The sequence below is a fragment of the Micrococcus sp. 140720015-1 genome (assembly GCF_053627595.1).
Genome location: NZ_JBSEYC010000001.1, coordinates 225,279 through 449,048, shown reverse-complemented (window position 1 = coordinate 449,048; position 223,770 = coordinate 225,279). Strand labels below are relative to the sequence as shown.

Below are 223,770 nucleotides of genomic sequence, written 5' to 3'. Positions count from 1 at the left end.
GCTGCTGGGTGCCGGCGAAACGGCGCTGCTCCCGGCCCGGCCGCGGGGGCGGCTCGGGCAGGTCGGCCTCGGTGATGTCCTCGGGATCCGGCAGGCTCGCCGGGTCCACCGGCTGGGGGCCGGGGTGCTGGGTGCTCATCGGCTCTGCTCCTCTCGGGGCCCACGGGGGCCCGGGTCGCGGGGGTCGGGGCGCGCAGCCCCGTCGTCGTCGTGGTCCTGGCGGGGGTGCGTCGCGGCCTGCGCCGCGACGGCCCGCTCCTTGGCCTCGCGCGCGGCCGCCCGGCGCCGCTCGAGCTCCTCGGCGCGCCACTGCGCGGCCCACTCCTCGTCGAGCCGGCGCTCGTGCTCGTCCCGGACGTGGTCGTCGCGGACGAACCGCCACCACAGGAACAGGGCGAAGCCGGCGAAGAGCATCCACTCCACGGCGTAGAAGACGTTGAGCCAGATGACCTGGGTCTCCTCCGGCTGCGGGGCCACCCACACCGGCTCGAGCCCGCCGGGACCGGCCGCGCCCGTCTCGGCGCCCGCGGCGTCGACCATCTCGAACGCCGCGACGAACGCCGCATAGGACGGCTCGTCCCACACATTCACCAGCTGGGCCGGGGCCAGGCTGCGGTACAGGAGCCGGTCGGCGGTGTCCTCGGCCGCTGCCTCGCGCGGCAGGGGCCCGTCCGGGGGCAGCAGGCGTCCGGTGACGGTGACCTGCCCGGCGGGCGCGGGGTCCACGACGTCGGCGTCGGCCGACCAGCCGCGGACCACCGGGACGACCTCGCCGTCCGGGGCGCCGACCACCCGCAGGGCCGTGACCGTCCAGTAGCCGTCGCGGCCGTTCAGCAGGCGTGGGCCGACCAGGACGTCCGTGCCGGGCACGAACTCCCCCTCGACCGTGACCACCTGGTCGGCCTGCGAGCCCAGCAGGGCCTCGTAGGGGCGCACGTGCTCCAGGAACGGCACGGCGTTCTCGGTCTGGGTGCGCGGCGGCGGCGCGTTCGTCTCCGCGGACTCGAACTGCCACTTGGACAGCGCCACGAAGACCGCGGCCGCCACGAGGGCCAGCACCAGGGTGGCCAGCCAGACGGGCTTGAGGGCGGTGCGCAGCACGCCGTATCAACTCTTCCGGTCGGGGTGCCGCCACGCGGCGGCGGGGATCAGACGGTCTGGGTGGGGGTCACGAGGACCTCCACCTTCTGGAAGTCCTTGAGCTCGGTGTAGCCGCAGGTGGCCATGGCGCGCTTCAGGCCGCCCATCAGGTTGGACGTGCCGTCCGCGTGGCGGCCGGGCCCCCACAGGACCTCCTCGAGCGGAGCCACCTGGCCCACGTGCGTGCGGTGCCCGCGCGGCAGCTCCGGGTGGGCGGCCTCGAGGCCCCAGTGCCAGCCGCCGCCGGGGGCGTCGGTGGCGCGGGCCAGGGCGGCGCCCAGGACGACCGCGTCCGCGCCCATGGCGATCGCCTTGACGATCTCCCCCGAGGTGGACACGCCGCCGTCGGCGATGACGTGCACGTAGCGGCCGCCGGACTCGTCCATGTAGTCGCGGCGCGCCTCGGCGATGTCCGAGATGGCCGTGGCCATCGGCACGCGGATGCCCATGGCGCGGCGCGTGGTGGTGGACGCCCCGCCGCCGAAGCCGACGAGCACGCCGGCCGCGCCGGTGCGCATCAGGTGCAGGGCCGGCGTGTAGCCGGCCGCCCCGCCCACGATCACGGGCACGTCCAGCTCGTAGATGAACTGCTTGAGGTCCAGCGGCTCCTGGGTGGAGGAGACGTGCTCGGCCGAGACGGTGGTGCCGCGGATGACGAACAGGTCCACGCCCGCCGCCACGACGGTGCGGTAGAACTCCTGCGTGTTCTGCGGGGTCAGCGAGCCCGCGACGACGACGCCGGCCTCGCGGATCTGCGCGAGGCGCTCGGTGATCAGATCGGGGCGGATGGGGGCCGCGTAGGCCTCCTGCAGCTTGCGGGTGGCCTCGGTCCCGGCCGGGCCGGCCTCGAGGGCGGCGATCTCCTCGAGCAGCGGGCGCGGGTCCTCGTGGCGGGTCCACAGGCCCTCGAGGTTGAGGACGCCGAGACCGCCCAGCCGCCCCATCGCGATGGCGGTCTCCGGGCTCATCACGGAGTCCATGGGCGCACCGATCACGGGCATGTCGAACGTGTAGGCATCGATGCGCCACGTGAGGCTGACGTCCTGGGGATCCCGGGTGCGCCGCGCGGGCACCACGGACACGTCGTCGAGGGAGAAGGCCCGGCGGCCGCGCTTGCCGCGGCCGATCTCAATCTGGTTCGTCACCGGGCCAGCCTAGCCCAGGCACCACGGGGGCGGCGCCGACCGTGTCGTCGACGCCGCCCCGTCCGGGGGCTCCCCCGCACCCGACGTGCGGGTCAGCGCGAACGGTAGTTCGGGGCCTCGACGGTCATCATGATGTCGTGCGGGTGGGACTCCTTCAGGCCCGCCGCGGTGATGCGCACGAAGCGGCCGTTCTCCTTGAGATCGGCCACCGTGGAGGCGCCCGTGTAGAACATCGTCTGGCGCAGGCCGCCCACGAGCTGGTGGACCACCGAGGCGATCGGGCCCCGGAAGGGCACCTGACCCTCGATGCCCTCGGGGATCAGCTTGTCCTCGTCCGGCACGTCCGCCTGGAAGTAGCGGTCCTTGGAGAAGGAGCGCGTGCCGTTGCGGGTCTGCATGGCGCCCAGGGAGCCCATGCCGCGGTAGGTCTTGAACTGCTTGCCCTGGTAGAACACGAGGTCGCCCGGGGACTCGGCCGTGCCGGCCAGCAGGGAGCCGAGCATCACCGAGTCGGCGCCGGCCACGAGGGCCTTGCCGATGTCACCGGAGTGCTGCAGGCCGCCGTCGGCGATCAGCGGGACGCCTGCGGGGCGCGTGGCCTTGGCCGCCTCGTAGATGGCGGTGATCTGCGGGACGCCGACGCCGGCCACCACACGGGTCGTGCAGATCGAGCCCGGGCCCACGCCCACCTTCACGGCGTCCGCGCCGGCGTCGACGATCGCCTTGGCGCCCGCGTAGGTCGCGGCCTGACCGCCGATGACGTCGACGTGCGCGGCCGCCTTCTCCTTCTTCAGGCGCGCGATCATGTCCAGCACGCCGTGCGTGTGGCCGTTCGCGGTGTCCACCACGAGGGCGTCCACGCCCGCCTCGACGAGCGCCATGGCGCGCTCCCAGCCGTCGCCGAAGAACCCGACGGCGCCGCCGACGAGCAGTCGGCCCTCGTCGTCCTTCGCGGCGTCCGGGTACTGCTCCGCCTTGTCGAAGTCCTTGATGGTGATCAGGCCGGTCAGGCGGCCCGCGTCGTCCACGAGCGGCAGCTTCTCCACGCGGTTCTGGGAGAACAGGCGGATGGTCTCGGCGCGCGAGACGCCCTCCTGCGCGGTGACCAGCGGCATGCGGGTCATGGCGGTGTCCACCGTGCGGGTGGCCCACTCCTCGCGCGGGATGAAGCGGGTGTCGCGGTTGGTGATGATGCCCAGCAGCGTCATGTCCTCGGCCACCACCGGCAGGCCCGAGACGCGGTACTGGGCGCACAGCTCGTCCAGGTCCGCGAGCGTGGCGTCCGGGCCGATGGTCACGGGGTCCTTGATCATCCCCGACTCGGAGCGCTTCACGGTGTCCACGTGGCGGGCCTGGTCCTCGATGGACAGGTTGCGGTGGATGATGCCCATGCCGCCCTGGCGGGCCATGGCGATGGCCAGCGGGGCCTCGGTCACGGTGTCCATCGCCGCGGAGACGATGGGGATGTTCAGGCGGATGTTGCGGGTCAGCCGGGTGCCCGTGTCCGCGTCCGCGGGGATCACGTCGGTGGCGTTGGGCAGCAGCAGGACGTCGTCATAGGTGAGGCCGAAGAAGCCGAAGGGATCCGAGGAGGAGTGGACGGGCTCGGGGCTGGGACCGGTGCTGGTGTTGGTCACGAAGGCGCCTTTCGGGACGGGTGTTTCCGCGATTCTATGCCCGGGGGTCAAACCGGCGACCCGGGTGCGGGCCACGTCACAGGGCCTCCGCGCCGGGCCACGCGGGGGCGAGACGGGCGTCACCACGACGTCACATGGCGCAATCCGTTTCGGCGTCGTGGTATTGGAGCGCCTACCCTCCCCGGATGAGCTCCGCACAGTCCTCCCCCGCACCGGCGCCCCGACGCCGGCTCCCCGCCTGGACGTCGAACTTCGGCTGGCAGATCGCCGCCGCCCTCGTCCTCGGCCTCGTCCTGGGCCTGATCGCCCGCGCGACGGGGCACACCTCCGAGCACCCGACCTGGCTCGGCGAGACGCTGGCCACCGTCGGCAGCATCTACATCAGCCTGCTTAAGGCCACGGTCGTCCCGCTGGTCTTCTTCGCCGTCGTCGCCTCCATCGCCAACCTGGCCCAGGTGACCAACGCGGCCCGCCTGGCCGCCAAGACCCTGCTGTGGTTCGCCATCACGAGCCTGATCGCGGTGCTCATCGGCCTCGCCGTCGGCGTCGTGCTGCAGCCGGGCGTGGGCACCGGCCAGACCGCGCCGGCGTCGTACCAGGCCAAGGACGTCGGCTGGCTCGACTTCCTGACCTCCCTGGTGCCGGCGAACTTCCTCGGCCTGACCGTCAAGACCACGGCGGGCGAGGACGGCGCGCTCGCCTCCTCCCCCACGTTCAACGTGCTGCAGATCCTCGTGATCGCGATCGTCGTGGGCGTGGCCGCGCTCAAGGTCGGCGAGAAGGCCGCCCCGTTCCTCACGTTCTCCCGCTCGGTGCTCGCGATCATCCAGAAGCTGCTGTGGTGGATCATCCGTCTGGCCCCGATCGGCACCATCGGCCTGCTGGGCAACGCCGTGGCCTCGTACGGCTGGTCCACCATGGGCACCCTGGCCAAGTTCGTGGTGGCGATCTACGTGGGCCTGGCCCTCGTGATGCTCGTGGTGTACCCGGTGCTGGCGCGCCTGCACGGGCTCTCCGTCAAGCAGTTCTTCACCGGCGTGTGGCCGGCGTTCCAGCTCGGCTTCGTCTCCCGCTCCTCCCTCGGCACGCTGCCCGTCACCCAGCGGGTGGCCGAGCGCAACTTCGGCGTGCCCACCGGCTACGCCTCCTTCGCCGTCCCGCTGGGCGCCACCACCAAGATGGACGGCTGCGCCGCGATCTACCCGGCCGTGGCCGCCGTGTTCATCGCCCAGTTCTACGGGATCGACATGAGCCTGAGCCAGTACGCCCTCGTGGCACTCGTGTCCGTGCTGGGCTCGGCCGCGACCGCCGGCACCACCGGCGCCACCGTGATGCTCACGCTCACGCTGTCCACCGCCGGGCTGCCCCTCGAGGGCATGGCCCTGCTCCTGGCCGTCGACCCGATCGTGGACATGGGCCGCACCGCCCTCAACGTGTCCGGCCAGGCCCTCATCCCCGCGCTCGTGGCCTCCCAGGAGGGCATCCTCGACCGGGACCGCTACGACGCCCCGCGCGGCGACATCTTCGGCGAGGACGAGGAGGAGATCGTCGAGGCCCGCGCCCACGCGACCGCCGACTCCCGCGCCCAGCTCGTCGGCACCCCGGAGCCGCGCGCCTGAGTCAGCGGCCGGACGGGCCCGCTCCGGCGGGCCCGTCCGCGCCGTCCCCGTCCCCCTCGTCCAGGTACTCGCCCAGCACATAGTCGTAGTCCACGGGGTTCCCGTCCTCGTCCGTGCGGCGGTACCAGTCGGTGATCTCCGCGGCGGTGGAGTCGAACCCCTCGCCGGCCGCGTACCAGCTGCCCGGCGGGGTGCGCTCCACCGTGAACGCGAAGTCGTCCCCGTACTCCACCAGGCCCCGCACCGTCGCCTTCTCGACGGCGGCCCGCTGGTACCGGTCACGGATCGCGAAGGGGTCGTTGGCCAGTTCGCGCTGGAGCGCGACCGCCATGAGGACGAGCACCACGGTGAACGGCAGCGCCGTGATGGTGATGAGGTTCTGCAGGCCGGTGAGCGCGGTGTCGCCGCCGGTCAGCAGCATCACGACGGCGATGCCCGCCATGCACAGCGCCCAGAACACCGTGATCGTGCGGCGCGGGGCCGGGGCGCCGCGCTGTGAGAGCTGTGAGTTCACGATCGAGGCGGAGTCCGCCGTCGTGATGAAGAAGACCGCCAGCATGACGATCACGACCGGGGCCACCAGCGCGCCGCCGGGCAGCTGGTCCAGGACCACCCAGAAGATCTCCGCCGGCGCGGGCAGCGACGCGGCCGTGCCGTCCGGCGCCACGGAGCCCTGGGTCCGCTGCAGCCAGATGGTGGTGCCGCCGATGATCGTGAACGCGCCGACGATCACCGCGGCCGGGATGAACAGGGCGCCGAGGACGTACTGGCGGATGGTCCGGCCCTTCGAGATCTTCGCCATGAACACGCCCACGAACGGGGCCCAGCTGACCCACCACGCCCAGTAGAAGATCGTCCAGCTGGAGAGGAACTGCTGCATGTCCTCCCCCTGGGCCATCGAGGCGCCGAGGGCGTCCGGGGCGGAGGAGACGTAGTCCATCAGGACGCCGGGCACGATGTTCAGCAGGAACGCCGTCGGGCCGACGACGAAGAAGAACAGCGCCAGGCCGAGGGCGAGCAGCATGTTGATGTTGGACAGCCACCGGATGCCGCGGGCCACACCGGACACCGCCGAGAAGATGGTGCCGATCGTGAGCACCACGATGATCCCCAGCGCCACCGTGTTCCCCGGCGCCGACCAGCCCGAGACGATCTCCACGCCGCGGCCGATCTGCAGGGCGCCGATGCCCAGCGAGGCCGCCGTGCCGAACAGTGTGGCGATGATCGCGAGCCCGTCGATCAGGCGCGCGCCGACGGAGTCGCTGCGCGGGGAGTCGCCGCACAGCGGCGCGATGATCGAGCTCATCAGCGGCACCCGGCCCCGGCGGTAGGACACGTAGCCGACCGACAGGCCGACGACCGCGTAGATCGCCCACGCGTTCACGCCCCAGTGCAGCGCGGCCTGGGCCAGCGCGCCCGTCACCGCCTCCTCGCTCGCCGCCTCGTACGCCCCCGGGCGCGGGGCCAGGTAGTAGGTCAGCGGCTCGTACGGGCCGAAGAAGATGATGCCGATGCCGATGCCGGCCGCGAAGAGCATGGCCGACCAGCTCGCCGTGGAGTACTCCGGCTTCTCCCCGTCCAGTCCCAGCGGGATCTCGCCGTACCGGGAGAACGCCAGGGCCAGCAGGAACACCACCATCCCGATGGCCAGCAGGGCGAACAGCCAGCCGGCGTGGAGCATCACCCAGTCGAGGGCCGCGCTCGAGACGGCCAGCACGGCGTCCGGCTGCAGCACGCCCCACACCACGAAGCCGACCACCAGCAGGCCGACGACGGCGAGGATCACCCGGTCCACGCCGTAGCGCACCCGGCGGTCCTCCACGGACACGCCCGGCACGAGGGCCGGGTGGATGCCGTGCGGATAGGAGAACTCGCGGACGAAGCGGCGCAGCCGTGGCCGGGCCGGGGTCCGGGTCGGGTGGGACCCGGTGGGACGGGGCGGCGTGGGTGTGTCCATGGGCACACCATAGGGGGCGCGCCGGACGGCGGTCGTCTCCCGCCCGCACGACGACGGCCCCTCACCCGGGCGGGCGAGGGGCCGTCGTCGTCGGCCGGCCGCGTCAGGGCCGACTCAGGGGTCAGTGCTGGTGGTCGGCCTCGTCCTCCTCGGCGGGCTTGTCCGCCACGAGGGTCTCGGTGGTCAGCACGAGGGCCGCGATGGAGGCGGCGTTGGCCAGCGCGGAGCGGGTCACCTTGACCGGGTCGATCACGCCGTCGGCGATCAGATCGCCGTAGACGCCGGTCTTCGCGTTGAAGCCGTGGTTCGGCTCCAGCTCGGCGACCTTGGAGACCACCACGTAGCCGTCCTCGCCCGCGTTCTGGGCGATCCAGCGCAGCGGCTGCTTCAGGGCCTTGCGGACGATGTCCACGCCCACGGCGGCGTCGCCGGTCAGGGCCTGGACGTCGGCGTCGGTGTCGAGCGCGGTCAGCGCGTTGATGAGCGCGGTGCCGCCGCCGGCCACGATGCCCTCCTCGAGGGCGGCGCGGGTCGAGGACACGGCGTCCTCGATGCGGTGCTTGCGCTCCTTGAGCTCCACCTCGGTGGCGGCGCCCACGCGGATCACGCCGATGCCGCCGGAGAGCTTGGCGAGGCGCTCCTGGAGCTTCTCGCGGTCCCAGTCGGAGTCGGTCGCGGCGGACTCGGCCTTGATCTGGGCGACCCGGGCCTCGACGTCCTCGGCCGCACCGCCGCCGTCGACGATGGTGGTCTCGTCCTTGGTGACGGTGATGCGGCGGGCGGAGCCGAGCACGTCCAGGTCGGCCTGCTCGAGCTTCATGCCGAGGTCCGGGGAGACGACCTGGGCGCCGGTGAGGATCGCGATGTCCTGCATCATGGCCTTGCGGCGGTCACCGAAGCCCGGGGCCTTGACGGCCACGACGTTCAGGGTGCCGCGGATCTTGTTGACCACGAGGGTGGACAGGGCCTCACCCTCGATGTCCTCGGCGATCACGAACAGCGGCTTGTTGGCCTGCAGGACCTTCTCCAGCAGGGGCAGCAGCTCCTGCACATTGGAGATCTTGCCCGAGTTGATCAGGACGTAGGCGTCCTCGAGCACGGCCTCCTGGCGCTCGGCGTCGGTGACCATGTACGGGGACAGGAAGCCCTTGTCGAACTGCATGCCCTCGGTGACGTCCAGCTCGGTGGAGGTCGTGGAGGACTCCTCGATGGTGATGACACCGTCGGTGCCGACCGTGTCGAACGCGCGGGCCAGCAGCTCGCCGACCTCGTCGTTCTGGGCCGAGATGGCGGCCACGTGGGCCACCTCCTGGCCCTCGACCGGGCGGGCGTTCTCCTGCAGGCGCCGCTCGACGGCGGCCACGGCCACCTCGATGCCCTTCTTGACCTCGCCCGGCGCGGCGCCGGCGGCGACCTGGCGCATGCCCTCGTTCACGAGCGCCTGGGCCAGCACGGTGGCGGTGGTGGTGCCGTCGCCCGCGATGTCGTTGGTCTTGGTGGCGACCTCCTTGGCGAGCTGGGCGCCCATGTTCTCGTACGGGTCCTCCAGCTCCACCTCACGGGCGATCGTGACGCCGTCGTTGGTGATGGTGGGGGCGCCCCACGCCTTGTCGAGCACCACGTTGCGGCCCTTGGGGCCGAGGGTGACCTTGACGGTGTCGGCGAGCTTGTCGATGCCGGCCTGGAGGGCGCGGCGTGCGTCGTCGTTGAAAGCCAGCTGCTTGGCCATGACGGACGCTCCTTTCGTTCAGGGAGTCAGGGGGTGCGGGGACGCGAGGGGCCCGGGGCGCGCGCACCGGTGCGGTGCGCGCCGCTCACCGGGCCCGTCGCGGCGGGGTCACTTGGTGACGACGGCCAGCACGTCGCGGGCGGAGAGCACCAGGTACTCCTCGCCGCCGACCTTGACCTCGGTGCCGCCGTACTTGGAGTACAGCACCACGTCACCCTCGGCGACGTCGACGGGCACGCGGTTGCCGTTCTCGGCGACCCGGCCCGGGCCCACGGCCACGACCTGGCCCTCCTGCGGCTTCTCCTTGGCGGTGTCCGGGATCACGAGGCCCGACGCGGTGGTCTGCTCGGCCTCCAGGGGGCGGACAACGATGCGATCCTCGAGGGGCTTGATGGAGACAGACATGCTGCACACTCCTTCTTCGTCGACGTGCGGCTCCGGCGGGCTCGCCGGTCCGCTGATGCTGTGGTCTGCGGGTGCGCCACGGGCGTCAGACCCTCCGTCGTCGCGGTGCCGGACGGTCCACCTCGGGCATTGGCACCCGGTACCCCCGAGTGCCAGTCCAGACTCTACTCCGGGTTTTGGCACTCCTTCAACATGAGTGCCAGCCGTGTCCCCGCCGTCCGCCGTGGGAGGAGGCGTGGGGCATGGTGCGGCGGGACACCGTGGGGCGGGTTCCGGGCCCAGGAGCACACGGAGTGGTCACGACTGTGGCCGGGCTCCTGTCCCTCCCCCACTCGCCACCCTCCCTCCTCGCCAGCATCCGTGGGCAGAAACCGCACCACCGCCCATCGCGTGGGCAGCACCCGCAGGTTTTCGATCTCCGTGGGCAGAAGCGCCCTCTCTTCTGCCCACGGATGTTGCGTGGGCGGAACTCCTCGCAGTTCTGCCCACCGAGCCATGACGACGTCGTCCCGGCGGGACAACCGGCCGACGCCGAGTCCTGCACAGCCGGCCCACCCCGCGCCGGTGTGCACAGACACGCGGCCCGCCCGGCCGCCGTCGGGCCGACCGCGTCAGGGTCGACCCATGTCCTTCGCCCCCGACCTCCCCCTCTTCCCCGTCTTCACCACCCGCGACGTGCTCGAACGCGGTCTGCCGCCCAGCCGGGTGCGGCGGTCCGACGTCCTCCGCCTCGCCCGCGGCATCCACCGTCGCCGTGACATGCCGCTGCGCACCTGGGAGTCGGCCGGGCTCCCGCCGCCGCACCACGCGGTCGGCCTCGACCTGCTGACCGCCCTCCTGCGGTCCCGTCCCGACGCCGTTCTCTCCCACGAGACGGCGGCGCACCTCCACGGTCTCCCGCTTCCCCCGGGCGGGGCCACGCGACGCGCCGCCGTCGAGATCACGTTGCACCGCGGCACCGCACGGGCGCGGATCCCCGGCGTCATGGAGCACCGCAGACCCCTGCCCGCCGGCCACGTCACCTCCGTGCTCGGGCTACGGGTGACGACGCCGGAACGGACCTGGCTCGATCTGTGCTCGATCGGCCACCCCTGGGACGAGGCATCCCTCGTGTCGGCGGGTGACCACCTGGTCCGTCACCCCTGGTCCCCGCGCGGCCGGCGGCCTCCCATCACCACGGTCACCGCGCTGCGCGAGGCGATGCGGCCGCTCGGGCGGTTCGTCGGAAGACCGCGGGCGACGGCGGCGCTCGAGCGCGTACGGGTGGGTGCCGACTCGCCGCAGGAGACCCGGCTGAGGCTGGCGCTCGTCGAGGCGGGGCTGGGCGAGCCGACGCTGCAGCACGTGTTCGACCCCGGGCGGCGGGACGCCCCCGAGGCCGATCTGTGGTTCGAGGACTGCCGGCTCGTCCTCCAATACGACGGCGAGGTGCACCGGAGTGCCGAGCAGCACGCCCGGGACGCCCGGCGGGACCAGTACTACGCGGAGCGTGGGCAGATGACCCTGCACGTCACGGGCCGGGACGTCGGCGAGGGATACGCGCGGGTGATCGAGGCCGTCCTCAGACGACGGGCACAGGTCTCGAACGGCTGGGATGCCTGACGTCGTCGTCGCGTATGGCCCTGCCGTCCATGCGCAGGGGTTCCGTGGGCAGAAGCGAGGGTGCTTCTGCCCACGGAACCTGGAAACACGCGGGTTCTGCCCCCGGAAGGCGAGACCCGGCGGGTTCTGCCCACGGAACGCTCGCGCCGGCCTCACCGTCGCCCGGCTCAGTAGTACACGGCCAGCGGCCCGTGCGGTCCGTCCACCACGCTGCAGGGGGTCTTGAAGATCCGCTCCAGCACCTCAGGGCGCAGGATCTCGGCCGGGGTGCCGGTCTCCACCACCTGACCGTCGCCCATGGCCACGATCCGGTCGGCGTAGTGGGCGGCGAAGTTGATGTCGTGCAGCACGATCACCACGGTCCGGCCCAGCTCGTCGGCGGCCCGACGCAGCTGCTGCATCATCTGCACCGAGTGCTGCATGTCCAGGTTGTTCAGCGGCTCGTCCAGCAGCACGTACTCGGTGTTCTGCGCCAGCACCATCGCCACGTACGCGCGCTGCCGCTGGCCGCCCGAGAGCTGGTCGAGGTACCGGTTCTCGAACGGACCGAGGTTGAGGAAGTCGATCGCGTCGGACACGTGCCGCTCGTCCTCCAGGGTCAGCCGCCCGCGCGTGTACGGGTAGCGCCCGAACCCCACGAGCTGCCGCACGGTCAGCCGCGTCACGAAGTGGTTCTCCTGCCGCAGGATGGACAGGGTCTGCGCGATCTTCCGGGACGGCGTCGTGGTGATGTCGTGCCCGCCCACGGCGATCGTCCCGGCGTCGGCGTCCTGCAGCCGGCCGATCATCGTCAGCAGCGTGGACTTGCCCGCCCCGTTGGGCCCCACGAGCGCGGTCACTCCCCCGGCCTGGATGTCCAGGTCCACGGGTCCGATGCACACCTCGTCGCTGTGGCGCTTCACCACGCCGCGCAGCTCGATCACAGACGTCCCTTTCTCATCACGACGATCAGGAAGGTGATGCCGCCGATCAGCTCGATGACCACCGTGACCGCACCTCCCGCGTAGAAGACGTGCCGCAGCACGAAGTAGGCGCTCGTGAGCACCGCGTACCCGGCCAACGCCGCCACCGGGAGGATGAACCGGTGGTCGTGGGTGTCGACCAGGCTGTACGCCAGCGTGGCCACGAGGAAGCCGAGGAACGTCATCGGGCCCACGAGCGCGGTGGTCATGGCCATCAGCACGGAGACCAGCAGCAGCGTCACCATGAGCTCGCGCCGGTGGTGCAGGCCCAGGTTGGTCGCGGCGTCGGCGCCGAGCGCCACCGTGTTCAGGCGGCGGGAGCGCAGCCACAGCAGCGCGCACACGACGACGGCGATGGGCCCGGCGATCGCCACGTACTCGGTCCGGGCGTTCGAGATGTTGCCGAAGAGCCGCGCGCTCAGCAGGTCGAACGAGTTCGGGTCCAGCAGCCGCTGCATGAACGTGCTCAGCGCGGCCAGCCCGCCGCCCAGCACCACGCCCACGAGCAGCATCAGATGGACGCTGCCGTAGGGCCGGGAGAGCAACCACGAGTACAGGGCCGTCGCGAGCGCCACCATGAGCGCGGCCTGGGCGAGGAACGGCCCCACCCCGGTCAGCACCGCGACGCCGGCGGCTCCCAGCACGTACACGGCGGCGGTCGACACGGCCGTGTAGAGCGCCTCGAACCCCATGATCGAGGGCGTGATGATGCGGTTGCCCGTCACCGTGTGGAAGCTGACGGTCGCGAAGGAGTGGCACAGCGCCGCGATCCCGATCACGCCCAGGGACTCCACGCGCATCCGCGCGATCATCCAGAACGCGCGCGAGCCGGGTTCGGCCTCGTTGCCCCACAGCAGGATCCCGGCGGTGGAGAGCACGGCGACGGCGGCCAGCACCGCGACGACGACCGCATACCTCCGGCGGTCGGCGGCGGTGACGAACGCGCCGGACCGGCGCGGGGCGTCGGCCTCGACGGGCCCGGCCGCGGTGGCGCCGCCGGGCGGGGCGGGGATGTGACCCGGGGCGGTCGCGAGCGGCTCAGCCATGCTTGGCCTGCCTCAGCAGCAGGGCGAGGAACACGATCGCGCCCACGAGGCCCAGGATCAGCGAGATGGGCACCTCGAACGGGGCGATCACGGTGCGCCCGATCAGGTCGCAGACGATCACGATCCACACGCCGACCATGACCACCCAGGGCAGGTTCGTCCGCAGGTTGTCGCCGCGGACCATGGACACGAGGTTGGGGACCACGAGTCCCAGGAACGGGAGGGCCCCGATCACCACGGTGACCACGCCGGTGGCCACGGCCACCATGGCCACGCCGGTGAGGATCACGGCGTCGTAGTTGAGGCCGACGTTCGTGGCGACGTCCTTGCCGAGGCCGGCCACGGTGAAGCGGTCGGCGATGACGAAGACCGCCACGCAGACGATCAGCACGAGGAAGAGCAGCTCGTACCGGCCGCGGACCACGGAGGTGAACGAGCCGGCGAACCACGCGCCCACCTGCTGCAGCATGTCCGTCTGGAGGGCGAGGAACGTCGAGGCGGCGCCCACGACGGCGCCGAGCATGATGCCCACGATCGGCACGATGAGGGAGGACTGCAGGCGCACCCGCCGCAGGAAGAGGAAGAACACGAGGGTGCCGACGAAGGCGAAGAGGATGGCCCCGACCATCCGGGTCACCAGGCCCGCCCCCGGCACGAGCACCATGGTCACCAGCAGGCCGAGACCGGCCCACTCGGTGGTGCCCGTGGTGCTGGGCTCCACGAAGCGGTTCTGCGTCATGAGCTGCATGATCAGCCCGCACATCGCCATCGAGGCGCCGGCCAGCACGAGGGCGACCGTGCGCGGCACGCGCGTGATGGCGAACATCTCGCGTCCGCCCTCCGCGCCGACGTCGTACACGCCCACGAACAGCGAGACCACGATGAGGGCCGCGGTCACCACGACGCCGACCAGCAACGGCCAGGTGCGCTGCCAGCGGGTGCGCTCGGGCCGCAGGACGGCGGGCGGGACCCAACACACGCGGTCGCCCCGCCCCGGCTCCTCGAGCCGGGGCGGGGCGTCCGCGACGTGGTGACGTACGTCGACGATCACAGCGCGCCTTCGAAGGCCTTCGCGAGGTCCTCCATGACGGTGGTGTGATTCTGGATGTCCTCGGCGACGTAGAAGTCGGCGGGCAGGTACACGATGTTGCCCTCCTTCACCGCGGTCACGTCCTGGAGGGCCTCGGAGCGCTCGATCAGCTCGGCGGCGGTGGCGTTCTCCTCGCCGACGGCGGCGTCGCGGTCCATGACGATCAGCCAGTCCGGGTTCGACTTCGCGATGGCCTCGACGGAGATGTCGTCGCCCTGGTGGTTGTCGGTGCCCGACTGCTCGAGGGCCGGGGTCAGCTCCAGCATGTCGAAGAACGGGCCGATGGCGCGACCGGTGCTGGGCGCGACGTACGACAGCTCGCCGCCCGAGGCGATGAGGCCCATGACGGTCTGCTCGGGGTCGTAGGCGTCCTTGGCGCGCTGCGTGGCGGCGTCGAAGTCGGCGACGAGCTTCTCGGCATCGGCCTCGTGGCCGGTGGTCTCGCCCAGCAGGGTGGTCAACTTCTTCAGGCCCTCGTCCATGGGGGTCTGCGTGACGTCGAAGTTCGTGTCCACGACGGCGGCGTCGCCGGTCAGCTCGTCGATCTCCGCCTTGCGCTCGTTGAACCGCTGGCCGTTGAAGACGACGTCCGGCTCGGCGGTGACGAACAGCTCCATGTCCGGCTCCCGGTGGTTGCCGATGTCGGCGACCGAGTCGTCCTGGAGGTAGGAGGGCCCGCCCTCGCCCTTGTACATGATCTGCTTCGGCGCGGCCGACAGCTCGACGCCCCAGTCGTCCAGGGTGCGGAAGATGCGGTTGTCCGTGGCGATGACGGAGTCGACCTCCTCCGGCAGGGTGACCTCGGTGCCGGACATGTCGGTGACGGTGACCCCGGCCGCGACGCCGCCCGAGCCGCCGGCGGCGCTCGCGGAGGACGAGGACTCGCCGGAGGCGCTCGCGGAGGATGAGCCCGTGGCCGCGCCGCCGGCGGAGCAGCCGACGAGGGCGAGGGCCGCCACCGAGGTCAGGGCGAGACTGGCGAGGCGGGGGGCGCGGGCGGAACGCGGCATGGTTCTCCTTCTGGGCGGCGAGGCCGCCCCGGGATGAGCAGTCGGGGTGGTGGGCGCGCTCCCGTGGAGGTGAGCCTTGCCTCAGTAGAATACCGTACACGAGGGTGCCGTAATCCCCCAACGGGGCGTGCGACGGCTCCCGCCGCCTGGAGCCCGCGGCCTGGAGACCCGTCAGTCCAACGGCGTCACCTCGAGGGCGAAGCGCGACCGACCCACACGCGCCAGCACGAGGGTGGCGTGCCGTCCGGCCCCACCACGCCGGCCCGGCTTCGCCCCGCCGAGGACGGCGCGCCGCACCTCCTCGGGCGTCTCGCGGATGCCCCGCTTCTTCACGTCCAGCCGGCCCACCCCGGTCTCCTTCGCCCAGCGCCGCAGGGAGGCCAGGTGGAAGCCGTGCACCGCCTCGATCCGATGGGCGCGAGCCAGGCCGTCGTGCACGGGCTCGGGCGCGACGAGGTAGGCCAGGTGGGGGTCCAGCTGTCGCGTCGGCACGGGCCAGGACGCGGCCAGGTCCGTCACGAGTCCGGCCCGGATGACCGCGCCGTCCGGCTCGTGCAGGACCGCGCCGACGAGCCCCGCCATGCCCTCCTCCCCCACGGCCTCGACCTCGGGCGAGTCGCCGAAGTCCGCGCCGGAGACGAGCTGCGCCGTCGTCGGCTCCCCGCCCCGGACGGTCATGACGCGCGCCGCCCGCCGCACCCCGGGGCGGGCCGCCGCGTTGAACCACAGGGCGGCCTCCACGACGTCGCCGTCGACGCTCACCCACTCGGCCTCGGCGCCCGCCGACACGGCCTCGTGCGGGAGCCCCGGGCCGAGCTTGACCCCGACCGGCACGCCCGTCGCGGCGATGTCCGTCACGACGCTCAGGGGCGGGGAGAACGCCTCGGGGTCGAACACGCGCGCGGACCCGCCCCCGCCGACCTGACGGCGGGCGGGGTCCAGCCACACCGCATCCGCCTCGGCGGGCACGTGGGCGCGGGCCCAGGCCACGGCGTCGCCGTGCACCACACGCGCACCGCCGTAGCCGGCGAGGTTCACCTCGGCGGCCGCCGCGACGACGGCGTCCCGCTCCACCGCCACGACGTCCAGGCCCCGGTCGGCGAAGGCGCGCGCGTCCAGGCCGAGACCGCAGCCGAGGTCGGCGACGCACCGGGCCCCCGCGGCCGCCAGCCGGTCCGCGTGCAGGCCCGCGACCAGCGGGCGGGTGGCCTGCTCCAGGCCGTCGCGGGTGAACAGCATCCGGCGCGCCTGCCGCCCGAGGCGGGCCTCCGCCCGGGACCGCAGCGCGGCCTGGGTCAGCGCGGCGGCCACGCGCTCCGGCGGATGCCCGGCCGCACGCAGGCGGGAGGAGACCGCGAGCGCGTCGGCCTCGCGGTACCCGGCGAGGGAGTCGAGGAGCGCGCGGCCCTCCGGCTCGAGGACGGGGGCCAGGGCGGTGGCGTCCGCCTCCGAAGCGGCGGCCGTGGGGCGCGGCGGGCGGGAGGCGGGGCGGGGACGGGCCATGCGCCCCACCCTAGGTCCGAAGCGTGGACACCGGGCGCAGACCGGGCCGGGGCTTCTAGGATGGGCGACATGACTCTGCCCTTCGCCGACTCCGCGCAGTCCACTCTCGGAATCGAGTGGGAGCTCGCGCTCGTGGACGCCGTGTCCGGCGAGCTGCGTTCCGAGGCCCCGGACCTGCTGCGCGCCCTGCATGTGACCGAGGGCCTCGCCGAGGACGACGTGAACCCGCACATGACCAGCGAGCTCCTGCAGAACACGGTGGAGCTCGTCACGGGCGTGCACGAGCGCGTGGACGCCGCGACGGCGGACCTCGGCCGGATCGCCGCGCGCGTGGCCGACGCCGCGGCCGCGCGGGGCATCTCCCTGTTCTGCCAGGGCACGCACCCGTTCGCGGACGCGATCGCGCAGCCCTCGACGCCCAGCGAGCGCTACGACCGCATGCTGGATCTCACCCAGTACTGGGGTCGGCAGATGCTGATCTTCGGCGTGCACGTGCACGTGGGTCTGGACGACGTCTCCAAGGCCATGCCGGTGGTGAACGGCCTGGTCAACCGCGTGCCGCACCTGCTCGCGCTCTCGGCCTCCTCCCCCTTCTGGGCGGGCACGGACACGGGCTACCAGTCCCAGCGCACCCTCCTGTTCCAGCAGCTGCCCACGGCCGGCCTGCCGTTCCAGTTCCAGGAGTGGGAGGACTTCGAGCGCTGCGTGGCCCAGATGGAGCAGGTGGGCATGATCGCGGACGTCACCGAGTGCCGCTGGGACGTGCGGGCCGTGCCCCGCCTGGGCACGGTGGAGATGCGCGCGTGTGACGGCCTGGCCACGCTCGAGGAGATCGCCGCCGTGACCGCCTACACGCAGTGCCTCGTGGACGACCTGTCCGCGAGCCTGGAGCGCGGCGAGACGGTCGAGGTCCTGCCGCCGTGGCACGTGCAGGAGAACAAGTGGCGCGCCGCCCGGTACGGCATGGACGCCACCGTGATCGTGGACGCCCGCGGCACCCAGGTCCCGCTGGCGGAGCACCTGCCGGCGGAGATCGAGCGACTGACCCCGGTCGCCGAGCGGCTGGGCTGCGCGGCGGAGCTCGCCGGCGTCCAGGCGATGATCGACGACGGCGGCGCCGCGCGTCAGCGTCGCGTGGAGGCGCAGGCCCTGGCCGGCCCGCCGGCCGCGGGCGAGGACACGGATGACGCGGTGGCCCCGCTGCGCGCGGTCGTGCTGGACGCCGCCGCCCGCACCCGCGCGTCGCTGGACGGCCGCGCCGGCTGAGCGGCTGTTCCCCCGGCGAGGTGGCGGCCCCGCCGCGCCTGCACGCTTCCGCCGGCCCGCCCGGTGCGGTTACGGTCGCACCATGCGAGCACTCACATGGCAGGGAAAGCGCAACGTCGCCGTCGAGGACGTCCCGGATCCGCGGATCCAGGAGCCGACGGACGCCATCATCGAGGTCACGTCGACCGGCATCTGCGGGTCGGACCTGCATCTGTACGAGGTCCTGGGGCCGTTCATGGACGCGGGGGACGTGATCGGCCACGAACCGATGGGCATCGTCCGCGAGGTCGGGTCCGAGGTCACCCACATCCGGCCCGGTGACCGCGTGGTCGTGCCCTTCACCATCTCCTGCGGCCGGTGCTGGATGTGTCAGCGCGGGCTGCAGTCCCAGTGCGAGACCACCCAGGTGCGGGAGCAGGGCTCCGGCGCCGCACTCTTCGGCTACTCCCGGCTCTACGGCTCCGTCCCCGGCGGACAGGCCGAGCTGCTGCGCGTGCCCCACGCGGACTACGGCCCCGTGAAGGTGCCGCACACCGGTCCGGATGAGCAGTGGCTGTTCCTCTCGGACGTCGTCCCCACCGCCTGGCAGGGGGTCCAGTACGCGAACGTCCCCGACGGCGGCACGCTCGCGGTGCTCGGCCTCGGGCCCATCGGTCAGCTGGCGGCGCGCATCGGCGTGCACCTGGGGTACCGGGTGATCGGCGTCGACCCGGTCCCCGAGCGACGCGCGATGGCGGCCCGGCACGGCATCGAGGTCCTGGACGCCGACGGCGGCGAGGCCGAGGTGCTCCGCGAGCGCACCGGCGGCCGCGGCCCGGACGCGGTCCTGGACGCGGTCGGCATGGAGGCGCACGCCTCCCCGGCGGGGCACGCGGCCCACACCGCCGTGGGCCTGCTGCCCGACGCGCTCGGCCGGGCGGCCATGAAGACCGCCGGCGTCGACCGCCTGAGCGCCCTCCACACCGCGATCGACGCGGTCCGGCGCGGCGGCACGGTGTCGCTCTCCGGGGTCTACGGCGGCATGAAGGACCCGATGCCGATGCTCACCCTGTTCGACAAGCAGGTCACCCTGACGATGGGCCAGTGCAACGTCCGTCGCTGGGTGGACGACCTGCTGCCCCTGCTCGACGACCCGTCCGACCCCCTCGGCGTGCTCGACCTGGCCACGCACACCGCCCCCCTCGACGACGCGCCCGCCCTCTATGAGACGTTCCAGAAGAAGGAGGACGGCTGCATCAAGGTGGTCCTGAAGCCGTGAGGATCGTCGTCCTGGGCGCGACGGGCAACGTCGGCACCGCTGTCCTGCACCGCCTCCAGGCCGCGGACGGGGTGAGCTCGATCGTGGGCGTGAGCCGGCGCGGCCCGGACCGGGCCGGAGCGCCCTACGACGGCGTCGAGTGGCACCGCCTGGACGTCGCGGAGCCCACGGCGGCGGGGCGGCTGCGCGAGATCGTCGCCGGCGCCGACGCCGTCGTCGACCTGGTGTGGGTGATCCGCCCCAACCGCGACCGCGACCACCTGCGCGCCGTCAACGTGGCCGGCAACGAGCGGGTGTTCCGGGCCGTGGCCGAGGCGGGCGTGCCCCACCTGGTCTACGCGTCCTCGGTGGGCGCGTACGGGCCCGGGCCGAAGGGCCGCGCCGTGGCCGAGTCCCACCCCACCACCGGGGTCCCGACCTCGCACTACGCCGCACAGAAGGCCGAGGTCGAGTCGATCCTCGACCGTGTGCAGGCCGAGCACCCCGAGCTGCTGGTGACCCGGCTGCGCCCCGGGCTGATCTTCCAGTCCGCCGCCGGACCCGAGATCAAGGACTACTTCCTGGGCGACCTCGTCCCCGCCCGGCTGGTCGCCCGCCTGCGTACCCCGGTGCTGCCGTTCCCGCGGGGCCTGCGATTCCAGGCGCTCACGGCCCAGGACGTGGCGGACGCGTACTGGCGCGTGATCGCCCGCCGCGCGGGCGGCGCCTTCAATGTGGCAGCCGAACCCGTGCTGGACGCGCACACCCTGGGCACCGTCCTCGGGGCCCGCCGCATCCTGGAGCTGCCCGTGGGCCTGTTCCGCGCGGCCGCGGCGCTGAGCTACCGGGCACGGCTGCAGCCCACCGACCCGGGGTGGGTGGATATGGCCGCGGCGGCGCCCATCATGGACACCACGGCCCTGCGCGCCGCGACCGGCTGGTCCGAGACCACCGACGCCCGGGAGGCGGTCCGCCTCGTGCTCGACCATCTCGACGGCGCCGAAGGCCTCGGCAACGCCGGGCACCGCTCGCACTCGCCCACGGAATGAGGACGATGACCATCACCCGCCGGGCCGCCCTGACGGGCCTGCTCGGGGGCGCCGCCCTCGGGTTCACCGCCTGCACCTCCTCCGGCTACCCCGCCGACCCGGACGGCACCCTGGACCGCGTCACGGGCGGGGTGCTGCGCGCCGGCGTCGTGCACCACCCGCCCCACGTGGACGCCTCGGGCGCCGAGCCCGTCGGCCCCGAGCCCGACCTGATCCGCGGCTTCGCGGCGGCGCACGACGCACGCGTCGAGTGGACCGTGGCCGGGGAGGAGGCGCTCATGACCGCGTTGGAGAAGGGCGACATGGACCTGGTAGCCGGCGGCCTGACCTCCGCGTCCCCGTGGACGTCGCACGCGAGCATCACCCGCGACTACGCCGAGGCCCAGGGTCCGGACGGCGAGCCGGTGAAGCTCGTGATGGCCGTGCCCCTGGGTGAGAACCAGATGCTCACGGCCCTCGAGGAGTACTTCGACCAGCGCGCAGCGGAGGAGGCCCGATGACGCGGCGGGACACCCGGGAGAAGGGGCCGAGCGGGCGCCGCTTCGGCGCCACGGAGCTGCCCCCGGAGATCGAGCGCGTGGTCCAGCAGGCCAAGCGGCTCGAATGGGCGACGCTCGGGGTGATCGTGGTCACGATCGTCCTCGTGGCGGTCGTGATGGGCTCCTCGCAGGCCATGCGTGCCGCGTGGATCGAGGACCTGCTCTCCCTGATCCCGCCGATCGCGTTCCTCGTCGCCCTGCGCGTGGCCCGCATGGCCCCGACGCGGGCCCGGCCCTACGGCTCTCACCGGTCCGTCGGGGTGGGGCACCTCGTGGCCGCCGTCGCCCTGTCCGTGATGGGCGTGGTCCTCGTCGGCGACTCCCTCCTGGGCCTGGTGACGGCGGAGCACCCGCCCATCGGCACGTTCGACCTGTTCGGGCACACCGTGTGGCAGGGCTGGTTCATGATGGCCGTGATGGCCCTGTCCGTGCCCGGGCCCATGATCCTCGGCCACAAGAAGCTCGCGCTGGCCGAGCAGCTCCACGACCGCGTGCTGTACGCGGACGCGGACATGAACAAGGCGGACTGGCAGACGGGCGTGGCCACCATCGTCGGCGTGGCCGGCATCGGCCTGGGCTGGTGGTGGGCGGACGCCGCGGCGGCGATCTTCGTGGGCGTGAGCATCGTGCTGGACGGCTGGAAGAACCTGAAGGAGGCCGTCACGAACCTGGCGGACCGCCGCGCCGCCACGATCGACGGCGCCCGGCCGCACCCGCTCATCGACCGTGCCGAGCGGATTGCCTGGGCGGAGCCGTGGGTGCGCCGCGCGGGCGCCCGCGTCCGGGACGAGGGCCACGTGTTCCACGTCGAGATGTTCGTGGTGCCGCACGAGGGGGCGGACGTGACGGTGGGCCGCTGCTGCGCGCTGCGGGACGCGATCGCCGCCCTGGACTGGAAGCTGCAGGACGTCGTCGTCGCCCCGGTGGACGAGCTGCCCGCCGAGGTGCACGGCGGACGGTCCGGGGAGCATCAGACGGGCGAGGAGTAGCCCGGGCCTCAGCCGGCCAGGAACCGTCCCTCGAGGGTGGCGGAGGTGATGCGCTGGACCTCGCGCTGCTGGTCGGCGGCCCTCTGGCGCAGGGCGTGCATCTCGGCGGCGTCGACCGCCGGCAGGTGCGGCGCGAGCTGTTCGAGGACATGCCACATCGCGGACTTGGCCTGGAGCATGCCCTGCAGCAGGTCCAGTTCGATCTGCGTCCAGCCGGAGCCGCGCGTGCGCAGCGCGTTCACGGGGTTGAGTCGTCCGCCGGCCTCGGCCGCCGCGCCGGCGGCCCGGTCCACGAGCGGGGTGCGGAGACCCAGCTCGCCGATGAGCGCCTCGAGGCGGTCCTGGTCGTCCTGGACGGCGTCGCCGAGGCGTCGCAGCGCGGCCTCCTGCGGGGTGCCGGCCCAGGTCTGCTCGGCGGCGCGGAACGCCTTCACACCGGAGCGGGAGCCGAGCAGGTGCTGATTGAGGAAGTCCTCCAGCATCTGCTCGTCCACGGCGGCGGAGGTGGACTCGGGGCGGGGGTGTTCGTGACCGGTCATGGGCCCTGTCTACGGAACGCGCGGGCGTGGCGGCAAGAGGCCGGGCGCGCTCAGACGCTGACGACCTCGACCGGCTGCCCCGGGTCCGCGCCGAACCACGCGTCGGAGGGGGCGACGCCGTCGCGCACCAGGCGTGCGCCGAGCGCGGCGACCATCGCCCCGTTGTCGGTGCACAGGTTGACGGGCGGGACGGTCAGCTCGATGCCGGCCGAGCGGCACCGGTCGGCGAGCAGGGCGCGCAGGCGCGAGTTCGCCGCGACGCCGCCGCCGAGCATCAGGTGGGTGAGCCCGTGCTCGCGGCAGGCGCGGACGGCCTTGGCGGTGATCACGTCCGCGACGGCCTCCTGGAAGGAGGCGGCGATGTCCGCGCGCGGCACCTCGAGGCCGCGGGCCTCGAACTGCTCCACGGCGCGGGAGACGGCGGTCTTCAGCCCGGAGAAGGACCAGTCGTGCCGGTGCGGGCCGGGCTCCTCGGCGCTGCCGACGAACTTGCCCGCGGTGAGCCCGCGCGGGAAGCGGAAGGCCGTCGGGTCGCCCTCGGCGGCGAGCCGGTCGATCACGGGGCCCCCGGGGTAGCCCGCCCCGATGAGCCTGGCGACCTTGTCGTACGCCTCGCCGGCCGCGTCGTCGATGGTCGAGCCCAGCAACTCGACCTCGGAGCTGATCCGGCCCACGCGCAGGATCTCGGTGTGCCCGCCGGAGACGAGCAGCGCGCCCAGGTCCGCGGGCAGGTCGTCCCACTGCGCGGGCCGCACGCCGTCCAGCATGCCGACGCCCACGTGCGCCACGAGGTGGTTGATGCCGTAGAGGGGCGTGCCGAGGGCCGTGGCGAGCGCCTTGGCCCCCGCGACCCCCACCATGAGGGCGCCCGCCAGACCCGGGCCGGAGGTGACGGCGATCGCGTCGAGGTCCGCGAGGGTGACGCCGGCGGTGTCCAGGGCGCGGCGGATCGTGGGCACGAGGGCCTCAAGGTGCGCGCGGGCGGCGATCTCCGGGATCACGCCGCCGAAGCGCACGTGCTCCTCGACGGAGGAGGCGACCTCGTGGGCCAGCAGGGCGGTGCCGCGGACGACGCCGACGCCGGTCTCGTCGCAGGAGGACTCAATGCCGAGCACGAGGGGGGCTGCGGTGGCGGTGGGCATGGGCTCCAGTCTAGTGAGCGGCCCGGTCACAGGGCCTTGCGCATGATCACGGCGTCCTCGCCGCCCGGGTAGTAGCGGCGACGCACGTGCAGCTCCTCGAATCCGTGGCGCGCGTAGAGCCGCCGGGCGGCGGCATTGGAGGCCCGGACCTCGAGCATGAGCGAGCTCGCGCCGCGCGCCGCGGCCTCCGCGGCCATCCAGCGCAGCTGGGCCGCCCCGATCCCCCGCCCCTGCGCCGCCGCGACCGTGCCCACGGTCTGCACGTCGGCGACGTCGCCGACCACCATGATCCCGCCGTAGCCGACGATCTCGCCGGGGGCGGGGCCGTCGTCGTCCGCGGCGCCGGGCGCGGGCACGTCGCGGACGACCACGCGGTAGTCCCGGGTGGGCGGGCGGCCGTGCGCGTCCCGTCCGCCGGCAGGGCCGGTCTGGGCGAGCTCCTCCTCGTAGAAGTGCGCGGGCCAGGCGTCGAGCGGGAAGAGCGTGGCCTCGTGGGCGAGCACCTCGGGGACGTCCCACACGGTCATGGGGCGCAGCAGGTATCCGGGCGGCAGCCCGTGCCCGTCCTCGGCGGGGCGCCCGTCACCAGACGGGGCCGGCTCGGCCGGGCTCACGCGCCCGCCCGCTTGCGGGGGCCGGGGACCTTGGCGTCGGACTCGCGCAGGTAGAGCGGCTCGGCCGGGACGAGGCCGCGGCCGCGCCGCAGGGCGAGCTCGGCCACCTGCCCCACCCCGACGGCGGACGGCGTGGCCGCCTCCCAGTCCGGCACCGCGCGCAGCGCCTCGGGGTAGAGCCCGGCCCCCGCGCCGTAGACGGGCAGCGGGGTGACCTCGTCCGCCGGCGAGACGAAGGGACCGTGCAGCAGCGTCGGCTGCCCGCCGACCTGCGCGTAGTGGGCCCAGTAGACCTCGCGGCGGCGGGCGTCCGTGGCGACCACGAACTCCTCGATCCCGTGGCGGAAGGCGTCGACGCCGGCCGTGTGGGCGAGCGCGTCGAGGCTGCGGACCCCGTGCACGGGCACATCCCACGCCAGGCCGAGGGCGGCCGCCGTCGCCAGGCCCGCGCGCAGTCCCGTGAAGGGCCCGGGGCCGACGCCGACCGCGAGCGCGTCCAGCGCGGTGCCGGTGACGCCGGCCTCGCCGAGCACGGCCTGCACCGCGGGAGCGAGCACCTCGGCGTGGGCGTGGGTGTCGTCCGTGGCCCAGCGCGCGAGCTCCTCACCGTCCCGCAGGACGGCGACGGAGGCGGCGGCGGACGAGTCGATCGCGAGGAGCAGGGCCATGGCCGCCAGTCTACGGAAGCACGACGCCGGCCCAGCGCGGGCCGCGGCCGGTCACGACGGCCGAACGCAGCTCCTCGGCCTGGCCCCCGTCCTCGTCGGAGAAGTCGGTGACGATGCCGTCCTCGCGCTCCCCCGCCGAGGCCGCGGGGGCGTCCTCACCCCCGCGGGCCCGGACGATCTCGATGTCCAGCCACGAGGCGTCCGGGTCCTCGGGGAACCCGGCGAGGGACTCGGCCATGCCCCGGCCCCACTCGACGACGGTCACGGAGCGGTCCACGCTCGCGTCCAGGTCGAGGTCCGTGAGCTCCCCCGCCGAGCGCAGCCGATATGCGTCCACGTGCACAAGGTCCGGGGTGCCCGCCGGGGCGTCGGCCGGGGCGGGGTGGACGCGGGAGAGGACGAACGTCGGCGAGACCACGCCGGAGGCCACGCCGAATCCGCTGGCCAGCCCCTGGGTGAAGGTCGTCTTGCCCGCGCCGAGGTCGCCCGTAAGGATCAGCACGTCGCCGGCGCGGAGCACCCCGGCGAGGGCGCGGCCGAACGCCCGGGTGCCGTCGGCGCCCTCGAGCGGGACCGTCGCCGTCAGCACGGGCTCCGGCAGGGCCGGGCCGGGGGCGGGGATCGCGTGGTCGCTCATGGGCGGGCCTCCTGGGTCGGCGTGGGGTCCACGTGCTGCCGGTCCACGCGGCCTCCGATGCGGGTCACCAACTCGTAGTTGATCGTCCCGGCGGCCGCGGCCCACTCCTCCACCGGAATGCCGGAGGCCGGTCCGAACAGCTCGACGGCGTCACCGGGCGCGTCCGCGGCGTCCGGGCCGAGGTCCACCACGAACTGGTCCATCGCGACGCGGCCCACCACGGGGACGGTCCGGCCGCCGACGTGGACGCGCGTGCCCTCGACGACGCGCGGGACGCCGTCGGCGTAGCCGACGGGCACGAGCCCGAGGGTGGTGGGCTCCGCCGTGACGTGGCGGAACCCGTAGGACACGCCCTGCCCGGCGGGGACGGCCTTGACGTTGGCCAGGACGGTGACGAGGGACATGGCCGGGCGCAGCCCGAGCTCGGCGGCGGTGACGTCCTCGAACGGAGAGAGCCCGTACAGGCCCAGGCCGACGCGCACCATGTCCAGGTGCGTGTCCGGCCGGGCGAGGGTGGCGGGCGTGTTGGCCAGGTGCCGCAGCAGCGGGTGGCCGAGCGCCTCGGCGGCCTCGGCGGCCATCCGTTCGAACCGCAGCAGCTGCGCCGTGGTCTCGGCGGCCCGGTCCGGCTCGTCCGCCACGCCGAGGTGGGAGAACACGCCCTCCACCCGCACGAGGCCCGCGGCCTCGAGCTCGGCGGCACGCGCGACGAACGCGGGCCACCGCTCGGGCGGGCAACCGTGGCGGCCCAGGCCGGTGTCCGCCTTCAGGTGCAGGACGGCGCGGACATCGGGTCCGGCCCCGCCGCGGGCCCGCAGCCCGCGGACGGCGTCGGCGACGGCGTCGAGGTCCCAGCCCGAGACGCCGAGGGTCACCTCCGCCTCCACCGCGGCGGCGAAGTCCGTGGCCCCGGTGTGCAGCCACGCGAGCACGCGCAGGCGCGCCCCCGCCGCGCGCAGGGCCAGGGCCTCGCGCACGTGGGCCACGCCGAGCCGGTCCGCGCCGGCGGCCGCGGCGGCGCGGGCGACGGCCACCGCGCCGTGGCCGTAGGCGTCGGCCTTGACGACGGCGGTCAGCAGCGGCCGGCTGCCGTCGGGGCGGCGGATCCGCTCCCGCAGCACGCCCACGTTGTGCCGGACGGCCGCCAGGTCGATGCGTGCGGCGCGCTCGGCGTCCGTCGGGCTGACGTCGGCGCGGCTCATCGGACGGCCTCCGGCTCGGCGTCGTCCGGCCACCACAGGCGCGCGACGCGCGCGCCCAGCGCGGCCGGCAGCGTGGCCGTGGTGATCCGCCCGGCGCGGGCCTGGTCGGCCCCGGCCCGGGCGTGCAGCCAGGCGGCCGCCGCCGCGAGCCGGGCCGTGGGCGCCGGGCCGGGATCCTCCCCGGTCCGGCGTGCCCGCGAGCGCCGCGCCACGTCCGCGGCCAGGACGGCGCCGATCGCCCCGGAGAGCACGTCGCCGGTGCCGCCCATCGCGAGTTCGGGGCCGCCGCCGGTCACGGCCCACGCCTCGCCGTCCGGGGCGACCACAAGGGTGCGCGGGCCCTTGAGCAGGACCGTGGCGCCGTGTTCGGCCGTCCACGCGCGGAGGGCGGCGAGCGGGTCGGCGGCGTCGGCGCCGTCCGCGGGGAGGCGCTCGCGCAGCCGGGACCACTCCCCGGCGTGCGGCGTCAGGACCACGGGCGTGCCGGCCGCGCGCAGCGTCCGCAGCTCGGCGGCGGTGACGAGGGCGAGGGCCGAGGCGTCGGCGACCAGGGCCGCCTCCGGCCGCTCCTCGAGCGCGGCGAGGACGCCGGCCCAGCGCCGCCGCGCGTCGTGCTCGGTGTCCAGGCCGGGGCCGGCCACCCAGGCGTCCGCCCGCGAGGGCTCGGGCCCCTCCGCCGAGACCAGCGCCTCGGGGTGGGCGGCGAGCACCAGGTCCCGGGTGGTCTGCGGGCCGGCGTGGTGCACCATGCCCGCGCCCGTGTGCAGCGCACCCGCGCTCGCGAGCACGGCGGCCCCCGGGTAGCGCTCCGATCCGGCGACGACGGCCACCACGCCGCGCGTGTACTTGTGGGCCTCGGCCGCAGGGACCGGGTGGGCGGCCCGTGCGGCGGCCTCGTCCATCACGCCCAGCGGCGCGGCCGGCGACGTCGGCAGGTGCGGTCCCAGCCCGATGTCCGCCACGTGCACGGTGCCCGCACGCGCGGCCCCCTCCCCGAGGACGAGACCGGACTTGAGGGCGCCGAACGTCACGGTCGCGTCCGCGGGCAGGGCCTCCCCCCGCACCTCGCCGGTGTCCGCGTCCACGCCGGAGGGGACGTCGCACGCCAGCACGAGCGCATCCGCCGGCAGCGCGCGCGCCGCGGCGGGCAGCTCATACTCGCCGGTGAAGCCCGTGCCGAGCACGCCGTCCACCACGAGCGCGGCCTCGGGCGGCACCGCGTCGGCGCGGCGTCCCCCGGCCGCTCGCAGCGCAGCCCAGCCCTCGGCGTGCCAGCGCGGGGCGCCGTCGTCGTCCCGGCGGACGGGCACGGCGACCGCGGCCACGCCCCGGCGGCGCAGGAACGCGAGGGCGAACAGCGCGTCCCCGCCGTTGTTGCCGGGTCCGACGAGGGCGGCCACGGTCGTCCCGGCCACCGGGCCGCGCTCACGCAGCAGGGCGGCGGCGTGCTCGGCCAGGGCCCAGGCGGCGGCGCGCATCAGCTCCGGGCCGCGGCCGGCCGCGAGCAGGGGCTCTTCGGCCGTGCGCACGGCCGAGCCGGTCACGGCGATGCGGGTCAGGTCATCGGGGGTCATGCGGGTTCCTCCTCGGCCGCGCGGCGTTCGGCGACCACGTAGGCGGTGGCGACGTCCCCGTCATGGCTGAGGGAGAGGTGCCAGTGGGTGATGCCCAGGGCCTCGGCCTGGGCCTGGACGGTGCCGGTCAGGTGCACGGTGGGGCGGCCGTCGCCGTGGTCCGGGCGCGGGATCCAGCAGTGGTGCCACATCATCCCGGGCGGGGCGCCCATGGCCTTGGCGATCGCCTCCTTGGCGGCGAAGCGCGCGGCCAGCGAGCGCAGCGGCAGGTCCCGCTCGTCCTCGGTGAACAGGCGCGCGCGCAACGCGGGCGTGCGCTCGAGCTGCGCCCGGAACCGCGGGACGTCCACCACGTCCACCCCCACGCCGACGATCACGCCGCCCCCGCCCGCCGGGCGCCCACGACGACGGCGCCGGCCTCGTCCCCGACGGGCTGCCCGCGCAGTCGCTTGGCCAGGTCGAGCGGCCACTGCAGCACGCCGGGCAGCTGCTGGTCGCAGCCCGGCGTGAGCATCGCCTTCCCGTAGGCCAGCACGCCGTAGACGCCGTGCTGCAGGCGGCCGAGCCGGTCGAAGCCGGCATCGAACGCGTACAGGGACACACGGCCCTCCTCGGAGGTGAGGCACCGCTCCGCCAGCAGCCGCGCGCGCTCCACGTGCTGGTGGAAGGTGAGCACGCCCAGGTGGTGCAGGCCCAGCTCGCGCATGCGGTCGGCCGCGTGGACGACCTCGCCCTGGGTGGTCACCGGATCGGGCGCGAAGCACTCGACGGTGACGCCGGCCAGCCGCGGGTCGCGCTCCTCCGGGCCGCCGCACAGCTTCTCGTGCCCGTCCGGCCCCAGGTACGCGGAGACGAAGAGCCGGTCGGCGACGCCGGACGCGGCGAGCTCGATCGCGGCGTCGTAGACGCGGGGCTGGCTGTAGAGGACGAGGAGGGCGTCCACACGCGGTGCGTCATCCGGGTGCGGGTCCGTCACGGCGTGCATGGCCCACCCCGCGCCGAAGGCCAGTCCCAGCGCCGCCAGGGTCGCCACGGTGGCGCAGAGGGCGTGCGCCCACCGCGGCAGGCCACGGCAGACGCGCCCCCGGTCGACCTGCGCGCTCATGCGTCCTCGGGGACCTGCCGCAGCACGACGGTGGAACGGGCCTGGACCTCGAGGACGTCCCCGGCACGCACGCGGGGGTGCGCGCCGCTCGGGGCGACGTGGGACGAGGTGTCCACGAGGACCTCCCACTCGGCCGGGAACGTGGGTCCGGGCAGGGTGTACGGCACGGGCTCCCACCACGCGTTCATGAGGACGTAGAAGTCCCGGTAGGGCTCCTCCCCGTCCTCGTCCCCGCGGGTGAGCATGTGCCCGTTGAGGTAGAAGCCGATCGACCGGGCCTCGGCGCCCCAGTCGTCCTCCGTCTTGGCGGTCGCGTCCGGCTCGAGCCACACGATGTCCGGCAGGGGCGCCTCGACGTCGCGGGCCGCGGGGCGACCGTCGAAGTGGTGGCGACGGCGGAACACCGCGTGGTCACGGCGCAGCGCGATCAGGTCGCGGGTGAACGCCACGAGCGAGTCGTCCATGGCGGACCAGTCGATCCATGAGATCTCGTTGTCCTGGCAGTAGACGTTGTTGTTGCCGCCCTGGGTGCGGCCCAGCTCGTCGCCGTGGCTGATCATGGGCACGCCCTGGCTGATCAGCAGGGTGGCCAGGAAGTTGCGGCGCTGGCGGGCGCGCAGCGTCACGACCTCGGGGTCGTCGGTCTCCCCCTCCACGCCGCAGTTCCACGAGCGGTTGTGCGCGTCGCCGTCGTTGTTGTCCTCGCCGTTGGCGGCGTTGTGCTTCTCGTTGTAGGAGACGAGGTCGCGCAGCGTGAAGCCGTCGTGGGCCGTGACGAAGTTCACGGACGCGCCGGGGCTGCGCCCGTCCCCCTCGTAGAGGTCGGCCGAGCCGGTCAGGCGGGTGGCGAACTCGCCGAGGGTGCCGGGCTCGCCGCGCCAGAAGTCGCGCACCGTGTCCCGGTACATGCCGTTCCACTCGGACCAGAGGCCGGGGAAGTTGCCCACCTGGTAGCCGCCCCAGCCCACGTCCCACGGCTCGGCGATGAGCTTGACGGTGCGCAGCACCGGGTCCTGGCGGACCACGTCGAAGAACCCGGAGAACATGTCCGGGCCCTGCTCCCCCTCCACCCGGGTGAGGGTGGTGGCCAGGTCGAACCGGAAGCCGTCCACGTGCATCTCGGTGACCCAGTAGCGCAGGGAGTCCATGACCAGCTGGAGGGCCTTGGGGCTGGAGAGGTCCACCGAGTTCCCGGTGCCCGTGTAGTCCATGTAGTGCCGCTCGTCGCCCTCGACGAGGTGGTAGTAGCCGGCGTTGTCCAGCCCGCGCAGGCTGAGCATGGGGCCCTTGTCGTTGCCCTCGGCCGTGTGGTTGTAGACCACGTCGAGGATCACCTCGAGACCGGCGGCGTGCAGGTCCTTCACCATCTGCTTGAACTCGCGGACCTGGCCGCCCACCTCCGAGGAGGAGGAGTAGGCGGCGTGCGGGGCGAAGAAGCCGAGCGTGTTGTAGCCCCAGTAGTTGCTCAGCCCCTTCTCCTGCAGGGTGGCGTCGTTGACGAACTGGTGCACGGGCATCAGCTCGACGGCGGTCACCCCGAGCTCGGTCAGGTGGCGGACCACCTCCGGGTGGGCCATGCCCGCGTAGGTGCCGCGCAGCTCCTCGGGGACGGCGGGGTGCAGCTTGGTCATGCCCTTGACGTGGGTCTCGTAGATCACCGTGTCCGTGAGCTCGACGGCGGGCGGGGCGTCATCGCCCCAGTCGAAGTCCTCGGCGACGACGACGCCGAGCATGCTCGCGCCCAGGTTGTCCGAGGTGTCGATGCGGTCCGGCTCGTCGAAGTCGTACGAGTGGTGCTGCTGGCCCCACTCGTAGTCGCCGGTGAACGCCCGCGCGTACGGGTCCACCAGGATCTTGGCCGGGTTGTGCCACAGGCCGCGGGCGGGGTCCCAGGGGCCGTGCACGCGGTAGCCGTAGCGCTGCCCGTGCCCGATGCCCGCCACGTGAGCGTGCCACGTGGTGCCGTGCCGCTCCTCGAGGGGGATGCGCGTCTCCGTGCCGTCGTCGGCGACGAGGCACAGCTCGACCGCCTCCACCTCGCGGGAGACCGCGAGGGCGAAGTTGGTGCCGGTCTCGTCCACGGTGGCCCCGAGGGGGTACGGCTGGCCGATCTCCACTGTGTGCATGACTCTCCGGGGTCTCGTCGTGCGGCCCGCCGGGTGCGGCGGGCCTCCCCGGGGAGTCTACTGGCGCGGGCGGACGCCATCCCGGACGCGTCGATCCGCTCAGACGAGCCGGGCACCGCGGGCGGCCAGGTCCGCCACGGCACGGCGCGAGGCGGCCGCGCCGCCGCGGACCAGGCGGTCGCGGGAGGCCGGGGCGTCCGCGGCGTTGACCACGAACGCGGTGCGCATCAGCGCCAGCTCCTTCGCGAACACCTCGTCCCAGCCCTCCTGCCAGTACGGCCGGCCGATGTAGGTGAACGCGAACGCACGCTCGCCGTCACGGGAGCACAGGGCCAGGGAGACGGAGCCGAAGCCGGCGCCGTCGTGGCCGACCAGCACCTCGCCGGCGTGCTCCGGCGCGGGGTCCGCGACCAGGAACAGGCCGTAGCCGTAGCCGGCCTGGGCGGCCGGGCCGACGGGGGTGACCATGAGGTCCACGGTCTGCTGCGAGACCAGCTCGCCCCGCATGAGGGCCTGATAGAAGCGGGTGACGTCCGCGGCGGTGGTGTTCACCGCGGCGGCGGAGGCGAAGATCGACTGGTCGATGGTCTCGAGGGCCTGGGCCTCGTGCGGACGCACGGCCGCGTCCTGCATCTCGGCGCCGCGAACGAGGGTGCCGTGCTCGAGGCGGGTGCGGTGCATGCCGGCCGGGCGGAAGACGCGGTCCCGGATGAGCTCGGGCATCCGGCGCCCGGTGACGGCCTCGACCATCATCTCCACCACCACGTAGCCCGTGTTGGAGTAGCCGTAGTCGGTGCCGGGCTCGAACCACCAGTCGGCCTGCTTCGCCAGCTCGACGAGCTCACGCTGGCCGTAGGAGCGGGAGACGACGTCCGCGAGCTCGTCGAAGTCCAGCTCGAAGAGGGACTGCCCGCGCATGATCACCCAGATGGCGTCCGGCATGCCGGAGGTGTGGTTCAGGAGCATCGAGAGGGTGACCCGGTCCTCGACGTCGGGCCACAGGCCCGGGAGGACGTCGCCGATCGTGGAGTCCAGGGACAGGGTGCCGCGCTCGACCTCCTGCAGGGCGACGGTGGCGACCATGCCCTTGGTGACCGAGGCGATCCGGGCCACCGAGTTCGCCCGCGCCGGGGCGTTCGCGTGCAGGCCACGGGTGCCGGAGGCGGTGTCGAAGCGGCCGGCCGGGCCCACCACGGAGCAGACGGCGCCGACGGCGGGCCACTGCACGACGGCGTCGAGGGCGTCCTGGATCGCCCGCTCGTCCAGGCCGCGGCCGGAGCGCGGGTTCGGACCCTGCGGGGCGGCGACGGCGGAGGAGGCGACGGCGGAGGGCAGCACGAGGCCGGCGAGACCGGCGGCCATGCCCTGGGCGAACTGGCGGCGGGTGGGGCGCATCGAGGCGTCCTTTCGGGGAGTGTGACATAGATCACCCGGACGGGCGTGGTCACACTCTAACCCGCGACGCCGCCTGCGACGGGGACCCTGGCGCCGGCCGCAAGAGCCCGGAACGCGGACGGCGCCCGTCCCCGGAGAGGGGGCGGGCGCCGTCGTCGCTCAGCCGGAGCGCGTCACTCGACGGTGACGGACTTGGCGAGGTTGCGCGGCTGGTCCACGTCGTAGCCCTTCGCCGTGGCGAGCTCGAGAGCGAAGATCTGCAGCGGGACCGTGGTCAGCAGCGGCATGAGCATCGGCTGGGTCTCGGGGACCTCGAAGACGATCTCGGCCTGGCCGCGCACGGCCGCGTCGCCGCGCTCGGCGACGGCGAAGGTGCGGGCGCCGCGGGCGCGGACCTCCTGGATGTTGGAGACCACCTTGGCGTGCAGCGAGTGACGGTCCATGGGCGAGGGCATAACCACGAAGACCGGCTGACCCTCGTCGATCAGGGCGATCGGGCCGTGCTTGAGCTCGCCCGCGGCGAAGCCCTCGGCGTGGATGTACGCGAGCTCCTTGAGCTTGAGCGCGCCCTCCATGGCCACCGGGTAGCCGACGTTGCGGCCGAGGAACAGGACGGAGGTGGCGTCGGCCATCGAGCGGGCGAGCTCCTTGACCTGGTCCTTGCCGGCGAGGATCTCCTCGATCTTGCCGGGGATCGCCCCGAGGTCCGCCAGGATGTCCTTGATCTGGCCGCTGAACAGCTTCTTGTTCAGCTGGGCCAGGTACAGGCCCAGCAGGTAGGCGGCGGTGATCTGCGCCAGGAACGCCTTGGTGGAGGCGACGGCGATCTCGGGGCCGGCGTGCGTGTAGAGCACGGCGTCCGACTCGCGCGGGATCGTGGAGCCGTTGGTGTTGCAGATGGACACGGTGCGGGCGCCCTGCTCCTTGGCGTAGCGGACCGCCATGAGGGTGTCCATGGTCTCGCCGGACTGCGAGATGGACACCACGAGGGTGTGCGGGTCGATGATCGGGTCGCGGTAGCGGAACTCGTGGGAGAGCTCCACCTCCACGGGGATCCGGCACCAGTGCTCGATGGCGTACTTGGCCACCGTGCCCGCGTAGGCGGACGTGCCGCACGCCAGGACGATGATCTTGTCGACGGCCTTGAGCTCCTCGGGGTCGATCCGCAGCTCGTCCAGCACCAGGGTGCCGGCGGCGTCCGTGCGGCCCAGCAGGGTGTCCTGCACGGCCTGGGGCTGGTCGTGGATCTCCTTCTCCATGAAGGTCTCGAAGCCGCCCTTCTCCGCGGCCGAGGCGTCCCAGTCCACGGTGAAGCGCTTGCCCTCGGCGGGGCCGCCCCGGAAGTCCGAGATCTCGACGGCGTCGGCCGTGATCGTCACGACCTGGTCCTGCTCGAGCTCGATGGCCTCGCGGGTGAAGTCGATGAAGCCGGAGACGTCCGAGCCGAGGAAGTTCTCCCCCTCGCCCAGGCCGACGACGAGCGGCGAGTTGCGGCGCGAGGCCACCACGCGGTCCGGGTGGTCCACGTGCACGGCCAGCAGGGTGAAGGCGCCCTCGAGGCGCTGGGAGGCCAGCTGCATGGCGCGGGTCAGGTCCTGGCCGGCCTCGTGCCGGTAGACGTCGGCGAGGAGGTGGGCGGCCACCTCGGTGTCCGTCTCGGAGAGGAACTCGACGCCCTTGGCGAGCAGCTCCTCGCGCAGCTCGGCATAGTTCTCGATGATGCCGTTGTGGATGAGCGCCAGACGGCCCTCGTCCGCCACATGCGGGTGGGCGTTGCGGTCGGTGGGGCCGCCGTGGGTGGCCCACCGGGTGTGGCCGATGCCGACGAGGCCGGTGGGGATGGGGTGCTCGGCGAGCTCCTCGGCGAGGTTCGCGAGCTTGCCCGCCTTCTTCCGGTGGTACAGCTGACCGCCGTCCACCACGGCCACACCGGCGGAGTCGTATCCGCGGTATTCGAGACGACGCAGGCCCTCCATCAGGACGTCGAGAGCGCCGTGCTCACGATCCGACTGGGGCTGGCCGATGTATCCGACGATTCCGCACATGCGCACGAGGATACCGGGCCGGGCCCGACTTCGGCGCACGGCGGGCCGGCTCACTCCGTCCGGGACGAGAACCCCGCGGGGTTGGCCTCCTGCCAGGCCCAGAGGTCCCGCACCATCGCGGTCACATCGCGCCGGGCGTGCCAGCCCACTTCGGCGCCGATCGCGTCCACGGCGGCGCACGACTCGGCGATGTCCCCGGGCCGGCGCTCGACCACGCGGTAGGGGATGCGGCCGCCCGTGACCGCCTCGAAGGCGCGCACCATCTCGAACACGGTGACGCCCTCGCCCCGGCCGATGTTCCAGACCCGGGTCGTCGCACCGCCCCCGGCCGCCACCCGGGCCGCGAGCCATTCGAGCCCGGCCACGTGCGCCTCCGCGAGGTCCATCACGTGGATGAAGTCGCGCACGGCGCTGCCGTCGCGCGTGTCGAAGTCCGCGCCGAACACCCGCAGCTCGGGGTACGCGCCGGACGCCACCCGCGCCACGAAGGGCATGAGGTTCGCCGGCACCCCGCTCGGGTCCTCGCCCAGCCGCCCGGAGGGATGCGCGCCGACCGGGTTGAAGTAGCGCAGCATCGCCAGTCCGCCGCCGTCGACCGTCGCGCAGACGTCGCGCAGCACCTGCTCCGCCATGAGCTTGGAGTGTCCGTAGGGCGAGACCGGGTCCGTGGCCGCGTCCTCGGCGACGGGCACCGGCGCGCGGTCGCCGTACACGGTCGCGGAGGAGGAGAACAGGACCGTGCGGGCGCCGGCCGCGAGCGCGGCCTCGGCGACGGCGGCCGTGCCGCCCACGTTCACGTCGTAGTAGGCGGCGGGGCGGGTCATCGACTCGGCGGGCGACTTCAGCCCGGCGAAGTGCACGAGTGCGGCCGGGCCGAAGTCCGCGAGCGCCCCGCGATAGTCCTCGGGGCGGCGGATGTCGGCCACGTGCAGGCGCAGCCGTGACCCGCCCAGGCGCGTTCCGGCGAGCTCGGCGACCCGCTCGAGCGACGTCGTCGTCGCTGTGGCCAGGCTGTCGAGGACGAGGACGTCGTGGCCCGCCTCGAGCAGGGTGAGCACGGTATGGGATCCCAGGTATCCGGCGCCACCGGTCACGAGCACGCGCATGAGCCGATCCTATCCGGGCCCTGTGACGCCACGCCGGGGCCCGCTCCCGGCGGGCCGCGGCCATAATGGATCGGGTGACCTACACCCCCCCGACCTCCGAGCTGCCCCTCGTGGGCCCCGACGAGTCCGCGGATGCCGTGCCCGACGGCCAGCAGCGCTCCCCCTTCGTGGAGCTGGACCGCCAGACCTGGGCCCGTCTCGCCTCGGAGATGGCGCAGCCCTTCGACCAGGCGGACGTGGAGCGTCTGCGCGGCCTCGGCGAGCACCTGTCCCTGCGCGAGGTCGCCGAGGTCTACCTTCCGCTCTCCCGCCTGCTGAGCATCAACGTGGAGGCCTCCGCGGCCCTGCGCAGCGCGACCAACGCGTTCCTCGGCGAGCGGACGGGGCGCACCCCGTACGTGATCGGGGTGGCCGGGTCGGTCGCCGTCGGCAAGTCGACGACGGCGCGCGTGCTCCAGGAGATGCTGCGCCGCTGGCCGACCACACCGCGCGTCGAGCTGGTCACCACGGACGGGTTTCTGCACCCCAACGCGGTGTTGCACGAGCGCGGCATCATGTCCCGCAAGGGCTTCCCCGAGTCCTACGACCGCCGCGCGCTGCTGCGCTTCATGGCGGACGTCAAGTCCGGGGCGCAGGAGGTGCGCGCGCCCGTGTACTCGCACATCACCTACGACATCGTGCCGGGCGAGGAGCAGGTGGTGCACCGTCCCGACGTGCTGATCGTGGAGGGGCTCAACGTGCTGGCCCCGCCGCGCACACGGGCCGACGGCACCGCCGGGCTCTCCGTCTCCGACTTCTTCGACTTCTCGGTGTACGTGGACGCGCGCGCGTCCTGGATCCGGTCCTGGTACATCGACCGGTTCATGGGCCTGCGCTCGGGGGCCTTCGCCGACCCGCGCAGCTACTTCCACCGGTACTCCTCGCTGTCGGACGCCGAGGCTCAGGCGACGGCCGAGTCCATCTGGGACTCCATCAACGGCCCGAACCTCGAGCAGAACGTGCGCCCGACCCGCGGGCGCGCCCGGCTGGTGCTCACGAAGAACGCGCAGCACGAGGTGACCCGCGTGCTGCTCCGGAAGGTCTGATCCATGCGTCGTCCCCTCCCCCGCGCCGCGCTGGCCGCGCTCGCGCTGCTCGCGGCCGGCTGCGGCACGCCCGCCGCGGGCCCGTCCTCGGCGACGCCGGCTCCCGGCTCCTCGAGCGCGGCCGCGTCGTCCGGCGCCGCCTCGAGCACGGCGCCGTCGTCGAGCGCGCACGCCGACCCGGCCGCCCTCGACGTCGTCGTGAACAAGACCCGCCCCATGGCCCCGCCCGACTGGGCGCCCTCGGATCTGCTGGCCGTGCCCGGCAGCGAGCTGCCCCTGCGGGCGGAGGCCGCGACGGCGGCCGGCGACCTGCTGGATGCCGCCGCGGCGGCGGGCCACCGCCTCACCACCCTGAGCGCCTACCGCTCGTACGACTACCAGGTCCGGACGTACGGCCACTGGGTCGACGAGCTGGGCCGCGCCGAGGCCGACCGCGTCTCGGCGCGTCCGGGGTACTCCGAGCACCAGACCGGCCTGGCCTGGGACGTGGGCGACGCCGCGACCCCCGCGTGTGACCTGGAAGCGTGCTTCGGCGACACCGCCGCGGGCCGCTGGGTGGCCGCGCACGCCGCCGAGTACGGGTTCGTCATCCGCTACCCCGCCGGGGCCGAGGACGTGACGGGCTTCGCCCACGAGCCGTGGCACCTGCGCTACGTCGGGTCCGCGGAGGCGGCCCGGGTCGAGGCGGTCGGCGGCGTCCTCGAGACCGCGTGGGGCCTGCCTCCGGCGCCGGACTACGCGGGCTGAGACGCACGACTCGCTCGAACCCGTACCGCGCCGCCCTCGTCACACGTAGGATTCTCCCCATGCTCCAGGGATTCAAAGACTTCATCATGAAGGGCAACGTCATCGACCTTGCCGTGGCCGTCATCATCGGCGCCGCCTTCGGCAAGATCGTGAACGCGCTCGTCGAGGCGGTCCTCATGCCGCTCATCGCCGCCGCCGTGGGCTCGCCGAACTTCGACTCGTTCGCCGTGCTGACCCTCAACGGCAACGACGTGAAGTTCGGCGTGCTGCTCACTGCGATCGTCAACTTCCTGCTGATCGCCGCGGCCGTGTACTTCGCCATCGTGATGCCGATGAACAAGATGATCGAGGCCCGCAACCGCCGCCTCGGCATCGACCCCGCCGAGGAGGAGGTGCCCGCCGACGTCGCCATGCTCACCGAGATCCGCGACCTGCTCGCCGAGCGCCGCGGCGGCCCCACCTCCGGGACCACCACCCTCTGATCTCTCCCTGTCCGACGCCGAAGGGCCCGGGACGACTCACGCGAGTCGCCCCGGGCCCTTCCTTCATGCCCTCGGCGGCGCGGGGGCCGTGCCCTCAGGGGCGCGACGTCGTCCGGTCCGCGCTGGACCCGGCGTCCGGGGCGACCTCCGAGTCCTGCCGGTCCGGATCCAGGCACGGCAACCACTCCACGGGGGCGCTCTGCCGCGCGCACACGGGCGCGTCCACGGCGAGGAACGCGGCCGACCACAGGACCGCCAGCCCCGCGAGCAGCCCCGCGAACAGGGTCCAGCGGCGGGGCCGGGGGGCCGCGTCCGACGTCATCGGTCCGGTCAGTCGTGCAGGCGCAGCTCGCGCTGCACGACGTCGGCCAGCACCTGGGCCTCCCGGCCGGCGGTCTCCTCGTCCGGGGCCTCGACCATGACGCGCACGACCGGCTCCGTGCCCGACGGGCGCAGCAGCACGCGACCGGTCTCGCCGAGGCGGGCCTCCGCCTCGGCCACCGCCGCCTGGACGGCCTCGTCCTCGGCGGCGCGGGACTTGTCCACGCCGCGCACGTTCACGAGGACCTGGGGCAGCCGGTCCATCACCGCGGCCAGCGCGGAGAGCGGGGTGCCGGTCTCGGCGACGCGCGAGGCGAGCTGCAGGCCGGTGAGGACCCCGTCGCCGGTGGTGGCGTGGTCCGAGAAGATCACGTGGCCGGACTGCTCGCCGCCGAGCGAGTAGTCGCCGAGCTTCATGCCGGCCAGGACGTAGCGGTCGCCCACCTGGGTCTCGACGAGCTGGACGCCCTCCCGGCCCATGGCCAGCTTCAGGCCCAGGTTGGACATGACGGTCACGACCAGGGTGTCGTCACGCAGGACGCCGCGGTCCTTGAGCGCCACGGCCATGACGCCCATGATCTGGTCGCCGTCGACGACCTCGCCGCGCTCGTCCACGGCGAGGCACCGGTCGGCGTCGCCGTCGTGCGCGATGCCCAGGTCCGCGCCGTGCTCGCGCACGGCCGCCTGGAGCTTCTCGAGGTGGGTGGAGCCGTAGCCGTCGTTGATGTTGAGCCCGTCCGGGGACGCGCCGATCACCACGACCTCCGCGCCGGCGGCGCGGAACGCCTCGGGCGAGCAGCCGGCGGCCGCGCCGTGGGCGCAGTCCAGGACGACCTTGAGCCCGTCCAGCCGGTGCGGGAGGGTCTGCAGGAGGTGGAGGACGTAGCGGTCCTCGGCGTCCGCGAAGACGCGCACGCGGCCCACGTCCGCGCCCTGGGGCCGCCGCGGCGTCACGCCCTCGAGGTGACGGATGATCTCGTCCTCCTGCGCGTCGGTCAGCTTCTCGCCGCCGCGCGCGAGGAACTTGATGCCGTTGTCCGGGGCCGGGTTGTGGGAGGCGGAGATCATCACGCCGAAGTCGGCGTCCAGGTCCCCCACGAGATAGGCGGCGGCGGGGGTCGGCAACACGCCGGCGTCCCACACGTCCACGCCCGAGGACGCCAGGCCCGCCTGCACGGCGGCCGCGATGAACTCGCCGCTGATGCGCGGGTCCCGGGCCACGACGGCGACCGGGCGTCGGCCGGCGTCGAAGGCCTCCGCGCCGAGGACGGGCGAGGCGGCCTGGGCCAGCTGGACGGACAACTCCACGGTGAGGGTCTCGTTGGCCAGGCCACGGACGCCATCGGTTCCGAACAATCTCGACATGATCAGTCAGTGTAGGGGCCGCCCCTGCGGCCTGCATCACGGGAGGGTCACGAAACGGGCCCGGGGGCGGTAGCATCGGACCGGTCGAGCCCCCGCGGCCGCGCGCCCGTCCGCTCACATCCGCCCGGGAGGCCCCGCCCCGAACCCGAAGGACCTCGATCCATGCCCGACGTGACCCCGCCCCCGCCCTCCCGTCCCTGGACGCGCCGCAGCGTGCTGGGCGGCACGGGCCTGGCGATCGCCGCCGGCGTGGCCGGCTGCGGGCGTGATGAGCAGGCCGAGCAGAGCTCGGAGGGCGACGAGCAGGCCACCCGCCTGCCCGCCCCGGACATCATCACCACCGCGCAGTGGGGCGCCATGCAGCCCAACTACTACCTGCAGACCCTGAACGAGCGCCCCTCCTACCTGGTGATCCACCACACCACCACTCCGAACGTCACGGACGGCTCCCGGGAGGCGGCGGAGAGCATCGCGCAGGTGGTCCAGAACGCGCACATGAGCGCCGCGAACGACTGGGGCGACACCGGGCAGCACTTCACCGTCTCCCGCGGCGGCTTCGCGATGGAGGGCCGCCACGGCTCCCGGCACGCGCTCGAGGGCGGACAGACGTTCATGCTCGGCGTCCATGCGCTCGGGTTCAACGCGTACGCGCTCGGCATCGAGTGCGAGGGGCTGTACATGCTGAACCCGCCGCCGCAGAGCCTCTACGCCGGCCTGGTGCCGCTCGTCGCCTACATCTGCCAGCAGTACGAGCTGCCGCCGTCCCGCATCATCGGCCACCGCGACGTCACCGCCACCAGCTGCTGCGGCGACGCGTTCTACGCCAAGCTGCCGATCCTGCGCGAGGACGTCCGCCTCTCCCTGGCCTCGGGCGAGTACCACGTCTCGGAGGGCTTCGGGGCGGACAACCTCTTCGACGACGCCCACGTCACCCCGGAGTACGTGGAGGAGGAGCGCGGCTGAACCCGCCCCCGCTCCCCACGACGGCGCCCCTCACCGGAAGATGAGGGGCGCCGTCGTGCGCGGCCCGGTCAGCGCACGCGCGGGAACGATCCGCCGGAGACCTCGCCGTACTCGGCCAGCTCGTTGGCCGGGCCGCAGATCTGCGGGTCGGGGCGGTGGACGATGCGCTCGTCCTTGTCCGGGTAGGGCAGCGTGTGCAGCACATGGCGGATGGCCTCGAGGCGGGCGCGCTTCTTGTCGTTCGACTTCACGACGGTCCACGGGGCGTCGGCCGTGTGCGTGTAGAAGAACATGGCCTCCTTCGCGTTCGTGTAGTCGTCCCACTTGTCCAGGGAGGCCAGGTCGGTGGGCGAGAGCTTCCAGCGACGCACGGGGTCGGTCTCCCGCGCGGCGAAGCGGTTGAGCTGCTCGCGCTGGGACACGGAGAACCAGAACTTGATGATGTGCACGCCGGAGTTGACGAGCATGCGCTCCAGCTCGGGGGTCTCACGCATGAACTCGAGATACTGCTGCGCCGTGCAGTAGCCCATGACGCGCTCGACGCCGGCCCGGTTGTACCAGGAGCGGTCGAACATCACGATCTCGCCGCCGGAGGGCAGGTGCCGGATGTAGCGCTGGAAGTACCACTGCGAGGCCTCCTCCTCCGTGGGCTTCTCCAGGGCCACGGTCCGGGCGCCGCGGGGGTTGAGATGCTCGTTGAAGCGCTTGATGGCGCCGCCCTTGCCGGCGGCGTCCCGGCCCTCGAAGATGATCAGGACCTTCTGGCCGGTCTCCTTGACCCAGAGCTGCATCTTCAGCAGCTCGATCTGCAGCTCGCGCTTGCGTCGCTCGTAGCTCTTGCGGCTGAGCTTGGACTTGTACGGGTAGCCCTCCCGCCAGGCCTGCGGGTCCGGGGTGGGGGTCTTCTTCTCCCCGCCGAGCTTGCGGCCCAGCTCCCGGATCTCGTCCACCTCGGCGGCGTAGTCACGGGTCACGGCGAAGGGTGCCTGCGCGGCGTGCTCCGCGCCGTGCTCGCCACGGGTGCGGGGGTCGGGCGTAGGACTCGTGTTCTCGGCCACGGCGGCTCCTGAGGGTGTCTTCGACCGGACCGCGCACCGGACGGGCGAGCGGCCCGTCATGGCGTCGTCGCCATGCGTCTCCATATTACCTCTGGGTCAGGTCCCGCCGGCCCACGGAGACGGCGGACGCCCCGCCCCGCTCGTGAGGAGCGGGACGGGGCGTCGGCGGGGGCACGGTGGGGACACCGTGCGGCGCAGGATCAGCGCTTCGAGAACTGCGAGGCCTTGCGGGCCTTCTTGAGGCCGGCCTTCTTGCGCTCGATGACGCGGGCGTCGCGGGTCAGGAAGCCGGCCTTCTTGAGCGCCGGGCGGTTGTGCTCGCGGTCGATCTCGTTGAGGGCGCGGGAGATGCCCAGGCGCAGCGCACCGGCCTGGCCGGAGGGGCCGCCGCCGTGGATGCGGGCGATCACGTCGTAGGCGCCGGTCAGCTCCAGCAGCGTGAAGGGGTCGGAGACCTCCTGCTGGTGCAGCTTGTTCGGGAAGTAGTTCTCCAGGGCGCGGCCGTTGATGGTCCACTGGCCGGAGCCGGGGACGAGGCGCACGCGGGCCACGGCCTCCTTGCGGCGGCCGACGGCGGAGCCGGGCACGGTCAGGGCCGGGCGCTCGGAGGCGACGGGGGCCTCAGAGGTGTAGCTCGTCAGCTCCACGTCGTCGTTCTCGTTGATGCTCATGGTTCTCCTCAGGGAAGGTCTGCGTCAGTGGCCCGCCGGGGTCACTGGGCGACCTGGCCGATCTCGAAGGTCTGGGGCTGCTGGGCGGTGTGCGGGTGCTCGGCGCCCTTGTACACCTTCAGCTTGGAGAGCTGCTGGGCGGCCAGCGAGTTCTTCGGGAGCATGCCCTTGACGGCCTTCTCCACGGCGCGGACCGGGTTGGTCTCGAGCAGCTCGGCGTAGGACTGCGACTTCAGGCCGCCCGGGTAGCCCGAGTGGCGGTAGGCGCGCTTCTTCTCGAGCTTGGCGCCGGTGAGGGCGACCTTCTCGGCGTTCACGATGATGACGTAGTCGCCCATGTCCATGTGGGGGGCGAACGTCGGCTTGTGCTTGCCGCGCAGGAGGGCGGCGGTGTGGGAGGCCAGGCGGCCGAGGACGACGTCGGTGGCATCGATGATGTGCCACTGACGGTCGGCGTCACCAGGCTTGGGAGAGTACGTACGCACGTTGTCTGCCTTCAGGGTCGGTGGTGGTCCACAGCGCCTGCCCGCCGGGTCGTGATTCCGGCGCGCTCGCGCTGTCAGTTCTCCGTGCGCGCCGGTCCCCCAGGTGAGGGCTGGAAGGCGTCCGGGCCCGATGCCCCGGGGGTGCGGCGCGAGCTGAAGGCCATGCAACTGAGCCACTCGCGGCACGACGCATCCGGGTGCGGGCATGCGCAACGTCCACCCATCCTACCGAACGCGGGCCCCGGAGCCAAAAGCCCCCGCCGCGGGCCACCCCGGCTCACAGGGTCCGCTTCGCCCGGGTGCCCTCGGCTCGCCGGCGCAGCTCCTCCGCCTCGTCGGGATAGCCGACGGCGAGCAGCGTCAGCCCCCCGGGCGGGGCGAGGCGCACCTCGGAGTCCCGGGCCGGCCTCGCCACCCGGTGCGCGAGCCAGCCGGGCTCGCGGGCCCCCTCCCCCACCTGCAGCAGCGCCCCGACGATCGCCCGGACCATGTTGTGGCAGAACGCGTCGGCCCGGATCCGGACGCGCACGACGCCGTCCTCGTCGCGTCGCACCTCCAGGCGCTGGACCTCGCGGATGGTCGTGGCGCCCTCGCGGGGCCGGCAGAAGGACAGGAAGTCGTGTAGTCCGAGGACGGCGTCGGCCTCCAGCGCCATGAGGCGATCGTCCAGGGCGGCGGCGTGCCAGTGGGTGAAGCCCCGCGTGCGCGGGTCACGCGCGGCGGGCGCGTCGTCGATCCGGTACTCGTATTCGCGCCACAGCGCGCTGAACCGCGCGTCGAAGCCCGCGGGGGCCCGCCGCGCCCCGTGCAGGACGACGGCCCCGCCCCACCCGGAGAGCACCCCGCCGAGGCGGCGGGTGAGAGAGGTGGCCGGCTCCAGGCCGGACCGGCCGCGGGTCAGGCCCGCCCACTCCGTCTCGGTCAGGTCGAGGTGGACGACCTGACCGTGCGCGTGCACCCCCGCGTCGGTGCGTCCGGCGACCACCGTGCGCACGGGCCGGCGCAGGATCCGCTCGAGCCCGTCCTCCAGCGCGCCCTGGACCGAGTCGAGACCGGGCTGGCGGGCCCAGCCGTGGAAGGCGCCGCCGTCGTAGGCCAGGTCCAGGCGGACTCGCACGGACGCGGGATCCCCGGGCGCCGGGGGGACGTCCGGGCGGTGCTGCTCGCTCATGCTGCTCCTCAAGCGGGTCGGGGCGGGGCCGGGGACGGCGAAGGGCCGCCCACCGGGAGGTGGACGGCCCTTCGCCGATGCGTCGTCACGGGGACGGACGCGGACTCACGCGATGGCGTCAGGCCATCTTCTGGGCGGCCTCGCCACCGGCGGGCTCGAAGCCCGCGGCCTTGGCCTCCTCGACGGTGGAGAACCAGACCTCGGCGGTGGTCTGGTCGTACCAGCGCGAGCCGGGGACGTGGTACTTCTTCGAGCTGGCGTTGCCCTTGATGGTGGCCTCGGCCGGAGCCGAGCCGTCCTCGTTGGTGGGCACGGCGCCGTCGATCTCGGCGGCGGTCTCCTGCGACTCGGCCACGGTGACCTCCTCGGTGGCGGCCGGGTCGACGGCCTCCACCGGGGTGGACTCGGCCGGGGCGGCCGGCGCGGACGCGGCGGCCTGCTCGGCCTCACGCACCACGGCCTGCTTGCCGGAGATCGGGTCCATGATCAGCTCGATCACGGCCATGGGCGCGTTGTCACCCTGGCGGTTGCCGATCTTGGTGATGCGGGTGTAGCCGCCGTTGCGCTCGGCCATCGCCGGGCCGATCACGGTGAACAGCTCGTGCACGACCGCCTTGTTGGTGCGGTTCTTGGCGGCGATGAGACCCTGCACCTTGCGGCGGGCCGGCAGATCGCCCTTCTTGGCGAAGGTGATCAGGCGCTCGGCGTACGGGCGCAGGCGCTTGGCGCGGGTGAGCGTCGTGGTGATCGACTTGTGCTCGAACAGCTGGGCGGACATGTTCGCCAGCATGATGCGCTCGTGGGCCGGGCTGCCGCCCAGACGCGGACCCTTGGTGGGGGTAGGCATGGTGTTTCTCCTCGGGTGGGACCCTTCAGCCGGCTGCGGCGTCGGGTCGAAGATGTCAGGTGGTGCGGAATCGGCTCAGAAGTCCGAGAACGGGTCGTCGTCCATCTGGCGCGCGTGCGCCTGCGGGTCGTAGCCGGCCGGCGAGTCCTTGAGGGACAGGCCCAGCTCCTGGAGCTTCTCCTTGACCTCGTCGATGGACTTCGCGCCGAAGTTGCGGATGTCCATCAGGTCGGCCTCGGAACGGCCCACGAGCTCACCCACGGTGTGGATGCCCTCGCGCTTGAGGCAGTTGTACGAGCGCACGGTGAGATCGAGCTCCTCAATCGGCTGGGCCAAGTCGGCGGAGCCCTCGACGACCTCGGGCTCATCGCCCAGGTCGATGCCCTCGGCCTCGACGTTGAGCGAGCGGGCCAGGCCGAACAGCTCGACCAGGGTGGAGCCGGCAGAGGCCACCGCGTCACGCGGCAGCATGTTCTCCTTGGTCTCCACGTCCAGGATCAGACGGTCGAAGTCGGTGCGCTGCTCCACACGGGTGGCCTCGACCTTGAAGGTCACCTTGAGGACCGGGGAGTAGATGGAGTCGACCGGGATGCGGCCGATCTCCGCGTCCGCAGACTTGTTCTGGGCGGCGGTCACGTAGCCGCGACCGCGCTCGATGGTCAGCTCCATGTCGAACTTGCCCTTCGCGTTCAGGGTCGCGATGTGCAGGTCCGGGTTGTGGATCTCGACGCCGGCCGGCGCGGTGATGTCCGCGGCGGTGACGACGCCGGCCCCCTGCTTGCGCAGGTAGGCCACCACGGGCTCGTCGTTCTCCGAGGAGACGGAGAGCTTCTTGATGTTGAGGATGATCTCGGTGACATCCTCCTTGACTCCGTTGACGGTGCTGAACTCGTGCAGCACGCCGTCCACGCGGATGCTGGTCACGGCAGCACCGGGGATCGACGAGAGCAGAGTGCGGCGCAGGGAGTTGCCGAGGGTGTAGCCGAAGCCGGGCTCCAGGGGCTCGATGACGAACCGGGAACGACGGTCGGAGACGACCTCTTCGGTCAGCGTGGGGCGCTGTGCAATGAGCACGGACATTTCCTTTCGGCGAGCGTCCGCCATATGACGCACGCGGTGGGTGGAAACGAGGACGGGGTGGGGGCAGGTCCGCAGACCTGTCCGCGTCCGCCCCGGGCGGGGGCGGACGCGGACACAGCGCTCAGGTCAGACGCGGCGGCGCTTCGCCGGGCGAGCGCCGTTGTGGGCCATGGGGGTGACGTCCTGGATGGACCCCACCTCGAGGCCGGCGGCCTGCAGGGAGCGGATGGCGGTCTCGCGGCCCGAGCCCGGACCCTTCACGAAGACGTCCACCTTCTTCATGCCGTGCTCCTGCGCACGCTTGGCGGCCTGCTCGGCGGCCATCTGCGCGGCGTACGGGGTCGACTTGCGCGACCCCTTGAAGCCGACCTCGCCGGACGAGGCCCAGGAGATGACGGCACCCGTGGTGTCCGTGATGGACACGATGGTGTTGTTGAACGTGCTCTTGATGTGGGCCTGGCCCACGGTGATGTTCTTGTTGGCCTTGCGACGCGGCTTGCGGGCAGCCGATGCGCGAGTCTTGGGGGGCATGTGATTCTCCTCCGGGAAAGCTGCTGGTGCTGATGCTGCGGGCGGGGCGTCCGGACGTGGACGCGGTCACCGCCGGTGCAGGATCACTTCTTCTTGCCGGCGACCGTCTTCTTGGGGCCCTTGCGGGTACGGGCGTTGGTCTTCGTGCGCTGGCCGCGCACCGGCAGGCCGCGGCGGTGGCGCAGGCCCTCGTAGGAGCCGATCTCCACCTTGCGACGGATGTCGGCGGCCACCTCGCGGCGGAGGTCGCCCTCCACCTTGTAGCTGCCCTCGATGTGGTCGCGCAGCTGCACCAGCTGCTCGTCGGAGAGGTCCTTCACGCGGATGTTCGGGTCGATGCCCGTGGCGGCGAGGGTCTCCTCAGCGCGGGTCTTGCCCACACCGTAGATGTACGTGAGTGCGATGATCACGCGCTTCTCGCGCGGAATGTCAACGCCTGCAAGACGAGCCATGTGGCCGTCCTCCTGTTCTTCTGCAGCAGGGGTCTGCACCAGGGACGTCCCGTACGACGCGGCGCTCGGCCACGCGGACCCGTCGTCGCGGCGCCGGGGAAGATCCGGCGTGCTCCGCGGCGGGCGTCCGCCGTCGTCGGTCTCCGGCCCCTGCGGCCGGAGGTGGGGGCCCTCCCCTCACGGGGTGGACCGCTGTCCCTGCTGTTCGGCCTGATGGCCGGTGGGTGGTGTGGTCAACGCGACGGCGTCGCTCCCCGGGCTCCCGGGGAGGCGATCAGCCCTGGCGCTGCTTGTGGCGCGGGTTCGAGCAGATCACCAGCACGCGGCCCTTACGGCGCACGACCTGGCACTTGTCACAAATCCGCTTCACGCTCGGCTGAACCTTCACGGCTCTTCCTCCTGCGCTCGCTTGGACGGGGGTTCTTACTTGTATCGGTACACGATCCGACCCCGGTTGAGGTCGTACGGGCTAAGCTCCACCACGACGCGATCCTCGGGGAGGATGCGGATGTAGTGCTGACGCATCTTTCCGGAGATCGTGGCGAGCACGACGTGCTCGTTCTGCAGACGGACCCGGAACATCGCGTTCGGCAATGCCTCCGACACCGTGCCCTCGACCTCGATGACACCTTCCTTCTTAGCCATGTCCTCCACAATCGTCATGCCCCGGGCACGGCCGCGGAGGGCCGGATGACGGGGCGGGAACGGGTCTGCTCGCGGGCGAACACGAGTGCGCGCACACGAACAACATTCGATGATACCGCATTTTCGAGCTGCGAACCAGCACAGACGACGACGGCCGCCCGGTCCGCCGGACGGGCGGGACGGACGGCCGACAGCTCGGGCCCCTCACTCCCCCGGCGGGACCGGGACCACGCCGAACCGGGCGAGCTCGGAGGCGCCTCCGTCGGGCGCGGTGAGCACCCACACACCGCCGTCGTGCCGGCAGACCGAGTGCTCCCACTGGCTCGCGCGGGCGCCGTCGAGGGTCACCACGGTCCAGTCGTCCGCGAGCACCTTCGTGTCGATGGAGCCGCGCACCAGCATCGGCTCGATGGCGAGCGCCAGACCGGAGCGGATCTTGGGCCCCCGGTGGCCGGTGCGGTAGTTGAACACGTCCGGCGGCAGGTGCATGGCCGAGCCGATGCCGTGCCCCACGTACTCCTCGAGGATGCCGAGCTCCTCGCCCGGCTGCGCCGAGACGAAGTCGTCGATGGCGTCCCCGATGTCCCCGACGTGGGTGGCGGAGGCGAAGGCCGCGATGCCGACCCAGAGCGCCTCCCGCGTGATCGCCGAGAGGCGCTCGTCGGCCGGGTCCGCGGTGCCGGCCTCGGAGGAGCCCAGGATCACCGTGCGGGCCGAGTCGGCGTGCCAGCCGTCCACGATCGCGCCCCCGTCGACCTTCAGCACGTCGCCGGTCTGCAGGACCCGGTCCCCGGGGATGCCGTGCACGACCTCGTCGTTGACCGAGGTGCAGATCGAGGCCGGGAAGTCGTAGTAGCCCAGGAAGTTGGACGTCGCACCGCGCTCGGCCAGCACGCCCGCGAACACGGCGTCCAGCTCCGCGGTGGTGACGCCCGGCGCGGCCGCGGCCAGCGTGGCGTCCAGGGCCTCGGACAGGACCACCCCCGCGCGCTGCATGGCCTGCAGCTGGGGGGCGGTCTTGAGCTCGAGCGAGCGGCGGCCGATCACGGGGTCAGGACTCCGCGCCCGGCTGGATGACGGGCAGGGAGCCCGTGGCGGCGCGCACGGAGTACACGGCCTGCAGCAGGCGCTCGGTGACGTCGTCGATCTGGCCGGTGCCGTCCACGCGGGCGACGATGCCGCGCTCCACGTACTCCTGGATGACGGACTCGGTCTCGCGGTGGTACAGGTCCAGGCGGTGCTCGATGACCTCCTGGGTGTCGTCCGCGCGGCCCTCGATCTCGGCGCGCTTGAGCAGGCGCTCCACGAGCTCCTCGTCGGGCACCTCCAGCTCGACGACGGCGGACAGCGACAGGCCGGCCTCGGCGAGCATGGCGTCCAGCGCCTCGACCTGGCCCTTCGTGCGCGGGTAGCCGTCCAGCAGGAAGCCGTGCTCCGCGTCGGCCTGGGCGATGCGGTCCGCGACCATGCGGTTCGTGACCTCATCGGGCACGAAGTCGCCGTTGTCGATGTACTTCTTGGCCTCGACGCCGAGCGGCGTCATCGACTTCACGTTGTGGCGGAAGATGTCACCGGTGGAGATCGGGACGATCCCCAGCTTGTCGGCGATCCGGGTGGCCTGGGTGCCCTTGCCGGAACCGGGAGGGCCCATGAGCAGCATGCGGGTCATCGTGTGTTCCTCACTGTCGATACGGACGGCGTTGCGGGATCGGGTCGGGGCTCAGCGCAGCAGGCCCTCGTAGTGGCGCTGCTCCATCTGTGCGCTGACCTGCTTCACGGTCTGGAGGCCGACGCCCACCATGATGAGGATGGACGTGCCGCCGAGCGGGAAGTTCTGGCTGGTGCCGATCACCGCGAAGGCGATCAGCGGGATCATGGCCACGATACCGAGGTAGAGGGCGCCCACGAACGTGATGCGGCTGATGACGTACTGCAGGTAACGCTCGGTGGGCCGGCCGGCGCGGACGCCGGGGATGAACCCGCCGTAGCGCTTCATGTTGTCCGAGATCTCCACCGGGTTGAACGTGATGGACACGTAGAAGTACGTGAAGCCGATGATGAGCAGGAAGTACAGGGCCATGTACACCGGGTGGTCGCCGGGGCCGAAGTACCGGCTCAGCCACGTGATCCACGGGGCCGGCGCACTGCCGTCCTGCGGCGTGTTGAACTCGATGAGGATGCCCGGGAGCATCAGCACGGAGGAGGCGAAGATGACCGGGATGACGTTGGCCATGTTCACCTTGACCGGGATGTAGGTGCTCGACCCGCCCACGGTCCGCGAGCCGATCTGCCGCTTGGCGTACTGGACCGGGATCCGGCGCTGCGACTCCTCCACGAAGACGATGGCCAGCATGGTGAGCAGGCCGATCCCCATGACGATCGCGAACACGCGCCAGCCCTGCGTCTGGACCACCTGGCCGAGGCCGGCCGGGAAGCCCGCCGCGATGGAGGTGAAGATCAGCAGGGACATGCCGTTGCCCACGCCGTTCTCGGTGATCCGTTCGCCGAACCACATGACGATGAGACAGCCGGTGGTCAGGGCGATGACCACGAGCAGCACCGTGAGGATGGAGCCGTCGCGCAGCAGCGGCAGGCTGCATCCGAGCAGCGCCCCGGTGCGGGCCAGCGAGGCCATCGTGGTCGCCTGCAGCAGGGCGAGGGCGAGGGTCAGGTAGCGGGTGTACTGCGTCAGCGTCGCCTGGCCCTGCGGGCCCTCCTGGTGGAGCTGCTCGAAGCGAGGGATCACCACGCGCAGCAGCTGCACGATGATCGACGCCGTGATGTAGGGCATGATGCCGAGCGCGAAGACGGACACCTGCAGGAGCGCCCCGCCCGAGAACATGTTCACGAAGGAGTACAGGCCGCCCTGGGCGTTGCCCGCCGCGAGGCACTGCTGCACCGCCGGATAGTCCACCCCGGGGGCCGGCACGAAGGCGCCCATCCGGTACACGGCGATGAGCCCGAGCGTGAAGGCGATCTTCCGCAACAGGTCAGGCGTCCGGACGATCCGGGCGATGGCCTTGAGCACGAGTCCTCCTGCGGTGGTCCTGTGGGGCGCGCGCCGGCCGCGGGGCGGGGCACGAGACGGCGGCCACACCGGGGCGGCCGCTGTGCGAGTCTACACGGACGGACCGAGGGCCCTGGTCCGGAGCGGCTGCTCCGGACCAGGGCCCTCGATCGATGGGTCGGCGTGTCAGAGGGTCTCGGTGGACCCGCCGGCGGCCTGGATCTTCTCCACGGCGGACGAGGAGAAGGCGTTCGCCTTCACCTGCACGGCCGAGGTGATCTCCCCCGTGCCCAGCACCTTGACGGGCTGGCCGCGACGGACGAGGCCCTTGGACACGAGCGCGTCCACGGTGACCTCACCGCCCTCGGGGAAGTGCGCGGAGAGCTTGTCCAGGTTCACGACCTGGTACTCCGTGCGGAACGGGTTCTTGAAGCCGCGGAGCTTCGGCAGACGCATCTGCAGGGGCAGCTGGCCGCCCTCGAAGCCCGCACGGACCTGGTAACGGGCCTTGGTGCCCTTGGTGCCGCGACCGGCGGTCTTGCCCTTCGACGCCTCACCGCGACCCACGCGGGTCTTGGCGGTCTTGGCACCGGGGGCCGGACGCAGGTCGTGGACCTTGATGGCGTCGTTGTCAGCCATTGTTGACCTCCTCCACGGACACCAGGTGCGGCACGGTGTTGACCATGCCGACCGTCACCGCGTCGGCCTTGCGGGTGACCTGGTGGCCGATCCGCTTCAGGCCCAGCGAGCGCAGGGTGTCCCGATGGTTCTGCTTGGAGCCCGTGACGCCGCGGGTCTGGGTGATGACCAGGGTGGCGTCCGAGGGCTGGATGTTCTTGCGAGTGGGCTCAAACACGGCTCACGCACCTGCCTTCGCGCTCTTCTGGGCGCGATCGTTCTCCATGGTGCGCAGCATCGCATGGGGGGCGATCTCGTCCAGGGCCTTGCCGCGGCGGGCGGCGACGGCCTGGGGCTCTTCCAGCTTCTTGAGGGCGTCCACGGTGCCGCGCACGATGTTGATCGCGTTCACGGAGCCCATGGACTTGGACAGCACGTCGTGGATGCCGGCGCACTCGAGCACGGCGCGCACCGGACCGCCGGCGATCACGCCGGTACCCGGGGAGGCCGGGCGGAGCAGCACGACGCCGGCGGCGTCCTCACCCTGCACCAGGTGCGGGATGGTGGAGCCGACGCGGGGGACGCGGAAGAAGGACTTCTTGGCCTCCTCCACGGCCTTCTGGATCGCGGCGGGGACCTCCTTCGCCTTGCCGTAGCCGACGCCGACGGTGCCGTCGCCGTCACCCACCACCACGAGGGCGGTGAAGGAGAAGCGGCGGCCGCCCTTGACGACCTTGGAGACGCGGTTGATGCCCACGACGCGCTCGAGGAACTGGTCCTTCTCGTCGTCCTGGGCGCCACGACGGTTGCGGTCGTCGCGACGGCCGCCACGACGATCGCCGTCACGGCCACCGCGGCCGCCGTCGCGACCGCCGCGGCCACCGGTGGCGCGCTCGGTGGTCTGGCTCGCCGAGCCCGACCCGGTCTCGGAGACGGTGGTCTCGGTGCTCTCGGTCACCTGAGTGTCCTTCTGGTTGATGTTCTCGGTCACAGCTGCAGCCCACCCTCTCGCGCACCGTCGGCCACGGCCGCGACGCGCCCGTGGTACTTGTTGCCGCCGCGGTCGAAGACCACGGCCTCGATGCCGGCCGCCTTGGCACGCTCGGCGACGAGCTCGCCCACGCGCTTGGCCTTGGCCGTCTTGTCGCCCTCGAGCGCACGCACGTCGGCCTCCATGGTGGAGGCGTACGCGAGCGTACGGCTCTGCGTGTCGTCCACGACCTGCACGAACATGTGCCGTGCAGAGCGGTTGACGACGAGGCGGGGACGGACGGTGGTGCCGGAGATCCGCTTGCGCACCCGGAGGTGGCGGCGGGTGCGGGCGTTGAACTTGCCCTTGCCCTTCACCTTCAGAGTAGACATCACTTACCTGCCTTTCCGGCCTTGCGGCGGATCTGCTCGCCCGCGTAGCGCACGCCCTTGCCCTTGTACGGGTCGGGGCGGCGCAGCTTGCGGATGTTGGCGGCGGTCTCGCCGACCTGCTGCTTGTCGATACCGGCGACGGTGACCTTGTTGCCCTCCACCGTGAAGGTGATGCCCTGGGGCGCCTTCACCGGGACGGGGTGGGAGTAGCCCAGGGCGAACTCGAGGTCCTGGCCCTTGGCCTGCACGCGGTAGCCGGTGCCGACGACCTCGAGCTGCTTGGAGAAGCCGTTGGTCACGCCCTCGACCATGTTGCTGATGAGGGTGCGGGTCAGACCGTGCAGGGAGCGGGACTCACGCTCGTCGTCGGGGCGGGCCACGGTGACCTGCCCCTCCTCGAGGGTGGCCGTGATGGGCGTGGGCAGCGAGTGCTCGAGCTGGCCCTTGGGGCCCTTCACGGAGACGCGGTCGCCGTCGATGGTCACATCGACGCCGGCGGGGATGGTGATCGGGAGACGTCCGATTCGAGACATGTCAGTTCAGCCTTTCTTCCGTCTTGCCCGTCACCAGACGTAGGCGAGGACTTCTCCGCCCACGCCCTTCTTGGCGGCCTGCTGGTTCGTGAGGAGACCAGAGGAGGTGGACAGGATGGCGATGCCGAGGCCGCCCAGCACGTGGGGCAGGTTCGTGGACTTCGCGTACACGCGCAGGCCCGGCTTGGAGATGCGGCGCAGGCCGGCGATCGCACGCTCACGCTGCGGGCCGAACTTCAGGTCGATGGTCAGCTTCTTGCCGACCTCGGCCTCCTCCTCGCGCCAGTCCTGGATGTAGCCCTCGGCCTTGAGGATCTCGGCGACGCGAGTCTTCAGCTTCGAGGACGGCATGGACACGGTGTCGTGGTAGGCCGAGTTTGCGTTGCGCAGACGGGTCAGCATGTCTGCGACGGGATCGGTCATGGTCATGTGGGCTTCACGCCCTTTCTCGCCGTGGTTTCCGCCACCGGTTCACCGGTGGAGGACCTGTGGCGTGGAGGTCTTACTGGTCGGTCTTGAACGGGAAGCCCAGCGCCTTGAGCAGCGCCCGGCCCTCGTCGTCGTTCTTGGCGGTCGTCACCACGGTGATGTCCATGCCGCGCACGCGGTCGATCTTGTCCTGATCGATCTCGTGGAACACGGTCTGCTCGGACAGGCCGAAGGTGTAGTTGCCGTTGCCGTCGAACTGGCGGTCGGACAGGCCGCGGAAGTCACGGATGCGCGGCAGCGCGAGCGTGACCAGGCGGTCCAGGAACTCCCACATGCGGTCGCCCCGGAGCGTGGCGTGCGTGCCGATGGGCATGCCCTCACGCAGCTTGAACTGCGCGATGGACTTGCGGGCCTTGGTGATCATCGGCTTCTGGCCGGTGATGGCGGTGAGGTCGGCGACCGCGCCGTCGATGATCTTGGAGTCCTTGGCGGCCTCGCCGACGCCCATGTTGACGACGACCTTCACGAGACCCGGCACCTGCATGACGTTCCCGTACTGGAACTGCTCCTGCAGGGCGCCGCGGATCTCGTCGCGGTACTTGGTCTTCAGACGCGGGGTGACCTTCTCGGTCTGCTGCACCTCGGTCATCACAGCTCCTTCCCCGAGGCCTTGGCGAAGCGGACCTTCACGGTCTTGCTCACGCCGTCCTTCTCGACGGTCTCGAAGCGGTAGCCCACACGGGTCGGCTTCTTGGTCTCCGGGTCCACCACGGCCACGTTCGAGATGTGGATCGGGGCCTCGACGACCTGCAGGCCGCCCTCGGTGGAGCCGTTGTTGTCCTGGCCGGCGCGCAGGTGCTTGGTCACGCGGTTCACGCCCTCGACGAGCACGCGCTCATCCGCCGGGAACACGCGCAGGACCTTGCCCTGCTTGCCCTTGTCCTTGCCACTGATGACCTGGACGAGGTCGTCCTTCTTGATCTTGGCCATGAGGTCAGATCACCTCCGGGGCGAGCGACACGATCTTCATGAACTTCTTGTCACGCAGCTCGCGACCCACGGGGCCGAAGATGCGCGTGCCACGGGGCTCGCCGTCGGTCTTCAGGATGACCGCCGCGTTCTCGTCGAACTTGATGTACGAGCCGTCGGGACGGCGGGACTGCTTGCGGGTGCGGACCACCACGGCCTTGACGACGTCGCCCTTCTTGACGTTGCCGCCGGGGATGGCGTCCTTGACGGTGGCGACGATGGTGTCGCCGATGCCTGCGTAGCGGCGTCCGGAACCGCCGAGAACACGGATGGTCAGGATTTCCTTCGCACCGGTGTTGTCGGCGACCTTGAGCCGCGACTCCTGCTGGATCACTTGTCTCTCCTAGCGTCGCGCCGGTTCTCCCCCACGATGGGCGAGCCTTGCGGAACGGTTGAACGGGCATCCCGGGACGCTTACCCCTCCCCCGAGGCGGGCCTCCCGCCGTCGTCCCCCGGCGACGCGTGTTCAGACAGCGTCGGGGAGGTCGAGAGCGGAGGGGCGCGCAGGGCAGGGCCGAGGCGGATCCGGGATCGGCGTGCGCGGCCCTCGGCACACAGGATGGATGGTCCTGCCAACGAGAGGGCGCACGAATATCAGAGTTTAACGCACAAGGCCGCCCCGTGCCAGTGCACGGGGCGGCCCTCTGCGTCGCCGGCCCTCAGGGGGCCGGGTCGATCACTTGGCGCGCTCGACGATCTCCACCAGGCGCCACCGCTTGGAGGCGGACAGCGGGCGGGTCTCGGCGATGCGGACGCGGTCGCCCACGCCGGCGGTGTTGTCCTCGTCGTGCGCCTTCACGCGCTTCGAGGTCTTCAGCACCTTGCCGTAGAGCGAGTGCTTCTTGCGGTCCTCGACCTCGACGACGATGGTCTTGTCCATCTTGTCGGAGACGACGATGCCACGGAGGGCCTTGCGGTAGCCGCGCTCCTCGGAGACGGCCGGGGTCTGCTCGGTCACTTGGCAGCCTCCTCGTTCTTCTCGGCCTGCGCCTCGGCGGCGACATCGCCGCGGATGCCCAGCTCGCGCTCGCGCAGGATCGTGTAGATGCGCGCGATGTCACGCTTGACGGCCTTCAGCCGGCTGGCGTTGTCCAGCTGACCGGTGGCGGCCTGGAAGCGCAGGTTGAACAGCTCCTCCTTGGAGGACTTCAGGGCCTCCAGCAGGCGGACGTTGTCCATCCCGTCCAGGGACTCGACGTTCAGATCCTTGGTGCCGATCGCCATGGGATCACTCACCACCCTCTCGACGGATGATACGGGCCTTCAGCGGCAGCTTGTGGATGGCCAGGCGGAGCGCCTCGCGGGCGACGTCCTCCGTGACACCCGACAGCTCGAAGAGCACGCGTCCGGGCTTGACGTTGGCGACCCACCACTCCGGCGAGCCCTTGCCGGAGCCCATGCGGGTCTCGGCGGGCTTCTTGGTGAGCGGACGGTCCGGGTAGATGTTGATCCAGACCTTGCCGCCACGCTTGATGTAGCGGGTCATGGCGATACGGGCGGCCTCGATCTGACGGTTGGTCACATAGGCCGGCGTGAGCGCCTGGATGCCCCACTCGCCGAACGTCACGGTGGTGCCGCCCTTGGCGGCGCCGGAACGCTTGGGGTGGTGCTGCTTGCGGTGCTTGACGCGACGGGGGATCAGCATCAGGCGTTGCCTCCTTCAGCGGGAGCGGCGGCCGGGGTCTCGGCGCCGGCGCCGGCGTTCTCCTGGCGGGGAGCACGCTCGGCGCGATCGTTGCGACGACGACGCTCGCCGCCGCCACGGCGCTCGCCGCCACGGCCACGGCCGGAGGGCTGCGCGGCCTCCTTGGCCGCGAGCTCCTTGGCGGTCAGGTCGCCCTTGTAGATCCAGACCTTCACGCCGATGCGGCCGAAGGTGGTCTTGGCCTCGAACTTGCCGAAGTCGATGTTCGCGCGGAGGGTGTGCAGCGGCACGCGACCCTCGCGGTAGAACTCCGAGCGGCTCATCTCGGCGCCGCCGAGGCGGCCGGAGCACTGGATGCGGATGCCATGCGCGCCGGCGCGCATGGCGGACTGGATCGCCTTCTTCATCGCACGGCGGAACGCCACGCGGGAGGCGAGCTGCTCGGCCACACCCTGCGCCACCAGCTGGGCATCGGTCTCGGGGTTCTTGACCTCGAGGATGTTCAGCTGGATCTGCTTGCCGGTGAGCTTCTCGAGCTCACCGCGGATGCGGTCGGCCTCGGCGCCGCGGCGGCCGATCACGATGCCCGGACGCGCGGTGTGGATGTCCACGCGCACGCGGTCACGGGTGCGCTCGATCTCCACCTTGGAGATGCCGGCGCGCTCCATGCCGGTGGTCATCAGCTCGCGGATCTTGACGTCCTCCTTGAGGAAGTCAGCGTAGCGCTGGCCCTCCTTGTGGGAGTCCGCGAACCAGTGCGAGACGTGGTCGGTGGTGATGCCGAGGCGGAACCCGTTGGGGTTGATCTTCTGTCCCATTGTCAGTTCCCACCCTTCTCGTCCTTGGACGCGACGACCACGGTCACGTGGCTCGTGCGCTTGTTGATGCGGTACGCGCGGCCCTGAGCACGGGGCTGGAACCGCTTCATGGTCGGGCCCTCGTCCACGAAGGCCTCGGTGATGTAGAGGGCGTCCTCGTCGAAGGCCTGGCCCTCGCGGTCCGCCTTGGCGCGGGCGTTCGCCACCGCGGAGGCCACCAGCTTGTACACCGGCTCCGAAGCGCCCTGCTGGGCGAACTTCAGGATGGCCAGTGCTTCGGTGGCCTGCTTGCCACGGACCAGGTCGACGACGCGCCGGGCCTTCATCGGCGTCACGCGCAGGTGGCGCGCAATTGCCTTGGCTTCCATTGCTTCTCTCTTTCGATTCTCGAGAAGGTCAAGCGTGCTGTGCCCTCAGGCTCAGCGGCGCTTGCCCTTCTTGTCGTCCTTCACGTGGCCGCGGTAGGTCCGGGTCGGGGCGAACTCGCCCAGCTTGTGACCCACCATGGACTCGGTGACGAACACCGGGACGTGCTTGCGTCCGTCGTGGACCGCGATGGTGTGACCCAGCATGTCCGGGATGATCATCGACCGGCGGGACCAGGTCTTGATGACGTTCTTGCTGCCCTTCTCGTTCTCGGCCAGAACCTTCAGGTAGAGGTGCTGATCGACGAAGGGGCCCTTCTTCAGGCTGCGAGGCATGTCTTCCCTGCTCCCTTATCGCTTGTTCTTGCCGGTACGACGGCGACGCACGATGAGCTTGTCGCTTTCCTTGTTCGGACGACGCGTGCGGCCCTCGGGCTTGCCGTTCCGGTTGACGGGGTGACGACCGCCGGAGGTCTTGCCCTCGCCACCGCCGTGCGGGTGGTCGACCGGGTTCATGACGACGCCGCGGACGGTCGGGCGAACGCCCTTCCAGCGCATGCGGCCGGCCTTGCCCCAGTTGATGTTCGACTGCTCGGCGTTGCCGACCTCGCCGATCGTGGCGCGGCAGCGCACGTCGACGTTGCGGATCTCACCGGAGGGCAGGCGCAGCTGGGCGTACTTGCCCTCGCGGGCGACCAGCTGCACGGACGCGCCGGCGGAGCGGGCCATCTTGGCGCCGCCGCCGGGGCGCAGCTCCACCGCGTGGATGGTGGTGCCCACGGGGATGTTGCGCATCGGCAGGTTGTTGCCGGGCTTGATGTCGGCGTTCGGGCCGGCCTCGACGACGTCGCCCTGCTTCAGCTTGGCCGGGGCCAGGATGTAGCGCTTGGCGCCGTCCGCGTAGTGCAGCAGCGCGATGCGCGCGGTGCGGTTCGGGTCGTACTCGATGTGCGCGACGGTGGCGGGCACGCCGTCCTTGTCGTGGCGACGGAAGTCGACCAGGCGGTACTGGCGCTTGTGGCCGCCGCCCTTGTGACGGGTGGTGATGCGGCCGGTGTTGTTGCGGCCGCCGGTCTTGTGCAGCGGACGGAGAAGGGACTTCTCCGGCGTGGACCGGGTGATCTCTGCGAAGTCGGCCACGGACGAGCCACGCAGGCCCGGGGTGGTCGGCTTGTACTTACGGATAGCCATGTGTCAGTTCCTCGATTAAGTGGTCTCCGCACGCCGATCAGGCGAGCGGACCTCCGAAGATGTCGATGGTCCCGTCCTTGAGCGTGACGATGGCACGCTTGGTGGACTTGCGCTGGCCCCACCCGAAGCGGGTGCGACGGCGCTTGCCGGAACGGTTCAGGGTGTTGACCGAGGCCACGTCGACGTTGAAGATGCGCTCCACCGCCTGCTTGATCTCGGACTTGTTGGAGCGCGGGTCGACCAGGAAGGTGTACTTGCCCTCGTCGATCAGACCGTAGCTCTTCTCCGACACGACGGGAGCGATGATCACGTCGCGGGGATCCTTGTTGATGGAGCCGCTCACTGGGCATCCTCCTTCTTGGCGCCGGAAGCCTGGGCCACGTACGCCTCGTAGGCCGCCTGGGTGAACACGACGTCGTCGGAGACGAGCACGTCGTAGGTGTTCAGCTGGTCGGCGTACAGGGTGTGGACCGCAGGCAGGTTGCGGGCGGACAGGGCGGCGACGTCGTCGGCCCGGTCGATCACCAGCAGCACGTTCTTGCGGCCGGTGTTCAGGGACGCGAGGCCCGCCTTGGCGGCCTTGGTGGACGGGGTGGTCCCGGACACGAGGGCCTCGATGACGTGGACGCGGCCGTTGCGGGCGCGGTCCGACAGGGCACCGCGCAGGGCGGCGGCCTTCATCTTCTTGGGGGTGCGCTGCGAGTAGTCACGCGGGGTCGGGCCGTGGACGATGCCGCCGCCGGTCATGTGCGGGGCGCGGATGGAGCCCTGACGGGCGCGGCCGGTGCCCTTCTGCTTGAACGGCTTGCGACCGGCGCCGGACACCTCGCCGCGGCGCTTCGTCTTGTGCGTGCCCTGGCGGGCGGCGGCGAGCTGGGCGACGACGACCTGGTGCATGAGCGGCACGTTGGACTGCACGTCGAAGAGCTCGGCGGGCAGATCGACCTGGACGGTCTTCACGGAGTTCTCAGCCATGGTCTCAGGCTCCCTTCACGGCGCTGCGGACGAGCACGACCTGGCCCTTGGAGCCGGGCACCGCGCCCTTGATCAGCAGGAGGTTGTTCTCCACGTCGATGCCGTGGAGGGTCAGGTTCATGGTGGTCTGGCGCACGGCGCCCATGCGACCGGGCATGCGCTGGCCCTTGAACACGCGGCCGGGGGTGGACGCGCCGCCCACGGAGCCGGGCTTGCGGTGGTTCTTGTGCTGGCCGTGCGAGGCGCCCACACCGGCGAAGCCGTGGCGCTTCATGGCGCCGGCGAAGCCCTTGCCCTTGGTGGTGCCCACGACGTCGACCTTCTGGCCGGCCTCGAAGACCTCCACGGTCACGTCCTGGCCGAGCGAGTACTCGGCGGCGTCGGCGGTGCGCAGCTCGACGAGGTGGCGACGCGGGGTCACGCCGGCCTTCTCGAAGTGACCGGCCAGGGGCTTGGTCACGCGGCGGGGATCGATCTGGCCGTAGGCGATCTGCACGGCGGTGTAGCCGTCGGTCTCCTCGGAGCGCAGCTGGGTGACGACGTTCGGGTCTGCCTTGACCACGGTCACGGGGATGAGCTTGTTGTCCTCATCCCAGACCTGGGTCATGCCGAGCTTCGTGCCCAGCAGGCCCTTGATGTTCTGGGTGTTGGTCATAGTCTCTCAGCACCTCCCTCTCAGAGCTTGATCTCGATGTTGACGTCCGCGGGCAGGTCCAGTCGCATGAGCGAGTCGACGGCCTTCGGGGTCGGGTCGATGATGTCGATGAGCCGCTTGTGGGTGCGCATCTCGAAATGCTCGCGGCTGTCCTTGTACTTGTGGGGAGAACGGATAACGCAGTACACGTTCTTCTCCGTCGGCAGCGGCACGGGGCCGACCACCGTCGCGCCTGCGCGCGTGACCGTGTCAACGATCTTGCGGGCCGAGACGTCGATGACCTCGTGGTCGTACGACTTCAGCCGGATGCGGATCTTCTGTCCCGCCATGGCGTCACGCCTCTCTCGTCGGGTGTGCTGTTCCTGTCCCTGTGCGGCGGATCGGGTCCGCCTTCTTGTCCTCCACCCGCGCGGGGCGAATCCGGTCGGGCCGGGTTCCTCGCCGCCGCCGGACTCCGGTCCACGCGGTCGGGCGTGTCGCATTCCTGGGAGGGCACACGCCTGTGGTGGGTCGGAGTGGTGACGTCACATCTGGGCCGAGCTGCCGCCGCGAGACACACGACGACAGCGCAATGGCGCTTGAGCAACCGAATCAGTATAGACAGAAGCGGGCCCGGTCCGCCAATCGGCGGGCCGGGCCCGGCGGTCCCCCGGCTCAGCGGCCCCACTGGGTGGGCGGGCCGGCGTTGAGCAGCAGGGTGAAGACGACGGCGACCACGGCGACCGCCAGGAGCGCGCTGACCACCGGATGGCGCAGCACCACGACGAGGAGCCGTTCGAGGGGCCGCCGCTCCCCCGTCGCGCGGTCCACGACCTGCCACCGCGACGCCGGCTCGCCGCGCCGCCGCTGGGCCCGCTCGAACGGGACCGTCATGAACGGGACGATCGTCGAACCGAGGCCGAGGAGCCCGCGGGCCACGGGCCATCGCCCGTCGATCCACACGGCGACCGTCACCACGAGGTAGCAGAGGAACACGAAGCCGTGGACGCCGCCGGCGATCGGCACCACCCGCTCCGTGACGCCGCCGTACTTGAGGCCCATGGCGATCAGCAGACCGGCCCAGGTGAACATCTCGGCCATCGCCGTCACGGCGAAGAGGCGGCGCGGACCGGGCAGGCTCATCGCTCCAGCTCCCCGCCGCGGTTCGCGCGCCGAATGCGCCGGGCACGGTCGATTTCGGGACGGAAGGTCCGCAGCGCCCAGCGCACGGCCACGACGGCCACGGCGAGCACCACGATGAGGATGAGCAGTTCAGGCATGCTCCCCAGCCTAGCGGCCGCCGCCGCGCCGTCGTCGGACACGGCGACGCCCCCGCCTCCGGGAGACCCGGAGACGGGGGCGTCGCGCGTCAGCGGCTCAACGGAGCCACGAGACGGGATGCGTCAGATCACTTGGTGATCTTGGTGACGCGGCCGGAGCCCACGGTGCGGCCACCCTCGCGGATGGCGAAGCCAAGGCCCTCCTCCATGGCGATCGGCTGGATGAGCTCGACCGACATCTCGGTGGTGTCGCCGGGCATGACCATCTCGGTGCCCTCGGGCAGCGTGATGACGCCGGTGACGTCGGTGGTGCGGAAGTAGAACTGCGGGCGGTAGTTCGAGTAGAACGGGTTGTGACGGCCACCCTCGTCCTTGGACAGGATGTACACGTTCGCCTCGAAGTTGGTGTGCGGGGTGATGGAGCCCGGCTCCACCACGACCTGGCCGCGCTCGACGTCGTCGCGCTTCAGGCCGCGCAGCAGCAGACCGCAGTTCTCGCCGGCCCAGGCCTCGTCGAGCTGCTTGTGGAACATCTCGATGCCGGTGACGGTGGTCTTCTGCACGTCGCGGATGCCGACGATCTCGACCTCGGAGTTGATCTTCAGGGTGCCGCGCTCGGCGCGACCGGTCACCACGGTGCCACGACCGGTGATGGTGAAGACGTCCTCGATCGGCATCAGGAACGGCTTGTCCTTGTCGCGGACCGGGTCCGGGATGAACTCGTCCACGGCCTCCATGAGGTCCTCGACGGACTTGACCCACTGGGCGTCGCCCTCGAGGGCCTTCAGACCGGAGGTGCGGATGACCGGGGCCTCGTCGCCGTCGAAGTCCTGGGAGGACAGCAGCTCGCGGACCTCCATCTCGACGAGCTCGAGGAGCTCCTCGTCCTCGACCATGTCCGACTTGTTCAGGGCCACGAGCAGGGCCGGCACGCCGACCTGGCGGGCCAGGAGCACGTGCTCGCGGGTCTGGGCCATCGGGCCGTCGGTGGCGGCGACCACGAGGATCGCACCGTCCATCTGAGCGGCGCCGGTGATCATGTTCTTGATGTAGTCGGCGTGACCGGGGGCGTCCACGTGGGCGTAGTGACGCTTCTCGGTCTGGTACTCCACGTGGGAGATGTTGATGGTGATGCCGCGCTGACGCTCCTCGGGGGCGGAGTCGATCGTCGCGAAGTCACGGGCCTCGTTCAGGTCCGGGTACTTGTCGTACAGGACCTTCGAGATGGCGGCGGTCAGCGTGGTCTTGCCGTGGTCAACGTGGCCGATGGTGCCGATGTTGACGTGCGGCTTCGTCCGCTCGAACTTTGCCTTTGCCACTAGTTCCTCCTAAGAACTGGTTCATCGTCAAGAAGACTGCTCAGCCGCCTGCGACGTGCTGACAACTTGACTGAGTCTACTCGGATGGTGCGGGGTTGGGGAAATCCCGGCCTCACGAGGGCCAGTCCGGTTCCAGGCCGTCGGGACCGCCGGAAGCGGACCGGACCTGACCCGTCCTGATCGCGGACCGCCGCGCCGGGGAGGGCGGTCCGGTCGCCCCGGGCCGGCCGCGGCTGCGGCGGCCGACCCGGGGCAGGTTGTTCAGAGCAGGTGACCTGCGGTCACTCGCCCTGGGACTTCTGGATGATCTCGTCCGCCACGGCCTTGGGGACCTCGGCGTAGGAGTGGAAGGTCATCGAGTACACCGCGCGGCCCTGCGTCTTGGAGCGCAGGTCGCCGATGTAGCCGAACATCTCCGACAGCGGCACGAGGGCGTTGACCACCTTCACGCCGGTGGCGTCCTCCATGGACTGGATCTGGCCGCGGCGGGAGTTCAGGTCGCCGATGACGTCGCCCATGAACTCCTCGGGGGTGCGGACCTCCACGGCCATCAGCGGCTCGAGGATGATCGGGGTGGCCTTGCGGACACCCTCCTTGAAGGCCTGGGAGCCGGCGATCTTGAACGCCATCTCCGAGGAGTCGACGTCGTGGTACGCGCCGTCGAGCAGAGTGGCCTTCACGCCGACCATCGGGTAGCCGGCCAGCACGCCGAACTGCATGGCGTCCTGGATGCCCGCGTCCACCGAGGGGATGTACTCGCGGGGCACGCGACCGCCGGTGACGGCGTTCTCGAACTCGTAGACCTCGCCGTCGGCGGTGTCCAGGGGCTCGAAGGACAGCTGCACCTTGGCGAACTGGCCGGAGCCGCCGGTCTGCTTCTTGTGCGTGTAGTCGACCTTGTCGACCTTGCGCTTGATGGTCTCGCGGTACGCGACCTGGGGCTTGCCCACGTTGGCCTCGACCTTGAACTCGCGCTTCATGCGGTCCACGAACACGTCCAGGTGGAGCTCGCCCATGCCGCCGATCTCGGTCTGGCCGGTCTCCTCGTTGAGGTTCACGCGGAACGTGGGGTCCTCGGCGACGAGCTTCTGGATGGCGGTGGAGAGCTTCTCCTGGTCACCCTTGGTCTTCGGCTCGATGGCCACGGAGATCACGGGCTCCGGGAAGGTCATCGACTCGAGGATGATCGGGTTGGCGGGATCGCACAGGGTGTCGCCCGTGGTGGTGTCCTTGAGGCCGATCACGGCGTAGATGTGGCCGGCGACCACCTCGTCCACCGGGTTCTCCTTGTTGGCGTGCATCTGGAACAGCTTGCCGATGCGCTCCTTCTTGCCCTTGGTGGCGTTGAGGATCTGCGCACCGGACTCCAGGCGGCCGGAGTACACGCGGATGAAGGTCAGCGTGCCGAAGAAGGGGTGCGTGGCGATCTTGAAGGCGAGGGCCGAGAACGGGGCCTCCTTCGACGCCTCACGCTCCAGCACCTCCTCCTCGTCGTTCACGGCGTGGCCCTTGACGGAGCCGGCGTCCAGCGGGTTCGGCAGGTAGGCGACCACGGCGTCCAGCATCGGCTGCACGCCACGGTTCTTGAACGCGGAGCCGCAGAACACCGGGTAGGCCTCAGCGTCCACGGTCAGCTGGCGCACGCCGGCCTGGATCTCCTCGACGGTGAGCTCCTCGCCCTCGAGGTACTTCTCCATGAGCTCCTCGGAGGTCTCAGCGACGGCCTCGACGAGCTCGTTGCGGTACTCCTCGGCCTTCTCCTGGAGCTCGGCGGGGATCTCGCGGGTCTCGTAGGAGGCGCCCATGGTGACGTCGCCCTTGGCGTCGCCCGGCCACACGAAGGCCTTCATGGAGATCAGGTCGACGACGCCCACGAAGTCGTTCTCGGCGCCGATCGGCAGCTGCATCACGAGCGGACGCGCGCCGAGGCGCTTCACGATCGTGTCGACGGTGAAGTAGAAGTCCGCGCCCAGCTTGTCCATCTTGTTGACGAAGCAGATGCGGGGGACGTTGTACTTGTCCGCCTGGCGCCACACGGTCTCCGACTGGGGCTCCACGCCCTCCTTGCCGTCGAACACGGCGACGGCCCCGTCGAGCACGCGCAGCGAGCGCTCCACCTCGACCGTGAAGTCCACGTGGCCGGGGGTGTCGATGATGTTGATCTGGTGGTCGTTCCAGAAGCAGGTCACCGCGGCGGAGGTGATGGTGATGCCGCGCTCCTTCTCCTGCTCCATCCAGTCCGTCGTCGCGCCACCGTCGTGGGTCTCGCCCAGCTTGTGGTTGACACCCGTGTAGAACAGGATGCGCTCGGTGGTGGTGGTCTTGCCGGCATCGATGTGGGCCATGATGCCGATGTTGCGGACCTTGTGCAGGTCGGTCAGCACGTCCTGTGCCACGGTGTCTCCCTTGGTCGGGTGGAATGGGGGGCTCGTGAGGTGGATGCGGTGGGTGGCCCGTCCGAGAGGACGCACCTGCGGCCCGAGGCGCGGATCGCGCGCCCCGGGCCACACGGATCACCAGCGGTAGTGGGCGAAGGCCTTGTTGGCCTCGGCCATCTTGTGGGTGTCCTCGCGACGCTTCACGGCGCCGCCCAGGCCGTTCGAGGCGTCCAGGATCTCGTTCATCAGGCGCTCGGTCATGGTCTTCTCACGGCGGGCCTTGGAGAAGCCGACCAGCCAGCGCAGGGCCAGGGCCGTGGAGCGGCCCGGCTTGACCTCGACGGGCACCTGGTAGGTGGCGCCGCCGACGCGGCGGGAGCGCACCTCGAGGGCCGGCTTGATGTTGTCCATGGCCTTCTTGAGGGTGGCCACGGGATCGGCGCCGTTCTTGGCACGGGCGCCCTCGAGCGCGCCGTACACGATGCGCTCGGCGGTGGACTTCTTGCCGTCGATGAGCACCTTGTTGATCAGCTGCGTGACCAGCGGGGAGCCGTAGACGGGATCGACGACGAGGGGGCGCTTCGGCGCAGGACCCTTACGAGGCATTACTTCTTCTCCTTCTTGGCGCCGTAGCGGGAGCGGGCCTGGCCGCGGTTCTTCACGCCCTGGGTGTCGAGGGCGCCGCGCACGATCTTGTAGCGCACGCCGGGCAGGTCCTTCACACGACCGCCGCGGACGAGCACGATCGAGTGCTCCTGCAGGTTGTGGCCCTCGCCGGGGATGTAGGCGGTGACCTCGATGCCGCCGTTCAGGCGCACACGGGCGACCTTGCGCAGCGCCGAGTTCGGCTTCTTGGGCGTGGTGGTGTACACACGGGTGCACACGCCACGACGCATGGGGTTCCCCTGCAGGGCAGGGGCCTTCGTATTGACGACCTTGGGTGAGCGGCCCTTGCGGACCAGCTGCTGAATCGTAGGCACTCTTCAGCCTTCCTGTGTTTCGGTGATCGCTGACGTGATCGACCGGCGCCCGGGGCGCCGGCTGCTCGTTCCTCTGCTCTGCCTCTCCCTGTGGGGGCTCGCAACGAGCAGACGTCCGCAGGCGTGCAAAAGTGTGGCATCTGCCGCGCAATGACCCCGCGACCCGGACAGCGTCCAATTTGCCACACGAAAAACAATCCTTGACAGCATAGCATGCCCCGACGCCGTCGACGAGCCGGCCCCGCACGCCAAGGGGCCCGCCGCTCCCCCGCGTGAGCGGCGGAACGGCGGGCCCCCTGGGGGACGGGGATCAGGCGCGGAAGTCGCCCCCGCGGTCGTAGTCGTCCAGCGAGACGGCGTGGAAGTCGTTCTCGCCGAGCGACTGGTCCAGGCCCGGGTAGTCGAAGTCCGCGAAGCCGGCCGGCGAGGCGAACAGGTTGGCCTTCGCCTCCTCCGTCGGCTCCACGACGGTCTTCGTGTAGCGGTCCAGGCCCGTGCCGGCCGGGATCAGCTTGCCGATGATCACGTTCTCCTTCAGGCCCAGCAGCGGGTCGGACTTGCCCTCCATGGCCGCCTGCGTCAGGACGCGGGTCGTCTCCTGGAAGGACGCGGCCGACAGCCACGAGTCCGTGGCCAGCGAGGCCTTCGTGATGCCCATCAGCTCGTCGCGGCCGGAGGCCGGCTGGCGGCCCTCGGCGACGGCGGCGCGGTTGGCGGCCACGAAGCGCGCCCGGTCCGTGAGCTCGCCCGGCAGCAGGTCGGTGTCACCGGACTCGATGACGGTGATGCGACGCAGCATCTGCCGGACGATGACCTCCACGTGCTTGTCGTGGATGCCCACGCCCTGGGACTGGTACACGTTCTGCACCTCGTCCACGAGGAACCGCTGCGCGGCCCGCGGGCCGAGCACGCGCAGGACCTGCTTCGGGTCCACGGCGCCGGCCACGAGCTGCGTGCCCACCGGCACGTGCTCGCCGTCGGCCACGAGGATGCGCGCACGGCGCAGCACCGGGTAGGCGATCTCCTCGGAACCGTCGTCCGGGGTGAGCAACAGACGCACGGACGTCTCGGTGTCCTCGATGGTCACGCGGCCGGCGACCTCAGAGATCGGGGCCACGCCCTTCGGGGTGCGGGCCTCGAAGAGCTCCTGGATGCGGGGCAGACCCTGCGTGATGTCGTCGGCCGAGGCCACACCGCCGGTGTGGAACGTGCGCATGGTGAGCTGGGTGCCCGGCTCACCGATCGACTGGGCCGCGATGATGCCGACGGCCTCGCCGATGTCCACCAGCTGGCCGGTGGCCATGGAGCGGCCATAGCACTTCGCGCAGGTGCCCACGGCGGACTCGCAGGTCAGGACCGAGCGGACCTTGATCTCCGTGACGCCGGCGGCCACCAGCTCGCCGATCAGCACGTCGCCCACGTCCGCACCGGCCGCGGCCAGCACCGTGCCGTCCTCGCCCGTGACGTCCTGGGCCAGCGTGCGGGCGAAGGCCGAGTTCTCGACCTGCTCGTGGGCCACCAGCTCGCCGTCGGCGTTCGGCGCGGCGATCGTCACGGACAGGCCGCGCTCGGTGCCGCAGTCGTCCTCGCGGACGATGACGTCCTGGGACACGTCCACGAGACGACGGGTCAGGTAGCCCGAGTTCGCGGTCTTCAGCGCGGTGTCCGCGAGGCCCTTGCGGGCGCCGTGGGTGGCGGAGAAGTACTCGAGCACGGACAGGCCCTCGCGGTACGAGGACTTGATCGGACGCGGGATGATCTCACCCTTCGGGTTGGCCACGAGGCCGCGGATGCCCGCGATCTGGCGCACCTGGAGCCAGTTGCCTCGCGCACCGGAGGACACCATGCGGTTGATGGTGTTGAGCTCCGGCAGGCCGTCCTTCATGGCCGCGGCGACCTCGTCGGTGGCCTTGTTCCAGATGTCGATCAGCTCGGAGCGACGCTCGTCGTCCGCGATCAGGCCCTTGTCGTACTGCTGCTGCACGCGCTGGGCCTGCTCCTCGTAGCCCTCCATGATGGCGGCCTTGTCGAAGTCGGAGGTGATGTCCGAGATCGCCACGGTCACACCCGACCAGGTGCCCCAGTGGAAGCCGGCGTCCTTGAGGTTGTCCAGCGTCTGCGCGGTGACGACCATCGGGTAGCGCTCGGCCAGGTCGTTGACCAGCTGGCCGAGGGTGCCCTTGGTCGCCTGCTTGTCCAGCCACGGGTAGTCGTCCGGCAGCAGCTCGTTGAACAGCACCTTGCCCAGGGTGGTCTCGATGAGGGCGATCTCGCCCTCGGACCAGCCCTCGGGGGCCGGCACGGCCGCCGACGGCACGAAGCCCTCGACGCCGATCCGTGCGGGCGCGTTCAGGTGCAGGTCGCCGCCGTCGAACGCCATGATCGCCTCGCCGACGGTCGCGTACAGGTTGCCCGCGCCGACCTCGTCCGGACGCACCGTGGTGAGGTGGTTCAGGCCGATGATCATGTCCTGGGCCGGCACGGCGACCGCGCGGCCGTCCGAGGGCTTCAGGATGTTGTGGCTCGAGAGCATGAGCAGGCGCGCCTCGGCCTGGGCCTCCGGCGACAGGGGCAGATGGACCGCCATCTGGTCGCCGTCGAAGTCCGCGTTGAACGCGGAGCAGACCAGCGGGTGCAGCTGCAGGGCCTTGCCCTCCACGAGCTGCGGCTCGAAGGCCTGGATGCCCAGACGGTGCAGGGTGGGGGCGCGGTTCAGCAGGACCGGGTGCTCGGTGATGACCTCCTCGAGCACGTCCCAGACCTGCGGACGGAAGCGCTCCACCATGCGCTTGGCCGACTTGATGTTCTGCGCGTGGTTCAGGTCCACGAGACGCTTCATCACGAACGGCTTGAACAGCTCCAGCGCCATCTGCTTGGGCAGGCCGCACTGGTGCAGCTTGAGCTGGGGGCCCACCACGATGACCGAGCGGCCCGAGTAGTCCACGCGCTTGCCGAGCAGGTTCTGACGGAACCGGCCCTGCTTGCCCTTGAGCATGTCGGAGAGCGACTTGAGCGGGCGGTTGCCCGGGCCGGTCACCGGCCGGCCGCGGCGGCCGTTGTCGAACAGCGAGTCCACGGCCTCCTGCAGCATGCGCTTCTCGTTGTTGACGATGATCTCGGGCGCGCCGAGGTCGAGCAGCCGCTTCAGGCGGTTGTTGCGGTTGATCACGCGACGGTACAGGTCGTTGAGGTCGGAGGTCGCGAAGCGGCCGCCGTCCAGCTGCACCATCGGACGCAGCTCCGGCGGGATCACCGGGACGGCGTCCAGGACCATGCCCTCGGGCGAGTTGTCCGTGGTCAGGAACGCGTTGACGACCTTCAGGCGCTTCAGGGCGCGGGTCTTGCGCTGGCCCTTGCCCGTCTTGATGGTCTCGCGCAGCATCTCGGACTCGGCCTCGAGGTCGAAGGTCTGCAGGCGACGCTGGATCGCCTCCGCGCCCATCGAGCCCTCGAAGTACTGGCCGTACTTGTCCCGCATGGCGCGGTACAGGCCCTCGTCGCCCTCGAGGTCGGCGACCTTGAGGTTCTTGAAGCGGTCCCAGACCTGCTCCTTGCGGTCCAGCTCCGCGTCCGCGCGCTTGCGGATCTGCGCCATGGTCTTGTCCGCGGCGTCGCGGGCCTTCTTCTTCTCGGCGGCCTTGGCGCCCTCGGACTCCAGCTTGGCCAGGTCCTTCTCGAGGTCGGCGGCCACCGCGGCGATGTCGGAGTCGCGCTGGTCGGCCAGGACACGGGTCTCCTGGTCGTACTCGGCCTGGAGGTTGGCCAGGTCACGGTGCCGGGCCTCCTCGTCCACCGAGGTGATCATGTAGGCCGCGAAGTAGATGACCTTCTCGAGGTCCTTCGGCGCCAGGTCCAGCAGGTAGCCCAGGCGCGAGGGCACGCCCTTGAAGTACCAGATGTGGGTGACCGGCGCGGCCAGCTCGATGTGGCCCATGCGGTCGCGGCGCACCTTCGAGCGGGTCACCTCGACGCCGCAGCGCTCGCAGATGATGCCCTTGAAGCGCACGCGCTTGTACTTGCCGCACGCGCACTCCCAGTCACGGGTGGGGCCGAAGATCTTCTCGCAGAAGAGCCCGTCCTTCTCCGGCTTCAGGGTGCGGTAGTTGATGGTCTCCGGCTTCTTGACCTCGCCGTAGGACCAGCGGCGGATGTCCTCCGCCGTGGCCAGGCCGATGCGCATCAGGCCGAAAGAGTTGTCAGTGGACATGCTGTTCACGCTCATGCTCCGGTGAACTCCCTTGGTTCAGTGGTTCTCAGGTGACGTCTTGTGGATGCGGGATCGGGCCCGGCTCAGACTTCCTCCACCGAGCTGGGCTCGGCGTGGGAGAGGTCGATGCCCAGCTCCTCGGCGGCGCGGTAGACCTCGTCCTCCGCGTCGCGCATCTCGATGGCCTGGCCGTCGGCGGAGAGGACCTCCACGTTCAGGCAGAGGGACTGCATCTCCTTGATGAGCACCTTGAAGGACTCGGGAACACCCGGCTCCGGGATGTTCTCGCCCTTGACGATGGCCTCGTAGACCTTCACGCGGCCGTGGATGTCGTCCGACTTGATGGTCAGCAGCTCCTGGAGGGTGAACGCCGCGCCGTACGCCTCGAGCGCCCACACCTCCATCTCGCCGAAGCGCTGGCCGCCGAACTGGGCCTTACCGCCCAGCGGCTGCTGCGTGATCATCGAGTACGGGCCCGTGGAACGGGCGTGGATCTTGTCGTCCACCAGGTGGTGCAGCTTGAGCATGTACATGTAGCCCACGGACACCGGGTCCGGGAACGGCTCGCCGGTGCGGCCGTCGAACAGCTGCGCCTTGCCGCTGTCGCTCATGAGACGGTCGCCGTCGCGGGTGACGTTCACGTGGCCGAGCAGGCCCGTGATCTCGTACGCCTCGGCGCCGTCGAACACCGGGGTGGCCACGTTGACCGGACCGGACTGCCGCGGGAAGTTCGGCAGGTCCTTGATCCACTCCGGCTCGCCCTGGATGTCCCAGCCACGCGAGGCGGCCCAGCCCAGGTGCAGCTCCATGACCTGGCCGAGGTTCATGCGGCCGGGGACGCCGAGCGGGTTCAGCACGATGTCCACCGGGGTGCCGTCCGCCAGGAACGGCATGTCCTCGAGCGGCAGGATCTTCGAGATGACGCCCTTGTTGCCGTGGCGGCCGGCCATCTTGTCGCCGTCGGTGATCTTGCGCTTCTGCGCCACGTAGACGCGCACCAGCTGGTTCACGCCCGGGGGCAGGTCGTCGTCCTCGTCGCGGTCGAAGATGCGCACGCCGATGACGGTGCCGGACTCGCCGTGCGGCACCTTCAGGGACGTGTCGCGGACCTCGCGGGACTTCTCGCCGAAGATCGCGCGCAGCAGGCGCTCCTCCGGGGTCAGCTCGGTCTCGCCCTTCGGGGTCACGCGGCCGACCAGGATGTCACCGGCCTCCACCTCGGCGCCGATGTGGATGATGCCGCGCTCGTCGAGCTGCGACAGCACCTCCTCGGACACGTTGGGGATGTCGCGCGTGATCTCCTCGGCGCCCAGCTTGGTGTCGCGGGCGTCGACCTCGTGCTCCTCGATGTGGATCGAGGTGAGGACGTCCTCCGAGACCATGCGCTGGGACAGGATGATCGCGTCCTCGTAGTTCAGGCCCTCCCAGGGCATGAACGCGACGAGGAGGTTCTTGCCGAGCGCGAGCTCGCCGTTGTCCGTGGCGGGACCGTCGGCGATGATGCTCAGCGGCTCCACCCGCTCGCCCTCGGAGACGCGCACCCGCTGGTTGTAGGCGTTGCCCTGGTTCGAGCGGGCGAACTTCATGATCGGGTAGTGCGTGGTGGTGCCGTCGTCGTTCATCACGGTCACCAGGTCCGCGGCCACCTCGGTCACGACGCCGCCCTGGGTGGCCGTCACGGAGTCGCCCGCGTCCACGGCCACGTACTTCTCCATGCCGGTGCCCACGTAGGGGGCCTCGGAGCGGAGCAGCGGCACGGCCTGACGCTGCATGTTCGCGCCCATGAGCGCGCGGTTGGCGTCGTCGTGCTCGAGGAACGGGATCAGGGCGGTGGCCGCCGACACCATCTGGCGCGGGGACACGTCCATGTAGTCGATCTCGTCCACGGTCGAGAGCACGGGCTCGCCGTCGCCGCCGCGCTGGCGGCAGAGCACGAGCTCCTCCTCGAACCGGCCGTCCGCGTCCACCGGGGCGTTCGCCTGGGCGATCTGGAAGGCCAGCTCGTCGTCGGCGGTCAGGTAGTCCACGGTGTCCGTGACCCGGCCGTCGACCACACGGCGGTAGGGGGTCTCGATGAAGCCGAAGGAGTTGATCCGGCCGAAGGTCGCCAGCGAGCCGATGAGGCCGATGTTCGGGCCTTCCGGGGTCTCGATGGGGCACATGCGGCCGTAGTGCGACGGGTGGACGTCACGGACCTCCATGCCGGCACGGTCGCGGGACAGGCCGCCCGGGCCGAGCGCGGACAGGCGACGCTTGTGCGTCAGGCCGGCCAGCGGGTTGTTCTGGTCCATGAACTGGGACAGCTGCGAGGTGCCGAAGAACTCCTTGATCGCCGCCACCACGGGGCGGATGTTGATCAGGGTCTGCGGGGTGATCGCCTCGACGTCCTGGGTGGTCATGCGCTCGCGCACGACGCGCTCCATGCGGGACAGGCCGGTGCGGATCTGGTTCTCGATCAGCTCGCCCACCGCGCGGATGCGACGGTTGCCGAAGTGGTCGATGTCGTCGATCTCCACGCGCACGTCCACCGGCTCGCCGTCGCGCGTGCCCTTGATGACGGTCTCGCCGGCGTGCAGCGCGGCGATGAAGTGCACCATCTGGACGATGTCGTCCTCGGTGAGCACGGACGCGTTGGGGTCGCCGAGGTGCACGTCCACGCCGAGCTTGCGGTTGAGCTTGTAGCGGCCCACCTTGGCGAGGTCGTAGCGCTTCGGGGTGAAGTACAGGTTGTTCAGCAGCGTCTGCGCGGCGTCGACGGCGGCGGGCTCGCCCGGGCGCAGCTTGCGGTAGATGTCGAGCAGGGCCTCGTCCTGGTCCGCGGTGCCGTCCTTCTCGAGGGTGGCGCGGATGGAGTCGTAGTGGCCGAACTCCTCCAGGATGCGGGACTCGGTCCAGCCCATGGCCTTGAGCAGCACCGTCACGGGCTGCTTGCGCTTGCGGTCGAGACGGACGCCGACCTGGTCGCGCTTGTCCACCTCGAGCTCGAACCAGGCGCCGCGCGAGGGGATGATCTTCGCGGAGAAGATCTCCTTGTCCGAGGTCTTGTCCGGGGTGCGCTCGAAGTAGGCGCCCGGGGAGCGGACCAGCTGGGAGACGACGACGCGCTCGGTGCCGTTGATGATGAACGTGCCGTTGCGGGTCATCAGCGGGAAGTCGCCCATGAAGACGGTCTGCTGCTTGATCTCGCCGGTCGTGTTGTTCATGAACTCGGCCTTGACGTACAGCGGGGCGGAGAAGGTCGCGTCGCGATCCTTGCACTCCTCCTCCGTCATCTTCGCGTCGGCGAACTCCGGCTCGGCGAACGACAGGGACATGGTGCCCTGGAAGTCCTCGATCGGGGAGATCTCCTCGAAGATGTCCGTCAGTCCCGAGGTGACGGGCACGGAGTGGTCGTCGGCGGCCAGGGCGGCGTCCACGCGCGCGGCCCACCGCTCATTGCCGATCAGGCGGTCGAACGACTCGGTCTGCAGCGCCAGCAGGTCCGGCACGTCCAGCGGCTCGGAGATCTTGGCGAAGGAGACGCGTCCGGCGGAGGCGCCGGATCGCGGGGAGACGGTAGCGGTTTCGTTGGAGGTGCTCGAGGCGACCACGTAGGATCCTTCCACAGGCCTTCTGGGTTCCGTTCGCTCCCCTGCCGCGAGACGGCGGCGCCGGCCCACCGCTATATGAAGGCCGTGCGGAACCGTGCGGGCCACGGCGGGACGCGAGGTCCTGCGGGCAGCACGGAACAGGGGAGATGCAAAGATCCATCCTATCCGCGCCCGTCGCCCCTGTCCAGCCGCGGGTGCGTGACCTGGGACGCCACGAGGCCCCCGGTCCGCAGTGCGGATCCGGGGGCCTCGCGAGGAAGCGTGATGCGGCTCAGGCCGCGATCATCACTTGAGGGTGACGGTGGCGCCGGCGCCCTCGAGCTGCTCCTTGGCCTTCTCGGCGGTCTCCTTGTTGACGCCCTCGAGGATGGGCTTGGGAGCGCCGTCCACCAGGTCCTTGGCCTCCTTCAGGCCGAGGGAGGTGAGGGCGCGCACCTCCTTGATGACGCCGATCTTCTTGTCGCCGGCGGCCTCGAGGATGACGTCGAACTCGTCCTTCTCCTCGGCGGCGGCGGCCTCGGCGCCACCGGCGGCACCGCCAGCGGCGGCCACGGCCACGGGGGCGGCGGCGGTGACGTCGAACTTCTCCTCGAACGCCTTGATGAACTCGGACAGCTCGATGAGGGTCAGCTCCTCGAACGCGGCGAGCAGCTCTTCGGTGGTCAGCTTGGCCATGATGGCTCCTTTACGGGTACGTCTTGACTACGTGTGAAGTGGTGGGCCGTGCAGCCCGGGGCGGACTGCTCAGGCAGCCTCGCCCTGCGCGGCGCGCAGCGCCTCGACCGTGCGGACGGTCTTGGACAGCGGCGCCTGGAACAGGGCGGCAGCCTTGGACATGCTGCCCTTCATCGCGCCGGCGAACTTGGCCAGCAGCACCTCGCGGGACTCGAGGTCCGCGAGCTTCTTGATGCCGGCCTCGTCCAGGGGCTGGCCATCCATGTAGCCGCCCTTGAGCACGAGCTCCTCGTGATCCTTGGCAAAGTCACGCAGGGCCTTCGCGACGTTGACCGGGTCTCCGGTCACGAACGCGATCGCGGTGGGACCGGACAGGTGAGCCTCGAGGCCCTCCAGACCGGCGTCCTTGGCCGCGATCTCGGCCAGCGTGTTCTTCGCCACGGCGTAGGTCGCGTCCTGACGGATGGAGTCACGCAGCTGCTTGAGCTCCGTCACCGTCAGGCCACGGTATTCCGTCAGAACAGCGGCGCTGGACTCACGGAACAGGTCCGTGAGCTCAGCCACCGCCGACTCCTTCGCGGACGTCGCCATGGCACTCCTCTCGATGATGCGTGGGAACCGCCACCCCGAGACGAGAAAACGCCCCGTGCAGATGCACGGGGCGCAGCAGGAGCATCGACGCGGTCGGACCCGGAGGGACGACGTGCGGATGCGAGCGTGGCTCACGTTCACCTGCGCGGGCCGTCTCCGTCAGGGAGATCCTTCGGTGGGCTCTGCCCGGAGGCAGGACACCACGACCGGCGGTCTTCGGTAGGCACCAGCGTACACGTCCGGCGCGGGCCCGCAAAATCGGTCCGGGACGACGGCGGCCGGTCGTCCCCGCTGCGGGGACGACCGGCCGGCGTCGTGGGTCCCGGTCACCGGGGCCGCGTGGCTCAGAGCCCCGAGGAGTCCACCGAGGTCACGTTCGGGTCCATGGGCACGCCCGGGCCGAAGGTGGTGGCCACGGTGGCCTTGGAGATGTACCGGCCCTTGGAGGAGGACGGCTTCAGACGCAGGACCTCCTCGAGGGCTGCGGCGTAGTTCTCCACCAGGGCCTTGGCCTCGAAGGAGGTCTTGCCGATGATGAAGTGCAGGTTGGAGTGCTTGTCGACGCGGAAGTCGATCTTGCCGCCCTTGATGTCGGCCACGGCCTTGGCCACGTCCGGGGTCACGGTGCCGGTCTTGGGGTTCGGCATCAGGTTGCGGGGGCCGAGCACCTTGCCCAGGCGGCCGACCTTGCCCATGAGCTCCGGGGAGGCCACGGCGGCGTCGAAGTCCACCCAGCCCTCGGAGATCCGGGCGATCAGGTCGTCGTCGCCCACGACGTCCGCGCCGGCGGCGCGGGCGGCCTCGGCGCGGTCACCGGTGGCGAACACGACGACGCGGGCGGTCTTGCCGGTGCCGTGGGGCAGGCTCACGGAGCCGCGGACCATCTGGTCGGCCTTGCGGGGGTCGACCGAGAGGCGGAGGGCCACCTCCACGGTGGCGTCGGTCTTGGAGGGGTTGGTCTCCTTGGCGAGGCGGATCGCCTCCACCGGCGAGTACAGATCATCGCCGATCGCGGCCTTGGCCGCCTTGTATGCCTTGCTGCGCTGTGCCATCTGCGTTCTTCTCCTTGTGCAGTCGTGGTCTGCGGGCCGCGCTCGGCCCTGCCACTGGAAGGGGGTGGGGGTGGGCGTCAGCCCTCGACGGTGATGCCCATCGAGCGGGCGGTGCCCGCGATGATCTTGGCGGCGGCCTGCACGTCGTTGGCGTTCAGGTCCTCCATCTTGGTCTGGGCGATCTCCTCGCACTGGGCCTGGGTCAGCGTGCCGACCTTGGCCGTGTGCGGGGTGGCGGAGCCCTTGGCGACGCCGGCGGCCTTCTTGATGAGCTCGGCGGCCGGCGGGGTCTTGGTCACGAAGGTGAACGAGCGGTCCTCGTACACGGTGATCTCGACCGGGACCACGTTGCCGCGCTGCGACTCGGTGGCGGCGTTGTAGGCCTTGCAGAACTCCATGATGTTCACGCCGTGCTGGCCCAGGGCGGGGCCGATGGGCGGGGCCGGGTTGGCGGCGCCGGCCTGGATCTGAAGCTTGATCAGACCGGTGACCTTCTTCTTGGGAGCCATGAGTGGATCCTTCTCTCACTGGGGGACCCTCGGCGCAGGAGCGCACCGGGGGCGGTGGCCGCCGTGGCGCGGCGGCCGGTGCCGCGTCCGGGCCGGCAGGCGGCCGGCCCGGTGCGGAAGCGTCGGGTGTCCTCAGATGGCCTTGGTCACCTGGTTGAAGGACAGCGTCACGGGGGTCTCGCGCTCGAAGATCGAGACGAGCACCACGAGCTGCTGGGCCTCCGGCTTGATCTCGGAGATCGTGGCCGGGAGGGTCTCGAACGGGCCGTCGTTGACGGTGACCGACTCGCCGACCTCGAAGTCCACGTGGATCGCGGGGGCGGCGGGCGCACCGGACTCGGCCGAGGCGGGGACGGCCAGGCCGGCCTTCTCGGCGGCGCGGGCGGCCTCCTGGATCACGGACGGGGCGAGCATGTCGTACACCTCGTCCAGGCTGAGCGGCTGCGGGTGGTGGGCGTCGTTGCCCACGAAGCCCGTGACGCCCGGGGTGTGCCGCACGACGCCCCACGAGGCGTCATCGAGGTCCATGCGGACGAGCACGTAGCCCGGGATGCGCACGCGCGAGACGATCTTGCGCGTGGTGTTCTTGATCTCCACGACCTCCTCCATGGGGACCTCGATCTCGTAGATCGAGTCCTCCATGTCCTGGGTCAGGATGCGGGCCTCGAGGTTCGTCTTCACGCGCTTCTCGTAGCCGGCGTAGGTGTGGACGACGTACCAGTCGCCGGGCTGGCGGCGCAGGCGGGTGCGCAGCTCCTCGGCGGGGTCCACGGCGGGCTCGTCGTCGGACTGCTCCTCGACGGGGGTCGGCGCGTCCTCGCCCTCGGCGACGGCCAGGTCGGCCTCCTGCACGGTGGCCTCGGCGGTCTCGTCACCGCTGCCGGCGGCCTCGTCCAGGGCGTCCTCGACGGGCGTCCCGGCGTCCTGCGCGGTCTCGGCGGTCTCCTCGGCCACGGCGTCCTCCGACATCGGGACGGACTCCTCGGCGGGCTGACGATCCAGTTCCTGCTCGGACACGGTTCCTGCTTTCTGCTGACGGACGGCGGGCCCTGCCGTCGGGGAGGGCCCTCACGGGCGTGCGGGGGACGCGTCCTGCGACGTCGGGACCGTCCGCGCCGGGCTCAGAGGCCGCCGGCGCCGAACAGGAGACCCGCCACGGTGCCGAACACCCAGTCCAGCCCCATGACCAGCAGGATCATGAACGCCACGAAGGCGAGCACCACTCCGGTCGTGCGCAGCAGCTCCTCGCTCGTGGGGGTGACGACCTTGCGGAGCTCGTCCACCACCTGGCGCAGGAACAGCGCGATCCGCGCGAACAGCCCGCGACGCTGCCTGCTCGGCGTGGGGGTGGGCCCCCCGCCGTTCGCCGCCATCTCAGTCACGTGGCCTCACTCGTCGGATCGCCGAATCGCTTTCTACACGTCCGATGCCGAGCACGAGGCCCGGCATCGAGCAGGGCAGACAGGACTCGAACCTGCAACCTGCGGTTTTGGAGACCGCTGCGCTACCAATTGCGCCACTACCCTTCGGACCGACGGAGCCGGCCGAACCCTCGCGGGATCGACCGAGATCGCGGTACCGGAGATCCAGGATACGCCATCGGGCGGCGGGAGTCGAACGGGCCCCGGGCAGTCAGTACCCTGGCAGGACGGAGCCCCGCTCCGCCCCGCCCTCCCCGTCGAGCTCGAAGAAGGTCCCCATGGCCGCGCCCGCCCGCCGCGTCTCCGCCCGTCTGTCCGCCATCGCGCCCTCCGCCACCCTCGCCGTCGACGCCCGCGCCAAGGAGCTCAAGGCCGCCGGGCGCCCGGTGATCGGCTTCGGCGCCGGCGAGCCCGACTTCCCCACCCCGGAGTACATCGTGGAGGCCGCCGTCGCCGCGGCCCGGGACCCGAAGAACCACCGCTACTCCCCCGCCGCCGGCCTGCCCGAGCTGCGCGAGGCGATCGCGGCCAAGACGCTGCGCGACTCCGGCGTGTCCCTCGAGGCCGCCCAGGTGCTCGTGACCAACGGCGGGAAGCAGGCCGTGTACAACGCCTTCGCCGCCCTGCTGGACCCGCAGGACGAGGTGCTCGTCCCCGCCCCCTACTGGACCACCTACCCGGAGGCGATCCGCCTGGCCGGCGGCGTGCCGGTGGAGGTGTTCGCCGGACCCGAGCAGGGCTACAAGGTCACCGTGGACCAGCTCGACGAGGCCGTCACGGACCGCACCAAGGTGCTCCTGTTCGTCTCCCCCTCCAACCCCACCGGCGCCGTGTACTCCCCCGAGGAGACGGCGGCGGTCGGCCAGTGGGCACGGGAGCGGGGGCTGTGGGTGGTCACCGACGAGATCTACGAGCACCTGACCTACGACGGCATGCCGTCCACCTCGATCGTCCGCGCCGTGCCCGAGCTGGCGGAGCAGTCCGTGATCCTCAACGGCGTCGCCAAGACCTACGCCATGACGGGCTGGCGCGTCGGCTGGATGGCCGGTCCGCTGGACGTGGTCAAGGCCGCCACGAACCTGCAGTCCCACGCCACCTCGAACGTGGCGAACGTGTCGCAGCGGGCCGCGCTGGCCGCCGTCGCCGGCCCGTTGGACGCCGTGGCGGAGATGAAGACGGCGTTCGACCGCCGGCGCCGGGCCATGGTCGAGGCCATGAACGCCGTGCCGGGCTTCCACTGCCCGACCCCGCAGGGCGCGTTCTACGCGTACGTGGACGTGCGGGACGCGCTCGGGAAGACCTACCGCGGCGGCGTCACCCCCACGACGTCGGCCGAGCTGGCCGCCTTCATCCTCGACGAGGCGGAGGTCGCCGTGGTCCCGGGCGAGGCGTTCGGCCCGTCCGGCTACCTGCGACTGTCCTACGCGCTGGGCGATGCGGACCTCGCCGAGGGCGTCGAGCGCATCCGCGCCCTACTCAGCGCCTGAGCCGCACACCCCGCCCCTGAGCCCCGCGACGCCGCGCGCCGCGGGGCTCAGGCGTATCCGCGGCGCGCGGCCCAGCGGGTCAGCTCGTGGCGGTTGGAGAGCTGGAGCTTGCGCAGCACGGAGGACACGTGGGTCTCGACCGTGCGGTCCGAGATGAACAGCTCCGCCCCGGCCTCCCGGTAGGTGTAGCCGCGGGCGATCAGCCGCATGACCTCCCGCTCCCGTGCCGAGAGCCGGTCGAGGTCCTCGTCGGGGGCCGCAGCCCCGCTCGTCGCCGCGGCGGGGACGGGCGGGGGCGCGGGCGCCGTGCCGCGGAAGGCGTCGAGGACGAACCCGGCCAGCCGGGGCGAGAACACCGCGTCGCCGTCGGCCACGCGGACCGCCGCGTCCGCCACCTCGGCGCCGGAGGCCGTCTTGGTGATGTAGCCGCGGGCCCCCGCACGGATCACGGCGACGACGTCCTCGGCCGCGTCCGAGACGGACAGGGCCAGGAACCGCTGCGCGGGTCGGCGCGCGAGGACGCGCTCGGCCACCTCCGCTCCCCCGCCGCCGGCCCCGCCGGGCAGGTGCACGTCCAGCAGCACCACATCCGGCGCCAGGTCCAGCACGGTGCGGACGGCCTCGTCCACGTCCCCGGCCTCGCCGACGATGGCCAGTCGGTCCGGGTCCAGGTCGGCGCGCAGGCCGGAGCGGAAGATCGCGTGGTCGTCCACGATGACGGCGGTGCGCGGGGCGGGGTCGGTCATGGGTGCTCCTGTCCGGTGCGCGCTCGCGCACCCTCGGGCTCGGTCAGGGTCAGGTGGACCTCGGTGCCGCCCGGGCCGGACCGGATGCGGGCGGTCCCGCCGGCACGCTCCATGCGGCCGACGATCGACTCCCGCACGCCGAGCCGGTCGGCCGGGACCGTGTGCAGGTCGAAGCCGGGGCCGCGGTCCCGGACGAACACCTCCGCGACGGTGCGGCCGCGGTCGTCCTCACCGGCCTCCGCGAAGACCTGCGCGTCGCCGGCGTGCCGGGCCGCGTTCTGCATGGCCTCGCGTGCCGCGGCCGCGAGCGGCTCGAGCCACACCCCCGCGGCCCGCCCCACGGCCACGACCTCCACCCGGGCCCCGTGGGCGTCCTCGACGGCGGCGGCGTGCTGTTCGAGCGCCTCCGCCAGGGAGTGCGGGCCGCCACGGGAGTCCAGGGCGAGGAACTGACGCAGCTCACGCTCCTGGGCGCGGGCCACCCGGGCCACCGCGTCCGCGTCCTGGGCGCGCCGCTGGATGAGGGCGAGGGACTGCAGCACCGAGTCGTGCAGGTGCGCCGCGATCTCGGCGCGCTGGGCCTGCACCGCGAACGCCGTCCGCTCCGCGTCCCGTCGGCGCAGCCAGGCCAGGACGTAGGGCATGGCCACCAGCGCCGCGCCGGCGAGCATCGCGACGGCGGCCAGCAGAGCCCGCCACAGCTCGCCCGAGCTCACGGCGCCCAGGACGATGGCCAGCACCGCCAGCAGCACGAGGGCCGTGCCGAGCACGAGGCGGACCAGTCGTCCGCTCCGCCCGGCCCGGGGCCCGCCCGCCAGGTCGAGCTGCATCCAGGCCAGGCCGAGGCCGATCACGAGGACGGCCACCGGGCCCACGAGCGCCCAGTCGACGGCGAGGCCGAGACCGTCCGCGACGGTCAGCACGCCCACGCCGAGCACCACGGCGGCCAGCAGCACCGGCCAGCCGCCCTCGCGCACCCGCTCGAGCACCTCGGGGGCGCGACCACGCAGGGTGGGGGCGTCGGCGGCGGGGGCGCCGTCCGGGCCCTCCTCCGGCATGAGCAGCCAGAGCCACACGTACAGGGCCAGGCCCGCGCCGCCCAGCAGGCTCAGCAGCGCCAGGGCCGCGCGGACGCGGCCGGCGGGCATCCCGAGGTGCCGGGCGAGCCCCGCGGCGACGCCGGACACCGGGCGGTCGGCCCCGTGCCGCATCAACGGCGGACGCGGGGCCGGCGCGGGCACGGACGGGGTGGGCATGCCCCCATCCTGCCGCGTCGGACGGGGCGGCACATCCGGGGAGGATTCCGGGAGTTCCCGGATGGGCGGGGGCCGCAGGCGGACGAGGATGGAGACATGACGAGCACACACGACCCGTTCACCGGCCCCGGCCCTCACGTCGCCCCCGACGGAGCCGCCGCGGGCGAGACCGGCCCCGACGGACTGGACGCCCTGCCGGGCTGGCTGCGCCGCGCCGTCCTGAGCTGGGGCGTGCGCCGCTCGCCGGCCTCGTGGGTCGGCGGGGTGCTCGGCGGGGTGGCCGAGCGCTACCGCATCGATCCGCTGCTCGCCCGCGGCGTGTTCGTCGCCGTGTGCATGGTCTCCGCGGGCCTGGGCCTGCTGGCCTACGCGGCCGCCTGGGCCGTGCTCCCCGACGCCGACGGACGCGTGCAGTTCGGCCGCCTGCGCCGCGGGGAGTGGCAGGACGCCACCGTGGCCATCGGCGTGATCGGGGCGATCGGCGCCCTCAACCTGCTGCTCGGCGCCGGGTTCACCCTCATCGCCCCGGCCGTGGGCGGCCCCGGCTCCCTCGTGGGCCTGGGCGCGCTGGCCGTGCTCGTCTGGTGGCTCGTGACCCGCTGGGACGGCCGGGCGCAGGCCCGCGTGGCCCCGGGCCGTGCCCCCGACGCCGACCAGCCCGCCCACGCCGTGCCGCGCCCGGCCTGGTACGTCGGCGGAGGTCCGCGCGAGCGGGCGGCCGAGGTCACCGACCCGCACGGCTTCCGCCCCGAGTGGATCGACCCCGCGACCGGCACCTGGCGCGACCACGTCCACTCCCGCGAGCGGCGGGCCGCGGCGCGCCTGGCCGCGGAGGCCCCCCGGGCGGCCACCGCCCCGACCGGCTCGGGGTCCGCAGCCACGGCCGCGAAGCCGCGCCTCGGGCCGATCGCACAGGCCGCCACCTACGCCGGGGCCGTCCTCGCCGCGCTCGCCGCCCTCGGGATCAGCCTGCTGCTCGGCGTCGGTCCGACCCCCACGCTGCTGGCGGTGCCCATGCTCGTGGCCGCGCTCGCGGTGATCGCCCCCGTCCTGCTGGGCGCTCTGCTCAGCGGCCGTCGTCCCGGCACCCTCGGCCCGGCGAGCGGCATCCTCGTGGGTGCGACGGCCCTCCAGGTCGCCGTCCTCGTGGCCCTCGGCTGACCCGCCGCCCGTCGCCCGTCCCCTGACGCGACGCGGCGGGCACGCCTAGGGTGGTGCCGACCCCCACGAGAACGCCCGAGAGGACCCCCCATGCGCGTCGGAATGCTCACCTCCGGAGGCGACTGCCCCGGCCTCAACGCCGTCATCCGCTCCGCCGTCCTGCACGGCATCAAGTCATACGACATGGAGATGGTGGGCATCCGCAACGGGTGGTCCGGCCTGATCGAGAAGGACGTCGAGGACCTGCCCCGCACCCGCGTGCGCGGCCTGGCCCGCACCGGCGGCACCATCCTCGGCACCTCGCGCACGCACCCCTACAACGCGGAGGGCGGCGGCCCGGAGAACATGCTCCGCAACCTGCGCGAGCTGGACATCGACGCCGTCATCGCCATCGGCGGCGAGGGCACCCTGGCCGGCGCGAACCGCCTGGCCGCGGACGGGCTGCCGATCGTGGGCGTGCCCAAGACGATCGACAACGACCTGCAGGGCACCGACTACACGTTCGGCTTCGACACGGCCGTGCAGATCGCCACGGACGCCATGGACCGGCTGCGCACCACGGGCGAGTCCCACCACCGCTGCATGGTCGCCGAGGTCATGGGCCGCCACGTCGGCTGGATCGCCCTGCACTCGGGCATGGCCGCCGGCGCCCACGCGATCCTCATCCCCGAGGTCCGCACCCCGATGTCCCAGGTCGCCGAGTGGGTGCAGCAGGTCCACGACCGCGGCCGCTCCCCGCTGGTCGTGGTGGCGGAGGGCTTCATCCCCGAGGGCCACGACGACCCGCTGGCCGAGGCCGGGGTCGAGGCGTCCGGCCGACCGCGTCTGGGCGGCATCGGCGAGTGGGTGACCCGCGAGATCGAGGAGATGACGGGCATCGAGACGCGCAGCACCATCCTGGGCCACATCCAGCGCGGCGGCGCCCCCACCGCCACGGACCGCGTGCTCTCCACGCGCTTCGGCATGGGCGCCGTCGACCTCGTCGCCCAGCGCCGCTGGGGACAGATGGTGGCGGCCAACGGCACGGAGATCATCTCCATCCCCATGAGCGCCGCCCTCAAGGGCCTCAAGAAGGTGCCGGTCTCGCGCTACGACGAGGCGAAGATCCTGTTCGGCCGGTGAGACCCGACCACCCCGCCGTCGGCGTGCTGGCCCTCGGGCTGGCGCGTCGACTCGGCCTGCCCGACACCGCGCTGCTGCCCGACGACGCCCCGGCGGCGGGCGCCGAGCCGCGCCGCATCGAGGTGGCCCGGCAGGGCGTGGCCGAGGCGGAGGTGCTGGCCCTGCCCTGGGCCACCGTCGTGGCGGGGCCGGCGTGGTTCACACGTGCCTGCCGCGGCGTGCCCGCCGAGGCGCTGGGCGTGGAGTCGGCCCTGCTGCGGACGGCGGTGCGGGCCGCCGCCGGGGAGGCCGTGCGCTCGCGCGGCGAGTTCACGCTCTACGCGGCCGAGGAACCGCCGCCGGTCGACCCCTCGCGCACCGTCGCCGTGTCCGACGACCCCGCCCACGTCCACGCCGTGTCCGCGCAGGCCCCCGCGGACGACGTGGCCGAGGCGGGTGTGCTCTCCTGGGAGTCCTCGGTCGCGCTCGTTCCCGACGACGGCGCGGGACGGGCGATCGAGGCCCCGGTGGCGGCGGCGGGGCATCGCGTGACGGGCGGCGTGCTGGCCTCGCTGGGCACCCTCACCCCACCGCGGCTGCGCGGTCGTGGGCTCGGCCGCTACGCGGTAGCCGTGGCGATGGACCGGGCGGCATTGGAGGGGCTGCTGCCGTTCGCCGAGGTCCCGGCGGGCCACACGGCCGCGCACCACGTGGCGATCGCCGTCGGGCTGGAGGCGGCGGGCACGCGGACGGTGCTCGCGCTGGACTGAGCGGGCGGGTCGGTCAGCGCAGGCGGCCCACGCCGCGCGGTCGGCCGACGACCTGCCCGGCGTCCGGGGACACGAGCGTCTCCTGGCTCGCGGCGATCCAGCCGCCCTCGGCGACACCGTCCTCGCCGGGAGCGTCCTCGCGGACCAGCAGCTCGGCGTCCACGGGCACGGAGCGCTTGAGCAGCGCCAGGGCGACGGCGCCCGCCTCATGGTGCTGGGCCGCGGCGGTGACCGTCCCCACCGGACGGGCGGCGGCGCGGGCCTCGGGCGTGTCCTCGGCCGGCCGGAGGATCACGGGGGCACCGTGCTCGGGGAGCGCGTGGACGGAGCCGTCCAGGAGCAGACGGGTGAGGCGGCGGGGCGGGCGGCCCAGGTTGTGCACGCGCGCCACGGTCTCCTGACCGCGGTAGCAGCCCTTCTCGAGGTGCACGGCGGTCCGCAGCAGGTCCAGCTCGTGCGGGATCGCGCGGTCGTCCACGTCGAGGGCCCGGCGGGGGCGGCCGGCCTCGATGCGCAGCGCCTCGGCCGCCGTCGTGCCCGCCAGGGACCAGCCCGCGAGCGCGCCCGTGCCGAGCGCTCGGACGGTGGCCTCGAGGTCGGCCCGGGTGACGAGGTACTCGCGCCAGGACCAGTCCGCGCCCGGGTGGGCCGCGGGATCCGGATCGGCCGTGTAGGCCCAGCCGCCCGCCCCGACGCGCGGCCACGGGTCCAGCCACACGGTGCGGTCCTCCCAGCCGGGCACGGGCGCGGTGGCGCCCACGACGGCGACCGCCCCGGTGTGGTCCCGCAGCGTGACGTCGTGGGAGAAGCGCATCGAGGTGAGCCACGCGGCGAGGCCCGGGCCGTCCTCGCGGTCCGTGACGAGCCAGGCCGCGGCGCCGTCCTCGAGCAGGTGGGCGGCGTGCTCGATCCGCCCCTGCACGTCGAGGAAGAGGATCTCGGTGCTCGTGCCGGGGGGCAGCGTCTCGACGTGCTGCGTGCCGAGCGTGTGCAGCCAGCTCAGCCGGTCCGGGCCGGACACGGAGAGCACGGCCCGGTGGGAGAGGTCGACCAGGGCGCGGCCCCGGGCGAGGGTGCGCTGCTCGGGCAGGGGGCGACCGTAGTGCGCGGCGACGCCGGCGTCCGGGCCGCGGCCCTCGACGGCGCCGCCGGCCGGCCCCTGCGGCTCGGCCACGGCCAGGTCCAGCAGCGGGCTGCGGGAGGCCGTCACGACTGCTCCCCGCGGGCCCCGCGAGGACGCTCGGCCCCCGGGGCGAGCCGACCCTCGGCCGCGCTCGGCATGCGGTCCAGGATGGCGGAGGCGTGCGCCTCGAGCTCGGCGCCCGCGGCGTCCGCGACGTCCCAGCGCCAGAACAGCTGCCCGTTCACGAGACCGGCCATGCGGGTGGCCCGGTGGTACGGGCCGGCGGCGGAACCGCGCAGGACCGCGTCCGTGGCCAGCTGCAGCTGCGGGCCCTTGATGCGGCCGTAGTACAGCTCGGACAGCGAGCCCGGATGCGTGATGGTGGCGGTCAGACCGAAGCCCTCGTCGCCGGCGCGCAGCCGCTCGACGTCCTCGGCCGAGCGGAACGCGGGGACGATGTCCGCCGGGCGCATGCCGGGGCCGACGTCGCCGTCGCGCCGCGCCCGGTCCACCTGCCAGAAGCCGGACTCCACGGTCAGCGGACGCAGCAGCGTGCCGTCCGCCTCGCACAGCCACGACTCGGCGCGGTACTCGACGAACGGCAGACCGTGCTCGGTGAAGTCCACCCGCTGGTAGAAGATCTCGGTGCCGGCGGAGCCGTCGCCGAGGCGGCCCTGGCCCTCCCAGCTGCCGATGAGCCAGGACAGGGGCGCGAGCTCGGGGGTGAGGTCGTACGGGAGTTCAGTCGCCATGGCAGATCACGGCGCGGCCCGCCAGCGGGCCGCGCGTCCTCAGCGCTGGCCCTTGAAGAGGCCGCTGATGACGACCGCGGCGACGGCGGCCATGCCCAGGCCGGCCAGGACCACGAGGGCCAGGAAGAAGATCTCGAGCGCAAGAAGGGTATCCATGCGGGACATCCTACCGAGCGGGCCCGACCTGTCAGGCCAGGAAGCCCACCATGACGTGCGCCACGACGCCGGCTGCCCCCACCGGCGCCAACGCGAGGGCGTAGCCCGCCCGGCGCGGGCGCAGGGTGGTGCCCACCGGCCGGTCCTCGGGCCGGGGTCGCGACGACGGCGCCGTGGCGGCGGTCAGGGACACGAGCACGGCCACCGCGAGCGCCGCTGCCGTGACGGCCGGCCGGTCCTGGGCGCCCACGCCGGCCAGCGCCGAGACGGGCCACGCGAGCACCGTGCCGAGGGGGATGACGACGAGCGCCAGGACTCCCGGCCGGCCCTGCATCCACGGGGTGAGGCCGACGAGGCAGACCGCGGCCACCGTGACCGCCAGCGTGATGACCAGCCCGGCGACCGCGGGGGTGTCGGTCCAGCGCGAGACGGCCACCCAGCACGCCGTCACGACGGCCATGAACGCCCCGCCCATCGTGGCGACGGTGGACTCGAGGCGCAGCGGCCGGCCGGTCCCGCGCACCAGCTGGACGACGAACGAGGCCATGGTGCTCCAGGCGACGACGACGGCGAGCGGCTCGAAGAGCGTCCAGGCCCCGTTGCGCCCGTCCTCGAGCGGCGGCCACAGCAGCATGAGCAGCACCGCGACGCCCCCGGCGACGGCCAGGGTGACGCTGAGCGAGAGGCGCGCGGGCGCCCCCATCTGCCGCGGCCAGCCCCAGGCGATGACCAGGATCACGACGGCGGCGGCGAGGGCGGCGGGGACCGGGCCCAGCAGCGCGGAGCCGCCCAGGACGAGGGCGGCGACGGCCGCACTCAGGGCCATGGACAAGCGCATCACCTGCCCCATCCTGCCAGGTGCGCACCGGCTCGGCCCTGGGCGGGTGACGGCGGGGCGCACCTCGCGGGCCACCGTCCTCCTTCCGTAGGGTGGCCGGCATGGCCGAACACCCCGCCCCCACGACCTCCGACGCCGACGGCATGCCGCGCGTCGTCACCCCGCGCCCGGAGGAGGCGTCCGCCGTCCTGGACCTGGCCGACCGCGCCGGGGCGGCGGACGGTCATCCCCCGCTGTCGGACCAGACGCGCGTGCTGCTCGCCCGCGGCGGGCAGCTCTGGTGGGGGGCCACCCGGGGCCCCGACGGGGCGATCGACGGGGCGGCCGTGCTCGTGCCCGAGGGCGCGGCGGCCGTGCTCGAGCTCGTCGTCGACCCGTCCGCACGCCGCACCGGACGGGGGTCGGTCCTGGCCGACGCCGCGGCCGCCGCGGTCCGAGACCTGGCGCGGGAGGAGACCACGAGCGTCTGGGCCCACGGCATGCTCCCGGGGGCGGTCCGGCTCGCCCGGCGGCACGGCCTCGAGCCCGTCCGCGAGCTGCGCCGGATGCGCCTGTCGCACGCGGCGCTCGCCGCCCTGCCGGAGGTGCGGCTCGCCGACGGGGTGGCCCTGCGCGGCTTCGTCCCCGGCCGGGACGAGCAGGCGTGGCTGGACGTGAACGCCGCCGCCTTCGCGGAGCACCCCGAACAGGGCAGCCTGACCCGCGCCGACCTCGACGACCGCATGGCGGAGGACTGGTTCGACGCCGACGGCCTCCTGCTCGCCGCCCGCGAGGCGGACGGGCGGCTGCTCGGCTTCCACTGGACGAAGGTGGAGCCGGATGTCGGAGGCGACGGCCCGCGCGTCGGGGAGGTGTACGCCGTGGGCGTCTCCCCCGACGCCCAGGGCCTCGGCCTCGGCCGGGCCCTGACCCTGGCGGGGCTGCACCGGATGGCGGGGCAGGGGGTCGACGTCGTGGACCTGTACGTGGACGCGGACAACACGGCCGCCGTCGCGCTCTACGCGTCCCTCGGCTTCGAGCTGTTCGCCGCCGACGCCCAGTACCGCCGCCCCTGAGACCCTCGGGCGGGAGCCGGTCGGGCACATCCCGGCGGCCTCGTATCCTGGTGGGGCCGGCCCCCGCGGGGTCGGCCACGCCCCGTGTCCTGCCCCAGCAGTCGTCGCGGCCGCCGCACCCGAGAGGAACCCGCCCCATGCCCTCGTCCCACGCCGACCGCGTCGCCCGCTGGTCCACGGAGGACCGTGTCTCGGAAGGCCCCCGCGCCGAGGTGCTGGCCGCCGGCATGCTGCCGTGGCGCCGCGTGCCCGGCGGCCTCGAGGTGATGGTGATCCACCGGCCCCGCTACGACGACTGGTCGTGGCCCAAGGGCAAGCTCGATCCGGGTGAGACCCTGCCGGAGTGCGCGGTGCGCGAGCTGCGCGAGGAGGTCGGCCTCGAGCTGCGGCCGGGCATCCCGCTGTGCGTGACCGCGTACGAGGTGCCCGGCAAGCGGGGCGCACGTCAGAGCAAGGAGGTCTGGTACTGGGCCGCCGAGGTCGACGGCCAGCGCGCCCTCCCCGACGGCGACGAGGTGGACGAGGTCCGCTGGGTCGGGCCGGACGAGGCCCGGCAGCTGCTGACGAACGACTCGGATCGCGAACCGCTCGACCTGCTGCTGCGTGCCGCCTCCCGGGGGCGCCTGCGGACCGTGCCGCTGCTGGTGCTGCGCCACGCCAAGGCCAAGCCCCGCTCCTCGTGGTCCCGCGCCGAGCAGGAGCGTCCGCTGGCGGCGACGGGCCGGCGGCAGGCGCTCGCCGTCGAGGGCCTCGTGGCGGCCTGGCGGCCGGAGCGGCTGGTCTCCTCCCCGTGGCGCCGCTGCGTGGAGACGCTGGCCCCGCTCGTGAAGTCCAGCCGGCTGGCGCTGAAGACCAAGGGCGCGTTCACGGAGACCACGGCCCGGGAGAAGCCCAAGAAGACCCGCAAGGTGATGGCCGAGCTCATGGGCCGCTCCCGGCCCCTGGTCGTGTGCACGCACCGGCCGGTGCTGCCGACGCTGTTCGAGGTGGTCGAGGACGCGGCCGCCGGCCGGACGGACCGCGTGCTGCGGGCCCTGCCGACCGAGGATCCGTGGCTGCGGCCCGGCGCCGTGCTCGTGGCGCACCGCGCGCTCGACCTCGACGGCGACGTGGTGGCCGTCGAGGTCTACGACCCCTGGGACGACTGAGCCGCCCGCGCCGGCCTCGGCCCGCGCGACCGGGCCACCGTTGAGCGGGCCCGCCCCCGGCCCTAGGCTCGGGTCATGGAGAACACCGCCGCCCAGAGCCAGCCCGAGAAGATCGTCCACGAACGCCTCACGGTGACCCGGGACCCGGACCGTCAGCGCTTCGAGCTGCGCCAGGACGGGACGTTCATCGGGTTCCTCGGCTACGACCAGGAGACCGTGCGCGGCGCGGACGGCGAGGACACCGTGGTCCTGCGCCTGCAGCACACCATCATCGACGAGCAGTTCGGCCGCCGCGGCTACGCCCGCGCCCTCGTGACCATGGTCCTGGACCGGCTGCGCGCGGAGGGTGACCGGATCGTGCCCGAGTGCTCCTACGTGGAGGACTACCTGCGCCGTTACCCCGAGTACCAGGACATGGTGTTCCACGGCTGACCGGGGTGTGGGCCTGTCCCGCCGGCACCCGCCTCCCCTCCGTCCGGGCCCTCGCGGGCGACCTCGGCATCGCCCCCAACACCGTGGTGCGCGCCTACCGCGAGCTCGAGGCGGCCGGCGTCGTGCACACGGCGCGCGGCAAGGGCACCGTGGTGGCCGACGCCCCACCCGCCCCGGACGACGCCGCGGTGGGCGCCGCCGTCGAGCGCGCTGTGGCCCTGGCCCGGGCCGCGGGCTGGGATGCGGCCCGCCTGCGCCGGGCCGTCGACGACGCTCAGCGCGTCCGCTCGGATCGCTAGAGTGGGCCGGGTGAGCATCCCGACCCCCTACGAGGACCTCCTCGCCGACGTGATGGCCCACGGGGCCGTCAAGACGGACCGGACCGGCACAGGCACGCGCAGCGTGTTCGGCCGCCAGCTGCGCTTCGACCTGGCCGAGTCCTTCCCGCTGATCACCACCAAGCGCGTGCACTTCAAGTCGGTCGCGCTCGAGCTGCTGTGGTTCCTGCGCGGGGACTCGAACGTGCGGTGGCTCCAGGAGCGCGGCGTGCGGATCTGGAACGAGTGGGCGGACGAGGACGGCGAGCTCGGCCCCGTCTACGGCGTGCAGTGGCGCTCGTGGCCCACCCCGGACGGGGGCCACATCGACCAGATCGCCAAGGTCGTGGAGCAGATCCGGACGAACCCCGACTCGCGCCGGCACATCGTCACCGCGTGGAACCCCGCCGAGGTGGACGAGATGGCGCTGCCGCCGTGCCACGCGCTGTTCCAGTTCTACGTCTCCCCCGGTCAGGACGGCGCCCCCGGGCGGCTCTCATGCCAGCTCTACCAGCGCTCGGCGGACCTGTTCCTCGGCGTGCCGTTCAACATCGCCTCGTACGCGCTGCTCACGGTGATGGTCGCGCAGCAGACCGGGCTGACTCCCGGCGAGTTCGTGTGGACTGGCGGGGACGTGCACATCTACGCGAACCACGAGGAGCAGGTGCGCGAGCAGCTCTCCCGCGAGCCGTACCCGTACCCGCGGCTGCGGCTGCGGCGCACCCCCGCGTCGATCTTCGACTACGACTACGAGGACTTCGAGGTCCTCGACTACCGTCACCACCCCACCATCACGGCGCCGATCGCCGTCTGAGCCGAGGATGCGCAGCGACCCCATGAGCCGGGCCCCCCGTCCCACCGAGCCCGTGATCGCCATGATCTGGGCCCAGACCCCCGAGCGCGTCATCGGCCGCGACGGCACCATGCCGTGGCACGTCCCCGAGGACCTCGCGCACTTCCGGGCCCACACGCACGGCCACCCCGTGATCATGGGCCGGCGCACGTGGGAGTCGTTCCCGGCGCGCTTCCGCCCGCTGCCCGGGCGCACGAACATCGTGGTCTCCCGCACCCTGACGGCCACCGAGGAGGCCGGCGCGGAGCTGCGGGCCGCGGGCGCCGTCGTCGTGCCGGACTTCGGGGCGGCCCTGGCCGCCGCGGCCGAGGCCGACGGCTGTGACACCGTATGGGTGATCGGCGGGGCGACGCTCTACGAGCAGGCCCTCGACGTGGCCTCGCGCGCCGAGGTGACCGTGATCGACGCCGACGTCGACGGCGACACGCACGCCCCGCCGCTCGACGCCCGCTGGCGGCGCACCGCCGTCGACCCCGCCCCCGACGCGTGGCTGGACTCCGCCTCCGGCCCGCGCCACCGCTTCGAACGATGGGAACGCGACTGACATGGCCCCGACCGACTACGACCAGCGTCTGCTCTCCCCGCAGGCGGTCACGTTCCTCGCGCTCGTCGCCCTGCCCGTGCTGGCGTTCGTGTGCGCCGTGTTCGGGCTGATCCTCGTGCTGCAGGGCAAGACCCTCGCCGGCCTGGTGTTCCTGCTCGTGCTGACCCAGGTGTTCGCCGTGGGCGGTTTCATCGCGTGGAACAAGCGGAAGCGCGCGCAGCAGGGCCGCTAGCCTGGAGGGCATGACTTCCGCTGCCCCCGCATCTGTGAACGCCCCCGACGCGGCCGCCGTGCCCACCGTGGGCCTGGTCGGCTGGCGCGGCATGGTGGGGTCCGTCCTCCTGCAGCGCATGGCCGAGGAGGGCGACTTCGCCCGCGTCCATCCCGTCTTCTTCTCCACGTCCAACGCCGGCGGCCCCGCGCCCGTGCTCGAGGGCATGGCCGGCGACCCGGGCGTGCTCCAGGACGCGTACGACGTGGACGCACTCAAGGCCCTGCCCGTGATCCTCACCGCGCAGGGCGGGGACTACACGCAGGCCGTGTACCCGAAGCTGCGCGCCGCCGGCTGGGACGGCATCTGGATCGACGCCGCCTCCACCCTGCGCATGGCGGACACCTCCGTGATCGCACTGGACCCCGTGAACCGCGGCGTGATCGACGCCGCCCTGGCGAACGGGACGAAGGACTTCATCGGCGGCAACTGCACCGTCTCCTGCATGCTCATGGGCCTGGGTGGCCTGTTCAAGGCGGGCCTGGTCGAGTGGGGCACCGCCATGACCTACCAGGCGGCTTCCGGCGGCGGCGCCCGGCACATGCGCGAGCTGCTCACCCAGTACGCCGAGCTGGGCGGCGCGGTGCGGGCCGAGCTGGCCGATCCGGCGTCGGCGATCCTCGAGATCGACCGCAAGGTGATCGAGCTGCAGCGCGGCGGCCTGGACTCGACGCAGTTCGGCGTGCCGCTGGGCGGTTCGCTGATCCCCTGGATCGACTCCGACCTGGGCGACGGCGTCTCCCGCGAGGAGCGCAAGGCCTACGACGAGACCAACAAGGTGCTCGGGCTGACCGGGGCGGACCGGATCCCGTTCGACTCGCTGTGCGTGCGGATCGGCGCCATGCGCTCCCACTCGCAGGCCCTCACCCTCAAGCTCACCCAGGACGTGCCGCTGGACGAGGTCGAGCAGATCATCGCCGCGGACAACGAGTGGGTGCGCGTCGTGCCGAACACCAAGGAGGCCTCGGTGGCGCAGCTGACGCCGATCGCCGCCACCGGCACCCTGACCATCCCCGTGGGCCGGCTGCGCAAGCTGAACATGGGCCCGGAGTACCTCTCGGCCTTCACCGTGGGCGACCAGCTCCTGTGGGGCGCGGCCGAGCCCGTGCGTCGCATGCTGATGATCGCGACCGGCAACCTCTGAGCCGCCCAAGCCCCCGCCTTCGTTCGGGAGACGGGAGCTTCGGGGGACGCCTTCGTTCGGGAGACGGGAGCTTCGGGGGACGCCTTCGTTCGGGAGACGGGAGGCCCGGTGACGGGCCTCCCGTTCCTCGTTCAGAGGTGTTCGGGGAGGCTCCCGTTCCCCGAACGAAGGTGCCCGGGGTTCAGAGGGACGTGCCGATGATCATGGGCTCGGGGTGGAGGTCGACGCCGAAGCGCGCCTTGACGCCGTCGCGCACGGTGCGCGCGATCGCCAGGACGTCCTCCGTGGACGCGTCTCCGCGGTTGGTCATGGCGAGGGTGTGCTTCGTGGACACCGACGCGCGGCCCCCGGCCAGTCCGGCGCCGTCCGCGCCGCGGCCGTCCGGGCCGCCCTCGCGGGGCGCCACGTCCGGCAGGCCGAACCCCTTGGCGAAGCCGGCGTGGTCGATCAGCCAGGCCGCCGAGAGCTTCACGAGCGGCGTGCCGTCGTCAGCGTGGCCGGCCGCGAACGCCGGGGCGCCCTCCGGCAGGGAGGCCCGCACCGCGGCCGGCACGATCGGGTTGGTGAAGTAGCTGCCCGTGGACCACGTGTCCGGGTCGTCCGGGTCCGAGACCATGCCCTTGGCGGCGCGCAGGGCCAGGACCTCGCGGCGCACGACGGCCAGCGGGGCGTGGGTCCCCTCCTCGACGTCCAGGGCGCTGGCCAGCTGCCCGTACCGCACGGGGGCGGTGGGCTCGACGGCGGCGGAGGCGCGGCGCAGCCGCAGGTCGATGGACAGCACGATCCAGCGCGGGCTCGGGGCGCCGGTCTCGAGCATGGAGCGCTTGATCACCGAGTCGCGGTAGCCGAACGCCAGGTCCGCCGGCGTCAGCTCCACGACCGCCCCGGACTCGCGGTCCCACGCGCGCAGGGACACGAGCACCTGGGACACGTCCGCCCCGTACGCGCCCACGTTCTGCACGGGGGTCGCGCCGGCGGAGCCGGGGATGCCCGAGAGGGCCTCGATCCCGCCGAGGCCGTGCTCCACCGTCCAGGCGACGGCGTCGTCCCACGGGTGGCCGGCGGCGATCCGCACGACGACGGCCTCGCCCGCGTGGTCCCCGCCGTCGGCGTCCGCGCCGCCGTCCAGGACCTCGATCCCGTCGAACGCCAGGCGCACCACGGTGCCCGGGAACCCGGCGTCGGCCATCAGGGTGTTCGACCCGCCGCCGAGCACGAACACCGGCTCGCCGGCGGCGTCCGCCGCGCGGACGGCCTCGACGGCCTCGGCCTCGGTGCGGGCGGTCACCCACGCGCGGGCGGGCCCGCCGACGCGGGTGGTGGTGTGCTCGGCCAGGCGCTCGCTCATGCGGACTCCCCCGCGGGCTGCGCGGCGGGCGCGGCGAGGCGGACCACGGCCTGGGCCTTGGTCAGCACGCGCGGCTTCTCGGCTTCGGGACTGGAGACGCTCAGGTCGATGCGCACGGTCCCGGCGGCCTCGTCCACGGCGCCGATCCTTCCCGACACCTCCAGCGTGGCGCCGGGGATCGGCTCCCCGTCGTCGTCGACATCGCCCGTGGTGTCGGCGACCGGCACCATGCCGGTGAACCGGGTCTGGTAGTCCACGATCGCCCCGGGGTCACCGGCCCACTCGGCCACCAGCCCCGCGGCCGCGCCCATGGTGAGCATCCCGTGCGCGATCACGCCAGGCAGGCCCACCCGCGTGGCGAACGTCTCGGACCAGTGGATGGGATTGTGGTCTCGAGACGCCGCGGCGTAGCGGATGAGGTCCGCCCGGGTGAGACGGATCACCCGATGGCCGATGGAGTCCCCCACCGAGATGTCGGTCCTGGCGATACGAGTCATCGCGCCTCTCCTTCCTCCCCGCGCACCAGCATCGTCGACGACACGACGGCGACGGTCTCACCGGAGGCGTCCGTCACCGTGGACCGGATGCCCACCATGTCATTGCCCCCGAGGCGACGCACCGACGAGACCTCGACCGCGACCGAGAGCGCGTCCCCGGCGACGATCGGCCTCACGTGCGTGAACCGTTGATCCGCGTGAAGCACCCGGGAGAAGTCGATCCCGGCCTCCGGATCCGCCACCACCGTCCCGAACTCCACCCGCTGCGATACGGAGATGACGAAGGTGGGCGGCGCCACGAGGTCCCCATAACCGTGCCTCCGCGCGGCGTCGAGGTCGTGATGAGCGGGGTCGTCTGCCCACACGGCCTGAGCGAAGGCGCGGATCATCTCTCGTCCCACGTGATAGGGCGGGCTCGGCGGATAGCACCGGCCTGCGATGCCGGGGTTGACGGACATGGGATCTCCTCGACGGTGACGGCCAGGGTCTGCTCCATGCCGAGCCTACACTCGCGCAAGGACGGTGAATGGCGTCGTTGGATCCGCGCCGAGACGGGCATTCACGAAGATCGTTGACCTTCGGTTGTTCGTCGCCTAGGGTCATAATGACGGAAGCATCAAGCACGGGTGAACTGGAGGGGTCCAGGAACTCATGCCGGTCCGTTGACTGCGTCGAAACGGGAATCGACCATGTGCGACTCGGAGGGGAAATGCTGAACATGAGCCGGCGCCAGGTCTGCGACGGGGATCCAGCCCGCGATGGCCGGCGCGCTCCGGCATCGGTCATCCTCGAGCCTGACGGCTGCCCGGGTCGACCGCATCCTTTCCGCACGCCGGGGATGTCCGCATGACCGGACCCATGGCCGCTTCCAGAGGGAGAGGCACGTGCCCCCGGTCCGCGGCTGAACGGTCCACGTCAGCGTTGATTCAGATTCGCAAGGCGAATCATTCCTGCCATTCTGCCGTCATATGCGCGGGAATCAATCGTCTCGACTCCATCCGCCAAGAGCAGTGGTCACCCAGGGTCATGAACACTTCACTTGTGCCTTCAATGGTGCCCGTAGGAGTATCGGCCACCTGCCCGGCGCCCTCCGGGCGAGCCTGCCCGGCCAGCCCTCAGACAGTCCCCTACCAACGATCGGAGCCGTTGTCATGACGAACAGGAAGGTGATGGTCACCGGCCTCGGCGCCGTGACCCCGCTGGGCAATACCCTGGATGAGACCTGGACCAACGCGGTGCAGGGCGCGAGTGGCATCGGTCGCCTCGAAGACGTCGACCTCGACGGCATGCGCGTGACGATCGGCGGGCAGGTCCGAGGCTTCGATCCTCAGGACTACATGAGCTACCAGGACGCCCGACGTCACGACACGCACGCCTGGTACGGCATCGCCGCGGCCCAGGAGGCCCTGCGCAGCAGCGGATGCCTCGACGACGGCGTCCTGCGGATCGACACGGATCGCATGGGCGTCACCACGGCGACAGGTTATGGCCCCTCCAAGATCAACCAGGACGGCACTCGGACCCTCGACGCCCGTGGCCCGCGGGCCCTGCCGCCGCACCTCGCGATCTACGGCTCGCCCGACATCGTGGGAGCGCACCTCAGCATCGAGTACGGCATCCACGGGGCGAGCTACGCGCTCTCCGCCGCGTGTGCGACGGGCACCATCGCCCTCGGCGAGGCGCTGCGGGCCATCCGTCACGGGTACCTCGACTCCGTGCTGGTCGTGGGGGCGGAGTCCTCGCTCAATCGCCAGGACATCTCCGCCACCGCCAATACCCGAGCCTTGACGACCGCTTGGAACGACGATCCGCAGGGTGCCTGCCGCCCCTTCTCGCGCGACCGGTCCGGCTTCGTGGTGGCGGCCGGTGCGGCAGCCGTGCTCCTGGAGGCCGAGGAGACCGCCGAGTCGTGGGGGCGGACGCCGATCGTGGAGCTGGCCGGATACGGGGCCTCCACTGACGGTCATCACATGACGGCGCCGGACCCCGCCGGGCGAGGCACGAGCGCAGCCATGCGCGATGCGCTGAGCGACGCCTCGATGGAGCCGGATCAGATCGACTACGTGAACGCCCACGGGACCGGCACCGAGCTCAACGACGCGAACGAGCTGCAGGCGATCACGAACGTCTTCGGCCAGCGGGCACTGTCCATGCCCATCAGCTCCACGAAGTCGATGACCGGGCATCTGCTCGGAGCGGCCGGCGTCCTGGAGGCCGTCCTGACAAGCCTCATGGTCCGCCGCGGCACACTCCTGCCGACCATCAACCTGGCCGATCCGGAGTTCCCCGACTACGACCTCGTCCCTGAGTCCCGGGCCGCGGACATCAGAGGCGCCATGTCCAACTCATTCGGTTTCGGCGGGCACAACGCCTCGATCGTCCTGCGGCGCGCGTCATGAAGGTGCTCGTGACCGGCGCGTCGGGGGGGATCGGAAGTGCCACGGCAGCCCTGCTGCGCGCCCAGGGACACGAGGTGATGGGGACGTCACGCCACCCGGACGGCGTCGGCGAGATCCCTTTCGTGCCCATGGACCTGACCGACCCCGACTCCTGTCGACATGCGGTGGAGAGCGCCGTGCAGACCCTCGGCGGCCTGGACGGACTCGTCCTCAACGCCGGCACGCTTGACGACGATCTCATCCTGCGCATGCGCCCCGGGCAGTTCGAACAGGTCGTCGACACGAACCTGAACGGCAGCTTCCGCGTGGCCCAGGCCGCTCTGCGCCCACTCTTGCGGTCCCGGAACGGCGCCGTCGTCCTGGTCTCCAGCACGGCCGCCGGGATCGGTGGAGCCGGACAGGCGAACTACGCGGCCAGCAAGGCGGGGCTCATCGGCTTCGGCCGCTCTCTCGCGCGAGAATCGGTGCGCGCCGGCATTCGCGTGAACATCGTCGCCCCGGGGTTGATCGGCACGGCCATGGCTGACACCCTGCCGCCCGACGTCCTCGCTGAGACGCTCGAGGCCACGCCGATGCGGCGCCTGGGCGCCCCGGACGAGGTCGCGGCCGTCATCGCGTTCCTCCTGTCAGACGCCGCCTCATACATGACCGGGGCCGTCGTCGCCGTCGACGGCGGTCTCAGCATGGGGTTGTGATCGCCGTGTCATACCGACTTCGCCAGGTGGGTCCTGCCGTTCGGATCCACCGCCCCCACGGTGCCCGTCGTCCCCGCGGGCTGTCCCCCGAGGCCACCCGGTCGCTCACCCGGCGCCGGAACACGGCGGCAGGCTTCTCCCCGATCCTGCGCTGTGACATGGCCGGAGCAGGGCCCTTCCCCGGTCCGGCCGCGGGGGGTGGACGATGACCTGGTCCCTCCTCGCAGCCATCGCCGGCCTGGCTGTCCTGGACAGTCTCAATCCATCGGCGATCACCGTCGCCTTGTTGTTGTCGTTGCGACGCCTGGGCCGGCCGGGAATCCTCATGAGGCACGTGGGCGCCTACGCAGCCGGCATCGCCGTGTCCATGTTCGTGGTGGGAATCCTCCTCATGCTGGGTCTGCAGGTCGCGCTGACGGCCATCGCGACCTCGGTCCCGGAGCGCACGATCGACATCATCCAGCTGTGCATCGGCGTCGTCCTGCTCGTGGTGGGCGGCACGCTGCCCACCCGTCCCCGTCGGCGCCGGGCGCCCACCTTGGACCGGTCCGGCTGGGGACTGTTCGTCCTCGGTCTCGCCGTGACGACGATCGAGCTCACGAGCGCCCTCCCCTACCTGGCCGCCATCGGCATGCTGACTCAGGCGTCGCTCCAGCCCGCAGAGTGGCTGGTCATCCTGGCGGCCTACAGTCTCGTCACGGTGGCGCCCGTCCTCGTGATCGGAGGGGCCGCGGCGGCCCTCGGGGAACGCATCCGCCCCTGGGCGGAACGCAACGCGCAGCGCTTCCAGGACACCGGCCGCGGCTTGATCCTCACCATCGTGTTCCTGATCGGCCTCATCCTCACGTTCGATGCGCTGGCGCGCCTCGAGTACTTCGGTCTCCGGCCGGTCCAGACCGCACTGCTCCCCCTCTAGCATTCGGGAGGCCTCATGCCTGAACTCCACGACGCCACGGCCGGCGACCGATTCGCCCGGCTGGGCTTCGGACCTCGGTTCACCGATCCCGTCACACCGCCCGAGTGGTGGAAGACGATCGCCCTGACGGGATACGACCTCGTGAAGGCCGCCCGCGCTTGCGCAGGTGTCGAGCGCTTCGCGCGGGCGGCCGGGATGAGGGAGTCCGAAGTGGCTGTCATGCGCTCGTTCTGCCTCCTGCTGGAGAGCGCACTCTACGCATGGGACGAGCAGGTCGAAGAGGACCAGGCCGCCGGACGGGGGCCTCGCCCCTCATCGTCGCCCGACGTCATGCGCCGACTGCTCGCGGAGATCGACTGCGACACCGCGGCCGCTCTGGCCGACATCGAGGACCTGCGGGACCTGTTCGCCACGGAGTCCCTCGCTCTCACGGCCCCGCCCTCCGCCTCCACCTGGGAGGAGATCATCCGCCTGCGGTCCTCTGATCTCAGGTTGCAGTTGCGTGTCGTCCTTCTATGCGCGGGTCATGAGGAGCACACGGCTGACGCCGTGGTCGATGCCCTCTCCCCTGCGCTGGCCGCCCTGGACATCGTCGACGACGTCCGCTCGGTGCGTGAGGACGGTCGCAGCGGTGGCTACAACTCCTACCTCTATCTGTGCCGATTCATGTCGGGGGCGGATGCGCGAGCCCGTCTCGAGGAGGTGGGAGCGAGGCTCGACAGGCTGACGTTGGAACGCCTCGCCGCGCTCGACGGCCCGGCGTTCGCCTGCGCCCTCGCGATCGCCGTCGGCGCCGGTGGCCCCCGGTCCGCCCGCGTGGTCGGCCTCGCCGCGCATGCACCCCGCCGCGCCGTGGTCAGCCTGTTCGGCGCCGCCGCCATGGGAGAGGGCCGCGACACCGCCGGCGTTCTGCGACGCTTGTGGACCTCGCTGGAGAAGGACGCCGAGGACGACGCCGACGCGGAGTCGTCGGGGCCCCTCTGAGCAGGTTTGTCCCCCCTTCACCCGCTGGTCGTGTCGACCTGCCGGCGGGCGGCCTGGCGGAAGCGCACCAACTGCGCGCTCAGGTGCACGACGACGCCGAGCCCCAGGATCCCCAGCGCCGTCCAGGAGACGGCGAGTTGCGACGTCGTGGCCCCCACCACCGCGAGCACGATGCCGATCAGGAACAGGGCCGAGCCGGTCAGGACGAGCCCCTTGTAGAGGTGGGAGCCGTTCTCCCACGGGGAGACGAAGCCGGCGGCGCGGTCGGCCCCGAACGGGCGGGGGGCGGGGCGGTGCTGCGAGGAGGGGCGGCGCGAGGACATGCCCGCCAGGCTACCGCGCCGGCGGGGCGGGGTCGGCGGAGGGCGGGGTGCTTTGCGGGCCGAATCGGACCCACCCAGGACTGTGTGGGCGGACTTCGACCCACCAGGGGCCTGGGGGCGTCGGGAGCGTCGGATTCGGCCCTGAAGGTGCGGGGAAAGTCGGATTCGGCCCCGAAAGTGCGGCGACGGCGACGACGAGGGCCGGGGGCGCCGGGCGCGGGCTGGGGAAACGGCGCGGACGCGGCGGGGCCGACGACGACGGGGCCGCACGCGGCCCGGGAACGCAGAAGGACCCGGCCCCTCCGAGGAGGTGACCGGGTCCTTCCGTTCGCTGTAGCGGCGGGGGGACTCGATCCCCCGACCTCACGATTATGAGTCGTGCGCTCTAACCAGCTGAGCTACGCCGCCACGACACGAGAACGCCCGCTCTCACGGTTTTCACGCCGCGAGGGCGGGCTCTCATGTCAGAGCCCCGACCGGGAATCGATCCCGGGACCTCCATCTTACCAAGATGGCGCTCTACCACTGAGCTATCGGGGCAACGAGGTGAGACTCTACCAGGGCCCCCGGACCGATGCAAAATCGGCGCCGGGGTCCTCCTGCGGCAGGGCCCGCACCCCGCCGGCGTCAGCGACGCGCGCCGCGGTCGGTCCGCTCCTGGGCGCCCCAGCGGGGCTTGCGGCCGCCGCCGGCCTTGCCGCCGCGGAAGCCCCCGCGGTCGTCGCGGTCCTTGCGGAAGCCGCCACGCTCGTCGCGGTCCTTGCGGAACCCGCCGCGATCGCCGCGCTCCTCGCGGTCGCCACGGAACCCGCCCCGGTCGTCCCGGTCTTTGCGGAAGCCCCCGCGCTCGCCCCGGTCGTCCCGGTCCTTGCGGAACCCGCCGCGGTGGCCGCCGTCGCGGTCCTTGCGGAAGCCGCCGCGGTCCCCGCGGTCCTTGCGGAACCCGCCGCGACGGTCGTCGCCGCGGCCCTCGTCGTCGCGCTCGGCGCGGGTCGGGCGGCCCGTGTCCTTGCGCATGCCCAGGCGGCGGCCGTTGATCTCGGTGTTGGCCGCGGCCTCGAGCTGGGCCGGGCTCAGGTCCGCGGGCAGCTCGACGAGCGAGTGGTTGCCGCGCAGGTCGATCGCGCCGATGGCCGAGGCGGGCAGGCCCACCTCGTTGGCCAGCGCGCCCACGATGTTGCCCGGGCGCACGCGGTCCTGGTGCCCGACGGCGATCCAGTACGTCGCGTTGCCGGCCGCGGGCTCGCGGGCCGGGCCGCGCGAGCCGCGCCCGTCCGAGGCGCCGCGGTCCCGGCGGCCGTCGCGCCCGCCCTCACGGCCGCCGTCGCGGTCCTTGCGGCCCCGGGGACCGGTCGGGATCTCCTGCTCCTTGGCCAGCAGCGGGCGCCCGCCCTGGGCCATCATGCCCAGGGCCGCGGCGACGCGGGCCGGCTCGGCGCCGTGCTCCTCCACGTACGCGGCGACGATCTCGCCGAACACGGCCAGCTCCTCCTCGGAGGCGCGCTCGAGGGTGCGGGTGATGCCGTCGGCGAAGCGGCGCTTGCGGGCCGCGTTGACGTCGGTCACGGAGGGCACGGCCATCTCCTCGACCTGCTGGCGGGTGGTGCGCTCGATCTGCTTGAGCAGGAAGCGCTCGCGCGGGGTCATGAACAGCACGGCGTCGCCGGTGCGGCCGGCGCGGCCGGTGCGGCCGATGCGGTGCACGTAGGACTCGGCGTCCTGCGGGATGTCGTAGTTCACCACCAGGGAGATGCGCTCCACGTCCAGGCCGCGGGCGGCCACGTCCGTGGCCACGAGGATGTCCACGCGACCGGCCTTGAGGTCCTCCACGGTCTTCTCGCGCTGCTTCTGGGCGATGTCGCCGGAGATGGCGACGGCCTTGAACCCGGCGCGGTTGAGCTTCTGGGCGAGCTCCTCGGTGCCGGCGCGGGTGCGCACGAAGGCGATCACGCCGTCGTGGTCCTCGGTCTCGAGGATGCGGGTCAGCGCCTCGATCTTCCACTGGTGGCCCACCTGCAGGTAGCGCTGGCGGATGGTGGCGGACGTCGTCGACTGGCGCGCGACGGCCACCTCCTCCGGCGCGTTCAGGTACTGCGCGGAGATGCGGCGGATGGCCGGCGGCATGGTGGCGGAGAACAGCGCGGTCTGCTTGGTGTCCGGGGTGGAGGCGAGGATGCGGTCCACCTCCTCGGCGAAGCCCATGCGCAGCATCTCGTCGGCCTCGTCCAGCACGAGGGTCTGCAGGTCGGACAGGTCGAGGGAGCCGCGCTCGAGGTGGTCGATCACACGTCCCGGCGTGCCGACGACGACCTGCGCGCCCCGGCGCAGTCCGGCCAGCTGCGGGCCGTACGGGGAGCCGCCGTAGACGGCGAGCACGGAGACGTCGTCGAGGTGCTTGGCGTAGCTGTCGAAGGCGTCGGCCACCTGGAGGGCGAGCTCGCGGGTCGGGGCGAGGACGAGCACCTGCGGGGTGTCCGCGCGCCCGGTCACGTCCGTGGTCTCGGCGAGGCGGGACAGGGCCGGCAGCGCGAACGCGCCGGTCTTGCCGGTGCCCGTCTGGGCCAGGCCCACGACGTCGCGGCCGTCCAGCAGCAGCGGGATGGTCGCCTCCTGGATCGGCGAGGGGCGGGTGTAGCCCAGGTCCTCGACGGCGGCCAGCACGCGGGCGTCCAGGCCGAGGTCCAGGAAGGTGGGGCCGGCGGGCTCGGCCGGGGCCTCGGGGGCGGCGGGCTCGGCGGCGTCGACCTGCGGGACGGTCCCGGTGGCCTCCTGCTCCGCCTCGGCGAGCTCGGGGGCGGCCTCGGCGGTGGTCTGGGGATCGAGGATGTCGGACATGGGTCCTCCTGTGGGGATGCGCGGGCGCACGCCGGAGGACGTCGGTCGCGGGTCGACGTCGTGGGGCGCAGGGGCCAGCTGGGTCAGATGATTCCGTCCACCCGGCAGCCCCCGAGGGCCACGACGTTCGTGGCCCGCACACACATCTGCACAGACATCTGCAGTCCGGCGTGGCACACGCGTCCACGCTCACTCATCACAGGGGGAGAGACCGGATCCGGTCAGCCCAGTCTACGCCACCGGACCCCGGACCGGGCTGTGCCCTCGGACACCCCGGTCGCTCACCGGCCGGGACGATAGGCTCGGCACGTGCCCCAGAACAGCGAAGACCGTCCCCTCGCCCGCGGGCTCGGCCGGGCCGCCGGCCGCGCCGCCCAGTCCTTCCGGGAGAATCAGCGGGCCGACGACGCACGGCTGCGCGCCGAGCGCGCCCGCCTCACCGCCGAGGACGAGGAGCGCCTGGAACGGCGCCGCGCGGACCGCGAGCGCGACCTGGCTGAGCGGGACGCGGCCGAGTCCGACGCCGGCCTCGTCCACCCGCTCCTGAAGGTCGCGCGCATCTACTGGCTCGCGGTCACCGTGGTGCTGGTCGGCATCGCAGGCGCGTTCATCTGGAACGGGGCCCGCGCACAGGACAGCGGCGAGCCCGTCATCGATCCGCTCACCGGCATGGAGTCGGTGGGCGTGCTGGGCGGCACGACGGGGCAGTTCACGATGGGCACCGCCGTCGCCCTGCTGGCCGCGGCGTCCCTGTGGGGCTGGATCGGTCTGCTGCGCCGCCGTCGTTCGGCGATCGGGACCCTGACGTTCATCGCCGTCCTGCTGGCCGCCCCCGCGTTCCTGCGGGCCAACGGTCTGCTGATCATCCTCGCCGTCGTGATGCTCCTGGGCGCCGCGCTCGTCTGGCTGCCGCCCGTGCGCTCGCGCGTGCGGCGCTGAGCCCGGGCGTCCCGCCCCCGCCGCCGGGAGGCGACGCCGCTCAGTCCTCCACGGGACGGGCGGAGGCGACGACGGGCCGGGCCGTGGCGAGGTCGTACTCCATGACCTGACGGCCGCCGATCCACACGCGCAGGGCCCGCTGCATGACATCGAGCGGGTCGCCGGACCAGAGCACGAGGTCGGCGTCCTTGCCCACCTCGAGGGAGCCGATGCGGTCGTCCAACCCCAGCACGCGCGCGGGATGGAGGGTGATGGCGCGCAGGGCGGTCTCCCGGTCCAGGCCCTCCTTCACCGACAGCGCGGCCTGGTAGACGAGGAAGTCGATGGGCACCACCGGGTGGTCGGTGATGATGCTGATCTCGACGCCGGCCCGCGCCAGACGCCCCGGGTTGCGCATCGAGCGACCCCGCAGCTCCGGCTTGGACTTGGTGGTGAACAGCGGGCCGATCAGCACCGGCACGCCGCGGGCCGCGAGCTGGTCGGCCAGCGGGTGCGCCTCGGTGCCGTGGTCCAGGACGAGGTCGTAGCCGAACTCGTCGGCCAGGCGCAGGGCGGTGGCGACGTCGTCGGTGCGGTGGCAGTGCTGGCGCCAGGGGATCGTGCGCTCCAGGACGAGGGCGAGGGCGTCGAGGTGGGGGTCGCGGGTGAAGGGCTTGTCCTCGCGTTCGGCCTCCGCGCGTCGGGCCATGTAGCCCTGCGCCCGCAGGAACGCCTCGCGGATCACGAGGGCGGTGCCCAGCCGCGTGGACGGGGTGCGGCCCTTCTCCTTGTAGACGTTCTTGGGGTTCTCGCCGAGGGCGGACTTCACGCCCGAGGGGCTGCGCAGCACCATCTCGTCCACGGTGCGTCCGTGGGTGTGCAGCGCCACCGCCTGGCCGCCGATCGGGTTGCCCGAGCCGGGGTTCACGTTCACGGTGGTCACGCCGCCGGCCAGGGCGTCCTTCCAGCCCGGCTCGTTCGGGTCGACGGCGTCGATCGCCCGCACCCCGGCCATCACGGGGTCCGTCATCTCGTTGACGTCCGCGGTGGCACCGACCTCGCCCTCGGCGTGCATGCCGAGGTGGACGTGCGCGTCCACGAAGCCGGGCAGCAGCCAGCGTCCCTCGCAGTCCACCACCTCGGCGTCGCCGGGCGCCTCGACGTCGGGACCGAGCGCGGTGATCCGGCCGTCCTCGACGAGCAGGGTGCCGTCGAACGGCTCGGCGGCGACGGGGACGACGTGGGCGTTGACGAAGGCGGTGAGGGTCATGCCCGTCACACTACGCCGCCCGGTGCTCCCCGCCCGTGCGCTTTGGGGGCGGTTTCGGGTGGTATCCGCGTCGGATACCGCCCAAAACCGCCCCCAAACCTCTTATACGGACGTCGGCGGGTCAGAGGCTGCCCAGAGCCCGCTCCAGGTCCGCCACGAGGTCCTCGGCGTCCTCGATGCCCACCGACAGGCGCAGCAGGTCGTCCGGGACGGCCAGCTCGGTGCCGGCCACGGAGGCGTGGGTCATCTCCGCCGGGTAGTTCATCAGCGACTCGATGCCGCCCAGGGACTCGGCGAGCTGGAACAGGCGGGTCGACTCGGCCACGCGGCGGGCCGCCGCGGCGCCGCCGGCCAGGCGGAGCGAGACCATTCCGCCGAAACCGCGCATCTGGCGCTGCGCGAGCTCATGGCCGGGGTGGTCCGGCAGCCCCGGGTACAGCACCTGGGAGACCTCCGCGCGGCCGGTGAGCCACTCGGCGACGGCCTGGGCGTTGGCCTGGTGGCGGTCCATGCGCACCCCGAGCGTCTTGAGGCCGCGCGTGGTCAGGTACGCGTCCATGGGCCCGTTCACGGCCCCCGCCGCGAACTGCTGGAACTTCACCTGCTCGGCGAGTGCGGCGTCCGGGATCACGAGCGCCCCGCCGATCACGTCCGAGTGTCCGCCGATGTACTTCGTGGTGGAGTGCACCACCACGTCCGCGCCGAGGGCGATCGGGGACTGCAGGTACGGCGTCGCGAAGGTGTTGTCCACCACGAGCAGGGCGCCGTGCGCGTGGGCCGCCTCGGCGACCGTGGCGACGTCGGAGATCTTCATCATCGGGTTGGACGGGGTCTCCAGCCACACCATGACCGGTCCCGTGGCGGCGGCGCGCTCGACGGCGGCGGCGACCTGCTCGGCGTCCCCCATGTCCACGACGACGTGCTCCACACCCCACGGGGCGAGCACGCGGGAGATGAGGCGGTACGAGCCGCCGTACACGTCGTTGCCGAGCACGATCGTCATGCCCGGCCGGCCCGCGCCCATGATCAGCGCGGTCTCCGCGGCCAGGCCGGAGGCGAACGTGAGGCCGGTGGCCCGGGGCGCGCCGGACTCGTCGACGCCGGCCTCGAGCGCGGCCAGCTGCTCCTGCAGCGCGTCCCGGGTGGGGTTGGTGCCGCGGCCGTAGTCGTAGCCGCGCCGCAGCTCACCGACGGCCGTCGGCGCGTACGTGCTCGAGAGGTGGATCGGCGGGACGACGGCGCCGAACACCTCATCCAGGTGCTGGCCCGCGTGCACGGCGCGCGTGCCGAAGCCTCCCCCCCGGGGGTGGGCGGCGGCGTCTTCGGCGCCGGTGTCGGGGGTGGTGGCGTGCGGGTCCTCGTGGACGTTCTGCTCGGTCATCTCGGGAGCCTCCTCGGAGAGATCGGGTCGGGTGGGACGGGCGCGGCCGGTGCGGCCGGGCCTCAGGCGGTGACGTGGGCGAGGACGTCGTGCAGGGTGACGACGCCCTGGACGCGGCCGGCCTCGAGCACCAGCAGCACGGGGTCCTGGGCGAGGCGGCGGGCGACGGCGCGCAGCGGGGTGCGCGCCCCCAGGCAGGGCAGCACGGGGCCCATGACGTCGGCCACGGGGGTCTGCGCGGTGGCCCGCCCCGCGGCGAGGGCGTCCGCGAGCGCGGCCGCGGAGACGGTGCCGCGGACCTCGCCGATCCGCAGGTCGTGCCGGGGCTCGAGGACCACGGGCAGCGCGTCCACGCCGTACCGGTTCATGGTCGCGACGGCGTCCGCCACCGAGGTGGTCGGGGCCGCGGTGACGAGGGTGGGCACGGAGCCGGGGAACAGGTCGGCCTTCTCGGCCAGCAGCTCCCCCGCCGTCGCGGACCAGCGGTCGGCCTGAGCGGGGGCGTCCGCACGGGTCGCCGGCTCGGCGTCGGCGTGCTCGAGCGCCTCGACGGGCGTGCCGACCCCGCCGGCGGCCCCCGTGGCGCCGTCGTCGTCCGTCTGCGGGACCGCCGAGCGGGTGCGCCCGCGCGCCCACGCCGGCAGCACGGTCTCGCGGACGTCGTAGTCGAAGCCGCGCTCGTCCATCCACGGGTCGTTGAAGATCTTGGCGAGGTAGCCGCGGCCCGAGTCGGGCAGCACGATCACCATGACGTCCTGCGGGCCGAGCTCGCGCGCGGCGCGCAGGCCGGCGACGACGGCCAGGCCGGAGGAGCCGCCCACGAGCAGGCCCTCCTCGGCGGCGAGGCGGCGGGTCATGGCCAGGGCGTCGGCGTCCTCGACGGCGATGACCTCGTCCGGGACCGCGGGGTCGTAGTTGTCCACCCACATGTCCTCGCCGACGCCCTCGACGAAGTAGGGCCGGCCGGCGCCGCCGGAGTACACCGAGCCGCTGGGGTCCGCGCCGATCACGCGGACGGGACCGGACGGGCGGTCCGCCGAGACCTCCTTGAGGTAGCGGCCGGTACCCGTGATGGTGCCGCCCGTGCCGGCGCCCATCACGACGTGGGTGACGCGGCCGGCCGTGTCCTCCCAGATCTCCGGGCCGGTGGTCTCGTAGTGGGAGGCCGGGGCGGCGGGGTTGAAGAACTGGTTGGGCTGATAGGCCCCGGGGATCTCCCGCACGAGGCGGTCGGCGACCCCGTAGTAGGACTCCTCGGACGTCGGGTCCACGGCGGTGGGCGTGACGACGAGCTCGGCGCCGTACGCGCTGAGCACGTCCCGCTTCTCCTGACCCACCTTGTCCGGGGTGACGAACACGGTGCGGTAGCCCTTGAGCTGCGAGACCAGGGCCAGCCCCACGCCCGTGTTGCCCGAGGTGGGCTCCACGACGGTGCCGCCCGGGCCGAGAAGGCCCTCGCGCTCGGCCTCCTCGATCATCTTCAGCGCGATGCGGTCCTTCACGGAGCCACCGGGGTTCAGGTACTCGACCTTCACCAGCACGGTGGCCTCGATGCCCTCCGTCACGGAGTGCAGCTTCACGAGCGGGGTGTGCCCGATCAGCTCGAGGACGTTCTCGGCATACTGCATGGGCTGCGCAGGGGTGGGCGCGGGGGTCTGTTCAGTCACGCACCCCACGCTACGCCAGCGGCCGGACACGGGAGGAGGGCTCCGGACACGCGGGGCAACGCCCGGCGTGCGCGCCGTCACGGTCGACGTCGTCCTGTCCGGGCCCGGGTGTACGGTGCGGGCATGACCGCCCCGGACGCCGTGCGCCGCGTGCGCGTGCCCGTCCTCGTTGACGTCGCGCTCACCCTGCGCCCCCTGCAGCGCGGCGCGGCCGACCCCACGGTCCGCGCCACACCGCAGGGCGTCTGGCTCACTCTGCGCTCCCCCGCCCCGGACGCGGCGCCCGGCGGGCCGGGCCGGCCGACGTCGCTGCTGGTCTCCGGCGCCCGGGAGTCCACAGGGGGCGGCACCGCGGTGACGGCCCGCGCGTGGGGCGCGGGCGCGAGCGCCGCCGTCGCCGGCCTGGAGCGCCTGCTCGGCCTGCACGACGACGGCTGGGGCGCCTTCGACGCCCTGCTGCGGCCGGACTCCGGCGCACCCGCGCTGCCGCGGCACGTGCGCGAGGCGCGGCGGACGCAGGCCGGGCTGCGGCTGCCGGCGGCGGGCGCGCTGTCCCGGCAGCTGCTCACCGCCGTGCTCGAGCAGAAAGTCACCCACGACCAGGCGCGGCACGGCTGGCGCACCCTCGTGCGGCTGGCCGCCCGGATCGACGGCGACGGGCCCGCCCCCGGCCCGGTGCCGCCGGGGATGCTGCCGCCCCCGACCCCGGCCGCCGTCCTGCGGATCCCCTCGTGGGACTGGCACGCGCGGGCCTGGGTGCAGCCCTCCCAGTCGCGGACCGTGCTGGAGGTCGCCCGGCGGGCCGCGAGCATCGACCGGCTCGGCGACGCGGTCGCCCCCGGGGACACGGCCGGGGTGGCCGCGCTGGCCCGGCGCCTGGAGTCGGTGCCCGGGATCGGGCCGTGGACCACGGCCGAGGCGCTGCAGCGCAGCCACGGGGCGGCGGACCTCGTCTCCGTGGGCGACTACCACCTGGCGCAGTACGTGGGGCAGGTCCTCACCGGACGCCGGACCGACGACGCCGGGATGCTCCGCCTGCTCGCGCCGTGGGCCGGGCACCGGCAGCGGGTGGTGCGGATGATCGGGCTCTCCGGAGAGCGCAAGCAGGCGTTCGGACCCAAGCTCGCCCCGGCCGACCACCGCGCCCACTGACGCGACGCCGGGTCGGCCGGGGCCGTGCCGGCGCGTCCGCGCGACCCCTCCACTCCTGCACAGGCCGCGGCTCCCGGCGTGTCCTCCCCAGCCCCGGCCGGGTCCAGCCGGCCGCCCGCCCCGGATTCCTAGCGTGGGCGATGCCGCCCCGACCGGCGCGGCGCCGCCGAGACCCTGATGAGTCCCCACCCGGGAGGAGACCGCCATGACCACCGCCTTCGAGCCCCGCCCGCACACCGCCGCCGCCCCGCGCGAGCCCGACCCGCACGGTCCCGGCACGCCCGGCTCCCTGCGCCCGGGCGAGCGCGGCTCCGTGCTCATCGTGACCCGCCATCCTGACCCGGACGAGGCCATGCGGCACGCGATGGCCTGGATCACCGCCTTCGAAGAGGACTGCGGCCTCGTGCTGGACACGGACGAGACCGCGCTCTACGCCGTCGGCCGGGCGGGCGACCTGGGTGAGGCCCTGCGTCGCGGCCCCCTGGTCCACGAGGACGGCAGCCCCGCCGACACCTCCGCGTTCGTGGACGCGGTGCTCACGGACGGCACGTGGCGCCTGCGCGAGGCCGACCCGCGGGCGTGGTCGACCACGTACCGTGCCGCGATCCTGGGTGCCGCCCCCGAGGCGGTCTGCACCATCTGGGACGTGTTCCCGCTGCCCGCCGCCTGAGGGTGACGGTCGCCGTCAGCCCGCGGCCTGGGCCTGGGCCTGGACGGCCTTCGCGCCCTCCTCGCGCAGCTCGACCTTGCGGACCTTGCCGGAGACGGTCATGGGGAAGGCGTCGAGCACGCGGACGTAGGCCGGGATCTTGAAGTGCGCGATCCGGCCCGCGGCGAACTCGCGGACGGCGTCCACCGTGAGCGGCTCGACGCCGTCCTTCATGATCACGCAGGCCATGAGCTGCTCGCCGTACTTCTCGTCCGGCACGCCCACCACCTGGACGTCCTGGATGTCCGGGTGGGTGTAGAGGAACTCCTCCACCTCGCGCGGGGAGATGTTCTCGCCGCCGCGGATGACAAGGTCCTTGATGCGACCCTCGATGCGCACGGAGCCGTCCTCGTCCATGGAGGCGAGGTCGCCGGAGTGCATCCAGCCGTCGGCGTCCAGCACCTCGGCGGTCTTCTCGGGGGCGTCCCAGTAGCCGAGCATCACGGAGTAGCCGCGGGTGCACAGCTCGCCCGTGGCCCCGCGCGGGACGACCTCACCGGTGGCGGGGTCCACGATCTTCGTCTCCACGTGGGGCATGGTGCGGCCGACGGTCTGGGTGCGCACCTCCAGGGAGTCGTCGCGGCGGGTCATGGTGGACACGGGCGCGGTCTCCGTCATGCCGTAGCAGATGGCGACCTCGGACATGTGGAACCGGTCGATGACCTTCTTCATCACCTCGACGGGGCACGTGGAGCCGGCCATCACGCCGGTGCGCAGCGTGGACAGGTCCAGCGCGTCCGCCTCGGGTCGGGCGAGCATGGCGATGAACATCGCCGGCACGCCGTACAGGCTCGTCGCACCGGTGGCGGCCACCGCCCGCAGCGCCGAGACCGGCTCGAAGCTGCGCGCCGGGATGACGGCGAGCGAGCCGTGGGAGACGGTGGCGATCACGCCGATCACCATGCCGAAGCAGTGGAAGAACGGCACCGGGATCACCACGGTGTCCTCCTCCGTGTACCCCAGCAGCTCGCCGATGTGGAAGCCGTTGTTCAGCACGTTGCGATGCGTCAGCGTGACGCCCTTGGGGAAGCCGGTGGTGCCCGAGGTGTACTGCAGGTTCACCGGGTCCGCCGGCGAGACGGTGGACTCGCGGGCGGCCAGCTCCTCGTCCGAGACCCGCTCGGCACCGGCGAGGAAGGCGCTCCAGGTGCCCTCGGAGACGGGGGTGGGCTCCGGCCGGCAGTCCAGCACGCCGTCCACCGCGTGGGCGTAGGACTCGGCCGTGATCGGGCCGGCGGTCGGCAGGATGATCAGCTGGCGCAGCTCGGGGCACCCGCCGCACGCGACGTCCCGGGCGATGTCGGGACGGTCCTGGTGGGCGTCGGCCGGGGCCACCACCAGCCCGCGCATGTCGCACTGCTCGACCACGTAGGTCAGCTCGTGGGCGCGGTACGCCGGGTTGAGGTTCACGAGGATGACGCCGGCGCGTGCCGCGCCGTAGAGCAGCGAGACCCACTCGGCGACGTTGGGGCTCCACATCCCGATCCGGTCCCCCGCCTCGTAGCCCGCGGCCATGAGCGCCTTGGCCACCGTCACGGACTCCTCCCGCAGCTGCCCGTAGGTCCAGGTGCGTCCGGTGGCCGGGTCCCCGTCCGGTCCACACTCCAGGAGCGCGGCGCGGTCGGCGAACCGGCGGGCGGTGTCGTCGAGGTTCTGGGCCAGGGTCTGCTCGAGCAGCTCGACGTCGGTCGGTCCCTGGGTGAAGGACTCGGGGGCGGTGGACTCGGTCATCGGGCGCTCCTCGCGGACGGTCGGGCGACGCCGCACGGCGTCACGATGCACGGCCGTGCCGCCGCCGGACCGCGGAGGGCATCGGGTGTGACACGGGCCACAGGCAGGCTACGTCGCCTGGCGGGAGGCCGCCACCTCCCGGGGCGAGGACGCGGGGCGTGCCACGGCACCGGACGGCAGAAGACCCCGGGACCGTACGGTCCCGGGGTCTTCGTTCCGGTGGCAGATACTGGATTCGAACCAGTGAAGGCAGTGCCAGCTGATTTACAGTCAGCCCCCTTTGGCCGCTCGGGAAATCTGCCGTGCCACCCGGCGGCTGCCGGGCGTCTCGAGGACGACCGCACCGGTCGGGCGAGAGTCGACTGTACAGCATCTCCGCGCCACGCCGCCAATCGGCCCGGGACCGCGTCCGTCGTCCCCGGTAGGCTGGCCCGCAGAGCGCTCCGCGCGGCCCCGCAGTGGCCGTCGACGACGGGCGCGCCCCGTCCGCAGACCCTGAAGGAGAGCACCCGTGGCCAGCGATTCCACGTTCGACGTCGTCAGCAAGGTGGACAGCCAGGAGGTGTCCAACGCCCTGAACCAGGCGCAGAAGGAGATCGCCCAGCGCTACGACTTCAAGGGCGTCGGCGCCGAGATCGACTTCTCCGGAGAGAAGATCCTCATGAAGGCCTCCTCCGAGGAGCGCGTCAAGGCCGTCAAGGACGTGTTCGAGTCCAAGCTCGTCAAGCGCGGCATCTCCCTCAAGTCCCTCGACGCCGGCGCTCCGTTCGCCTCCGGCAAGGAGTACCGCATCGAGGCGACCATGAAGGAGGGCATCGACCAGCCCACCGCGAAGAAGATCACCAAGCTGATCCGCGACGAGGGCCCCAAGTCCGTCAAGGCCCAGATCCAGGGGGACGAGCTGCGCGTGTCCTCCAAGTCCCGCGACGACCTGCAGTCGGTCATCGCGATGCTCAAGGACTTCGAGGACGCGGACCTGCAGTTCGTGAACTTCCGCTGATCCGCACGCCGTCTCCCCTCCAAGCCCACCAGGAGTCCCCATGCTGTACCTGATCGACCCTCGCGGGGCCGTGTGGTCCGCCGACACCACGATCGGCCGGGCGCGGGCCCGGGCCCGCGTGGACGGCCGCCCGGTCGACGACCTGAAGTTCGCCAAGGCCGCCATGCTCCTGACCTTCGACGACCATGTGGACCTCGCGCTGCGCCACGGCGTCGCCGCCCCGCGCGGCCTCCTCCTCCACCACGGGTTCGTGACCCAGGTGCTCGCCCCCGCGAACCTGAAGGCCCAGCGCGCCAACCAGGACGCGATCGCCGAGCAGCTCGCGGTGGTGGAGCGTCGCACGGAGGACGTCGGATCGCTGCGCTCCCACCGGCACGCGGCCGCCTACGAGGGCGCGGACCAGGACCTGGAGCGCCGCATCAAGAAGGCGGAGGAGGCGGCCCGCGAGACGCTCCAGGCGGCCCCGGACGAGGACCTCGTCCGTCACTGGACGCGCCTGGGTGGCGCGGTGCCGGCCACGCTCCAGGCCGACCGCGACCGCTGACCCGCCGGCCGCCGTCGTCGTGGTGGCTCCCGCGGACGGCGGCTCAGGCCGCCGCGAGCCAGACGTTTCGGCGGTTTCGCGGCCCGATCTGCAGCAGAATCATCTGGTTCACGGGCCGAAACGTCTGGCTCGGCGCTCCTCGGCGCTCTTCGGCGGTCGCGGGCTCGTAGCCTCCCGCCACGGAACCCCGCGCCCGCTCAGGGCGTGGGGTTCCGTGCGTCGTAGCGCAGGAAGCCGGGCTGCCACCGCATCAGCGCGCTCACGCCGAGCATGCACAGCACACCGCCGGCCAGCAGAGTCGGCCCCTCCCCCAGGCCCACGGAGGCGCCGCCGGTGAGCAGCTCGCCCAGGCGCGGCCCGCCCGCCACCACGACGACGAACACGCCCTGCAGCCGGCCGCGCAGGTGGTCCGGGGTCGCGGACTGCAGGATCGAGCCGCGGAAGACGCCGGAGAGCGAGTCCGCGGCCCCGCCCACCGCCATGCACAGCGCGGCGAGGGCGAACGCGAGCGTGAGGCGGGGATCGCCGTCGGGCAGGGACTGCGCCCACCACACCACGCCGCCGAACGCGGCCACCGCCGCGCCCCACACGAGGATCGAGACGTACACGCCCCAGCCCTGCGCATGCAGGCGTGTGAACGGCGCGGAGAACAGTCCCGCGAGGAACGCGCCGGCCGCCATCGCGGCCAGCAGTATCCCGACGGCGGCCTCACCGCCGCCGAGCACCACGGCGCCGATGGCGGGCAGCAGGGCGCGCGGGAACGCCGTCGTCATGGCCACGATGTCCGCGAGGAAGGTCATCCGCAGGTTCGGTCGCGAGCCGAGGAAGCGCAGGCCCTCGACCACCGAGGCCAGGCCCCCGCGCGTGTCCGAGGCGGCCGCGGCCTCGCCCCGCTGCGGCGGCAGGGACGGCAGCCGCCACACGGCGTACAGGGCGGCGAGGAAGGTGACGACGTCGATCGAGTAGGTCCACGCGTAGCCGACCGCCGCCACGAGCACGCCGCCCAGCATGGGGCCGACCATCAGGGCCACGGAGAACGTCATCATGTTCAGCGCGTTCGCCGCCGGCACGAGCGGCAGGCCCACGAGCGCGGGGATGATCGCGCCGCGGGTGGGCTGGTTGATGCCGGACGCGCCGGAGTGCAGGGCCACGAGGGCGTACAGCACCGGCACCGACTCGAGCCCGGCCCAGGCCTGCGCGGCGATGCCGACCGTGGTCAGCCACATGACGGCCGACGAGGTCAGCGCGACGCGGCGGCGGTCGTGCCGGTCCGCGATCGCGCCGCCGTACAGGCCCGCGACCACGAGCGGCACGAGCGCGGCGAGGCCGAGCAGGCCCACCGCGAACGAGGAGCCGGTCAAGGCGAACACCTCGAGGGACACCGCCAGGAGCGTGAGCTGCGTGCCCACGTACGCGAGCGTGTTGCCGAGCCACAGCCGCCGGTAGGCGGGTGAGACCCGCAGCGGGGTGATGTCGACGAGGAAGCGGGCCACCCCGGAAGCCTAGCGCCGGGGCGGCCGGGGCCCGCCCTGGATCAGGCGGTCGGGACGGAGGCCCCGTCCCGGGAGATGCGGGTCATCTCCTCCCGGTCCACGACCTTCACCCGCTCCCGCGCCACCGGCCCGGCCTCCGTCGCCCGCGCACCCAAGGACTTCTCATGATCATCCAGAGCATGCCAACCGGCCCACGTCGTGTACGGCACCTCACGGGACTCCAGCAGCTCGATCACCGACTCCTCCGACGGCTCCTGAGCCCGCCACAGCCCCGGCTCGTCCTCGATCAGATGCTTGATCGTCTCCAAGGAGTCACCCTTGGTGTGCCCGATCAACCCCACCGGGCCCCGCTTGATCCACCCCGAGGCATACAGGCCCGGCACCGGGGCGCCGTCCGCGTCGAGCACCCGACCCTCCGCGTTCGGGATCACCCCGCGCACCTCATCGAACTCCACCCCCTCCACCGGGGACCCGAAGTAGCCCACCGCCCGGTACACTGCCTGCACCGGGTAGTCCACCGTCTCCCCCGTCGGACGGACCCCACCGGAACCGTCCAACTCCATCCGACGCATCCGCAGACCGTCCACCCGGCCGTCCCCGTCCTCGTCCAGGAACTCCTCGGGTGCCTGGAGGAAGTGCAGGTGGAGGCGGCGGGACGCGGACTGCTCGCGGTCCTCCTGCTCCATCAGCCAGTTCGTCAACGTGCCCACCATCGTGCGGACCTGGTTGTTCTCCTCGATCGCCTGCTCCGAGGCCTCATCGAAGTCGAAGTCCTCCTCGTACAGCACGATGTCCACATCCCGGGAGTGCGCCAGCTCCCGCAGCTCCAGCGGGGTGAACTTCACCTGCGCCGGCCCGCGCCGACCGAACACGTGCACGTCCGTGACCGGGGAGGCGGCCAGGTCCCGGTACACGTTGTCCGGGATCTCCGTGGGCAGCAGGTCCTCGGCATGCTTGGACAGGATCCGGGCCACATCCAGGGCCACGTTCCCGTTGCCGATCACCGCCACCTGCGTGGCCTCCAACGGCCAGTGCCGCGGCACATCCGGGTGCCCGTCATACCAGGACGCGAAATCCGCGCCACCGAACGAGCCGGCCAACTCCACCCCCGGCACGTCCAGGGCCGCGTCGCGCACCGCCCCGGTGGAGAACACGATCGCGTCGTAATGCCGACGCAGATCCGCCATCGTCAGATCCGTGCCGTAGTCCACGTTCCCCAGGAAACGGATGTCCCCGCGGTCCATGACCTTGTGCAGCGCGGTCACGATGCCCTTGATACGCGGATGGTCCGGGGCCACCCCGTAGCGGATCAGACCGAACGGGGCCGGGTACCGGTCGAACAGGTCGATGCTGACACGGAAGTCCCGCTCCTCCTTGGTCAGGATGTCCGCCGTGTACACCCCGGCGGGTCCGGCACCGATGATGGCGATGCGCAACGGGCGGTCAGGGCGAGCGGTCACGGCGGGTGGGTCCTTTTCGACGACGGCGGGGCGCGCCGGCAGGACGCAGGGCGGGGCCCGGCGCCGGCGCGCGGGATCGACCCCCCAGTCTACCGCCGTGACCGGGAGGAACCTGGGTGAGAGTGCTCACCCGGACCGTACAGTGGTCCGCGTGAGCCCCTCCTCCCCCTCTGCCCGGCCCGGCGCGACCCCCGACGGCGCCGCCCCCGACACCGGTGCCCTGCCCACCGTCTCCCCCGCCCCGGCCGACGACCCGCGCGGGCTGGCCCTCGGCTTCACCGCCTACTTCGTGTGGGGCCTGCTGCCGCTCTACATGGCGATGCTCGCGCCCGCCGGGGCCCTGGAGATCGTGGTGGTGCGCATCGGCTTCGCCCTGATCTTCTGCCTGCTGCTGCTGGCCGTGATGCGCCGCCTGCGCGAGCTGGGGACGGCACTGGCCACGCCCGGCCGCTGGGGCACCACGGGTCTGGCCGCCGGGATCATCGCGGTGAACTGGCTGCTGTACGCGGTCTCGGTCACCACGGGCAACGTGCTCCAGGCCTCGCTGGGCTACTTCATGAACCCGCTGGTGAACGTCCTGCTCGGCGTGCTCTTCCTCGGCGAGCGCCTGCGGCGGGGCCAGTGGGTGGCCGTCGGGATCGCGGTGGCCGCCGTCGTCGTGATGTCCGCGGCGATGGGGCAGGTGCCGTGGATCGCGCTCGGGCTGGCCACCTCGTTCGGGCTCTACGGCTTCGTGAAGAAGCGCTTCCCCTCCCCCGTGCACGCGGTGACCGCGATGACCGCCGAGACCGTGGTGCTGATCCCCGTGTTCGTGGTGGGCAGTGTGCTGCTGGCGCAGGCCGGGCTGCTCACCACGGTCACCGAGGGGCCCGGCCACTTCTGGCTCATGGCCGGGCTCGGCGTGGCCACCGCCGTTCCGCTCATCCTGTTCTCGGCGGCGGCCCGCTCTCTGACGCTGACCACGCTCGGGATGCTGCAGTACACGGCGCCCATCCTGCAGTTCCTCGTGGCGGTCACGGTGCTCGGCGAGCAGATGCCCGCGGCCCGCTGGGCGGGCTTCGGGCTCATCTGGCTCTCGCTGGCGGTGTTCACCCTCGACCAGCTGAACGCCTCCCGCCTGCAGCGTCGGGCGGTCCGGGCCGGGCGGGGCGCGCACGCCTAGACTGACGACATGCCCGCCAAGCCCCCCTCCCCCGTGTACCTCCCGGCCTTCCAGCGGCTCGTCCCGGACCTGCTGGGCGACGCCTGGGCCGAGGACGACGGCCTCGCCCCGGCCGACGTCGACGCCCGCCTGGCCCAGTCCCCCGCGGCGGGACAGCTCGGCGCCGGGTTCATGATCCCGGCCGCCCTGCGTGAGTTCTACCTCGCCCTCGGCAACTGCGGCGACCTCATGGAGACGGACCACTACGTGTGGGACCCCGAGGACCTCGAGGTGCGGGACGGCTTCCTCATGTTCCTGGAGGACGCGGACGAGACGGTCGTGTGGGGCCTGCCGGTGGACAACCTGGCGTTGCCGGACCCGCTGGTGTGGCGGCGCTCCGCCGGCGCCGACGCGCCCGAGGGCGAGTGGCAGGACGAGGGCGGCACCTTCAGCGAGTTCCTCACGGACCTGCTCGCGTGGACCTTCGAGGACCCCGAGGACGACGACGAGGGGCCGGACCGGTGACCACGCCCACTCCGGTCTCCCACGCCCCGGACGACTACGTCTGCCCGTTCTGCGGACTCGTGGCCGGCGACGTCTCCGACCCGGGCAACCGCTGCGAGCTCGGGGACACCGTCTACCAGGACGAGGACCTGCTCGTGCTGATCGCCGTGGACGGGTTCGGCGACCACGAGGGCCACGCCATGGTCTGCCCGGCCGAGCACTACGAGAACCTCTACGACCTGCCCCCGCGCGTGCTGCAGCGCATCGCCCTGATGGCCCAGCAGGTGGCGCTGGCCATGAAGCGCGCGTGGGCCCCGGACGGGGTCTCCACGCGCCAGCACAACGAGCCCGCCGGCAACCAGCACGTGTGGCACTACCACCTGCACGTGTTCCCGCGCTTCGAGGGGGACATGCTGTACCGGCAGCTGCGCCACCCGGTGGCCCCGGAGGTCCGCGCCCTCAAGGCCCGGGAGCTCACGGCCGCGCTGGACCCCACCCCGACCCGCCTGGACTGAGCGGCCGCCCCGGATCGAGGCGGCGACGCCGCGGAGCCGCGGACCGCGGCGTCAGGCCGAGCGCCCGACCACGTAGTCGGCGAACGCCTCGAGCGCCGCCTTCACGGCGGAGTCCGGCAACGGGGTGAGCGCCTGCTTGGCCTGTTCCGCCCAGCCGCGGGTGATCGCCCACGCCTCGGCGATGGCGGGGTGGCCCGTGAGCGCGGCGACGGCGGCGGCCAGTTGCTCGTCGGTGTCGAGCGGCCCGTCCACGAGCACGCGCACCCGGCGGGCGTCCTCGGCCTCCGGCCCCTCGCCCTGCGCGGCGCGGGCCAGCAGCAGCGTGGTCAGGGTGGGCACGCGCTCGCGCAGGTCCGTGCCGGGGACCTTGCCGATCCGCTCGGCGTCGCCGGTGAGGTCGATCAGGTCGTCGGCGAGCTGGAAGGCCAGGCCCACCTTCTCGCCGTACGCGCGCATCACCTGGACGGCCGCCTCGTCGGCCCCGCCCAGCAGCGCGCCGAGCATGCCGGCCGCGGCGATCAGCGAGCCGGTCTTGCCGGAGAGCACCGCGTAGTAGTGCTCGATCGGGTCCGCGCCCTCGGCCGGGCCGCGGGTCTCCCACAGCTGGCCCTGCACGAGGCGTTCGAAGGTGTCCGCCTGGATCTGCACGGGCCGCGGGCCGAGCTCGGCCATGAGCTGGGAGGCGCGGGCGAAGATCAAGTCGCCGGCCAGGATCGCCGCCGAGTTGCCCCACAGCCGGTGGGCGGCGGGGGCGCCGCGGCGCACGGGGGCCTCGTCCATCACGTCGTCGTGGTACAGCGTGGCCAGGTGCGTCAGCTCCATCACGACGGCGGCCTGGCGGGCGGGCGCGTCCACGTCGGCGACCTCGCCGGAGGCCAGGGCGGGATCACCCAGGAGGGAGGCGAGCACCGTCAGGACCGGACGGACCCGCTTGCCGCCGGCGGCCAGCAGGTGGTGGGCGGCGGTGTCGGAGAACAGGTCGTCGAAGCCGAGGGCGGTGTCCAGCTGCTCCTCGACCTGCTCGAGCGCGGTCAGCACGACCTCCAGGACGCGGCCGTGCTCGGCGAGGGGTTCGAAGCCGGAGGGCAGGGCGAAGCCGGGGTCTGCGGTGGTCACCGGGCAAGCCTACCCAACGGCGCGCCGCCCGCGGTCGTCAGCGCGGGGGTGAGCGCCTCGAGCACGCGGACGGCCCGGTCGACGGCGTCGCCGCCCCGCGCGTCCACCGTGTTGCCCATGACCTTCACCGCGGCCCGCAGCAGCGGGGGTGCGGCCATCCCGGCGCCCAGCGCCGCCTTCATCACCCGCGGATCGCCGATCAGGCGGGCGAACCGGGCGCCGAGGGCGAAGTGGCGGCCCCACAGGTGCTGGGTGATCACCGGGTAACGGGACAGGATCGCGTCCGCGGCGCCGTCGGTCCCGGCCGCGTGCGCCTGCACCGCCAGCTCCGCGGCGAGGCGGGCCGCCTCCATCGCGAACCCGATGCCCTCGCCGTTGAACGGGGACACCATGCCGGCCGCGTCGCCCACCAGGAGCATGCCCGGCACGTGCTGCGGGGTGCGGTTGAACGCCATCGGCAGGGCCGCGCCGAGGATCCGCGAGGTGCGCGTCTGCTCGGCGATCCCCCAGTCCGCGGTGAGCGCCCCGGTCCAGGACTTCAGCAGCCCGCGGTAGTCCAGCTTCCCGAACTGCGGGGAGGTGTCCAGGATGCCCAGACCCACGTTCACGGTGCCGTCCGCGAGCGGGAACAGCCAGCCGTAGCCGGGCAGCGGGTTGCCCTCGGCATCCGGCAGGCGCAGCCAGGACTCCATCCACTCCCCCCGGTCGCCGGGCGGGGCGGGGATCGCCCCGTCGACGGCGGCGCCGGCGGTGTAGTAGGCCCGCACGGCCACGCCCATGGGCCGGTCCTCGCGGCGGTGCAGGCCCGCGGAGACGGCGGCGCGGGCGGAGACGCCGTCGCACGCGAGCACGATCGGCGCGGTGAAGCGGGCGGTCTCCCCGGTCTTGCGGCCGTTCGGCGCGATCAGCTCCGCGTCCAGCCCGACCACGCGTCCGGCGTCGTCCCGCACGACGCCGGTGACGGCGTGCCGCTCGCGGATCTCGGCGCCGCGGGTGCGCGCCAGGTCCGCCAGGAGGGCGTCGAAATCGCGTCGGGTGCGCGTGAGCGCGTAGTCCGGCCACGTCTGGGTGGGCGCCCACGGCACGTCCACGCTGCGCTCGCCCGCGCGCAGCCGCAGGCCGCGGATGACGCGCCAGCCGCCGTCGTCGCCGGGCTCGCCCCGGTGGGGCACACCGAGCAACTGCAGCTCCCGGACCGCCTGCGGGGTCAGGCCGTCGCCGCAGACCTTCTCACGCGGGTGCGCGGTCTTCTCGAGCACCACCACGTCCAGCCCCGCCGCGGCGAGGTGGGCGGCGGCGGTGGCGCCGGCGGGGCCGCAGCCGGAGATCAGCACGTCGGCACGGCGCACGACGGCGGGGGTCGAGTCGGGCGCGGGCGACGTCGGCGTGTCGGTCACTGGGGGGCCTCCTCGGCGGCGAGCTCGACGGTGGGCGGGGCGGGGGCCGGGCCGGCGTCCGGCGCGGGGTCCGGGACGGGGCACGCGGGCGGGAACGTGGCGCGCACCGCCGCGGCCAGGGCGGCGGCGACGCGCGGGCGGTCGGCGCGGTCGCAACGGACCTCGAGCAGACGCCGGCCGCGCACCGGGTCGGACAGGGCCCGGACGAGGTCGACGCGGTCGGTGACCCGCGTGTGCGGGACGCCGTACGCGGCGGCCAGGGCGGCCAGGTCCACGCCGTGCGGGGTGCCGAAGAGCCGCTCGACGGGGTCCGCCATACCGGGCGCCTCGGCCACGGCCCCGTGTTCGAGGCTCGCGAAGATCGCCCCGCCGTCGTCGTTGACGACCACGAGGTCGAGGTCCGGCTCGATCTCGGTGGGGCCCACGAGCAGGCCGCCCGCCTCGTGCAGGGCGGTGAGGTCGCCGAGCAGGGCCACGGTCCGCCGTCCGCGCGCCAGTGCGACGCCCGCGGCCGTGGAGACGGTCCCGTCGATCCCGGCGAGCCCGCGGTTGGCGTACACCTCCGCGTCCGGCGCCGAGGGGGGCCGCCAGGTCAGGTCCACGTCCCGGATCACCGAGGACGAGCCCAGCACGAGCGGGCCCCGGACCATGGCGGAGCTCACGTGCGCCACCGTCTGCGGGCTGAGCCGGTCGCCGGCGTCGGTGGTGACGAGCACGTCCTCCACGGCGGCCTGGGCGCGCATCGAGGCGTGCTGCCACGCGGCGAGCCAGCCGGGCTCGCCCTGCCCGGCGAAGGCGGCGAGCTCCTCGAGGGTCTCCACGGGCGTCTCCCGGCGCCGGCCCGGCTCGAACCACGGGGCGGGCTCGGGGGCGTGCAGGGCCGTGGCGACGTCGGGGCGGGCCAGCAGCGCGTTGACCGTCCGGGTGAGCGTGGGCCGGCCGAACAGCACGACCCGTTCGATGCGGGCGGCCAGGGGGTGCGCGTCCGCGTCGCGCCCGCCGGCCGCGCCCAGCAGGAGCGGATAGGCGGCGATGGCGTTGGCGGAGAACCGCGCGTTCGACGACGGCTCGGCCAGCAGGGGCAGGCCCAGAGACAGCGCGAAGGCCGCAGCCACGGGGCCGGCGCCGTGGCAGGCCAGCACGACGGTGCGCCGCTGGTCCAGGCGGGCGACGTCCAGCTCGGGCAGGCCCGAGAGCACCGCCCCGGGCGCCCGGTAGGCCGACGCGGCGGCGGCCGGGCTCGCGCCGGCCGGGGCGACGGCGGCCGGAACAGGAGCGTGAGGCGCCGCGGCGGCGGCGCCCATGGCGGCCGCCTCCTCAGGACTCGGCACGAGCGGGTCGCGGAAGCGCAGGTTCAGATGGACGGGCCCGGCCGGGGCCTCTGCCATCGTCACCGGACCGGGCGCGCCGTCGTCGGAACCGGCCTCGGCGACGACCCCCTCGGCCGCCAGCAGGGCCCGGCGCACGGTGGCCCGCACGTGGCGCAGATGCTGCTCGGCGTCCACGCCGTCGGCCGCGTCGCAGCCGAGGGAGGCGGCATGGCGGACGTGCGTGCCGAACACGCCCCTCTGGTCCGTGGTCTGATTCGCGCCGGTGCCGTGCAGCTCGGGCGGACGATCCGCGGTCAGCGCAATCACGCGCGTGCCGGCGTGGAAGGACTCCATCAGGGCGGGCAGCAGGTTCCCGACGGCGGTGCCCGAGGTGGTCAGCACGCCCACCGGGCGCCCCGAGGCCAGCGAGAGCCCGTGGGCGAGGAAGCCGGCGGAACGCTCGTCCACCCGCACGTGCAGGCGGACCTCGCCGGCGTGCTCGAGGGCCGCGAGCGCGTAGGCCAGCGGGGCGGAGCGGGAACCGGGGCAGACCACCGCGTCCCGCATGCCGGCGTCGATCAGGGCGGTGGCGACGGCGCGCGCCACGGAGAGGGAGTCGACGGAGGTCATGGTGGCCACCAGTCTAGGCCCGGGCGCGGACGGGCCTCGGACGCGGCGAGGCCGCCACGGTGACGCGGTGGCGCCGGCCGTGACGGCCTCGTCGAGGGTCCTGGCGGAGGCGGGGGTCAGCCCTTCGGGCCCTTGCCGTTGCCCTTGCCCTTGCCCTTGCCCTTGCCGTTGCCCTTGCCGTTGTTGCCCTTCTCCTTGCCGGCGCCCTTGCCGATGCCGTTGTTCCCGGTGGCGTTGAACACCTGGACGACGCTCGGACGCGGGGCCGCGACCTTGTCGCCCACCTGGACCGGGCCGGTCGGGCTCAGGAAGTCCGGGAAGTAGGAGGTGTGCGCGCCCCAGGTGCCGTCCTCGCCCGGGTGCTGGACGTTGACGAACACGGAGTTGTCGCGGTCGTGGATCACGGGGCCGCAGGTCTCGGCGTCGCGCGGGACGGCGAGGAACTGCTGGACGCGGCCGCGCTCGGCGCCGTCGAGGGTGACCTTGTGCAGCGCGTCGGCGTAGCCGATGGTGCCGGGCTGGCCGTCGGTGGAGATCCAGAGGTTGCCCTCGGAGTCGAACGCCAGGTTGTCCGGGCAGGAGATCGGGGAGACCTTCTCCTTCGGGTAGCCGGCGAAGTAGGCCGAGGAGGAGACCGCCGGGTCGCCGGCGAGCAGCAGGATGACCCAGGTGAAGGCGGTGGAGGTGTGATCCCCGCCCTGCTCGGTGATCTCGATGACGTGGCCGTCGCGGTTGCCGATGACCGGGTTGGCCTCGTCCACGGCGGTGCGCTTGGTGTTGTTGGTCAGGGCCGCGTAGACCTTGCCGGTGACCGGGTTGGTCTCGACGTCCTCCGGGCGGTCCATCTTGGTGGCGCCCATCTTGTCTGCCGCGAGGCGGGTGTAGACGAGGACCTCGGCCAGGGACATGCCCGGGACGAAGGACGTCTTCTCGTCGGCCAGGGCGATCCACTCTCCGGAGCCGTCGAAGGCGCCGTCCGAGGGCAGGGTGCCCCTGCCGTCGATCTGGGCGGACGGGGAGTCGCCGGAGAACCGGGCCACGTAGAGGGTGCCCTTGTCCATCAGGCGCATGTTGTGCTTCTTGTCGCCCTCGCGGACCTTCTCCGCGGAGACGAACTTGTACAGGTAGTCGTGACGCTCGTCGTCGCCGGAGTAGACCACGGCGTGGCCGGACGGGGAGATCACGGCGGTGCCGGCCTCGTGCTTGAAGCGGCCCAGGAGGGTGTGCTTCACGGGCGTGGAGGTCGGGTCCTCGGGGTCGATCTCGACGACCCAGCCGAAGCGGTTGGCCTCGTTCTCGTAGCCGGGCTTGGTCAGGTCGAAGCGGTCGTGGACCTTCTCCCAGCCACGGCTGGTGGCGGAGGCGGAGATGCCGTAGCGCTTCTCCTCGGCGGTGCCGCGACCCTTGAAGTACTGGTTGAAGTTCTCCTCGCCGGAGAGCACGGTGCCCCACGGGGTGGTGCCGCCGGCGCAGTTGTTCAGGGTGCCCAGCACGCGGGTGCCGGTCGGGTCCTCGACGGTCTTGAGCAGCGCGTGGCCGGCGGCCGGGCCGCGGACCTCGAACTCGGTGGTGCCGGTGATGCGGCGGTTGCGGCGGCCGCCGCGGACGTACTCCCACTGGGCGCCGCGCTTGGCGCGCTTGAGCTCCACGATGGACAGGCCGTGGGCCTGGAGGCCGACGTTGACGACGTCCTCGAAGTTCGAGGCGATGTACTCCGGGGAGAACATGATGTTCTCGTTGGTGTACTCGTGGTTGGAGACGAGGTAGCCGGAGCGGTCGTTGCCGCCGTCGGAGATGATGTTCAGGTAGTCGTTGTTGTAGCCGAACTGGGCGGCCTGCGACGCACCGGTCTGGTGCTCGATGTCGAACTCCGGGGAGTCGGCGAACAGCGGGTCGCCCCAGCGGATCACGGTGCCCCAGTCGTAGCCCTCCGGCACGGTCATGGTGTCCACGGTGCGGGTCACCGGCGCGATGGGCTCGAAGGGGAGCTTGCCGCCGCCGGTCGGACGCCGGCCGTTGTCCGCGAGCGCCTCGGGGGCCTGGGCCACCTGGGAGCCGATGACGACGGCGGCGGCGAGGCCGGTGCCGCCGACCAGGGCGGAGCGGCGGGAGATGGCGGTCTCCGCGATCTGCTGGAAGGTCGGGTTCGCCGAGGTGTTGGGCACCGGGTGGGCGCACGCGTTGCCGCACTTGAGCTCGCACGTGACGGCGGAGCGGTTGCCACGGGTGTGGCCGGCCATGGGGAGGAGGCGCTTCAGCATGACGGGGTCCTTCGCGTCGTGGGGATGGTTCGGGGTCCGGTGCCGGGCCGGAGACGACCCCGCGGTGAGACCGGCCGGGGCCGCCATCACCTTGGCCCCTCGCTCCGAGCGGCGAGCCACGCCCAGGTGGCCGCGAGTTGAACTCTTCCCGGCCGCCGGATTTCGTCCCGCCGACGTGCTGTAATCCGGTTCACCTTCCCCGCGCCGACGGGGACCGGGCGGGCCCGTCAGCCCTGCGCGGCCAGCACCGCGTGAGCCGCGCGCACGCGGTCGACCCACCACGCCTGCCGCGTCCCGTCCGCCCGGACGCGGTCGAGCAGCTCCGGGTCGGGGGCGGGCGCCCGCTCCCCCGGCGCCGGGAGGGCCCCCGAGCGCGGGCGCCAGGCCGGGGCGACGACGTCGTGCCCGAAGAGGGCCGCGGTGCCGAGCCCGCACGCGTGCGGCAGGGACGGCAGGCAGGCGGCGAGCGCGGCGCCGCCGGCGATGCCCACGGAGGTGTCCAGCGCGGAGGAGACCACCGCGGGCAGCCCGGCGGCCGCCACGATCGCCGCGGCGCGGCGCACGCCCCCGAGCGGCTGGACCTTCACCACGATCAGGTCCGCGGCCCCGGCGGCCGCGACGGCGAGCGGGTCCTCGGCCTTGCGGACCGCCTCGTCCGCGGCGATCGGGGTGGCCACGCCCCGGGCGCGCAGCTCCGCGCGGACCTCCGCGAGGTCGGTGATGCCGGGCACGGGCTGCTCCGCGTACTCGAGGCCGACGTCGGCCAGCGCGGTGAGCACGTCGACGGCCTCGGCGGGCGTCCAGCCGGCGTTGGCGTCGACGCGGACCTGCGCGTGGGGCAGCAGCGCGCGCACCCGCCGCACGCGGGCCAGGTCGGCCTCGCGGCTGCCGGGGACGAGTCCGCCCTCGGGGCCGTGCTCGGCCACCTTGACCTTGACCGCGGTGATGCCGTCGCCGTAGCGGGCCAGGACGGCCTCGACGTCGGCCGCGTCCACCGCGGGCACGGTGGCGTTGACGGGGACCGTCTCGCGGACCGGGGTGGGCCAGCCCTGCCAGCCGGCCTCGATCGCGGCGGCCAGCCACGCGGCGCACTCGTGCGGACCGTACTCCGGGAACGGGGAGAACTCGGCCCAGCCCGCCGGCCCGCGCAGCAGCAGGGCGTGGCGGAGGTCCGTGCCGCGGAACCGCACGCGCATCGGCACGGCGACCGCGACGGCGTCGGCCAGCAGCTCCTCGACGCTCGGCAGGGCGGGACCGCCCGGCGCGCCGGGCAGCGGGGGCAGGGCGGGGGCGGTGCTCATGCGGCCAGTGTAGGAAGGGCGCTCGGCTCCCGTTCCGACGGGCGCCGGCGGGGTGGGACTGTCTGTGTCGGCGCCGACGCTCAGACGGCGCGGAGGTAGCCGAGGGCTCGGGCCAGGTCCACGGCGCGGTCGTGGGCGCCGAGCACCCCCTCCAGGCCGGCGACGACGGCGGCCGTCACCTCCTCGGTGAGATGCCAGTCGGCGGTGAACGGGTCGTCGAAGCGCGCCCACGCCGTGCCCACGGCCGCGAGCGCGCGGGTCATCTCCGTGAGGTCCCGGAAGACCGGTCGCGGCTCGTCCAGGCGGTCCTCCCAGCCCTCGTCTCCCGGGGCCATGAGCACCTGACCGGTGGAGGCCGCGTGGATGAACGGGTCGGCGCCCTGCTTGGCCACCACCGTCCAGTCGTCGTTCCAGTCCACCAGAAGCGCACCGGTGCGATGGTTCCACCGGTAGCCGGCCTGCTCGTCCCACAGGCGGTCCAGCGGGAAGAACATCACGGGCAGGCCGAGGGTGTCGATCTCCAGCCACTCCGGCCCCACGTAGCGGTAGAAGTCGGCCAGGTCCGGGGCGAGGGGCTCCTCGGCGGCCCACTCGATGGGCTCCTGCCGGCTGAGCCGGCCGAACGGGGCCAGGGCGTCCCGGGCGGCCAGCAGGTCCTCGGCCGAGAGACGGGGCCGGGCGCCCGGCTCGACGCCCGGGCCGGGCGCCGAGCCGATGGAGTCGCGGAGGGCCGGGCGATGTCCGTGAGCGGGGGGCACGCGGGTCATGGCCCCAGGCTAGGCAGGCGGCTCAGGGGCGCGGAGGACGGGACGGCGACGGGGGCGTGACCGTCCGATGAAGCCTGCATGACGGCTGCGCGTCCGACACAATGGAACCCATGCCCCCCACCGCCCGCGCCCCGCGCCGCCTCCCCTCGTGGACGTGGTGGCTGGCGCTGGCCGCGTGCGTGGCCGGCGTCGTGCTGGTCTACGCCGCCCTGGTGTGGTCCTCCGCCGGCCAGGTGCTCGAGTACCAGGTGTTCCGCGCCGTCGAGGAGCGCTACGCGGACACCGTGCCGGACGTGGCCTCCCAGGCGGTGAGAATCCTGCCGCTCGGGCTGGCGGCCGGCATGGCGCTGGCCTCGCTCGGCGCGCTCGCCGTGGCCCGGTGGCGGCGGCGGGGGCTGCTCGCCCTCCTCGTCCTGGCCGGGTCCAACCTCACCACGCAGCTGCTCAAGGCGGCGCTTCCGCGGCCCGAGCACGCCGACGGGGTCCCGTGGTCCGGCGGCAACTCACTGCCCTCGGGCCACATGACGCTCGCGACGGGCGCCGCTGTGGCCGCGCTGCTGCTCGTGCCCGCCCGGTGGCGACCGCTCACCACCGTCCTCGGCGCCGTGGTCAGCGCCTGCACCGGCGCCGTCGCCTACACGGAGGCCTGGCACCGGCCGTCGGACATGGCCGCCGCGGCGCTCGTGTCCGCCGCCTGGGGGCTGCTCGCGGTGCCGTTCGCCCGGTACGACGGCGCACCGCGGCCCGCACCGCGGCCCGCACCGCGCGGCGCCCGCGGCGTGGAGGCCACGCTCTGGTCCCTGGGCGTCGCTGGCCTGGCGGCCGGACTGACGCTGCTGGCCCTCACCCTCGACACCCCCGCGACCAGCGGCGCCGGCCCCCACCCGGCTGCCGAGCCGGCCGGGATCCTGCTCAGCGCCTCCCCCGCGGTCCTGCTGTGGGGCGCACTCGGCACGGCCTTCCGCCGCGGCCACGCGGACTGACCCCTCCCCGCAGCTCACCGCACCCCCACCAGACGACGAGCCCTGCGATGTGGCGGCCATCCGCGAGGAATAGCCGCCACATCGCAGGGCTCGTCCGGGGTCGGGGCGGGCCGGGATCCTCCGGATCAGATCCGGGCAAGGGCCGCCGTCGGATCGTGGAGGCAGTCCGCCACGAACGTGAGGAACGCGCTCGCGGTGGCGCCGTCGGTGACGCGGTGGTCGAAGGTCACGGTCATCTCGGTGACCTTGCGGACCACGATCTCCCCGTCCACGACCCACGGGCGGTCGATGATGCGGCCGATGCCGAGCATCCCGACCTCGGGCACGTTGATGATCGGCGTGGCGCCGTCCGTGCCCAGCGGGCCGTAGTTGTTCAGCGTGAACGTGCCGCGGGTGAGCTCGGCCGGGGCGGCCCTGCCCGCGCGGGCGCGGCTGACGGTGTCGTTGATCGCGGCGGTGAGCTCGTCCGCGGACAGCTTCTCCGCGTGCTCGACCGACGGCACCATGAGGCCGCGGTCGGTCTGCACGGCCAGGCCGAGGTGGACGCCGTCGACCTCCACGATCTCGTCCTTGCCGTCCGCCCCCGCCTCGATGCGCGCGTTCATCACCGGGTACCGGCGCAGACCGGCCAGGGTGAAGCGGGCGATCAGGCCGAGCAGCGAGGGCGCGTTCTCCGGGTCCTTCGCCTTGAGCGCGGCCCGCAGCTCGAGCAGGGCGGTGACGTCGACGTCCAGCCACGCCGTGACCTCCGGGACCTCCCGGCGCGAGCGGGAGAGCTGGTCCGCGATCACCTTGCGCACCCCCGAGATCGGGGTGCGGGCGACGACGGCCAGGCCGGTCCGCCCGTCCATGCCGCCCGCCTGCGCGGTGGCCGCGGCGGCCGGGGCGGCTGCCGCCGACAGGGCCGGGGCCTGGGCGGCCTGCGGGGTGGAGCCCTCGGCCGCGGCGAGCACGTCGGCGCGGGTGATCAGGCCGTCCGGGCCCGTGCCGGTCAGCGCGGCCACGTCCACGCCCTTCTCGCGGGCGAGCTTGCGGACGATCGGGGAGGTCACGCGCGGGGCGCCGGCCTGGGCCGTGGGGGCCGGGGCCGGGCGGGCGGTGCCGCGGCCGCGCTTGGGCGGACGGCTGCGGGAGGTGGCCTTGTGGCCGGAGGTGCCGTAGCCGATGAGCACGGCGCCGGAGGCCTCGTCGTCGGAGCCGGCGACGTCGCCGTCGCCGCCGCGGGCCTTGTCCGGCTTCGGCTGGACGCCGGCCATCTCCTCCTCGCGGTAGCTCAGCGCGCCGGGGCGGTCGGCCTCGGCCGCGGCCGCACCGGTGGACGGCGGGACGGCCAGGGACTCGGTGCCGGCGACGGGTGCGGAGCCCTCACCGGACTCACCGGCCGCGCCGATGGTGATCAGCGGGCTGCCGACGTCCATGGTCTCGCCCTCGGCGCCGTGCAGGGTCAGCACGGTGCCGGCGTACGGGCTCGGCACCTCGACGAGGGCCTTGGCGGTCTCGACCTCGACCATGGGCTGGTCGACGGCCACGGTGTCGCCCTCGGCGACGAGCCAGCGGACGATGTCGGCCTCGGTCAGGCCCTCGCCCAGGTCGGGCAGCAGGAAGGTGTTGCTCATGCGCGGGCCTCCTCGGCGTCCAGGTCCCAGTTCAGGTCGTCGATCGCGTCCAGGATGCGGTCGATGTTCGGCAGGTGGTGCTCCTCGAGCTTCGGCGCGGGGAACGGGATGTCGAAGCCGGTCACGCGGCCCACGGGCGCCGCCAGCGAGTGGAAGCAGCGCTGCTGGAGCCGGGCCACCAGCTCGGAGGCCACGGACGCGAAGCCCTGCGGCTCGGCGACGACGACGGCGCGGCCGGTCTTGGCGACCGAGGCGGTCATCGTGTCCTCGTCCAGCGGGTTCACGGTGCGCAGGTCCACGACCTCCACCGAGAGCCCCTCCTCCGCGGCCGCGTGGGCGGCGGCGAGGCAGGTGGGCACGGAGGGGCCGTAGGAGACGAGGGTGACGTCCGTGCCCTCGCGGACGACGGCGGCTCGCGCCCAGGCCTCGCCGTGCTCCTTCTTGTCCTCGACGCGGGCCCAGCCCTCCTCGAACTCGGCGCGCAGCTGGTCGAGGTCGAGCTCGGCCTTGGTCCAGTACATCTTCTTGGGCTCCATGAAGACCACCGGGTCGTCCAGGCGGATGGCCGAGCGCAGCATCATGTACGCGTCCTTCACCGAGGCCGGGGTGTACACCTTCAGGCCCGGGGTGTGCGCGTAGTAGGACTCGGAGGAGTCGCAGTGGTGCTCCACGCCGCCGATGCCGCCGCCGTAGGGGATGCGGATGGTGATCGGCATGGGCGTGGCGCCCTTGGTGCGGTTGCGCATCTTGGCCACGTGCGAGGCGATCTGCTCGAAGGCCGGGTACGCGAACGCGTCGAACTGCATCTCGATCACGGGGCGGGCGCCGCCGAGGGCCATGCCCACGGCCATGCCCGCGATGCCGGACTCGGCCAGCGGGGTGTCGAAGCAGCGCTCCTCGCCGAAGCGCGTGGTCAGCCCGTCCGTGATGCGGAAGACGCCGCCGAGGGTGCCGACGTCCTCGCCGAACACCACCACCATGTCGTCGGCGGCCATCTCGTCGGCCAGCGCCGCGTTGAGCGCGGCGGCGAAGGTCAGGGTCGCCATGCTCAGGCCTCCTGGTTCTCGGAACGGGACAGCTCCTCGGCCAGCTGCGCGCGTTGGGCGGCGAGCTGCGGGGTCTGCACGGAGTAGACGTGGTCGAACAGCTCGAGCGGATCGAGCTCCGTCTCGGCGTTCATGGCGTCACGCAGCTGCTGCGCGACGTCCTCGGCGTCGCGGGCGATCTGGGCCGAGACCTCCTCGGTGAGGGCGCCGGTGGACTCGAGGTAGGCGGTCATGCGGCGCAGCGGGTCGCGCGCCTCCCACTCCTTCACCTCGGCGTCGTCGCGGTAGCGCGAGGGGTCGTCCGTGTTGGTGTGCGCCTGCATGCGGTAGGTGTCCGCCTCCACGAGGAAGGGGCCCTGGCCCTGCCGGCACAGGTCCACGGCGCGGCCCAGCACGGCCAGCAGGGCGCCGAGGTCGTTGCCGTCCACGCGCTCGCCGGCCAAGCCGTAGCCCACGGCCTTGTGGGCCAGGGACGGAGCGGCCGACTGCTTGGCGAACGGCACGGAGATGGCGAACTTGTTGTTCTGCACGAAGAAGATCACCGGCAGCTTGAACACGGCCGCGAAGTTCAGCGCCTCGTGGAAGTCGCCCTCGGAGGTGCCGCCGTCGCCGACCATGGCCAGGCACACGACCTCCTCGCCGCGCAGGCGGGCGGCCTTGGCCATCCCGACGGCGTGCAGCATCTGGGTGGTCAGGGGCGTGGACTGGATGGAGACGTGATGCCTCTGGGGGTCGTAGCCCTGATGCCAGGTGCCCTGGTAGGCCACCATCACCTCGAGCGGCGGGACGCCGCGGGCGATCACGGCCACGGTGTCGCGGTAGGTCGGGAACAGCCAGTCGTCCTCGCCCAGGCAGACGGCGGCGGCGACCTCGGAGGCCTCCTGGCCGTGCGAGGACGGGTAGACGGCCATGCGGCCCTGACGCACCAGGGCGTAGGCCTGGTCGTTGACGCGGCGGCCGATGACGAGGTGGCGGTAGGCGGCCAGCAGCTCCTCGTCGGAGGGCAGCGGGTACTCGTGGCCGGGCTCGGTGCCCTGCTCCTCCGGGGCCAGCAGAGCGCCGTCCTCGCCGATCAGCTGGATGCGGCGGGCGGCGGGGAGCAGGTACTCCTCGAGGGAGATGCCGAAGGCGGCGCCGGCGTTCGGGCGGGTCTCGGCCTCGTCGGTCCGGGCGGCCCCGGGCACGGCGGGGGTGGGGTCACTCATGGCGGGTCCTCTCGATCTGTGGCCTTCAGTGTGCCCAAGAGGGTCAATGTGTCGCGCGCCCACCCGGGATCACGAGACAATCGGGTGCAAACCAGGCACTCCATCGGACGAACTGCTATGGTGACTCGTGCCACGTAGACGGTCCGCCGCCGCGTGGCCGACCCCGTCCGCCCCGCCCCAGGAGGAGCCATGGCCGCCGAGCCGCTGGACCGCGTGGACCGCGCGATCGTCCGCGAACTGACGCAGGACGGGCGGATGTCCGTCGCGGCCCTGGCCGAGCGCGTGCACATCTCCCGCGCGCACTGCTACTCGCGCCTGAACCGCCTGCAGGACGCGGGCGTGATCACGGGCTTCACCGTGCGGGTCGACCCCGTCAAGGTCGGCTTCGGGGCCTCCGCCCACGTGACCATGAAGCTGCGTCAGCACGACTGGCGCGAGCTGCGTGCCACGCTCCTGGCCATCCCCGAGGTCTCCCACGTCTCCCTCGTGGGCGGGAACATGGACGTGATCCTGCTGGTCCGCGCGCGGGACACCGCCGACCTGCGCCGCGTGATCTTCGACGAGCTGCAGACCCTGCCGAGCGTCGTCGACACGCAGACCTACATGGTCTTCGACGATCAGGCCTCCGGGCAGACCATCCCCCCGGACGAGACCGCCGACTGAGCCGACGGCCCGGCGCCCCGGTCAGCGGGAGCGCACGACGACGGCCGGCGGGTCCGCCACGGCCCCCGGCCCGCGCGGCAGCACCGCGGCGAACACGACCGCTCCGACACCGCAGACGACCGCGAGGGAGCCGACGCCGACGGCCAGCCCGGCCGCGGCGGTCACCCCGGACAGCAGCAGCGGCCCGGCGAGCATCCCCGCGTCGGACATCGAGCGCCACAGGCCGAGGAACTGGGCGCGCGCGTTGGGCGGCGAGTGGTCCGCCCCGAGGGTCATCACGATCCCCGCGCCGAAGCCGTTGCCGATGCCCAGCAGCACCGCCGCCGCCGCGAACGCCGTCGGCTCCCGGGTGAAGCTGATGGCCAGGAACCCCGCCCCCAGCAGGGTCAGGCACGGCACCGCCACGGCGCGCCGGCCGAAGCGGTCCATGAGCCGACCCGAGGGGTAGAAGAGCAGCAGGTCCGCCGCGCCGGCCAGGCCGAAGACGAGCGACGCCGTCGCCGCGTCCAGGCCCAGGTGCGTGGCCCACAGCGGGATGACGGCGTTGCGCGCCGCGCGGGCGGCGGAGACGGCCACGACACCGAAGCCGGCCGCGAGCAACGCCCCCCGCCGGGCGCGCGCCACGTCCAGCAGGCGGGGTCGGCCGGCCGGGGCGGAGTCCTCCCCCGCCGCCGGACCGGACGCCGGCACCGGCAGATCCCGGATCCGCAGGCACAGCAGGGCGCCGACGGCCATGGCCGCGGCGGCCGCGGCGAACGCGCCGTCCAGCCCGAGCGGGGCCTGCGCGGCGGCGCCCAGGAACGGGCCCAGGAAGGTCCCGATCCGCACGGTCCCGCCGAGCGTGGACATCGCGCGGGCCCGGTGCGTGGCCGGCACCGCCACCGCCAGGTACGCCTGCCGGGCCAGGTTGAACCCGGCCCCGGCCATGCCCACGGCGAGCACCGCGGCCAGGAACAGCGCCAGCCGCCCCGGCTCGGCCACCCCCGCCGCCGACGGCCCGGAGGACACCCCGGCCGTCGTCGCCCAGGCCAGGCCCGCGCCGGCCGTGCCGAGCACGGCGGAGACGACCATGGTGACCCGCTCCCCCGCCCGGGCCGCGAGCGCCGAGGCCGGCCCGTTGGCCACGAGCGAGCCGAACCCCACCAGCAGCACGACGGCGGCCGCCCGCGCCGCGTCCAGGCCGAGGGCCAGCGCCGCCACCGCGAGCGCGGGCGTCATGGCGCCCAGGCCGACGGCGTAGACGGTGGAGGGGGCGTAGATCTGCACGGCGTCGCGCAGCGCCTCCCGGGTGCGGGCGGCGGAGGCGGAGCGGGGACGCATGCCCGCGAGCGTAGCGGGACTGCACGCGCGCCATCGTCGTGGGGCCGGGTCACTACGCTGGTGCCATGGCCTCCCGCACCGCCTCCCCGCCGCCCTCGCCCGCCCCGTCCCCCGCCGCTTCCCGCGGCGCCCTGGACCGGTACTTCCGCATCACCGAGCGCGGCTCGTCGGTGGGCCAGGAGTTCCGCGGCGGCCTCGCCACGTTCCTGGCGATGAGCTACATCGTGGTGCTGAACCCGCTGATCCTGTCCGGGCCCGACTCGGCCGGGAACACCCTGGGCATCCCCGCCGTGGCCGCCGTCACCGCGCTCGTGGCGGGCGTCATGACCATCGTCATGGGCGTGTGGGCGCGGCACCCGTTCGCGGTGGCCGCGGGCCTGGGCGTCTCCGCGTTCGTCTCCATCACCATCGCCACGACGCCGGGGCTCACCTGGCCCCAGCTGATGGGCCTCGTCACCCTCGCCGGTCTCGTGATGCTGCTGCTCGTGGTCACCGGCTTCCGCCGCGCCGTGTTCGACGCGGTCCCGGAGGCGCTGAAGTCCGGCATCGTGGTGGGCATCGGCCTGTTCATCGCGCTGATCGGTCTCGTCAACGCCGGGTTCGTGCGGCGGCTGCCGGACGCCGCCGACACCACGGTCCCGGTGGGCCTGGGCACGGGCGGCGAGCTCGAGGGCTGGCCCGTGCTGGTCTTCGTCGTCGGGCTGCTGCTGACCGCGGTCCTCGTGATCCGCAAGGTGCGCGGCGCGATCCTGATCGGCATCGTCGCGGCGACGATCCTCGCCAACGTGCTGGAGGCCGTGTTCCACATCGGCCCCTCCGTGGACGCCGACGGGAACGCCGTGCCCACCGGCTGGTCCCTGATCGCCCCCTCCCTGCCCGAGTGGACCGCCCCGGACCTGCACCTGCTCGGCAGCGTGGACCTGTTCGGCGCCTTCACCTCCGTGGGCGGGCTGATGGCCTCCCTGCTCGTGTTCGCGATCCTGCTCTCCGTGTTCTTCGACGCGATGGGCGTCTCCGTGGGCCTGGCCCGCGAGGCCGGCACCGTGAACCCGGACGGCTCCATCCCCGACCTGAACCGGGTGCTCGCCGCGGACGCGCTCGCGGTCACCGTGGGCGGCGGCGCCTCCGGCTCGGCGCACCAGATCTTCGTGGAGTCCGGCACCGGCATCGGCGAGGGCGCCCGGACCGGCCTGGCCTCCGTGTTCACCGGCCTGTTCTTCCTCGCGGCCGTGTTCCTCTCCCCGCTCATCCACCTCGTGCCGTTCGAGGCCGTGGCCCCCGCGCTCGTGGTGGTCGGGTTCATGATGTGCCAGCACGTGGTGCAGATCGACTGGTCCGACCCGGGCGCGGCCTTCCCCGCGTTCCTCACGTTCATCCTCATGCCGTTCACCTACTCGATCGTCAACGGCATCGGCGCCGGCGTGGTGGCCTACGCGGTGATCCGCACGGGCCAGGGCCGCGGCCGCGAGGTGCACCCGCTGCTGTGGTTCGTGGCGCTCGCGTTCGTCGCGTACTTCGGGCTCGGCGTGGTCCGGGCGGCCCTCGGCCTGAACTGACCCGCCACCCCCGACGGCGGCGCACCGGACCCGGTGCGCCGCCGTCGTCGTGTGCGGCGCGGGGTGTCGGCCCCGCCCCGCGCGGCGTGATGGGATGGGCCGCATGCCCCAGACCACTTCGCACGCCCCCGTCCCGCCGCCCGTCTCCGCCGAGCCCGTGACCCGCCGCCACCACGGCCACACGTTCCAGGACGACTTCGAGTGGCTGCGCGGCAAGGCGGAGCCCCGCGTGCTCGAGCACCTGGCCGCCGAGAACGCGTACACCGAGGCCGTGACCGCGGACCAGGCGCCGCTGCGCGAGGCGATCGTCGGCGAGATCAAGGCCCGCACGGTGGAGACGGACCGCTCCGTGCCCGCCCGCCGGGGCGGCTGGTGGTACTTCGTGCGCACCCGCGAGGGCGCCGAGTACCCGATCCACTGCCGCGTGCCCGCACGCGACACCGGCGACCTCGAGGCCGACTGGACCCCGCCCGTCATCACTCCGGACGCCGCCCTGCCGGGCGAGCAGGTGATCCTGGACGGCAACGCCGAGGCCGAGGGCCACCCGTTCTTCGCGCTCGGCGGCATGCACATCAGCCCGGACGCCACCCGGGTGGCCTACGCCGTGGACCACACCGGCGACGAGCGCTTCACCCTGCGCGTGCGCGAGATCGCCACGGGCGAGGACCTGCCGGACGCGGTCGAGAACGTGGCCCACGGCGTCCGCTTCGACCGATCGGGCACCCGCGTGTTCTACACCGTGTGGGACGACTCGTGGCGGCCGTACCAGGTCAAGGCCCACGTGCTCGGTACCGACCCGGCCGAGGACGTGCTCCTGCACGAGGAGGCCGACCCGGGCATGTGGACCGGCTTCGAGGGCGTGGCCGACCGCACCCAGCTGCTGATCGGCGTCGGCAACTCGGAGGTCTCCGAGACCCTCGTGGTTGACCTGCCGGAGGACCCCGCCGCGCCCCTGCCCGCCCCGCGCGTGCTGATCCCCCGCGCGTGGCGGATGCTCGCGGACGTCGAGCCCATCACCGACGCCGACGGCGTCCGCCGGCTGCTCGTGGTCCACGACCGCGCCCTGGACGACGACGGCGCCCCCGTCGCCGCGCCCAACGGGGTGCTCTCGGTGGTCGCCGAGGCGGACGTCGCCGACCGCGGCGCCTGGCGCACCGTCGTGCCGCACCGCGAGGACGTGAAGGTCGACGGCGTCATGGTCACCCTGACCCACGCCGCCCTGGCCGTGCGCCGGGAGACCACCCCGCGCGTCGTCGTCGCCGAGCTGGAGGCGGTGCTGGCGGGTGAGGGCGCCGACTGGCGCGAGCCCGCGTTCGACGAGGAGCTCTACGCGTGCCACCTGTCCGCCACGGCGGCCGAGTCCCCGTTCCTGCGCCTGGCCTACACGTCCTGGATCACGCCCGCGCGCGTGCTGGACGTCTCCGCGGCCACCGGCGAGGTGCACCTGCGCCGCGAGACCGAGGTGCCCGGCTACGACCCCGAGCGCTACGTGGCCGAGCGCGTGTGGGCGCCGGCCTCCGAGCCGAGCTCCATCACCGGTGAGCCGGTGCGGATCCCCGTCACCGTGATCCGGCGCCGCGACGTGAAGCCGGACGGGACGGCCCCGTGCGTGGTGTACGGCTACGGCTCCTACGAGATGTCCATGGACCCCGTGCTGGGCGTGGCCCGGCTGTCCCTGCTGGACCGGGGCGTGGTGTTCGCGGTCGCGCACGTGCGCGGCGGCGGCGAACTGGGCCGGCGCTGGTACGAGGACGGCAAGAAGCTGGCCAAGCGGCACTCCTTCACGGACTTCGTGGACGCCACCCGGCACCTCGTGGACCTCGGCTGGGCGGACCCGGCGCGCGTGGCCTGCATGGGCGGCTCGGCCGGCGGCCTGCTCATGGGCGCGGTGCTGAACCTCGCGCCGGAGCTGTACCGGGCGTGCCTGGCCGTGGTGCCGTTCGTGGACGCGCTCACCACCATCCTCGACCCGGAGCTGCCGCTGTCCGCGCTCGAGTGGGAGGAGTGGGGCAACCCGATCGAGGACGCGGCCGTGTACGAGGCCATGCGCGCCTACACCCCGTACGAGAACGTGCGGGCGGTGGACTACCCGGCGATCGCGGCCGTGACGAGCCTGAACGACACCCGCGTGCACTACGTCGAGCCGGCCAAGTGGGTGGCCCAGCTGCGGCGGACGGTGACGAGCGACCAGGCCACGCCCCTGGCCGAGGGCGGCGCCCCGATCCTGCTGCGCACCGAGATGGACGGCGGCCACGGCGGCGCGTCCGGCCGGTACCAGGGCTGGGAGGACACCGCGTGGGAGTACGCGTTCCTGCTGACCGCGCTGGGGGCGACCCGCCGCGTGGTGTGACGGGGGCGGGGTGTTCGCCCGGGACCGGTCAGTCTCCGGCCTCCCCGGCCCCGTCGGCCGCGCGGACCTGGGCCAGCGCGTCGGCAGCGCGCAGCAGCCCCAGGTGGCTGAACGCCTGGGGGAAGTTGCCCGCCATGCGGTCCTGGCCGTCGTCGTACTCCTCGGCCATGAGGTCGAGGTCGTTCGCGCACGCGTCGAGCCGCTCCATGAGGGCCTCGGCGTCGTCCAGGCGGCCGGTGCGCGCGTACTGCTCCACGAGCCAGAAGGCGCACGCGAGGAACGGCGCCTCCTCACCGGGCAACCCGTCGGAGCCGTCCGGGCGGTAGCGCCGCACCAGGCCGGTCTCCGTGACGAGATCCTCCTCGATCCGCCGTACGGTGGCGAGCATGCGCGGGTCGTCCGGGGGCAGGAACCCGGTGTGGGGGATCTGGAGGAGCGAGGCGTCCACCGCGTCCGAGCCGTAGGTCTGGGTGAAGTGGCCGTCCGCGTGCACGCCGCGGGTGAGGATCTCCTCCCGCAGCTCGTCCCGGTGGCGCTCCCACGCCGCGGTCTCCGCCTCCGTGGCGGGCACGCCGTGGGTGGCCACGGCGTGCAGCGCACGGTCCAGCGCGGCCCACATCTTGACGCGGCCGTGCGTGAAGAAGGCAGGCTCCCCGCGCATCTCCCACAGCCCGTGGTCCGGGTCCTCCCGGTGCGCGACGACGCGCTCCACGAGCCGCTTCTGCAGCGGCCAGGACCACTCGTCCTCCGGAACACCGGCGTCCCGGAGGGCGCACAGCGCCATCATCACGGTGCCGACGACGTCCGCCTGCCACTGGTCCGCGGCGCCGTTGCCCACGACCACGGGCCGGGAGTCCGCGTGGCCGGGGAGGTGATCGAGCTCGCGCTCGGGCATGTGCCGCTCCCCCGAGAGCGTGTACATGACCTGCACCTCGTGGGGCTCCCCCGCGATGGCGCGCAGCAGCCAGTCGCGCCAGGCCGTCGCCACCTCCACGTGCCCGTGCGCGAGCAGGGCCTCCAGGGCGAGCGCGGTGTCCCGCAGCCACACATAGCGGTAGTCCCAGTTCCGGACCCCGCCGATGTCCTCCGGCAGGCTCATGGTCGGGGCCGCCACGATGCCGCCCGTGGCCCGGTGCGTGAGCCCCTTGAGCACGAGGAGGGATCGCTGGACCCGATCGGCGAGCGGGTCGTCCGCCCGCGGGGCCTCCCGGGTCGACTCCTCCAGCCAGCCGCGCCACCTGCGCACGGTGGCCTCCAGCACGTCCCCGGCGCGGGGCGCGGAGGGGGCCATGCCCCACGCCGGGTACCAGGTCAGGCACCACTGGGCGGACTCCCCGGCGACCAGCTCCGTCGTGCCCTCGTGATGCCCGTCCACCGGCTCCAGGTCCGGCCCGTGCACCGCGAGCGCGTCCCCGCCGGCGACGACGGCCAGGAACGACTCCCCGTCTGCGTCCTCCTGACGCGAGACCCACGGCTCGACCTCGCCGTAGTCGAGGCGGGCGAACACGGACTGCCTCACGCGCACGCGTCCCGCGATGCAGCGGACCAGCCGCATGACGTCGGCCCGCGCCGCCGCCTCGGACGCCCCGGTCCCGTCGGGGCCGCCGTCGTCCCCCAGGGCGTCCCCCACGCCGTCCGCGTCCATGAGCGGCATGAAGTCCAGCACCTCGGCCTCCCCGGACGGCGAACGCCAGAGGGTGCGCAGCACGAGGGTGCCCGGCAGGTAGGCGCGCTCCGCGACCTCGCCGTCCTCGATCCCCAGGCTCCACTCGCCGTGCTCCCGCGTGCCGAGGAGCGAGGTGAACACCGAGGCCGAGTCGAAGCGGGGCAGGCACAGCCACGTGATCGCCCCCTCCCGGGAGACCAGTGCCCCGCTGAGCTGGTGGGACAGGAAGGCGTGGTCGTCGATGCGGGGCTGGGCGCTCATGCAGGGCAGTCCATCACCCCGGGGGGAGGCGGGGCCAGTCGGGGGCGCGGCGTGGACCCGCGACGACGTCACCGGGAGAATGGCGTGGCCGGCCGGGTCCTGCCCGGCCGCCGCCCGCGCACCCGCCCCGCTCCCCCGTTCCGTCTGCCCGCCCCGTCCAGGAGGACCCATGCCCGACGTCCAGAACCCCTGCCCCACCGGAGCATCCCCGGCACCCGACGACGACCGGGCCGCCGCGTCCGTGGCGCTCGTGATCGTGGGCGCGACCGGTGACCTGACCCGACGGCTCCTGCTGCCGGGGCTGGCCCGGGCCCTCACGGTCCACGACCTGCCGGAGGTGACCCTGGTGGGCTCGGCCCACTCGGACGGCCATTCGCTCGAGGAGTGGCGCGGCGTCATCGAGGAGGCCGTGGGAGAGACGGATCTGGACGCCGACGCACGGGCGGGCCTCGTCGAGCGCGCCGTCTGGCGCACCGCCGACGCCTCGGACCCCGAGGACCTGGGCGCCCTGCTCGTCGCCGCCCGCGAGGCCGCCGGGGAGGAGGCCGTCGTCGTGCTGTACCTGGCGCTGGACCCGGACCTCGCCGCCGAGGCGTGCGCGGCGCTCGAGCAGGTGGAGGACCGCCCGGAGGGGCTGCGCATCGTGCTGGAGAAGCCGTTCGGCTCGGACCAGCGGTCGGCGCGCGAGCTCAACGCGCTGCTGGGGCGGATCGCCGAGGAGGAGGACGTGTTCCGCGTGGACCACTTCCTCGGGGAGTCGATGGTCTCGGGCCTGCTCACCCTGCGCACCGCCAACCGCGTGCTGGAGCGCGTGTGGAGCGCGGCCGACGTCGAGCACGTGGACATCGTGGCGGACGAGTCCCTGGCCCTGGAGGGGCGCGCCGGGTTCTACGACGGCACCGGGGCTCTCGAGGACATGCTCCAGTCCCACCTGCTGCAGGTGCTGGCCATGGTGGCCCTGGAGCCCCCGCGGCGTCTCACCCCGGACGCGTTGCAGGACGCCGTCGTCGAGGTGCTGCGGGCCACGCACGTGCGCGACGACGACGCGGTCGCCTCCTCGCGCCGGGCCCGGTACACCGCGGGGACGGTGGGAGGCCAGGACGTGCCCGACTACGTCGCCGAGGAGGGCGTGGACCCGGAGAACGGGACCGAGACGCTCGCCGAGGTGGAGCTGGAGGTCCGGACCGGCCGGTGGGCGGGCGTGCCGTTCCGGCTGCGGTCCGGCAAGGCGCTGGAGCCGCGCCGCTGGGAGGTCGTGCTCTCGCTGCGGCCGCCCGAGGGGGTGCCTGCGGGGCTGGAGGCGGCCGCGGGCCGGGAGCGGATCGTGGTGGGACTGGACCCACGGGCCCTGCGGGTGGAGCTGGCCGTGGACGGGCCGGACACCCCGTTCGTCGCGGAGCGCAGCGTGCTCGCGGCGGACCTGGCCGAGGAGGACGTGGACGCGTACGGCGAGGTGATGCGCGGCGTGCTCACCGGGGATCGGATGCTCTCGGTCCGAGGCGACGCCGCGGAGGAGTGCTGGCGCATCCTGGCCCCCGTGATCGAGGCGTGGGACGCGGGGCGGGTGCCCCTCGACGAGTACACCGCCGGGTCCTCGGGACCGGAGGACTGGCCGGAGAGGTGATCCGCGGGAGCGACCGTGGGTCGCACGGCGGCGAGGGGAGCGGCGTCGTGCGGTGCGGGCCGGCAACTCCGCCGACTGTGGGCGGGATGTTCCCTCAGAACCCCACTGCCCCCGTCTCGCCCGGCGGGCCTAGACTCGGGCCCCATGAGCACCCCGCAGCCCGACGCCGCCCGCCCCGACCGCGACCGCCTGCCTGAGCAGGTCTCCGACATCTTCGACCCCACGCGCTGGCGCGTGGTCGAGGGCTTCGACTTCGAGGACCTGACCTACCACCGTCAGGTGGAGCGCGATGCCGACGGCCGCTGGGTGCGCGACCTGCCCACGGTGCGCATCGCCTTCGACCGCCCCGAGGTCCGCAACGCGTTCCGCCCCGGCACCGTGGACGAGCTCTACCGCGCCCTCGACCACGCCCGCATGACCCCGGACGTGGGCACGGTGCTGCTCACCGGCAACGGCCCCTCCCCCAAGGACGGCGGCCACGCGTTCTGCTCCGGCGGGGACCAGCGCATCCGAGGCCGCGACGGCTACCGCTACGCCGAGGGGGAGACGGCCGAGACCATCGACCCGGCCCGCGCCGGACGCCTCCACATCCTCGAGGTCCAGCGCCTGATGCGCACCTCCCCCAAGGCGATCATCGCCGTCGTGAACGGCTGGGCGGCCGGCGGCGGCCACTCACTCCACGTGGTCGCGGACCTCACCCTGGCCTCCCGCGAGCACGGGAAGTTCAAGCAGACGGACGCCACCGTGGGCTCCTTCGACGCCGGCTACGGCTCGGCCCTGCTCGCTCGGCAGGTGGGCCAGAAGCGCGCCCGCGAGATCTTCTTCACGGCGCGCGAGTACTCGGCCGAGGAGATGGTGGCCATGGGCGCGGTGAACGAGGCCGTGGACCACGAGCGCCTCGAGGAGGTCGCCCTCGAGTACGCCGCGGACATCAACCGTCAGTCCCCCCAGGCCCTGCGCATGCTCAAGTTCGCGTTCAACCTTCCCGACGACGGCATGGCCGGCCAGCAGGTCTTCGCCGGCGAGGCCACGCGCATGGCCTACATGACGGACGAGGCCGTGGAGGGCCGGGACGCGTTCCTGCAGAAGCGCGACCCGGACTGGTCCGCCTTCCCGTACCACTTCTGACCGACCACCAGGCAGGACGGAGACCCGCCCATGCTCGCACTGCTCAACGACCAGCCCATCCTCGTCCTCATGGCCACCGTCGCCCTGGGCGCCGCCGTCGGCACCATCCCCCTGGGCAAGATCCGCCTCGGCGCCTCCGGAGCCCTGTTCGTGGGCCTGCTCGTCGGGGCGGTGCTGCCCGACGTCGGCGACCGGCTGGCCCTGTTCCAGAGCTTCGGCCTGGCCCTGTTCGCCTACCTGATCGGGCTCGGCGCCGGCAAGGTGTTCTTCCGGGACCTGCGCCGCAACCTGCCCCTGATGCTGGCCGCCGTCGTCGTGGTGATCCTCACCACCTTCACGGTGCACCCGCTGGCCGCGCTGCTCAACCTGGACCTGCCGACGGCGATCGGCGTGTGGACGGGTTCGCTCACCGCGACGCCGGCGATGGCGCTGGCGAACCAGCTCACCGGCGGGCAGGCCCCGGCCGTGGGCTACGGGCTGTCCTACCTGGTGGGCGTGGTCGGCACCATCATCGCGATCACCCTGCTCGCCGCCCGCCCGTGGAGCAGTTCCCCGCGCGATCCGGCGCCGGTGACCGACGGCAAGCTGCGCTTCACCGCCGCGGCCGCCACCTCCGCCCTCGCCGTGCGGGAGATCCCGGGGATCTCCGACGGGCTGGTGCGCGTGGTGGCGCTGCGCCACGGCGGCGTGGCCCGGATCGCCGGCTCCGCCGACCGGATCGAACCCGGGGACGAGGTCGTCCTGGACGGCACGGAGAAGAACATCGACGCGGCCGTGGAGGCCTTCGGCCGCCGCACCGGCGCCGACCCGGCGCAGGTGATGACCCCGCTGCAGACCTCCATGGTCATCGTCACGGCCCGCGCCCTGGCCGATCGCCGCCTGGGCACGCTGTCCCTGCGCGAGCGCTTCGGCACCGACGTCGCCCGGCTGCGGCGCGACGACGTCGAGTCGCTGGCCACCCCACAGACCGAGCTCAAGGTCGGCGACCGGGTGCTCATCGTGACCACCGCGCCGCGGATGGAGGCGGTGCGCGACTTCTTCGGCAACTCGACGCGCGGGCTCTCGAACCTGGACTGGATCTCCCTGGGCACGGGCATGGCGCTGGGCTACCTGCTGGGCATGGTGACGATCCCGCTTCCGGGCGGGGCCTCCTTCTCCCTCGGCCCGGCGGCCGGGTGCATCCTCGTCGGCCTCGCCCTCGGTGCGATCGGCCGAACGGGACCCACGGTGTGGGAGCCGTCCACCGAGATCGCGCTGACGCTGCGGCAGTTCGGCCTCATGCTCTTCCTGGGCGTGGTGGGCCTGGCCGCCGGCCCGGCGTTCATCGAGACGGTGTTCACCCGGGTCGGCGGGCTGGCCATCCTGATGTCCGCCGTGCTCACCGCGCTGACCGCGGCCCTGCTCATCGCCGCGGCACGGCTGCTGGGGCAGTCCGTGGATCGCACCTACGGGGCGCTGGCGGGCATCACGGGCCAGCCGGCGATCCTGGACTACGCGCTCTCCCGGTCCACCGACGCCCGCGTGACCGAGGGGTACGCCCAGCTGTTCGCGCTGATCATGGTGGTCAAGATCGCCACCGTGCCGTTCATGCTCTGACCGGCCAGCCGGATCCGACCCGCGGGGCGGGTCCGTCCGACTGCCGGGCCTCCTACACTCGGGGCCATGCCCGCCACCGCCGATGCCCTCGCCCGCGCCACGGACGCCCTCGCCGCGGCCTTCGACGGCGGCGCCCCCGTCGAGCTGACCGAGGACGGCGCCGCGCTCCCCCGGCCCGAGGCCCGCGACCCGCGCCGCTGCGGCGACCCGGACGCCGTCGCCGTGGTGCGCACGTCCGGGTCCACGGGCACGCCGAAGCAGATCGTCCTGACCGGCGCGGCCCTGCGCGCCTCGGCCGCGGCCACGGCCCGGCGGCTCGGCGGCGAGGGGGCGTGGCTGCTGGCCCTCGGCGTGCACTACGTGGCCGGGCTCGCCGTGCTCTCCCGCTCGATCGCGGCCGGGACCGCACCCGTGGCCCTGCCACCGGGCCCGTTCACGCCCGCGGCGTTCGCCACCGGGGCGGCCGCCCTGCCCGACCACGCCGGCCCCCGGCTCGTCTCGCTCGTCCCCACCCAGCTCGCCCGCCTCCTCGCGGCCGACGCCGACCCGGCCGGGCGGGCGGCCCTGCGCTCCTTCGACCGCGTGCTCGTGGGCGGCGCCCGGCTCGATCCCGCGCTGCGGGCCGCGGCCGAGGCGGCGGGGGTGCGTCTCACCGCCACCTACGGCATGGCTGAGACGTGCGGCGGCTGCGTCTACGACGGCGTGCCGCTGCCCGGCGTCACCGCCGCGGTGGCCCCGGACGACCCCGACGCCCCGCCGCGCGTGCGCCTGGCCGGACCCATGGTGGCGGCCGGCTACCTCGACGACCCCGCCCGCACCGCCGCCCACTTCGTCACCGCCGCGGACGGCGCCCGCGCCTTCCTGACCGAGGACACGGGCGTGCTCTCCCCCACCGACGACGGCGGCGTGCGGCTGGCCGTGACCGGTCGCCTGGACGACGTCGTCATCACGGGCGGGGTGAAGGTGTCCGCGGCGGCGGTGACCGCAGTGCTCGAGGCGCACCCGGGCGTCGCGGCGGCCCACGTGGCCGGCGTGCCGGATCCCGAGTGGGGCGCCCGGCTGTGCGCCGCCGTCGTGCCCGCCGACCTGTCCGCGGCCCCCGACGAGGCCGTCCTGCGCGCCCACGTGCGCGCGGCGCTGGGTGCGGCCGCGGTGCCCAAGACGTGGCTCGTCCTCGACGCCCTGCCCCTGCTCTCGACTGGCAAGACGGACCGGCAGGCCCTGGCCGCCCGGTTCACCGCCGGCTGAGCGCCGCCCCGCCCGCGTGGGAGAATGACCCGGGCCCGGCCGACGTCGGGCCCCGGCCGCGCTCCGCCGTCGACCCGGCCCGCCGCGCGCCGCCGCCCACCCCGCTCCCCAGGAGGAACACCCGCCCATGGCCGCCACGCTCTCCCAGTGGGTCGCCGCCGCGCGCCTGCGCACGCTGCCCATGGCGATCGCCCCCGTGATCGTCGGCTCGGCCGCCGCCGCGGAGCTCGGCTCCTTCCACCTCGGCGCGGCGCTGCTGGCCCTCGTGGTGTCACTCGCGCTGCAGATCGGCGTGAACTACGCCAACGACTACTCGGACGGCATCCGCGGCACCGACGACGAGCGCGTCGGCCCCTTCCGGCTCACCGTCTCCGGGCTCGTGCCCGCGACCCGGGTGAAGCAGGCGGCCTTCGCGTTCTTCGGCCTCGCCGGGCTGGCCGGCCTGGGGCTCATCCTGCTCTCGGGGCACTGGTGGTTCCTGCTGGTCGGCGTCGCCTGCGTGCTGGCCGCGTGGTTCTACACCGGCGGGAAGCGGCCGTACGGGTACCTCGGCCTCGGCGAGGTGTTCGTGTTCGTGTTCTTCGGGCTGGTGGCCGTCCTCGGCACCACGTACACCCAGGCCGACGCCGTCAGCGGCCTGGCCTGGGCCGGCGCGATCGGCTGCGGGCTGATCTCCACGGCCCTGCTCATGGCCAACAACATCCGGGACATCCCCACGGACCGCGAGGTCGGGAAGATGACGCTGGCCGCCCGCCTGGGCGACGGACCCGCGCGGGCGTCCTACGGCGTCATGCTGGCCGCCGCCCTGCTGCTGCCGCTGTTCTGGGTGGCGGTGCACCCGGGGCTGCTGCTCGTGCCGATCGGCGGCCTGCTCGCGATCCGGCCGATCCGCACGGTGCTGCGCGCCGACGACCGCCGGGCGCTGATCCCGGTGCTGCGCGCGACGGGCGTGATCGGGATCGTCTACGCGATCACGTTCACCCTCGGCGCGCTGCTCTGAGCCGCACGGAATGACGGCGGCGTCGGCGGCGGCATCCGCCCCGTCGCCCCGCGGGGCTCACTCGCGGAACCGGCCCTCGGTGTAGGCGTCCTCGGCGTCCGCGTCGGCGGTCTCGGTGCGGCCCCGGCGGCCCGTGCGGCCCTCCCACGCGGCGGACAGGTCCTCGGTGGCCCCCGTGCGCAGGCGGCCGAGAAAGAGGTAGCTGACCGCGAACGTCAGGATCGTGGCCGCGATCACTCCGAAGATCATCCCGAGGTCCATCACGTAGTAGAACAGCGCCCACAGGGCGACGAAGACGACCACGCGGACCAGACCGTAGAAGAAGATGCGCACCGGTCCATCCTACGAGGACGGGCGCCCCGCCCGCCGATCCCACAGCTCGCGCCTAGACTGGCGGGATGGGCCGCTTCATCATCCCCGCCGCGATCATCCTCGCGGGTCTGACCCTCTACGCGCTGTTCGAGGCGCTGCTGACCCCCGCCCGCGAGGTGCGCAGCCTGCCGAAGGCGGCGTGGGTGGCGGTCATCGTGCTCGTGCCGCTCGTGGGGCCGCTGCTGTGGCTGCTGCTCGGGCGCGCCCGCCCGGCCGGGGCGGGCGGCGCCCCCGCGCCCCGACCCACCGGGGCGCCGGACGACGACGAGGCGTTCCTGCGCAGCCTGCGCGTGCAGCGCCGCCAGGACGCCCGTGAGCAGGACCTGGACCGCCGCGAGGCCGAGCTGCGCGCCCGCGAGGAGGAGCTGCGCCGTCGTCGGGAGCAGGGCGACGACGACGCCGACCCGGACGGCGACGGGCCGCGCGCCTGAGGGGCCCCGCCGGACTCAGCCGGGCAGACCCGCGTACGAGTGCAGGCCCGGGAAGTACGTGTTCACGATCGTGTAGTTGAACACGATGCACAGGAAGCCCACGATGCTCAGCCAGGCCGCGCGGGCGCCGGTCCAGCCGCGGGTGGCGCGGGCGTGCAGGTACGCCGCGTAGACCACCCAGATCACGAAGGACCAGACCTCCTTGGTGTCCCAGTTCCAGTACCGGCCCCACGCGGCCTCGGCCCAGATGGCGCCGGCGATCACGGTGAACGTCCACATCACGAAGGCGATCGCGTTGAGGCGGTAGGACCAGTTCTCCAACCCCTGCGCGGCCGGCACGAGGCGCAGGAACGCCCACGAGCCCTCGCCCGCCGCGGCGCGCTTCTCCGCGCGGTCCTGCAGCAGCTGCAGCACAGACATCGCGGCGGTCAGCGCGAACAGCGAGCTGGCCAGCACGGCGATGGACACGTGGATGACGAGCCACGGCGACTGCAGCGGCGGCTGGAGGTGGCCCACCGGCGTCGGGAAGCCCATGGTGGCCGCGCACATCATGGCCACCACGAGACCGGTGACGAACGTGCCCACGAAGCGCAGGTCCTTGCGGAAGAGGAACAGCAGGTAGACGGTCGTGATCACGAGCGCGCCGGTGGTCATGAACTCGTACAGGTTGCCCCACGGCACGCGGGAGGCGGCGAGGCCGCGGGCGACGACGGCGAACGCGTGCAGCGCCCAGCCGACGGCCAGCACGGCCACCGCCACGTTGGCGACCGGGCGGCGGCCGCCGCCCGTGTAGTCCATGTCCTCGTCCACGAGGTCGCCGTCCGCGTCGATGCCGGGCTCGGCGGCGGACGGCCGGGCCGTGTCGGAGTCGCTCGCGCCGACCGCCGTGGACCCGCCGACGGCGGCCCCCACGGTCTCGCGGTCCGGAGCGGTGCGCACCTGCCCGCGCTGGGCCGCGAGGTCGGCCTCGAGGCGGCGGATGGTGGCCGAGGCGGTGGCCATGTCGATGGAGAACAGGATGAACGCCGCCGCGTACACGAGCGCGGCGATGAGCATGAAGAGGTCGCTGTACAGCGCCAGCTGCTCGTTCACGGGGGCCGTGGGGTTGAACACTGTCAGTCTCCTGATCGGGCGTCGGCGGGGCCGGCGGGGGTCTCGGGGGTGGTGGGGGTGGACTGGGGGGCGGCACCGGCCGCGGCGTCGTCGGCCGCCTCGGTGGCGGCGACGATGGGCCACCACTTCTCCATGGCGGCACGCAGGGCCACGTGCTCCTCGTGGAGGCCGAACTCCTCGCCGCGGGCGAGCAGCGCGTACTCCACGCGGGTGCGGCCGTCGTCGTCGGTGCGGGCGCGCACCCACACGCGGCGACGGCGGACGAACAGGCTGATCGCCAGGCCGAGCAGGGCGGTGCCGGCGAACACGCCGACGCCCCACTTGCCCGGGTCGTAGTGGATGTCCAGGCCGACGTAGCGGCGGACGCCGTCGAAGCTGAGGGAGCCCTTGCCCTCGGGCAGCTCGTACGTCTGGCCCTGGCTGAGCACGATGCCGCCGTTCTCGTTGGTGCGGCTGTTGAGCTCGGTGAGGGTTGCGGTGTCCAGCACGTACACGTTCTGCGGGCGGCCGGAGTCCAGGCCGAGGTCGCCGACGTACGAGTTCAGCTGCAGCTGCGGGCGGAGCAGCTCGGGGTCGGCCGAGAAGGCGGCGCCCTTCTCGTCCTCCACCGCCGTGGGCAGGAAGAAGCCCACGAAGCCCAGCTGGTCCGGCCGCGCGTCGGGCACCTTGAGGGTGGCCTGCGAGCCGTAGTTCTGGTCGAACACGCGGGTGACCACCGGGCCCTGGAACGCGATGTCGCCGTTGCCGTCGCGGACGGTGACCACGGGCGCGTAGCCGTTGCCCACGAGGTAGACGCGCACACCGTCGATGCTCAGCGGGTGGTTGACCTTGAGGACCTCCTGGTGCGGCTCGGCCTCGGTGCCCTCGCGGACCTCCATGACGGCGGTGTAGTCCAGCGGCTGGCCGTAGTGGGTCTCCGACTGCCGCTCGAACACGGCGTCGAACGAGTCCAGGGTGAGGGAGAACGGCTGCAGGTCGTCCGCGCTGAAGTACGCGCCGGGGGTGAAGGAGTCGTAGGCGACGAGGTTGTTGGCGAAGCCCTCCCCCTCCACGATGATCTTCTGGCCCGTGTACTTGGTCATCCCGCCGTAGGCCATGAACACGAGCACGCCGATCAGGGAGAAGTGGAACAGGATGTTGCCGATCTCGCGCAGGTAGCCGCGCTCGGCGCCCACGGAGGCGCCACCGTCCTCGAGGCGCCGCTCCACGCGGTAGCGCCGCCTGCGCAGCCACGCCTGGGCGCGGGCCACGGCCTCCTCGGGGCCGGGGCCGCCGTCCTCCAGGACCACGACGCCGGAGGCCGGCAGGCGCGTCAGGTTCCGGGGCGTGCGGGCCGGGGGGCGGCGCAGGGCCCGGGCGTGCTGGACGGCGCGGGGCCACACGCAGCCCACCAGCGAGACGAAGAGCAGCAGGTAGATCGCCGAGAACCACACGGAGTTGTAGACGTCGAAGAACTGCAGCGCGTCCAGGACGGGGCCCCAGAAGGGGTGGTCCGCGATCCACTGGTCCACGACCTCGGGACCGGCGCGGCGCTGGGGCACGAGCGATCCGGGCACCGCGGCGACCGCGAGCAGCAGGAGCAGCATGAGCGCGGTGCTCATGCTGGTCAGCTGGGTCCAGATCCAGCGCAGGGTCCCGGTCAGGCCCAGCCTGGGGAGGGCGACGTCCTCCGAGCGGGCGCGGTCGGCCTTCGAGCTCACAGGGGCATCCTCCATTCATTGGCGAACCAGAACTGCAGCTGCGTGGTCCAGTGCGTCCACACGCCGGTGACCATGAGCAGGCCGAGCAGCACCAGCAGGGCGCCGCCGAGCCGCATGATCAGCACGCGGTGCCGCGTGAAGAACCCGACCGCCCGCATGCCACGCTCCATGCCGACGGCGATGAGCACGAACGGCACGCCGAGGCCCAGGCAGTACAGGAACGCCAGGAGCGCCCCGCGCCCGAGCGAGCCGGAGCCCGCGGTGGACATGGCGAGCACGGCCGCCATGGTCGGGCCGATGCACGGGGCCCACCCGAGTCCGAAGGTCATGCCGAGCAGCGGCGCCCCGGCCAGGCCGGCGGCGGGCTTGAGGTGGAGGCGCCGCTCCTGCTGGAGGCGTCCGCCGCCGCCCATGAACACCAGTCCCAGGAGGGCGACGAGCACGCCGAGCACGCGGGTCACCCACTGGCCGTCGCGCTGCAGCCACACCATGGCCTGCGTGAAGACCACGCTGATGGCCACGAACACCACGGCGAAGCCGAGCACGAACAGCACGGCGCCGAGCACGAGGCGGCCGCGGCGTCGGGTGGTGAGCACGTCCCCGCCCAGGCCCGTGACGTAGCCGAGCCAGCCGGGCACGAGCGGCAGGACGCACGGCGAGAGGAAGGAGACGAGGCCGGCGAGCAGGGCGATCGGGGCAGCGAGCAGCAGCGAGCCGTCCAGCGCGATCTCGGCGAAGGGATTGTTCCGCATGGACTCGGCAGCCGGTCAGGCCGCGGCCTCGTCCACCACGGTGGTCAGCAGCGCGCGCAGGGTGGACTCCTCCACCGCGCCGAGCACCCGCGCGGCCACGCGCCCCTGCGCGTCCAGGACGAGGGTGGAGGGCACGGCCTGCGGCGGCACGTGGTCGGTCATGTTCAGCAGGACCTCGCCGCGGGCGTCCTCGACGGACGGGTACGGAATCTCGAAGGTCCGCTCGAACGCCTGGGCGGTGGTGGCGGTGTCCCGCACGTTCACACCGAGGAACCGGACGCCCTGCGGCTCGAACTGCTCGTGCAGGGCCACGAGGTGGGGGGCCTCCACGCGGCACGGGGCGCACGCGGCGTACCAGAAGTTCAGCAGGGCCGGGGCGCCGCGCAGGCTCGCGCCGGTCACGGGGCTGCCGTCGAAGAGCTCGGCCGAGAACTCGACCGGCGCGCCGCGCTCCTCCTGCGCGATCTCGCGGACCGAGCCGTCTCCGGCGATGTAGTTCTTGCCGTCCGCGTTGCCGGCCTGCCGCGTCAGCGAGTCGTCCCCCGAGCACGCCGCGAGGACGGGCGCGAGGCCGAGCAGCGAGAGGCCGGTCAGCACGGTGCGACGGGACGGACGGGGGGTCTGCATGGCGGGCTGCCCTCCAGGGGACGCGCGGGGCTGGATTCCGGGGACCTGGGGAGTCTACTGTCCGCCCCGCATTCTGACTGAACCCTGGACGTCACACCCCCACCCCGTGGGAGGCCACGGACGGCGTCGTCGACGCCGGCCGCCGTCGGGGCCTCAGGCGCCCGGCAGGGAGGAGGCGTCCTTGAGCAGGGCCTGGTTCGGCTCGTGGTACTCGACGCGCGGCACCCTGCGCCCTTCCTCGTACACGAGCGAGGTCACGGAGGTCAGCGAGCACTCACGCCGGCGCGGGTCGTGCCACAGCGGACGGCCCTCGACGGCCAGGCGCGTCACCCAGATCGGCAGCTGGTGCGAGACGAGCACGGACTCGGCGCCGGGCCCCTCGGCGGCCACGGCCTCGCCGCGGAGCCGGTCGACGACGGCCAGCATCCGGGCGGCCTGCGCGCGGTACGGCTCGCCCCAGGACGGGCGCAGGGGATTGCGCAGCCGGGGCCACAGCCGCGGGTTCCGCTTCAGCGACGCCGCCACCTGGGACATGCCCTCGAAGGCGTTCTCCGCCTCGATCAGGTTCGGCTCGGTGACCAGCGGCAGGTCGAACGCGGCCGCGATGGGCGCGCCGGTCTGCTGCGCGCGGGTCAGCGGGGAGGCGGCGACGACGGCGGGCGCCCGGCCGGTCTGCGCGGCGCGCTCCGCGAACCACGCGGCCACGCCCCGGGCCATCTCGTGGCCGAGCTCCGAGAGCCCGAACTCCGGTAGGCGGCCGTAGAGGACACGATCGGGGTTGTGGACTTCTCCGTGGCGGACCAGGTGGACGGTGGCGAGCGTCTGCATGGGGCCAGTCTGGCAGAGGCGGACCGGTGGCCCCGGCGGTAGCGTGGGGCACAGCTCGGCGCGACCGCGCCGCCACCCCCGTCCGCATCGAGGCGCCGCGAGCGTCGGCGTCGCTAGGAGGCCCCATGTCCGGCACCTCGCCCACCGATCCCCACGGCAGCCAGAACCCGTACGGCACCGACCCCTACGGCGCCGCCCCGCAGGGGCCGACCCCGGGCTCCTCCGACCCGGCGGGCGCGAGCCCGTACGGCCAGAGCCCCTACGGCGCACCGCCGGCGACTCCGTACGGCGCCCCGGGCCAGGCGGGGATGCCCCAGGCCCCCTCCCCCCACGGCCCGGCCGGCTGGCAGTCTCCCGGCCCGGTCGAGCTGCCCCCGCGGCCGCGCTCCCTGACGGCCGCGTTCTGGCTGATCGTCTCGGGCGGCCTCCTGCTGCTGGCGACGACCCTGCTGGCGGCCTTCGCCATCACCCAGCCGGAGGGCCAGGCCGCGATCCAGCAGGAGCTGGACCGGTCCGTCGAGCAGATGGATCTGCCCGCCGACCAGGCGGAGCAGATGCGCGCCATGATGGACGGGATGCTCCCGACCCTCGCCACGACGGCGGCCGTGTTCGGCGTGCTCGCGTTCCTCGTCTACCTGTGGGTGGCGTTCGCGATCCGCGGCGGCTCGCGCGCCGCGCGCATCGTCGGAACGGTGCTGGCGGCCCTGTCCGTGCTGGTGCTGGTCTCCAACGCCGTGATGGGGGCGTTCAGCCCGCTGGACCTGGTGTGGGTGGGCCTCGGCGTCGCCGGCATCGTGCTCGCCTACCGCCCGGACGCCACGGAGTACATGCGGCTGAAGGCCTGGCAGCGCTTCGCGCGCCGCTGAGCCCGCTCAGGCCCGCGGGGCGTCCAGGAGCCGGCCCAGACGGGCCGGGTCCACGCGCCAGAAGTCGCGCTGGACGCCGTCGACGAACAGCACGGGCACCTCGTCCGCGAACCGCTCGAGCAGGGCCGGATGCGCGGCGCCGTCGACGGCCTCCCAGGCCTCGCCCCGCGCGTCGCACACCTGCGCCACCGTGGCCTCGGCCTCGGCGCACAGGTGACAGCCGGGCTTCACGAGCAGCTGGACGCGGGCGGTGGTGGCGGGCAGATCGGCGGTCATGGCCCCACTCTACGGATCGCCGTCCACGACGAAGCCGCCGTCCCCCCGGAAGGGGACGGCGGCTTCGTCTCGTCAGCGCCCGGAGGGCGCGGGCGTCACTTCTTGTTGCGACGCTGGTGACGGGTCTTGCGAAGCAGCTTGCGGTGCTTCTTCTTCGACATGCGCTTGCGGCGCTTCTTGATCACAGATCCCATGGGGACTCCTTGAATCGGGGCGAGGGTCGGCGGTCGTGGGACCGCAGGCATCCGGGGCGCCGGACACGCCGACCCGCATTCCACCGGATGTGGAACGCCTGGAAACGTTCTCGGCCACAATACCGGCCGCACGGGCCCCGGTCGAACCGGGACGGGGACCGGCTCAGTCGAACCAGGGGTCCAGCCCGTGCAGCGGGAACACCTCGCGGCGCGTGGCCATGATCGACTGATCCACCGGGTCGGCCGGGTCGTAGCCCACCTCCCACGAGCGCCACCACACGTCCGCGTCCTCGCCCATCACGGTGGGGATCCGCTCGGCGTCGTCCCCCTCGTGCACGGACATGTCCCCGGTCAGCTCGTCCGCGGTGAGGGCCCGGACGTGCTCGATCCAGGCGGCGGGGATCTCGCTCTTCACGGGGATCGGGGTCTGCAGGACGGCGGCGGTCAGGTGGGTCCACGCGCGCGGCACCACCCGCAGCGGGTTGTAGCCGCCGCCCCCGGTGGCCAGCCACCGGCCGTGCGCGAACCGGTCGGCCCAGTCGCCGACGTCGAACGCGAGCTGGCGCTGGCCGTCCACGCTCAGCCGCAGGTCGGCGAGCGGATCCGTGAGGTGGCCGTCGCAGCCGTGCTGGCTGACCAGCACGTCCGGGGCGAACGCCTGCAGCAGGGGCGGGACCACGGCGTGGGCGGCGCGCAGGAAGCCGGCGTCACCGGTGCGCGGGGGCAGCGCGACGTTCACCGCGGTGCCCTGCGCGGCCGAGCCGCCGATCTCGTTGGCGAAGCCCGTGCCCGGGAACAGGCTGATGCCCGTCTCGTGCAGGGAGATGGTGAGCACGCGGGGGTCGTCGTAGAAGATCGACTGCGTGCCGTCGCCGTGGTGCGCGTCCACGTCGACGTAGGCCACGCGCTCCGCGCCGAGGTCCAGCAGGCGCTGGATGGCCACGGCGCAGTCGTTGTAGATGCAGAACCCGGACGCCGAGGACCGGGCGGCGTGGTGCATGCCGCCGGCGAAGTTCACGGCGCGGTCCACCTCGCCGGACCAGATCGCCTCCGCGGCGACGAGGGAGCCGCCCGCGATCCGGGCGGCGGACTCGTGCAGGTCCGGGAACACGGGACAGTCCTCGGTGCCCAGGCCGAAGCGGCCGTCCTCGGCCGACGACGTCGCCGCGGCCCGGCGCACGGCGGCGACGTACTCGGGGTCGTGGACGAGGGCGAGCTGCTCGTCCGTGGCCACGGGCGGCTCCACGATCCGCACGTGGGGCGCGTCCAGCAGGCCGAACGCCTCCACGAGCCGGTGCGTGAGGTCCAGCCGCAGGGGCGCCATCGGGTGCTCCGCGCTGAACCGGTAGCGGAGCAGGCTGGAGTCCCACACCACAGCGGCGGGGGTGGGAGCGGGAGGGGTGGACGTGGTGCTCATCACGGCCCAGCCTAGGGCTCCGGGCGGCACGGTGGCGACGACCGCCTCGGATGTCTCACCCGCGTGACGCGCGGGCCACGGGGAGCGCGATACTGGGAGCCGGTCCGATCCCCGTCCCCCGCGCAGGAGGTGCCCCGTGGCAGGTCCCCGTCCGACTCCGCACGCCCGCCGCCACGGCGGGGTGCGCCGGCCCGGCGGCCTCCCCCGGCCCGGCCAGGCCTCCACGCTGGAGTCCTCGACCGACCTGCGCACGGCGCTGCGGCGCTCGGGTCGCGCCGTCAGCTCGGTGGTGGGCGGCTCCCCGGCCCGCGCCGCCCTCTCCGCCTTCGCCCTCATGGCCCTGGTGTTCACCGGGCTCCTCGCCCTGCCGTGGGCCGCGGCGGACGGCCACGCCACCCCCCTGCACGACGCCATGTTCACCGCGGTCTCCGCCTTCTCCGTGACCGGTCTGACCACCGTCAACACGGCCGTGCACTGGTCCCCCGCGGGCCAGGTGATCATCCTCGTGGCCATCCAGATCGGCGGCCTGGGCATCCTCTCGATGGCCTCGCTGCTCACGCTGGCCGTCTCCCGGCATCTGGGCCTGAGGTCGAAGCTGGCGACGCAGCAGGCGGGCATGACCTCCGGCAGTCTCGGCGAGGTCGGCCAGCTGCTGCGCGTCGTCGTCCTGACGGTGCTGACCGCCGAGGCCGCGCTGGCGCTCTTCCTCGTGCCGCGGTTCGCGGCCATCTCCGGCTCGTGGCTCACCGGCCTGTGGCACGGGGTCTTCTACTCGGTCAGCGCCTTCAACAACGCGGGGTTCAGCCTGCACGTGGACGGCCTGCCGGAGATCATGCACGACCCGGTGATCATCACGGTGCTCGGCGTCGGCGTGTTCTTCGGCGCGCTCGGCTTCCCCGTGGTCATGGTGCTGCTGGAGAAGGGGTGGCGGTTCCGGGAGTGGAACCTGCACACCAAGCTCACGGTGGAGGTGACGCTGGCCCTGCTGGTGCTCGGCGCCGTCGCCCTCTTCTTCTTCGAGGCGGGCAACCCGGCGACCCAGGCCGGCATGGGCTTCTGGCAGCGGGTCGGGCACTCCCTGTTCGGCTCCGTGATGACCCGCTCCGGAGGCTTCGCGATCGACGACACGAACGCGCACCAGCCCGAGTCCCTGCTGCTCATGGACGCGCTGATGTTCGTGGGCGGTGGGTCCGCCTCCACCGCGGGCGGCATCAAGGTGACCACGCTGGCGATCATGTTCCTCGCGATCGTGGCGGAGGCGCGCGGCGACCGCGAGGTGACGGCGCACGGCCGCACGATCGCCCCCGAGTCGCTGCGCGTGGCCATCGCGGTGCTCGCCCTCGGTGCCACCCTCGTGCTCGTGGCCGCTCTGGCGCTGGTGCACATCACCGACGAGTCCCTCCAGCGGCCCCTGTTCGAGGTGATCTCCGCGTTCGGCACGTGCGGGCTCTCCGTGGGCGTCTCCGCGGAGAGCCCACCGACCGGCAAGTACGTCCTGACGGCCATGATGTTCGCGGGCCGCGTTGGTACGATCACGTTCGCCGCCGCCCTGGCCCTGCGCCAGCGGCGCGTGCTCTACCGCTACCCCGTCGAGAGGCCGGTCATTGGCTGACACCCCGCAGCGCACCGATCCCAACGCCCCCGTGCTCGTCGTGGGGCTGGGCCGCTTCGGCGCCGCCACGGCCGAGGAGCTCGTCGCCCAGGGCCGCGAGGTGCTCGCCGTCGAGCGGGACCCCGTCCTCGTGCAGCGCTTCGCCCCCTCGCTCACCCACGTGGTGGAGGCGGACGCCACCGACCCCGAGGCCCTGCGCCAGCTCGGCGCGCAGGACTTCGCGACGGCGGTGGTCGGCGTGGGCACCTCCATCGAGGCCTCGGTGCTGATCACCGTGAACCTCGTGGACCTGGAGATCCCCCACATCTGGGTGAAGGCGATCAGCGAGGCGCACGGCACGATCCTCAAGCGGATCGGGGCGAACCACGTGATCTTCCCGGAGCACGACGCCGGCGTGCGCGCCGCCCACCTCGTGAACGGGCGCATGCTCGACTTCATCGAGTTCGACGATGACTTCGCGATCGTGAAGATGTACCCGCCGGCCGAGTGCGTGGGCTTCACGCTCGCCGAGTCCCACGTGCGCTCCAAGTACGGCGTGACCGTGGTGGGTGTGAAGACCCCGGGCGAGGACTTCACCTACGCCCAGCCGGACACCCGGGTGGGCCCGCGCGACACCCTCATCGTCTCGGGCCACACGGACCTCATCGACCGGTTCGCGGCCCGGCCCTGAGGCACGCCGGAGCCGTCAGGCCCCGAACTCCTCGGCCATCTCCTCGTCGCGGCGGGCGGCCGCGTCCATGGCGCGGTTCACGAGGTCGACCATGCCGCCGTCCAGGAACGCCTCCACGGCCTTCTCGGTGGTGCCGTTCGGGCTCATCACGGCCTTGCGCAGAGCCTCGGCCCTGGCCCCCTCCTGCTGGAGCATGATGCCGGCGCCCTTGACGGTGGCCGCGGCCATGGCCTCGGCGGCGGCGGCGTCCAGTCCCATCTCGGCGCCGTGGGCGGCGATCAGCTCGGCCAGCAGGAACACGTAGGCCGGGGCGGAGCCGGCGGTGGCCACCACGGCGGAGAGCTGCTCCTCGGCCACCGGCACCACCAGGCCGGAGCCCTCGAAGAGGGCGCGTACGGCGGTGGTCTGCTCCTCGGTGACGCCCGGCGCGGGGGCCATGCCGACGACGCCGGAGCCCACCGTCAGGGGCGTGTTCGGCATGGTCCGCACGATCGGCTGCCCCGCCGGCAGCACGGCGGCCATGGTGACGGAGCTGACGCCGGCTGCCACGGACACCACCACGGTCTCGGGGCGCAGCGACGGCGCCAGGTCCGTGAGGGTGGCGACCATGTCCTTCGGCTTCACGCCCACCAGGACGATGTCCGCCTCGGCGACCGCGGCATGGTTGGCGCGTTCGTCCCGCTCCTGGGAGGTCACGGTGACGCCGTGCTGCGCGGCGGCCGTCTCGGCGGACGCGGCGGAGCGGGTGGTGGCGGTGACGTCCTCGGCGCGCACGGCGCCGGCGTCGAGGGCTCCGGCGAGGATCGCGCCGGTCATGGTGCCCAGGCCCAGGATGGTCAGCTTCATGGTCGGTCCGTCTCCTTCGTGGTCGGGCGCGGAACGCCGTCGTCGTCGTGGTGGTCGGTCCCGCCGGCGGCCAGGTGCTCGCGGGCGAACGCGAGCGAGGCGGCGAGCTTCTCCTCGCGCTGCCCGGCGTACTCCACGCCGCGCGTGCCCACCTCCACGCACACCGCACCGGCCAAGCCCTCGGCCGCCAGGTGGCGCAGGGTCTCGGCCACGGGCTGCGTGCCCTCGCCGGGGACCAGGTGGTCGTCCTTGCCGGAGTCGTTGCCGTCGGTGAGGTGGATGTGCCGCAGCCGCGGGCCGAGCTCGCGGACGGCCGCCAGGGAGTCCGCCCGGGCGATGGCCGCGTGCGAGAAGTCCCAGCAGATGTGCTCGTACGGCTCGGGCAGCGGGTTCCAGTGCGGCAGGTACATCTTGGCCTCGCGGCCGTAGGCCCGCCACGGGTACATGTTCTCCACGGCGATCACGACGCCGGTCTCCGCCATCAGCTCGTGGATGCCCTCGGCGAAGCCCACCGCGTACGTGCCCTGCCAGCGGAACGGCGGGTGGGCGACCACGGTGGCCGCCCCCACGGCCTGCGCCAGCTCCACCGAGCGGCGGATCTTGGACCACGCGGAGCCCCAGACCTGCTGCGTGAACAGCAGGGTGGGCGCGTGGATGGAGTCGATGGGCATCCCGTGCCGCTCGGACAGCCGCGTCAGCCGCCGCGCGTCCTGGCTCCACGCGTTGTGCGTGACCATGACCTCGACGCCGTCGTAGCCGAGGTCCTCGGCGGTGGCGAACACGTCCTGGGTGCCCAGGGGGAACACGGACGAGGAGGACAGGGTCACGGGGATGTCCGCGCCGAAGCGCGCCGCGGGGGCCAGGTGCGCGGTGGAGTCCGCCATGGTCAGCGCACCCCCAGGCTCAGTCCCGGCAGGAGGGTGTCCGGGTTGAGGTTCACGTGGCCGACGCCGGGCAGGCCGTCCCGGGTGAGGTGGCCCTCGAGCATGAGCGCGTCGAGGCGGTTGAGGATCAGGCCCTCGCGCAGCGCCCACGGGCAGATCTCGAGCTGGGCGATGCCGAACGTGCGCATGGCCGTCAGCGCGACGATCGCCCCCGCGAACACCTGGTGCGCGCGCACGTCCGAGACGCCGGGCAGCTCCGCGCGCTCCGCGATGGTCATCGCCGCGAGGCGGTTCACCCACAGGTGCAGGTCGTCCGCGCGCAGGTGCCGCTTCACGAAGGGGCCCGCCGCCGACGGCGCCGCCCCGGTGATCCGGGCGAGGGAGCGGAACGTCTTCGAGGTGGCGGTGACCACCACGGGCGACTCGATGCGCGGGAAGGCCGTGTACGCCTCCTCGAGTCGCTTCTCCACGTGCTTGCGGAGCTTCTTCACCGCCTTGGGGCTGGGCGGGTCCTCGGGCACCCAGTCGCGGGTGAGGCGGCCGGCACCCAGCGGCAGGGACAGGGCGTGCGAGGGCAGCTCGTCCTGGCCGTAGGCGATCTCGAAGGAGCCGCCGCCGATGTCGAAGTTCAGGATGGAGCCGGCGTCCCAGCCCTGCCAGCGGCGCACGGCGAAGTACGTCATGGCCGACTCCTGGTCCCCCGTGAGCTCGGAGAGGTGCACACCGGTCTCGGCCTGCACGCGGGCCAGCACGGCGGCGCCGTTCGCGGACTCGCGGATCGCCGAGGTGCAGAACGAGATCATGTCCTCCGCCCGGTGCTCCTCCGCGAACGCGGCGGCCTCCCGGACGAAGTCCACGAGCTCCCGCTGTCCCTCCTCCGTGATCGCCCCGTCGGCGTCCTGGTAGCGGATCAGCGGGAGGGAGCGCTTGTGCTCCGCGTAGGCGACGGGGCGGGCCCCCGGGTGGGCGTCCACGAGCAGCAGGTGGACGGTGTTGGACCCGATGTCCAGGACGCCGAGGCGCATGGCGCTCAGGCCTTCTTCCGCGCGGTGGTCTTCTTGGCCGGGGCCTTGCGGGCCGCCGGCTTCTTGGCACCGCCGCGGGTGGCCGAGCCCTTGGCACGCTTGTCCGCGAGCAGTTGGTAGGCCTCCTCCGCCGTGAGCTCCTCGGGCTGGCGGTCGCGCGGGACGGTGATGTTGGTGACCCCGTCCGTGACGTACGGGCCGAAGCGGCCCTCCTTCACGGTGACCTTCTTGCCGGAGACCGGGTCCTCGCCGAACTCGGCCAGCGGCGGCTTGGCGGCCCCGCGGCCACGCTGCTTCGGCTGGGCGTAGATCTCGAGGGCCTGCTCCTGCGTGATGCTGAAGATCTGGTCCTCGGACTCGAGCGAGCGCGAGTCCGAGCCCTTCTTCAGGTAGGGCCCGAAGCGGCCGTTCTGGGCGGTGATGACCTCGCCCTCGGCGTCCGCGCCCACGACGCGCGGCAGGGACATCAGCTGCAGCGCCTGCTCGAGGGTCACGGTGTCCACGGACATGCTCTTGAAGAGGGAGCCGGTGCGGGGCTTCTCCTTGGCCGGCTTCTTCTTCGGCTTGGGCTTGCCGTTCTTGTAGTACTCGGTGGGCTGGGCGTCGAGCCAGGCCTGCAGCTCCTCCTCGGTCATCTCGGGGATGACCTCGGTGACGTAGGGCCCGTAGCGCCCGTCCTTGGCGACGATGGTCCGGCCCGTCTCCGGGTCCGTGCCGAGCTCGCGCTCGGAGGGCTGGGCGGTGGCGAACAGCTCCTCGGCCTTGGCCGGGGTGAGCTCGTCCGGGGCCAGGTCCTCGGGGACGTTGGCACGCGGCGGGGTGGCGCCCGCCTCCGCGTCGGCCGGCAGCGACCGCTCCAGGTACGGGCCGTACTGGCCCACCCGCAGGGTGATGTCCTCGGTGATCGGCAGCGAGTTCACGGCCCGCGCGTCGATCTCGCCGAGGTTGTCCACCACGTGCTTGAGGCCCTCGACGCCCTTCTCCGTCTCTGCGGCGGGGGCCCCGAAGTAGAACGTCTGCAGCCAGGCCTCGCGGCCGAGCTCGCCCGCGGCGATCCGGTCGAGGTCGTCCTCCATGCGGGCCGTGAAGTCGTAGTCCACGTACTTCGCGAAGTAGTCCTCGAGCAGGCCGATCACCGCGAACGCGGTCCACGACGGGACGAGCGCGGTGCCGCGCTTGGACACGTAGCCGCGGTCCATGATCGTGGAGATCGTCGGGGCATACGTGGAGGGACGCCCGATCTCGCGGCGCTCCAGCTCGGCGACGATCGACGCCTCGGTGTAGCGGGCCGGCGGGGAGGTCTCGTGCCCGGTGGCCTCGATCGGGTCACCGGTGAGGCGCTCGCCCTGGGCCACCTGCGGCAGGCGGCGGTCCTTGGCCTCCGCGTTCTCGCCGTCGACCTCGGCATCCCGGCCCTCCTCGTACGCGTCGAGGAAGCCCTTGAACGTGATGACGGTGCCCGAGGCGCTGAACTGCGCGAGGCGGCCGTCCTGCGCGGCGGCCGAGAGCCGCAGCGTGGCGGTGTAGCCCTTGGCGTCGGCCATCTGCGAGGCCACGGTGCGCTTCCAGATCAGCTCGTACAGGCGGAACTCGTCCGGGCGCAGCTCGGCCTTGACCTGGGCCGGGGTCCGGAAGGAGTCCCCCGCGGGCCGGATGGCCTCGTGGGCCTCCTGCGCGGTCTCGTTGCGCTTGGCGTAGACGCGCGGCTGGGCCGGCACGGCGTCCGCCCCGTAGAGCTCGGTGGCCTGGCGCCGGGCGGCCTGCACGGCTTCCTGCGAGAGGTTCACCGAGTCCGTGCGCATGTACGTGATGTAGCCGTTCTCGTACAGGCGCTGGGCCACCTGCATGGAGACGCGGGAGCTCATCCGGAGCTTGCGGGCGGCCTCCTGCTGCAGCGTGGAGGTGGTGAAGGGGGCGGCCGGGCGGCGGGTGTACGGCTTGTCCTCCACCGAGTCGACCGTGAAGTCCGCCCCGCGCAGCCCCTCGGCCAGCGAGCGGGCGCCGGCCTCGTCCAGGTGGGTCACCTTCTTGCCGGCGGAGGCCTTGAGTCGCCCGGCGTCGTCGAAGTCGCGGCCCGTGGCCACGCGCTCGCCGTCCACCGTGCTGAGGCGGGCCGTGAACGAGCTGCCCACGGCGTCCGCGGCCTGCGCGCCCTCGGCCACCGTGAAGGTGCCCTCCACGCCCCAGTAGTGGGCGGAGACGAAGGCCATGCGCTCCCGCTCGCGCTCGACGACGAGGCGGGTGGCCACCGACTGCACGCGGCCCGCCGAGAGCCCGCGCGAGACCTTGCGCCACAGCACCGGCGAGAGCTCGTAGCCGAACAGGCGGTCGAGGATGCGGCGCGTCTCCTGGGCGTCCACGAGGGCCGTGTCCAGCTCACGGATGTTCTCCAGACCGCGGCGCACACCCTCCTTGGTGATCTCCCCGAAGGTCATCCGGTACACCGGCACCGTGGGCTTGAGGGTGTCCAGCAGGTGCCAGGCGATGGCCTCGCCCTCCCGGTCCGCATCCGTGGCGAGGTAGAGGGCCTCGGCGTCCTTGAGCTCGCGCTTGAGCTCCGTGACCTTCTTCTTCTTGTCCGGGTGCACCACGTAGTACGGGGTGAAGCCGTGCTCCGTGTCCACGGCGAACTTCCCGAACGGGCCCTTCTTCATGTCCGCCGGCAGGTCCGAGGGCTTGGGCAGGTCACGGATGTGCCCCACGGAGGAGTCCACCACCCAGCCGGAGCCCACCGCGTTGAGGTACTTCGCGATGGACTTGCTCTTGGCCGGGGACTCCACGATGACCAGCTTCTTGCCCGAGGGCACGGAGCTGGTCACGGAAGCGGATGACGTGGACAAGGGGGTCCTCCTCAGACGGGGAAGGCGGTGGTTCCGGGCCGGTGCGCGGTGCACGCCGGCGTCGGGCGGACGTCCCCACATCGTAGGGGGCGCGGTGCCCACGATAACGCCCGGCGTCCCCGCGCCCGCCACCGCCCGATCGTCAGCCCTCCACCAGGAACCCGTCCTCGTACAGCTCCCGCAGCGCGGCCAGCAGGCCGGCCCGCCCGACGTCGTCCAGCTCCAGCAGCGCGGCGACCGCGCCCACCAGCTGCCCCACGGACAGCTCACCATCGGAGGCGGACAGCACGCCCGCCGTCGCGGTGTCCAGGCGTGCCACGCGCCGGAACCCGGACCCCTGCCGGGCCAGGATCACCTCGGGGTGCTCCGCCCCGAACCGCTGGTGCCGCTCCTCCGTGACGTCCGCCGCCACGCGCAGGTGCAGGCCGCGCAGCACGGCCAGCGCCGGGTCCCCGACGGCGTCCCCCGCCCCGGCGCCCGCGGCGAGCCGGTCCCGGCGGGCGACGGCGGCGGCCCACGCGGCACCGAGGGCCTCGTCGACCGGCTGGGTCAGCTCCTCGGCGACCACCCACCCCCGGCCCTGGGAGCCGTCCGCGGCGGGCCGGCGCAGCCACACGTGGCCGAAGCCCACGCCCGCGACCCCGCGCGCGGCGAAGTCGTCCAGGTAGCCGCGGTAGGCGGTCTCGTAGGCGGGCGGGTCGAGCTCGAGCGAGGAGTCCTGCAGCCACGTCTCCGCGTAGCCCGCGGGGTCCTGCCGGTCGCGCTGGAGGAACCAGGCCTGCATCCCCGGCGCCACCCACGAGCGCGGGCGCGCGTCCCACGGTGCGGTGTCGGCGTCGGCGGTGTCCCCCGTCGGGATCTCCCAGTTGGCGAGCAGCTGCGCGGTGCCGCCCTCGGCGAGCACGTCCGGCAGGGCCGCGATCAGCTCCGCGACGATCCGGTCGCCCTCGCGGCCGCCGTCGCGGTAGGTCAGCACGGGCGCGTCCGGGTCCGTGCGCGGCGTGATCACGAACGGCGGGTTCGAGACCACGAGGTCGAACCGTTCCCCCGCCACCGGCGCCAGCAGGTCGCCGGCCGCCAGCCGGACCCGGTCCTCGAGCCGCTCCCGGTCGAGGCCGAGCACGTCCGCGTTGAGCAGCAGGTTGAACCGGGTGAAGGCCAGGGCCCGCTCGGACAGGTCCGTGGCGGTGACGTGGTCGGCGTGGGCGAGCAGGTGCAGGGTCTGGATCCCGCAGCCCACCCCCACGTCGAGGGCGCGGGCCACGGGACGGCGCTGCGTGGCGCCGGCGAGCGTGAGGGAGGCCCGGCCGACGCCGAGCACGTGCTCGGGAGGCAGCGGGCCGCGCCGCTGCAGGGCCGTCAGGTCCGAGGCGATCCACATCCGGCCAGGCTCGTCCGCCTCGTACGGCGAGAGGTCCACCGCGCCGCGCACGCGCCCGTCCGGCCCTTCGACGACGAGCCCGGCCGCCACGGCCCCGGCCAGGCCGAGGCGGGGCAGCGCGGCGTCGAGGTCGGCGGCGGGGACGGGGTCGCCGAGCAGCCAGGCCCCGACGGCGGCGGCGAGGCCCCGCGTGCCGTGCCGGTCGCCGGCGCCGGCTGCGTCGTCGTGCCGGCCGGGGCCCGCCAGGTGACCGGCGACGACGCGGCGGGCAGCCTCGGCGTGCTCGCGGTCCAGGGCGAGCGTGGCCACGGGTCCGAGCAGCCCCTCGACGGCGGCGGTGGTGAACGGCAGGGCCGCCAGGTCCGCGGCGAGGGCCACGGCCGTGGCCGGGGTCAGCCGCGGGGCGGGGGGCGACGGGGGTGTCGGGACGGGACTCATGCCTCGGTCCTCTCAGCGGGGTGGGGGCGGTGGGCGCAGACGGGGCAGCGGTGCTCGGGGTCGTCGGCGGCGCAGGCCGCGCAGCGGACCTCAAGCGTGGTGCAGGCCGGGTCGGCGCAGTTGCGCAGCGCCGAGGTCGGGGCCTGGCACGTGACGCACCGGCCGATGGTCTCGGCGTCAGCGGTGAAGCGGGTGGACAGGCGTCGGTCGAACACGGCCAGCTCGCCCCGCCACAGTCCGGCGTCGCCGCGGGCCTCGCCGTAGCGGACGATGCCGCCGTCGAGCTGGTAGACCTCGGCGAAGCCGCGGTCCTTGAGCAGGGCGGAGAGGACCTCGCAGCGCACGCCGCCCGTGCAGTAGGTGACCAGCGGCGCGTCCTTGAGGTGGTCCAGTGCCCCGGAGTCGACGGCGGCGAGCAGGTCGCGGGTGGTGTGCGCGTCCGGGACCACGGCCCCGTCGAAGCGGCCGATGGCCGCCTCCACCGTGTTGCGGCCGTCGAGGAAGCGCACGGGGTTCGCGGTGCCGGCGCGCTCGGCGACGAGCGCGTCCACCTGGGCGGGCGTGAGCCGCTCCCCTGTGCCGACGACGCCGTCCGCGTCCACGGTGACGCGCTCGGGGGCCCCGAACGCGACGAGCTCGGGCTTGACCTTGACGGAGAGGCGGGGGAAGTCCGCCGCCGAGCCGTCCGACCACTTCACCTCGAGGTCCCGGAACGCCGGATGCTCCCGCGTGCCGCGCACGTAGCGCTTGACCGCGTCGACCGGTCCGCCGACGGTCCCGTTGATCCCCTGCGGCGACACGATGATCCGGCCGGTCAGGCCGAGGGACGCCGCGAGCGTGCGCTGCCACAGCCGCACCGCCTCGGGGTCGGCGAGCGGGGTGAACCGGTAGTACAGCGCGATGCGGGAGAGGGGGGCGGTGCTCATCGAGGTCCAGGCTAGTGCGCGACCGCGGACGTGACGGCCGTGAGGGACGGGCGGGGCCTGGCCCGCACCGGCCTCACGCCTTACCCTTCAGACATGACTGAGCATCTGGATCCGGCACTGGTCGACATCTGGTTCGCGGCCTGGTCGCGATCGCGCGGCTACCGCACGAGCCAGGAGGCGGGGCGACGCGCGGCCCTGCGCACCCCTCGCCCCGCCCGCATGATCCCCGGCGGCTCCGGTCGCGCCACGGTGGACGTGCCGGCCACGTGGGAGCACGTGGTGGTGAACCCCTCCCGCGCGGAGCTCGAGGACCTGCGCGAGGCGGTGCGGGACCAGGAGCAGATCCTGCTCACCGTGTTCGGCGACGCCGGCGAGGACCCGAAGGCCATGGGTCTGAAGGCCCAGGCCGAGCCGGAGCGCTTCATGACCATGGACATGGACCCCGAGCTGCAGGACGTGGAGCCCCCGCTGCTGCCCGAGGGCTATGAGGCCCGCGTGGACCAGCCGATGGAGGGCAGCCGTCGCCTGCGCGTCCTGGCCGTCGGCGCCTCGACCGCTCCGGAGGGCGAGGAGGAGCTCGCCGCCCTCGGCTGGGTCACCGAGGAGGACGGCACCGCCGTCTACGACCGGATCTGGACGTCCCCGAACCACCGTCGCCGCGGCCTCGGCTCTCTCGTGATGCGCTACCTCACCTCCGAGGTCATGAGCGACGGTGAGATCAGCCGCGGCCTGCTCGTCGCCTCCCCGGACGGCCAGAAGCTGTACCGCCACCTGGCCTGGACCGACCTCGGCCCCGTGTCCATCTGGGGTCGCGGCCTGGCCGAGGACAACCCCACCGCCGAGCACACCGGCACCATGGGGGCGTGACCGGCCACCTCCCGGAGCACGATCCCTGGACGGATCCCGCGGGCGGCTGGGGGCCGCCCGGCACGGCGGACGCCGCGCCGGGCATCGACGACGCCGCCCCGGACTCCTCCGGACCGGAGCCGCAGCCCGTCGGTGAGGTGGTGGCCGACGTCGTGGCCGGGCTGTCCGTCACGGCACCCGGGGACCTGCGCCCGGACACCCCGGCGGGGGCCGGACTCCGTGCGGCGCTGGGCCGGACCGGGTTGCCCGAGCAGATCCGCCACGTCACCGAGCTGCCCGCACGGCAGGCCCGGCACACGGACTGGCCCGCAGACGCTCCGGAGGGCCTCATCGGGGCGTTCGCGGCGCGCGGCGTCGAGCGGCCGTGGCTGCACCAGGTGCGGGCCGCGGCCCTGGCCGGCGCGGGGACGCACACCGTGCTCGCCACGGGCACGGCGTCGGGCAAGTCGCTGGGCTACCAGCTGGCGGTCGGCACCCGGCTGGCCGCCGACCCCCGGGCCACCGCGCTCTACCTCGCCCCCACCAAGGCCCTCGCGGCGGACCAGCTGACCTCCTGGCGCGCCCTCGAGCGGGACGGTGCCCCGGGGCTGCGCGCGGCCCCCTACGACGGCGACACCGCACCGCGGGATCGGATCTGGGCCCGCGAGCACGCCAGCGTGCTCATGACCAACCCGGACATGCTCCACGTGGGGATCCTGCCGCACCACGAGCGGTGGGCCGCGTTCTTCCGGAACCTGGCGTTCGTGGTGGTGGACGAGTCGCACACGTACCGGGGCGTCTTCGGCTCGCAGGTGGGCATCCTGCTGCGCCGGCTGCGGCGCATCGCCGCCCACTACCGCGGGGACCGGCCGGAGACCGTGTTCATCGGGGCGTCGGCGACGTCGGCGGATCCGGCCGGGCACTTCGCCCGACTGATCGGGGCGCCGGCCACGGCCGTCACCGAGGACGCGTCCCCGCACGGGGCGGTCACGGTGGCGTTCTGGGAGCCGGAGCTGACAGACCACCGCGGCGAGAACGGCGCGCCCGTCCGCCGCTCGGCCATGGCCGCCGCCGCCGACCTGGTCACCGACCTGGCCCTGCAGCAGGTCCGCACGCTGGCGTTCATCCGCTCCCGGCGCGGGGCCGAGGCCATCGCGAGCGCGGCCAAGCGGCAGCTCGAGGAGGTCGAGCCGGGGCTCGGCACCCGGATCGCGGCCTACCGCTCGGGCTACCTGCCCGAGGAGCGGCGGGAGCTGGAGGCGGACCTGCGCTCGGGTCGGCTGCTGGGCATGGCCTCGACGCCGGCGCTGGAGATGGGCATCGACGTCGCGGGGCTGGACGCCGTGGTGGTGGCCGGCTGGCCGGGCACCCGCGCGTCGTTCTTCCAGCAGATCGGCCGCGCCGGGCGCGGCGGCCAGGACGCGATTGCGTTCTTCGTGGCCTCGGACGACCCCCTGGACACGTTCGTGGTGGACCACCCGGAGGCCGTGTTCGACCTGGGCGTGGAGGACACCGTGGTGGACCCGGAGAACCCACACCTGCTCGGCCCGCAGCTGTGCGCGGCCGCCGCGGAGCTGCCGATCACGCCCGAGGCGTTCGGCTGGTTCGGGGAGCCGGAGCGGGTGCGCGCCCTGCTGGACGCGCTGGTCGAGCAGGGGTTGCTGCGCCGTCGGCCGGCCGGCTGGTTCTGGACGCACCCCGAGCACGCCGCCGGCATGGTCTCCCTGCGGGACGACGGCGGCGGGCCCATGGACATCATCGACGCCGAGTCCGGCGCCCTGCTGGGCACGATGGACTCGCCCCAGACCCACTACCAGGCGCATCCCGGCGCGGTGTACGTGCACCAGGACCGCACGTACCTCGTGGAGGAGCTGGACGAGGACGCGCACGCGGTGGTCGTCACGCGCGCCTGGCCGGACTTCACCACGCAGGCCCGGGACGTCACGGAGATCGAGATCGTGGCGGTGCACCGCCGCCTGGACGCGCGCGAGGGCACCCTGCGCTGGTGCCTCGGGGATGTGCAGGTCCGCACCCAGGTGGTGTCCTTCCAGCGCAAGGCCCTGGTCTCCGGGGAGGTGCTCGGCGAGGAGCCCCTCGACCTGCCGGCGCGGGACCTGTTCACCTCGGCGGTGTGGTTCCAGGCGGCCTCGGACGAGCTCATCGCCGCGGGACTGACCACGGATCGCCTGCCCGGCGCCCTGCACGCGGCCGAGCACGCGATGATCGGCATGATGCCGCTCGTCGCCTCGAACGACCGCTGGGACATCGGCGGCGTCTCGATGGTCCTGCACCCGGACACCGGCTCCCCCGCCGTGTTCGTCTACGACGGCCGGCCCGGCGGGGCGGGCTTCGCCGAACGCGGCTTCGAGCAGGCGCGGCGCTGGGTCGAGGCGACGGCGGGGGCCATCGCGGCGTGCGAGTGCGCGGAGGGCTGCCCGTCCTGCGTGCAGTCCCCCAAGTGCGGCAACCGCAACAGCCCGCTGGACAAGGCCGGTGCGCTGACCGTCCTGCGGTTCCTGATGGACCACGCCGATCACCTCGTCCCGGCGGACGCCTCGGCCGACGGCTCGGGCGGTGCCTCCGGCGGGGCCACGGACGCGGCGCCCGGGGCCTGAGACCGCGGCGGGCCCGCGACGGCGTCGGCCGTGGCCGCCGGCAGCGGGGCGCGGGCGAGCTCGACCGCGACGCGCACGGTCCCGTCCTCGCGCACCTCGCACGCCACGACGGCGGCCCCGTTGCGTTCGGCGGTCCGCCCGGCCAGCGCGCACGGCTCGTGGTCGGTGAGCCCGCGCCGGGCGTCGGAGGCGGCGAGCGCTGCCAGGTCGGCGGCCCCGGCCGCCCGGGCGCCGGTGACCGAGGCCTGCCCCAGCGCCGCGACCGCCAGCAGCAGCCCCGCCCCCAGGGCGGCCGTGCCCAGGACGGACACGGTGCCCGAGCCGCGTTCGCCCCGCGCGGGCGCCCTCCTGCGGGTCATGACCGGTCCTCCGGTGAGGCGGCGGGTGTTCCGGGCTGCTGGTCGGGGGCGGCGGCGTGCGCGGTGAGGGTGAGGGCCTCGGCCCAGGCGAGCGGCCCGGGGCCGGGCTGGACGACCTCGACGGTCACCCAGCCGCCTTCGACGGTGTGCGAGAGCGAGGCGTCGTCGCCGGCCATGCGTGCCACCGCGTCCCGGGCCGCCGCCTCGTCGTCGCCCCGGGCGAGGATGCGGGCGGCCGACGCCGCCGCGTCCTGACCCCGCACCTGCTGCACCGCGGCGGCGCCGGCCAGCAGGACGGACACGAGCACGAACGCGATCACGGGCAGCAGCACCGCGTACTCGGCCGTGACGGCCCCGGTCTCGCCGCCCCGGAGCGCCCGGGGCCGCCCCGCCGTCCGGGCGCCCGTGCGGCGCGCGGACGGCGAGGCGGAGGTCGGGTGCTCAGTCACGCTGGAGCGCCCCGGAGACGAGGTCCACGAGCAGCGACTGCACGTCCGGGCTGGTGAGCACGACGGCCAGCACGCCCGCGAAGCCCACGGCGGCGAGCGTGAGGATGCCGTACTCGGCCGTGATCGCGCCGGTCTCCTCGCCCGCGGCGTCGACGACGCGGGCGAGGCGGTCGCGGTCGCTCGGGCGGGTGACGGCGGGCTGGGCGGTGTGGGAGCGGTGGGTCATGGTGGTCCTCCTGGAGTGGGCCCCGCGGTGCGGGGCGGTGGTGACGGCCCGGCCGGGCCGCTGGTCCCAGGCTGGCCCGGTGCGGGCCCGCGCGCCGGGGGCGGTGCGGATCCGGGGATGGGGCGGGGCGATCGGGGCCCTGTGCAGGACCGGACGCCCCGGTGTCGCCGCCGCCTCAGCCCGGTCCCGCCCCGAGCAGGGCCATGACGACGGGCACCACGCCCCAGCACACGAAGGCGGGCAGCAGGCACAGTCCCAGCGGCATCACCAGGCGCACGGCGAGCTCCTCGGCCACCCGTTCATCGGCCCGCCGGGTCTGCTGACGGACGGCGGCGGCGGTCTCGGCCAGCGTGCGGGCGCCGGCCATTCCGGACCGATGCAGCGGTCGCAGTCGGGCGGCGGTCTCGATCCACACCGGGTCCGTGTCGAGCCCCGCCCACGCCTCGTCCCAGTCCCGGCCCCACAGCAGCAGCGTCGCCGTGGCCCGCAGGCCGCGGGCGCCCGGCAGGGTCCGGCCGAGGTCGTCCAGCGCGGCGGGCAGGGATCGGCCGGCGCTGAGCAGCGCCGCCAGCACGTCCAGCACGACGGCGGCGCCCACCGCCGCCGGCTCGCGCGCGGCCGCACGCAGCAGCAGGCGCGTCCAGGACCGCCCGGCCAGCCAGAACAACAGCCCCACCACCGCGACCACGGCACCGAAGGGCGAGCGGACCAGATCCCACGGGGAGGTGCCGAGCAGCCACGCGAGGCCGAGGCCGCCCAGGGGCAGCCACTGCAGCAGTCGGGACGTCGCGCCCGGTCCCGCCGCGGCCGAGCGGCGGGCCCGGGCCGCGTCCACGTCCGCCTCGAGGCTGTGGGCCAGCTGCCGGGCCACGTTTGCGGGAGCGGCACCCGCCCGGGCCCCGGCCGCGAGCGCCGCATCGATCAGCGCCCAGCCCGGGTCCCGTGCGGGGGTCCGCCAGGGCAGGGTCCCGCCGCGGCGCGCCGCCTCCCCGGTCGGCGCATGCGACGCCGGCACATCCCAGGCCAGCGCCTCGGCCCGGCGTCGGGCGTGGTGATGGGCGCAGCATGCGGCACCCGCCTCGCCCGGGCCCGACCCGCAGGCGGGCAGGGTGCACGCGGTCTCCCGCCAGGCCTGCTCCTCGGTCAGGCCGGCCGCGACGAGGGCGGCCCAGCGGCGCAGCACGCCGATGAGCACCTCCGTCTCCTCCTCCGGCGTCGCCCGCCCCGCCCGCCAGGGCAGCAGCGCCACGGCACGCCCAGCGCGCGACCGTCGTGCCTGCCCGGCCGCCGTCGTGTTCACCGGCCGCTCCGCCCCGCCAGCCGGGCCGCGAGCGCGGGCACGCCGGGTCCTTCGACGGTCCGCCCGCCCATCGCCTCCGCCCCGGGCCGCCACGTGAGGGCGGGCAGCAGGGCGAACCCGTCGGCGCGCGGGTCCGGGACGGCGAGCTCGACGGGGTGCCGCCCGTGGCCGTCGCGGGCGATGTGCAGCACGGCGTCCACGCCGGCGCGGGCCTGCGCGGCCACCGTCTCGGGCCGCCAGCCGGCCAGGGAGGCCATGGCCGTCAGCCGGGCGGGCACCTCGGCGGCGGCGTTGGCGTGCAGGGTGCCCCACGCGCCCTGGTGTCCCGTGTTCAGGGCGGTGAGGACGTCGGCCACCTCGGCGCCGCGGCACTCGCCGACCACGAGCCGGTCCGGCCGCATCCGCAGCGCGTGGCGGACGAGCTCGGCCAGTCCGACCTCGCCGGCACCCTCCGCGTTGGCGGCGCGGCACTGCAGGGCGACCACGTGCGGGTGATCGGGTGCGGCCTCGGCCGTGTCCTCCACGACGACGATCCGTTCGTCCCCCGGCACTCGGCCGAGGGCCGCGGAGAGCAGCGTGGTCTTGCCCGCCCCGGTCGCACCGCTGACCAGGACGGTGGCGCGGTCGCGCACGAGCGCCTCGAGGGCGTCGGCCCAGAGGGCGCCGTCCGGCCAGCCGTCGGCCAGCGCGGTCAGCGACGGCGTCGTCGCGGCCGGGATCCGCAGGCTCAGCAGGGTGCCGCCGCCACTGACCGGGGGCAGGACCGCGTGGACGCGCACGCCGCCCACGCGGGCGTCGGCCAGCGGCACCGCCGCGTCGAGGCGGCGGCCGGCCCGGTGCAGCAGCCGCACCGCGAGCGCCCGGGCGGTCTCGGGGTCGAGCCGATCGGGGCGGCGGACGAGGCCCTCGTCCCCGTCGGTCCACACCGCGCCCGCGCCGTCCACGAGCACGTCGGTCACGCCGGGGGTGCGCACCCAGGGTGCGAGCGGGCCGAAGCCGTCGAGCTCATCGACCAGCGCCGCCACGCGTGGGTCGTCGATCGGCGCGTCGAGGGCCTCGGCGATCAGCGGGGCCAGCGGCGGCTCCGGCCCGTCTGCGGCCGAGGCACGGGCCTCGGCCACGCGTCGGCGCACGACGGCGGCGGCGTCCAGCCCGTCGGGGCCCGCTGCGGGTGCGGCGAGCGGCGACGCGGCGACCTGCGTGCGTCCCGGCTCGGCCGGGTCGGTACGGGGCCATGGGAACCGCCGGCTGCCCTCGGGCGGAGCGGGGCGGCGTCGTCGGCCCCGGGGCGGGCGGGCCGGGGCGGCGGGGACGAACGGGCGCATGGCGGGCCTCCTGCGGGTCGGGGCGGCCGCCGCGGTCCGCGGCCGCCGGCCCGTCCAGTCCACCGTCCCGCCCGGGTGCCCGCGCCCCCGGTCCCGCCGCTGGGGACACGGGCCCGCCCTCCGGCGCCTGTGCAGGAGCGGACGGCGGCGCGCAGCCGTCAGTCGCGCAGGATCCGGTGGGTCCGCGCGTCGCGCACGCGGGAGTCGTCCCACAGCACGTCCCAGCCCAGCAGCGCCAGCACACGGTCCAGCAGCGCCGCCGTGAACCCCCACACCAGGCGCTCGCCCACGAGGAAGCCCGGCGTCTCGCCGCGGCGGCCGCCGGGCCGGGCCACGCGGCACCGGTTCGCGGGGTCCACCAGGTCCGCGACCGGCATCCGGAACACGGCCGCGGCCTCGGCCTGGTCGACCACCGCCACGCGGCTGGGGTCCCGCCACCACCCGAGCACCGGGTGCACCACGTGCCCGGAGACCACCACGGGCACCGCCGGCAGCACACCCAGGACCTCCACGCCGGCCGGGTCCAGGCCGGTCTCCTCCTGCGCCTCGCGGAGGGCCGTGGCCACGACGTCGGCGTCCTCGGGGTCGACGCGACCGCCGGGGAACGCGATCTGCCCGGCGTGCTGGCGCAGGGTGGTGGCGCGCTGGGTCAGCAGCACGTCCACGTGCGGGTGCACGCGCTCGGCGTCGTGACGGGCGGGGACGTCGTCGAGGGCGCCGAACAGGATCAGCACGGCGGAGGGGCGCGGATCGCCGGACCGGGGCCAGTCGAAGCCCCACATCGGCACGGCCTCGGGCGGGATTGTGGTGAGCGAAGCCGGGTCGTGGTGACCGGGCGCGTCCGCAGGGGCCGCGCCCCACCGGGCCACGAGGTCCGCCAGCTGGTCCCGCGCACCCGTCAGCGACGCAGCGCACGTCCCGGCGGCGTCGCGGGAGGTCGGGCGGGGGCTCGCGGGGGTCTCAGGCATGGCCCCCACGCTAGCCGCCGGTCGTAGCCTCGGGGCATGACGGCTCCCCTGACCTCGCCCCCGGCGGCCACCGCGTCCCCGGATCCGGTGGACGTCGCGGTGATCGGCGCCGGCCAGGCCGGACTGGCGGCCGGCTACTTCCTGGCGCGGGCCGCGCGGGACGTCGACCGCGGACGCCGGCCGGGCCCGCCGCCGTCGTTCGTCCTGCTCGACGCGTCCGCCCAGCCCGGCGGCGCGTGGCCGCACCACTGGGACTCCCTGCGCCTGTTCTCCCCCGCCGAGCACTCCTCCCTGCCGGGCCGACCCATGCCGCCGTCGCCCGGCCCCGGCACCCCGGACGCCGGGCACGTCGTCGCGTACCTGGCCGACTACGAGGACCGCTACGGGCTGCCGGTGCGCCGGGGCGTGCGCGTCACGGCGGTGACGCACGACGCCGCCGCGTCCCCTCCGTTCACCCTGCGGCTCGAGGACGGCTCGGCCCTGAGCACCCGCGCGGTGGTCTCCGCGACCGGCTCGTTCACCCGCCCGTTCGTGCCGGCCCTCCCGGGGGCCGACCGCTTCGGCGGCACGCAGCGGCACTCCGCCGCGTACCGCTCCCCCGAGGCGTTCACCGGGCGGCGCGTCCTCGTGGTGGGCGGCGGCAACTCGGGCGCCCAGATCGCGGCGGACCTGCTGCTGGCGGGTGTCGCCACCACGTGGGCCACCCGGCGTCCGCCCCGGTTCATGCCGGACGACGTGGACGGGCGGACGCTCTTCGATCGGGCCTCGGCGCGCGTGCTGGGCCGCTCCGAGGCGCGCGTGGGCGACCTCGGGGACATCGTCATGGTGCCCTCGGTGATCCGCGCCCGCGACGAGGCCGGGCTCCACGCGGTCCCCGCGCCCACGGCGCTCACGCCGGAGGGCGTCCGTTGGGACCACGACGCCGGCGCGAGCCACGGCTGGCCCGCACCAGCCGCGCCGCGGCCCGGGTGCGCGGCGCCGAGCACCCGGTGGACGACGTCGTCTGGTGCACGGGCTTCCGGGCGGACCTGCGCCATCTGCGGGGCCTCGAGCTGACCCGCCGCCCCTCCGGGGCGCCGGCGACGGAGCGTGCCCTGCCGACCGCCTCGGTGGACGTGCCGGGACTGCACCTGCTCGGCTACGACGACTGGTGCGGGGCCGCCTCGGCCACGCTCGCGGGCGTGGGGGTGCACGCGCGCCGGGCCGTCGATGCGATCCTCGCGGGTCTCACCGCCGGCTGAGCGGGCAGGCCGGTCGCTCAGGCCTCCAGCCCATGGCCGAGGGCGCGCAGCTCCCGGCGCGTCCGCCCCGCGTGCAGGAGCTCGAGCAGCTCCTCCCGGCCGGGCTTGAGCTCGTAGGCGAGCAGGGCGCGTGCCCGCTCGGGGTCGGTCTCCCCCTCGCCGTAGGACGGGCACCAGCGGGCGATCGGGCACGCCCCGCACGCCGGGCGGCGCGCGTGGCACACGCGGCGGCCGTGGAAGATCAGCCGGTGGGAGAGCATCGTCCAGTCCCGGCGCGGGAACAGGGCGCCCACGGCGTGCTCGACCTTCACCGGGTCGGTCTCGTCCGTGAACCCCAGGCGCCGGGCGAGCCGGCCGAAGTGCGTGTCCACGGTGATCCCGGGCTGGCCGAAGGCGTTGCCGAGCACCACGAACGCGGTCTTGCGCCCCACCCCGGGCAGCGCCACGAGGTCCTCGAGTCGGGCGGGGACCTCGCCGTCGTGCCGGGCCACGAGCTCCTGGGACAGCCGCAGGATCGCGGAGGCCTTGTTGCGGTAGAACCCCGTGGAGCGCACGAGCTCCTGCAGCTCGGGTTCGGTGGCCGCGGCCATCGCGTGGGCGTCCGGGAAGCGGGCGAACAGCGCCGGCGTGGCCGCGTTGACCCGCACGTCGGTGGTCTGGGCGGACAGCACCGTGGCCACGAGCAGCTCGAACGGCGTCTCGAAGTCCAGCTCGGCGACGGCGTACGGGTACGTCTCGGCCAGGATCCGGTTGATCCGCCGTGCCCGGCGCACCAGGGCCAGCCGGGTCTCCCCGGTCGGCGTGTCCGTCGGCTCCGTCTCCATCCGCGCGTCCTCCCGCCCTCGTGCGATCCGCTCAGGTCCGACCATCCTAGGGAGCGGGGCGCGTGCCGACGTCCGCACCGCGTCCGGCCCCCGCTTCCGGGCGCGATGCGACACACAGGACCCGAGGATTTGTGGCGGCGGGGCCGCGCGCGGCATGCTGAGGCGGGAGACTAGTGTGGGACGCGTCACATCCGCGCCGCGCACCGACCGCACCACCCCGAAAGGACCCCGTCGATGGACGAGCAGATCCCCACGTTCCCGCCCCCGGCCGAGTTCGCCGCCCAGGCGGTGGCCGGAGCCGACCTGTACGAGGAGGCCGCCGAGGACCGCCTGGCCTACTGGGCCCGCCGCGCCCGCGAGATCCTGCACTGGGAACAGGACTTCACCGACGTCCTGGACTGGTCCGACGCGCCCTTCGCGAAGTGGTTCGTCGGCGGCACCACCAACGCCGCGTACAACGCCCTGGACCGCCACGTCGAGGCCGGCCACGGCGACCGCGTGGCCATCCACTTCGAGGGCGAGCCCGGCGACACCCGGACCTACACCTACGCCGACCTGGCCGCCGAGGTCCGGCGCGCCGCCAACGCGTTCGAGTCCCTCGGCGTGACCAAGGGCGACCGCGTGGCCGTCTACCTGCCCATGATCCCCGAGGCCGTCATCACGATGCTCGCGTGCGCGCGCATCGGCGCGGTCCACTCCGTGGTCTTCGGCGGCTTCTCCTCCGACGCCCTGCGCTCCCGCGTGGACGACGCCGAGGCCAAGCTCGTCGTCACGGCGGACGGCTCCTTCCGCCGCGGCAAGCCCTCCATGCTCAAGCCCGCCGTGGACCAGGCCCTCTCCGCGCCCGGCCACACCGCCGAGCACGTGCTCGTGGTCCGCCGCAACGAGGCCGAGGTCGAGATGACCGAGGGCCGCGACCTGTGGTGGCACGACGTCGTGGACGCCCAGTCCGACGAGCACGAGCTCGTGTGGCACGACGCCGAGCACCCGCTCTACATCCTGTACACCTCCGGCACCACCGGGAAGCCGAAGGGCATCCTGCACACCACCGGCGGCTACCTCGTGCAGGCCGCGGCCACCCACCACGACACCTTCGACCTGCACCCGGAGTCGGACGTCTTCTGGTGCACCGCCGACGTCGGCTGGGTCACCGGACACTCCTACGTCGCCTATGCGCCCCTGGTCAACGGCGCCACCCAGGTGATCTACGAGGGCACCCCGGACTCCCCGCACCAGGGCCGCTGGTGGGAGATCGTGCAGAAGTACGGCGTGAGCATCCTCTACACGGCGCCGACGGCGATCCGCACGTTCATGAAGTGGGGCCGGCACATCCCGGACGAGTACGACCTCTCCAGCCTGCGCGTGCTGGGCTCCGTGGGCGAGGCCATCAACCCGGAGGCCTGGCGCTGGTACCACGAGGTCATCGGCGCCGGCCGCTGCCCCATCGTGGACACCTGGTGGCAGACCGAGACGGGCGCCCACATGCTCACCCCGCTGCCCGGCGTGACCACCCTCAAGCCCGGTTCCGCGCAGAGGCCGGTGCCCGGCGTCGTGCTGGAGGTCGTGGACGAGCTCGGCGAGCCCATGACGGACACGAGCGCGGGCTTCCTCGTCGTGCGCGAGCCGTGGCCGTCCATGCTGCGCGGCATCTGGGGAAACCCGGAGCGCTTCAAGGAGACCTACTGGTCCCGCTTCCCCGGCATGTACTTCGCCGGCGACGGCGCCCGCCACGACGAGGACGGCGACATCTGGCTGCTGGGCCGCGTGGACGACGTCATGAACGTCTCCGGCCACCGCCTGTCCACCACCGAGATCGAGTCCTCCCTCGTGGCGCACCCGTCCGTGGCCGAGTCCGCGGTGGTCGGCGCGAAGGATGAGACCACGGGCGAGGCGGTCGTCGCGTTCGTCCTGCTCACCGCGGACGCCGCCGCGGCCGACCGCGACGTCGCCGAGGTCGAGGAGGAGCTGCGGCAGCACGTGGGCAAGGACATCGGCCCCATCGCCAAGCCCAAGCGCGTGCTCGTGGTCCCCGAGCTGCCCAAGACGCGCTCCGGCAAGATCATGCGCCGCCTGCTCAAGGACGTGGCCGAGGGCCGCGACCCGGGCGACTCCACCACGCTGGCCGACCCCGCGGTCATGCAGCGCATCGTGGAGACGCTCGCCCCGAAGGCCTGAGCCGGCACGACGACGCCGCCCCGGTCCGCACGCTGCGTGCGGTCCGGGGCGGCGTCGTCGGTGGGCGGGCCCGGCTCAGGCGCGGGCGGCCGCGTCCCGGCGGACCAGCTCCACGGCCTCGTCGGGCGTGTAGCCGAGGCGTTCGAGCAGGGTGTCGAGACAGCGGCGCACGGCCTGGTGCGCGGCGTCGGCGCGGGCGTCCGCCGAGGCGGCCACGAACGTGCCCGCACGGCCCCGGGTGCGGATGGTGCCGTGCGCCTCGAGCTCCTTGTAGGCCCGGGCCACGGTGCCCGGCGCCACGCCGAGCTCGGCGGCGAGCGCGCGCACGGGCGGCAGTCGGTCCCCGCGGGCCAGGGATCCGGAGGCGACGCCGGCCAGGACCGCGTCCACGATCTGCCGGTAGGGCGGGGCCGGCAGGCTCCCGTCCACCGCCACGACCGGCAGGGAGGCGGAGACCACGCCCGCGGCCCCGCCGGCGACCGAGGCCGCGGACGGGGCCGCTGGGGACGGACCGGTGGCCCTCATCGACTCACCGGTGCCGTGCGTCGAGACGGCCATCCTCGCGCTCCCACACGGCGGGGGCCAGTTCGTCCTCGATGGTGAGATCGCCCGAGGAGTCGTCCGGGTGGCGGAGCAGGTGGACGGCGGAGACCGCGAGGCCGCCCCACACCAGGAGGATGGCCAGGGACATCATGACGATCGCTGCGGTGCTCATCGGTCAGAGCTCCTTCCGGGTGGTGGCCGCGGGCACCACCGGCAGGGCGCCGGTGGGGACGGTGCCCTCGGGCACGGCGTTGTGCGGGATGAGGTCGCCGTGGATCTCGCTGTCCAGGTCCTCCGCGTAGAGGTTGGACTTGCGGGACCACGGGATCAGGGAGAGCAGGACGGCCAGGGCGACGGAGCCGAGCGCGATGCCCCAGCCGAAGACGCCGAGGAAGTCGCCCGGGTAGCCCTCATAGCCCTCCGCGATCACCTTCATGATCCAGGAGAGCCAGATGTAGGCGAGCACGATCGGCATGAGCACGCCGATCAGCAGCACGTACCCGCGGCCGACCTTGAAGGAGGAGACGGCGTTGAGGTGCGCCGTGATGCGACGGGCCGAGCCCAGCGCGCCGGTGACCAGGAGCACCGACAGGAGCGCCGCGCCCACGATGCCGAAGTTGTTGGCGAACGCGTCCATGGTGTCGAGCATCTGCAGGCCCGTGGTGGTGGAGAACAGGGCAAGGGAGACCACCCCGGACAGGCCGATCACGACGATCGTGGCCGTCCAGCGGCCCCAGCCGAGCTTGTCCTTCACGGCGGAGACGACGACCTCGAGGATCGAGATCAGCGAGGTGAAGCCGGCGACCACGAGCGAGCCGAAGAACAGCACGCCGATCAGGGCGCCGAGCGGGGCCTGCGAGATCAGGGTGGGGAACGCGATGAACGCCAGACCGATGCCGCTGCCGGCCACCTCGGACACGGACACACCGGAGGCCTGCGCCATGAAGCCCAGGGCGGAGAACACGCCGATGCCGGCCAGGATCTCGAAGCCCGAGTTGGAGAAGCCGACGACCAGGCCGGAGCCGGTGAGGTTCGTGCGGCGGTTGAGGTAGGAGGCGTAGGTGATCATGATGCCGAAGCCGACGGACAGCGAGAAGAAGATCTGGCCGTAGGCGGCGATCCAGACGCCCGGGTCCGCCAGCGCGGCCCAGTTCGGCGTGAACAGGGCGTCCAGGCCCTGGGCGGCACCCGGCAGGGTGAGGGCGATGCCGACGAGGATCAGGAACATCACGATGAGCAGCGGGATGCCGACCATCGAGGCCAGGGCCACGCCCCGGCGCACGCCGAAGCCCATGATGAGCAGCGTGATCACCCAGACGGCGAGCATGGGCCAGAAGACGCCCGAGACGAAGTCGAAGGACGGGGACGGGTCGTCGGCCACCTGCAGGTAGTCGCCCATGAGGAAGGTCTCCGGGTCGTCACCCCACCGCTGGTCCACGGAGAACCAGGTGTACATGATCGCCCAGCCGATGATCGCGGCGTAGTAGATCCCGATGACGACGCAGATGAGCACCTGCCACCAGCCGACGGTCTCGGTCCACCGGGACAGGCGTCGGAACGCCAGCGGCGCGGAGCCGCGGAAGCGGTGGCCGATCGCGTAGTCGAAGAACAGCAGCGGGATGCCCGCGGTGAGCAGCGCGATCAGGTAGGGGATGACGAACGCGCCGCCGCCGTTCTCATAGGCGACGTAGGGGAAGCGCCAGATGTTGCCAAGGCCCACGGCGGAGCCGATGGCCGCCAGGATGAAGGCCCACCGGCCGGTGAACTCCTCCCGGGTGCGCTTCGGCGCCGTGGCGGGCGCGGAGACGGTGCTGGACATGCAGGACCTCCGAGGGTGGGAAGACTCGAGTGTGACGGAGGCCACAATAGTCGACGCGGGCCGTTACCGGACAGTCCGGTCCGGAATGCGGGCGTCAGGCCCGTGGCGCGACACCGACATCAGCCGCCCGGGACGCAGTCCCCCGAGGGGACCGTGGCCGTCATCTGCGGGGCCGCGGTGACGACGGGGGCGATGGTGTCCGCCGTCAGGGCGTAGCCGACGGCGTCCGAGCCCGGCGCCCGGGCGAACACCAGACCGGCCAGGTTCCCGGCCGCGTCCACCACCGGGCCGCCCGAGTAGCCGTGGCGGATGTCCGCCGCGAGGGTGTAGACGTCCACCATGCTCGCGGCCCCGGTCAGGACGTCGCCGAGCGGCACCTCGCCGACGGCCTGCACGGTCGCGGGGGTGGAGGCGAACGGGCCGCCGTCGGGGTACCCCAGGACGGAGGCCGACGCGCCGCCCGTCAGCTCGGCCCCGACCGGCATGACGGGCAGGTCCGCGTCGTCGACCGCCAGGACGGCGAGGTCGTGCGCCGTGTCCAGGTGGACGATCCGCGCCTCGTGCACGCCGCGGGCGCGGTCCGTCACAGTGGGGGCGTCCACGCCGAGGACCACGTGCGCGTTCGTGAGCACGCGGTCCGGGGCCACGGCCACGCCCGAGCCGCTCTGGACCTGGCTGCACTGCGCGGCCGTGCCGGTCAGCCGGACGACGGCGGCCGACGCCGAGGAGGCGGCGGGAGTCGAGGGGGCCGCCGACGCCGACGAGGCGGGGGCGGTCGTCGCGGCCGACGGCGCGGCGGCCGTGGACGACGAGGCCGCGGCCGCGTCGTCGGGCTCCTCGGGGGTCGCCGAGGCGGACGTCGCGGGCGGGGCGGACGTCACGGTGTCGGACGGGGAGGAGGCGGCCGAGGGCAGCCCCGGCGTCGCGGCCGGGGCCGGGGCGGCGCGGATGCCGTCGTCGGACTCCGGGACGGGGGCGGGCAGCTCGAGCTCCGGCAGCACGTCCAGGTCGGCGACGGCGGAGCGCGAGCGGGCGGCCCAGGCCAGGAGCGAGTCGGGCATCACGGTGTCCAGCGCCGTGATCACCCGCGAGCGGGTCACCTCACGGGTGACCGCGGTGGAGCCGGAGGCCGCGATGGAGAACGCCACGAGCCAGAGGACGAGGGCGCCCGCGAGACCCGTGGCGAGCGCGCCGAGCAGGCGGTCGACGAGTCGCAGGGCCGGCAGGTTCACGCGCAGCCGGATCGCCTCGCCGATGGCGGCGCCCACGTACTGGCCCGCCGCCACGAGCAGGACGAGGGTGGCGATCAGCGCGGCCCACCGCCACTGCGGCGCGGTGACGAACTTCGCGACCTCCGGCAGGGCGTAGAACGCGATCGCGGCACCGCCGACCAGGCCGACGAGGTTGCCCAGCACCACCCACAGGCCGCGGCGGTGGCCCTGGACCAGGAGCATCGCCAGCGCGACGATGAGCAGGACGTCCAGCCACGTCAGACCCAGCGGCATGGGCGACCTCCTTCGGATGCGACGGCACCGGCCACGCACGGGGACCGCCCGCGCGCCCGGTGGAGGATCCAGGGTATCGGCCCGCACTGGGGTATGGGGCACAATGGACGCCAGTGAACCGGGCGGCTCCTCCGCCGCGGTGTGAGGAACTGGCCACAGAGAGGACACGCACACATGGATCTCGAGGTTCTGCGGAAGGCTCCGCTGTTCACCAACCTGGACGACGAGGTGTTCGCCATCCTCACCTCGGAGCTGACCGAGGTGGAGCTCTCCCGCGGCGCGTCCGCGTTCCACGAGGGCGACCAGGGCGATCAGCTGTACGTGATCATGTCCGGCAAGATCAAGCTCGGCCGCACCGCCTCGGACGGCCGCGAGAACCTCGTGGCCGTGCTCGGCCCCGGTGAGATCTTCGGCGAGATGGCGCTGTTCAACCCCGCCCCGCGCAACGCCACCGCCACCGCGGTCTCCGCCACGCGCCTGGCCGGTCTGCGCCACGAGAACCTGCGCCGCGCCATCGCCTCGTCGCCGGACGTGTCGGTCCAGCTGCTCCAGGCCCTGGCCCAGCGCCTGTCCAAGACCAACGAGTCCCTGGCGGACCTGGTGTTCTCGGACGTGCCGGGCCGCGTGGCCAAGGCGCTCCTGGACCTCGCGGACCGCTTCGGCCGCCCGGCCGCAGACGGCCTGCTGGTGGCGCACGACCTCACGCAGGAGGAGCTCGCCCAGCTGGTGGGCGCGTCCCGTGAGACCGTGAACAAGGCCCTGGCCGAGTTCGTTCAGCGCGGCTGGATCCGCCTGGAGAACCGCGCCGTGGTCATCCTGGACCTGCAGCGTCTGCGCCAGCGTTCGCGCTGACGCCCCCCGCCGCCGTGGAGCGGGCCACCCCGGTCAGTCCCGGGTGGCCCGCTCCACGCGCATCCGGGGGGTGCCGTCGTCGCCGGCCTCGGTGACCAGATGGTATTCCGGCACGGGGCCGCGCCGGGCACAGGGCGTGACGGAGAGCAGGAAGGCGGCGGCCGTCCGGTGTGCCGCGACCCGACGCACGATCACCTGCGTCAGCGGGGTCGCCACCTGGTCGAAGGGTGCCGTGCCCTCCGCCCCGGCGGGTCCGGGCAGCCGCAGCGGGCCGGCGAGCGCGCGACGCGCGGGCACCCACGCCTGGAGTTCGGGACCGGGTTCCTCGGGTGCCGACGAGGACTGCAGCGGAGGGGTCGTCGTGGCGAACACGGCCGTGTCGAAGCGTCGGTGGACGTGGGGCGCGGAGTGCCAGCGCATGACGGGGCGCAGCAGGTCGGTGCGCAGTCCGAGACCGCGCGAGGCCAGCAGATGGGGCAGACTCTCCGAGCCCTCCTCGAGGGAGCTGCGGCCCCCGCCCCAGGTCTCGATGCGCGCCGTGGACACGACGTCCGTGTCGGAGCGACCGGCGAGGAGCACTCCGGCCTCGTCGTGGAGCTCGCGGACGGCGGCCACCACGTGCTGCCGCGCACGCCGTCGGTCCGTGGTCCCGAACGTGTGGGCCCACTGGGAGGGCTCGGGCCCGTACCACGGGCAGGAGTCGGCGTCGGACTCGAGGAGCGCGCCGCCGGGCAGGCCCACGCGGCCGAGCGGGGTGCGTCCCGCGCGGTGGCGGAGGAAGACCTCCGGGCCGTCGTCGCCGTCGCGCACGAGCACGACGGACGACGCGGGCCGGGACGGGCGGACCTGGCGGAAGCGCCGGTCCAGCCACTGGCGGGTGAGGTCCTCCTCCTGCCCCGGGACCGGCAGCAGCATGCCGGCCGGGTCAGCGGACACGGACGGTGATCTCCACCTCGACGGGAGCGTCCATGGGCAGCACGGCCACGCCGACGGCGGAGCGCGCGTGGCGGCCGGCCTCGCCGAAGATCTCGGCCAGCACGTCCGAGGCGCCGTTCACCACGCCGGGCTGACCCGTGAACGCGAGGTCGGAGGCCACGAAGCCGACGACCTTGACGACCTGGGCGACCCGGTCCAGGTCGCCCAGCAGCTCGTGCACCGCGGCCACCGCGTTCACGGCGCACGCCCGCGCGAGCTCCTGGGCGCGTTCGGGGGTGACCTCCGCGCCCACCTTGCCGGTGGCGGGCAGGGCGCCGGCCACGAAGGGGAGCTGGCCGGAGGTCAGCACGAGGTCGCCATCCCGCAGGGCCGGGACATAGGAGCCGACCGGCGCGGCGACGGCGGGTCGGTCGATGCCGAGCTCCGCGAGACGGGCTGCGACGGCGCCGTCGCCCCAGGTGGGGGCCGAGGACTGCTCCGTCACGTTCACGCCGCCTTCGGACGCTTGAGGTAGGCCACGGGGTTGCTCCCCTCGGGACCCGGGATCACCGTGACGAGCTCCCAGCCGTCCTCGCCCCACTGGTCGAGGATCTGCTTGGTCGCGTGGATGAGGAGGGGGATCGTGGCGTACTCCCACTGCGTCTGCTGAGTCATGGGACCCACCCTAGCCACCGGCGCGGACCCCGGAAGAGGTCCCAGGCGCCCGCGCTACACTCGCGCCCATGGCCTCCCGCACGACCCGCTTCCCCGCGCCCTCGAGCGCCCTCGGCCGCCTCCTCGCCTTCGTGGGCCTCTCGGCGGTGGCCGGCCTGCTCGTGGCAGCCCTCCTGCTGCCCGTCGCGGGCCTGGCCGGTGTCGCCGCCGCGTCGGGCCGGGAGATGCTGGACGAGCTGCCGGACGAGCTGCCCACGGAGCCGGTCTCGGTCCCGTCGCGCATCCTCTCGGAGGACGGCGAGGAGATCGCCGTCTTCTACGAGGAGAACCGCACCCCGGTCCCGCTGGACGAGATCTCGGAGCACATGCAGCACGCGATCGTGGCCATCGAGGACGAGCGCTTCTACGATCACGACGGCGTGGACGCGCGCGGCCTCATCCGCGCGACCGTGAACAACGCCACCTCCGACTCCACGCAGGGCGCCTCCACCCTCACCCAGCAGTTCGTGAACAACATGCTGGTGAACGTGCAGCAGATCCGCGGCGACTCCCGCCTCACCCTCTCCGGCTCCAAGAACATCGCGGACAAGGTCAAGGAGATCAAGCTCGCCGTCGCCGTCGAGAAGCAGATGTCGAAGGACGAGATCCTCGAGGGCTACCTCAACATCGTGCTGTTCTCCGGCCGCGCCTACGGGGTCGAGGCTGCCTCGCAATACGTGTTCGGCAAGTCCGCCGCCGACCTGGAGAGCTGGGAGGCCGCCACGCTGGCCGGCATGGTCCAGTCCCCCACCCGGTTCAACCCGGCCCGCAATCCGGAGGAGGCCACGGAGCGGCGCAACCTCGTGCTGAACGCGATGAAGGACAACGGCTACCTCTCCCAGGAGGAGTACGACCACGCCGTCGCCCAGCCGATGGAGGTGGTGATGGAGTCCCGCCCCTCGGGCTGCCTCTACGCCAAGTTCGGCGCCTACTTCTGCGACTACGTGGAGCGGCAGATCCTCGCCGACCCCACGTTCGGCCCGGACGTCCAGTCCCGCCAGGCCCTGCTGGACCGCGGCGGACTCACCATCCGCACGACGATCGACTCGACGCTCCAGAAGGAGACCGAGAAGAACCTGCGCGCCTCCGTGCCCAACAACGAGTCGCTGGGCGCCGGCCACGCGCTCACCTCGGTGGAGGCCGGCACCGGCAACATCCGCACCATGGCCCAGAACACCGAGTACGCCATCCAGGACGAGCTCGGCCACACCTCGCTGAACTTCAACGTGGACAAGCAGTGGGGCGGCGGCCAGGGCTTCCAGGCCGGCTCCACGCTCAAGCCCTTCGTGGCCCTGACGTGGCTGCGCAACGGCAACCGCCTGATCGACTCCGTGGACGCCTCCCGGAACGTCTACCCCACGGGCACGCGCTTCGCGGCCTCGTGCCGCCCGGGCGGCTACACCACGATCGGCGGCACCTGGCAGTTCAAGAACGTGATCCCCGACATGCTGCGGCAGGTGCGCGTGGACGAGGGCCTCTTCTGGTCCGTGAACACCCCGACCGTCGCCACCGCGTACCAGCTGGACCTGTGTGACATCACGAGCCTCACCACCCAGCTGGGCATCACCCGTGCCCTGGACAGCTCCCCGCTGCAGCCGGACGACCCGTCCTTCCTGCTCGGCAAGGACTCGGTGGCGCCGCTGTCCCTGGCCGGCGCGTACGCCGCCATCGCCGCGAACGGCCTGTACTGCGAGCCGCGCGCCATCCTGGAGGTCACGGACACCGCCGGCAACCAGTACGACGTCGCCGACCCGCAGTGCGATCAGGTCATCGACCCGGACCACGTCCGGGAGCTGATGCCGGTCCTGCGCCACATCGGCGGCTTCAACATCGCCGAAGAGGGCGCCGGCTACGAGTTCGGCGGCAAGACGGGCACGAACGACAACGTGTCCTCCACGTGGTTCGTCGGATTCACCAGCAAGCTGGCCACCGCCGTGTGGACCGGCCGCTACAACAACCTGAAGTCCATGACGGGCGAGACCGTCAACGGCGAGGTCCGCAACCCGTTCTACTCGACCTCCATCAACGGCCCGTCCTGGCTCGAGTACAACCAGTTGGCCAAGGAGAAGTTCCCGCCGGGTGAACTGCCCGAGTGGGACGGCCCGCAGTCGGAGGACCCGGGCGAGGCCGGCGAGCACCCGGACGGACGCCAGTTCACCATCGACGACCTGGACCGGGGCGGGCCGCAGCCCCAGGCGGTCCCGGGCTTCTGACCGCGATGCGCCCCGCCGCCTCCCCCGCCCGGCGCATCCTCCGCGCCGCAGCGCCTGCCGCCGCCGGGCTGGCCGCGACGGCGGGCCTCGGCCTGGCCTGGGGCCTCGCCGAGGCCGAGGCCCGGACGGTGCGCACGCACCGACTGGCCGTGCTGCCGGCCGGGTCGGCGCCGCTGCGGGTGCTGCACCTCTCGGACATCCACCTGCTGCCCCGGCACCGGGCCAAGCGGGCGTGGCTGCGCGGATTGGATGCACTCGAGCCGGACCTCGTGGTCAACACGGGTGACAACGTGTCCGCCGCGGCGTCGGTGCCGCTCGTGCTCGACGCGCTCGGGCCGCTGCTGGCGCGGCCCGGCGTGTTCGTGCCCGGCTCCAACGACTACTACGCGCCCAAGGCGGCCAACCCCCTCCAGTACTTCGCGGGCCCCTCGCGCATGGACGCGGACCGGCCCCGGCTTCCCTCCGACGTCCTGTTCGGCGCGTTCCGCGCCGCCGGCTGGGCCGACCTGACGAACCGGGGCGCCGCCCTCGCCGTGCCGACCCGCGCCGGGACCACGCTCGAGGTCCTCGCCGCCGGCACCGACGACCCGCACCTCGATCTGGACGCCTGGGCCGGCTTCCCCGGCCCCGCACCCGACGACGGCGCCGGGCGGCCCGGCGGCGACGGGCGGTTCCGGCTGGGCGTCACCCACGCCCCGTACCGCCGCGTGCTGGACGCCATGACCGCCGACGGCGCCGACCTGCTGCTCGCCGGCCACACCCACGGCGGGCAGGTGTGCGTGCCGTTCCTCGGCGCGCTCGTCACCAACTGCGACCTGCCCCGCCGACAGGCCTCCGGGGTCTCGACGTGGACGGCCGCGGGGCGGACCGTCCCCCTCGAGGTGTCGGCCGGCCTGGGGACCGCGCCGTCCGCGCCCGTGCGGTTCGCGTGCCGGCCCGAAGCCGTGGTGCTGGACCTGGTCCCGCGGGGCTGAGCCGCCTGTCCCGTCCGGGGCCGCGGGTACAGTGGAGCACCGTGACCCGCACCACCTCTCCCGCCGCCTCGTCCCTGCGTGACGCCCTGGGCGGGATCGCACCGTACCTCGAGGGCGTGCGGGCGCGCTGGGTGCTCGGGCTCGCCTCGGCCATGGCGGCGGGCCTCGTGGCCCTGGCCATCCCGCAGGTCATCCACCTGCTCGTGGACACCGTGTTCACGGAGACCGTGCTCGCCCGGCCCTCCTCCCCCGACTCCCGCGCGGACGTGTGGCGGGCCGCCGGCCTGCTCACCGTGCTCGGCCTCGCCGAGGCCGCGTTCATCGGCCTGCGCCGGTACTTCATCCTCCCGCCGGCCGCCGGGGTGGAGAACCGGGCGCGCATCGCCCTGTTCGAACGGCTCCAGCGCCTGCCGGTGGCGTTCCACGACGCGTGGCCCTCGGGGCAGCTGCTCTCCCGGGCCCAGGGCGACCTCTCGCTGCTGCGGCGGTGGATCGCGTTCGGCTCGGTCATGCTCGTGGTGGACGTGGTGACCATCGCCGTCGGCCTCGTCCTGCTGTTCCTGCTGTCCTGGCAGTTGGCCCTGCTCTACCTCGCCGCGGCCGTGCCGATCATGTGGGCGTCGTTCGGGTTCCGCAACGACTTCCGCGCCGCGTCCCGGCTCTCCCAGGACCAGGCCGGGGACCTCGCCACGTCCGTCGAGGAGTCGGTGCACGGCATCCGCGTCCTCAAGGCGTTCGGCCGCGGCGCGCACGCCCTCGACGGCTTCCGCGGGCGCGCCCGCACGCTGCAGGGCACCGAGGTGCACAAGGCGTCCGTGTTGGCCCGGTTCATCGCGCTCATCGTGGCCCTGCCGGAGACGGTGCTGGGCCTGGGCCTCGCCCTGGGCCTGTGGCTCGTGGCGACCGGGGAGCTGACGGTGGGCGCGCTCGCCGCCTACTTCGCCACCGCGGCCGTGCTGGCCGGGCCGGTCGAGTCGGTGGGCCAGCTGATGGGCATGACCCTCTCGGCCCGCACGGCGATCGACCGCCACGTGGACGTCCTCGCCACGCCCGTGGACATCGCCTCGCCCACCGGGGAGGCCGCCGTCGTGCCCCCGGCCACCGGCGCGCTCGCGTTCCGCGGGGTGCGCTTCCGCTGGCCGGACGCGGACCCGGGGCGCGGGGAGCGCGACCTGCTCGACGGCGTCGACCTCGAACTGGTGCCCGGCGAGACGATGGCCCTGGTCGGCGCGACCGGCGCCGGCAAGTCGACGCTGCTGCAGCTGGTCCCCCGGCTGCTCGACGTCACGGCGGGCTCCGTCTGCGTGGACGGGGTGGACGTGCGCCGGATGCCGCTCGAGGAGCTGCGCCGGCGGGTGTCCGTGGCGTTCGAGGACGCCACGCTGTTCTCCGCGACCATCCGGCAAAACGTGCTGCTCGGCGCCCCGGCGGACGTGCTCGCGGACGGCCTCCACTCCCCCGCGGCGGACGCCCTGCTCGACCTCGCGCTCAAGACCGCGCAGGCGGGCTTCGTGGCGGACCTGGCGGACGGCGTCGAGACCGAGATCGGCGAGGAGGGCCTCAGCCTCTCCGGCGGACAGCGCCAGCGGATCGCCCTCGCCCGCGCGATCGCGGCGCGCCCGGACGTGCTCGTGCTGGACGACCCCCTCTCCGCCCTCGACGTGCGCACCGAGGAGGCCGTGACCGCGCGCCTGCGCGAGGTCCTCGACGGGACGACCACCCTGATCGTGGCGCACCGTCCCTCCACCGTGGCCCTCGCGGACCGGGTCGCGGTGCTGGCGGGCGGGCGGATCGAGGACGTCGGGACGCACCCCGAACTGCTGGCCCGCAGCGCCGTGTACCGGCACATCATCTCGAGCCGACCGGAGGAGCAGGCATGAGCGCCGCCGACGTGAGCCGCGTGCGCGGCGTGGGGGCCGAAGAGGACCTCGACTACACCCGCGCGGAGCGCCGCCACATCCGGCGCCGGTCCTTCCGGCTGCTCGGCGAGCTCGCGCGGCCGGTCCGGGGGACGCTGCTGCTCACCGTGGTCTTCGTCCTCGTGTCCAACGCGGCGCGGGCGGCCGGGCCGCTGATCATCGCCTGGGCGATCGACGCGGAGCTGCCGCGCGTCGTCGAGGCCGTGCGGGCCGGCGAGTCCGTCTGGCCCATCCTCGTCCCCGTGGGCGGGGCGTACGTGGCGGCGGCCCTCGTCTCCGGCGGCCTGCTGGGGGCGTACACGTGGCTCACCGCGCGGGCCAGCCAGGCCATGCTGCTGAGCCTGCGGCTGCGCGTGTTCCGGCACACGCAGCGACTGAGCCTCGGTTTCCACGAGCGGTACACGTCCGGGCGAGTGATCTCGCGGCAGACCTCGGACCTGGAGGCGCTGCGGGAGCTGCTGGACCAGGGCGTGTCCTCGCTCGTGTCCGGGCTGATGTTCATGTCGTTCACCGCGGCGTCCATCCTGCTGCTGGACCCGCCGTCGTTCCTCGTGCTGCTGGGCGCGGCCGTGCCGGTGGCGATCGTGACGCGCTGGTACCAGGTGCGGTCCGAGGAGGCGTACCGGCGGTCACGGGTGTCCTCGGCACGGTCGATCGTGCACTTCGTGGAGACCATGACCGGCATCCGCGCGGTCCAGGCCTTCCGACGGGAACGGGACAACGACGCGCGGTACCGCGACTTGGCCACGGCCTACCGGGACGACATGGTGGCCACGCTCAACCTGTTCGGCATCCTGCAGCCGGTGCTCGTGGCGACGGGCAACCTGACGGTGGCGGCGCTGCTCGTGACCGGGGGCCTGCGCGTGCTCGACGGCGACCTCGAGGTGGGGGTGCTCGTGGCGCTCCTGCTGGCCGGGCGGCGCGTGTTCCAGCCCATGGAGATGGTGGCGATGTTCTACTCGTCGCTGCAGTCTGCGACGGCGGCGCTCGAGAAGGTCTCCGGCCTGCTCGAGGAGGAGCCCACCGTGGTGGAGGCCGCCGAGCCCACGCCGCTGCCCGGGGCCGACGCGCCGGGGGCGGGCGTGGCATCCGGGCGGGTGGAGTTCCGGGACGCGGTGTTCAGCTACGGGCCGGACCGGGTGGTGCTGCCGGAGTTCGACCTCGTGATCCCGGCCGGGCAGACCGTGGCCGTGGTGGGCCAGACGGGTGCGGGCAAGTCGACGTTGGCCAAGCTCATCGCCCGGTTCTACGACGTGTCCGCCGGCTCGCTGACGCTGGACGGGGTGGAGCTGCGCGAGCTCAGCCAGGCGGATCTGCGGCGCAACGTGGTGATGGTGACCCAGGAGGCGTTCCTGTTCTCCGGGTCGATCGCGGAGAACATCGCCCTCGGCCGGCCCGACGCCACCGAGGCCGAGATCCAGGCGGCCGCCCGGGCTCTGGGGGCGCACGAGTTCATCCTGGGGCTGCCCGAGGGCTACGCGACCGACGTCGCCAAGCGCGGCGGGCGGCTGAGCGCGGGACAGCGTCAGCTCGTGTCGTTCGCGCGGGCGTTCCTCGCGGACCCCGCCGTGCTGATCCTGGACGAGGCGACGTCGTCGCTGGACCTGCCGAGCGAGCGGCTCGTGCAGGCCGGGCTGGAGCGGCTGCTGGGGAACCGGACGGCGCTGATCATCGCCCACCGGCTCAGCACCGTCGAGACCGCCGACCGGGTGCTCGTGATGCACGACGGCCGGATCGTCGAGGACGGCAGCCCCGCCGAGCTGGTGGCGGCCGACGGCCGGTTCGCGGCGCTGCACCGGGCCTGGGAGGACTCGCTCGCCTGATGGGCCCCGGGCCGGGCACTTTCGAACGTGGGAGAGGGCCTATCCCACGTTCGAAAGCGCCCATTCGCCCGATTTCACGTTCGAAAGTTGCGCGGAGGCGGGGTGGCGGAGGCCGCCCGCACGGCACGGTCGTGGCGGACGACGGCGGCCACCACGGTCCGGAAGTCCTCGGCGAGGTCGGCGCCCATCACGGTGATGGACAGGTGGCCGGCCTCCTGCCAGAGACGGTCCCGCCGTGCGTCGCGTCGCTGCTGCTCCGGCGTGCGGTGGTGGCCGCCGTCGTAGTGGAGAGCCACACGGGACCGTTCGACCACCATGTCCGCGTCGGTCCGCTCCCCCGCCGGTGAGACCAGCTGCGCCTGCAGGCGAGGCTCGGGGAGGCCGGCGTCGAGGAGGGCCAGCCGCAGCCGCGTCTCCGGAGGCGAGTCCGCCCCCACCCGGATCAGCGCCAGCGCGGCCCGGGCCACCCGCACGCCCTTGAACCGGCCCGCCCGCTCCAGCGCCGCGGAGAGCCGCGCCGGCGTCGTGCGTGGCGGGAGTCGGGTCCCGTCCGCCCACGGACGGTTCACCAACGCGTCCCCCGCGACGACGGCGTCCGCCACCTGATCCGGCCGCAACAGGGAACAGAGGTCCACCCACGTCCGCTCGAGCGAGGTGACCGGGATCCCGTGCACCTCCACGCGGTCCTCGACCGGCACCGTGCGTCCGTGGCAGGCGACGCCCGCGCGCCCCGTCCGACCCGTGCGGTGCGGCCGGCTCACGTGCACCCGCACGTCCCCCTCGGCCCACCACGGCAGGACGAGCCCGTGCAGCCGCGCCGCCGTCAGATGCGAGGCGACCCCACGGGTCAGAGTCACCACGACAGCGGCCTCCTCCGGCGGCTGGGCCGCCACGGGGCGGGGATGGCCGAGTGCGGCCCACGACCCGGGTACGTCGACGACCGCGCGGTGTGCGCCGTGGGTCACCTGGCGCAGGTCCAGGCTGCGCAGCCGGTCGGAGGAGAGGAGGTCCAGGGCTTCGCGCCGGGTGAAGACGCGGCCGGCGAGGGCCGGCGGGGGGGGTGCGGGGCGGCGTGGCATGCGGCCAGGATGCGGACTCCGTCGTCGTGGGCGGGCGTTCGGCCCCTTCCTGTGCGGGGCCGGGCCCCTGTGCAGGAGCCGCCCCGCCCCGCCCCGCCCCACCCCGAACTTTCGAACGTGAAATCGGGCGAATGGGGACTTTCGAACGTGAGAGAGGGCCTATCTCACGTTCGAAAGCGCGGGTCAGCCGTCGAAGGGGCGGCCCGTCAGGCGCTCGTACGCCTCCACGTAGCGGTCGCGGGTCTTGGCCACGACGTCGGCGGGCAGCGCCGGCGGGGCCTGACCGCTCGTCTTGTCCCAGCCGGAGTCGGGGCCCGTGAGCCAGTCGCGGACGAACTGCTTGTCGAAGCTCGCCTGGGTGCGGCCGGGCTCGTAGTCCTCGGCATCCCAGAACCGGGAGGAGTCCGGGGTGAGGACCTCGTCGCCCAGCACCACCTGGCCGGTGGCCGGGTCCACGCCGAACTCGACCTTCGTGTCCGCCAGGATGATGCCGGCCTCGCGGGCGATCGCCTCGGCGCGGGCGTACAGGTCCAGGGTGAGGAACCGCAGGCGCTCGGCGGCCTCGGTGCCCACGCGCTCGACCATCTGCTCGAACGTGATGTTCTCGTCGTGCTCGCCGACCTCGGCCTTCGCGGACGGCGTGAAGATCGGCGGGTCGACCCGCGAGCCGTCCACGAGCCCGGCGGGCAGCGGCAGGCCCGTCACCGTGCCCGACGCGCGGTACTCGGCCAGGCCGGAGCCGGTCAGGTAGCCGCGGGCGATGCACTCCACGGGGAACATGTCCAGGCGCTTGACGATCATCGCCCGCCCGGCCACGGCCTCGGGCACGTCCGTGCTCACCACGTGGTGCTCGACCGGCTCGGCGTCGGCCCCGTTGTAGCCCTCGGCCAGCTTCTCGAACCACCACAGGGTCAGCCGGGTGAGGATGACGCCCTTGTCCGGGATCGGCGGCTCCAGCACGTGGTCGTAGGCGCTGATCCGGTCGGAGGCCACCACGAGCAGCGTCGCGGACCGTCCCGGCTCGGCGTCGGCGGGCTCGTACAGGTCCCGCACCTTGCCCGAGTAGACGTGCCGCCAGCCCGGCAGCTCGAGGGCCTCGACCCCCGTGAACCCCACGCGCTCCCCGCTCACTTCGCTCCCTCCGTCCCGGGCACGGTGATCTCGCCGCGCTCGGCCTTGAGTCCGATGTCCGTGCGCCACTGGGCGCCGTCGAACCGGATCCGCTCGACACCCGCGTAGGCGCGCTCGCGCGCCTGGGCCAGGTCCGCCCCGCGCCCGACGACGGCCAGCACCCGGCCGCCCGCCGTCACCACGTCCTCGCCCTGCGCCGCGGTGCCGGCGTGGATCACGTGCACGCCCTCGAGGGCGGCCGCGTCGGCCAGCCCGGTGATCACGTCGCCCCGCGAGGAGGAGGCCGGGTAGCCGGCCGAGGCCATGACCACGTCCACGGCGACGTCGTCGCTCCACTCGAGTCGACGGTCCGCGCCGAGCCGGCCGGCCGCGGCGTCGGCGAGCAGCCCGCCCAGGGGCGTCTCGAGGCGGGCGAGCACGGCCTGGGTCTCGGGGTCGCCGAAGCGCGCGTTGAACTCGATGACCTCCACGCCCTTGGCGGTGACGGCCAGGCCGCAGAACAGCACGCCCGTGAACGGGGTGCCGCGGCGGGCCATCTCGGCGAGCACGGGGCGGGCCACGCGGTCCATCACCTCGTCCGTGAAGCCCTCGGGCAGCCACGGCAGCGGCGTGTACGCGCCCATGCCGCCGGTGTTGGGGCCGGCGTCGCCGTCGTGGATGCGCTTGAAGTCCTGCGCGGGGGTGAGGGCGACGGCGTCCTCGCCGTCGCAGATCACGAAGAGGGAGACCTCGGGCCCGTCCAGGAAGTCCTCGATCACCACGGTGCCGCCGGCGGCGAAGCAGGCCTCGGCGTGGGCGAGGGCCTCGGCGCGGTGGGAGGTGACCACGACGCCCTTGCCCGCGGCCAGGCCGTCGTCCTTGACGACGTGGGGGGCGCCGAACTCGTCGAGGGCGGCGGCGGCCTCCGCGACGGTGGTGCACACGCGGGAGCCGGCGGTGGGCACGCCTGCGGCGGCCATGACCTCCTTGGCGAAGGCCTTGGAGGCCTCGAGCTGCGCGGCGGCCTGCGTGGGGCCGAACACGGCGAACCCGGCCTCGCGCAGGGCGTCGGAGACGCCGGCGGCCAGCGGGGCCTCGGGACCGACGACGACGAGGTCGGCCCCCAGCTCGCGCGCGAGCGCCACGACGGCGGCCGGGTCGGTGGCCTCGACGGCGTGGAGGGTGGCGAGGTCGGCCATGCCGGCGTTGCCGGGCGCCGCGTGGAGGGCGCTGACCTGCGGATCACGGGAGAGGGCGGTGAGCAGCGCGTGTTCGCGGCCGCCGTTGCCGAGCACAAGGGTCTTCACGAGCCTCAAGCCTACGCGGTGGTCCTGGCCCGGCCCGGCCCGTGGCCCCTACGGTGGAGCGCATGACGATGCCTCCCCTCCACCACGGTCAGCCCGGCGACGACGGTGATCCCCGTGACCCCCGCCACCGGCTCGGTGCGGGGCTGGGCCCCGGGCTGCGCTCGGTCTGGACGTTCGTCGGCGTGATGTTCACGTGCACCCTGATCGTCTTCTGGACGCTGCGGGGGCTCGGCGTCCAGCGCGGCGACCTCAGCCTGCCCGCCGCGCTCGGCGTGCTGGCGCTGGCCGCCGTCGCCGCGGCGGTGATCACCCGGTACGTGCGGCGCCGCTGAGCAGGGCCGGGTCCTCGAGGGCCGGCCGGCCCGGCCTGCCCGTCAGCGGATGATGCGCCGTCGCCGGGCCTCGTCGACGGCGCGGGTGCGGTTGTCCACGCCGAGCTTCTGGAAGATGTGCACCAGGTGCGTCTTCACGGTGGCCTCGGAGATGAACAGCTCCTTCGCGGCCACCTTGTTCGTGGCGCCCCGCGCGATCAGTTCGAGCAGCTCGATCTCCCGCTCGGACAGCACCTCGGAGCCGCCGGACATGCGCCCCATGAGCGTGGCCGCGACCTGCGGGGCCAGTGCCTTGCGCCCCGCCGCCGCCTGCCGCACCGCCGAGGCGATCTCCTCGCTCGGGGCGTCCTTGAGCAGGTAGCCGGCGGCGCCCGCGTTGACGGCCGCGAGGATGTCCGCCTCCGTGTCGAAGGTCGTCAGGATCAGCACCTGCACCCCCGGCCAGCGCTCCCGCACCGCGCGGGTGGCGGTCACGCCGTCCATGCCCGCGCCCATCTGCAGGTCCATCAGCACGACGTCCACCGCGGGCTCGCCCGCCTCCAGGACGCCGATCGCCTCCGCCCCGTCGGCGGCCTCGGCCACCACGGTCAGGTCCGGGTGCGCCTCGACGACGGCCCGCACCCCCGCCCGCACCACGGGGTGGTCGTCCACCAGCATCACGCGCACGCTCATGCGGTCTCCTCACTCTCGGTCTGCTCGGGATCCGCGCCCCGGCCGGCCCCGGCGGCGGCCAGCGGCACCCGCAGCGCCACCACGGTGCCCTCGCCGGGGGCCGACTCGACGGTGGCCTCGCCGCCCACCGCAGCGAGACGCTCGCGCACGCTCGCCAGTCCCACGCCGGTCCCCGCCCCCGGGTCGGCGCCGGAGGCTCCGGCCCGGGTGCGGGCCGCGACGACGGCCGGGTCGAACCCCGCGCCGTCGTCGGCCACGTCCACCGTGAGCTCGTCGCCGAGGTAGCCCAGCGTGACGCGGGCGCGACGGGCGCCCGCGTGGGCGCCGACGTTCGCCAGGGACGCCTGCACGGCCCGCAGCACGGCGGTCTCCACGGCCTCGGCGACCGCGACCGGCTCCCCCACGACCTCGACGTCCGCGGCCACGGGCGTCCCGGCGGCGGCCTGCCGGTCGGCGAACCCGGCGACCGCGCGCTCGAGCGCCTCCACGAGGGACGGCGCCCCGGTGCCGCGCAGGTCGCGGACGAAGCGGCGGGACTCGGCGAGGTTCTCGGCGGCCGTGGCGCGCACGGTCTCCATGCGCTGCCGGGCCAAGGCGGGGTCGGCGGCGTCGAGCGCGTCCTGGGCCGCGCGCGAGACCAGCACGATCGAGGCCAGCCCCTGGGTGAGGGTGTCGTGGATCTCGCGGGCGAGCCGCTCCCGCTCGGCGCTCACCCCCGCCCGGTGCTCGGTGCGCGCGAGCTCGGCCTGCGCGGCGCGCAGCTGCTCGGCCACGGCACGCTGGCGCTCGGACTCAGCGTGCAGGGCGCGGTACGCCCCGGAGAGCACGACGGCCACGGCGGCGCCCACCAGAGGGCCGATCACGGCCGGCACCCGCACGCCGCCGGCGCCCGCCGCCATCCCGGCCACCACGACGACGGCCATCGCCACGACCAGCGCGGGCCCGACCACGTGGCGCACCCAGGCCCGCCGGGCCACCCGGTCGACCACGTGCAGGACGACGAAGAAGAGGGGGAAGGCGACCCACGCGAAGTCGCCGTGGTGGGCCACGAGCAGGCCCCACAGCAGCAGCACCAGGGCCAGCCAGGCGACCGCCGGACCGCGGCCGACGTCGTCGCCCCGGGCCCACCGGCGCCGCTCCAGCACGGTCCCGGCCAGGTAGACGCCCGCCAGCGCGGCGGTCAGCAGCACCAGGGTGGTGGCCGGGAACGGACCGGACGCGTCCGGGGACCGGTCCGCGAGCGCGCGCGCCAGCCCCACGGTGAGCAGCGCGGCGAACGTGACGTGCAGGGCCACGCGCAGGCCGGCGAGCACGGCGGTGGTGCCGGTCTCGGTGGGCGCGGGGGGCACGGCAGCGCGGGGCGGGGCGGACATGGCTCCACCCTAGGGCGCGCCCCGGACGCGACGACGGCCCGTGGCCCCGGGGCCGCGCCGCTGCGCCGCCGGAATCAACCATTCGGTTGACCGGGTCCAGCCGCCGCGGGCGATGTGGCGGCCCCTCCCCGCGCGAGACCGTGGAGGCAACCTCAGGACAGACCTCGTCAGGAAAGGACGCGCCCCGTGTTCCTCGCACTCCGCGACCTCCGCTTCGCCACCGGGCGGTTCGCCCTCATGGGCTCCGTGGTGGCCCTCATCAGCCTGCTGCTCGTCATGCTCTCCGGCCTCACGGCCGGCCTGGGCGGGCAGAACACCGCCGCGATCGACCGCCTGGGCGAGCAGGGCGTGCAGCGTCTGGTCTTCGGCGGCGCGGCGGGCCAGGAGCCCACCGCGTCGTTCACCCAGTCCGAGTTCACCGTGGCCCAGCGCGACGCGTGGGCGGCCACGGACGGCGTGGCCTCCGTCGAGCCGCTCGGGGTGAGTCAGGGCCGGGCCATCGGCCTCGAGCACCCCGTGGACACGGACCCGCAGGGCCGCGCGGACGTGTCCGGCGAGCCCACCACCGGCGTGGCCACCACCGCGTTCATCGGCCTCACCCCGGGCGGCTCCGACGCACCGGCCGGCGTCGAGCCGGGGCAGATCGTGCTCAGCCAGGACGTGGCCGACTCCCTCCACGCCCAGGCGGGTGACGCCGTCGCGGTCTCCGGCTTCGTCTACACCGTGGCCGACGTCGTGCCGACCGAGTACTACTCTCACTCCCCCGTGACGTGGCTGGCGCTCGAGGACTGGAACAACATCTCGCACACCGCCGACGACGCGGTGCTCGGCACCGCCGGCCTCGTGCGCTTCGACGCCGGCGCCGACGTCGACGCCGTGGCCGCCGCCGGCGACGACGCCGCGGGCACCGTCGCCGAGACCGTGAAGGGCTCCTACGCCGCCCTGCCCAGCTACCGGTCCGAGAACGGCTCCTTGATGACCATGCAGGGCTTCCTGTACGGCATCTCGGCGCTCGTGGTGATCGCGTTCCTGTCCATCTGGACGGTGCAGCGCACCCGCGACATCGCGGTGCTCAAGGCCCTCGGCGGCTCGAACGGCTGGGTGCTGAAGGACTCGCTCGCGCAGGCCGCGTTCGTGCTCGTCGGCGGCGTGGCCGTGGGCACCGGGCTGGCCGCCGTGATCGGAGCGTTCGCGGGGCGGGCTGTCCCGTTCGAGCTCTCGTGGGCCACCACCGCGGTGCCCGCCGCCGGGGTCCTCGTGCTCGGCATGCTGGCCGCCGTCGTCGCGGTCTACCGCGTCACCCGGATCGACCCGCTGGTCGCCCTCGGCGGCAACTGACCGCCTCCGACGACGGCGCCGCCCGGCGCCGTCGTCCCCCTCGGCTCCGCCTCGCCCCCGCTTGGAGAAAGGACCTCCCCATGACCACCTTCACCGCCCCGCAGGCCGACCTCGACGCCCTCCGCACCCCGGCCGCCGCGGCCGCCCACCGCGTCGCCGGCGAGCGCCCCGCCGCCGCGGCCGACGCCACCCCCGCGCTGTCCGTGCGCGACCTCGTGCTGGAGTACCCGGACGGCGAGCGCGGCGTGCTGCGCGCCCTGGACGAGGTCAGCCTGGACCTGCTCCCCGGCACGTTCACCGCGATGGTCGGCCCGTCCGGCTCCGGCAAGTCCTCCCTGCTGGCGGTGGCCGCGGGCCTCGTGACGCCCACCTCCGGCAGCGTGTCCGTGGCCGGCCGCGAGATGGCCGGGCTGTCCCGGAAGGAGCGCACCGCGCTGCGCGGCCAGGAGATCGGCCTGATCTTCCAGCAGCCCAACCTCATCCCGTCCCTGACCGCCGCCGAGCAGCTCGAGCTGACCGTGCACCTGGACCGCGACGCCACCCGCGCCGACCGCAGGGCCGCCAAGGCCCGGGCCATGGAGCTGCTCGAGCGTGTGGACCTGGCCGACCAGGCCGGCAAGCGCCCGCACCAGCTCTCGGGCGGCCAGCGGCAGCGCGTGAACATCGTGCGCGCGCTCATGGCCTCCCCGACGCTGCTGCTCGTGGACGAGCCCACCTCCGCGCTGGACCGCGAGCGCTCGGCCGCCGTCGTGGACCTGCTGGGCACGCTGACCCGCGAGGAGCAGGTGGCGACGCTCATGGTCACGCACGACCACGAGTTCCTCTCCGCCACGGACCGCACCCTGACCATGGTGGACGGGCGGCTCTCCGCGGAGTGAGCCGCTGACGCCGCCGCACCCGACCCGGCCCACCGGCCCCGGAGGCCCGGCGCGTCCGGGGCCCTCGCTACCCTGGACCGCATGACCCACGCCACCGTCGCCCCCACGGGCGAGACCTTCGCCCTGTCCGACGCCGTCGAGCTCGTGGAGACCGTCCGCAACGGCTTCGTCGAGTCCCGGACGGCGGGCGCCGCCGTCGTGACCGGCCCCGACGGGCGGGTGCTGGCCGGGCTCGGCCCCGCGGACGCGCTGATCTACCCGCGCTCCACGCTGAAGCCGTTCCAGGCCGTCGCGTCGCTGCGCCACGGGGCGGCGCTGGCGGGTGAGGCCCTGTCCATCGCGTGCGGCTCGCACCGGGGCACGCTCCGGCACCAGGCGCTGGCCGAGCGCATGCTCGCGGACGCCGGCCTCGACGCGTCCGCCCTGCGGTGTCCGCCGGCCTGGCCCGCGGACACCTCCGAAGTGGTCGCCCAGGTCCGCCGCGACGGCGAGGCCGCCGCCGCCACCCCGCTGGCCTTCAACTGCTCCGGCAAGCACGCCGGCTTCCTCGCGGCCTGCGCGGCATCCGGGCACGACGTCGCCACGTACCTCGACCCGGCGCATCCGCTGCAGCGCGAGGTGGACGCGGTGATCGCCGAGTACTGCCGCGAGCCGGTGGCCCACACCGGTGTGGACGGCTGCGGCGCCCCCGCCGCCGTGGTCTCCCTGGCGGGCCTGGCCCGCGGCATCGGGCGGGTCGCCGCGGCGCCCGGCCGCGCCGACGCGGACCCGCACGCGGCGGCCGTCGCCACCGCGATGCTCGAGCACCCGTGGGCCGTCCACGGGGAGACGAGCTCCAACACCGTGGTGATGCGCGAGCTCGGCCTGCTCGCCAAGGCGGGCGCGGACGGCGTGCTCGTCATGGCCGCGCCGGACGGCACGGCCGTGGCCGTCAAGGCGCTCGACGGCGGCACGCGGGCCGGCGACCTGGTCGCGCTCGCGCTGCTGGCCCGGTTCGCCCCGGACCACGTGGACCGGGCGACGCTGCCGGGCGTGCTGGCCGCCGTCGTGCCCCCGGTGCTCGGCCGGGGCGAGCCGGTCGGCGAGATCCGCCTGGCCGCGCCGGTGCGGGACCTCGTGGGGGACATCCTGCCGGCCTTCGAGGCGCGGGCGTGACCACCGGCTCCGTCCCCCGTCGCCGGGTGCCCGTCGTCGAGGGCCATGCGGCGCTGCTGGCGTGGGCACGCGCCCACGCGGCGGACCCCGCAGCGGCCGCCGCGCTGCCGCGCCCCACGCGGGCGACGGCAGTGCGCTTCGCACTCGAGGAGCTGGCGACCCGCGTGCCCGGGAACTCCGTGGAGGTGCGCGTGCCGCCCTTCGGCGTCGCCCAGTGTCTCCCCGGGCCCCGGCACACCCGCGGCACCCCGCCCAACGTGGTGGAGATGGACGCCGTGACATGGCTGTCCCTGGCGACGGGACTGACGACCTGGGATGAGGCGACGGCGGCCGGCGGCGTGCGCGCCTCGGGCGTGCGAGCCGACCTCGGCGCGCACCTGCCGCTCGTGCGGCCGTGAGCGAAGGGTGGACGCGGCAGTCCTCTCGACGGCACCGACCGTTCGAACGTCGGCACCGTTCCTCGTGGCGGGATGCAGCTCTGCCGAGCCTGCCGCGGGCACGGGGGGGGACTGGCCCCAGCGCCCGGCTCGATAGACTGGCGCGCATGACCTCCGCCCCCGAGCCGACCCCCGATCAGCGCGCCTACACCGTCCGTCGCGCCCCGCGGCTGACCGCGGTGCTCGCGGTGGCCCTCGCGCTCGGCCTGTTGATCGCCCTCGTGATCACCACCGCGGTCCACGCCTCCCCCACCCCGCCCGCGGACCCGTACTCCGGCATCCCGCTCTCCTTCTCGGAGACGTTCGGCTTCGCGGCGCTGCTGAGCATGCTCGGCACGAGCGTGCTCGGACTGCTCGTGTGGCTGCTGCTGGACCGCCGCTCGCGGTCGACCGCGCGCACCGTGGTCCTCGAGCGCATCGACGACCCGGCCGTGGCGGACGTCCGCCTGGGCCGCGTGGACGCGGGTGCCCCGCCCGCCCGCACCACCCCCACCGAAAGGACCCCCGAGCAGTGATCGCACCGCGCACCCGACGAGGCGACGGCCGCCTGACCGCCGCCCTCGACCCCCAGGACCAGGGGCCGCAGGACGAATGCGGCGTGTTCGGCGTCTGGGCGCCGGGCGAGGAGGTCGCGAAGCTGGCCTACTACGGCCTGTACGCCCTCCAGCACCGCGGCCAGGAGTCGGCGGGCATCGCGGTCTCGGACGGCGGGCGCATCGCCGTCTACAAGGACATCGGCCTGGTCTCCCAGGTGTTCGACGAGGCCACGCTCACCGCGCTGAGCGGCCACATCGCCGTCGGCCACTGCCGCTACTCCACCACCGGCGTGAACAAGTGGGCCAACGCCCAGCCCACCCTGGGCGCCACCGCCGACGACGGCACGGTCGCCCTGGCGCACAACGGCAACCTCGTGAACTCCGCCGAGCTGCTGCGCATGGTGCACGCCGCGGAGGGCCGCCACACCCACGGTGAGATGAAGCAGGGCAACACCACGGACACCGCCCTGGTCACGGCCCTGCTGCACGGCGCCCCCGGGGACCGCCTCGAGGAGACCGCCCTCGAGCTGTTGCCGAAGATCCGCGGCGCCTACTGCTTCGTGTTCATGGACGAGCGCACCCTCTACGCCGCCCGCGACCCGCAGGGCGTGCGCCCGCTGGTGCTCGGCCGCCTCGAACGCGGCTGGGTGGTGGCCTCCGAGCAGTCGGCCCTCGCCACCGTCGGCGCCTCCTTCATCCGCGAGGTCGAGCCCGGCGAGATGATCGCGATCGACGAGGAGGGCATCCGCTCCACCCGCTTCGCCGAGTCCAAGCCGGCCGGCTGCGTGTTCGAGTACGTGTACCTCGCCCGGCCGGACGCCACGATCGCCGGGCGCTCCGTGTACGAGTCCCGCGTGGAGATGGGCCGCCGCCTCGCGCTCGAGCAGCCGGTCGAGGCCGACGTCGTGATCCCCGTGCCCGAGTCCGGCACGCCCGCCGCCGTGGGCTACGCGGACGCCTCGGGCCTGCCGTTCCGCCAGGGCTTCGTGAAGAACGCGTACGTGGGCCGCACCTTCATCCAGCCGTCGCAGACGCTGCGCCAGCTCGGCATCCGCCTCAAGCTCAACGTCGAGACCACCGTGGTGGCCGGCAAGCGCGTCGTGGTGGTGGACGACTCGATCGTGCGCGGCAACACCCAGCGCGCCGTCGTGCGGATGCTCAAGGAGGCCGGCGCCGCCGAGGTGCACGTGAAGATCTCCTCCCCGCCCGTGAAGTGGCCCTGCTTCTACGGCATCGACTTCGCCACCCGCGCCGAGCTCATCGCCAACGGCGCCGCGGTGGACCAGATCGCCGCGTCCATCGGCGCCGACTCGCTGGCCTACATCAGCGAGGAGGGCATGATCGAGGCCACCGGGCAGCCGCGCGAACGCCTGTGCACCGCCTGCTTCACCGGCGACTACCCGATCCCGCTGGCCGACGAGGGCGAGCGCGGCAAGGGCCTGCTGGAGCCGGTCGCCGTGTCGCCCGCGTCCACCGTGGTGCTGGACGAGGGCGGCGAGACCACCACCGTGACCGCCACAGGCTGCGAGCCCGGCCCGGACGCCGACGACGAGAAGCTGCTCACCGAGACGGACAGGACCCCGCTGTGACCCCGAACCAGACCCCCTCATCCGCCCCGATCACCTACGCCTCGGCCGGCGTCGACGTGGAGGCCGGCGACCGTGCCGTCGAGCTGATGAAGGACGCCGTGAAGGCCACCCACACCCCCGAGGTCATGGGCGGCATCGGCGGCTTCGCCGGCATGTGGGACGCCTCCGCTCTGCTGCAGTACCGCAAGCCGCTGCTGACCACGTCCACGGACGGCGTCGGCACCAAGGTGGCGATCGCGCAGGCGATGGACAAGCACGACACCATCGGCCAGGACCTCGTGGGCATGGTCGTGGACGACATCGTGGTGGTCGGCGCCCAGCCCCTGTTCATGACCGACTACATCGCGTGCGGCAAGGTCGTGCCCGAGCGCATCGCGGACATCGTGCGCGGCGTGGCCGAGGGCTGCCGCCTGGCCGACACCGCGCTCGTGGGCGGCGAGACCGCCGAGCACCCGGGTCTGCTGGCCGCGGACGAGTACGACGTGGCGGGCGCGGCCACCGGCGTGGTCGAGGCGGACATGGTCCTGGGCGCGGAGCGGGTGCAGTCCGGCGACGTCGTGATCGGCATGGCCTCCTCCGGCATCCACTCGAACGGCTACTCGCTCGTGCGCCGCGTGGTGAACGCCGCGGGCTGGTCCCTCGACCGCGAGGTCACCGAGCTCGGCTGCACCCTCGGCGAGGAGCTGCTCGTGCCGACCCGCATCTACTCCCGCGCCTGCCTCGACCTGGTGCAGCGCCTCAACGGCCACGACGGCGGCTCGGACCTCCCGGTGCGCGCGTTCAGCCACGTGACCGGCGGCGGCCTGGCCGCGAACCTGGCGCGCGTGCTCCCGCAGGGCCTCATGGCGACCGTCGAGCGCGACACCTGGTCCCTGCCGCCCGTGTTCCGCCTGGTGGGCGAGCTCGGCCGCGTCCCGCAGTCCGACCTCGAGCGCACCCTCAACCTCGGCGTGGGCATGGTGGCCGTGGTGGACCCGGAGGTGGCCGCGAAGTCGATCTCCGTGCTCGTGGACGCCGGCATCGACGCGTGGGAGATGGGCACCATCGGCGCCCTCACCGACGACGCGGCGGCCGCGGGCCTGGACTTCGTGCAGGGCGCCAAGGGCGTCGACGGCGGCGCCGTGCTGATGCGCGGCCAGTACGCCGCCTGACCCCCACGCGGGGCGTTTTCGTTCGGGAAACGGCGGGCACCGGAGCGTTTTCGTTCGGGAAACGGCGGCTCACGACGCGAACACCCGCCCGCCGAGCCGGGCCCGGTGCGCCCGCACCTCGCCGACGACGCGCCGGAAGTCGTCCCGAGCGTCGTCCACCGTGGCCCAGATCTGCGTCCGGCGAACGCGCCCGGCCCGGGTGCAGCACCAGCTGGAGCTCCGGCTCGGGCAGGCCGGCGTGGGCCAGAGCCAATCGCAGGGCTGTCTCCTGCGGGGAGTCCGCGCCCACCCGCACCAGCTCGAGGGCGGCACGGGCGGTGCGCACTCCCTTGAACCGCCCGGCACGCAGGAGCGCGGACCGCAGGGCCGCCGTCGTGGTCCGTGGTGAGCGGCGCCCCTCCGGCGACCACGGCCGGTGGACGAGGGCGTCCCCGGCCGCCACGACGGGCTCGAGCATGCCCGGACGGAGCAGTGCGGCCAGATCCGCCCAGGATCGCTCCAGGCTCGTCAGGCGGATCCCATGGAGGACGGTCACATCCGCGGCTGGGATCAGGCGGGCATGCGAGGTGATCTCCGGGCGGACGCTCGCCCCGCGCGGGTGCGGCCGGGACACGTGCACCGTGCCGTCCTCCGCCAGGAACGGCGGCAGCGGCACGCGGTGCAGGAGCAACGCTGTGAGGTGGGAGGCCACTCCCCCGCTCGCCTCCACGATCGCGGCCGTCTCCTCCGGCGCGAAGGGAGCGGGGGCCTCGGCGTAGCCGAGCTCCGCCCACGAGCCGAGGTGGTCGGTCCGGAGCCGATGGACCCCATGCGTCACGCGCCGCACATCAGCGCCGCGGACCAGTCGCTCCGACACCCCGGCCGCGCGCAGATCGCCACGGGTGAACGGCCGGCCGGCCGCGACGATGTCCGACAAGGGCTGGGATGACGTGGCCATGCCCCTGACGATGGCTCAACCCGGCCGGCCCCGGCCGCACGGGAGCACCCACGGTGGACGACGACGTCGGCGGTGCCACCTGTGCAGGAGTCGTGCGTGACTCCGGGACCCAGGGTGCGGCGCCCGCCGTTTCCCGAGCGAAAACACCCCAGCGCCCGCCATTTCCCGCACGAAAACGTGGGCGGGGGGTCAGAGGCGGGCGTCGAGCCAGGCCAGCGCGTCGGCGACCGGAGCGCGCCAGCGCCAGCGGGCCTTGGCGTCGGCGCGGGTGGGGCCGAGATTGATCAGCCCCGTCGCATGCCCGGCCCGCTCGGCCCGCAGCACGAACCGGTAGCCGCTCATCACGGCCAGCGAGGTGCCGACGGCGAGCACCGTGCCGCCGTCGTCGGCCATCGCCTCCGCGGCCGCGCGCCGCGCCGCGGGCACGGACTCGCCGAAGTACACGACGTCCGGCTTGAGCTTCACGGAGCCGCACACCCGGCAGCCGACCATCATGAACTCCTCCACCCAGTGCTGGTCGAGGGAGACGTCCCCGTCGGGGTTCACGGCGTCCGGGTCGATCGCCACGCGCTCGAGGTAGCCCGGATTGGCGGCCTCGAGCCGCAGGTCCAGGTCACGGCGGGACTCGGTGGCCCCGCAGTCCAGGCAGGCCACGCGCGCCAGGTCCCCGTGGAGCTCGATCAGCCGGTCCTCTGGCATGCCCGCCGCGCGTCTGGCCTCGGCGTGCAGCCCGTCCACGTTCTGGGTCAGGATGCCGGCGATGCGCCCCTCGGCCGCCCAGCGCGCGAGGATGCGGTGTGCCTCGTTCGGGCGGGACTGGTCCATGCGGCGCCAGCCCACGAACGAGCGCGCCCAGTAGCGGTGGCGGGCGGCCGGGTCGTCCCGGAACTCCTGGTACGTCATCGGCCGGTGGCGGTGCAGGGACCCGTTCGGCCCCCGGTAGTCCGGGATGCCGGAGTCGGTGGACACGCCGGCCCCGGTGATCACGAGCGGGCGGGACTCCTCCATCAGACGCAGCAGACCCCGAGACGCCGTCTCGGGGTCCTGCAGCGGTGCTGTCTCATCCACCACCCTGGCGATCGACCGCAGGGCGGCCTGATGCCCGTCCAGGGCCGGATGCCGTGCGGGCGTCATCGCGCCCGCGCGTCGTCGTCCTCGTCCTCCGCGTAGAGGTCCGCGTACGGATCCTCGTACTCGGGCTCCTGGTCCTGCTCCGGGCCGCGCGTGCGTCCGCCCGTGAGCTCTCGCTCCAGTGCCGAGAGGTCTGTTCCGGGAGAGAAGTACTTCATCTCCCGTGCCTGCTTCGTGGCCTTCGCCTTCTGACGGCCGCGCCCCATGAGCGTGACCCCCTTCGCATCTCTCGCCGCCTCGGATCTGTGGCGCACAGGGGCCCGCCGAGGTCTTCACTGGTCAATATGGTTCGTGCGGACAAGGATACATGACCCGCCGGACGGCCTGTGGACGACGACGGCCGGCCCGGCCCGGCGGGGCACGTGGCGGCGCCGGCGGCCGCGACACGCGCGGCATCCGGCTGGACGGGCGTGACACGCCCCCTGTACGGACGCTGGACGAGCGGCTAGGTTGCGTACGTCACACCCGCTCCCACGATGAGGATGCCCATGCGCCGCACCCCCACCCTGTTGGCCGCCGCCACCCTGGCCGCCACGCTGACCGCCGCCCCCGTCTCGATCGCCGCCCCGTCCTCCCCGGCCGCCCCGGCGAAGGCCACCGCCGCCACCGCGCAGTCCGCCGACCGGGGCCTGGGCCCCGGCCGGAACCGCGCCGGCGGCAACCCGAACTCACCGGAGAAGCTGGTCCGATCCATCTCCTCGGACCACCTCCGCCAGGACATCGAGGCGTTCGCGGCCATCGCGGACGAGCACGGCAACCGCGCCGCGGGCACGCCGGGCTTCCAGGCCTCCCTCGACTACGCCGTGGGCGAGCTCGAGGAGGCCGGCTACGACGTCGAGCTCCAGGAGTTCGAGATCACCTACACCGAGACCCTGCGGGACCGGCTCCAGCAGACCGGGCCCGTCCAGCGCGACCTCGAGCACACCGTCTTCACGTCCTCGCCCTCGGCGCAGGTCACCGACGCCCCGCTCACCGCCCCCGTCGGCGCCCCCACCGGCTGCGCCGAGGCGGACTGGGCCGGCGCGGACCTGACCGGCAGCGTCGCCCTGGTCTCCCGGGGGGACTGCAGCTTCGCCCAGAAGTCCCAGGTCGCGGCCGCCTCCGGCGCCGAGGCCGTCATCATCTACAACAACGCCGAGGGCGCGCTGAACGGCACCCTGGGCGCCGAGCCGGGCGACGTCGTCGGGACCGTGGGCGTGACCCGCGAGCTGGGCGCCGACCTGCTGGCCCAGACCCGCGCCGGCGGCGCCACCGTCACCCTGGACCTCGAGCAGCTCGTGGAGCAGCGGCCCACCTGGAACGTGCTGGCGGAGACGCGCACGGGCAGCGACGACGACGTCGTGATGCTCGGCGCCCACCTGGACGGCGTGCCGGAGGGCCCGGGCATCCACGACAACGCCTCGGGCGTCGCGGCGACCCTCGAAGTCGCGCGCCAGGCCGCCAAGGCCAACAAGGCGGAGAGCAAGGTCCGCTTCGCCCTGTGGGGCGCCGAGGAGATCGGCCTGCTGGGCTCGCACCACTACGTGGACACCCTGACCGCCGCGGAGCGCGAGGACATCATCCTCTACACCAACCTGGACATGGTGGCCCCGCTGGACCACCAGAACACGCTCGGCGTGCTCACGGCCGACTGGTCGATCGGTGCTGAGTCCCTGCTCGGCGCGCAGCTCGACCGCGACGGCCACGCGCACCAGCCCGAGGGCAGCAACGGCCGCTCGGACTACGCCCCGTTCGTGGACGCGGGCATCGCCTCGACGGGCCTGCTCTCGATCCGCGACGACAACTACCACACGCCCCAGGACGACATCGACAACGTCTCCATCACCACGCTGACCCACACGGCCCGCGCGGTGGCGAACCTGATCGGCACCCTCCAGCAGGACGCCGACGCCCTCGGCACCCGCTGACCCGAGGCGTCCGCCCGACCGGCAGATGCCGTCGGGGGCGGTTTCGGGTGGTATCCAGGCCGGATACCACCCGAAACCGCCCCCGACGCGTCTCCTGCAGGGCCGGCCGCGCTCAGATCCAGCCGGCCTCCCACGCCGCCCGTTCGGCCTCCTGACGGGTCCGCACACCGAGCTTGCCGATCGCGTTCGAGACGTGGTTCCGCACGGTCCCCGGGGCCAGGTGCAGGGCGGCGGCGATGTCCTCCACGCGAGCGGCGTCCCGCCCGGCCCGCAGCACGTCCAGCTCGCGCTCGGTCAGGGGGCTGCGCTCGGCCGTCAGCGCGGAGGCGGCGATCTCGGGGTCCACGTAGCGCCGGCCCGCCACCACCTGCCGCAGGACGACGGCCAGCTCCTCGGCCGGCGTCGACTTCGGGACGAACCCGGACACCTGCTCCGCGAGCGCCCGGCGCAGCACGCCGGGGCGGGCGTGCCGGGTGAAGATGACGACCTTCGTGGGCACCGAGCGCAGGATCTGTCGGGCGGCCTCCACGCCGTCCAGCCCCGGCATCTCCAGGTCCAGCAGGCAGACGTCCGGGCGGTGCTCCTGCGCGGCGGCCACGGCGGCGATGCCGTCGGAGATGCCGGGCAGCACCTCCAGGTCCTCCTCCAGGGCGAGCAGCGCCTCCACGGCGCCGCGGATGAGGACCTCGTCGTCGGCGACGAGCACGCGGATCCTCTCGGTCGGGGCACTCATGCGGTCTCCTTCTCGGTGCGGGGCACGGTCAGGGTCAGGGTGAACTCCCCGCCCGCCTGGGTGGCGGTCAGGGTCCCGCCGGCCGCCTCGGCGCGCTCGGCCAGGGCCGCCAGCCCGGTGCCGCCGGTGCCGGCGTCCGCCGTGGGAGCGCCGTCGTTGACGATGACCAGGCGCACGGCGTCCGGGCCGGCCGCGGTGAGCTCGATGCGGGCGTGGCCGGCCGAGGCGTGGCGCAGGATGTTCGTGGTGGCCTCGCGGACGGCCAGACCGACCAGGCGGCCGGCGGCCGGGCCGAGCGGGCCCAGGTGCGGGTCGGCGCCGACCTCGGTGGCGGTGCCGGCGGCGGTGAGCACCTCCTTCGCGTTGACCAGCTCGCGCTCGGCGGAGACCTCGCGGAGGTCGCGGACGAGGGCCCGGGTCTCGGCGAGCGCCTCCCGGGCCTGCTCACGCACCTCGTGCAGCGAGGCTTCGGCGTCCTCGGTCCGGCCCTTGGCCAGCAGGCGCTCGGCGAGCTCGGCCTTGAGTGCGATGACCTGCAGGTGGTGGCCCTGGACGTCGTGCAGGTCGGCGGCGAAGCGCAGCCGCTCGCGGGTGACGGCGAGGTCCGCGGCCTGCCGCCGGGCGTTGTCGAGGCGCTGCATCAGCCTCCAGAACCAGACCGTGGGAACGATCATGCAGGCGGTGATCACGCACCAGACGAGGAAGCCGACGGCCGTGTCGGCGGGCCCTGCGGGATCCTGGAGGACCGCCGCCGCCCCGAGGACGAGTGAGGCCGCCAAGCCGGCCCAGAGGACGGGACGCCGCCGGCACGGGTGCACCAGCAGGGCGAGGACGAGGGAAGACAGCCAGAGGGGCAGGGCCCACCACGTGCCCGTCCCCGTGAGCCCCAGCGCCGGAAAGACGGCACCGGCGAGCGCGAGCGGGACGGTGGGGCCGAACAGCCAGGCCAGGTCACGCCGGCCGAACACCGGCCCCTCCGTCTCCTCGGGCGGCGGGGCCTGGAAGTGGCGGGCGACGTGCAGCTGGCCGACGACTCCGAGGACGTGGAGCAGGAGCAGGACCGCCAGTGCGACGACCTGCTCGGTGCGACCGGCCTCCAGGTGCTCCCGCAGGTGGGACAGCGGGCCGAGCGCGGAGAAGCCGGCGATCACCAGGACACAGAGCAGGAAGCCGGTCCACGTGTACCACCACGCGCCGGTGAGGTCGCCGGAGTGCGGGCCGGGCCCGGTGGGCCCGGCAGACCCCAGGCCCGCGGGGTTGGCCGTGGGCAGGGAGCCGGTCGGACGGCGCCCCGGTGCGACGGCAGGCGGGGCCGGGCGGCCGTCGTCGTGGTTCCCCTCGATCCTCATGGGCCTCACCCTACGGGCGTGACAACTGTCATGGCCCGCCGTGCGGAGATGCCCGGGCGGAGGTGACGCTGCGGCACTTCTTGTCGAGCCCGCCGGGCGGAAGGCTGGAGTCACCAGCTCGGGAACCCGACCGGATCCCGAACCGGAGCACTCGGGAACACGACGTTGTCCCGAACGACAGCACTCGAGAGGAACGTGGTCACGATGGACTTGATGAACATCGCACGCGAGTTCGTGACGGGACTGCCGGAGGCGCTGCAGGGCGTGGGCGTCTTCCTCGTCTCCTTCATCCCGTTCGTGGAGGGCGAGGGCGCCGGGCTGATCGGCGTCGTCGTCGGGGTGCACCCGTGGGTGGCCATCCCCGCCGCCGCGCTGGGCAACCTCCTCGCCGTCGCGCTCCTGGTCTACGCGGCCCACGGCGTGCGCTCCGCCGTCACCGCGCGCCGTGGGGTGGCCGCCGACGCCGCGGTTCCGGCGACCGGCCCCGGCACCCCGGTGGCCGATCACCACGTCCACCTGCACCGCCGCTTCGAGGCGTGGGGCGTGCCCGGGCTGAGCCTGCTCGGCCCCTGGTTCCTCATCCCCGGGCACGTCGCGGCCCCGGCCATGGTGTCCTTCGGGGCGAACCGGCACCGCGTGATGGCATGGCAGGCCGTCGCCATCGTCCTCTACACGGCGCTGACGGCGTGCGTGGCCTTCGGCCTCGTGAGCTGGAACGGTGCGCGGGGCGCGACGCCGGGCACCTTCTGAATCGCGCCCGTGGACAGGCCGAGGGCCGTGCCCGCCCCCGAGCACGGGGGTGGGCACGGCCCTCGGTCCCGGCGTCAGCCCTTCCGGGTCACGGTGAGGCCGTTCTCGCCCTCGACGCGGTCCACGACCACGGTGTCCCCGTCCGCGATCTCCCCGGCGAGGATGCCGCGGGCCAGGCGGTCGCCGATCTCGCGCTGCACCAGGCGGCGCAGGGGCCGGGCGCCGTAGGCCGGGTCGAACCCGGTCTCGGCGAGCCAGGCCTTGGCGGCGTCGGACACCTCGAGGGTGAGGCGGCGGTCCGTCAGGCGCGCCTGCAGGGACTCGACCTGCAGGTCCACGATCCGCGTCAGCTCGGCCACGGTGAGTGCGTCGAACTGCACGATCTCGTCCAGGCGGTTGAGGAACTCGGGCTTGAACGCCGCGCGCACCACGGACATCACGGACTCGCGCTTGGCGGCCTCGTCCAGGGTCGGGTCCACGAGGAACTGCGAGCCCAGGTTCGAGGTGAGGATCAGGATCACGTTGCGGAAGTCCACGGTGCGGCCCTGGCCGTCGGTGAGGCGGCCGTCGTCGAGCACCTGGAGCAGGATGTCGAAGACCTCGGGATGGGCCTTCTCCACCTCGTCCAGCAGCACCACCGAGTACGGGCGACGCCGCACGGCCTCCGTGAGCTGGCCGCCCTCGTCGTAGCCGACGTAGCCCGGAGGGGCGCCGACCAGGCGGGAGACGGAGTGCTTCTCCGCGTACTCGGACATGTCGATCCGCACCATGGCGCGCTCGTCGTCGAAGAGGAACTCCGCGAGCGCCTTGGCGAGCTCGGTCTTGCCCACGCCCGTGGGGCCCAGGAACAGGAACGAGCCGGTGGGCCGGTTCGGATCCGCGATGCCGGCCCGCGAGCGGCGCACGGCGTCCGCGACGGCGACGACGGCGTCCCGCTGCCCGATCAGCCGCTCGCCGAGGTGGTCCTCCATGGTGAGCAGCTTCTCGGACTCGGCGGTGAGCATGCGCCCGGCGGGGATGCCGGTCCAGGCGGAGACCACCTCGGCGATGTCGTCCGCCGTGACCTCCTCGGAGACCATCGGCTCGGTGGCCGAGCGGTCGGCCTCGCGGGCGGTGCGGTCCGCCTCCTCGAGCTGCTTCTCCAGCGCGGGGATCTCGCCGTACAGCAGGCGGGAGGCCTCGGCGAGGTCACCGTCGCGCTGGGCCTTCTCGGCCAGCGAGCGCAGCTCGTCCACCTTGGCCCGCAGGTCACCGGCCTCGTTGAGGGTGGCCTTCTCCGCGTCCCAGCGGGCGGTGAGGGCGGTGAGCTCCTCCTCGCGGTCCGCCTTCTCGGCGCGCAGGGCCTCGAGCCGCTCGACGGATGCCGGGTCCGTCTCGCCCTCGAGGGCGAGCTCCTCCATGGTGAGGCGGTCCACCTGGCGGCGCAGGACGTCGATCTCCTCCGGGGCGGAGTCGATCTCCATGCGCAGGCGCGAGGCGGCCTCGTCCACGAGGTCGATGGCCTTGTCCGGCAGCTGGCGGCCGGTGATGTACCGGTCGGACAGCGCGGCCGCGGCCACGAGCGCGGAGTCGGCGATGGCCACCTTGTGGTGGGCCTCGTAGCGCTCCTTGAGCCCGCGCAGGATGGCGATCGAGTCGTCCACGCTGGGCTCGCCGACGTAGACCTGCTGGAAGCGGCGCTCCAGGGCGGGGTCCTTCTCGATGTTCTCGCGGTACTCGTCCAGGGTCGTCGCACCGATCAGACGCAGCTCGCCGCGGGCCAGCATGGGCTTGAGCATGTTGCCCGCGTCCATGGCGCCCTCGGACGCGCCCGCGCCCACGACGGTGTGGATCTCGTCGATGAACGTGACGACCTGTCCCTCGGCGGCCTTGATCTCCTCGAGGACGGCCTTCAGGCGCTCCTCGAACTCGCCGCGGTACTTGGCGCCGGCGACCATGGCGCCCAGGTCCAGGCTGATCAGCGTCTTGCCGCGCAGGGACTCGGGGACGTCCCCGGCCACCATCCGCTGGGCCAGGCCCTCGACGACGGCGGTCTTGCCGACGCCGGGCTCCCCGATGAGCACGGGGTTGTTCTTGGTGCGGCGCGAGAGCACCTGCACCACGCGGCGGATCTCGGCGTCGCGGCCGATCACCGGGTCGAGCTTGCCGGAGCGGGCGACCTCGGTGAGGTCCGTGCCGTACTTCTCCAGGGACTGGAAGGTGTTCTCCGGGTCCTGGGTGGTGACGCGGGAGTCGCCGCGCACCTGGGTCAGGGCGGCGGCGAGTGCCTCGAGGCTCGCCCCGTTCGAGCGCAGTGCCTCACCGGCCTCGCCCGGGTCCGCGGCCACGCCGAGCAGCAGGTGCTCGGTGGAGACGAACTGGTCGGAGCGCTGCTCGGCCTGGGTGCGCGCGTTCTGCACGACCTGCAGGGCGGCGCGCGAGAGCTGGGCCTGGGCCACCGTGCTGCCCTGGGTGGAGGGCAGGCGCCGGATGGCCGAGGAGGCCGCCGTGGAGACGGCGTCGGGGTCGGCCCCGGCGGCCTTGAGGACGGCCACGGCGACGGACTCCCGCTGGTCCATCAGGGCCTTCAGCAGGTGGGCCGGCTCGATCTGGGGGTTGCCGGCGGTGGAGGCGTTCATGGCCGCGGCCGAGAGCGCCTCCTGGCTCTTGGTGGTGAACTTGGCATCCATATGCGCCTCGCTCCTTCTCCCCCGTGTCCCGGGGGTGTCGGACAACCGTCGACGGCGGGCCATTCCCACCGCCGAGACGAAGTTGAGTCTATGTAGCTCAACTCTCCTCGTGCCAGGGCTATTCCCCGGCGCGCCGGTACGTTGGTGCCATGGCCGGCTCCACAGCGGCGCCCCGGCGCCTCCGCACGTACACCCGACCGCGGGTGTCCCTGCTGTACGTCCTGCGCCGCACCCTGCACCGGCTCTTCGAGCTGCAGGTCTGGGATGTGGCCGCCGCCATGACCTTCTTCGGGGCGCTGTCCCTGCTGCCCACCGTCGTCGCCCTGCTGTCCGTGGTCTCGCTGCTGGGCGTCGAGGAGGAGACCGTGGACGCCGCGGCCCACCTGGCCGCCGAGATCTGGCCGTCGCTGACGCCCGACGTCGTCCGCGAGTGGATCCTGACCCTCGGCTCGGCGGGGCCCGGCACCGGCGCCGTCGTCCTCGGGGCCGCCGGCACCGTGGTGTCCGCCTCGGGCGCCGTCGGCGCGTTCCACCGGGCCATGCACCGCATCCACGACACCCGCGAGGGCCGGCCCTTCCTCCACTTCCGCCTCGTGGTCTTCGTCGAGACGCTCGCCCTCATGCTCGGCGCCGTGCTGATCACGATCCTGGTGGTCGTCGGCGGGGACCTCTCCCAGCGCCTCGGCCAGGCCGTCGGCCTGCCGGAGGAGACGGTCCAGACGTGGAACGTGGTGAAGTGGCCGGTCATCCTCGTGGTGATCGCCCTGATCGTGACCCTCGCCTACCGCCTGGGGCCCAACGTCCGGCAGCCCCGCTACCGCCCGCTCTCGCTCGGCGCCGTGGCCGTGGTGGTCCTGCTCTTCGGCGCCACCCTGGCCCTGGGCTGGATCACGGACCGGTTCGGTCAGTTCGCCGTGGTCGGGCGGATCAACTCCGCGATCGGTGTGCTCGCCCTCGCGTGGGTGGCGTGCATCGTGCTGTTGGCCGGGGCCGCCTTCGACGCGGAGGTGCTGCGTGCCCGCCAACTGGCCGTCGGCATCGATGCCTCCGTCGAGATCCAGCTGGCGACGCGGCACACCGCGGTGCTCGAGGACTCCGAACGGCACGAGGCCCGCAACCGCCGCCTGGCCCGGCTCGTGGCCGACGCCGTGCGCGCCGGCGAGGACCTCACGATCGACGCCACGCGCCTGCTCTCCGAGGAGGGGCGCCTCCTCGCGGTCGAGTCGGGGCGGCGGGACCCGGAGGACGTCAGCTCGGGCAGCCCGTTCCACGCGGACCCGGTGTCCGACGACGGCGCCCGCCTCGAGCCGACGTCCCGGCCCGACGGCTGACGGGTCAGCGCTCCCTCTTCTCGAACGCCTCGACCTGGGCACGCAGCGTCTCGGCCGCGATCTCCTCGTCGAGGCCCACCATGCCGAGGTACACGAGCTCGTCCCCGTCCGTGACGCCGCCGACGGTCATGGTGAACAGGGCCGTGTCCATGCCCGAGTTCCCCAGGGCGATGTGGACCGCGTCCGGCACGCCGGGCACCTTCGTGAAGGCCGCCTCGACGCCGTCCGGGTCGCCGAACGTGCCGCACGTGTCGGCCAGCTCGCCGAAGGGCGCCAGCAGATCGGTGCCGTCCTCGGTGACCGCGACCATGCCGAACGCCCCGGCCTGGGAACCGGCCAGTCCGGTGACGGCGGCCGGGTCCACCTCGTACTGGGCCAGCGCACCGCCGAGCCCGGGTGCCTGCTGCGTGTTGATCTGCTCGATGAGGTCCGCGCAGGCGCCCGTGGGGGTGACGCCCGTCAGGCTCAGGCTGGTGCTGATCGGCTCGCCGCCGCCGCCGGCCTGGGTCTCCATGTCCGTGAACACGCCGTCGGGCGCGGTCTCGGGGGTGAGCAGGACGTCCTCGAGCGCCTCCACGCGCTCCTCCTGCTCGTCCGTGAGGTCCGAGCCGGCCCCCGCCGGGGCGGACTCGGACGCGTCGGCCGACGCGGACGCCGCCACCGAGGACGCGGCGGAGGACGAGGCCGTGGACACCGCTGTCGAGGGGGCCGCGGCCGACGACGTGGCCGCGTCCTGCGTGGGGCTCGCGGTCACGGTGACGGTCGCCGGGGAGGCCGCGGACGCGTCGGAGGAGGGAGAGGAGGACGAGGCCTCGCCGCCTCCCCCGCCGCAGCCGACGAGCGCGAGCGCGCCCACCGCGAGCAGGGACAGGGTGGCGGGGCGAGCGGGGGCGGTGGTGCGGAGCATGGGAGACCTCTCAGACCGAGTGGCGACGATGTGACCAGCCTGACAATCCCCACAGCGCGAGGCCAGCCTTCGACTGCTGAGGCGAGCCGCGGCAGGGCCACCGGCCGATCGGCCCGCTCCGCGGGGACGAGTCGTCTCCCGGCGCCCGCGACGGCCCCGACGCACTACGATGACCACCAATCACGGCGGAACACGTCACTCTGCCGGCTCCCTCCGACCCGCCCGCCCGTCCTCCCGACGGCGGCACAGAAGGCACTCCATGACCCGCATCCACTCCCGCCTCCTCGGCGCCGTGGGGCTCACCGCGTCGGCGGCGCTGCTCACCGGCTGCGCCGTCCTCGGCGGCGACGCCGGATCCGCCGGCATCGTGTCGGACGACGACCTGAGCACCTCGTACGGGCTCGTCCAGCCCGGCGTCCTGACGGTCTGCTCCGACGTCCCCTACCCGCCCTTCGAGTTCGAGGAGAACGGTGAGCTGACCGGCTACGACATCCAGCTGGTCGAGGCGGTGGCGGAGGAGCTGGGCCTCGGGGTGAACGTGATCGACTCCTCCTTCGAGGCCATCGAGTCGGGTGCCTCGCTCACCGGCTGCGACGTGAACGCCTCGTCGATCTCCATCACCGAGGCCCGCCAGCGCGTCATGGCCTTCACCCTCCCCTACCTCGACGACGACCTCGTCCTGGTCGCGAAGAAGGGCTCCGGCATCACCGACGTCGACTCCGCGAAGGGCCGCCGGATCGGCGTGCAGGCCGCGACCACCGGTGACGAGTACGCCCAGCAGAACGGCCTGAGCCCCGTGCAGTTCGAGGACGGCGGCATGCAGATCCAGGCCCTCCAGGCCGGCACCGTGGACGCCGCCCTGGGCAACCAGTCCGTGCTGCTCTACTCCCTCAAGGACGACGATCGCTTCGAGGTGGTCGAGTCGCTGCCCACGGGCGAGCAGCTCGGCATGGCGGTCGGCCCGCAGAAGGCGCAGCTCGGCTCCGCCGTGAACCGCGCGCTGCAGGAGCTGCGCAACGACGGCACCGTGGCCGAGCTCCAGGAGCGCTGGTTCGGTCAGGCACAGGAGGACTACCGATGAGCACGCAGGCCCCCGTCTCGCCCGCACCGGCCATGAAGCCCGGCCGCGCGCGCCGCCGTCGTCGGCTGTCCCTGATCATCCAGGCGGCCGTCTTCGTCCTCGCCCTCGTCGTCCTGGCCGTCCTCATCGACTGGGGCGCGCTCGCCGAGAACGTCCTGAACTTCCCCGCCGTGGCCCCGATGTTCCCCAACGTGATCCTCGTGGGCCTGGGCAACACGCTGTTCTACACGGTCACCTCGTTCGTCGTCGGCCTGCTGGGCGGCATCGTGCTCGCGCTCATGCGCCTGAGCTCGTTCGGCCCGTACCGGTGGCTGGCCACCGCCTACGTCGAGTTCTTCCGCGGCGTCCCCGCGCTGCTGGTGTTCCTCGCCTTCGGCTACGGGGTGCCCTTCGCGTTCGGGGTGTCCTGGCCGATCCCCGTCGTGGTGATGGCGGCCCTGGGCATGGTCTCGGCCGCGTACATCGCCGAGACCCTGCGCGCCGGCCTGCAGGCCGTGCCCCGCGGCCAGATGGAGGCGGCACGCTCCCTCGGCATGCCGACGTGGCGGGCCATGGTCACCATCGTGATCCCCCAGGCGTTCCGCATCGTGCTGCCGCCGCTCACCAACGAGGTCATCCTCCTGACCAAGGACTCCTCGCTGGTCTACGTGCTCGGCCTGGCCGCGCACGAGTACGAGCTCACCAAGTTCGGCCGCGACGGCATCTCCGCCCTCGACGCCGGCATGACGCCGATCCTCGTGGCCGGCCTGTTCTACCTCGTGATCACCGTGCCGCTGTCCCTGCTGGCCCGCCGGTTCGAGGCCCGTTCGACCAAGAAGGGGCACTGAGATGGCCCAGCAGAACCCCATCACCGGATCCTTCGGCGCGGTGGCCGCCGCGGACGCCGCCGGCGTGCACGTGGCCGGCCTCCACAAGTCCTTCGGCGCCAACCACGTGCTGCGCGGCATCGACCTCGACGTCGCCCCCGGCGAGGTCGTGTGCCTGATCGGCCCGTCCGGCTCGGGCAAGTCCACCCTCCTGCGCTGCGTGAACCTGCTGGAGAAGCCCGACTCGGGCGTCGTCACGGTCGGTGAGTTCACGGTCACGGACGAGGACGTGGACCTGGACGTGTTGCGCCGCCACGTGGGCATGGTGTTCCAGCAGTTCAACCTGTTCCCGCACCTGTCCGTGCTGGAGAACTGCACCGTGGCCCAGCTCAAGGTGCTCAAGCGGGGCAAGGCCGAGGCGGTGGACATCGCCCGTCGGCAGCTGGCCCGCGTGGGCCTGGCCGAGCTCGAGGACCGCTACCCGGACCAGCTCTCCGGCGGTCAGCAGCAGCGCGTGGCGATCGCCCGTGCGCTGGCCATGGACCCGCAGCTGATGCTCTTCGACGAGCCCACCTCGGCCCTCGACCCCGAGACCGTCGGCGACGTCCTGGCGATCATGCGTCAGCTGGCCCGCGACGGCATGACCATGCTCGTGGTCACCCACGAGATGGGCTTCGCCCGTGAGGTGGCCGACCGGGTCGTGTTCATGGACGGCGGCGTCGTGGTGGAGGCCGGCCCGGCCGCCGCGGTCATCTCCGACCCCCAGCAGCCGCGCACCCAGGACTTCCTGCGCCGCGTGCTGCACCCCACCGAGATCGACCTCTGAGCCTGCCCGCCCGGTGGGCGGGCAGATGCGTGAGGGGCCCCGCCCGGACCATGGTCCGGGCGGGGCCCCTCACGCGTGCGGCGGAGGCGTCAGGCCTTCTTGCGCAGCTTCTTCAGCTCGTCACGGGCCTCGCGCAGCGCGGCGACCTGCTCCTCACGGGCGGCGTGGATCGCGGCGACCTTCTCGTCCTGGGCGTCGCGGATGGCCTGCACCTTGGCGTCGCGGGCGCCCTCGATGCGGGCGGCGCGCTTCTTGGCGGCCTTGCGGCGCTTGCCGGGGCGGTTGGCCACGGAGTCGGCGGCGATGGCCAGGCCGGAGCCGACCAGGAAGATGTCCTTGGCGACGCCGGTGCCCTCCTGGGACGGACGCACGCCGTCCGCCTCGGTCATCTCCGGGGTGTTCAGGTACATGGAGAACAGGCCGCCGGAGAACGCGGTCAGGGCGGAGCCGGCGAGCCAGCCCGGGACGAACGGGGCCAGCAGGGCCGAGCCCACGCCGATCTCCGTGGTCACGAGGAACTTCTTGAACTGCTCCGGCGACAGGTTGGCCAGCGCGGGCAGGCCGCGGGCGCCCATGTCGCGCAGGCCCTGGGCCTGCTCCGCGGAGATGCCGCGCTTGTTCAGGCCGGAGTTCAGGATGAACGCGCCGGAGGCCAGGCGCAGCGGAATCTGGACGATGCTCATGGAGTCTTCCTTCCAGTAGGGCCCGCGGCACGCACGTGGAGTGAGGTGTGGCGCGAACGGTCGGTGAGCGGTCAGCACCTCTGACAGTACCAACGGCAGCCCGCTCCCGCCCGCCCGGAGGCGCGGCTGTGCGCGGAGAGCGGACGACGTCGGCGCCTCCACCACGTCGCAGACGCGGCCGATGATGGACAATGGGGCGCATGCTCCCCCTCGTCGCACCCCTGACCGTGGCCGCCGCCGCGCCCACCGACTACGGCTGGCTCGGCAACATCGTCGTGGACATCATGGAGGCCGTCGGCCCGATCGGCGTCGGCCTGGCCGTCTTCGCGGAGAACATCTTCCCGCCCATCCCGTCCGAGGTGATCCTGCCCCTGGCCGGCTTCACCGCGGCCGGCGGCGCCTTCAGCCCGCACGCCGCGCTGGTCTGGGCCACGGTCGGCTCGATCGTCGGAGCGCTGGCCCTCTACGGCATCGGCGCGTGGCTCGGCCGCCACCGCATGTACCGCATCGCGGACCGCATGCCGCTGGTGGACATGGAGGACGTGGCCAAGACCGAGCGCTGGTTCATCCGCTACGGCTACTGGACCGTGTTCCTGGGCCGCATGGTCCCCGTGTTCCGCTCCCTGATCTCCATCCCCGCGGGCATCGAGCGGATGAACCTCGCGAAGTTCACCCTGTTCACGGCGCTGGGCTCCCTGATCTGGAACGCGATCTTCGTCTACGGCGGCTACGCGCTCGGGGAGCGGTTCCACGTCATCTCCGAGTACGCGGACGTCTTCTCCAACGTCGTCCTGGTCCTGATCCTGGCCTTCCTCGCGATCTGGGTGGTCCTGCGCCTGCGCCGCGACGCCCGCCGCCGGAACGACCCGGACTGGCGCCCGCCGACCGCGGACGAGATGGCCGCCCGCGTCGAGGCCATCCTGGAGTCCTCCGACCACCGGAAGTGAATCGCATGCGCCCCGTCCTGCCCTCCCCCCGCCGTGGCCGCGCGGCCCTCGGCCTGGCCGCCGTCGCCCTGGTGGCGCTGAGCGCCTGTGCCCGCACCGAGCCGCAGCCCGAGCCTGCGCCCGCCACGACGGCGGCCTCCGCCCTGCCGTCCATGGACATGGCCCCGTTCACGGTCGAGGTCCCCTCGCACGACCTCGAGCGGGTGCCGGAGGCGAGCATCGCCGTGCTCGAGGGCGAGGACCCGGACCACCACGGGGCGTGGCTGCAGGTGCCCGGGGCGCCGGCCTGGACGGACGCCATGGCCGGGGCCGTGCGCGACCAGATCGACCAGTACCGCCGGGACACCGACCCCAGCGCGGACCCGCGCCTGGAGATCCAGCCGCAGCTCGCCGTCGTGGCCGAGGACATCGCCGCGGCCCGCCTGCTCGCCACCGAACGGCGCGGCACGGACTCCGTGTCCACCTCGCACGTGATCTGGTACTCGGCCCGCGAGGACCGCGTGCTCGAGACCGCCGATCTCTTCACCCCCGACGGCTGGGACGCGTTCCGCGCCGAGGTGCGCCAGCGCATGGCCAACGACCCGGACGTGATCGGCTCACGTCTGGACTCGGCGGTCGACGCCCCGGAGCAGGTGGAGAACCGCCGGGTGTGGGACGCGGTGGTCTTCCTCCCGGACGGCAGCCTGATGCTCGAGGCGGACCAGGCGTCCATGGCGCCGGCCGCCGCGGGCGTCCTGACGGTGCGGATCCCCCGGGACACGGCGACCGCCTGGCTGTCCGACCTGGGCCACGTCGCCGCGGACGCCGCCTCCGCCCCCGCCGACCTGCGTCTGCCGGACCGCTCCACCCCGCCCCCCGCGGAGCAGCAGCCGGAGCCCGCCCCCGAGCCGGAGCCCGAGACGTCCTCGTGGACGGAGGAGGCCACCGGCACACCCGTGCCGCCCCCTTCCGCGCCCGCCGACACGGCGGCCCCGACGCCCAGCGCGAGCACCCCGGTGCCGAGCAGCACGGCCCCGTCCTCCTCGGCCCCCGCGCCCACCCGCTCGGCCACTCCGTCCTCGCCGACGTCGACCCCCACCTCGTCCTCGCCGTCGGGCACGGGATCCGGCAGCCCGACGCCGAGCACCCCCGACCCGACGCCGACCTCGACGTCCCCGACCCCGACGTCCCCGAGCCCGTCCGGTCCGTCCACGAGCGCGCCGGCCACAGACCCCGCGCCGGACCCGACCGAGTCCGCACCCGAGCCGACCGAGTCCGCACCCGAGCCGACCGCCACGACGGCCTCGGCGCCCGCGTCGGGGGACCGCTCCAGCGGCACCCCCTGACCCCGGCGCCGGGCGCCGTCGTCGACCGCGGTCTGCGCCGTCGACGCGCGGCCGTGGCAGGATCGGGGCGATGACTGAGCACCTCCCCCGCCCCCGCCCGGACGCACCCGGCCCCGATGCCGCGCCGCCGCCCGCCGAGCGCGTCCACGCGCACGACCACAATCGGGACAAGGACCCCGCCCTCGTCCGACGGGAGCCGGTCTCCTTCGTCCGACGCGGCGCGCGCCTGAACGCGGGGCGTCAGGCCGTGTGGGACCGCCAGGCGGAGCGGGTCCTCGTGGACGTGCCCCGCGGCCGCGGCGCCACCTCGGTGGACGCCCGGGCCCGACTGGACTGGGCGGGGGTGTTCGGGCGCGAGGCTCCCCTGCTGGTGGACATCGGCTCCGGGCTGGGCGAGTCCACGGCGCAGGCCGCCGCCGACCGGCCGGACTGGAACGTGCTCGCCGTCGAGGTCTACGTGCCCGGCCTGGCCGCGCTCATGACGCGCGTGGAGCAGCAGGGCCTGGAGAACGTCCGCGCCGTGGAGGCCAACGCCCCCGAGCTGCTGGACGCCCTGCTCACGCCCGGCTCCGTCTCCGAGGTGTGGGTGTTCTTCCCGGACCCGTGGCACAAGAAGCGGCACCACAAACGCCGTTTGGTCTCCCCCGCCTTCGCGGACCGCGTGGCGCGGGTGCTCGCCCCCGGCGGGGTGCTGCGGCTGGCGACGGACTGGTCGGGCTACGCCGTGCAGATGCGCGAGGTGCTCGAGGCGCACCCGGGGTTCGAGAACCTCTTCCCCGGGCGCGCCGCGGGCGAGGAATCCCCGCTCACGCGGGTGCGCCGCGAGGGCAGGGAGACCGAGGTGGGTGCCCAGCCGCTGCCCGCGGGCTGGGAGAGCGCGGCCGAGGAGGAGCGCCCGCTGCGTGCCGGCCTGGGTGAGGCACGGGCCGGCGCGGCGGCCGCGGACCCCGTGGACCACGAAGGCGGCTGGGCGCCCCGGTTCGAGGGCCGACCCATCACGAGCTTCGAGGCGAAGTCCCAGCGGGCCGGGCGCCTCGTGTTCGACCTGGCGTACCGCCGCCGCTGAGCACGGGGCCCGACGGGGCCGCTCAGGCCGGGGCGACCGGCCCGGCCGGGTCGGCGCCGTCCGGGACGGGCGGCAGCGGCAGGCCGGCGGTCACCCGCGCGGTCGCCGCGAGCGTCACGGACCCGGCGTCCCGGTAGCCCCTCGGGGCGTCCTCGGGGGCCGTCGGCGACCAGCGGGCCGTGTGGTGGCCGCGGACGGTGGCCCCCGCCAGGCCGGGCCGCGGGACCACCGGCAGCGCGGCGGCGTCCGTCCAGTCCCGACGCCGGCCCACCGCGCGGCCGACCCGGGCGAGG

At 73.4% G+C, this 223,770-nt stretch carries 218 protein-coding genes and 4 tRNA genes (2 of these 222 running past the window's edge); 75 read left to right on the top strand and 147 right to left on the bottom strand.

Annotation, left to right across the window (positions count from 1 at the left end; genetic code table 11):
• From ACUXPL_RS02145 to guaB, 4 genes are all read right to left on the bottom strand, one after another.
• On the bottom strand, positions 1-139 hold the 5' end (the start) of the coding sequence (locus ACUXPL_RS02145; RefSeq protein WP_010080440.1) for a DUF3817 domain-containing protein. It extends 410 nt beyond the left edge of the window; the window shows 139 of its 549 coding nt (coding positions 1-139); the start codon lies at positions 137-139; the stop codon falls past the left edge of the window.
• Complete coding sequence (locus ACUXPL_RS02140; RefSeq protein WP_454181586.1) at positions 136-1,101, bottom strand: SURF1 family protein; 966 nt, start codon at positions 1,099-1,101, stop codon at positions 136-138. Before ACUXPL_RS02140 ends, ACUXPL_RS02145 begins: the two co-directional genes overlap by 4 nt.
• 47 nt (positions 1,102-1,148) lie before the next feature.
• Positions 1,149-2,285: a GuaB3 family IMP dehydrogenase-related protein gene (locus tag ACUXPL_RS02135; protein WP_002857600.1), complete on the bottom strand. Its 1,137-nt coding sequence runs from the start codon at positions 2,283-2,285 to the stop codon at positions 1,149-1,151.
• Positions 2,286-2,377: 92 nt separating this feature from the next.
• A complete protein-coding gene (gene guaB, locus ACUXPL_RS02130; RefSeq protein ID WP_101967688.1) occupies positions 2,378-3,922 on the bottom strand; it encodes an IMP dehydrogenase in 1,545 nt (514 codons plus the stop codon).
• Between the two features lie 185 nt (positions 3,923-4,107).
• Here guaB and ACUXPL_RS02125 point away from each other — a divergent pair, with 185 nt between their 5' ends.
• Complete coding sequence (locus ACUXPL_RS02125; protein WP_251649314.1) at positions 4,108-5,541, top strand: dicarboxylate/amino acid:cation symporter; 1,434 nt, start codon at positions 4,108-4,110, stop codon at positions 5,539-5,541.
• Between the two features lies 1 nt (position 5,542).
• Here ACUXPL_RS02125 and ACUXPL_RS02120 read toward each other — a convergent pair whose 3' ends face one another.
• The 3 genes from ACUXPL_RS02120 to groES all read right to left on the bottom strand — a co-directional run bounded on the left by ACUXPL_RS02120 (position 5,543) and on the right by groES (position 9,632).
• Positions 5,543-7,498 carry a BCCT family transporter gene (locus ACUXPL_RS02120; RefSeq protein ID WP_454181583.1) on the bottom strand — a complete coding sequence of 652 codons (1,956 nt, stop codon included), beginning with the start codon at positions 7,496-7,498 and terminating at the stop codon, positions 5,543-5,545.
• 121 nt (positions 7,499-7,619) lie between these two features.
• Positions 7,620-9,227, bottom strand: coding sequence for a chaperonin GroEL (gene groL, locus ACUXPL_RS02115; RefSeq protein ID WP_216880250.1), 1,608 nt, complete (start codon positions 9,225-9,227; stop codon positions 7,620-7,622).
• 108 nt (positions 9,228-9,335) lie between these two features.
• Positions 9,336-9,632 carry a co-chaperone GroES gene (gene groES / locus ACUXPL_RS02110; protein ID WP_002857590.1) on the bottom strand — a complete coding sequence of 99 codons (297 nt, stop codon included), beginning with the start codon at positions 9,630-9,632 and terminating at the stop codon, positions 9,336-9,338.
• 624 nt (positions 9,633-10,256) lie between these two features.
• On the opposite strand from groES, the gene ACUXPL_RS02105 reads away from it, so the two are divergent.
• Positions 10,257-11,234, top strand: coding sequence for a hypothetical protein (locus tag ACUXPL_RS02105; RefSeq protein WP_454181581.1), 978 nt, complete (start codon positions 10,257-10,259; stop codon positions 11,232-11,234).
• A gap of 167 nt (positions 11,235-11,401) precedes the next feature.
• Here the strand turns inward: ACUXPL_RS02105 and ACUXPL_RS02100 are convergent, their stop codons facing one another.
• From ACUXPL_RS02100 to ACUXPL_RS02080, 5 genes are all read right to left on the bottom strand, one after another.
• Positions 11,402-12,157, bottom strand: a complete 756-nt coding sequence (locus ACUXPL_RS02100; protein WP_002857584.1) for an iron ABC transporter ATP-binding protein — start codon at positions 12,155-12,157, stop codon at positions 11,402-11,404.
• Positions 12,154-13,242 carry an iron chelate uptake ABC transporter family permease subunit gene (locus tag ACUXPL_RS02095; protein WP_454181579.1) on the bottom strand — a complete coding sequence of 363 codons (1,089 nt, stop codon included), beginning with the start codon at positions 13,240-13,242 and terminating at the stop codon, positions 12,154-12,156. The genes ACUXPL_RS02100 and ACUXPL_RS02095 overlap by 4 nt, the downstream gene beginning before the upstream one ends.
• Positions 13,235-14,293 carry an ABC transporter permease gene (locus ACUXPL_RS02090; RefSeq protein WP_227448697.1) on the bottom strand — a complete coding sequence of 353 codons (1,059 nt, stop codon included), beginning with the start codon at positions 14,291-14,293 and terminating at the stop codon, positions 13,235-13,237. Before ACUXPL_RS02090 ends, ACUXPL_RS02095 begins: the two co-directional genes overlap by 8 nt.
• Complete coding sequence (locus ACUXPL_RS02085) at positions 14,290-15,342, bottom strand: siderophore ABC transporter substrate-binding protein (protein ID WP_454181577.1); 1,053 nt, start codon at positions 15,340-15,342, stop codon at positions 14,290-14,292. Before ACUXPL_RS02085 ends, ACUXPL_RS02090 begins: the two co-directional genes overlap by 4 nt.
• Before the next feature lie 171 nt (positions 15,343-15,513).
• Positions 15,514-16,845, bottom strand: coding sequence for a THUMP-like domain-containing protein (locus ACUXPL_RS02080; protein WP_454181575.1), 1,332 nt, complete (start codon positions 16,843-16,845; stop codon positions 15,514-15,516).
• Positions 16,846-16,914: 69 nt separating this feature from the next.
• Between ACUXPL_RS02080 and ACUXPL_RS02075 the strand changes: the two genes are divergently transcribed.
• From ACUXPL_RS02075 to ACUXPL_RS02055, 5 genes are all read left to right on the top strand, one after another.
• Positions 16,915-18,111, top strand: coding sequence for a glutamate--cysteine ligase (locus tag ACUXPL_RS02075; RefSeq protein WP_115165978.1), 1,197 nt, complete (start codon positions 16,915-16,917; stop codon positions 18,109-18,111).
• Between the two features lie 82 nt (positions 18,112-18,193).
• Complete coding sequence (locus ACUXPL_RS02070; RefSeq protein ID WP_454181572.1) at positions 18,194-19,369, top strand: zinc-dependent alcohol dehydrogenase; 1,176 nt, start codon at positions 18,194-18,196, stop codon at positions 19,367-19,369.
• Positions 19,366-20,397: an NAD-dependent epimerase/dehydratase family protein gene (locus ACUXPL_RS02065; protein ID WP_454181570.1), complete on the top strand. Its 1,032-nt coding sequence runs from the start codon at positions 19,366-19,368 to the stop codon at positions 20,395-20,397. Before ACUXPL_RS02070 ends, ACUXPL_RS02065 begins: the two co-directional genes overlap by 4 nt.
• 5 nt (positions 20,398-20,402) lie before the next feature.
• A complete protein-coding gene (locus tag ACUXPL_RS02060; protein WP_180537578.1) occupies positions 20,403-20,897 on the top strand; it encodes a transglycosylase SLT domain-containing protein in 495 nt (164 codons plus the stop codon).
• Entirely contained in the window at positions 20,894-21,925 is a 1,032-nt protein-coding gene (locus tag ACUXPL_RS02055; protein ID WP_454181568.1) for a cation transporter, read from the top strand. Before ACUXPL_RS02060 ends, ACUXPL_RS02055 begins: the two co-directional genes overlap by 4 nt.
• An 8-nt stretch (positions 21,926-21,933) precedes the next feature.
• Here ACUXPL_RS02055 and ACUXPL_RS02050 read toward each other — a convergent pair whose 3' ends face one another.
• From ACUXPL_RS02050 to galE, 13 genes are all read right to left on the bottom strand, one after another.
• Entirely contained in the window at positions 21,934-22,464 is a 531-nt protein-coding gene (locus tag ACUXPL_RS02050) for a hypothetical protein (protein ID WP_180535960.1), read from the bottom strand.
• A 50-nt stretch (positions 22,465-22,514) separates the two neighbouring features.
• Entirely contained in the window at positions 22,515-23,606 is a 1,092-nt protein-coding gene (gene tsaD, locus ACUXPL_RS02045; protein WP_434783773.1) for a tRNA (adenosine(37)-N6)-threonylcarbamoyltransferase complex transferase subunit TsaD, read from the bottom strand.
• Positions 23,607-23,632: 26 nt separating this feature from the next.
• Entirely contained in the window at positions 23,633-24,220 is a 588-nt protein-coding gene (locus ACUXPL_RS02040; protein ID WP_454181565.1) for a GNAT family N-acetyltransferase, read from the bottom strand.
• The gene (gene tsaB, locus ACUXPL_RS02035; protein ID WP_454181563.1) at positions 24,217-24,888 is read right to left on the bottom strand and encodes a tRNA (adenosine(37)-N6)-threonylcarbamoyltransferase complex dimerization subunit type 1 TsaB; all 672 of its coding nucleotides are present in this window, start codon (positions 24,886-24,888) and stop codon (positions 24,217-24,219) included. Before tsaB ends, ACUXPL_RS02040 begins: the two co-directional genes overlap by 4 nt.
• A gap of 10 nt (positions 24,889-24,898) precedes the next feature.
• Entirely contained in the window at positions 24,899-25,525 is a 627-nt protein-coding gene (gene tsaE / locus ACUXPL_RS02030; protein ID WP_454181561.1) for a tRNA (adenosine(37)-N6)-threonylcarbamoyltransferase complex ATPase subunit type 1 TsaE, read from the bottom strand.
• Positions 25,522-26,727 (bottom strand): alanine racemase, encoded by a 1,206-nt coding sequence (gene alr / locus ACUXPL_RS02025; RefSeq protein WP_454181560.1) that lies wholly within the window; start codon positions 26,725-26,727, stop codon positions 25,522-25,524. Before alr ends, tsaE begins: the two co-directional genes overlap by 4 nt.
• A complete protein-coding gene (locus ACUXPL_RS02020) occupies positions 26,724-28,301 on the bottom strand; it encodes an NAD(P)H-hydrate dehydratase (RefSeq protein WP_454181558.1) in 1,578 nt (525 codons plus the stop codon). Before ACUXPL_RS02020 ends, alr begins: the two co-directional genes overlap by 4 nt.
• Positions 28,298-28,678, bottom strand: a complete 381-nt coding sequence (locus tag ACUXPL_RS02015; protein ID WP_454181556.1) for a holo-ACP synthase — start codon at positions 28,676-28,678, stop codon at positions 28,298-28,300. Before ACUXPL_RS02015 ends, ACUXPL_RS02020 begins: the two co-directional genes overlap by 4 nt.
• A complete protein-coding gene (locus tag ACUXPL_RS02010; RefSeq protein ID WP_454181554.1) occupies positions 28,675-29,406 on the bottom strand; it encodes a YdcF family protein in 732 nt (243 codons plus the stop codon). The genes ACUXPL_RS02015 and ACUXPL_RS02010 overlap by 4 nt, the downstream gene beginning before the upstream one ends.
• Entirely contained in the window at positions 29,403-31,532 is a 2,130-nt protein-coding gene (gene glgX / locus ACUXPL_RS02005) for a glycogen debranching protein GlgX (RefSeq protein ID WP_454181552.1), read from the bottom strand. The genes ACUXPL_RS02010 and glgX overlap by 4 nt, the downstream gene beginning before the upstream one ends.
• Before the next feature lie 99 nt (positions 31,533-31,631).
• Positions 31,632-32,927 (bottom strand): serine hydrolase domain-containing protein, encoded by a 1,296-nt coding sequence (locus tag ACUXPL_RS02000; RefSeq protein ID WP_454181550.1) that lies wholly within the window; start codon positions 32,925-32,927, stop codon positions 31,632-31,634.
• A gap of 173 nt (positions 32,928-33,100) precedes the next feature.
• Complete coding sequence (gene glmS, locus ACUXPL_RS01995) at positions 33,101-34,972, bottom strand: glutamine--fructose-6-phosphate transaminase (isomerizing) (protein WP_180535971.1); 1,872 nt, start codon at positions 34,970-34,972, stop codon at positions 33,101-33,103.
• 50 nt (positions 34,973-35,022) lie between these two features.
• Entirely contained in the window at positions 35,023-36,078 is a 1,056-nt protein-coding gene (gene galE / locus ACUXPL_RS01990; RefSeq protein WP_180535972.1) for a UDP-glucose 4-epimerase GalE, read from the bottom strand.
• 110 nt (positions 36,079-36,188) lie between these two features.
• Here galE and coaA point away from each other — a divergent pair, with 110 nt between their 5' ends.
• Genes coaA through mscL form a run of 3 tightly spaced genes read left to right on the top strand, consistent with a single transcriptional unit; the run spans position 36,189 to position 38,392 of the window.
• Positions 36,189-37,163, top strand: coding sequence for a type I pantothenate kinase (gene coaA / locus ACUXPL_RS01985; RefSeq protein WP_363677233.1), 975 nt, complete (start codon positions 36,189-36,191; stop codon positions 37,161-37,163).
• Positions 37,164-37,166: 3 nt separating this feature from the next.
• A complete protein-coding gene (locus ACUXPL_RS01980; RefSeq protein ID WP_454181548.1) occupies positions 37,167-37,910 on the top strand; it encodes a M15 family metallopeptidase in 744 nt (247 codons plus the stop codon).
• Positions 37,911-37,969: 59 nt separating this feature from the next.
• Complete coding sequence (gene mscL / locus ACUXPL_RS01975; RefSeq protein WP_180535974.1) at positions 37,970-38,392, top strand: large conductance mechanosensitive channel protein MscL; 423 nt, start codon at positions 37,970-37,972, stop codon at positions 38,390-38,392.
• Between the two features lie 94 nt (positions 38,393-38,486).
• On the opposite strand, the gene ACUXPL_RS01970 is transcribed toward mscL, so the two are convergent.
• Positions 38,487-38,714: a hypothetical protein gene (locus ACUXPL_RS01970; RefSeq protein WP_010080407.1), complete on the bottom strand. Its 228-nt coding sequence runs from the start codon at positions 38,712-38,714 to the stop codon at positions 38,487-38,489.
• Positions 38,715-38,722: 8 nt separating this feature from the next.
• Positions 38,723-40,078: a phosphoglucosamine mutase gene (glmM, locus tag ACUXPL_RS01965; protein WP_454181546.1), complete on the bottom strand. Its 1,356-nt coding sequence runs from the start codon at positions 40,076-40,078 to the stop codon at positions 38,723-38,725.
• Positions 40,079-40,240: 162 nt separating this feature from the next.
• Here glmM and ACUXPL_RS01960 point away from each other — a divergent pair, with 162 nt between their 5' ends.
• A complete protein-coding gene (locus ACUXPL_RS01960; RefSeq protein ID WP_454181544.1) occupies positions 40,241-41,041 on the top strand; it encodes a peptidoglycan recognition protein family protein in 801 nt (266 codons plus the stop codon).
• Between the two features lie 68 nt (positions 41,042-41,109).
• Here ACUXPL_RS01960 and ppk2 read toward each other — a convergent pair whose 3' ends face one another.
• The 48 genes from ppk2 to ACUXPL_RS01720 form a co-directional block, all read right to left on the bottom strand.
• Entirely contained in the window at positions 41,110-42,099 is a 990-nt protein-coding gene (ppk2, locus tag ACUXPL_RS01955; RefSeq protein ID WP_251649337.1) for a polyphosphate kinase 2, read from the bottom strand.
• Positions 42,100-42,299: 200 nt separating this feature from the next.
• Positions 42,300-42,770, bottom strand: a complete 471-nt coding sequence (gene rpsI / locus ACUXPL_RS01950) for a 30S ribosomal protein S9 (RefSeq protein WP_454181542.1) — start codon at positions 42,768-42,770, stop codon at positions 42,300-42,302.
• Between the two features lie 41 nt (positions 42,771-42,811).
• The gene (gene rplM, locus ACUXPL_RS01945; protein ID WP_036337972.1) at positions 42,812-43,255 is read right to left on the bottom strand and encodes a 50S ribosomal protein L13; all 444 of its coding nucleotides are present in this window, start codon (positions 43,253-43,255) and stop codon (positions 42,812-42,814) included.
• Positions 43,256-43,532: 277 nt separating this feature from the next.
• Positions 43,533-44,426, bottom strand: coding sequence for a tRNA pseudouridine synthase A (locus tag ACUXPL_RS01940; RefSeq protein ID WP_454181540.1), 894 nt, complete (start codon positions 44,424-44,426; stop codon positions 43,533-43,535).
• Between the two features lie 118 nt (positions 44,427-44,544).
• Positions 44,545-45,273 (bottom strand): 50S ribosomal protein L17, sunset domain variant, encoded by a 729-nt coding sequence (gene rplQ, locus ACUXPL_RS01935; protein ID WP_115165964.1) that lies wholly within the window; start codon positions 45,271-45,273, stop codon positions 44,545-44,547.
• 75 nt (positions 45,274-45,348) lie between these two features.
• Positions 45,349-46,347 carry a DNA-directed RNA polymerase subunit alpha gene (locus ACUXPL_RS01930; RefSeq protein WP_454181538.1) on the bottom strand — a complete coding sequence of 333 codons (999 nt, stop codon included), beginning with the start codon at positions 46,345-46,347 and terminating at the stop codon, positions 45,349-45,351.
• Between the two features lie 132 nt (positions 46,348-46,479).
• Complete coding sequence (gene rpsK / locus ACUXPL_RS01925) at positions 46,480-46,884, bottom strand: 30S ribosomal protein S11 (RefSeq protein ID WP_002857513.1); 405 nt, start codon at positions 46,882-46,884, stop codon at positions 46,480-46,482.
• Positions 46,885-46,967: 83 nt separating this feature from the next.
• Positions 46,968-47,336 carry a 30S ribosomal protein S13 gene (rpsM, locus tag ACUXPL_RS01920; RefSeq protein WP_017487821.1) on the bottom strand — a complete coding sequence of 123 codons (369 nt, stop codon included), beginning with the start codon at positions 47,334-47,336 and terminating at the stop codon, positions 46,968-46,970.
• Between the two features lie 274 nt (positions 47,337-47,610).
• A complete protein-coding gene (rpmJ, locus tag ACUXPL_RS01915; protein WP_002857509.1) occupies positions 47,611-47,724 on the bottom strand; it encodes a 50S ribosomal protein L36 in 114 nt (37 codons plus the stop codon).
• Positions 47,725-47,759: 35 nt separating this feature from the next.
• A complete protein-coding gene (infA, locus tag ACUXPL_RS01910; RefSeq protein WP_010080397.1) occupies positions 47,760-47,981 on the bottom strand; it encodes a translation initiation factor IF-1 in 222 nt (73 codons plus the stop codon).
• 204 nt (positions 47,982-48,185) lie between these two features.
• Positions 48,186-49,028 carry a type I methionyl aminopeptidase gene (gene map, locus ACUXPL_RS01905; protein WP_180535980.1) on the bottom strand — a complete coding sequence of 281 codons (843 nt, stop codon included), beginning with the start codon at positions 49,026-49,028 and terminating at the stop codon, positions 48,186-48,188.
• Positions 49,029-49,032: 4 nt separating this feature from the next.
• Positions 49,033-49,650 carry an adenylate kinase gene (locus ACUXPL_RS01900; protein WP_078025927.1) on the bottom strand — a complete coding sequence of 206 codons (618 nt, stop codon included), beginning with the start codon at positions 49,648-49,650 and terminating at the stop codon, positions 49,033-49,035.
• Between the two features lie 51 nt (positions 49,651-49,701).
• Complete coding sequence (secY, locus tag ACUXPL_RS01895; RefSeq protein ID WP_454181536.1) at positions 49,702-51,009, bottom strand: preprotein translocase subunit SecY; 1,308 nt, start codon at positions 51,007-51,009, stop codon at positions 49,702-49,704.
• 165 nt (positions 51,010-51,174) lie between these two features.
• Positions 51,175-51,627, bottom strand: a complete 453-nt coding sequence (gene rplO, locus ACUXPL_RS01890; RefSeq protein WP_036317776.1) for a 50S ribosomal protein L15 — start codon at positions 51,625-51,627, stop codon at positions 51,175-51,177.
• Positions 51,620-51,844, bottom strand: coding sequence for a 50S ribosomal protein L30 (gene rpmD / locus ACUXPL_RS01885; protein WP_002857502.1), 225 nt, complete (start codon positions 51,842-51,844; stop codon positions 51,620-51,622). The genes rplO and rpmD overlap by 8 nt, the downstream gene beginning before the upstream one ends.
• A gap of 3 nt (positions 51,845-51,847) precedes the next feature.
• Positions 51,848-52,597: a 30S ribosomal protein S5 gene (rpsE, locus tag ACUXPL_RS01880; RefSeq protein WP_002857500.1), complete on the bottom strand. Its 750-nt coding sequence runs from the start codon at positions 52,595-52,597 to the stop codon at positions 51,848-51,850.
• The gene (gene rplR / locus ACUXPL_RS01875; protein WP_002857498.1) at positions 52,594-52,968 is read right to left on the bottom strand and encodes a 50S ribosomal protein L18; all 375 of its coding nucleotides are present in this window, start codon (positions 52,966-52,968) and stop codon (positions 52,594-52,596) included. Before rplR ends, rpsE begins: the two co-directional genes overlap by 4 nt.
• A complete protein-coding gene (gene rplF / locus ACUXPL_RS01870) occupies positions 52,968-53,501 on the bottom strand; it encodes a 50S ribosomal protein L6 (protein ID WP_036381545.1) in 534 nt (177 codons plus the stop codon). Before rplF ends, rplR begins: the two co-directional genes overlap by 1 nt.
• Positions 53,502-53,531: 30 nt before the next feature.
• Positions 53,532-53,930: a 30S ribosomal protein S8 gene (gene rpsH / locus ACUXPL_RS01865; protein ID WP_002857494.1), complete on the bottom strand. Its 399-nt coding sequence runs from the start codon at positions 53,928-53,930 to the stop codon at positions 53,532-53,534.
• A gap of 73 nt (positions 53,931-54,003) precedes the next feature.
• Positions 54,004-54,579 (bottom strand): 50S ribosomal protein L5, encoded by a 576-nt coding sequence (gene rplE, locus ACUXPL_RS01860; RefSeq protein WP_036317773.1) that lies wholly within the window; start codon positions 54,577-54,579, stop codon positions 54,004-54,006.
• Positions 54,579-54,920: a 50S ribosomal protein L24 gene (gene rplX / locus ACUXPL_RS01855; RefSeq protein ID WP_036317770.1), complete on the bottom strand. Its 342-nt coding sequence runs from the start codon at positions 54,918-54,920 to the stop codon at positions 54,579-54,581. The genes rplE and rplX overlap by 1 nt, the downstream gene beginning before the upstream one ends.
• A gap of 4 nt (positions 54,921-54,924) precedes the next feature.
• Positions 54,925-55,293 (bottom strand): 50S ribosomal protein L14, encoded by a 369-nt coding sequence (gene rplN, locus ACUXPL_RS01850; RefSeq protein ID WP_002857487.1) that lies wholly within the window; start codon positions 55,291-55,293, stop codon positions 54,925-54,927.
• A 342-nt stretch (positions 55,294-55,635) separates the two neighbouring features.
• Entirely contained in the window at positions 55,636-55,917 is a 282-nt protein-coding gene (gene rpsQ / locus ACUXPL_RS01845) for a 30S ribosomal protein S17 (protein ID WP_141842839.1), read from the bottom strand.
• Positions 55,914-56,183 carry a 50S ribosomal protein L29 gene (rpmC, locus tag ACUXPL_RS01840; protein WP_454181904.1) on the bottom strand — a complete coding sequence of 90 codons (270 nt, stop codon included), beginning with the start codon at positions 56,181-56,183 and terminating at the stop codon, positions 55,914-55,916. The genes rpsQ and rpmC overlap by 4 nt, the downstream gene beginning before the upstream one ends.
• A gap of 4 nt (positions 56,184-56,187) precedes the next feature.
• Positions 56,188-56,604: a 50S ribosomal protein L16 gene (gene rplP / locus ACUXPL_RS01835; RefSeq protein WP_036317764.1), complete on the bottom strand. Its 417-nt coding sequence runs from the start codon at positions 56,602-56,604 to the stop codon at positions 56,188-56,190.
• The gene (gene rpsC, locus ACUXPL_RS01830) at positions 56,604-57,422 is read right to left on the bottom strand and encodes a 30S ribosomal protein S3 (RefSeq protein WP_454181534.1); all 819 of its coding nucleotides are present in this window, start codon (positions 57,420-57,422) and stop codon (positions 56,604-56,606) included. The genes rplP and rpsC overlap by 1 nt, the downstream gene beginning before the upstream one ends.
• A gap of 2 nt (positions 57,423-57,424) precedes the next feature.
• Positions 57,425-57,790: a 50S ribosomal protein L22 gene (rplV, locus tag ACUXPL_RS01825; RefSeq protein ID WP_454181532.1), complete on the bottom strand. Its 366-nt coding sequence runs from the start codon at positions 57,788-57,790 to the stop codon at positions 57,425-57,427.
• Between the two features lie 51 nt (positions 57,791-57,841).
• Complete coding sequence (gene rpsS, locus ACUXPL_RS01820; protein ID WP_002857475.1) at positions 57,842-58,123, bottom strand: 30S ribosomal protein S19; 282 nt, start codon at positions 58,121-58,123, stop codon at positions 57,842-57,844.
• Between the two features lie 15 nt (positions 58,124-58,138).
• Complete coding sequence (gene rplB, locus ACUXPL_RS01815; protein WP_010080386.1) at positions 58,139-58,978, bottom strand: 50S ribosomal protein L2; 840 nt, start codon at positions 58,976-58,978, stop codon at positions 58,139-58,141.
• A 37-nt stretch (positions 58,979-59,015) separates the two neighbouring features.
• Positions 59,016-59,321 (bottom strand): 50S ribosomal protein L23, encoded by a 306-nt coding sequence (rplW, locus tag ACUXPL_RS01810; protein ID WP_002857471.1) that lies wholly within the window; start codon positions 59,319-59,321, stop codon positions 59,016-59,018.
• Entirely contained in the window at positions 59,318-59,953 is a 636-nt protein-coding gene (gene rplD, locus ACUXPL_RS01805) for a 50S ribosomal protein L4 (protein ID WP_036381542.1), read from the bottom strand. Before rplD ends, rplW begins: the two co-directional genes overlap by 4 nt.
• Before the next feature lie 4 nt (positions 59,954-59,957).
• Complete coding sequence (gene rplC, locus ACUXPL_RS01800) at positions 59,958-60,608, bottom strand: 50S ribosomal protein L3 (RefSeq protein ID WP_036317759.1); 651 nt, start codon at positions 60,606-60,608, stop codon at positions 59,958-59,960.
• A gap of 20 nt (positions 60,609-60,628) precedes the next feature.
• Positions 60,629-60,937 carry a 30S ribosomal protein S10 gene (gene rpsJ, locus ACUXPL_RS01795; protein ID WP_002857463.1) on the bottom strand — a complete coding sequence of 103 codons (309 nt, stop codon included), beginning with the start codon at positions 60,935-60,937 and terminating at the stop codon, positions 60,629-60,631.
• Positions 60,938-61,262: 325 nt separating this feature from the next.
• Positions 61,263-61,730 (bottom strand): DUF3817 domain-containing protein, encoded by a 468-nt coding sequence (locus ACUXPL_RS01790; RefSeq protein WP_454181530.1) that lies wholly within the window; start codon positions 61,728-61,730, stop codon positions 61,263-61,265.
• Positions 61,727-61,867 (bottom strand): hypothetical protein, encoded by a 141-nt coding sequence (locus ACUXPL_RS01785; RefSeq protein ID WP_162833779.1) that lies wholly within the window; start codon positions 61,865-61,867, stop codon positions 61,727-61,729. The genes ACUXPL_RS01790 and ACUXPL_RS01785 overlap by 4 nt, the downstream gene beginning before the upstream one ends.
• Positions 61,868-61,995: 128 nt before the next feature.
• Positions 61,996-63,186: an elongation factor Tu gene (tuf, locus tag ACUXPL_RS01780; RefSeq protein WP_036381538.1), complete on the bottom strand. Its 1,191-nt coding sequence runs from the start codon at positions 63,184-63,186 to the stop codon at positions 61,996-61,998.
• Between the two features lie 281 nt (positions 63,187-63,467).
• The gene (gene fusA, locus ACUXPL_RS01775) at positions 63,468-65,582 is read right to left on the bottom strand and encodes an elongation factor G (protein ID WP_454181528.1); all 2,115 of its coding nucleotides are present in this window, start codon (positions 65,580-65,582) and stop codon (positions 63,468-63,470) included.
• A 117-nt stretch (positions 65,583-65,699) separates the two neighbouring features.
• On the bottom strand, positions 65,700-66,170 hold the full coding sequence (gene rpsG / locus ACUXPL_RS01770) for a 30S ribosomal protein S7 (protein ID WP_002854788.1): 471 nt from the start codon (positions 66,168-66,170) through the stop codon (positions 65,700-65,702).
• The gene (rpsL, locus tag ACUXPL_RS01765; RefSeq protein ID WP_002854787.1) at positions 66,170-66,544 is read right to left on the bottom strand and encodes a 30S ribosomal protein S12; all 375 of its coding nucleotides are present in this window, start codon (positions 66,542-66,544) and stop codon (positions 66,170-66,172) included. The genes rpsG and rpsL overlap by 1 nt, the downstream gene beginning before the upstream one ends.
• A gap of 310 nt (positions 66,545-66,854) precedes the next feature.
• The gene (locus tag ACUXPL_RS01760; protein ID WP_454181902.1) at positions 66,855-70,751 is read right to left on the bottom strand and encodes a DNA-directed RNA polymerase subunit beta'; all 3,897 of its coding nucleotides are present in this window, start codon (positions 70,749-70,751) and stop codon (positions 66,855-66,857) included.
• A gap of 83 nt (positions 70,752-70,834) precedes the next feature.
• Entirely contained in the window at positions 70,835-74,341 is a 3,507-nt protein-coding gene (rpoB, locus tag ACUXPL_RS01755) for a DNA-directed RNA polymerase subunit beta (RefSeq protein ID WP_180535984.1), read from the bottom strand.
• Positions 74,342-74,626: 285 nt separating this feature from the next.
• Positions 74,627-75,016: a 50S ribosomal protein L7/L12 gene (gene rplL, locus ACUXPL_RS01750; protein WP_010080376.1), complete on the bottom strand. Its 390-nt coding sequence runs from the start codon at positions 75,014-75,016 to the stop codon at positions 74,627-74,629.
• Between the two features lie 69 nt (positions 75,017-75,085).
• Complete coding sequence (rplJ, locus tag ACUXPL_RS01745) at positions 75,086-75,607, bottom strand: 50S ribosomal protein L10 (protein ID WP_070708780.1); 522 nt, start codon at positions 75,605-75,607, stop codon at positions 75,086-75,088.
• Between the two features lie 344 nt (positions 75,608-75,951).
• Positions 75,952-76,659, bottom strand: coding sequence for a 50S ribosomal protein L1 (gene rplA, locus ACUXPL_RS01740; RefSeq protein ID WP_454181526.1), 708 nt, complete (start codon positions 76,657-76,659; stop codon positions 75,952-75,954).
• A 77-nt stretch (positions 76,660-76,736) separates the two neighbouring features.
• Positions 76,737-77,168, bottom strand: coding sequence for a 50S ribosomal protein L11 (gene rplK / locus ACUXPL_RS01735; protein WP_010080374.1), 432 nt, complete (start codon positions 77,166-77,168; stop codon positions 76,737-76,739).
• A gap of 132 nt (positions 77,169-77,300) precedes the next feature.
• A complete protein-coding gene (nusG, locus tag ACUXPL_RS01730; RefSeq protein ID WP_095694866.1) occupies positions 77,301-78,185 on the bottom strand; it encodes a transcription termination/antitermination protein NusG in 885 nt (294 codons plus the stop codon).
• Positions 78,186-78,289: 104 nt separating this feature from the next.
• A complete protein-coding gene (secE, locus tag ACUXPL_RS01725; protein WP_002854774.1) occupies positions 78,290-78,541 on the bottom strand; it encodes a preprotein translocase subunit SecE in 252 nt (83 codons plus the stop codon).
• An 80-nt stretch (positions 78,542-78,621) separates the two neighbouring features.
• Positions 78,622-78,694: transfer RNA gene (locus ACUXPL_RS01720), tRNA-Trp, on the bottom strand.
• A 173-nt stretch (positions 78,695-78,867) separates the two neighbouring features.
• On the opposite strand from ACUXPL_RS01720, the gene ACUXPL_RS01715 reads away from it, so the two are divergent.
• Complete coding sequence (locus ACUXPL_RS01715; protein ID WP_454181524.1) at positions 78,868-80,076, top strand: pyridoxal phosphate-dependent aminotransferase; 1,209 nt, start codon at positions 78,868-78,870, stop codon at positions 80,074-80,076.
• 47 nt (positions 80,077-80,123) lie between these two features.
• Here ACUXPL_RS01715 and ACUXPL_RS01710 read toward each other — a convergent pair whose 3' ends face one another.
• Positions 80,124-80,822: a LuxR C-terminal-related transcriptional regulator gene (locus ACUXPL_RS01710; RefSeq protein WP_406891136.1), complete on the bottom strand. Its 699-nt coding sequence runs from the start codon at positions 80,820-80,822 to the stop codon at positions 80,124-80,126.
• Positions 80,819-82,078, bottom strand: coding sequence for an ATP-binding protein (locus ACUXPL_RS01705; RefSeq protein WP_454181522.1), 1,260 nt, complete (start codon positions 82,076-82,078; stop codon positions 80,819-80,821). The genes ACUXPL_RS01710 and ACUXPL_RS01705 overlap by 4 nt, the downstream gene beginning before the upstream one ends.
• 96 nt (positions 82,079-82,174) lie before the next feature.
• Here ACUXPL_RS01705 and ACUXPL_RS01700 point away from each other — a divergent pair, with 96 nt between their 5' ends.
• The 3 genes from ACUXPL_RS01700 to ACUXPL_RS01690 all read left to right on the top strand — a co-directional run bounded on the left by ACUXPL_RS01700 (position 82,175) and on the right by ACUXPL_RS01690 (position 85,110).
• Positions 82,175-83,239: a PspC domain-containing protein gene (locus tag ACUXPL_RS01700; protein ID WP_454181520.1), complete on the top strand. Its 1,065-nt coding sequence runs from the start codon at positions 82,175-82,177 to the stop codon at positions 83,237-83,239.
• Between the two features lie 90 nt (positions 83,240-83,329).
• The gene (locus ACUXPL_RS01695; protein ID WP_454181518.1) at positions 83,330-84,361 is read left to right on the top strand and encodes a 6-phosphofructokinase; all 1,032 of its coding nucleotides are present in this window, start codon (positions 83,330-83,332) and stop codon (positions 84,359-84,361) included.
• A complete protein-coding gene (locus ACUXPL_RS01690) occupies positions 84,358-85,110 on the top strand; it encodes a GNAT family N-acetyltransferase (protein ID WP_180535990.1) in 753 nt (250 codons plus the stop codon). The genes ACUXPL_RS01695 and ACUXPL_RS01690 overlap by 4 nt, the downstream gene beginning before the upstream one ends.
• A gap of 13 nt (positions 85,111-85,123) precedes the next feature.
• On the opposite strand, the gene ygfZ is transcribed toward ACUXPL_RS01690, so the two are convergent.
• From ygfZ to ACUXPL_RS01675, 3 genes are all read right to left on the bottom strand, one after another.
• On the bottom strand, positions 85,124-86,320 hold the full coding sequence (ygfZ, locus tag ACUXPL_RS01685; protein ID WP_454181516.1) for a CAF17-like 4Fe-4S cluster assembly/insertion protein YgfZ: 1,197 nt from the start codon (positions 86,318-86,320) through the stop codon (positions 85,124-85,126).
• The gene (locus ACUXPL_RS01680) at positions 86,317-86,985 is read right to left on the bottom strand and encodes a nitrobindin family protein (RefSeq protein ID WP_036337900.1); all 669 of its coding nucleotides are present in this window, start codon (positions 86,983-86,985) and stop codon (positions 86,317-86,319) included. The genes ygfZ and ACUXPL_RS01680 overlap by 4 nt, the downstream gene beginning before the upstream one ends.
• A gap of 187 nt (positions 86,986-87,172) precedes the next feature.
• Entirely contained in the window at positions 87,173-87,979 is an 807-nt protein-coding gene (locus ACUXPL_RS01675) for a hypothetical protein (RefSeq protein ID WP_454181514.1), read from the bottom strand.
• A gap of 101 nt (positions 87,980-88,080) precedes the next feature.
• Here ACUXPL_RS01675 and mshD point away from each other — a divergent pair, with 101 nt between their 5' ends.
• The 8 genes from mshD (at position 88,081) to asd (ending at position 93,743) form a co-directional block, all read left to right on the top strand.
• Positions 88,081-89,034 carry a mycothiol synthase gene (mshD, locus tag ACUXPL_RS01670; RefSeq protein WP_454181512.1) on the top strand — a complete coding sequence of 318 codons (954 nt, stop codon included), beginning with the start codon at positions 88,081-88,083 and terminating at the stop codon, positions 89,032-89,034.
• Positions 89,035-89,171: 137 nt separating this feature from the next.
• On the top strand, positions 89,172-90,182 hold the full coding sequence (locus ACUXPL_RS01665) for an NUDIX hydrolase (RefSeq protein WP_454181510.1): 1,011 nt from the start codon (positions 89,172-89,174) through the stop codon (positions 90,180-90,182).
• A 75-nt stretch (positions 90,183-90,257) separates the two neighbouring features.
• Positions 90,258-90,614 (top strand): GNAT family N-acetyltransferase, encoded by a 357-nt coding sequence (locus ACUXPL_RS01660; RefSeq protein WP_041103569.1) that lies wholly within the window; start codon positions 90,258-90,260, stop codon positions 90,612-90,614.
• Positions 90,615-90,619: 5 nt separating this feature from the next.
• Positions 90,620-90,913, top strand: coding sequence for a GntR family transcriptional regulator (locus tag ACUXPL_RS01655; RefSeq protein WP_454181508.1), 294 nt, complete (start codon positions 90,620-90,622; stop codon positions 90,911-90,913).
• A 1-nt stretch (position 90,914) separates the two neighbouring features.
• On the top strand, positions 90,915-91,745 hold the full coding sequence (locus tag ACUXPL_RS01650) for a thymidylate synthase (protein ID WP_002854751.1): 831 nt from the start codon (positions 90,915-90,917) through the stop codon (positions 91,743-91,745).
• 22 nt (positions 91,746-91,767) lie between these two features.
• A complete protein-coding gene (locus tag ACUXPL_RS01645) occupies positions 91,768-92,328 on the top strand; it encodes a dihydrofolate reductase (RefSeq protein WP_454181506.1) in 561 nt (186 codons plus the stop codon).
• A gap of 1 nt (position 92,329) precedes the next feature.
• On the top strand, positions 92,330-92,560 hold the full coding sequence (locus ACUXPL_RS01640; RefSeq protein ID WP_454181504.1) for an NF038396 family protein: 231 nt from the start codon (positions 92,330-92,332) through the stop codon (positions 92,558-92,560).
• Positions 92,561-92,570: 10 nt separating this feature from the next.
• Positions 92,571-93,743, top strand: coding sequence for an aspartate-semialdehyde dehydrogenase (gene asd, locus ACUXPL_RS01635; protein ID WP_454181502.1), 1,173 nt, complete (start codon positions 92,571-92,573; stop codon positions 93,741-93,743).
• Between the two features lie 181 nt (positions 93,744-93,924).
• Here the strand turns inward: asd and ACUXPL_RS01630 are convergent, their stop codons facing one another.
• Genes ACUXPL_RS01630 through ACUXPL_RS01620 form a run of 3 tightly spaced genes read right to left on the bottom strand, consistent with a single transcriptional unit; the run spans position 93,925 to position 96,046 of the window.
• Complete coding sequence (locus tag ACUXPL_RS01630; RefSeq protein ID WP_255166705.1) at positions 93,925-95,091, bottom strand: UDP-N-acetylmuramate dehydrogenase; 1,167 nt, start codon at positions 95,089-95,091, stop codon at positions 93,925-93,927.
• On the bottom strand, positions 95,088-95,588 hold the full coding sequence (locus ACUXPL_RS01625; protein ID WP_255166707.1) for a MaoC/PaaZ C-terminal domain-containing protein: 501 nt from the start codon (positions 95,586-95,588) through the stop codon (positions 95,088-95,090). Before ACUXPL_RS01625 ends, ACUXPL_RS01630 begins: the two co-directional genes overlap by 4 nt.
• Positions 95,585-96,046, bottom strand: coding sequence for an FAS1-like dehydratase domain-containing protein (locus ACUXPL_RS01620; RefSeq protein WP_255166709.1), 462 nt, complete (start codon positions 96,044-96,046; stop codon positions 95,585-95,587). The genes ACUXPL_RS01625 and ACUXPL_RS01620 overlap by 4 nt, the downstream gene beginning before the upstream one ends.
• Positions 96,047-96,739: 693 nt before the next feature.
• On the opposite strand from ACUXPL_RS01620, the gene ACUXPL_RS01615 reads away from it, so the two are divergent.
• The 4 genes from ACUXPL_RS01615 to ACUXPL_RS01600 all read left to right on the top strand — a co-directional run bounded on the left by ACUXPL_RS01615 (position 96,740) and on the right by ACUXPL_RS01600 (position 100,582).
• Positions 96,740-97,987: a beta-ketoacyl-[acyl-carrier-protein] synthase family protein gene (locus ACUXPL_RS01615; RefSeq protein ID WP_255166710.1), complete on the top strand. Its 1,248-nt coding sequence runs from the start codon at positions 96,740-96,742 to the stop codon at positions 97,985-97,987.
• Positions 97,984-98,682, top strand: a complete 699-nt coding sequence (locus ACUXPL_RS01610) for an SDR family oxidoreductase (protein ID WP_255166712.1) — start codon at positions 97,984-97,986, stop codon at positions 98,680-98,682. The genes ACUXPL_RS01615 and ACUXPL_RS01610 overlap by 4 nt, the downstream gene beginning before the upstream one ends.
• Positions 98,683-98,887: 205 nt before the next feature.
• Entirely contained in the window at positions 98,888-99,598 is a 711-nt protein-coding gene (locus ACUXPL_RS01605; RefSeq protein ID WP_255166714.1) for a GAP family protein, read from the top strand.
• Between the two features lie 15 nt (positions 99,599-99,613).
• Complete coding sequence (locus tag ACUXPL_RS01600; protein ID WP_255166716.1) at positions 99,614-100,582, top strand: hypothetical protein; 969 nt, start codon at positions 99,614-99,616, stop codon at positions 100,580-100,582.
• 17 nt (positions 100,583-100,599) lie between these two features.
• On the opposite strand, the gene ACUXPL_RS01595 is transcribed toward ACUXPL_RS01600, so the two are convergent.
• The 4 genes from ACUXPL_RS01595 to ACUXPL_RS01580 form a co-directional block, all read right to left on the bottom strand.
• A complete protein-coding gene (locus ACUXPL_RS01595; RefSeq protein WP_255166717.1) occupies positions 100,600-100,905 on the bottom strand; it encodes a hypothetical protein in 306 nt (101 codons plus the stop codon).
• Positions 100,906-101,239: 334 nt separating this feature from the next.
• Positions 101,240-101,313: transfer RNA gene (locus ACUXPL_RS01590), tRNA-Met, on the bottom strand.
• A 60-nt stretch (positions 101,314-101,373) separates the two neighbouring features.
• A tRNA-Thr gene (locus ACUXPL_RS01585) sits at positions 101,374-101,445 on the bottom strand.
• Between the two features lie 87 nt (positions 101,446-101,532).
• Complete coding sequence (locus tag ACUXPL_RS01580; RefSeq protein ID WP_454181498.1) at positions 101,533-103,740, bottom strand: DEAD/DEAH box helicase; 2,208 nt, start codon at positions 103,738-103,740, stop codon at positions 101,533-101,535.
• Between the two features lie 309 nt (positions 103,741-104,049).
• On the opposite strand from ACUXPL_RS01580, the gene ACUXPL_RS01575 reads away from it, so the two are divergent.
• Complete coding sequence (locus tag ACUXPL_RS01575) at positions 104,050-104,679, top strand: hypothetical protein (RefSeq protein WP_454181496.1); 630 nt, start codon at positions 104,050-104,052, stop codon at positions 104,677-104,679.
• 40 nt (positions 104,680-104,719) lie between these two features.
• Here the strand turns inward: ACUXPL_RS01575 and ACUXPL_RS01570 are convergent, their stop codons facing one another.
• The 3 genes from ACUXPL_RS01570 to ACUXPL_RS01560 all read right to left on the bottom strand — a co-directional run bounded on the left by ACUXPL_RS01570 (position 104,720) and on the right by ACUXPL_RS01560 (position 108,937).
• Positions 104,720-105,928, bottom strand: coding sequence for an amidohydrolase (locus ACUXPL_RS01570; RefSeq protein WP_454181493.1), 1,209 nt, complete (start codon positions 105,926-105,928; stop codon positions 104,720-104,722).
• Positions 105,929-106,049: 121 nt separating this feature from the next.
• Positions 106,050-107,309, bottom strand: coding sequence for a cystathionine gamma-synthase (locus ACUXPL_RS01565; protein ID WP_454181491.1), 1,260 nt, complete (start codon positions 107,307-107,309; stop codon positions 106,050-106,052).
• A gap of 62 nt (positions 107,310-107,371) precedes the next feature.
• Positions 107,372-108,937: a pyridoxal-phosphate dependent enzyme gene (locus tag ACUXPL_RS01560; protein ID WP_454181900.1), complete on the bottom strand. Its 1,566-nt coding sequence runs from the start codon at positions 108,935-108,937 to the stop codon at positions 107,372-107,374.
• A gap of 162 nt (positions 108,938-109,099) precedes the next feature.
• On the opposite strand from ACUXPL_RS01560, the gene ACUXPL_RS01555 reads away from it, so the two are divergent.
• Together ACUXPL_RS01555 and ACUXPL_RS01550 are read left to right on the top strand one after the other, a co-directional pair.
• Positions 109,100-110,128, top strand: coding sequence for a DNA-3-methyladenine glycosylase family protein (locus tag ACUXPL_RS01555; protein WP_180536013.1), 1,029 nt, complete (start codon positions 109,100-109,102; stop codon positions 110,126-110,128).
• Between the two features lie 205 nt (positions 110,129-110,333).
• Positions 110,334-110,798, top strand: coding sequence for a hypothetical protein (locus ACUXPL_RS01550; protein ID WP_454181489.1), 465 nt, complete (start codon positions 110,334-110,336; stop codon positions 110,796-110,798).
• Between the two features lie 15 nt (positions 110,799-110,813).
• On the opposite strand, the gene ACUXPL_RS01545 is transcribed toward ACUXPL_RS01550, so the two are convergent.
• Positions 110,814-112,568, bottom strand: coding sequence for an AMP-binding protein (locus ACUXPL_RS01545; RefSeq protein WP_454181487.1), 1,755 nt, complete (start codon positions 112,566-112,568; stop codon positions 110,814-110,816).
• A gap of 220 nt (positions 112,569-112,788) precedes the next feature.
• Positions 112,789-112,870, bottom strand: a tRNA-Tyr gene (locus ACUXPL_RS01540).
• A gap of 209 nt (positions 112,871-113,079) precedes the next feature.
• On the opposite strand from ACUXPL_RS01540, the gene ACUXPL_RS01535 reads away from it, so the two are divergent.
• Complete coding sequence (locus ACUXPL_RS01535) at positions 113,080-113,568, top strand: YajQ family cyclic di-GMP-binding protein (RefSeq protein ID WP_002856881.1); 489 nt, start codon at positions 113,080-113,082, stop codon at positions 113,566-113,568.
• Between the two features lie 40 nt (positions 113,569-113,608).
• Positions 113,609-114,112 carry a hypothetical protein gene (locus ACUXPL_RS01530; RefSeq protein ID WP_454181485.1) on the top strand — a complete coding sequence of 168 codons (504 nt, stop codon included), beginning with the start codon at positions 113,609-113,611 and terminating at the stop codon, positions 114,110-114,112.
• A 197-nt stretch (positions 114,113-114,309) separates the two neighbouring features.
• Here the strand turns inward: ACUXPL_RS01530 and ACUXPL_RS01525 are convergent, their stop codons facing one another.
• Both ACUXPL_RS01525 and ACUXPL_RS01520 read right to left on the bottom strand, forming a co-directional pair.
• Positions 114,310-115,605 (bottom strand): MFS transporter, encoded by a 1,296-nt coding sequence (locus ACUXPL_RS01525; RefSeq protein ID WP_454181483.1) that lies wholly within the window; start codon positions 115,603-115,605, stop codon positions 114,310-114,312.
• Between the two features lie 41 nt (positions 115,606-115,646).
• The gene (locus ACUXPL_RS01520; protein WP_454181481.1) at positions 115,647-117,065 is read right to left on the bottom strand and encodes an FAD-dependent oxidoreductase; all 1,419 of its coding nucleotides are present in this window, start codon (positions 117,063-117,065) and stop codon (positions 115,647-115,649) included.
• Positions 117,066-117,207: 142 nt separating this feature from the next.
• Here ACUXPL_RS01520 and rarD point away from each other — a divergent pair, with 142 nt between their 5' ends.
• Genes rarD through ACUXPL_RS01505 form a run of 3 tightly spaced genes read left to right on the top strand, consistent with a single transcriptional unit; the run spans position 117,208 to position 119,225 of the window.
• Complete coding sequence (gene rarD / locus ACUXPL_RS01515; protein WP_180537584.1) at positions 117,208-118,227, top strand: EamA family transporter RarD; 1,020 nt, start codon at positions 117,208-117,210, stop codon at positions 118,225-118,227.
• Positions 118,228-118,236: 9 nt separating this feature from the next.
• Entirely contained in the window at positions 118,237-118,731 is a 495-nt protein-coding gene (locus ACUXPL_RS01510) for a hypothetical protein (protein ID WP_454181479.1), read from the top strand.
• The gene (locus tag ACUXPL_RS01505; RefSeq protein ID WP_180536020.1) at positions 118,728-119,225 is read left to right on the top strand and encodes an HIT family protein; all 498 of its coding nucleotides are present in this window, start codon (positions 118,728-118,730) and stop codon (positions 119,223-119,225) included. The genes ACUXPL_RS01510 and ACUXPL_RS01505 overlap by 4 nt, the downstream gene beginning before the upstream one ends.
• Before the next feature lie 51 nt (positions 119,226-119,276).
• On the opposite strand, the gene ACUXPL_RS01500 is transcribed toward ACUXPL_RS01505, so the two are convergent.
• The 6 genes from ACUXPL_RS01500 to ACUXPL_RS01475 all read right to left on the bottom strand — a co-directional run bounded on the left by ACUXPL_RS01500 (position 119,277) and on the right by ACUXPL_RS01475 (position 128,007).
• On the bottom strand, positions 119,277-120,341 hold the full coding sequence (locus ACUXPL_RS01500) for a polyprenyl synthetase family protein (protein WP_454181476.1): 1,065 nt from the start codon (positions 120,339-120,341) through the stop codon (positions 119,277-119,279).
• Positions 120,338-121,738: a geranylgeranyl reductase family protein gene (locus ACUXPL_RS01495; protein ID WP_454181474.1), complete on the bottom strand. Its 1,401-nt coding sequence runs from the start codon at positions 121,736-121,738 to the stop codon at positions 120,338-120,340. The genes ACUXPL_RS01500 and ACUXPL_RS01495 overlap by 4 nt, the downstream gene beginning before the upstream one ends.
• Positions 121,735-123,678: a 2-succinyl-5-enolpyruvyl-6-hydroxy-3-cyclohexene-1-carboxylic-acid synthase gene (gene menD / locus ACUXPL_RS01490; RefSeq protein ID WP_454181472.1), complete on the bottom strand. Its 1,944-nt coding sequence runs from the start codon at positions 123,676-123,678 to the stop codon at positions 121,735-121,737. The genes ACUXPL_RS01495 and menD overlap by 4 nt, the downstream gene beginning before the upstream one ends.
• Positions 123,679-123,794: 116 nt before the next feature.
• The gene (locus tag ACUXPL_RS01485) at positions 123,795-125,939 is read right to left on the bottom strand and encodes a PhoX family protein (RefSeq protein ID WP_454181470.1); all 2,145 of its coding nucleotides are present in this window, start codon (positions 125,937-125,939) and stop codon (positions 123,795-123,797) included.
• Between the two features lie 227 nt (positions 125,940-126,166).
• Positions 126,167-127,240, bottom strand: a complete 1,074-nt coding sequence (locus ACUXPL_RS01480) for an o-succinylbenzoate synthase (protein WP_454181468.1) — start codon at positions 127,238-127,240, stop codon at positions 126,167-126,169.
• A gap of 80 nt (positions 127,241-127,320) precedes the next feature.
• Positions 127,321-128,007 (bottom strand): hypothetical protein, encoded by a 687-nt coding sequence (locus tag ACUXPL_RS01475; protein ID WP_454181466.1) that lies wholly within the window; start codon positions 128,005-128,007, stop codon positions 127,321-127,323.
• A gap of 110 nt (positions 128,008-128,117) precedes the next feature.
• Between ACUXPL_RS01475 and ACUXPL_RS01470 the strand changes: the two genes are divergently transcribed.
• A complete protein-coding gene (locus ACUXPL_RS01470) occupies positions 128,118-128,990 on the top strand; it encodes a phosphatase PAP2 family protein (RefSeq protein ID WP_454181464.1) in 873 nt (290 codons plus the stop codon).
• Between the two features lie 125 nt (positions 128,991-129,115).
• Here ACUXPL_RS01470 and ACUXPL_RS01465 read toward each other — a convergent pair whose 3' ends face one another.
• Genes ACUXPL_RS01465 through ACUXPL_RS01455 form a run of 3 tightly spaced genes read right to left on the bottom strand, consistent with a single transcriptional unit; the run spans position 129,116 to position 132,857 of the window.
• The gene (locus ACUXPL_RS01465) at positions 129,116-130,606 is read right to left on the bottom strand and encodes a dihydrolipoamide acetyltransferase family protein (RefSeq protein WP_454181463.1); all 1,491 of its coding nucleotides are present in this window, start codon (positions 130,604-130,606) and stop codon (positions 129,116-129,118) included.
• The gene (locus ACUXPL_RS01460; protein ID WP_454181461.1) at positions 130,603-131,652 is read right to left on the bottom strand and encodes an alpha-ketoacid dehydrogenase subunit beta; all 1,050 of its coding nucleotides are present in this window, start codon (positions 131,650-131,652) and stop codon (positions 130,603-130,605) included. The genes ACUXPL_RS01465 and ACUXPL_RS01460 overlap by 4 nt, the downstream gene beginning before the upstream one ends.
• Before the next feature lie 2 nt (positions 131,653-131,654).
• Positions 131,655-132,857, bottom strand: coding sequence for a thiamine pyrophosphate-dependent enzyme (locus ACUXPL_RS01455; RefSeq protein WP_454181459.1), 1,203 nt, complete (start codon positions 132,855-132,857; stop codon positions 131,655-131,657).
• Positions 132,858-133,046: 189 nt separating this feature from the next.
• Between ACUXPL_RS01455 and ACUXPL_RS01450 the strand changes: the two genes are divergently transcribed.
• A complete protein-coding gene (locus tag ACUXPL_RS01450; protein ID WP_036316705.1) occupies positions 133,047-133,520 on the top strand; it encodes an Lrp/AsnC family transcriptional regulator in 474 nt (157 codons plus the stop codon).
• 21 nt (positions 133,521-133,541) lie between these two features.
• Here ACUXPL_RS01450 and ACUXPL_RS01445 read toward each other — a convergent pair whose 3' ends face one another.
• Positions 133,542-134,840 (bottom strand): MFS transporter, encoded by a 1,299-nt coding sequence (locus tag ACUXPL_RS01445; RefSeq protein ID WP_454181457.1) that lies wholly within the window; start codon positions 134,838-134,840, stop codon positions 133,542-133,544.
• Positions 134,841-134,905: 65 nt separating this feature from the next.
• Here ACUXPL_RS01445 and ACUXPL_RS01440 point away from each other — a divergent pair, with 65 nt between their 5' ends.
• On the top strand, positions 134,906-136,396 hold the full coding sequence (locus tag ACUXPL_RS01440; protein ID WP_454181455.1) for an NCS2 family permease: 1,491 nt from the start codon (positions 134,906-134,908) through the stop codon (positions 136,394-136,396).
• A 103-nt stretch (positions 136,397-136,499) separates the two neighbouring features.
• Positions 136,500-138,746 carry a S9 family peptidase gene (locus ACUXPL_RS01435; protein ID WP_454181453.1) on the top strand — a complete coding sequence of 749 codons (2,247 nt, stop codon included), beginning with the start codon at positions 136,500-136,502 and terminating at the stop codon, positions 138,744-138,746.
• A gap of 28 nt (positions 138,747-138,774) precedes the next feature.
• Here the strand turns inward: ACUXPL_RS01435 and ACUXPL_RS01430 are convergent, their stop codons facing one another.
• On the bottom strand, positions 138,775-140,673 hold the full coding sequence (locus ACUXPL_RS01430; RefSeq protein WP_454181451.1) for a glycoside hydrolase family 15 protein: 1,899 nt from the start codon (positions 140,671-140,673) through the stop codon (positions 138,775-138,777).
• 169 nt (positions 140,674-140,842) lie between these two features.
• Here ACUXPL_RS01430 and ACUXPL_RS01425 point away from each other — a divergent pair, with 169 nt between their 5' ends.
• The 5 genes from ACUXPL_RS01425 (at position 140,843) to ACUXPL_RS01405 (ending at position 147,269) form a co-directional block, all read left to right on the top strand.
• The gene (locus tag ACUXPL_RS01425) at positions 140,843-142,297 is read left to right on the top strand and encodes a glucose-6-phosphate dehydrogenase (RefSeq protein WP_454181449.1); all 1,455 of its coding nucleotides are present in this window, start codon (positions 140,843-140,845) and stop codon (positions 142,295-142,297) included.
• Between the two features lie 144 nt (positions 142,298-142,441).
• Positions 142,442-143,425, top strand: a complete 984-nt coding sequence (locus tag ACUXPL_RS01420; RefSeq protein ID WP_051995303.1) for a 1,4-dihydroxy-2-naphthoyl-CoA synthase — start codon at positions 142,442-142,444, stop codon at positions 143,423-143,425.
• Positions 143,426-143,455: 30 nt separating this feature from the next.
• Positions 143,456-145,021 (top strand): aspartate:alanine exchanger family transporter, encoded by a 1,566-nt coding sequence (locus ACUXPL_RS01415; protein ID WP_454181447.1) that lies wholly within the window; start codon positions 143,456-143,458, stop codon positions 145,019-145,021.
• Positions 145,022-145,087: 66 nt separating this feature from the next.
• Positions 145,088-146,269, top strand: a complete 1,182-nt coding sequence (locus tag ACUXPL_RS01410) for an AMP-binding protein (RefSeq protein ID WP_454181445.1) — start codon at positions 145,088-145,090, stop codon at positions 146,267-146,269.
• 127 nt (positions 146,270-146,396) lie between these two features.
• Positions 146,397-147,269 carry a 1,4-dihydroxy-2-naphthoate polyprenyltransferase gene (locus tag ACUXPL_RS01405; RefSeq protein WP_454181443.1) on the top strand — a complete coding sequence of 291 codons (873 nt, stop codon included), beginning with the start codon at positions 146,397-146,399 and terminating at the stop codon, positions 147,267-147,269.
• Positions 147,270-147,326: 57 nt separating this feature from the next.
• Here the strand turns inward: ACUXPL_RS01405 and ACUXPL_RS01400 are convergent, their stop codons facing one another.
• Entirely contained in the window at positions 147,327-147,602 is a 276-nt protein-coding gene (locus ACUXPL_RS01400) for a DUF4229 domain-containing protein (RefSeq protein ID WP_454181441.1), read from the bottom strand.
• A 65-nt stretch (positions 147,603-147,667) separates the two neighbouring features.
• Between ACUXPL_RS01400 and ACUXPL_RS01395 the strand changes: the two genes are divergently transcribed.
• Complete coding sequence (locus ACUXPL_RS01395; RefSeq protein ID WP_454181439.1) at positions 147,668-148,072, top strand: PLDc N-terminal domain-containing protein; 405 nt, start codon at positions 147,668-147,670, stop codon at positions 148,070-148,072.
• Positions 148,073-148,087: 15 nt separating this feature from the next.
• Here ACUXPL_RS01395 and ccsB read toward each other — a convergent pair whose 3' ends face one another.
• From ccsB to ACUXPL_RS01370, 5 genes are all read right to left on the bottom strand, one after another.
• On the bottom strand, positions 148,088-149,185 hold the full coding sequence (ccsB, locus tag ACUXPL_RS01390) for a c-type cytochrome biogenesis protein CcsB (protein WP_454181437.1): 1,098 nt from the start codon (positions 149,183-149,185) through the stop codon (positions 148,088-148,090).
• 2 nt (positions 149,186-149,187) lie between these two features.
• A complete protein-coding gene (gene resB, locus ACUXPL_RS01385; RefSeq protein WP_454181435.1) occupies positions 149,188-150,885 on the bottom strand; it encodes a cytochrome c biogenesis protein ResB in 1,698 nt (565 codons plus the stop codon).
• Complete coding sequence (locus ACUXPL_RS01380; RefSeq protein ID WP_180536041.1) at positions 150,882-151,637, bottom strand: cytochrome c biogenesis CcdA family protein; 756 nt, start codon at positions 151,635-151,637, stop codon at positions 150,882-150,884. The genes resB and ACUXPL_RS01380 overlap by 4 nt, the downstream gene beginning before the upstream one ends.
• Positions 151,638-151,652: 15 nt before the next feature.
• On the bottom strand, positions 151,653-152,264 hold the full coding sequence (locus ACUXPL_RS01375) for a TlpA family protein disulfide reductase (RefSeq protein ID WP_454181433.1): 612 nt from the start codon (positions 152,262-152,264) through the stop codon (positions 151,653-151,655).
• A 153-nt stretch (positions 152,265-152,417) separates the two neighbouring features.
• On the bottom strand, positions 152,418-153,092 hold the full coding sequence (locus ACUXPL_RS01370) for a histidine phosphatase family protein (RefSeq protein WP_454181431.1): 675 nt from the start codon (positions 153,090-153,092) through the stop codon (positions 152,418-152,420).
• 125 nt (positions 153,093-153,217) lie between these two features.
• Between ACUXPL_RS01370 and ACUXPL_RS01365 the strand changes: the two genes are divergently transcribed.
• On the top strand, positions 153,218-153,958 hold the full coding sequence (locus tag ACUXPL_RS01365) for a hypothetical protein (protein ID WP_454181429.1): 741 nt from the start codon (positions 153,218-153,220) through the stop codon (positions 153,956-153,958).
• A 6-nt stretch (positions 153,959-153,964) separates the two neighbouring features.
• Here the strand turns inward: ACUXPL_RS01365 and ACUXPL_RS01360 are convergent, their stop codons facing one another.
• From ACUXPL_RS01360 to ACUXPL_RS01350, 3 genes are all read right to left on the bottom strand, one after another.
• On the bottom strand, positions 153,965-154,234 hold the full coding sequence (locus ACUXPL_RS01360) for a glutaredoxin family protein (protein WP_061867160.1): 270 nt from the start codon (positions 154,232-154,234) through the stop codon (positions 153,965-153,967).
• A 95-nt stretch (positions 154,235-154,329) separates the two neighbouring features.
• A complete protein-coding gene (locus tag ACUXPL_RS01355) occupies positions 154,330-154,428 on the bottom strand; it encodes a 30S ribosomal protein bS22 (RefSeq protein ID WP_005504750.1) in 99 nt (32 codons plus the stop codon).
• A 163-nt stretch (positions 154,429-154,591) separates the two neighbouring features.
• Positions 154,592-155,845, bottom strand: coding sequence for an acetoin utilization protein AcuC (locus ACUXPL_RS01350; protein WP_454181426.1), 1,254 nt, complete (start codon positions 155,843-155,845; stop codon positions 154,592-154,594).
• A gap of 136 nt (positions 155,846-155,981) precedes the next feature.
• Between ACUXPL_RS01350 and ACUXPL_RS01345 the strand changes: the two genes are divergently transcribed.
• Together ACUXPL_RS01345 and ACUXPL_RS01340 are read left to right on the top strand one after the other, a co-directional pair.
• Complete coding sequence (locus tag ACUXPL_RS01345; RefSeq protein ID WP_454181424.1) at positions 155,982-157,457, top strand: TrkH family potassium uptake protein; 1,476 nt, start codon at positions 155,982-155,984, stop codon at positions 157,455-157,457.
• The gene (locus ACUXPL_RS01340) at positions 157,450-158,127 is read left to right on the top strand and encodes a potassium channel family protein (RefSeq protein ID WP_430753883.1); all 678 of its coding nucleotides are present in this window, start codon (positions 157,450-157,452) and stop codon (positions 158,125-158,127) included. The genes ACUXPL_RS01345 and ACUXPL_RS01340 overlap by 8 nt, the downstream gene beginning before the upstream one ends.
• A 15-nt stretch (positions 158,128-158,142) precedes the next feature.
• Here ACUXPL_RS01340 and proC read toward each other — a convergent pair whose 3' ends face one another.
• From proC to trhO, 6 genes are all read right to left on the bottom strand, one after another.
• Entirely contained in the window at positions 158,143-158,973 is an 831-nt protein-coding gene (gene proC / locus ACUXPL_RS01335; RefSeq protein WP_454181421.1) for a pyrroline-5-carboxylate reductase, read from the bottom strand.
• On the bottom strand, positions 158,970-159,857 hold the full coding sequence (locus tag ACUXPL_RS01330; RefSeq protein ID WP_454181419.1) for a sugar phosphate isomerase/epimerase family protein: 888 nt from the start codon (positions 159,855-159,857) through the stop codon (positions 158,970-158,972). Before ACUXPL_RS01330 ends, proC begins: the two co-directional genes overlap by 4 nt.
• Before the next feature lie 2 nt (positions 159,858-159,859).
• The gene (locus ACUXPL_RS01325; protein WP_041104018.1) at positions 159,860-160,882 is read right to left on the bottom strand and encodes a Ppx/GppA phosphatase family protein; all 1,023 of its coding nucleotides are present in this window, start codon (positions 160,880-160,882) and stop codon (positions 159,860-159,862) included.
• Positions 160,883-160,887: 5 nt separating this feature from the next.
• Entirely contained in the window at positions 160,888-163,722 is a 2,835-nt protein-coding gene (gene topA / locus ACUXPL_RS01320; RefSeq protein ID WP_454181416.1) for a type I DNA topoisomerase, read from the bottom strand.
• 142 nt (positions 163,723-163,864) lie between these two features.
• Positions 163,865-165,541 (bottom strand): DUF7059 domain-containing protein, encoded by a 1,677-nt coding sequence (locus ACUXPL_RS01315; RefSeq protein WP_454181414.1) that lies wholly within the window; start codon positions 165,539-165,541, stop codon positions 163,865-163,867.
• A complete protein-coding gene (trhO, locus tag ACUXPL_RS01310) occupies positions 165,538-166,467 on the bottom strand; it encodes an oxygen-dependent tRNA uridine(34) hydroxylase TrhO (protein ID WP_454181412.1) in 930 nt (309 codons plus the stop codon). Before trhO ends, ACUXPL_RS01315 begins: the two co-directional genes overlap by 4 nt.
• A gap of 93 nt (positions 166,468-166,560) precedes the next feature.
• On the opposite strand from trhO, the gene ACUXPL_RS01305 reads away from it, so the two are divergent.
• Together ACUXPL_RS01305 and ACUXPL_RS01300 are read left to right on the top strand one after the other, a co-directional pair.
• Entirely contained in the window at positions 166,561-167,334 is a 774-nt protein-coding gene (locus ACUXPL_RS01305; RefSeq protein WP_073116726.1) for a GNAT family N-acetyltransferase, read from the top strand.
• A complete protein-coding gene (locus ACUXPL_RS01300; protein ID WP_454181409.1) occupies positions 167,331-169,928 on the top strand; it encodes a DEAD/DEAH box helicase in 2,598 nt (865 codons plus the stop codon). Before ACUXPL_RS01305 ends, ACUXPL_RS01300 begins: the two co-directional genes overlap by 4 nt.
• Here ACUXPL_RS01300 and ACUXPL_RS01295 read toward each other — a convergent pair.
• The 6 genes from ACUXPL_RS01295 to ACUXPL_RS01270 form a co-directional block, all read right to left on the bottom strand.
• Entirely contained in the window at positions 169,847-170,287 is a 441-nt protein-coding gene (locus ACUXPL_RS01295) for an Rv3654c family TadE-like protein (RefSeq protein WP_454181408.1), read from the bottom strand. The two genes, ACUXPL_RS01300 and ACUXPL_RS01295, sit on opposite strands and share 82 nt — an antisense overlap.
• Positions 170,284-170,736, bottom strand: a complete 453-nt coding sequence (locus ACUXPL_RS01290) for a TadE family type IV pilus minor pilin (protein WP_454181406.1) — start codon at positions 170,734-170,736, stop codon at positions 170,284-170,286. Before ACUXPL_RS01290 ends, ACUXPL_RS01295 begins: the two co-directional genes overlap by 4 nt.
• Entirely contained in the window at positions 170,729-170,962 is a 234-nt protein-coding gene (locus ACUXPL_RS01285; protein WP_010080291.1) for a DUF4244 domain-containing protein, read from the bottom strand. Before ACUXPL_RS01285 ends, ACUXPL_RS01290 begins: the two co-directional genes overlap by 8 nt.
• A gap of 175 nt (positions 170,963-171,137) precedes the next feature.
• Entirely contained in the window at positions 171,138-172,211 is a 1,074-nt protein-coding gene (locus tag ACUXPL_RS01280) for a type II secretion system F family protein (protein ID WP_454181404.1), read from the bottom strand.
• Between the two features lie 47 nt (positions 172,212-172,258).
• Complete coding sequence (locus tag ACUXPL_RS01275; RefSeq protein ID WP_454181402.1) at positions 172,259-173,587, bottom strand: CpaF family protein; 1,329 nt, start codon at positions 173,585-173,587, stop codon at positions 172,259-172,261.
• Positions 173,588-173,745: 158 nt separating this feature from the next.
• Positions 173,746-174,555, bottom strand: coding sequence for an NUDIX hydrolase (locus tag ACUXPL_RS01270; protein WP_454181400.1), 810 nt, complete (start codon positions 174,553-174,555; stop codon positions 173,746-173,748).
• A gap of 36 nt (positions 174,556-174,591) precedes the next feature.
• Here ACUXPL_RS01270 and ACUXPL_RS01265 point away from each other — a divergent pair, with 36 nt between their 5' ends.
• Both ACUXPL_RS01265 and ACUXPL_RS01260 read left to right on the top strand, forming a co-directional pair.
• Positions 174,592-175,611, top strand: a complete 1,020-nt coding sequence (locus ACUXPL_RS01265; RefSeq protein WP_454181398.1) for an NAD(P)-binding domain-containing protein — start codon at positions 174,592-174,594, stop codon at positions 175,609-175,611.
• A complete protein-coding gene (locus ACUXPL_RS01260; protein WP_454181396.1) occupies positions 175,545-175,796 on the top strand; it encodes a hypothetical protein in 252 nt (83 codons plus the stop codon). Before ACUXPL_RS01265 ends, ACUXPL_RS01260 begins: the two co-directional genes overlap by 67 nt.
• A gap of 17 nt (positions 175,797-175,813) precedes the next feature.
• On the opposite strand, the gene nth is transcribed toward ACUXPL_RS01260, so the two are convergent.
• Positions 175,814-176,620 carry an endonuclease III gene (nth, locus tag ACUXPL_RS01255; protein WP_454181394.1) on the bottom strand — a complete coding sequence of 269 codons (807 nt, stop codon included), beginning with the start codon at positions 176,618-176,620 and terminating at the stop codon, positions 175,814-175,816.
• Between the two features lie 234 nt (positions 176,621-176,854).
• On the opposite strand from nth, the gene acs reads away from it, so the two are divergent.
• Positions 176,855-178,795, top strand: a complete 1,941-nt coding sequence (gene acs / locus ACUXPL_RS01250) for an acetate--CoA ligase (protein WP_454181392.1) — start codon at positions 176,855-176,857, stop codon at positions 178,793-178,795.
• A gap of 75 nt (positions 178,796-178,870) precedes the next feature.
• Here the strand turns inward: acs and ACUXPL_RS01245 are convergent, their stop codons facing one another.
• The 4 genes from ACUXPL_RS01245 to ACUXPL_RS01230 all read right to left on the bottom strand — a co-directional run bounded on the left by ACUXPL_RS01245 (position 178,871) and on the right by ACUXPL_RS01230 (position 182,662).
• Positions 178,871-179,353 carry a GntR family transcriptional regulator gene (locus ACUXPL_RS01245; RefSeq protein WP_180536061.1) on the bottom strand — a complete coding sequence of 161 codons (483 nt, stop codon included), beginning with the start codon at positions 179,351-179,353 and terminating at the stop codon, positions 178,871-178,873.
• Positions 179,325-179,510: a methionine/alanine import family NSS transporter small subunit gene (locus ACUXPL_RS01240; RefSeq protein WP_454181389.1), complete on the bottom strand. Its 186-nt coding sequence runs from the start codon at positions 179,508-179,510 to the stop codon at positions 179,325-179,327. The genes ACUXPL_RS01245 and ACUXPL_RS01240 overlap by 29 nt, the downstream gene beginning before the upstream one ends.
• Before the next feature lie 3 nt (positions 179,511-179,513).
• The gene (locus tag ACUXPL_RS01235; protein WP_454181387.1) at positions 179,514-181,157 is read right to left on the bottom strand and encodes a sodium-dependent transporter; all 1,644 of its coding nucleotides are present in this window, start codon (positions 181,155-181,157) and stop codon (positions 179,514-179,516) included.
• Positions 181,158-181,276: 119 nt separating this feature from the next.
• Complete coding sequence (locus ACUXPL_RS01230; protein ID WP_454181385.1) at positions 181,277-182,662, bottom strand: MarP family serine protease; 1,386 nt, start codon at positions 182,660-182,662, stop codon at positions 181,277-181,279.
• Between the two features lie 174 nt (positions 182,663-182,836).
• Here ACUXPL_RS01230 and ACUXPL_RS01225 point away from each other — a divergent pair, with 174 nt between their 5' ends.
• Positions 182,837-183,514: a Crp/Fnr family transcriptional regulator gene (locus tag ACUXPL_RS01225; RefSeq protein ID WP_002854021.1), complete on the top strand. Its 678-nt coding sequence runs from the start codon at positions 182,837-182,839 to the stop codon at positions 183,512-183,514.
• Between the two features lie 33 nt (positions 183,515-183,547).
• Here the strand turns inward: ACUXPL_RS01225 and ACUXPL_RS01220 are convergent, their stop codons facing one another.
• The 3 genes from ACUXPL_RS01220 to ACUXPL_RS01210 are packed head-to-tail and all read right to left on the bottom strand — an operon-like array spanning position 183,548 to position 185,104.
• Positions 183,548-184,450: an NUDIX hydrolase gene (locus ACUXPL_RS01220; protein ID WP_454181383.1), complete on the bottom strand. Its 903-nt coding sequence runs from the start codon at positions 184,448-184,450 to the stop codon at positions 183,548-183,550.
• Positions 184,440-184,940 (bottom strand): RidA family protein, encoded by a 501-nt coding sequence (locus ACUXPL_RS01215; protein ID WP_454181381.1) that lies wholly within the window; start codon positions 184,938-184,940, stop codon positions 184,440-184,442. Before ACUXPL_RS01215 ends, ACUXPL_RS01220 begins: the two co-directional genes overlap by 11 nt.
• Positions 184,937-185,104 (bottom strand): DUF4177 domain-containing protein, encoded by a 168-nt coding sequence (locus tag ACUXPL_RS01210; RefSeq protein ID WP_020628329.1) that lies wholly within the window; start codon positions 185,102-185,104, stop codon positions 184,937-184,939. The genes ACUXPL_RS01215 and ACUXPL_RS01210 overlap by 4 nt, the downstream gene beginning before the upstream one ends.
• A 68-nt stretch (positions 185,105-185,172) precedes the next feature.
• Between ACUXPL_RS01210 and ACUXPL_RS01205 the strand changes: the two genes are divergently transcribed.
• Genes ACUXPL_RS01205 through ACUXPL_RS01190 form a run of 4 tightly spaced genes read left to right on the top strand, consistent with a single transcriptional unit; the run spans position 185,173 to position 192,072 of the window.
• Positions 185,173-187,356, top strand: a complete 2,184-nt coding sequence (locus tag ACUXPL_RS01205) for a transglycosylase domain-containing protein (protein ID WP_180536067.1) — start codon at positions 185,173-185,175, stop codon at positions 187,354-187,356.
• A gap of 5 nt (positions 187,357-187,361) precedes the next feature.
• Complete coding sequence (locus ACUXPL_RS01200) at positions 187,362-188,330, top strand: metallophosphoesterase (protein ID WP_454181378.1); 969 nt, start codon at positions 187,362-187,364, stop codon at positions 188,328-188,330.
• A gap of 41 nt (positions 188,331-188,371) precedes the next feature.
• Positions 188,372-190,210, top strand: coding sequence for an ABC transporter ATP-binding protein (locus ACUXPL_RS01195; RefSeq protein WP_454181376.1), 1,839 nt, complete (start codon positions 188,372-188,374; stop codon positions 190,208-190,210).
• Complete coding sequence (locus tag ACUXPL_RS01190; protein WP_454181374.1) at positions 190,207-192,072, top strand: ABC transporter ATP-binding protein; 1,866 nt, start codon at positions 190,207-190,209, stop codon at positions 192,070-192,072. Before ACUXPL_RS01195 ends, ACUXPL_RS01190 begins: the two co-directional genes overlap by 4 nt.
• 74 nt (positions 192,073-192,146) lie before the next feature.
• Here ACUXPL_RS01190 and ACUXPL_RS01185 read toward each other — a convergent pair whose 3' ends face one another.
• The 3 genes from ACUXPL_RS01185 to purD form a co-directional block, all read right to left on the bottom strand.
• Positions 192,147-193,151 carry a hypothetical protein gene (locus tag ACUXPL_RS01185; RefSeq protein ID WP_454181372.1) on the bottom strand — a complete coding sequence of 335 codons (1,005 nt, stop codon included), beginning with the start codon at positions 193,149-193,151 and terminating at the stop codon, positions 192,147-192,149.
• 183 nt (positions 193,152-193,334) lie between these two features.
• On the bottom strand, positions 193,335-194,282 hold the full coding sequence (locus ACUXPL_RS01180; protein ID WP_454181370.1) for a phosphoribosylaminoimidazolesuccinocarboxamide synthase: 948 nt from the start codon (positions 194,280-194,282) through the stop codon (positions 193,335-193,337).
• Complete coding sequence (gene purD / locus ACUXPL_RS01175) at positions 194,279-195,568, bottom strand: phosphoribosylamine--glycine ligase (protein ID WP_454181368.1); 1,290 nt, start codon at positions 195,566-195,568, stop codon at positions 194,279-194,281. The genes ACUXPL_RS01180 and purD overlap by 4 nt, the downstream gene beginning before the upstream one ends.
• A 62-nt stretch (positions 195,569-195,630) precedes the next feature.
• On the opposite strand from purD, the gene ACUXPL_RS01170 reads away from it, so the two are divergent.
• The gene (locus ACUXPL_RS01170; RefSeq protein WP_454181366.1) at positions 195,631-195,900 is read left to right on the top strand and encodes a hypothetical protein; all 270 of its coding nucleotides are present in this window, start codon (positions 195,631-195,633) and stop codon (positions 195,898-195,900) included.
• Positions 195,901-195,942: 42 nt separating this feature from the next.
• On the opposite strand, the gene ACUXPL_RS01165 is transcribed toward ACUXPL_RS01170, so the two are convergent.
• Both ACUXPL_RS01165 and ACUXPL_RS01160 read right to left on the bottom strand, forming a co-directional pair.
• Positions 195,943-196,572 carry a response regulator gene (locus ACUXPL_RS01165; RefSeq protein WP_012751067.1) on the bottom strand — a complete coding sequence of 210 codons (630 nt, stop codon included), beginning with the start codon at positions 196,570-196,572 and terminating at the stop codon, positions 195,943-195,945.
• Positions 196,569-197,945: a sensor histidine kinase gene (locus ACUXPL_RS01160; protein WP_454181364.1), complete on the bottom strand. Its 1,377-nt coding sequence runs from the start codon at positions 197,943-197,945 to the stop codon at positions 196,569-196,571. Before ACUXPL_RS01160 ends, ACUXPL_RS01165 begins: the two co-directional genes overlap by 4 nt.
• 186 nt (positions 197,946-198,131) lie before the next feature.
• Here ACUXPL_RS01160 and ACUXPL_RS01155 point away from each other — a divergent pair, with 186 nt between their 5' ends.
• The 7 genes from ACUXPL_RS01155 (at position 198,132) to purM (ending at position 205,029) form a co-directional block, all read left to right on the top strand.
• Positions 198,132-199,283, top strand: a complete 1,152-nt coding sequence (locus ACUXPL_RS01155) for an ABC transporter permease (RefSeq protein WP_454181362.1) — start codon at positions 198,132-198,134, stop codon at positions 199,281-199,283.
• 80 nt (positions 199,284-199,363) lie between these two features.
• Positions 199,364-200,161, top strand: a complete 798-nt coding sequence (locus tag ACUXPL_RS01150; protein WP_454181360.1) for an ABC transporter ATP-binding protein — start codon at positions 199,364-199,366, stop codon at positions 200,159-200,161.
• An 81-nt stretch (positions 200,162-200,242) separates the two neighbouring features.
• Positions 200,243-201,316: an asparaginase gene (locus ACUXPL_RS01145; RefSeq protein ID WP_454181358.1), complete on the top strand. Its 1,074-nt coding sequence runs from the start codon at positions 200,243-200,245 to the stop codon at positions 201,314-201,316.
• Positions 201,313-201,714 (top strand): sterol carrier family protein, encoded by a 402-nt coding sequence (locus ACUXPL_RS01140; protein WP_454181356.1) that lies wholly within the window; start codon positions 201,313-201,315, stop codon positions 201,712-201,714. Before ACUXPL_RS01145 ends, ACUXPL_RS01140 begins: the two co-directional genes overlap by 4 nt.
• Before the next feature lie 146 nt (positions 201,715-201,860).
• Positions 201,861-202,268: a hypothetical protein gene (locus tag ACUXPL_RS01135; RefSeq protein WP_454181354.1), complete on the top strand. Its 408-nt coding sequence runs from the start codon at positions 201,861-201,863 to the stop codon at positions 202,266-202,268.
• Positions 202,265-203,878: an amidophosphoribosyltransferase gene (purF, locus tag ACUXPL_RS01130; protein WP_454181352.1), complete on the top strand. Its 1,614-nt coding sequence runs from the start codon at positions 202,265-202,267 to the stop codon at positions 203,876-203,878. Before ACUXPL_RS01135 ends, purF begins: the two co-directional genes overlap by 4 nt.
• Positions 203,875-205,029: a phosphoribosylformylglycinamidine cyclo-ligase gene (purM, locus tag ACUXPL_RS01125; protein ID WP_454181350.1), complete on the top strand. Its 1,155-nt coding sequence runs from the start codon at positions 203,875-203,877 to the stop codon at positions 205,027-205,029. The genes purF and purM overlap by 4 nt, the downstream gene beginning before the upstream one ends.
• A gap of 1,126 nt (positions 205,030-206,155) precedes the next feature.
• On the opposite strand, the gene ACUXPL_RS01120 is transcribed toward purM, so the two are convergent.
• Complete coding sequence (locus ACUXPL_RS01120) at positions 206,156-207,100, bottom strand: Sir2 family NAD-dependent protein deacetylase (protein ID WP_454181348.1); 945 nt, start codon at positions 207,098-207,100, stop codon at positions 206,156-206,158.
• Positions 207,097-207,303 (bottom strand): DUF3073 domain-containing protein, encoded by a 207-nt coding sequence (locus ACUXPL_RS01115; protein WP_036314242.1) that lies wholly within the window; start codon positions 207,301-207,303, stop codon positions 207,097-207,099. The genes ACUXPL_RS01120 and ACUXPL_RS01115 overlap by 4 nt, the downstream gene beginning before the upstream one ends.
• A gap of 282 nt (positions 207,304-207,585) precedes the next feature.
• Between ACUXPL_RS01115 and ACUXPL_RS01110 the strand changes: the two genes are divergently transcribed.
• Positions 207,586-209,004, top strand: coding sequence for a M20/M25/M40 family metallo-hydrolase (locus tag ACUXPL_RS01110; RefSeq protein ID WP_454181345.1), 1,419 nt, complete (start codon positions 207,586-207,588; stop codon positions 209,002-209,004).
• A 112-nt stretch (positions 209,005-209,116) separates the two neighbouring features.
• Here ACUXPL_RS01110 and ACUXPL_RS01105 read toward each other — a convergent pair whose 3' ends face one another.
• Together ACUXPL_RS01105 and ACUXPL_RS01100 are read right to left on the bottom strand one after the other, a co-directional pair.
• The gene (locus ACUXPL_RS01105) at positions 209,117-209,737 is read right to left on the bottom strand and encodes a response regulator (RefSeq protein ID WP_454181343.1); all 621 of its coding nucleotides are present in this window, start codon (positions 209,735-209,737) and stop codon (positions 209,117-209,119) included.
• Positions 209,734-211,086, bottom strand: a complete 1,353-nt coding sequence (locus ACUXPL_RS01100; protein ID WP_454181341.1) for a sensor histidine kinase — start codon at positions 211,084-211,086, stop codon at positions 209,734-209,736. Before ACUXPL_RS01100 ends, ACUXPL_RS01105 begins: the two co-directional genes overlap by 4 nt.
• Positions 211,087-211,299: 213 nt before the next feature.
• Here ACUXPL_RS01100 and ACUXPL_RS01095 point away from each other — a divergent pair, with 213 nt between their 5' ends.
• Positions 211,300-211,836, top strand: coding sequence for a hypothetical protein (locus ACUXPL_RS01095; RefSeq protein WP_454181339.1), 537 nt, complete (start codon positions 211,300-211,302; stop codon positions 211,834-211,836).
• Positions 211,837-211,910: 74 nt separating this feature from the next.
• Here ACUXPL_RS01095 and clpB read toward each other — a convergent pair whose 3' ends face one another.
• The gene (gene clpB, locus ACUXPL_RS01090; protein ID WP_454181337.1) at positions 211,911-214,505 is read right to left on the bottom strand and encodes an ATP-dependent chaperone ClpB; all 2,595 of its coding nucleotides are present in this window, start codon (positions 214,503-214,505) and stop codon (positions 211,911-211,913) included.
• 149 nt (positions 214,506-214,654) lie between these two features.
• On the opposite strand from clpB, the gene ACUXPL_RS01085 reads away from it, so the two are divergent.
• Positions 214,655-215,836 carry a YihY/virulence factor BrkB family protein gene (locus ACUXPL_RS01085; RefSeq protein WP_454181335.1) on the top strand — a complete coding sequence of 394 codons (1,182 nt, stop codon included), beginning with the start codon at positions 214,655-214,657 and terminating at the stop codon, positions 215,834-215,836.
• A 4-nt stretch (positions 215,837-215,840) separates the two neighbouring features.
• Here the strand turns inward: ACUXPL_RS01085 and ACUXPL_RS01080 are convergent, their stop codons facing one another.
• Positions 215,841-216,743, bottom strand: a complete 903-nt coding sequence (locus ACUXPL_RS01080; RefSeq protein ID WP_454181333.1) for a hypothetical protein — start codon at positions 216,741-216,743, stop codon at positions 215,841-215,843.
• Positions 216,744-217,002: 259 nt separating this feature from the next.
• Between ACUXPL_RS01080 and ACUXPL_RS01075 the strand changes: the two genes are divergently transcribed.
• The 3 genes from ACUXPL_RS01075 to ACUXPL_RS01065 are packed head-to-tail and all read left to right on the top strand — an operon-like array spanning position 217,003 to position 219,456.
• Positions 217,003-217,824 (top strand): ABC transporter substrate-binding protein, encoded by an 822-nt coding sequence (locus tag ACUXPL_RS01075; RefSeq protein WP_180536091.1) that lies wholly within the window; start codon positions 217,003-217,005, stop codon positions 217,822-217,824.
• Positions 217,821-218,651, top strand: a complete 831-nt coding sequence (locus ACUXPL_RS01070; RefSeq protein WP_069941132.1) for an amino acid ABC transporter permease — start codon at positions 217,821-217,823, stop codon at positions 218,649-218,651. The genes ACUXPL_RS01075 and ACUXPL_RS01070 overlap by 4 nt, the downstream gene beginning before the upstream one ends.
• A gap of 1 nt (position 218,652) precedes the next feature.
• Positions 218,653-219,456: an amino acid ABC transporter ATP-binding protein gene (locus tag ACUXPL_RS01065; RefSeq protein WP_115165878.1), complete on the top strand. Its 804-nt coding sequence runs from the start codon at positions 218,653-218,655 to the stop codon at positions 219,454-219,456.
• Between the two features lie 89 nt (positions 219,457-219,545).
• Here the strand turns inward: ACUXPL_RS01065 and ACUXPL_RS01060 are convergent, their stop codons facing one another.
• Positions 219,546-220,139, bottom strand: coding sequence for a hypothetical protein (locus ACUXPL_RS01060; RefSeq protein WP_078026127.1), 594 nt, complete (start codon positions 220,137-220,139; stop codon positions 219,546-219,548).
• A 200-nt stretch (positions 220,140-220,339) separates the two neighbouring features.
• Here ACUXPL_RS01060 and ACUXPL_RS01055 point away from each other — a divergent pair, with 200 nt between their 5' ends.
• The 3 genes from ACUXPL_RS01055 to trmB all read left to right on the top strand — a co-directional run bounded on the left by ACUXPL_RS01055 (position 220,340) and on the right by trmB (position 223,477).
• Positions 220,340-221,086 (top strand): DedA family protein, encoded by a 747-nt coding sequence (locus ACUXPL_RS01055; protein ID WP_454181330.1) that lies wholly within the window; start codon positions 220,340-220,342, stop codon positions 221,084-221,086.
• Positions 221,087-221,091: 5 nt separating this feature from the next.
• Entirely contained in the window at positions 221,092-222,411 is a 1,320-nt protein-coding gene (locus tag ACUXPL_RS01050; protein ID WP_454181328.1) for a hypothetical protein, read from the top strand.
• 70 nt (positions 222,412-222,481) lie between these two features.
• Positions 222,482-223,477: a tRNA (guanosine(46)-N7)-methyltransferase TrmB gene (trmB, locus tag ACUXPL_RS01045; RefSeq protein WP_454181326.1), complete on the top strand. Its 996-nt coding sequence runs from the start codon at positions 222,482-222,484 to the stop codon at positions 223,475-223,477.
• A gap of 22 nt (positions 223,478-223,499) precedes the next feature.
• Here the strand turns inward: trmB and ACUXPL_RS01040 are convergent, their stop codons facing one another.
• Positions 223,500-223,770 carry the final stretch of an alpha/beta hydrolase gene (locus ACUXPL_RS01040; RefSeq protein ID WP_454181324.1) on the bottom strand. It continues 797 nt past the right edge of the window, so only the last 271 of its 1,068 coding nucleotides appear in the window; the start codon falls outside the window, past its right edge; it ends in the stop codon at positions 223,500-223,502.

Coding starts and splice junctions, on each gene's coding strand:
- proC (WP_454181421.1), bottom strand. CDS start 158,973: ATGAAGCTGACCATCCTGGGCCTGGGCACCATGACCGGCGCGATCCTC.
- ACUXPL_RS01460 (WP_454181461.1), bottom strand. CDS start 131,652: ATGGCGACCCTGACCTTCGCCGCCGCGCTCAACGCGGCGCTGGCCGAC.
- ACUXPL_RS01565 (WP_454181491.1), bottom strand. CDS start 107,309: ATGACCGAGCAGAACGTCCACGAGGACCCGCACGCCACCACCCCCGAC.
- rpsM (WP_017487821.1), bottom strand. CDS start 47,336: ATGGCTCGTCTTGCAGGCGTTGACATTCCGCGCGAGAAGCGCGTGATC.
- rplV (WP_454181532.1), bottom strand. CDS start 57,790: ATGGAAGCCAAGGCAATTGCGCGCCACCTGCGCGTGACGCCGATGAAG.
- groL (WP_216880250.1), bottom strand. CDS start 9,227: ATGGCCAAGCAGCTGGCTTTCAACGACGACGCACGCCGCGCCCTCCAG.
- ACUXPL_RS01350 (WP_454181426.1), bottom strand. CDS start 155,845: ATGAGCACCACGTCCACCCCTCCCGCTCCCACCCCCGCCGCTGTGGTG.
- ACUXPL_RS01445 (WP_454181457.1), bottom strand. CDS start 134,840: ATGCGTCCCCGCTCCGCCTCCGCCGCCCGCACCCGGGAGGCGCTGCGC.
- ACUXPL_RS01545 (WP_454181487.1), bottom strand. CDS start 112,568: ATGACCGAGTCCACCGCCCCCGAGTCCTTCACCCAGGGACCGACCGAC.
- ACUXPL_RS01375 (WP_454181433.1), bottom strand. CDS start 152,264: ATGCAGACCCCCCGTCCGTCCCGTCGCACCGTGCTGACCGGCCTCTCG.
- ACUXPL_RS01150 (WP_454181360.1), top strand. CDS start 199,364: ATGACCACCTTCACCGCCCCGCAGGCCGACCTCGACGCCCTCCGCACC.
- rplX (WP_036317770.1), bottom strand. CDS start 54,920: ATGGCCAAGATCAAGAAGGACGACCTCGTCCAGGTCATCAGTGGCAAG.
- ACUXPL_RS01325 (WP_041104018.1), bottom strand. CDS start 160,882: ATGCGCCTCGGCGTCCTGGACATCGGGTCCAACACCGTCCACCTGCTG.
- ACUXPL_RS01960 (WP_454181544.1), top strand. CDS start 40,241: ATGCCCGACGTGACCCCGCCCCCGCCCTCCCGTCCCTGGACGCGCCGC.
- ACUXPL_RS01365 (WP_454181429.1), top strand. CDS start 153,218: ATGTCCGGCACCTCGCCCACCGATCCCCACGGCAGCCAGAACCCGTAC.
- rplF (WP_036381545.1), bottom strand. CDS start 53,501: ATGTCTCGAATCGGACGTCTCCCGATCACCATCCCCGCCGGCGTCGAT.
- rpsK (WP_002857513.1), bottom strand. CDS start 46,884: ATGCCCCCCAAGACTCGCGCATCGGCTGCCCGCAAGCCGCGTCGCAAG.
- rpsH (WP_002857494.1), bottom strand. CDS start 53,930: ATGACCATGACCGATCCCGTCGCAGACATGCTGACCCGTCTGCGCAAC.
- ACUXPL_RS01940 (WP_454181540.1), bottom strand. CDS start 44,426: ATGAGCGAGCAGCACCGCCCGGACGTCCCCCCGGCGCCCGGGGATCCC.
- ACUXPL_RS01225 (WP_002854021.1), top strand. CDS start 182,837: ATGGATCTCGAGGTTCTGCGGAAGGCTCCGCTGTTCACCAACCTGGAC.
- ACUXPL_RS01700 (WP_454181520.1), top strand. CDS start 82,175: ATGACGAGCACACACGACCCGTTCACCGGCCCCGGCCCTCACGTCGCC.
- rplO (WP_036317776.1), bottom strand. CDS start 51,627: ATGGCTGACAACGACGCCATCAAGGTCCACGACCTGCGTCCGGCCCCC.
- ACUXPL_RS01570 (WP_454181493.1), bottom strand. CDS start 105,928: ATGACCCTCACCGCCTTCGTCAACGCCCACGTCGTCCCCGTCGCCGCC.
- ACUXPL_RS01425 (WP_454181449.1), top strand. CDS start 140,843: ATGCCCGACGTCCAGAACCCCTGCCCCACCGGAGCATCCCCGGCACCC.
- ACUXPL_RS01240 (WP_454181389.1), bottom strand. CDS start 179,510: ATGAGCACCGCAGCGATCGTCATGATGTCCCTGGCCATCCTCCTGGTG.
- tsaB (WP_454181563.1), bottom strand. CDS start 24,888: ATGGCCCTGCTCCTCGCGATCGACTCGTCCGCCGCCGCCTCCGTCGCC.
- ACUXPL_RS01050 (WP_454181328.1), top strand. CDS start 221,092: ATGCGCCCCGTCCTGCCCTCCCCCCGCCGTGGCCGCGCGGCCCTCGGC.
- ACUXPL_RS01270 (WP_454181400.1), bottom strand. CDS start 174,555: ATGCCTGAGACCCCCGCGAGCCCCCGCCCGACCTCCCGCGACGCCGCC.
- ACUXPL_RS01630 (WP_255166705.1), bottom strand. CDS start 95,091: ATGAGCGAGCGCCTGGCCGAGCACACCACCACCCGCGTCGGCGGGCCC.
- ACUXPL_RS01360 (WP_061867160.1), bottom strand. CDS start 154,234: ATGACCGCCGATCTGCCCGCCACCACCGCCCGCGTCCAGCTGCTCGTG.
- ACUXPL_RS01510 (WP_454181479.1), top strand. CDS start 118,237: ATGCCCGCCAAGCCCCCCTCCCCCGTGTACCTCCCGGCCTTCCAGCGG.
- rplL (WP_010080376.1), bottom strand. CDS start 75,016: ATGGCCAAGCTGACCACCGAAGAGCTGCTCGCCGCGTTCGAGGAGCTG.
- tsaE (WP_454181561.1), bottom strand. CDS start 25,525: ATGAGCGACCACGCGATCCCCGCCCCCGGCCCGGCCCTGCCGGAGCCC.
- ACUXPL_RS01100 (WP_454181341.1), bottom strand. CDS start 211,086: ATGAGGATCGAGGGGAACCACGACGACGGCCGCCCGGCCCCGCCTGCC.
- ACUXPL_RS01680 (WP_036337900.1), bottom strand. CDS start 86,985: ATGGCGACTGAACTCCCGTACGACCTCACCCCCGAGCTCGCGCCCCTG.
- ACUXPL_RS02105 (WP_454181581.1), top strand. CDS start 10,257: ATGTCCTTCGCCCCCGACCTCCCCCTCTTCCCCGTCTTCACCACCCGC.
- ACUXPL_RS01115 (WP_036314242.1), bottom strand. CDS start 207,303: ATGGGGCGCGGCCGTCAGAAGGCGAAGGCCACGAAGCAGGCACGGGAG.
- ACUXPL_RS02085 (WP_454181577.1), bottom strand. CDS start 15,342: ATGCCGCGTTCCGCCCGCGCCCCCCGCCTCGCCAGTCTCGCCCTGACC.
- ACUXPL_RS01295 (WP_454181408.1), bottom strand. CDS start 170,287: ATGACCCGCAGGAGGGCGCCCGCGCGGGGCGAACGCGGCTCGGGCACC.
- ACUXPL_RS02020 (WP_454181558.1), bottom strand. CDS start 28,301: ATGACCCCCGATGACCTGACCCGCATCGCCGTGACCGGCTCGGCCGTG.
- ACUXPL_RS01160 (WP_454181364.1), bottom strand. CDS start 197,945: ATGTCCGCCCCGCCCCGCGCTGCCGTGCCCCCCGCGCCCACCGAGACC.
- ACUXPL_RS02075 (WP_115165978.1), top strand. CDS start 16,915: ATGACTCTGCCCTTCGCCGACTCCGCGCAGTCCACTCTCGGAATCGAG.
- ACUXPL_RS01330 (WP_454181419.1), bottom strand. CDS start 159,857: ATGGCGGACTCCACCGCGCACCTGGCCCCCGCGGCGCGCTTCGGCGCG.
- ACUXPL_RS01550 (WP_454181489.1), top strand. CDS start 110,334: ATGACCACCGCCTTCGAGCCCCGCCCGCACACCGCCGCCGCCCCGCGC.
- ACUXPL_RS01615 (WP_255166710.1), top strand. CDS start 96,740: ATGACGAACAGGAAGGTGATGGTCACCGGCCTCGGCGCCGTGACCCCG.
- rplR (WP_002857498.1), bottom strand. CDS start 52,968: ATGTCTACTCTGAAGGTGAAGGGCAAGGGCAAGTTCAACGCCCGCACC.
- ACUXPL_RS01120 (WP_454181348.1), bottom strand. CDS start 207,100: ATGACGCCCGCACGGCATCCGGCCCTGGACGGGCATCAGGCCGCCCTG.
- ACUXPL_RS02070 (WP_454181572.1), top strand. CDS start 18,194: ATGCGAGCACTCACATGGCAGGGAAAGCGCAACGTCGCCGTCGAGGAC.
- glmM (WP_454181546.1), bottom strand. CDS start 40,078: ATGTCGAGATTGTTCGGAACCGATGGCGTCCGTGGCCTGGCCAACGAG.
- rplE (WP_036317773.1), bottom strand. CDS start 54,579: ATGACCGAGGTGCAGCAGACCGAGAAGGTCACCCCGCGTCTGAAGACC.
- ACUXPL_RS01380 (WP_180536041.1), bottom strand. CDS start 151,637: ATGCGGAACAATCCCTTCGCCGAGATCGCGCTGGACGGCTCGCTGCTG.
- ACUXPL_RS01210 (WP_020628329.1), bottom strand. CDS start 185,104: ATGACTCAGCAGACGCAGTGGGAGTACGCCACGATCCCCCTCCTCATC.
- ACUXPL_RS01185 (WP_454181372.1), bottom strand. CDS start 193,151: ATGCCACGCCGCCCCGCACCCCCCCCGCCGGCCCTCGCCGGCCGCGTC.
- ACUXPL_RS01610 (WP_255166712.1), top strand. CDS start 97,984: ATGAAGGTGCTCGTGACCGGCGCGTCGGGGGGGATCGGAAGTGCCACG.
- acs (WP_454181392.1), top strand. CDS start 176,855: ATGGACGAGCAGATCCCCACGTTCCCGCCCCCGGCCGAGTTCGCCGCC.
- ACUXPL_RS01475 (WP_454181466.1), bottom strand. CDS start 128,007: ATGACCCGCGTGCCCCCCGCTCACGGACATCGCCCGGCCCTCCGCGAC.
- ACUXPL_RS01075 (WP_180536091.1), top strand. CDS start 217,003: ATGACCCGCATCCACTCCCGCCTCCTCGGCGCCGTGGGGCTCACCGCG.
- rplQ (WP_115165964.1), bottom strand. CDS start 45,273: ATGCCTACCCCCACCAAGGGTCCGCGTCTGGGCGGCAGCCCGGCCCAC.
- rplA (WP_454181526.1), bottom strand. CDS start 76,659: ATGGCACAGCGCAGCAAGGCATACAAGGCGGCCAAGGCCGCGATCGGC.
- trhO (WP_454181412.1), bottom strand. CDS start 166,467: ATGAGCACCGCCCCCCTCTCCCGCATCGCGCTGTACTACCGGTTCACC.
- rpsJ (WP_002857463.1), bottom strand. CDS start 60,937: ATGGCGGGACAGAAGATCCGCATCCGGCTGAAGTCGTACGACCACGAG.
- clpB (WP_454181337.1), bottom strand. CDS start 214,505: ATGGATGCCAAGTTCACCACCAAGAGCCAGGAGGCGCTCTCGGCCGCG.
- ACUXPL_RS01705 (WP_454181522.1), bottom strand. CDS start 82,078: ATGCCCACCCCGTCCGTGCCCGCGCCGGCCCCGCGTCCGCCGTTGATG.
- ACUXPL_RS01470 (WP_454181464.1), top strand. CDS start 128,118: ATGCCCCCCACCGCCCGCGCCCCGCGCCGCCTCCCCTCGTGGACGTGG.
- ACUXPL_RS01465 (WP_454181463.1), bottom strand. CDS start 130,606: ATGAGCAACACCTTCCTGCTGCCCGACCTGGGCGAGGGCCTGACCGAG.
- ACUXPL_RS02125 (WP_251649314.1), top strand. CDS start 4,108: ATGAGCTCCGCACAGTCCTCCCCCGCACCGGCGCCCCGACGCCGGCTC.
- ACUXPL_RS01410 (WP_454181445.1), top strand. CDS start 145,088: ATGCCCGCCACCGCCGATGCCCTCGCCCGCGCCACGGACGCCCTCGCC.
- ACUXPL_RS01060 (WP_078026127.1), bottom strand. CDS start 220,139: ATGAGCATCGTCCAGATTCCGCTGCGCCTGGCCTCCGGCGCGTTCATC.
- ACUXPL_RS01145 (WP_454181358.1), top strand. CDS start 200,243: ATGACCCACGCCACCGTCGCCCCCACGGGCGAGACCTTCGCCCTGTCC.
- galE (WP_180535972.1), bottom strand. CDS start 36,078: ATGCGCGTGCTCGTGACCGGTGGCGCCGGATACCTGGGATCCCATACC.
- ACUXPL_RS01305 (WP_073116726.1), top strand. CDS start 166,561: ATGACTGAGCATCTGGATCCGGCACTGGTCGACATCTGGTTCGCGGCC.
- ACUXPL_RS01790 (WP_454181530.1), bottom strand. CDS start 61,730: ATGAGCCTGCCCGGTCCGCGCCGCCTCTTCGCCGTGACGGCGATGGCC.
- ACUXPL_RS01580 (WP_454181498.1), bottom strand. CDS start 103,740: ATGTCCGACATCCTCGATCCCCAGACCACCGCCGAGGCCGCCCCCGAG.
- ACUXPL_RS01205 (WP_180536067.1), top strand. CDS start 185,173: ATGGCCTCCCGCACGACCCGCTTCCCCGCGCCCTCGAGCGCCCTCGGC.
- ACUXPL_RS01200 (WP_454181378.1), top strand. CDS start 187,362: ATGCGCCCCGCCGCCTCCCCCGCCCGGCGCATCCTCCGCGCCGCAGCG.
- ACUXPL_RS02095 (WP_454181579.1), bottom strand. CDS start 13,242: ATGGCTGAGCCGCTCGCGACCGCCCCGGGTCACATCCCCGCCCCGCCC.
- alr (WP_454181560.1), bottom strand. CDS start 26,727: ATGAGCCGCGCCGACGTCAGCCCGACGGACGCCGAGCGCGCCGCACGC.
- ACUXPL_RS01095 (WP_454181339.1), top strand. CDS start 211,300: ATGAACATCGCACGCGAGTTCGTGACGGGACTGCCGGAGGCGCTGCAG.
- ACUXPL_RS01065 (WP_115165878.1), top strand. CDS start 218,653: ATGGCCCAGCAGAACCCCATCACCGGATCCTTCGGCGCGGTGGCCGCC.
- tsaD (WP_434783773.1), bottom strand. CDS start 23,606: ATGCCCACCGCCACCGCAGCCCCCCTCGTGCTCGGCATTGAGTCCTCC.
- ACUXPL_RS01190 (WP_454181374.1), top strand. CDS start 190,207: ATGAGCGCCGCCGACGTGAGCCGCGTGCGCGGCGTGGGGGCCGAAGAG.
- ACUXPL_RS01370 (WP_454181431.1), bottom strand. CDS start 153,092: ATGCAGACGCTCGCCACCGTCCACCTGGTCCGCCACGGAGAAGTCCAC.
- ACUXPL_RS01275 (WP_454181402.1), bottom strand. CDS start 173,587: ATGCGCCCGTTCGTCCCCGCCGCCCCGGCCCGCCCGCCCCGGGGCCGA.
- rpmC (WP_454181904.1), bottom strand. CDS start 56,183: ATGGCGATCGGCACCAAGGATCTGAACGTCGAGTCCCTGGACGGGATG.
- rplD (WP_036381542.1), bottom strand. CDS start 59,953: ATGGCTGAGAACTCCGTGAAGACCGTCCAGGTCGATCTGCCCGCCGAG.
- rplJ (WP_070708780.1), bottom strand. CDS start 75,607: ATGGCGACGTCCGCGAAGGAGTCGGCGGTGGCTGAGCTCACGGACCTG.
- ACUXPL_RS01430 (WP_454181451.1), bottom strand. CDS start 140,673: ATGAGCGCCCAGCCCCGCATCGACGACCACGCCTTCCTGTCCCACCAG.
- ACUXPL_RS01645 (WP_454181506.1), top strand. CDS start 91,768: ATGAGCCGGGCCCCCCGTCCCACCGAGCCCGTGATCGCCATGATCTGG.
- ACUXPL_RS01640 (WP_454181504.1), top strand. CDS start 92,330: ATGGCCCCGACCGACTACGACCAGCGTCTGCTCTCCCCGCAGGCGGTC.
- rplP (WP_036317764.1), bottom strand. CDS start 56,604: ATGCTGATCCCCCGTCGCGTCAAGCACCGCAAGCAGCACCACCCCAAG.
- ACUXPL_RS01715 (WP_454181524.1), top strand. CDS start 78,868: ATGGCCGCGCCCGCCCGCCGCGTCTCCGCCCGTCTGTCCGCCATCGCG.
- ACUXPL_RS02060 (WP_180537578.1), top strand. CDS start 20,403: ATGACCATCACCCGCCGGGCCGCCCTGACGGGCCTGCTCGGGGGCGCC.
- ACUXPL_RS01450 (WP_036316705.1), top strand. CDS start 133,047: ATGGCCGCCGAGCCGCTGGACCGCGTGGACCGCGCGATCGTCCGCGAA.
- ACUXPL_RS01530 (WP_454181485.1), top strand. CDS start 113,609: ATGCTGTACCTGATCGACCCTCGCGGGGCCGTGTGGTCCGCCGACACC.
- ACUXPL_RS01660 (WP_041103569.1), top strand. CDS start 90,258: ATGGAGAACACCGCCGCCCAGAGCCAGCCCGAGAAGATCGTCCACGAA.
- ACUXPL_RS02120 (WP_454181583.1), bottom strand. CDS start 7,498: ATGGACACACCCACGCCGCCCCGTCCCACCGGGTCCCACCCGACCCGG.
- rplK (WP_010080374.1), bottom strand. CDS start 77,168: ATGGCTCCCAAGAAGAAGGTCACCGGTCTGATCAAGCTTCAGATCCAG.
- secE (WP_002854774.1), bottom strand. CDS start 78,541: ATGGCGGCGAACGGCGGGGGGCCCACCCCCACGCCGAGCAGGCAGCGT.
- ACUXPL_RS01785 (WP_162833779.1), bottom strand. CDS start 61,867: ATGCCTGAACTGCTCATCCTCATCGTGGTGCTCGCCGTGGCCGTCGTG.
- ACUXPL_RS01395 (WP_454181439.1), top strand. CDS start 147,668: ATGGGCCGCTTCATCATCCCCGCCGCGATCATCCTCGCGGGTCTGACC.
- glmS (WP_180535971.1), bottom strand. CDS start 34,972: ATGTGCGGAATCGTCGGATACATCGGCCAGCCCCAGTCGGATCGTGAG.
- mshD (WP_454181512.1), top strand. CDS start 88,081: ATGGCCGAACACCCCGCCCCCACGACCTCCGACGCCGACGGCATGCCG.
- rplC (WP_036317759.1), bottom strand. CDS start 60,608: ATGACCAACACCCAGAACATCAAGGGCCTGCTGGGCACGAAGCTCGGC.
- ACUXPL_RS01440 (WP_454181455.1), top strand. CDS start 134,906: ATGGCCTCCCGCACCGCCTCCCCGCCGCCCTCGCCCGCCCCGTCCCCC.
- ACUXPL_RS01110 (WP_454181345.1), top strand. CDS start 207,586: ATGCGCCGCACCCCCACCCTGTTGGCCGCCGCCACCCTGGCCGCCACG.
- trmB (WP_454181326.1), top strand. CDS start 222,482: ATGACTGAGCACCTCCCCCGCCCCCGCCCGGACGCACCCGGCCCCGAT.
- ACUXPL_RS01135 (WP_454181354.1), top strand. CDS start 201,861: ATGACCTCCGCCCCCGAGCCGACCCCCGATCAGCGCGCCTACACCGTC.
- ACUXPL_RS01055 (WP_454181330.1), top strand. CDS start 220,340: ATGCTCCCCCTCGTCGCACCCCTGACCGTGGCCGCCGCCGCGCCCACC.
- ACUXPL_RS02080 (WP_454181575.1), bottom strand. CDS start 16,845: ATGGCCCGTCCCCGCCCCGCCTCCCGCCCGCCGCGCCCCACGGCCGCC.
- ACUXPL_RS01625 (WP_255166707.1), bottom strand. CDS start 95,588: ATGACTCGTATCGCCAGGACCGACATCTCGGTGGGGGACTCCATCGGC.
- ACUXPL_RS02000 (WP_454181550.1), bottom strand. CDS start 32,927: ATGCGCCCCACCCGCCGCCAGTTCGCCCAGGGCATGGCCGCCGGTCTC.
- ACUXPL_RS01455 (WP_454181459.1), bottom strand. CDS start 132,857: ATGAGTGACCCCACCCCCGCCGTGCCCGGGGCCGCCCGGACCGACGAG.
- ACUXPL_RS01620 (WP_255166709.1), bottom strand. CDS start 96,046: ATGTCCGTCAACCCCGGCATCGCAGGCCGGTGCTATCCGCCGAGCCCG.
- ACUXPL_RS01285 (WP_010080291.1), bottom strand. CDS start 170,962: ATGACCCACCGCTCCCACACCGCCCAGCCCGCCGTCACCCGCCCGAGC.
- ACUXPL_RS01070 (WP_069941132.1), top strand. CDS start 217,821: ATGAGCACGCAGGCCCCCGTCTCGCCCGCACCGGCCATGAAGCCCGGC.
- rplB (WP_010080386.1), bottom strand. CDS start 58,978: ATGGCTATCCGTAAGTACAAGCCGACCACCCCGGGCCTGCGTGGCTCG.
- ACUXPL_RS01080 (WP_454181333.1), bottom strand. CDS start 216,743: ATGCTCCGCACCACCGCCCCCGCTCGCCCCGCCACCCTGTCCCTGCTC.
- ACUXPL_RS01315 (WP_454181414.1), bottom strand. CDS start 165,541: ATGAGTCCCGTCCCGACACCCCCGTCGCCCCCCGCCCCGCGGCTGACC.
- ACUXPL_RS01555 (WP_180536013.1), top strand. CDS start 109,100: ATGACCGCCCCGGACGCCGTGCGCCGCGTGCGCGTGCCCGTCCTCGTT.
- ACUXPL_RS01600 (WP_255166716.1), top strand. CDS start 99,614: ATGCCTGAACTCCACGACGCCACGGCCGGCGACCGATTCGCCCGGCTG.
- ACUXPL_RS02010 (WP_454181554.1), bottom strand. CDS start 29,406: ATGAGCGCGCAGGTCGACCGGGGGCGCGTCTGCCGTGGCCTGCCGCGG.
- rpsC (WP_454181534.1), bottom strand. CDS start 57,422: ATGGGACAGAAGATCAACCCCAACGGGTTCCGCCTCGGCATCACCACC.
- ACUXPL_RS01245 (WP_180536061.1), bottom strand. CDS start 179,353: ATGGCCGTCTCGACGCACGGCACCGGTGAGTCGATGAGGGCCACCGGT.
- asd (WP_454181502.1), top strand. CDS start 92,571: ATGACTTCCGCTGCCCCCGCATCTGTGAACGCCCCCGACGCGGCCGCC.
- ACUXPL_RS01605 (WP_255166714.1), top strand. CDS start 98,888: ATGACCTGGTCCCTCCTCGCAGCCATCGCCGGCCTGGCTGTCCTGGAC.
- ACUXPL_RS01435 (WP_454181453.1), top strand. CDS start 136,500: ATGCCCCAGACCACTTCGCACGCCCCCGTCCCGCCGCCCGTCTCCGCC.
- ACUXPL_RS01695 (WP_454181518.1), top strand. CDS start 83,330: ATGCGCGTCGGAATGCTCACCTCCGGAGGCGACTGCCCCGGCCTCAAC.
- ACUXPL_RS02055 (WP_454181568.1), top strand. CDS start 20,894: ATGACGCGGCGGGACACCCGGGAGAAGGGGCCGAGCGGGCGCCGCTTC.
- ACUXPL_RS01710 (WP_406891136.1), bottom strand. CDS start 80,822: ATGACCGACCCCGCCCCGCGCACCGCCGTCATCGTGGACGACCACGCG.
- ACUXPL_RS02050 (WP_180535960.1), bottom strand. CDS start 22,464: ATGACCGGTCACGAACACCCCCGCCCCGAGTCCACCTCCGCCGCCGTG.
- ACUXPL_RS01265 (WP_454181398.1), top strand. CDS start 174,592: ATGACGGCTCCCCTGACCTCGCCCCCGGCGGCCACCGCGTCCCCGGAT.
- ACUXPL_RS01420 (WP_051995303.1), top strand. CDS start 142,442: ATGAGCACCCCGCAGCCCGACGCCGCCCGCCCCGACCGCGACCGCCTG.
- ACUXPL_RS01165 (WP_012751067.1), bottom strand. CDS start 196,572: ATGAGCGTGCGCGTGATGCTGGTGGACGACCACCCCGTGGTGCGGGCG.
- ACUXPL_RS01970 (WP_010080407.1), bottom strand. CDS start 38,714: ATGACGTCGGACGCGGCCCCCCGGCCCCGCCGCTGGACCCTGTTCGCG.
- ACUXPL_RS01760 (WP_454181902.1), bottom strand. CDS start 70,751: ATGTCCACTGACAACTCTTTCGGCCTGATGCGCATCGGCCTGGCCACG.
- groES (WP_002857590.1), bottom strand. CDS start 9,632: ATGTCTGTCTCCATCAAGCCCCTCGAGGATCGCATCGTTGTCCGCCCC.
- nth (WP_454181394.1), bottom strand. CDS start 176,620: ATGGAGACGGAGCCGACGGACACGCCGACCGGGGAGACCCGGCTGGCC.
- ACUXPL_RS01085 (WP_454181335.1), top strand. CDS start 214,655: ATGGCCGGCTCCACAGCGGCGCCCCGGCGCCTCCGCACGTACACCCGA.
- ACUXPL_RS01595 (WP_255166717.1), bottom strand. CDS start 100,905: ATGTCCTCGCGCCGCCCCTCCTCGCAGCACCGCCCCGCCCCCCGCCCG.
- rpsS (WP_002857475.1), bottom strand. CDS start 58,123: ATGCCTCGCAGCCTGAAGAAGGGCCCCTTCGTCGATCAGCACCTCTAC.
- ACUXPL_RS01230 (WP_454181385.1), bottom strand. CDS start 182,662: ATGCCGCTGGGTCTGACGTGGCTGGACGTCCTGCTCATCGTCGCGCTG.
- menD (WP_454181472.1), bottom strand. CDS start 123,678: ATGACCTCCGTCGACTCCCTCTCCGTGGCGCGCGCCGTCGCCACCGCC.
- ACUXPL_RS01235 (WP_454181387.1), bottom strand. CDS start 181,157: ATGTCCAGCACCGTCTCCGCGCCCGCCACGGCGCCGAAGCGCACCCGG.
- infA (WP_010080397.1), bottom strand. CDS start 47,981: ATGGCTAAGAAGGAAGGTGTCATCGAGGTCGAGGGCACGGTGTCGGAG.
- ACUXPL_RS01665 (WP_454181510.1), top strand. CDS start 89,172: ATGCCCTCGTCCCACGCCGACCGCGTCGCCCGCTGGTCCACGGAGGAC.
- ACUXPL_RS01980 (WP_454181548.1), top strand. CDS start 37,167: ATGCGTCGTCCCCTCCCCCGCGCCGCGCTGGCCGCGCTCGCGCTGCTC.
- ACUXPL_RS01900 (WP_078025927.1), bottom strand. CDS start 49,650: ATGACCCGCATGCTGCTCATGGGCCCTCCCGGTTCCGGCAAGGGCACC.
- ACUXPL_RS01170 (WP_454181366.1), top strand. CDS start 195,631: ATGACGATGCCTCCCCTCCACCACGGTCAGCCCGGCGACGACGGTGAT.
- ACUXPL_RS01675 (WP_454181514.1), bottom strand. CDS start 87,979: ATGCGCTTGTCCATGGCCCTGAGTGCGGCCGTCGCCGCCCTCGTCCTG.
- ACUXPL_RS01405 (WP_454181443.1), top strand. CDS start 146,397: ATGGCCGCCACGCTCTCCCAGTGGGTCGCCGCCGCGCGCCTGCGCACG.
- glgX (WP_454181552.1), bottom strand. CDS start 31,532: ATGCACACAGTGGAGATCGGCCAGCCGTACCCCCTCGGGGCCACCGTG.
- rpsG (WP_002854788.1), bottom strand. CDS start 66,170: ATGCCTCGTAAGGGTCCTGCGCCGAAGCGCCCCCTCGTCGTCGATCCC.
- rpsI (WP_454181542.1), bottom strand. CDS start 42,770: ATGAGCATCAACGAGAACGACGACGTGGAGCTGACGAGCTACACCTCT.
- ACUXPL_RS01355 (WP_005504750.1), bottom strand. CDS start 154,428: ATGGGATCTGTGATCAAGAAGCGCCGCAAGCGCATGTCGAAGAAGAAG.
- ACUXPL_RS01480 (WP_454181468.1), bottom strand. CDS start 127,240: ATGAGCACCGCCCCCGCCCTGCCCCCGCTGCCCGGCGCGCCGGGCGGT.
- ACUXPL_RS01415 (WP_454181447.1), top strand. CDS start 143,456: ATGCTCGCACTGCTCAACGACCAGCCCATCCTCGTCCTCATGGCCACC.
- ACUXPL_RS01560 (WP_454181900.1), bottom strand. CDS start 108,937: ATGCAGTATGCCGAGAACGTCCTCGAGCTGATCGGGCACACCCCGCTC.
- mscL (WP_180535974.1), top strand. CDS start 37,970: ATGCTCCAGGGATTCAAAGACTTCATCATGAAGGGCAACGTCATCGAC.
- ACUXPL_RS01105 (WP_454181343.1), bottom strand. CDS start 209,737: ATGAGTGCCCCGACCGAGAGGATCCGCGTGCTCGTCGCCGACGACGAG.
- ACUXPL_RS01485 (WP_454181470.1), bottom strand. CDS start 125,939: ATGCTGAAGCGCCTCCTCCCCATGGCCGGCCACACCCGTGGCAACCGC.